This is a genomic window from Paucibacter sp. B2R-40, assembly GCF_025717555.1.
Lineage (GTDB): Bacteria > Pseudomonadota > Gammaproteobacteria > Burkholderiales > Burkholderiaceae_C > Paucibacter_A.
Window position 1 is genome coordinate 1 of the sequence record NZ_JAJIRP010000011.1, and the last position, 207,434, is coordinate 207,434.

Sequence of the window (207,434 nt, forward strand, 5' to 3'; positions counted from 1 at the left end):
CCACGCTTATCGGCTGTGAATTATTAAAGAGCTCAAGAGGCTTCAGCTTTCGCCGGTCATCTTGTTTTGCTGCTAGCGCTTCGTTACCGAAGTTCGCTAGCAGCGCAGAAGCGGGATTATGACTGATTTTCTTCAAACCCGTCAAGTGCATCGAAATTTTCTTTTGCACTTCCTTTTTGCTACCTCTGCCGCTGCTATGGCGTGAACCTCAGCAGCGAAGCCCACGACTGTAGCACAAGAAGTTCAAGCGCGATCTCCTTGCCGTTGAAAATGGGCAATTACTCGCCCCAACCCATGGCCTCGCGTGCAGTGGCGTCGACACCAACCTGCATTTACCCGGTCGACAAAGAGCTACTGCAAGGTTCGCGCAGGCTTGTTGCGCGCGAAGGCTTGCTCCGCCTCAAGTCGGGGGTCTTCACTGGCCATGATCTCTGGCATGAAAGTAGCCAAGCGCGCCGCATCGGCCCGCAGCACGCGCTGCTTGACCGAGGGGATTTGAGAGGGATGCATGGAAAAGCTACGCAAACCCATCGCCAGCAAGAGGTCGGTGAACGCGGAGTCGCCGGCCATTTCGCCGCAGACGCTCACTGACTTGCCGGCTGCTCGCGCCTGCCCAATCGAGCTTGCCAACAATTGCAATACCGCCGGATGCCACGGGTCATAGAGATGTGCCACTGCCTCATCTGCGCGATCAATCGCCAGCGTGTATTGAATCAGGTCGTTGGTACCGATAGAGACGAAATCCACATGGCGCAGCAAAAGGGGCAGCATCACCGCTGCTGCCGGGATTTCAATCATCACACCCAGATCGACCTGGCTGTAGGCATGCCCCGCGTCGTTAAGTTGCTGTTGAACTTTTTTAATAGCTTCCAAAATTTGCCGAACTTCATGCAGATGAGCCACCATCGGTATCAACAGCCGAACCTTGCCGAAGGCACTGGCACGGTAGATGGCCCGCAGTTGCTGGCGGAACATGCTTGGCTCGGCCAAGCTCCAACGAATGGCCCGCAAACCCATCGCAGGGTTGAGCACATGCTCGTGGCGCAATTCACTCGCGCTCATGCGGTCCAGAGGTTTGTCTGCACCCACATCAACGGTGCGAATCGTCACCGGCATGCCTTGCATCGCCTCTACCGCCGAGCGGTAAGCCGCGAACTGCTCCTCCTCGCCGGGCAACTCGCCGTCTCGGTTCATGAACAGGAATTCGCTGCGGAACAATCCGACCCCGGTGGCGCCCGCCTCGATGGCGCCCAGCGCATCCAAAGGTAACTCGATATTCGCGTGCAACTCGATACGCTCACCATCCAGCGTCACCGCCGGCGTATGCCTCAACCGCGCCAAGCGCGCCCGCTCAAGCTCGCTTTGGCGCTGCCGGAAGCGATATTCCTCCAGCATGATGGGAGACGGATTGACGATGACGGTGCCCGCATCACCATCGATGATGATCCAGTCATCTTGGCGAATCAGCCGAGAGGCCTCACGTGTGCCCACCACCGCTGGGATGTCCATGCTGCGGGCCACGATGGCCGTATGTGAGGTCTTTCCGCCAATATCGGTAATAAAGCCGTGGAAGACGCTGCGCTTGAATTGCATCATGTCGGCCGGCGCAATGTCGGCCGCCACCAGCAACAAAGGGTCTTCACCCGCAAAGTCACGCTGCACAACGCTGGCCGCGTCAGCCGGAATCAAGCCCTGCTCACGCGCCAAAGCACTCAAAATGCGCTCGACCACCTGCTCAAGATCGGCCTTGCGTTCGCGCAGATAGTCGTCCTCCATCTCGTCAAACTGGCGCGCCAGCACCTCAAGCTGAGCCGATAGCGCCCATTCCGCGTTGTAATGACGCTCGATGATCCATTGCGTGGCGGCGCCGATAAGCGCCTCATCGTGCAACAGCATCAAATGCACATCCAGCAAGGCGGCCAGTTCTTGCGGCGTATCCCCACGCAAGTCCTGCTTGAGCGTTTCAAATTCGCGGGCGACGACGTCACGGGCTCGATAGGCGCGTTGGATCTCCGCCTCAACTTGCGACGACGCAACGAAATAGTGCGCAACGTCTACGCGGCTCGACGCCACCAAGACAGCGCGACCAATGGCCACGCCGCGCGAGACCGGGATGCCAAACACCTGAAAGCTCATGCACCGACTTTAGCAGCCACTCAGCCCCGCCACATCGTCATCGAATCGTCATTCATGCGTCATGGCAGCGTCACCGCAACAACCGAGCATCCGCCTGCCGACCAACGACCTAGACGAGGCCGCTCATGAGGGATCTTCCGCTGTCCACCTTGCCCTATTCCGAACTCCGCCCCTCCAGGCTGGAACACCCTCCCATGCAGCAGGCCGCTCGCGGGGTGGCACCGAGTCGTTTGGAAGTCAGCTGGGCCAAAACAGAGCAAGAAGTACGCGACGCACAACAGCTCCGCTTTCGTGTCTTTGCGGAAGAAATGGGCGCTCGCCTGACTCCGCCCAAAGGGTCACCAGCCGGGCACGACATCGATAGCTTCGATGCCTTCTGTGAACACCTGCTGGTGCGCGAAACCGACGCAGGTGGTCAATCAGGCCAAGTCGTCGGCACATATCGCGTGCTGACACCTGCTGCCGCCAAGCAAGCCGGCGGGCTTTACAGCGAAACAGAATTCGATCTGACCCGTCTACGCAGCTTGCGCGGCAATATGGTGGAGTTGGGGCGCTCCTGCATTGACCCCGCACATCGCTCAGGCGGCGTCATCATGTTGCTGTGGGGCGCGCTGGCCGAGTTCATGATGAGAAACAAGCTCGACACCATGGTCGGCTGCGCCAGCATCAGCATGTGTGACGGCGGTCATTTTGCGGCCAGCCTCTGGAAACAGCTGGAGAAGACCCATCTGGCCGGCATTGAATGGCAGGTGCGGCCGCGTCTGCCGCTGCCCGTCGATGACTTGCGCCACGACCTCGCGGTCGAAGCGCCGCCGCTGATCAAGGGCTATTTGCGCTGCGGCGCCCGCATCCTCGGCGCGCCGGCCTGGGACCCGGACTTCAATATGGCCGATCTGCCGATGATGATGCGTTTGGCCGAACTGCCAGCCCGCTATCGGCGTCACTTCATCGAGTGAATCGCAGGCGACCGCTCACTGGCCCTCGCCGAACTTATCGTTCACCAAGGCGGTGATGGCGTCCTGCGCTGCCTGCTCGTCTATTCCCTCGGTCTCAAGCTCGACCTCCGAGCCCATACCTGCTGCCAGCATCATCACCCCCATGATGCTTTTGGCATTGACGCGCCGGCTTTTGCGACTCATGAACACCTCGCACTGAAAACTTCCGGCCAGCTTGGTCAGCTTGGCCGATGCTCGGGCATGCAGGCCCAATTTATTGCTGATGGTGAGCGTTGACTTGATCATTGAATCTCAGGTTTCCGAATGGGGGTTCACGGGAAGGTCATTCAACATGATGCCGGCCGCGCCGCCTTGAACAGCCCGCGTGATCAAGGACTCCAAGGGTTCGGCGATATAGCAAAGCGAACGCCAAAGCATAGGAACGTTGACACCGCTGACCACTCTTACCGTTGCGCTGTGCAAACGCTGGGCGCCATTGCAAGGCGTGGCGCCGAATACATCGGTCAGGATCAAGGCTTCGTTGTGGCCGGCCCGCTGTAGCAGCGCCCGCCCGGCCTGCTCGACATCTTCCGCCGACATATCCGGGGTCACGTCCAAGACGGTCAATTGGGCCGCGCAATGCGGGAAAGTGTGCTCCGCCACCGCCTTCAAGGCAGTGGCAAGCGGGGCATGGGCAATCAAAAGCAAACCGGGCATGGCTTGATTATCAACGCAGCTTTTACCGCACGTCGCTGAATCGTCCGTCCCCTGCGACCGGCGACGCCAAAATGCTCACGGACCGAGCGTCAAGCCGGTGATGAAATTTTCCCATGCGCTCGAATTGTCTTGCGCGCCCAACATCAACACTTGATAGACCCTTAAACCATGCGAGAACACCGCCAGTCGCGCGCGCTGCTGATCGCCCTTCAAGACCAGCAACTGAGCGGCGGGATTGGGCGTCATGCCCCGCACGGCGAGGGCTTCGGTCGCTAACACTTGCGCGTTCAATTTGAGTGTCAGCGAGCGCTGCATCTCCGCCAACGCCGGCGCCACCAGGGCTGGATCGCCAAGATCAGCCCAGGCCAATGAGAAGTTCAATTCATCGGCCTTGCATTCGGCCAGGCCCATGGCCGCCGGTTCGGCGGCAGTCGCAGGCCGACTATTGACCACGGGCTTGCAAGGGAACATCGCCGTGATGCCTGCACCGTCTGGGTGAGTCACGCGCCAATCCAATTTGGGCGAACAAGCCGCGAGGCTGAGAGCAAGGACAAAGGTAGGGAAGCGGACATTCATGGTCACATTATCCAAGCCCAGGCAAGCCAGACCCTGGCCGACAATCTCAGCCATGCAAAATCACGACATCCAAAAAGCATCCTCCGATCCTGCCGGCCCGGCCGCCCTGCCTGCCATGGCACTGAGTGGCTTGCGCATACTCGACCTGTCGCGCGTGCTGGCCGGGCCCTGGTGCACCCAAACCCTGGCCGACCTCGGCGCCGACGTGATCAAGGTTGAACGCCCAGGGAGCGGCGACGACACCCGCGCCTGGGGGCCGCCCTATTTGAAAGACGCGCAAGGCCTGGATACCAGCGAAGCCGCCTATTACCTCGGCGCCAACCGCAACAAGCGCTCGATCGCGATCGACATCGCCAACTCGGCCGGCCAGGCCTTGATTCGGGAGTTGGCGAGCGGCGTCGACGTGTTGGTCGAGAACTTCAAGGTCGGTGATCTGGCCCGCTACGGTCTGGACGCGCAAAGCCTGCGCGAAGCCAACCCGGGTCTGATCGTGTGTTCAATCACCGGCTTCGGCCAGACCGGCCCCTATAAAGACCGGGCCGGCTATGACTACGCAGTGCAGGGCATAGGCGGTTTGATGAGCGTGACCGGCGAGCGCGACGGGCTGCCCGGCGGCGGGCCGCAAAAGGTCGGCGTAGCCGTAGCCGACCTCTTTACCGGCATGTATGCCGCTGTCGCCATCTTGGCCGCCTTGCGTCACCGCGACGCCACCGGCCAGGGTCAGGTCATCGACATGGCCTTGCTGGACACCCAACTGGCCATGCTGGCCAATTTGGGCGCCAACTTCCTGTGCACCGGCCAAGCCCCGGCCCGCATGGGTAATGCGCACCAGAACATCGTGCCCTACCAAGTCTTCGAGGCCAGCGACGGACATTTGATCCTGGCGGTCGGCAATGACATCCAGTTCGCCAAGTTCTGTGCCATCGCGGGCTTCCCCGACTGGGCCCAAGACCCGCGCTTCAGCACCAACGCAGCGCGCGTCAGGCAGCGCGAGGTGCTGGTGCCGATGGTAGAAGCAATCATCAAAACCCGCCCCCGCAATGAATGGCTGGCCGCACTGGAAGCCGCCAAGGTCCCCTGCGGCGCCATCAACAATCTGGACCAAGCCTTTGCCGACCCGCAAGTCCAGGCCCGCGGCATGACAACAGCCATCAAGCACCCGCTCAGCCCGACATTGCGATTGGTGGCCAGCCCAATCAAACTGTCCGCAACGCCGGTGAGCTATCGCCATGCCCCACCTTTATTGGGCCAGCACACCCGGGAGCTCTTGCTGGAAGCGGGCCGTACCGAGGCCGAAATTGCGGCATTAATGCAGGCCGGCGTGATCGCATAAGCTCGAATCAGCATCGTAAAGCGTGTGAAAGTGCTCAAAATTCGAGCTAGTTGCCATTTCGAGGCCAACTCCCCCGGATCAGGGGATGGACGCTGAGGGGCATCGCGTTGACGATGGCGGCCGTTGCGGGATTTTTGCCCGGAAGCGAACCTAAAAGAACAACAGCCGCCCGATCCTTACGCTTGCCCATGTCAATCCCGCCGTCCACTACAACTGTCTCCGCCAACTCGGCCGCCAATGATGTGGCCGGCGAGCCAAGCCCCGTGCAGTGGACCGAAATCGTCCAACAACTGGGCGCTGAGATTGCCGGGCCGCTGAGTTCCGCCTTGGAGCGCATTCACGACTTGGTCAGCACCGGCCAAATCGACCGTCAGAATCTACGCGCGCTGCGCGAAAGCGTCAGCCAAGCCCGTGAAGCCGGCATGCTGGGCCAACAGCTCGCCCGCCTCGCCTCAGGGCGACTCAAGCTGAGCCGTGAACGCATGCATTTGACGCAGGTTTTGCGCGGCGTGCTGGCGCAACGCAGCCGCGAAACGCAGGCGCGTGGCATCCAGGTGCGTCAAATCCTCAAACCGGTTGAGATCATGGCCGACGGCTCGCTGCTGTTTGCGCTGCTGAACGCCTTGATGGACTGGGCGCTGGCCAGCACCCACAGCTCGATCGACTTGCGGCTGGACCTGACCCCCTGGCCTGCCAAAGCCAGGTTGGTGTGCCGCTTTGCCCACCGCTCGCTCGACCTGATCGATGACCCCCGCTTCAACGAGTTGCCCCTGGCCTTGAACTCCTTGGCATGGCGCTTGGTCGAGCAAACCGCTCTGACCATGAATGTCTTGCCCTTGCGCGAGGACGAAGCCGGCATCACGGTGCTGACACTCGAATTCCCGCAAACCATCGGGGATGAGCCTGGCGTAGCCACGGCGGACCAAGAACCCGGTCGGGAACAAAGTCAGAGCAGCGAGCGGGTGGCGGAATTTCAGCTCTCCAACAATTCCAAACCCTTGGCCGGCAGCCATGTGCTGATCATCTCCGAGCGACGCGAATTACGCGCTCAGATCCAGGCTGCCATGCAGCACATGGGCCTGATTATTGATTTGGCCGGCAGCATGGCCGAGGCGGCCCAGTTCTGCCTGGAGGGCTTGCCGCACGGTATCGTGTTCGAAAGCGCCTTGCGCGGCGATGACTTTGACCAACTGTTTGCCGACGTGATGCGCGAAGTGCCCGACTTCTGCTTCATTGAAGTGCTGGACGAGCAACACCTGACCCAGCTCTCCACCGCCACCGCCGACGGCTTGGCGCGCATCTCGCGCCTGCATCTGAACGATGCGCTGTCGTCAGTGCTGATGTTCGAACTCTCCAAAGGGCTTTGAACGCGACTTTGGCAGATTGACCTTGGCCCCGCCCTCCGCGCAGAGCCACGCTAAACTGCCGTCATGAAGCTGCAACGATTTCTTTTGCCTGTGCTGGTGGCGGCCCTGGCCGGTGGCGGATTCTTCGCCTATCAAAACCTTGGCACGCGCGAGGCTGCGCCGGCCGTCAGCTATGTCTTGTTGGACGGCGCCAAGGTCGACTCCAACCAATGGGCCGGCAAGGTCATGCTGGTCAACTTCTGGGCCACCAGCTGCACGACTTGCGTCAAAGAGATGCCGCAAATCATTGCCACCCATGAGAAATTCAAGGGTCGGGGTTTTGATACCCTGGCCGTTGCGATGAGCTACGACCCGCCCGCTTTTGTGTCGAATTTCGCCGAAAGCCGCAAGTTGCCGTTCGGCGTGGCGATCGACAACAACGGCAAGATCGCCCATCAGTTCGGCAAGATTCAGCTGACACCGACGACGTTTTTGATCAACAAGCGTGGCGAGATCGTCAAGCGTTATGTCGGCGAGCCGGACTTCCCCGCCCTGCATGCCTTGGTCGAAAAACTGCTGGCCGAGTCGGCTTGAATCAGCCCCTCAAACAACTCAAGCCCATGTACGCCAACTGCCTGCGCTTTGGGATGTCGATGGCGATTTGCATGGCTCTCAGTGCCGGCGTGCGCGCCGAGACTCCCGCCAATAGCATTGACAAGAACACGCTGGTTTTGGCCGGCGAAGATGACTGGCCGCCCTATAGTGCGGCCGAAAAGCCCGGTGCCGACGCCGACACCAGCCCGGTCGGCTTCAGCGTCGACCTGGTGCGCGCGGTGTTTGCCAGCCAAGGCATACAGGTCAAGATCATCAACGTGCCGTTTGCACGCTGCATGCTCTACGCCAAGAACGGCCAAGTGGCGGGTTGCTTCAACGCCACCATCACCGACGACAACCGCGCTGACTATGTCTGGCACCAGCCGGCCATGTTTGAAGAAGAGCTGTCCATCTTCGCCCGCGCCGATAGCAAGGAGCCGGAACTCAGGCTCGCCGACTTGCGCGGCAAACGCGTGGCCTACACCAATGGCTATACCTACCCGAGCGAATTCATGCACGACAGCCGGATCAAGAAATCCGTGGCCGTCTCTGATGCCGCCCTGATACGCATGCTCTTGGCCAAGCGAGTTGACTACATCTTGCTCAACCGCACCCCCGGCGGCATGCGCATCGACAACACGCCTGAATTCAAAGGCCAAGCCAAGCGCGTGGGCCTGCTCTCCATGGATGGTTTCTGGGTCGCTTTTTCCAAGCAACATCCGCAGGGCGAACGCTTGGCCCAAGCCTTCAGCGCCGGTCTGGCACAGATGCGCCGCGACGGCAGCTATCAGCGCCTGCAAGACGAATTCCGCCGGCGGGTAAATTACCGCTGATCGATCGGCATTCAAGCGTTCTGTTAAACCGTTATACAAAGGCCCAAGATGATTCTCGAGATCGCTGAAATTCAAATTCCACCGGGCCAGCAGGCCGCCTTTGAAGCCGCCATTGCGCAGGGCATCAAGACCGTGGTCTCGCAAGCTCAGGGCTTCATCAGCGCGCGTGTCCAGCATGGCATCGAATCTCCCGAACGCTATATCCTGCAAATCGAATGGGCCAGCCTGGAGGACCATACCGAAGGCTTTCGCGGCAGCCCGCTGTTTCCCGCTTGGCGCGCCATCGTCGGGCCTTTCTTTGCGCAGCCGCCCAGAGTCGAGCATTTCGAGTTCGTTATCTAGGCGCGTATTGCAGGGCTTGGGCCTTGCGCTTGTCTCAAGTCAAGCCGATTTCGCGGCAACTGGCTAGACTGCCGTTGAGGTAGCCCCATTGGGGGCAAATAAGCGACGCCATGGACAAGCATTACCTGACCCCGCTCTTCACCCCCGAGTCAATTGTTGTTTTTGCGGGATCGCCGGACAGCAGCGAGGGGCAAAGTGCCCACGCCCTGGCCTTGCATCAAGCGCTGCAGGCCCAGCGCTTCAGCGGCAGCTTGCGCTTTCTGGACATTCAAAGCACCGGCACCCTGGCCGATTTGGCGCAGGCGCGGGCCGATCTGGCCATCATCGCGCTGCCGCCGCAAGACATTGCCGCAGCGCTGGAGGTGGCCGGGCGCATCACCTGCCGTGCCGCGCTGGTGATCTCCAGCGGCGTCAGCACCGAGCAGGCCGCTGCACTGAAGAAAATTGCGCGCCGCGAAGGCATGCTGCTGCTGGGCCCCAACAGCCTGGGCTTTCAACGCCCTGGCCTGCAGCTCAACGCCAGCGCAACCGGGCCGCTGGCCCAGGCTGGCTCCTTGGCCTTGGTCTCGCAGTCGGGCGCCTTGACCGCATCGATGCTGGACTGGGCGCGCAGCAACGCGGTGGGTTTTTCCTCGGTGGTCTCCTTGGGGCCTAACACCGGCGTCGATATCGCACAGGTCCTGGACTTTCTGGCCAATGACGCGCAGACGCAAAGCATCATCGTCTACCTCGAAGGCATAGGCAACGCGCGGCGTTTCATGAGCGCGCTGCGCTCGGCCGCTAACGCCAAGCCTGTGGTGATCCTGAAGGCCGGCCGCAAGCCTGCTGGCAACGCCGCCGCGCAGACGCACAGCGGCGCCATCGTCGGCAGCGATGATGTCTTCGACTCTGCCTTGCGACGCGCCGGCGCGGTCCGGGTGCGCTCCTTTGTCGAGTTATTTTCGGCCGCGAAATGTCTGGCCTCGCGCTACCGCCCGGTGGGCCGGCGCTTGGCCATCGTCACCAACGGCGGTGGTCCCGGCGTGCTGGCGGCCGACTGGATCAACGAAATCGGCTTGGAGCTTGGGCGCCTCAGCGCCGACTCGGCCGCAGCGCTCAAGCCCTTGCTGCCCGAGCTGGCCAGCCTGTCGGACCTGATCGACCTGTCGGAGGACGCCGAAGGGCCGCACTACCAAGCCGCAATCGAAGCGGCCGGCCGCGACAAGCAGATTGACGGCGTGCTGGCGATCTACTCCCCCAAGCTCGGAGCCGACACCACCGCCGTTGCCCGCGCGCTGGCGCAGATGAAGCGAGGCTTGAGCAAACCGCTGCTGGCCTGCTGGATGGGCGACGCATCGGTGGGCGCAGCCCGCAGCACGCTGAACGAGGCTTCGATTCCAAGTTTTCGTACGCCCGAGGCGGCGGTGGGCGCCTTCGGCAATATCGCGTCCTTTTACCAAAACCAATTGCTCTTGCAGCAAACACCGGCGCCGTTGTCGACCTTGGCCAAGCCCGATATCGAGGCCGCCCGCCTGGTGATCGAAGGCGTTTTGTCCGAGCGGCGCAAGGTGCTGACCGAGATCGAGTCCAAGACCTTGCTGTCGGCCTTCCACATCCCCGTCACCCACACCATTCTGGCGCGCTCGGCCAACGAGGCGATGATGATCGCCACCCAGCTCGGCTATCCCGTCGCCCTGAAGATTGACTCGCCCGATATCACGCACAAGTCCGATGTGCAGGGCGTGATGCTGAATCTGCAGCACGGCGCTGCCGTCAAGGACGGGTATACCGACATGATGGAGCGCGTCGCCCGCTTGGCGCCGCAGGCCCGCATCAACGGCGTCACCGTACAGAAAATGGCGGCCGCCAAGCGGGGCCGTGAGATCTATATCGGTCTGGTCACCGATGACCCGTTTGGCCCGGTGATCGTGTTTGGCGCCGGCGGCACCATGATCGAGTTGCTCAACGACCGCGCCATGGAACTGCCGCCGCTGAACCGCTACCTGGCCCACCGGCTGATCGAACGTTCGCGTGTGGCGGAGACCCTGGGTGATTGGCGCGGCGCCAGCGCCGTCGACATGGATGCGCTGGAGCAAGTGCTGCTGCGTGTGTCGGAGATGGTGTGCGAGTTGCCGCAACTGCGCGAGATGGACATCAATCCCATCATCGTGGACGAGTTCGGCGCCGTCGCGGTGGACGCGCGCATCGTCATCGACGGCGCTTCGGTGGCCGTCGTTTCGAGCGCCGGGCCGGGCTCCCAGCAATACGCCCATTTGGCCATCCTGCCCTACCCGGCGCGGCATGCACAGGTCTGGCCGATGCGCGGCGGCGGCGAATACACGCTGCGTCCGATTCGCCCGGATGACGCACAGATGCTGCAGCAACTCGTCCACAGCCTGTCGGCCGAGAGTCGCTATTTCCGCTTTGTTTCCTCGATGACGGAGTTGCCGCCGGCCATGTTGGCGCGCTTCAGCTTGATCGACTATGACCGTGAGATGGCGCTCGTGGCAGTCTCCAAGCAACGCAGCCTGGACGCTAACGGTGAAGCCCAAGAGACCGAGCGCATCATCGGCGTGTCACGCTATATCACCAACCCGGACCAATCGAGTTGCGAGTTCTCTTTGGTGGTGGCCGATGACTTCAGCGGCAAGGGCCTGGGCTCGCGCCTGATGGAAAGCATCATGGACGTGGCGCGCGAAAAGGGCCTGAGCGAAATCGAGGGCCTGGTATTGGCCAAGAATCCCGGCATGCTCAAGCTGATGAAAAGTCTGGGCTTCAGCATCAAGCCCTTTGCCGAAGACCCCGACTTCAAATGGGTGACGCACGCTCTATAGTCTGCGCCATCAAAGCGCGTCGCTCATATCCGGCCCGGCCGGCGCCGCCATAGGCAGAAGAATCTCAAAGCGCGTGCCTTGGCCGAGGACGCTGCTCACCGTGATGCTGCCTCCGAGCAGATTGCGCACGATGTTGTAGCTGACGTGCAGGCCCAGGCCGCTGCCGCCCTGGCCCAGCCGGGTGGTGAAAAAGGGCTCGAAAATCTTGTCGAGATGCTCGGCCGCGATGCCCAGGCCATCGTCCTCGAAGCACAGCATGACCTGCTGAGCATTCCGCGCCTTGGCGCTCAGCCGCATGCGCCCGCCCTGCCTGCCGGCGAAGCCATGCAGGCCGGCATTGATGACCAGATTGCTGAGTACCTGAGCCAAAGGGCCGGGATAGCTGTCGAGCGCCAAATCCTCGGGCACATCAAGCGCCAAGCTATGCCCGGCCCGCACCAGCAAATGCGCCAGCGTCAGCGCCACTTCTTCGCAGGTCTGCCGAAGCAAGAAGGTGCGCCTGCGCTCGGAGGTCTGGTCAACCGCCAACTGCTTAAAGCCACTGACCAACTCGGCCGCCTTTTCAAGATTACGCATCAACAAACCACTGGCGTCCTGTGTGCTGCGGCAAAACTGTTCAAGCTGCGATTTACGCAGATGCCCTTGACTGACCAGCGCCAAAAATTCCTCGCTGCCGTCGCGCAAGGTACTGGCCACCATCAGGCTGTTGCCGATGGGCGTGTTGAGTTCATGCGCGACACCCGCAACCAAGGAGCCCAGCGCCGCCAGCTTCTCGCGCTCGATCAAATCCCGCTGCATCTGGCGCAACTCCGTCAGGGCCGCGTGGGTCTGCTGCTGGGCAGATTCGGTCTGGGCATAGGCGGCCGCGTTGTCCAAGGCGATCGCGGCATAGGCGCACAGAGCCTTGAAGATGAAGCGTTCGCGGTCTCCGTAGGCATGTTGACGGCTTGATTGAATCGAGATCACACCCAGCAGCCTGTCGCCGGCCAACAAAGGGCCGAACAAGAGGCTGAGCGTCTCGAGCGTGCCTTGAATCAAGCGTGTGCCATCGCTTTGCTCGGGCTCAAGATTGATCAGCAGCTCCTCGCGTTCACGCGCACAGCGCGCGAACACCGAATTGCCCTGCAAGGCGAGGGTCTCGCTGGGCAACTTGCGTCCGTCCTCTGCCCCATAGGCCAGGACCAGCTGTTGGGGCGTGGCCGCTGCCGCCTGCGCGGGCTCCACCATAAAAACCACAAAGCTCGCCGCATCCAGCAACTGCTCAACATGCCGGTGCAGCGTCTGAAACACGCTCTCGGCCTGCAAGCTGGCGGTAATTTCTCGCCCCATCACACCCAGCACTTCCAAGGTCGCCGTGGTTTCCCGCAAGGCCTCGGCCGCCTGCTGATGCAATGCCGCCTGAGCCTGCGCATGTTCCAGTTCATGCCTGACTTGCATCGCCACCGCGCGGTTTTGGACGGCGGTCGTCTGCACCCGACGGAAAGCATTGTTGGCCGCAAGCCCATGCTCGTAGGCGGCCTTGTAATTGCCCGCCAGAGCCTCGGCTTGCGCCAGTTCTTGCCACAGTTCCGGCGTTGGCTCATAGCCGGTGATGGTGGCCGCCAGCGCCAGCGCTTGGCGCAAATAGTGAAGCGCCTGCGAAGGCGCTTGCGTGGCGGGCGGCAGTGGTGTGCCCGCATCCGGCGGCATTTGCGCCAGCACCTGCAAGGCCTTCACCTGGCCCAAGACATCGCCCAAGCTGGTGGCCAAATTCAACGCAGTGGCGGCCACCTTGGCGGCCGCCTGATGTTGGCCGACCTTCAAGAGCGCTGAGGCCCAACCACAATGCAAGAGCAGCAACAAGTCGGGCGCCAGTTTCAGCTCGCGCTGGGCCGCCAAGTCGCTGAAGGCCTGAACCGCCTCGGCGTGGCGGCCATCGGCAAGCTCCAGTTCAGCCAGATCAATCGCCACTTGAGCCTGCGAACGCGAGCCCGGCAAGCGCGCCATTTGTTTGGCGCCTTCGACCAGGAAGCCGCGCGCTTCGCCGTAGCGCCCCAATTGCCGCATCGCACTGCCTATCTTGGCCAGGCATAGGCCAAGGCAGGCAGGCCAGCCAACTTGCCGCGCCAGCAACAAGTCGCGTTCATGCATGGCCAAAGCAGTGTCCAAGTCACCCAAGCGCAGAAACGACTCGGCTGCGTTGCTGCCGGCCACCAGGGCCCGCCTCAGTTGGCCAATGTCCAGGCCGATCTCGTAGGCCCGCAAAAAATGTTTGATCGAGGCAGCCGGGTCGCCGGCCAATGCGGCCGCCAGCCCGCGCGCATTGCTGATCCAAAACGCCACCGGCAATGGCCGGGGTTGATCGCTCGGAAAACTCTGCTGGATGGCCACCGACGCCGCCACCGGTTCGTCAAACAAGGCCATCATCAAACTGCGAGCATGCAGGGCGCTGTACCGATCCTTGTCGCCCGCAGCCTCATACGCCGCCAGGGCTGCCTCCAAAATGCCTTTGGTCTGGCCCTGCTTGCCGCTATCCTCCAAGACCTGCGCGTGCAACCAATAGGCATCCCCGAGACCCACCAAATCGTGGCAAGACTCAAACTGCGCAATCGCTGCGAGCACCATTTGCAGGGCCGTGCCGAGCTCGGCCGACAGCAAATTCAACTCGGCACGCACCAGCGTCAAGCGCGCTGCGAGGGGCGGAACTTCGCCCGCCTGGGTCTGAGCATCCAAGCCCTGCAAGCTGCGTTCGCCGGCTTCGACCCAGGCCAAAGCTTGCCGGCTATCGCTCTGGCGCCAATACCAAGCCAAAGCCACCAGGGTTTGCGCGCGCGCCAAGCCCGACTGCCCAAGCAAGCCTTGCTCCAGCGCGATCACTTCAACTTTGGGCAGGAATATTTCCATCGCAGGGTCTATCGAGTTCTGTGCACTCTACGCCTGCTTCAGCAAATTGCCCGTCACATCGGTTACCGGGCTGGCCCTCAAATCGGCAAGACTCGAGCCGGCCGTGACATCCGACACGGTCGCCGAATTTGCAGATGAGCGCCATCGATGAGCCGCTCGACTGGAGCTATCGCTTGTTTTCCCTCAGCATGACCGCGCGGAAATGCTTGCCCTGCAGGGTCGGCTCGTAGTGCCAATCCTGGATCAGCTGCGGCGCCCAATCCGGGTCAAACACCCAAGCTACCCAACTGACGCCTTTGCTGCTTAAGTAATTTGTTATGCGATTACCATAGCTGCCATCGTCGATAACAGGAATGTGGGCGCCTTTATCGGTCGCCAACTGGTAGCCGATTTCGGTGGCAATTACCGGGTACTTGTTGGCGACAAAACCCCAGTCACGCTCCCAGTTCTGCTCAAAAGGCGCAGCCACTTTCATCGGATAGGGGTGGCTGACATAGGCCACGTTGCTGCGCTCGATCGGCTCTGTGGCTATCGGCGTGAGGTCATAGGCCCAGTTGAATCCGGCCACCAAGGAGATCGCATTCGGGTTGTGCGCCTGAATGATGGTAATCGCCTCTTCGTTGATGGCCTTCCAGTCGGCCCAGCTCAAGACACCTAATTGCCCGCCAAAAACGGTCGGCTCATTGAAGATCTCGAACATGGCGACCGCGTTGACGCCCTTGTAACGCGCCGCCACGGTGCGGAAAAAGTCGAATGTCTCCGCCTTGGTGGTGGCGTAGCTGCTGTTTTGAAACAGCTCGGATTTGAGATTGCCGATGGAATGCCAATCGACAATCGCATACATGCCCAGTTCGTTGAGCCAGTGAACGGTCTGATCCAGAATTTCCAGATAGCCCTTCTTGCCGCGCCTCTGCCATGCCGAGGGGTGGACTGGAATGCGCACCACATTGGCGCCCCAGGCCTTGATGACCTCAAAGTGTTGGCGGCTGAAGTGGCCTTCTTTGACGAGCTTGTCCGGGTCGGAAATGTTCACGCCGCGAAACACAAGGGCGGCGCCCTGGTCATCCACGAACTGATTGCCCGCCACTTTCACCTGTGGCAATTGCTGGGCGATGGCCGCCAAGTCGAAGCGCGGAATATCCGCGTCGCTGCTCCACCAGCCTTGGCCGTTTTGCCACGCCTGACCCTGCGAGGCGAGCAGGTCCGCGGCCAGGGCCTGGCCGCTGAGGCAACTTAAAAGCAGCCAGGCCCAAGGCTGCAGGCGAGTCATGGGCTTCATGCAAAAGCGAGCCTATGGAGGCAAAAGATCAGCACGGCCAGCGAGACCGCCGCGCCGATCAGCGTCGCTATTTTTGCGCCCTGGGCATTGCCCAGATAGTGTTGTTCAGAGCTCGGGCTGGCCACCTGCGCGGCCTGGGCCGCAAGGCCAAAGGTCCGATGCGCGAAAAAGGCCTTGGGCAGCAGCAGCGCCAGCAGGAGCGAAAGCTGCGTCAGCCCACTGCCGGGCTCGGCGCCTTGCAGCGAGCCCAGCACCTTGGCGTCGCCGATCAAGACCAGCAAGATGCCCAGCATCGCAAACATCGACGCACGCCCGGCCAGGCCTTGCACGGCTTGTTCGACGACCGTCAAGCGCGCAGGGTCATCGACCGTCACTTGCACGCCGCCCGCACCGGCCGCAAAGATCGACGGGGCCTCGTCTTCCTGCTGCGGAAACGGCGCCCGCCAAGCCGCCAGCACCGAAGGCACCGAGGCGAACATCACGAGCAAGAAGAAGCTCGAAAAGCCCAACCATTCCGCCAGCGGCCCGGAGATCATTGCGGTCGGCACCAAGACCAGGTTCATCAAGGCGGTGGCAAAAGCGTAATGGGTCATGGTCGAGCGGCCGGGTGCCAACTGCTGCATCAGGTAGACCATATTGCCGACCATGCCGAAGCCATAGCCGAACTTTTCGATGCTGACCAAGCCCACCACGGCGCTGTAGTCCAGGCCATGGCCAGCGGCCGCGTAATGGCTCATCAGCACGAAGGTGAAATGCGGAATATTCAAGCTCAGGCCCAAGATCCAAAGCGAGCGCCGCAGGCCCAATTTGCCGGCGAAGGCGCCGCCCAGCAGGCCGCCCACGATGCTGGCGAGCGTGCCGTAGACCGCATCGATATCGCTGACTTGACCCGCACTCAGGCCCAAGCCGCCCTGCTCGGTGCTGCTCTGCAAGAACAGCTGGCCTTCCATCAGGATCAGCCCTTCGCCCAGGCGGTAGAGGAAGACAAAAGCAATCATGCCCCAGAAGGCCCGCTTATGAAAAAAGGTCGTTGCCGTGCCGCTGAAGTCACGCCAAACCTGAGCTGCGCCGCTCGGGCGCAGCGCCACGCTGCCGGTCGGCAAAACGAACAAGTGATACAGCGCCAGCAGACCCATCGCAGCGGCGCAGCTCAACATCACATGGCGCCACATCGCCTGATCGGACCAGCCTTGGCTGGCCTGCAGCTTGAACAACACCGAAATCAACAGTCCTGTGGCCAAGACCTTGCCGAGCACCCAAAACGCACCTTGCATGCCGGCCAAGCGCGACTGCGCGGGTTTGTCGAGTGCGGTCAGGTAGATGCCATCGGCGCAGATGTCCTGGGTCGATGAGGCGAAGGCCGCCACCCACAACAAGGCAATGCTGATCTGGAAGAAGCCCGGCTCGCCGACCGACATCGCAATCGCCGCAAACAAGAAACCGCACAACAGCTCCATCGTCAGCACAAAGAAGCGCTTGGTCCGGTACATGTCCAGAAAGGCTGCCCACAGCGGCTTCAAGGACCAGGCAATGCCGATGCTGCCGACCGCGACGGTAATTTGGCTGTCGGCAAAGCCGAGCGACTTGAACATGCGCACCGAGGTGCCGTTGATGACGTTGTAGGGAATGCCCATCGCCAAGTAGAGTGAGGCGACCCAAAAAACATTGCGCAGCGCCGAGAGTGGTGCTGCTTTGATCGGCGGTGTGGGCTTCATTGAGCTCGTGATGTCCATCATTCAATGCGCCATATCAAGGTCCAGGGCGCGGCAAGCACCTTGCAAGGCCGCTTGCTCGCTGCAGCGTACGACAAAGCTCGGGATGTCACTCAAATAGGCCCGGAACCGTCCCTTGGCCTCAAAGCTGACGCGGAATTTTGACTCTGAAAATCGAGCGCCGAGTCGCGGCACGATGCCCCCGCCGATATACACACCGCCTCTTGCGCCCAAGGTCAGCGCCAAATTGCCAGCCACGCCGCCAAGCAAGCTGCAGAACATCTCCAGCGCTGCGTCGGCGATCGCATCACTGCGTGCCAGCGCCGCCTGCGTCACCTGCTGTGCCGGCAAGGCCTCCACGCGCACACCACGCAGCTGCGCCAAGGCCATGTAGAGGTTTTCCAGCCCCGGCCCGGACAAGGCACGCTCGGCCGACGCATGGCCAAAGCGCTGCTGCAGGATGCCCAGCACCGCCTGCTCCTCGGGCTCGTAGGAGCTCAAGGTCACATGACCACCCTCGCCGCCCAGGGGCACCAAGCCCGCGCCGTAAGACGGCACCAGGCCCGACACACCCAGACCCGTGCCCGGCCCTATTAGCGCAATCGGCGCGCCGGCTACCGCTTGGCCCGCACCAAGCTGGCATAGCGCATCGGCATGCAGCGTCGGCAGCGCCAGCGCCAGCGCCGAGAAGTCATTCAACACCAGCAAGCGCTGCAGCCCCAAGGCCTCCTGCATGGCTTTGATCGAGAACGTCCACGCATGGTTGGTCATGCGGATATGGTCGCCGGTGACCGGCGTGGCGATGCCGATCGCGCTAGCGCGCGGCCGCTCCAGGCCCTCGCGCCAGAGGTGGTGGCAGATCGCGTCGCAAAGCGATTCAAAATCGGCGCAGGCATAGCTGCCGGTCTGCTGCAATGGGCCGTTGGCGCTGAACTGGCTGGCAAAGCGGACATTGGTGCCGCCGACATCGGCGAGCAAGCGCGGAAAGCCATGCGACTGAGCGGAGGGGTTCATGGGGCTCACTTTCGGGGCCGACTGGGCAGGCCGTGTCGGCGCGCTCGACTCAGGCGCCGCCACGACTTGCGCTCCCAAAGGCCTCAATCAGCGCCCGGTACCAATGTGCACTGGCCTTGGCCACGCGCTGCTGAGTGCTGTAGTCCACATGGAAGATGCCAAAGCGCTTCAGGTAGCCGGAATTCCACTCGAAGTTATCGAGCAGACTCCAGTAGAAATAACCCCGCACATCCACCCCCAGGTCCATCGCCTGCGCCAAGGCGCTCAAATGGGCTTTCAGATAGGCAATGCGTTCGACATCCATCACCTGCCCGTCCACCAGCTCATCGGCATTGGCCATGCCGTTTTCGGTGATGAAGATGGGCGGCGGCGAATACTCGCGGGTGATGCGCACCAGATGCTGGGTCAGCGCCTTGGGGTAGATCTCCCAGCCCATATCGGTGAAGCCCATCTTGCCCGGTGCCGGCACGGCCGGCGTTTGCGTGCTGATGAAGCTGCGGGTGTAGAAGTTCACCCCCAGAAAGTCCAGCGGCTGCTGAATCAGGGTCAGGTCTTGCGCCTCGATCTGCGGGGCGTCGGTGCCCAGATGTTCAATCACGTCGGCCGGATAGCTGCCCCTAAAAATGGGGTCCATATACCAGCGCACATTCAAGCCGTCATCGATACGGGCGGCTTGGCGATCGGCCTCGGTCGGCTCGGCCGCGAATGCCGGCGTGTGGTTCAAGACCACGCCGAGCTGAGTCTGCGTGAGCGGGCGCATCGCCAGAATTGCCGCGCCATGCGCCATCATCAGATGATGCGAAACCTGCGCTGCTGTCTTGCGGCTGCGCAGGCCGGGGGCAAACTGGCCCGTTTCATAACCCAAGGTCGCCACGCACCAGGGTTCGTTCAAGGTCGCGATGCTGGCGACCTTGGCGCCAAAGCGCCGGGCGACTTCCGCCGCATAGGCTGCAAAGTGGGGCACGATATCGCGCGACATCCAGCCGCCGATACTGTCGTGCAAGGCTTGCGGCAAATCCCAGTGATACAGCGTCACATGGGGTTTGATGCCGGCTTCGATCAAAGCGTCGATCAATTGATCGTAGAAAGCGAAGCCGGCTTCGTTCCAGGCGCCCTCGCCCGATGCCTGCACGCGCGGCCAAGAGATCGAGAAACGGTAGGCCTCCAAGCCCAACCACTTCATACGCGCAATGTCTTCACGGAACAAGTGGTAATGGTCGCAAGCCAGATCGATGTGGGAGCCATCATTGATACGCCCGGGCTCGGCGCAAAAAGTATCCCAGATCGATGCGCCCTTGCCGTCGAGCGCCGCTGCGCCTTCAATTTGGGCCGCGCTGGTGGCTGAGCCCCATTGAAAGCTGGCAGGAAATCGGCTCGCCAAAATGCTGTCTTCGGGCTTGAAAATATTGTTGGCAGTCATGGGTTCACAGGTTCAAGATAATTCGGCAGTGGCGGGCTATGCCGAGAAGCAGGCTCTTCGAATAAGGCAGCCAAAACGGCGCTGAAACTTGTTGTCGGGGCAAAACACAGGGGTCACCCTCGCTGCTGCAAGGCATCGAAGCAATGCAGCGCGGCCATGATAGAGAGCAAAAGACAACGTTGTCAACGAAAAATAGACAACGCTGTCGTTTACCCTGATGGGGTTACTTGGTGCGACCGGATCGAACGAAAGCCACCCGCTCAGAAGCTGTTGTTTTTTACGACTAGGGGAAAACGACAACGCTGTCATTGGCTCGTTGACAACGTTGTCTTTTGCTCTTTATCATCGCCAGACCTTGGCAAGGTGAGCACCGCACAGATGCCCGCCAGATCAAGGGACGAGGAACTCATAAAAGCGGCACGCATGGCATACGCCGTGCGCTAAACGAAACTGCATCCACCGTAGCAGATGGGTGCTTTGCTACCTCTCAATCAAGCCGGTGTGGATGCAAGTCCAACTCACGGTACCTAGCGCAGACATAGGAGACATATGAAAAGAGTTCAGATCCAACAACTTCAGAGTGACACCGCCCAGCGGCGAACCCTGAACATGAAGCCCGTTGCGAACGCCTGCGCGGCCTTGCTGACCTTGTTGGCCCCCGCCACGCAAGCCCAGCAGGCCGCCGGCACTGCGCCGGCGGCCTCATTGGGCGATACGCAGCGCCTTGATGCGGTGGTCGTCACCGGCATCCGCCGCTCGCTCGAATCCGCCGTTTCACTCAAGCGTGAAAACCACGGCGTGGTGGACGGCATCGTTGCGGAAGACATCGGCAAGTTCCCAGACACCAATCTGGCGGAATCGATGCAGCGCATCTCAGGCGTGTCCATCGAGCGCGGTCAAAGCGGCGAAGGTTCCCGCGTGACCGTGCGCGGCATCGGCGCCGACTTCAATATGGTGCTGTTGAACGGCCGCCAAATGCCCGGCGCCTTGCTCAACAGCGCGGAAGGCGGCAGCTCGGCCAACTCCTCGCGCGCTTTCGACTTCTCCAATCTCTCGTCCGACTCGGTGTCGGCGATCGAGGTGTTCAAAACCAGCCGCGCGGCCAAGCCGGCAGGCGGCATTGGCGCCACCATCAATATCAAGACCGCGCGCCCGCTCGACAGCAAGGAGCGCATCGCCAGCTTCTCCGTCAAGGCCAACCACGATGCGTCCAATGATCGCCTTCCGGAGATGTATCAAGGCAGCAGCATAACGCCTGATTTGTCCGGCATCTACAGCGACACCTTTGCCAATGGCACCATCGGCATCTCGATCAGCGGCAGCTTCTCGCGGCGCGATTCCGGCTCCAACAAGGCCTATACGCAAAACGGCTGGCATCCTTTCCTCGGCGACGAGAGCGGTTGGGGTGCGATTCCGAAAAAGGGCGAGCCCGGTTACGACCAGATCACCAATCGCCCAGGCCCCAACACCCTGTACTCGACACCGGTGGACCTGCGCTATGCATTGACCGCCCTGGAGCGCGAACGCACCAACGGCCAGTTGGTGCTGCAATACGCGCCCAGCAAAGACCTCAAGTTCACGCTCGACTACACGATCGCCGACAACACGGTCCACAAAAAGAATGTTCAAGTCGGCACCTGGTTCAACTTCCAGGGCGGCCCTTCGGCCTGGACCGACGGCCCCGTCGCCGGCCCAATTTCCTACTCGGCACTCTTCCCCGCCAACGACCATGACCTCGCCATCGACGGCGGCCAATATGGCGAGAAAGCCAAGAACCGCTCCACCGGCTTCAATGCGGAATGGAAGCTCAGCGAACAGCTCAGCGTGGAACTCGATGCGCATAGCTCCACTGCCAACACCTCACCAAACAGCCCCTACGGCACCTATTCGGTGATCGGCTCGGGCATGTTCAGCCAGGGCGATGCCTTCGGCTATTACAGCAAGGATCTGCCCATCCTGAGCCTGCCCAACACGGTGTTCGACACCAACAAGATCCAGGTCGCCGGCACCCGTTTCGACAATGCCATGAGCGATCAGAAGATAGACCAGGCCCAGTTCCGCGGCGCCTACAAGCTCAGCAGCGACGACAAGCTGAACTTCGGCTTGTCCAGCACCAAGGTGAACAACCGCTCGGCCTCGGTTAACCACCAAAACGGCGATTGGGGTGGCGTGGGCAAGCAAGGCGATTACGCCGCCAATTTGTTCAATACCGAAAACCTGCCCAGCTATTTCGGCCAGGTCAAGGGCAGTGACGATCCGCGCCTGATGCAGAAGTTCTACTCCTTTGACTTCAACACCATGCGCAACCGCGCGATTGAGATCGCGATGAAGTCGGGCACCTCCAGCCACCCGGCGCCATTGACGCGCGCAGAAGCGGAAGCCTACTTCTCGGCCTATACCGACTTCACCAAGGGCGTCGACCTGCGCACGACCGAAAAGTCGACCAGCGGCTTCTTGCAATACGACCACAGCTTCGACACCGCCATTCCGATGAGCGTGTCGGTCGGCGTGCGGCGCGAATCCACCAAGGTCGACTCGAGCTCGCAAGTGCTGTCGCTGACGGGTGCCAGCTGGGGTTCTTTGAACGAGATCTCGGTGCAGTCCGGCGGCACGGCCTTCGGCTCATCCAGCGGCAAGTACAGCTACTGGCTGCCCAGCATTGACTGGGATGCAGACCTGACGGCCAATATGAAATTGCGCGCCAGCTATGGCGAGACCATCGGCCGCCCCGGTTGGGCTGCGCTTGCAGGCGGCGTGACGGTGGGCGACACGGCCAACGCCGGCGGCGGCACCGGCTCCACCGGCAATGCCGCGCTGCTGCCGCTGCTGTCGAAGAACTGGGACACCTCGCTGGAGTACTACTACAGCAAGTCCAGCTATGTGGCGGCCGGTCTGTTCCGCAAGAACATCACCAACTTCATCTCTAGCACCACGGTCAGGCAACCGGTCGGTCAGGTGCACACGCCGATCGGGGGCAAATACTACCTTGCGGCAATAGCCAGCGGCTGCTCGGCCACCGATCCCAAATGCCAGCGCAACTACATCTTCAACAACTTCGACGGCCAGCCGGGCGTGACCAAGACCGGCGTCAATGCGGCCGGTGAGATCCAGGGCACCATCGTCGGCCAAGCGACCGACCCCTTGCTGCAGTTTGCGGTCACCACGCCGTCGAATGCCAAGGGCGACAACCTGAGCGGCATCGAGCTGAACGCGCAACATCTGTTCGGCAACTCCGGCTTCGGCGTCGCGGGCAATTACACCCGGGTGTCTTCCGGCTTGTCCTACGACAACCACAGCACGGCGGCGCAGTCGGCGCTGGTCGGCGTGAGCAACTCCTACAACCTGGTCGGTTTCTATGAGGGCAGCGGTTTTTCGATTCGCGGCGCGTACAACTGGCGCGGCGAGTTCTTGGCGGCGACGACCGATGGCGCAGGCAACAACCCCATCTACACCGAACCCTACGGTCAGCTGGACATGACGATTGCCTACAAGATGACGAAAAACCTCACCTTCCAGGCTGACTTCCTCAACCTGAACGATGGGGTAATTCGCCAGCATGGCCGTACCAAGGAGCAGTTAGTATCGGTGACTCAAACGGGCCGCCGCTATTTGGTGGGGGCACGCTACTCGTTCTAAACGACCAGCACACCGAACCGGCAAAACCCCAACCGGGGATCTGTCGGTTCGGTCAGTACTGAAGCAGAGTCCTACAGTTATCGCGAGACTTGATATGACGCAAGCGGTGCGGCGCATCGTGGTGTTGGGGGGCGGCTCGGCGGGTTGGCTGACCGCAGCCTTGTTGGCCGCAGAACATGGTGGTTTGGACGCCGGAAAATTGCAGATCAGCCTGATCGAATCGCCCGACGCACCCGCCATCGGCGTGGGCGAAGGCACCTGGCCCTCGATGCGCGAAACCCTGCAGCGCATCGGCCTGCGCGAGCTTGATCTGCTGCGTGACTGCGACGCAGCCTTCAAGCAGGGCTCACGTTTTGACGGCTGGGTGAATGGTCTCAAGACCGATCACTACTACCATCCCTTCTCGCTGCCGCAAGGTCATGGCGAGGCCGACGTGGTCGGCGCCTGGCTGCGCGCCGGCGCCGACCAAGGCTTTGCGGAATGCGTCAGCCCCCAGCCCCATGTTTGCAATGCGAGCCTGGCCCCCAAGCAAGTCACGACGCCGGAATTTGGCGGCGCAATCAATTACGGCTACCACTTTGATGCCGTCAAGATGGGCCTGTTGCTGCGCAAGCACGCGACCGAGAAGCTGGGCGTCAGACATGTGGCGGACGAAGTCACCCAGGTGCTCGCCCATGAAAATGGCGACATCGCAGCATTGCGGACCCGTAGCCACGGCGACATTGAGGGCGATCTCTTCATCGACTGCTCGGGCCTCAAGTCATTGCTCATTGGCCAACATTACGGCGTGCCGCTGCGGTCGCAGCAGCACGTGCTCTTCAACGACAGCGCCTTGGCCTTGCAAGTACCCTATACCGACCAATATGGCCCGCTGGCCTCCGTCACGATCGCGACGGCCCATTCACAGGGCTGGACTTGGGACATTGGGCTGCCCAGCCGGCGTGGCGTCGGCCTGGTCTATTCCAGCGCCCACACCAGCGTCGAGGCAGCCGAACAGGGGCTGCGTCAACATATCGAGCGCAGCGGCGGCCCGGCAGCGGCCGACCTTGCCACGCCGCGCCACATCCCTTTCACACCCGGCTACCGCGAGCGTTTCTGGCAACGCAACTGCGTCGCGGTAGGTCTGTCCTCGGGTTTCATAGAGCCGCTGGAAGCCTCAGCACTCGCGCTGGTCGAGTTGTCGGCCGCGATGATCCGCGACGAGTTGCCCGCCAATCGCGCCGACATGGACATCGTGGCCAAGCGTTTCAACGACGCCTTCAGCTACCGCTGGGCCCGCATCATCGATTTCCTCAAGCTGCATTACGCGCTCAACCAACGCGATGATTCCGACTATTGGCGTGAGCACCGCCAAGCCGATTCCATGCCCGAAGGCCTGGGCGAACTGCTGCAGCTCTGGCGTCACCGGGCGCCCTTGCGGAGCGATCTGTTCCGCGTCGACGAAGTGTTCCCCGCCGCGAGCTACCAATATGTGCTCTATGGCATGGGCTTCAAACCGAACTTGGCCGCACCCCAAGCCGCGCGACTCGCGCAAGCGCAGGCGTGCTTCCAGCAGGTCACGACGGCCACCAAGCGCTTGCTCGGCGGCTTGCCGCGCCACCGCGATTTGATCCGTCACATCCATGCGCATGGCATGGCTTAAATTCAATTGACTCGTCAACTTCAGACTGAACTCACACCTCATGCAAAACCCAGTCCTGCTCGACAACATCACGCACAAAGATCTGCGCATCATCACCCGGCGCGGCGCCGAATGGGGCGATGCGCGGATGTCCTGCCTGGCAACGCCGGACGAGTTCCGCCGTCTGCAAGTGCATTACCCGATCGTGTTCCAGAAGAACTCGGACGGACAGATGCAGCCGCTCGCCCTGCTCGGTCTGCAAGAAGGCCAGAACCTCTTCCTAGGACCCGACGGCTGGACCGTGCCTTACCTGCCCTTGGCCATGCAGCGCGAACCCTTCATGATTGGCGTCAACGAGGATGAGCTCAGGATGCTGGTGGACATGGCCAGCCCGCGCATCAGCCAAGGCGCCGAAGGTGAGGCCGTGTTCTTGCCTCAAGGCGGCACCAGCGAATTCCTGGAACATGCCAACTCGGTGTTGAAATCCCTGCACGAGGGCTTGCAAGCCACACCCGCCTTCGTCGAAGCCTTGCTCGCACATGACTTGCTGGAGCCCTTTGTCTTGGATGTCGAGCGCCCCGACGGCACCCATGCCCGCCTGGTCGGCCTGCACACCATCCACGAAGAACGCCTCGCGGCGCTGGACGAAAAGACGGTCGGCCTGCTGCACCAGGCCGACTATCTGCTGCCCATCTATATGGCCATTGCCTCGATGTCCAATCTGCACAACCTGATCCGCCTGCAGCTCGCGCGGGAGGCTTGAGGCCATGGGCAAGCCCATGCTGGAGCGCAGCGACGTCCATGCCGACGCCTTGCCCGCCGACTTGCTGCAAAGCACCGAGCCGGTGCTGCTGCGGGGCCTGGTGCGTCATTGGCCGCTGGTGCAGGCGGCGCGGCAATCCGATCAGCATTTTTGCGACTATCTGCGCGGCTTTGGCGCCGCTGGCGCCGCGACCAAAGTCGGCCTGTGGCGCGGTGCGCCCGAGATTGAAGGTCGTTTTTTCTACAACGCCGACTTCAGTGGCTTCAACTATCAGCGCGAGATTGCCGGCTTTGGCGCACTGCTGGATGAATTGCTGGCGCAGGCCGCAGCGCCCAAACCGCCTGCGCTTTATCTCGGCTCCACCGAACTCGACGGTTCCTTCCCCGGCCTGCGCCAAGCCAATGACTTGCCACTGAAGGTGGCGGACCCCTTGGTCAGCCTGTGGCTGGGCAACCTGGTGCGCGTGGCCGCGCACTTTGACCTGCCGGACAATATCGCCTGTGTCGTCGCGGGACGGCGCCGCTTCACGCTGTTCCCGCCCGAGCAGGTCAGCAATCTCTACATCGGCCCGCTGGATCTGACGCCGGCCGGGCAAGCCATCAGCTTGGTCGATATGGCCAAGCCAGATTTCGCGCGCTTCCCGCGCTATGCCCAGGCGCTAGCGCAAGCACAAACGGTGGAGTTGGCGCCAGGTGACGCGGTCTTCATCCCCAGCCTGTGGTGGCATGCGGTGGAGGCGCTGGAGCCGATCAGCGCGCTGGTAAATTTCTGGTGGCGGCAAAGCCCGGCCTTCATGGATTCACCGATGAACACCTTGATGCTGGCCTTGATGACACTGCGCGACCTGCCGCCGGCCCAGCGCCAAGCTTGGGGCGCCCTGTTCGACCACTATGTTTTCAATGCGGATGCGCAAACCGCCGCCCATATCCCGCCGAGCGCCCAAGGCGTGCTGGCTCCCATCACGTCGGACCGCGCCCGCCATCTGCGCTCGGTGCTGCTGAACCGTCTGAACCGTTAGTCAGGATTTGCCCATGAACACAATGGCATCAAGCCCATTCGAAAGCGCGGCCCCGTACGCATCCAAGCCGGTGCGCCGCATCGTCATCGCCGGCGGCGGCACCGCCGGCTGGATGGTGGCGGCCGGCCTGTCCAAGAGCTTAGGGAAGCTGTACGACATCCGCCTGATCGAGTCGGAAGAAATCGGCACCATAGGCGTCGGCGAAGCGACCATCCCGACCCTGCATTTCTTTCACGAAATTCTCGGTATCGATGAGCGCGAGTTCATGGCCGCCACGCAAGCGACCTTCAAGCTGGGCATCAGTTTCGAGAACTGGCGCAATGTCGGCGAGGACTATTTCCACTCCTTCGGCACCACCGGCAAACCGCATTGGACGGCCGGCTTCCAGCACTTCTGGCTGGAGGGCCGCAAGCGCGGCCTGGCCAGCGACTACGGCGACTATTGCCTGGAGTTGCGCGCGGCGATGGACAAGCGCTTTGCCCATCTGCCCAACACCGGCCTGAACTATGCCTACCACCTCGACGCCACGCTCTATGCCCAGTATTTGCGCCGTTTCTCCGAGGCCTTGGGCGTGCAGCGCATCGAGGGCAAGATCGTCAAGGTGCACAGCGACCTCAGCGGCGAGGCGAGCCATGGCGGCATCACCGGGCTGACTTTGGATGACGGCGCCTTGATCGAAGGCGATCTGTTCATCGACTGCACCGGCATGCGCTCGCTGCTGCTGGGTGAAACCTTGGGCGTGGCCTATCAGGACTGGTCGCAATGGTTGCACTGCGACAGCGCCGTGGCCGTGCAGACCGCGTCCGTGGGCGAGGCCGTACCCTATACCCGCTCGATCGCCCACCCCTGGGGCTGGCAATGGCAGATCCCCTTGCAGCACCGGGTCGGCAATGGCCTGGTGTTCAGCAGCAAGCACCTGGACGACGAGGCCGCCAAGGCCGCACTTTTAGCCAACGTCAAGGGCGAGGTGATGCGCCCACCGCGCGTCATCAAATTCACGCCGGGCCAGCGTGAGCTGGTGTGGCAGCGCAATTGTGTCGCCATCGGCCTGTCCAGCGGGTTTCTGGAACCGATTGAGTCCACCAGCATTCACCTGATTCAACGCGGCCTGACGCGCTTGATTCAGATGTTCCCGGCCGATGGCATTTGCCAGAGCGATATCGACGAGTACAACGATCAGTCGCGCCGCGCCATCGAGACCATTCGTGATTTCATCATCCTGCATTACCACGTCAACAATCGCAGCGACGCTCAGTTCTGGCGTGAGTGCCGTGAAATGGCGGTCCCGAAGTTGCTGGCGCACCGCATCCAGCTGTTCAAGGATTCGGCCCGCGTCTGCCTCGATTCCGACGAGCTGTTTCGCGATAACTCCTGGATTCAGGTGATGATGGGCCAGGGCATCAGCCCCACCGGCCACCACCCGGTGACACGCCGCATGAGCGACGCGGACCTGAGCGAGTTTCTCGGCGATATCCGCAAAGAAGCGGCGCGCAGCTTGATCAAACTGCCCAAGCACCAGGACTATGTCACCCGCCTGTTTGGCGCGCCCAAGGCCAGCGCCGTCGGCAGCGTCCCCGCCTCTGCGCCCGGTATGCCTGCCTTGCGCCTCAACCCGAACCCAAGCATTCAGACCATTGCGCTGAGCAACGGCCAAGAGGTCTTTGTGATTGATGAGTTCGTGCAAGACCCGGATGGCCTGGTGCGCTTGGCGCAGTCCGTCTCGAATCAATTCCATATTCCTGCCGGCCATCCCTATCCCGGCCCACAGCTGGATTTGCCCACCGAAATGGCTGTGCAACTGGATGATTACTTCCGCCACCATCTGCGCGCCCGGCTGCAAGCCGGCCCACCGCTGGGCATGTATGGACGCTTTTCGCGCGTCACCCAAGACAGCTCGACACTGGATGCCCGCCAACGCACCTGCCACCGTGACGACTCAGGGCTGGAGCCCGGGGAGATGATGTGCGCACTGGTTCACTATTTGTTCGGTGACGAACAGCTCGGCGGCACCGTGCTGTTCCGCTCGCTGATGTCAGAGCGGGACACGCAAAGCTTCTTGGCCGATGCCAGAACCATGAGCGGCAGCGCATTTGGCAGCAAGTACGGCATTCCGGCAGCCTATATGACCCAGAGCAACCGCTACTTCGAGGTGATAGGCCGCGTGCCCGCCAAATGGAACCGCGCGGTTTTTTACGACGGCAGCATCTTCCATTCCGGTGACATCCAAGCCGCGCCCGCGGCGTATCAGGCCGGCCTGGGGCGCTTGACCGTCAACGCGTTTTTCAAGAGCGCCAAGTTGGCGGCCTGAGGTCGAGTCCTGCCGGCTCAGGCCTTTTTCTTGGGCGCGGGGTTGGCGTGCAAGGCACGGCTTGAATCGCGAACCAGCAATTGGTGCGGCAGCACCCGGTGCGAACTCTGCGGCGTCGCCGCCTCGGCGTCATTGCCCTTGGCGGCGATCAGCATCTCCACCGCCACGCTGGCCATTTCATGGGTGGGCTGGCGCACGGTGGTCAACGGCGGCCACACCAGGCTGGCCGCGCTGGAATCATCGAAACCGGCGATCGACAAGTCACTCGGCACATTCAAGCCCAGCCTCTGCGCCGCCGCCAGCACGCCCAGAGCCATATCGTCATTGCTGGCGAACACCGCCGTTGGCCGCACGCCTCGGCTCAGCAGCTTGTGCGCGCCTTCCACGCCACTCGGGAAGGTGAAGTCGCCTTCCCAAACCAAGCTCTCTTCGACGGGCAGTTCATGCGCCTGCATGGCCCGCACAAAACCTCGGTAGCGCAACTCCGAGGCCGCTTGATCGGGTGCGCCCTTGATGAAGCCGATGTGCTCGTGGCCCAGGCTGATCAGCAGGTTCGTCACCTCTTCGGCGGCCAGTTCGTCGTCCATGCGAACGCTGAACTGATCATTCGGCTGCCGGCCCGGCGAGAGCAGCACAAACGGCGTTTCGTTGTCGCGCAGTGCCTGCAGAACCTTGGGGTTATCACATAGCGGCGGCGTCAGAATCATGCCGTCCGGGCGCAGCGCGGAGACCATCCTGTCGACTTGGTTGTAGATGTCAGGCGCATCATTGTGCAAGGACTCCACCACCAAGTGATAGCCCGACTCGCGGCAGCGCAGCGTCGCACCCTGCTGCACCCCGCCGACAAAGGCCGCGCTAGGGTCGTAATAAAGCAGGCCGATCAAAAAGGAACGCCCGCCGCCCATGCTGCGCGCGGCCAGCTTGGGCCGGTACTTCAGGGCCGCCACCACCTTGAGCACTTGCTCGCGGGTCTTCTCCTGCACCCCGGCTTCTTTATTGAGCACGCGGGAGACCGTCTTGATCGACACGCCGGCCTGTTCGGCCACATCCACAATCGTCGGGCTAGACCCTACTCTGCTTGCCACTGGTCCCGTCCTTGCTCAGCCTCGAAGCCCGCACTGTGCCACAGCGGCGCCATAAAAAACGGCCGGGCACCTACAAAGGTGCTCGGCCGCTATTTGACTGCTTTTGCCTGATGACATCAGCGAGCCGCTGCGCTAGCAGATTACTTCTTGGCCTTCTTCACGGCAGCCTTCACGGCTGGCTTGGCGGCTGCAGCCTTGGCTGGAGCGGCGGCGACCTTGGCGGCCTTGCGGGCAGCGGCCTTCGGGTCAACAGCGGCCTTGAAACCGGCGCCGGGCGTGAACTTGGGCAGCTTGGCGGCTGCAATCTTGATCTTGTCGCCGGTGCTGGGGTTCACGCCGGTGCGCGCTGCGCGGGCATGTTGCTTGAAGGAGCCAAAGCCGGGGATAGCCACGGCGCCGCCCTTTTTCACGGTGCTAACCACGGCTTCAAGCAGGGTCTCAAGGATGCGGCCGGCTTCGGCCTTGGTCAGCTCATGCTTGGCGGCCAGGTGTGCAATCAGTTCGGTTTTGTTCATTCCAGAATCTCATCTCAAGGTGGAGCCCGACGATCTCGGGCGACCATATTTTCACCCAAACAGCGCGATTGCCGATGGCAAGCCGCATGAAAGACGGTCGCAAGTTGGATTTTTTCATCCGGATACATCCGTTAAGCACTTTGGCAGACCCAGTTGACGGTAATCAAGTAAGCTGCAGCAGTGGACGGATTCACACAGCGGGACCGATGAAACTCGACGTCAAAGCAGATTTGCCGCAAGAGCAGGCCGCGATGCCATCGGTCGAAGCCGGCTTGGCGCAGCTCGGCTGGCCGGCAGACGAGTTGCTGGACGCCCTGCCAAGCTTGACCTGGGTGCTGGACGAGCAGCTCAATGCCCGCTTCGCCTCGACCGCTCTGCTGCGTTATGCGGGGCTGTCCTGGCCCGAGTTGCAAGGCCTGGGCTGGCAAGCCCTCGTTCACCCGCATGATTGGCCGGGCTTTGAGCAGGCCTGCCGCCAATACCTGAACAGCCAGCCGACCCAAGCGCAAGCACAGACGCCAACGCCGGCCCTGGCGCGCGACTACCGACTGCGCGCTGCGGATGGAAGCTATCGCTGGCAACTGCTGCAAGCCAGTGCGCTGCCGGCCAACTCCGCCCAAAGCGAAACCCTGCTGCTGGGCTTGCACAGCGATATCGACGAGCGCAAACGGGTCGAGTCGCAGCTTCAAGATGCCGATGATCTATGGAAACTGGCCTTGGAGAGCAATGGCGACGGTGTCTGGGATTGGTATGTGCAAAGTGGCGTCGAGCTGTACTCGTCTCGCTACCTGCAGATTTACGGTTATGCGGAGAGCGACGTCAGGCCCACCCCGGCCGAATTCGATGCTCGCACCCACCCCGACGACCTGGCGCAGATGCAGGCCGACCGCGACGCCCACTTTTGCGGCCACACCGGCAGTTACAGCAACGAGCACCGAGTACTCTGCAAAGACGGCAATTGGAAGTGGATACACAGCCGCGGCATGGTCATCAGCCGCGATGCGCAGGGCCGGCCGCTGCGCATGGTGGGTACGCACACCGACATCACGCAGCGCAAGGCCGCCGAAGCGCTGATCTGGCAACAAGCTCATTTCGACCCGCTGACGGGCCTGCCCAATCGGCGCAGCCTGCGCGAGCGCCTGGAGTTGGGCTTGAGCGAAGCTCGGCAGCAGGCGGGCGCGCTGGCTCTGCTTTTTATTGATCTTGACCACTTCAAAGAGGTCAACGACACGCTTGGCCACGATATGGGTGACCGCTTGCTGATCGAGGCCGGCGCACGCATTCAGGCTTGCCTGCGGCCCGGCGACACCGTTGCGCGCATGGGGGGAGATGAATTCACCGTGCTGCTGCGCGCCGATGCCGCCGCACCGCAGATCGAGACGACGGCGCGCGAAACGGCGCTGCAAATCATTGCCGCTCTGTCCACGGCCTTTCATCTGGCCACCGAGCGGGTGTTCGTATCGGCCAGCATTGGCATCAGCCACTTCCCGCAAGACGGTCAAGAGATCGAGAGCTTGTTCAAGCATGCCGACCAAGCGCTCTACGCGGCCAAGGCGGCCGGACGCAATCGCCTGGGCTACTTCACCCCTGAGCTACAGCAAGCCGCGTTGCTGCGCATGCGCTTGAGCAATGATCTGCGGGAGGCCTTGGCCCGGCAGCAACTGTTTGTCGAATACCAGGCCATCGTTGACCTGCGCAGTGGTGAGGTACACAAAGCCGAGGCCTTGCTGCGTTGGCAGCATCCCAGCCAAGGTGTGATCGGGCCGGCCGTCTTCATTCCTCTGGCCGAGGCCAGCGGATTGATACTCGAAATCGGCGCCTGGGTGTTTGGCCAAGCTGCTCAGCAGGTCAAACTTTGGCGCCAGCACTTTGACGCGACATTCCAGATCAGTGTCAACAAATCCCCGGTCCAGTTCCGCAGCGAAGCCGACACGGCGCCAGCCAGCGAGAGCTGGGCCGAGGTGCTGCGCATGCTCGAATTGGCGGGCGAAGCGCTGACGATAGAGATCACCGAGGGCTTGTTGCTGGAGGCGGATAGCGAAGTGGAATCCCACCTGGCGGCCTTGCATGCGGCCGGTTTTCAGGTCTCACTCGACGACTTCGGCACCGGCTTTTCTTCCCTCGCCTATTTGCAAAAGTACGCGATCGATCTGCTCAAGATAGATCAACGCTTTGTGCGCAACTTGCGCGCCGGAGCCAAAGACTTGGCGCTGTGTACGGCCATCATCACCATGGCTCACGCGCTCGGCATGAAGGTCGTGGCAGAGGGTGTTGAGACCGCCGAGCAAGCTGATTTGCTGCTGGCTGCTGGTTGCGACTACGCTCAAGGCTATCTGTTCGGCCGGCCCATGCCGGCCGAAGACTTCGAGCAACTATTCGGCAAGGATTGACCCAGGAAGTTCTAGACTAGAAACGCAAAAGGCCAGCATTTGCATGCTGGCCTTTCTTGTTTGGTGCCCAGGAGAGGCTCGGTCACGTCCCGCGACCCCGGCGCCGCAAGCATGCGGACGCCATTCTCGTCCCCACGCAAGGCCCGCAGGGGCCTTGCTTCCTGCGCCCCAAACGCAAAAGGCCAGCATTTGCATGCTGGCCTTTCTTGTTTGGTGCCCAGGAGAGGACTCGAACCTCCACGGAGTTACCCGCTAGTACCTGAAACTAGTGCGTCTACCAATTCCGCCACCTGGGCAAGGTGTCTTCCTAAGAAGAGGCCGGACTTTAGCATTGAATTTCAGGCATTTCGGCCGAGACTGAAAATACTTTGAAATTTCAGGCCTCAACAGCAGGCAAGACCTGACCCTATTTCAGCAAGGTTTGCTGCATGAACATGATGGTGGCGTAGAACAGATAGTCCTGGTTCTCCTTGCGGGCGAAACCATGGCCTTCGTTGTCGGCGCGCAAATACCAGACCGGCGTGCCCTGCTCGCGCACCTTGGCGACGATTTGCTCGGCCTCCGTATAGGGCACGCGCGGGTCGTTCTTGCCCTGCACGACGAACAATGGCGCCTTGATCTTGGCGCTATTGCTCAGCGGCGAGATCTTTTCCAGATGGGCCTTCATGGCCGGACCGCGCTCGTCACCATACTCAACCCGGCGCAGATCACGCCGATAGCTTTCGGTGTTATTCAAGAAGGTGACAAAGTGGGAAATGCCGACCACATCGAGCGCTCCGACGATGCGCTCGGGGTAGTTGGTGGCGACGGCCAAGGTCATGTAGCCGCCATAGCTGCCGCCGGTCACCAGCACGCGCGAGGCGTCCAGGTTCGGTTGCGTGGCGATCCAGTCCAATAAGGCGCCGATGTCCTTGACCGAGTCCTCGCGCTTGAAACCATTATCCAGATCCAGATAGGTCTTGCCAAAGCCGGAGGAGCCGCGCACATTGGGCTGAATGAAAGCAACGCCGAGTTCTTGCAGATAGTAGTTGTTGCGCCCCAGGAAGCCGACGGTCGCCTGCCCTTCCGGCCCGCCATGAATGCTGATGACGACCGGCCGCTTGCCGCTGAACTTGGCCGGCGGCAGGGTCAGCAGACCAGAAATCTCGCGCCCATCAAAGCTCTTCCAGCGCACCACCTGCTGATCGGTGAACTGGCGGTTGTCGATGCCGGGCGGCACATAGGCTTGGGTCCAAGGCTGCACCTCGCCTTTGCCATTCAAGCTGTAGAGCTGGCTCGGGCCCTGGGCACCGTTGATGCTGAACGCCAGCTCACCGCGCTGGCGATCGAAATGGGCACTGCCGATGCTGCCGGCGGGCAGCTTGGGCGCTGGCAGCGGCTTGAAGCTGTGCGCGTCATAGAAGCGCAATTCATCGCGTCCGTCGATATTGAACTGCAGCGCCAGGCGCTTGCCGTCCTCGGTCTGCGTGATGCCGCTGACGTCCCAGGGAATATCAGTGGCAATGCGCTCCAATTTGGCATCTGCCAGCTTGAATCGGGCCGGCTCGACGAATTCGCCGAAACGGTTGCTGAGCACCAGCAGGGACTTGTTGTCGCGCGTGAAGGCCGCCGGGAAATGCGTGGCGCGCAATTGCTCGCCAGGAGCGGGCAAGACCTGGCGCTTCGCGCCGCTGGCCAGATCCATCAGCCAGATGCGTGATTCGTTGGCCGAGATGTACTCGGTCAAAGCCACATGCTTGTCGTCCCAGGAGACCGAGCCGACGCCCCAACCGCCGCCCGGCAGCTCCGCAAGCTTGCGTTTGTCGGCGGGCTTTTCGGGGTCCATCAGCCACAGCTGCGTCATCACCTGGCCGCGGCTGCCGCCTTGGGCTGTGCGGTCCAGAGGCACCGAGGTGAACAGCAGCTGACTGCTCTTGTGCAGCCAGCCATTCATCGCATGGCGTTCATCCGGGCTGGTCAGCAGCACGGGCTCTTTGCCTTGGCCATCCAGGCGATAAAGCTGCGCTACTTCGTTGCCACCACTGGCGCGGGCAAACACAATGTAGCGGCCCTTGCGCGGCTCGTAACTTGCGCTATTGACTGGATCGGCCGCGTCGGTGAGTTGTTCCAGCTCGCCCATCGGCTTGCTCAGGCGGTACAGCTGGCTGGTGTTGGCGCCGGCCTTGCGGTGCGTGACCAGCATCTCGCGCTGAGTCGGATGCCAATCCACAAAGCCATGGCCGCGGAAGTCGTTGTAGCGGCCCACGGCGTCGGCCAGGCTCTGCGGCACGGCCGGTATGCCTTGCACCAGCAGATTAGAGTTAGGCGCCAGGACGGCTTGACCGGCCGGCGCGGAACCAGCGCCCGGTGGCGCCTGCAACTGCGCCAAGGCGGGGGCCGACAAGACCATCAAGATGCAAACCATGCGGGCGCACAAGGGCCGACGCAAATTAGACATATTCATGCGGAGGATGCTCCTGGAATTCGAGGCCTGCATTCTGACCCGAAACAGCAGCCGTCCTCGATCCGCTTGGCGCTCAGCGGCTAGACGTCGAACCTAACTCCTTGCGCCAAGGGCAAGTCGCGCGAGTAGTTGATGGTGTTGGTGCTGCGGCGCATATAGCCTTTCCAAGCATCGGAGCCGGACTCGCGGCCGCCGCCGGTTTCCTTTTCGCCACCAAAAGCGCCGCCGATCTCGGCACCCGAGGTGCCGATATTGACGTTGGCAATGCCGCAGTCAGAGCCGCCCGCCGCCATAAAGGTTTCGGCCTCGCGCAAGTCATTGGTGAAGATGGCCGAGGACAGGCCCTGCGGCACATCGTTTTGCAAGCCGATCGCCTCATCGAGGCTTTGGTACTTCAATACATACAGAATCGGCGCAAAGGTTTCTTGCTTGACCACCGCCGTTTGCGCGGGCATCGCCACCAGTGCCGGCTGGGCATACCAGGCGTTCGGATAGACCTGGGCCAGAGCGCGCCCACCCCCTTGCACCACGCCGCCCTGTTCTCGCGCAACGGCAAGGGCGGCCTCCATCGCGTCAAAGGCGGCGCGGTCGATCAAGGGACCGATCAAGGTGCCGGCCTCAAGCGGATTCCCGACACCCAATGAAGCCCGCGCCCGCTCCAGCCTTGCCAGCAGTTCGGCGTGGATGCTCTCGTGGATGATGACGCGCCGCGTCGTCGTACAGCGCTGGCCGGCCGTGCCATAGGCACCGAACAAAATGCCGCGCAGCGCCAGGTCCAGATCGGCCGAAGGGCTGACGATGATGGCGTTGTTGCCGCCCAACTCCAATAAACAACGGCCAAAACGTGCCGCCACGCGCGGGGCCACTGCGCGACCCATGCGGGTCGAGCCCGTGGCCGACACCAGCGCCACGCGAGCATCGTCGACCATCGCCTCGCCCAGCGCCGCGCCGCCGTTCAACACCTGCGATAGATGGGCCGGCGCATCACCGAACTGCAGCAAAGCGCGCTCGAATAGAGCCTGCGTCGCCAAGGCCGTCAATGGCGTCTTCTCGCTCGGCTTCCAGACGCAGCTATTGCCACACACCAGCGCCAGCGCGGCATTCCAGGCCCATACCGCGACGGGGAAGTTGAAGGCCGAGATGATGCCAACGACACCCAGCGGCAGCCACTGCTCCATCATGCGGTGGCCGGGCCGCTCGGAAGCGATGGTCAAGCCATGCAGCTGACGGCTCAAACCGACGGCAAAGTCGCAGATGTCAATCATCTCCTGCACCTCGCCTGCGCCCTCGCTGCTGACCTTGCCCGCCTCGATCGCCACCAAGGCGGCCAGTTCGGACTTATGACGGCGCAGTTCTGCACCGAATAGGCGCAGCAATTCACCACGGCGGGGCGCCGGCACGTGGCGCCACTCGGTATGGGCTTGCTGAGCGCGCCCGACTGCAGCGCGCATCTCGTCCGCGCTGGCTTGATGCACGGCGCCGATTTGGGCCCCGTCGATGGGCGAATGCACGAGCAAGCCGCCACCGGCATAAGCGGCGGGGTCAAGTCCAAGTGCGGGCAATAGGTGTTGAATTTCAATCATGGCGGCGATTCTCCCGCATCCTCATTGGCACGGCTCTTGCGTCGGATTCTGCGTTCCCCTCAACCTTTGCCAGGAGCAGCCATGAAACTGATCGCCCATCCAAAGCGCGCCAAGAATGCGACGCTGGCCCTCAAAGCATTGCTTTTGGTCGCCCTGGTTTGGGGCGTCATCTATCCCGGCCTGCTGTGGAGCTTGGGCAGCCTGGTACAGCTTTAAACAGGCTGAACAGTTGCAAAGCTGCCAAGCTGCCTGGGCAGCCTTGAGATAATTGGCTACTTCAACGGCATTTGGCGCCAGCCAAAGCCTGCAAACATCGGCCTTGCGCTCCCTTGCGGCGCAGGGCCTGCTCTTGTTGCGGCCGCAAAGATGCGGGTCTGCCGGGCTGCCAGCACAAGCTCGACTTACTTTTTCCGCTCAGGCCTACGCGTCGAATCCGGGCGCCGCTGCGCCTGTCGGTGCAGCATCCGCTCGCTCATGCACCACTTGCGAGCAGCTGACTCGGCCGACAGCAAAAAAAAGCCCCAGGCACAAGGCCTGAGGCTTAAATCCATCCAGGGGCGATGGAGGAGACAACTGAAGATATGTAGGTTTAGCAGTTTCCGTGCCAGGTTTGCATCAATCAGGCCTGCAAACCAAACGGGTCATCGACCGAATGCGCCGGCTGGCTGAACCAGCGGGGCCCGCTGGCAGTCATATAGACATGGTCCTCGTGCCGGATGCCAAATTCGCCCGGCACACAAATCATCGGCTCATTGCTGAAACACATGCCCACGGCCAGCGGCGTTTCGTCGTTGTCAACGAGATAGGGCCACTCGTGAATATCCAGGCCGCAGCCGTGACCGGTGCGGTGCGGCAGACCCGGCAATTGATAGCCCGGCCCCAAGCCTGCGGCCGCAATGACGGCGCGCGCGGCGCGGTCAACATCGCGGCAAGGCGTGCCCAGCTGGGCCGCAGCAAAGGCCGCCGCCTGCGCGGCCTTCTCCAGGTTCCAGATCTCGCGCTGGCGCGGGCTGGGCTCGCCGTACACATAGGTTCGCGTGATGTCGGACATATAGCCATGCACCAGGCAGCCGGTGTCGATCAAGACCACATCGCCCTCGCGCAGCAGCTGCGCCTCCTTGACCCCATGCGGGAAGGAGCTGGCCACGCCAAACAGCACGATGCAAAAGTAGGAGCCAGTGGCGCCGACCTTGCGATGCGCGGCCGCGATGAAGGCCTCGACCTCGGTGCTGCTGATGCCGGGCCGCAGCATGCTGGCGGCAGCCCGGTGCACGGCCATGGTCATGTCGTGGGCGCGCTGCATCAGCGCGATCTCGGCTGGGGACTTGTGCATGCGGCAGGCAGCGGTGACCGGCTTGGCGTTGACCCAGACAATCCCCTCGCGCTGCAGGCCGTCGATCACGAACAGCGGCGTGTCCTCGCTGACGGCCAGCCGCGCCGAGCTGCTCACGCCCGCCCGCGCCAGCACCTGCCGGCACAGCGCATAGGGGCTCTCATGTTCCTGCCAGACATGCAAGTCGCCGGGCAACTGCATGTACTCGCGCAGGGTGCCCTCCTCAAAGGCCGGCGCCACATATTGCGGCTCGCCCTCGGCCGGGATGATCAGGCCGACCAAGCGCTCGCTGGGGTGCCAGACCGTGCCGCTGAAGTAACGCATATTGGTGCCGGCATGGGCGTACAAGGCACCCAAACCCAGTTCACGCAACAGCGCCTGCGCCGCGCCGACGCGGGCGCGGTATTCGGCCAAGCCAATCGGCTCGGCGCCGGCCATCATCTGGCTCAAGCCCGCCAAGGCTTGCTCGGCGGTCTTGCCGCCCACACCTATCGTCATCGCGCGACTCCTTTAAATATATTTAAACAATATCTTAATCGATGAGCACTTCATCGCGTACAAAGCGAGCCTGCGGCAGCGTCGTCGCTTGGAGATACTTTGATGCTTGAATTGGTCTTGGGTTTGCTGATTTTTCTGGGCGTGCATTCGGTGCGCATAGTTGCCAATGACTGGCGCAGCGCGCAGATGCAGCAGCGCGGCGAAGCGGCCTGGAAGCTGGGCTACACGGCGCTGTCACTGCTGGGCTTTGGCTTGATTGTCTGGGGCTTCGGCCAAGCGCGCCAAAACCCGCAAATCCTGTGGACCACACCCAAGGGCATGAATCACCTGGCCGCGCTCTTGACCCTGGTCGCTTTCGTGCTGCTGGCCGCCGCCTATGTGCCGCGCAACGCGATCAAAGCCCGGCTGCGCCACCCGATGGTGCTTGGCGTCAAGGTCTGGGCCCTCGCGCATCTGCTGGCCAATAACAGTCTGGCCGACCTGCTGCTGTTCGGCAGCTTTTTGATCTGGGCCGTCTTGAGCTTTCGCGCCGCCCGCCAACGTGATCGCCTGAACCCACCGGCCGCGCTGACGGCCAGCGCCAGCGGCACCGCACTGACAGTCCTGATCGGCGCCGCTGCGTGGGCCGGCTTTGCCTTCTGGGGGCATGTGGCTTTGATTGGCGTGAGCCCGCTCTAGGGCGCGTGGGATGGCGTACGCTGGCGCACAGTCGGCGCGCGCCGCTTGCTCTAGGCTGCACAACACGGGCGCTCGCTCCGAGCCGCCACGAGGAGTTCCCTATGAGCAAGAAGCAACAATGCCTGAGCGGCCTGCTGGTGATGAGCCTGCTGCTGGGCGGCGGGGTGCAGGCACAACCGCGCGAGAAGAACGACAACAGCGAACGCGGCGCTCGCAATGAGCGTGAGCAGCAGCCACCACCGCAGCGCGATGACAGGCGCGGGGATCCGCATCAAGCACAGCATCAAGCACAGCGTCAGGACCAGCGTCAGGACCAGCGCCGAAACCCGCGCTATGAGCAGCGCAGCGACGGCCGCTACGACAGCCGCCAGGGCGGCCACTACGAGGGACGCGGCGCCGGGCCGGATTTCAACTACTACCGCGGTCAGCGCCTGCCGCCGCAATACCGGCACCACCAATATGTAGTGGATGACTGGCGCGCTCACCAGCTCTATGCGCCGCCGCGCGGCTACCACTGGGTGCAATCAGGGGGCGACTATTTGCTGGTGGCGATAGCGACCGGCGTGATCCTGCAGCTGATGCTGAGCCACTGAGCGGCGGGCCCGCCAGGATGGAGCCTTCGTCAAACCTCTGCCTGCCCCACGAGCAATCCCACGGTCTGCCCAAGGTTCGGTGGGCTGGGTCGCGGCGCAGGCGGCGCCTGGATCGGCATCAACAACAGCGACTGTTTAAAGTCCCTGCAGGCCTCGATCAAGACTTCGCAGCCAATGCCGCGGTAACCGACAAAACCGGACCGCTGGTCGAACATCGGTTCACCGCTGACCCGGTATTTGTGCTCGACACCATCGGCGCCAATGCGGCTGAAGCTGAAGTCCAGGAACGGCCGGCGCGCCGCGATAGCCGCTTGCACTTGGGCCCGCTCCACCTCGTTCCAGCCGCTGATGGCGCCCTTGTTTGCGTGGCCTAAAAAAGCCCCCAGGCCCAGGCCCAACAGCTCCTGCACCGGGCCGGACACGGTGGTGAAGTCGCCGCTCTCGTTTTGCTCCCAATACCAATCGGCGGCCAACTCGGTCAAGCGACGAAAGCGGTTTTCGCTCTCGCTCAGTTCGGCGGTTCGCTCGGCCACCGTGCGCTCCAAGAGCTGGTTGAAGTTAGCCAGCTTTTTGTACAAGAGCCGCACTTCCAGCATATTGTGGATCCGCGTTCTGACCTCCAGCAGATCAAACGGTTTGCTGATGAAGTCCTTGGCGCCCGCCTGCAGCGCGCGCAGCTTGTGAGCCGGCTGGGCGGTCAACACGATCACCGGCAAGTAGCCGTCGGCGTTCAGCGGCTGCAGCGCCGCCATCACCTCGAAGCCATCCATACCGGGCATCTGCAGGTCCAGCAAGATCAGATCAAAGTCATGCAGTTGGTGCAAGGCGCAAACCTCGGTCGGCCGCGTGGTCGACCAGACTTGCGTGTAGCCGGCGTCGTGCAGCAGTCGCTCGAACAACTGCAAATTGGCATCCAGATCGTCAACGACCAAGATGCGCGCTTGAAGAATTCTTGCCTCATCACTCATCACGAACTCTCCTTCTCAAGCGCTGGTCTTGTGGCGTCGCCCAGTTGGCGCTCCTGCAAGGCCAGCGCCAACGTAGCGAACAATTCATCGACCCGAATCGGTTTGGTCAGGTAGCGGAAGAAACCCGCCTCCAGGCCCTTGGCAATGTCGCGCGGCATCGCGTTGGCGCTCAACGCAATCACTGGAATAGCCGCGGTCAAGGCATTGGCGCGCAGCACTTGCAAGGCTTGAAAGCCATTGATGCCGGGCAGATTGATGTCCATCAGAATGACCTCGGGCAAGGCCGTCAATGCCAGCTCCAAGCCTTGACGCCCATCGCGCGCCTTCAGCAGGCGCAAGTCGGCACGCCTTGCCAAGAGCCTTTCAATCAAGAGCATATTGGCCGGGTTGTCCTCCACATACAGCAAGGTGGCCACACCCGCCGGCGCCTGCTCAGGCGCCCCGGGCGGACTTGCCAGGTGGTTGGTGACGGCGTCCAACTGCGGGGCATCGGCTTGCTGCAACTCGATCCAGAACACGCTGCCAACCCCCGGCTGGCTGCGCACGCCGATCTCGCCGCCCATCAGTTCCATCAGGCGCTTGCTGACGACCAGACCGATGCCGGTTCCTTCGGTCGCGCCGCCTTCTTGGCCGAGGCGGTTGAAGGGTTGAAACAATTGTTCGATCGCCGCCGCGCTCAGCCCTTCGCCATCGTCTTCGACGCTCAGGCGCAAACGCCCGCCCACTGCGCCAAGGGCCGGCATGCATTTCACCCGCACCTCACCGCCGCTGCGGTTGTACTTGATCGCGTTGGAGAGCAGATTGATCAGCACCTGCTTGACCCGGGTGCGGTCGGCGGTGATGAAGGCCGGGCCCTCGGGTGCGGTGAAGTTCATCCTGATGCCGGCGCGCTGCGCCTGCGCTTCCATCATCGCCTGGCAATCCAGCAAGACCTCGGCCAGCGACATCGGTTCGGGCGACAGCGACAGCTTGCCCGACTCGATCAAGGCCAGGTCAAGAATCTCGTTGATCAGCTCCAGCAAGTACCAGCCGGCCTGCAGAATCTGATCGATGCTGGCCTGCTGGCTGGGCGCGGGCAGCGGCTCGCCGGTCTCCATCAGCTGTGCAAAGCCCAGAATCGCATTCAGCGGCGAGCGCAGCTCGTGGCTCATGCTGGAGAGGAAATCTGATTTGGCCTGATTGGCCTTTTCCGCCACCACCTTGGCGCTGCCCAGCGCCACATTGACATCCTGCAACACCAGATCGAGCGCCTTGCGCTCGGTGATGTCGCGCGCGGCGGCAAACACGCCTTGCAGATTGCGGTCGCGGTCGTAGAAGGTCGTGGCGTTATAGGACACGACGGTTTGCTTGCCGTCGCGCGCCAGCGCGGTCAGCTCGTAATTGGTGACCTTGTTCTCGGCCAGCACCCGCTTGATGCCGGCCTCGGCGCGCAGCGGGTCAGTGAAATAGTTTTTGAACGGCGCGCCGATCAGCTCATCGCGGGTGCAGCCGGTCAGCGCCTCCATCTGCTTGTTGACGTCGGAGATGATGCCGGCCGGGTCGGTGGTCATGATCGCGTCGATGTTCGCTTCGATCAAAGAGCGGGTGTAGAACTGCTGGTCGCGCAGGCGTTGATCGAGCTTTTTGCGCTCTTCCTCGATCTGCTTGCGCGCGGTGTTGTCGGTGCCGATCAGCAGATAGCCAATGATGGCGCCGGCCGCGTCGCGCAGCGCCGTCACCGACACCACGGCCGGGAAGCGGCTGCCGTCCTTGCGGATGTAGGTCAGCTCATAGATATCTTCGATGCCGCGCGAGGCCTTGAACACCAGCGCCTCAAAGCCCGGCGTGATGGTGGTGCCCAGCTCCTGGCTGAGTGCTTCGGCACGCGCAATCACTTCGAGCGGATCGGAGATGTCGGCCGGGGTGATTTTGTTCATCACATCGGCGGCGGCAAAGCCCAGCATGCGTTCGGCGCCGACATTGAAGAGCTGGATCACGCCTTTCTCGTCGGTCGCGATGCTGGAGAAATTGGCGCTGTTGAGGATGGCGTTTTGCAGCGCGCCGGTCTTGAGCAGGGCGGCCTGGCGACGCTGCTCGGCGCTCAGGGCCGAGCCGATCCCGACACCGGCATCGCCGTCATCTTCGGCATCGGCAAAATCCTGCGCCGCTGGCGCAAGGGGTAAGACAGCGTCGAACATGGTGGCAATCCTCGAAAAGCGTACACAAAGCCCGGATCCGGGCTAACGCTCATCGGTCGACCCAGCCATCGGTCGAACGAACAAGGCGGCAAACGAAAACAAGCGCCCGACCCCTTTTGAAGTCGAGCGCCTGCATATTCGCCTGCGATGGTTCGGCCGTCTGTACGCTGACGCACATAGGCCGGCAATCGCCAAAATAACTGTCTACTTAGCCGGCGTGAACCAGTCTTCGGTGGCGGAACGCTCCCAAGCACCGATCTGGGCCTCGGCCTCATCCTTGGCCACGCCGTAACGCTCCTGGATCTTGCCGGCCAAGATTTCGCGCCGACCGGCGACGACATCAAAGTCATCCTTGCTCAGCTTGCCCCATTGCTCGGTGGCGCGGCCACTGAGCTGTTTCCAATTGCCTTCGATGCGATCCCAATTCATGGCTGACTCCCTAACAATTGTCGATTTGAAACTTCAAGGACGAACCGTGATTTCGTTCTTGACGGCCTTCACGCCATTGACCTTCCAGGTCAGGCTTTGGGCCGTGTCTTTTTCTTTCTGGTTCTTGGCGAAGCCGGACAGCATCACTGTGCCCTTCATCGTTTCAACGCTGATGGCGGCGGCGTCGACTTCGGTGTTTTCCACGAAGCGGGCCTTGACGGCGGTGGTGATCGCGCTGTCATCGATATAGGCGCCGACCGGCTCCTGGCCGCGCGTAACGGCGCAGCCGGTGGCCGACAACAGGGCGACGGCGGCAACGATGCTAGCCAGCGTGTTGCGAAGATTGAGTGTGTTCATGATGGTGAGTCTCCGGTACGGGTTGATAAATAGACAGACTGCGACTGGCCTTAAGCGGCCAACCAGTCCTTGAGTTCCTCGGCATGATCCTGCTCATCGCTGAGGATGCTTTCGAGCAGACGACGGGTGGTGCTGTCCTTGTCACCGATCAGCTGGATCAGCTGGCTGTAACACTCGATCGCAACCCGCTCGGCGATCAAGTTAGCGCGGATCATGTCCTTCAGATCGCTGGACTGGTCGTAGGCGGCGTGGCTGCGCTCGGTCAGCGTGGCGGGCGAGAAGTCGGGCGCACCGCCAAGCTGCACGATGCGCTGGGCCAGCCGGTCGGCGTGGCCTGACTCTGCATTCGCATGCACCAAAAACTCCTCGGCGATCTTCGGCGAAGCCAGGCCCTGCGCTGTGAAATGGTGGCGTTTGTAGCGCAGCACGCAGACCAACTCGGTGGCCAGCGAGTCGTTCAAGAGCTTGACGATCTCGCCCGCCCAAGGGCCGTAACTGGGCGTCACCGCGCCTTGATCGAGGCTGTGTTTGGCGGCCTCAACGGCCGCCATATCCAAGTGCATCGCAGGCTTCTGTTCTGCTCTATCGTGATCTTTGTGATGCGTCATGGCACTGTCCTGGTTGAACTTGGATTAACTTGGATTGACTTGGATTAGCCCCAAGCGATAAGGCCACTTTAAGAAAATGCGTGCCGCGGGGACATCAGCGCGCTTCGCCTGCCGCTGTAGGAAGAAGCCGCGCTGGGCTGTGGGCAGGCAGGCCGGCGGGTGCCGGCAAGAGCGGAATCACAAAGCTGCTGTAGGCGGGCAGCTCCGGCCAGACCAGGCTCTGGCCCGGCAGCAAGAGTTGGCCCGGCGTGGCCAGGGCCTCAGCTGGCGTCACGCGCAGCAAAACAAAATGCATCTCCCGGCCCTGGCGTTTGAGCGTCAGCTCGACGCGCGGCCAATGACTGGGCAAATAAGGCCTGAAGGACAGTTGTAGCGCTTCCAAGCGCAGCCCGCAGATGGACTCTAGCGCCGCGCGGTGCAACCAGGCCGCCGCTCCGGTGTACCAGCTCCAGCCACCCCGCCCGACATAGGGCGGCTGGCTGTAGACATCGCCGGCCAGCACATAGGGCTCGATCCTGTACACCGGGCCATGTACCGGATGGGCGGCCCGGTGCGCCGGGCTCAGATAGCTGAAGTAGCGGTACACCGCGTCACCGGCTGACTCGCCCGTGTCGGGCTCGGCGCTGACTTGCGCCAGCTGCGCTCTGGCCATCAAGGCCCAAACGCCGGCATGCGAATACTGGCCGCCGTTCTCACGCACGCCGGGCGGGTAGGCCTGGATATAGCCGGCACTCGGCAGCGCATTGACCAGCGGCGGGTCCAGCAAGCGCAAGAGGCCGGCATCGGCATCGATCAGATGGGTTTGAGCGGCCGTCATGGCCATGCGCTGCAGGGCCGTCGGCGCCGCGCCCGACAGCACGCTCCAGGCCTGCGCGATCAAATCGATGCGGGCTTCTGCATTCTGGCCGCTGCCCAGCGGCTCGCCGTCGTCAAAGAAGGCGCGCTTGAACCATTGACCGTCCCAGGCTGGCCCGATCAGTGCCGAGCGCCAGCCCGCAGCGGCCGACTCCCAAGTGGCAGCACGGAAAGTCTCGCCGCGCGCCCGCGCCAGCGGCGCAAAATCAGCCACCACCCGGCATAAAAACCAGCCCAGCCAAACCGATTCACCGCGCCCCTCGATGCCGACCCGGTTCATGCCGTCGTTCCAGTCGCCGCTGCCCATCAGCGGCAGGCCATGCACGCCGACGCGCAAGCTGCGGTCCAGCGTGCGCGCCGCATGCTCATAGACCGAGGCGGCCTCAAGGCTTTCGGTCGGCGTGTAGTAAGCATCCTCGGCGCCGAGCGAAATCGGCGCGCCATCCAGAAAAGGCACGCTTTGATCGAGCAGGCCGGCGTCGCCGCTGCTGCGCAGGTAATGCGCGCAGGCCAGTGGCAACCACAGCAGATCGTCCGAGAAATGCGTGCGCACGCCGGCGCCCATGGGGCTGTGCCACCAATGCTGGACATCCCCTTCAACGAATTGACGCGAGGCGCACAGCACGATTTGCTGGCGCAGCATGGCCGGTGCGGCCCAGGCCAGCGCCATCGCGTCTTGCAGTTGATCGCGAAAGCCGGTGGCGCCGCCGGCTTGGTAAAAGCCCGCCTTGGCCCAGAGCCGGCAGGCCAGGGTTTGATACAGCAACCAGCGGTTCACCATCGCATCAAACAGGGGGTCAGGTGTTGATAACTGGGTCGCGCCCAGCAAGTCATCCCAGCTGGCTTGCGTGGCGGCCAGGCGCTGCGCGGCAGACACGGCAGCGGCCTGTTCGGCCAGTTGCAGCGCGGCGGCCGGGCTGGCGCCATAGCCGAGCAAAAACACCCGGCGCGCACTGGCGCCCGGCGCCAGCTGCAACGCGGTCGACAGGGCCGCACAAGGGTCCAGGCCGGCGCCCTCGCGCTTGCCGAAAAAATCGGGCAAGACCAAACGGCCGCGCGCATCGAAGAACTCGCGCCGATCGCAGGTCCAGTCCACGCTTTCGGCGTTGTGGCCTGCTTTGGCATGCGACTCCGTCGGCGCGGCCAGGGCGAGGAAGGCGGTACCCGCGCCAAAGCCCTGCGCTTGCTCGGCTTGCGTCGCCAGCAAAGTGTTCAGGCGCCTATCGCCGGCCCGTGTCGGCTTGGCCGTCGTCAGCAAGCTGCTGCGGTCCGCGCGGTTGGCGCCGAGCAGCCATTCCGCCATGCCGACCACGCGCAGCGACAAGTTGCGGCTGCCATGGTTGACGAAGGCCAGTTCGATCTGCTTGACCGAAGTCAGCGCATCGGTGCACCAGGTCGCCGTCACTGCCAGATCGCCGTGCCTGTGCTTGATCACGCTGAAGCCCTGGCCATGCGTCACTTCGTAACTGACGTCGACCGCCCCCCAGGCGCCCGGCGCCACGCTCCAGGCCGCCTGCGTGCTCAAGTCCTGCAGCAAAAACCACTCGCCCGGCAGGTCAGCGACCGCATCATTCGACCAAGGCGTGAGCTGGTTCATGCGGCTGTTCAAGGCCCAGCTATAGCCGCCGCCGGCCTCGGAGATATGGGCCCCGAAGTCGCGGTTGGCCAGCACATTGATCCAGGGCCGCAGCGGCCTGCGAAGCGCGTCGATCTTGAACTTGAACTCACCTTGTTCAGGCGAGCCCTGCGCGCCAAATTGACCTTGGAACTGCGGCAAGTCCGGCGCCATATTGCTGCCATGCTCGGGGCCGACCGCCGTCATCGAGCCCTCAAGCCGCGCGTCCAGCGCTTGCTCATGCTGCTCCAGCCAGTCCGCAATATGGTGTGGCAGCGGTCGGCCGTCGGCGTGCAGCCGCAAGCAGGCCAGCGTACGCAAGCTGCTCAACTCGGCGTCCGTCAGTTCATCAGCGCGCAGCACATGCAAGCCGCACAAGCCCTGAGCGGCCGATTCGCCGGCCTGGTTCTCGGCCAAATGACGTTCACGCAACGCCATCAGCTCGCGCTGCAAGGCCATCAAGTAGGAGGCCGGCTCGGCATTGATGATCACCAGATCACAGGCAACGCCGCCCCAGGACCACAGCCGCAGCGCCTTGGCCAGCGTGCGCAGCAGGCCCAGGCCCTGCAGCACGCCGGCCGAGACCAGAATCAGCGGCTTGTCGCCCGAGATGCCGAAGCGCCACAGCTGGCGGCGGTCACAGCTCGGCGTGGCCGCCGGCAGCGCTGCGCCCGGGTCGAGAGGCAAGGCACTCTGCGGCCGCGTCAAGGTCAGCACCAGCGCGGTCGTCACCGACTGCAGCGCGGCCAAGTTCTCGGCGCTCAGGCCCAACGCGCGCAGCCGAATGCCGGTCAGCGTGGCCGACATCAGCGTGGCCCGCTGCACATGGCTGGGCTGGCGGTATTTGTCGATGATGGCGTCCAGCCTGGCGCGGCTGTCGCAAGCGGCAGTGGCGAAGGTCAGCACCACCTTGGCCTGCGGGCCGACGCGCACCCTTGCGGCCAGCGCGCAGACCGGATCCAGGCCGGTGTCCTGGTGCGCCCGCATACCCGGCTCGGCGGTGGCCGGCGTCTCGAAATCAGCCAGCGGCTGGCCGGCCTGGCGGTTGCGGCCCAGCCACTGCTGGCGGTCGGTCTGGCAGCGCAGGCCCAAGAGATGGGGCCCGCCATCGGCCAGAAAATGCGCCGCCAGCAGACCCTGCTCGCTGGCCAGGCGCGGCTTGCGCTCGAACAGCAGCGCTTGGTCCTCGGCCTGCCATTCGGCGCGCAGGAACAGGTTTGAGAAGGCGGGATGCGCTTCGTCGGCGCGTGGCTCGGCCAGCGTCACCTCAAAGGCCGAGATCAACTCGAACTCCAAGCTGCGCTCGCTCAAGTTTCGCAACTCGACCTGGCGAAACTCGATGTCGTCCTCGGGGCTGACCCAGACCGTGGTTTGGACCTGCAGTTGCGGCCAGACAGCCTCGAAGCACACGGTGTCAGCGTGAAAGGTGCTGCGGTACTGGGCGGCCGGATCGGGCGCCGGATGCTGGGTGATGGACACCAGCCCGGCACGGCCGCCCGTCGTCGCCAAGCCGCGCAGATAGAAAAAGCTGCCCAGCGTATCGCGCAAGGCGTCATCGCGCCAGCGGCTGATGCCGATCCGGCCCCAGCGGCTCCAACCCGCGCCATTGGCGCGCAGTGACACGCTGTAGCGCCCGTTGGACAACAGATGGGTGGGCGCCACGGCGGTCTCCCCCGGCAGCACCTCGCGCAAGAGGCTGGGCGCGCGCACCTCGCGGGGCTGCTGCACCCAGCCCTGCGGTGGTTCAAACAGCGCCGAGACCTCGCGTGGCGCGCGCTCATGCAGCAGCGAGGCCACCGCTTCGATAGGTGCCGGCGCCATGCCCCAGCGCTGCGCCACGCCGCCCAGCAAGACATTGGCCAGCGCCACGAGGCTCATGCCTTGGTGGTGGGCCATCAAGGTGCTGACTGCGGTAAAGCGGGCGCTGCCGCTCTGGCGCGCGGGTGTGTAGTCGAGTGCTTCGATGAAGCCGTAGCGACCACGCACGCGCCCCAAGGACTCCAGCATGGCGAAATTGCGGCAGGCGGCCTGCGGCGCTATCTGCGCGGCCAGCGCGGTCGCATAGGGCGCGATCACCAGCTCCTCGGCCGGCGTGCGGCGTAGCGCCAACCGGGGCACCCCTTGCGGCGCGTACTGGTAGGCCAGCGTGTAGTCGCGCCCGGCATAGGCCGACTCGGAAATCCCCCAGGGCGTTTGATTCAGCTCGGCGTAGCGGATCTGCTCCAGCAATGCCGCCAGACAGGCCTCGCGCAAGACGCTGCCATGCGGTTCGTCCAGCACCAGGCTGGGCATCAGATATTCGAACATCGAGCCCGACCACGAGCGCAGGCCGGCCGCCGTCGCCACGGCGAAAAACGGCCGCCCCAGCGCCCCCCAATGGCGCACCGGCACATCGCCCTTGGCGACCGCAAACAGGCTGGTCAGGCGCGATTCCGAGGCCAGCAAATCGTAAAAACCCGAGTCCAGCTGCTGCTCGGCGACGCGGTAACCAATATGGAACAGGTGGCGCTTGGGGTGGTAGAGAAATTTGAAATCGGCCTCGCCGGCCAGGCGCTCAAAGGCCTCGGCCAGCGCCAGCAAACGCTGTGCGGCAAGCGGCCGGTCGGTCGCGCGCAAGTCCAGGGTGGTCGAGTGACGCGTGGCCCGCAGATCGGCCAAGCACCAGCGCAGCTGCAGGCGCAGCGAGGCCGCGCCGCCGCAGCGCCCGGCCAGCAATGGCCTGAGCCGATTCTGCGCAGCCTGCAGCGCGCGCGCGCTCGCCTGGCCATCAAACGGGGCCTTCGCCAGCGCGCGGCAGGCTTGGGCCGCAGCAAATAAATGACCGCAGAGATTGCCGCTGTCCACGGTGGACACATATCTGGGCAGCAGCGCTGCGCCACGCTCGGTGTCATACCAATTCAAAAAATGACCGTGGTAGCGCTCCAACTCGCCCATGCTGGACAGCGTCGCCTCCAGCCGGCTCAGCAGGTCCTGCGTGCCAATCCAGCCGAACTCGCGTGCGCAGGCCGTCGCCAGCAGGTACAGGCCGATATTGGTCGGCGAGGTACGGTGCGCCAGCATGTCTTGCGGGTCCAGCTGCAGATTGTCGGGCGGCAGGTAGCGGTCGCCGGGACCTATGCAGCGCTCGAAAAACCGCCAGGTGTCGCGCGCAATGCCCTGCAGGTAAATTTGTTCGGCCAACAAGAGCTCAGGCTGCTCACATGCCAGATTAGGTCGACTGACCCACCAACTGACGAGCGGTGCGGCGAACCAGGCCAGGCAGAACAGTCCCGCCAGGTAGGGATGAATATTGCCGACCATCGCCAAGCCAGCCCACAAGCACAGCGCCAGCAAGGGGGCCCGCCAATGCTGGCGCAGCACCGCCGGCAGACTCGTTTTGGCGGCGGCCTGCGCGCTCGCGGCAGTGGTCCATTGCAGCAGCAGGCGGCGGCTGAAGAGCATGCGGTAAAGCGCCCTGATGACGGCGTCCAAGGCCATCAAGGCATGCTGCAGCAACTGGCCCAGCAACCACAGGCCGCTGAACAGCGCGCGCAGCAGGTCGGTCGCCGCACGGGCGTAGAAATGGCGCAGTGCGAGATCATCCCGACTCGGCGCAAAACCGGCCAGCGCGCCCAGCAGGGGCCCAGCCGCCAGCGCCGCCCAGACCAAGCCCAAGGCGACCCAAGGCGCTATGGCCATGCCGGCCAGCGACAAAACCAACAGCAGCAAGGATGCCGGCGCGACCAAAGAACGGCGCAGATTGTCAAACATCTTCCAGCGACTGACCGCGCGAAACGGGTAGCGCCAGGGATTCAACAGGATGGGCAATAACTGCCAGTCGCCGCGGGTCCAGCGGTGCACGCGCGAGGCCGCCACATCGGCATGGAATGGCGCGTCCTCGACCACCGTGATGTCGCTGACCGCTGCACAGCGCGCCAGCGCACCTTCCAGCAAGTCATGGCTCAAGACCTGACCCTCGGGCAAGCGCGCATGCAGCACCGCATGCAGGGCCTGCACATGCAGCAGACCCTTGCCGCTGAAGCTGCCCTCCTGGAACAGGTCCTGATAGACCTCGGAGCTGGCCGCGCTATAGGGGTCGATGCCGCATTGGCCGGCAAAAAACCAGTGGTAGAGGGTGAAATCCTTGGGCGCTGGCAGCGGCGTCACCACGCGTGGCTGCAAGATGCCATAGCCCTGGGCAATATAGCGTCCGCTAGGGTCCAGATGCGGCTGGTTATGCGGGTGGGCGGCAACGCCGACCAGCTCGCGCAGGCGCCCGGGCGGCAGCTGGGTGTCGCTGTCCAGCGTGACGATGTAGCGCGTGGCGCGCTGCGGCGTCGACAACTCGCCCAAGTCGATAAAGGCCGCTTCAGTGCGCTCCCAAGGCGGCGGCTTCTCAGCGGCCGGATCGACGTTTGCTTGGCGGGCCGGATCGACCAGGAGATTGACCAACTGCTCCAGCTTGCCGCGCTTGCGCTCCCAGCCTATCCAGGCCTGCTCGGTGCGGCTGAAGCTGCGCCGCCGGTGCAACAACAAAAAGCGCGCCACCGGCAACTCTCCCGGCAGCGCGGCGGCCGCTGGATGGCGCAAATTGAGTTCGCGCAGTTGCGCGCAGGCCAGTTCGAGCAGAGCCGCATCGGCGGCCAGCTCGGGCGTGGGCGCGTCCAGCCAGTCGCTCAGCAATGCGAACTGCGCCTGCGCCTCGGGGTTGGCCAGATAGTGCAGATGCAGGCGGTGCACCAGCTCGCCGACGGCAGCAGCGCTGCTCAACATCGCCGGTACCACCACCATCACCCGGTGCTCCGGCGGTATGCCTTGCGCCAGCGCCAAGCGCGGCAAATGGCTGGGCCGGGCCGACTCACTGACCAGGCGGTTGATCACCGCCACCACGGCCTCGGACGCGGGGAACAACATCAGCAGCGCTGCCAGCGTCCACACGCCCTGCGGCGGGAGCAGCCAAGCCACCAGGCCCAAGCTGAAACAGCCCAGGGCCGCAAGGTAAATCGGCAAGGCCAGCCGGCGGCCGGCGCGCCGCGCGAGCTCGCTCAGCCATTCCAGGCTGCGCTGATGCACATTGCCAGGCAGACCGAGTGCCGCCAACAAGGCTGGCCGGCCGGCGCCGGCCAGCCAATAGCAGGCGTCCGCTTCGTTTTGATCCAGCTGATCGCGCTTATCGCCCATCAGCGCCAGCAAGGCCTGCGCCACCGCCACCTCGCTGCGGCCGCTGCGTCGCGCCAGCCGCTCGATCGCATGCAGGCTTTGGTCGCGGGTGACCATATGCTCGGCCGCGAACACCGGCGCGCTCATCATCAAATGCATCAAGCTACTGCTGTGCGCGACGATGTCGGGCCAGTCGGCGTCCCCAATCGCGCGCAAGCTGGTCAGCGCATTGCTGACGCTGAGGTTGTCGGCGGTCTGATCGGCGGTCTGCTGCAGCTGCGCGGCGGCCAGATCGGGCAAGGCTTCGCTCAGCCAACGCGCCCGCCTTGAATCACTTTGGCGCTCGCCGGTCATGCGCTGATCCTGCAGGCGCTGCGCCATCTGGGCCAAAAAGACCCGGCCGACGCCGCGCTGATTCAGCAGCGCCAGCAAGTCGTCCAGCGCGGCGGTGGTGAAGCTGTCCAGGCGGTCAAAACAGAGATTGGCAACCTCGCGCGCTGCCTTGTTGGTCGCCACCCGCTCGGCCAAGCGGCGCAGGTTTTCCACCAGCACCACCCGCAGCGTGGTCGGCAAGGCCCAGATCTCGCGCAGGCTGAGCTCGCGCGTTTCCTGGTAGGCGGCCAGAAACTGCAACAGCAAGTCCTCATCGAAGGCGCCATCGGTATGCGCGACAAAGGCCCAGGCCACGCCGTAGATGCGCGGCAGACCGGCCAGCGGCTCGGCCAGCAAGACCGGCAAGGCGCGGAAATAGCCACGCGGCAAGCCCTCGTGAACCTCTTTGAGCTGGGCCTCGATCAGATGGAAGTTATCAAGCAGCCATTCGGCCGCCGGGCTGATGTCATAGCCACTTTTGGCGCGCTCGCCGATATAGCGGTGGGCTTGGCGCAGCGCCTCAATATTGCTGCGCAGGCGGGGGAAAAAGCTCGCCGCAAACGCGCTCGAGCGCTCGGCGCTGTGGGTGGCGCCGAGGCTGCGGCCATGTTGCGCAAAGCGCTGCGGGCCGAAAATTTCGGCCCGTATCGGCGCTTGTAAGGCGCCGCGCTCGCCGCCCAGGATCTCACACAACAGGGCCGAGGCCTCGGGCAGCAGGCGCTGCAATTCCCGCGTGGCCATCGCTCAGCCAAGCAAGGCGCTGCCAAGCACCAACAGCAGCAAGGCCAGCACCAGACTGGTGACGAAACGTGGTGCCACAAAGCCATGCAAGGTCTCGGCCGCACAGCGCAAGCGAAAGATGCCGCCGCTGTTGGCCCGGCACAAGCCCAGGTGCTCGCCCATGGCTTTGAGCTCACCGGGTGACGTGTCGGCGCTGTCGCCGAACGATGAGGTGCTCCAGGTGCTGCCGGAGCCTGCGTTGTTGTGCCTCATAGTCATCCCCCTCAACGCCGAGGACGCACGGGCTGCTCATTCTCCGAGACGTAGATCTCGACCCGGCGGTTCAGCGCCCGGTTGCTGGCACTTGCGTTGTCAACCACTGGAAAGCTCTCGCCATGGCCGACCGTCGCGATACGCGTCGCCGCCAAGCCATTGCCCGCAGCCAGCAGCGCCGCCTTGACCGCATCGGCGCGGCGCAGCGACAAGGCCTCATTCAGGGCCGTGCCGCCACTGCTGTCGGTATGGCCTTCGATCAACACTTGCCGATTCGGATACTGCTGCAAAAACTCGGCCAGCTTGCGCAGCGACTGCTGGGCAGCCGGCTTGACTTCGGCACGGTTCAACTCGAATAACACGTCACCCAAGGTCACCAGCATGCCGCGCTCGGTCTTTTGCGCCTGCAATGCGGCCAACTCAGCCTGCTGAGCCTGCAGCTGCGTCTGTGCTTGCGCCGTCTGGGCCTGTGCGCTGACCGCGGCGGCCACAGCCACCCCGCTCGCTTGCTCGGCGGCGGCGGCTTGACGCTGCGCAATGCCGGTCTGATTTCGCGAACGCTGTAGTTCAGCGGTGCGCTGATCAGCGCGCGCACGCTCGCGTTCGGCTTCGCTGCCGGTAAGGGCCGCGTCATTGCTCTTGGCCAGCGCCACCGCGACCGCTCGACGCGCTTGGCTGTTGGCCACATAGGCCGAACTGTCCAGCTCCGCACCGGCGTCGCCCTTGGCCAGCAGCGCGTTGGCGCGGCTGAGCGAGTCGGTGGCCGTCTTCAACTCCAATGGCGCATGTGTGCGCACCATGGGGTCTGCCTCGGCATTCAGCACGGCCTGGCGCGCTTCCACCAAGGCGGGCGGCGCTGCCGGTGGCGTGCTGGCGCAAGCGCCCAGCAGCAAGCTGCTGAGCAGCAAGGAGGATGTCTTGGGGGTAAAGGCAAATGATTTCATGGGGCGGTTTTCCTGGTGCTGACGGGGCTGAGTTGTGTTGGACATCACTTGCGCGACATCTCATCGCGCAGCTGGCGTATGCCCTCGCGCACCTCCGCCAGCGCACGGGCCGAGCGAACCGAACGGGCCTGACTCTCGGCCAGCGCGGCGTCGGCCTCGGCCTGCTCGGCCAAGCGCCGCGCCAGCTCAAAATCCTTGTTGGCAAAGGCCGCATTGGCCAGACTGAGTTTTTGGCGTGCGGCCGCCACTTCCACCGGCGCGTCCACTGCAGCCGAGGTGTCGGCTCGCTCGACCGCCGCTTTGCTGACCGCCATTTGCGCCGTTGGCGGCGTGCTGGAACACGCTGACAATGCTGCGATCAAAACCAGGCTGACAAAGGGCAGCGCAACTCGCGGATGTTGCTGTCGCTGTTGCTGTTGGGGTGTTAGGGCAAGGTATTTCATGGCTTCTCCAAAGGTCTGCATGTCTTGTTGCCATGATGCTGAGCCAGCCCCGCTATCGCCATCAGCCGAGCCCGCAAGCGGCTGTCAGACAGGGACTACAGCGCTGCGCCAAGGGCTCAGTCGGCGTGCTGTTTGAGCCAGGCCAGGTAATGCTCGACCCAGCTCTGCATCAAGCCCTTGACGCCAGCGCCGAAGCCGCCATCGGCATCAAAGAAGCCTTCCTTGGCCTGCAAAAAGGCCTCGGGCACACCCATCGCGGGCACATCCAGGCAGGCCAGCACATTGCGCAAATGTTGCTGCGCCAGCGCGGTGCCGATGACGCCCACCGATATGCCCAATAGGCCCGCTGGCTTGCCCGCCCAGACGCTTTGCCCATAGGGGCGCGAACCATGGTCGATGGCGTTCTTGAGCACGCCGGGGATGGAGCGGTTGTATTCGGGCGACACAAACAGCAAGCCCTGCGAGGCCAGCACATCGGCCCGCAGGCGCTGCACGGGCGCGCTGGGGGTGGCGTCGTCGTCTTGGTTGTAGAGCGGCAAGTCCCCGATCTCGATGGCTTTGAAGCTGATCCAATCGGGCGCCAAGCGCATCACGGCGCCGGCCAACTGCCGGTTGAAGGACTCGCGGCGTAGGCTGCCGACGATCACCGCCACTTGATAGTTCTGCATAAGAAGTCTCCGCAAAAAGGAGACTCGAACTTACGCAAGCTGATCTGACTGGTCTGTGCGTTAGGCCACGTTCGTTAGCAGCCGGCGCGACTCAGGCGGCGCTTGAGTTGATCGATTTCTTCCAGCAAGTCCAGCACCAGGGCGGTGCCATGTGGGGCCAGATCCAGCTCGCGCTGCAGGCGCAGCGCCAGGCGCGCGCGGCGCAGCGCAGCGCCCTCGAACAGCCATTGCCCCATGTCTTCGCCCATCACGCCGAACACCCCCTCGTGCACCAACTCGGCCACTTGCAAGGCATCCACCTGGCAGGCCTGGCTGAGCCCGCTCAGCGTGAATTGCCACTCGCGTTCGACCACGATCGCCGGCTCTGCCCCTTGCTGCTGCACCAAATTCATGGCCATCTTGAAACTCCTCAAGCTTGCACCGAAACGCGTGGGTTGAAACTGCTGAACTGCGCCGCCATGCTGCGGTAGGCGTCTTCGGCCGCCTGCGTGTCGGCCGGCGGCAGCTGCACTTGCAAAACCGCATAGAGATCGCCGGCGGCACCGGCATTGAAGGCCGGCAAGCCGCGCCCTTTGAGCCTGAGCTTGCGCCCGCTTTTGGACGCCGGCGGCACCGTCAGGGCCAGCTCGCCGTCGGGCGTTTGCAAGCTCACCGTCGCACCCAGGGCCGCCTCCCAAGGCGCTACAGGCAGGTCCATATAGACATCCCCGGCCTCGACACGAAAGCGCGCATTGGGCAAAAACGCAATCTCCAGATAGAGATCACCGGGGGGCGCACCGCCATGCCCCATTTGCCCCTGCCCCGCCAAGCGCAGATGCTGACCGGCCTGTATGCCTTTGGGAATGCTGACTTGGATGCGCTTGTTTTGCATCTGTGCAGCACCGGCCGCGTCACGCTGAGGCACATGCAAAGTGATCGTGCGCTGCGCCCCCCGGTAGGCGTCGAGTAAATCAATGCTGACCTTCGCATGCTGATCTGCGCCCGCGCGTTGCGAGAATTCATGCGCCGAGCCCCGGCCATTGCCGCGCCCTGCCTGGCGACCAAACAAGGCCTCAAAGAAGCTGCTGTGGGCGCCGCCCGCGCCGTCCGCGCCATTTGGCGCACCCGCAAACTCGCCGCCGTTGAAGGCAAAGCCATCGCTCCAACCGGGCGCCGGCTTGAACGCCGAGCCGCCCTGCGCCTCTTTGTCGATGGCGTCATAGGCGGCGCGCCGCTCCACATCACAAAGCGCTTCATGCGCCTCCGCGATGTCTTTGAAACGCGCCTCCGCGTCAGGCTCTTTGCTGACATCCGGGTGGTACTTGCGCGCCAGCTTGCGATAGGCGCGCTTGATTTGATCGGCGGTGGCGCTGCGCTCAAGCCCTAGCGTGCGGTAATAGTCCTTGAACTCCATGGCTTGAGGCTTCCCGCTGTGTGTGAATGCGCGGCGCTGGCCATCAGGGCCGCGCTCGCTGCCCCGCATTTGGCCGGGCGGCAACACAGCCTGTCTGTGCGCCAGCGCACACAAGCGGCGGCAATTCGAGCCTGCGTTGCGCCAACGCAAGTCGTTCGCCGGCAAGCCCCCCTAACTTCATCGCCGCGTCCGTTTCAAGCACCGTAGCGGTCTACACTGCCGGTTCAACCTGACCAGGCCCCTCCACCGCAAGCTTTTGCCGTTATTGGCGCTATTCGCCAATATTCGCCGCTTGGAGTTTTAAATGGCCGCCCCTTCCAGCCTTCGCAAGAATCACCTGCTCGACGCGCTGCCCGAGCCGGAATGGCAGCGCCTGCTGCCCCATCTTGAGAGCGTCGACATGCCGCTGGGCTTGGTGCTGTACGAGCCGGGCAGCACGCTCAGCCATGTCTATTTCCCCACCAGCGCGATCGTGTCTTTGCTCTACGTAATGCAAAACGGCGCTTCGGCCGAGATCGCCGTGGTGGGCTTTGAAGGCCTGCTGGGCATCTCCTTGTTCATGGGTGGTGACTCCACGCCCAGCCGCGCGGTAGTCCAGAGTGCGGGCCAGGGTCTGCGGATGACGGCGCAGGCCATCAAGGAGGAGTTCAAGCGCTCCGGCCCGGTGATGCATCTGCTGCTGCGCTACACGCAGGCGTTGATCACGCAGATGTCGCAGACTGCGGTCTGCAACCGCCACCACTCGCTCGACCAGCAGCTCTGCCGCTGGCTGCTGCTCAGCCTGGACCGGCTGCGCAGCCATGACTTGGTGATGACGCAGGAGCTGATCGCCAATATGCTGGGCGTGCGCCGCGAGGGCGTGACCGAGAGTGCGCTCAAGCTCAGCCAAGCGGGCCTGATCCGCTATGCGCGCGGTCACATCACCGTGCTGGACCGCCCCGGCCTGGAGCGGCGTAGCTGCGAATGCTATGCGGTGGTCAAGAAAGAATATGAGCGCTTGCTGCCCAAGGCCATGGCAGTTTGAGAGCGCCCCTGTAGGACAGAGTTGACAGCAGCATCAGCCCTCGGCTGATGGTCAGGCCAGGGACGCGAGGCAAAGATGGGCACTCCAAAACGCATCGGAGCCCGTCATGAAACCAAGCCCAAGCCTGAGCTGCGAGCCGCGCCAAAACCTGCTGCTGGCCGAGTTGCCCGACGAGGACCTGGCACTTTGGGCCGGCTCTCTGGAGCCGGTGGCGCTGAGCCTGGGCCAAGTGCTGTGCGAATCGGGCAGCACTGCCGCGTTTGTGTACTTCCCCACCACCGCCATCGTCTCCCTGCTCTATCTGACCCAGGACGGCGAATCGACCGAGATCGCGGTGGTTGGCCGCGACGGCGTGGTCGGCATTTCGCTCTTCATGGGTGGCAACGGCACACCCAGCCGCTCGGTGGTGCAAAGCGCCGGTCAGGGCCTGCGCCTGCCGGCCCACCTGGTCAAGCAAGAGATAGCCCGCGCTGGCACCATCCAGGCCATGCTCTTGCGCTATACCCAAAGCTTGATGGCGCAGGTAGCGCAAACCGCCGCCTGCAATCGCTACCACTCGATCGACCAGTTGCTGTGCCGCCGCCTGCTGATGGGCCTGGACCGGCTGCCTTCCGAGGCGCTGATGATGACGCAGGAGTTGCTGGCCAATTTGCTCGGCGTGCGCCGCGAAGGCGTCACCGCTGCCGCGCTCAAACTCAGCCAGGCCGGCTTGATCAGCTACAGCCGAGGCCGCATCGCGGTGCTGGACCGCGCCAGGCTGGAGCAGCGCATGGGCAGCCCGGCCTTGATCGTCAAACCGCGCCGGGCCACCCAAGTGCCAGTGGCGGCATGAACGCCGCCGCACCTCACCGGCACGGAACACCGACGCAAAAAAAACGGCGAACACGCGGCGGGAATGCAGTGGCAATGCTCCGGCAAAGCGGCTTGAAGAAGCGTGAACATCCCGCGCAATAGCCCCAAACTTCGGGAGCGTCATCTTGACCCAGGCCGACAACCACCTGATTGAGTTGCTGCCCAATGCCTCGAAAGAGCGCCTGCTGGCCTTGTGCGAGCCGGCGCATTTATGCCTGTCTGAACGGCTCAGCGAGCCCGCCCAGCGGACCCAGCATGTCTACTTCCCGGTCGACGCCTTTGTGTCCCGGGTCGCCTTGATTGATGGTCATCCCGGCTTGGAAGTGGGCATGGTCGGCCGCGAGGGTATGGTGGGCGCGCACTTGGTGCTGGGCGTGGACCACTCGCCGCTGCTGGCCCTGGTGCAAGGGCCCGGCCGCGCTTGGCGCATTGAGGCCGCAAGCTTTCGAGCCGAGTTGGCGCGCAGCCCAGAGTTGCGCAGCATGCTGAACCGCTACCTCTATGTTTTGATGGCGCAGATGGCGCGCTCCGCGACTTGCTTGCGCTTTCATTTGGTTTTGCCGCGGCTGGCCCGCTGGCTCTTGATGAGCCAAGACCGGGCGCATGCCGATGACTTTCAGGTCACCCATGAGTTTCTTGCTTATATGTTGGGCGTGCGCCGCGTTGGTGTCACCTTGGGGGCCGGCCACTTGCAGCGTCAGGGCTTGATTGCCTACCACCGCGGCCATGTCTCGGTGTTGAACCGAGCCGGACTGGAGGCCGTCGCTTGCGGCTGCTATGCCAAGGACAAGCTGATTTATGCCACCAACATGGTTTGAAGTCTGGCGCCCTGCAGGCTCGACCCCAGCATAAAGTCCGAACAACAAAGAGCGGCCGCACATTGCTGTGCGGCCGCTCTTTTCAGATCAAGGCAAAGCTCAAGGCTTGGTGCTGCGGCGGCGCGCCACAAAGGCCATTGCTGCCAAGCCCGCCAACATCAACATATAGCTCTCCGGCTCCGGTACGGCGGCCGCGAAGTTGATCGACCCGCCACCTTGGCTGATCAAAAACCCACCATTCACCGGCAGCACCTGCGAACTGGTGTTGGTGAAGGCCGTGATCGCCTGACCGTAGAACGGCGACGGCGACTGGAAGAACCCAGCTTGGCCGGCATCCACATTGAAGGTCAAATTGGCGGCGGCCGAAGGCGTGAAATGCACACCGTCACCACTCGGAATCGTCACCACGGCACCCGAAATCAAGCTGCCCGTTGCCAGCACCACTTCGCCGGTCGCGGTCTCGGTCGGGGTACTGCCACTGAAGCCGAAGCTGGCCGTGCCGTTGTAGCCGTACAGCGTGTAGTTGAGCGAGGTGAAGGTGCCGAAGGTGACGCCCGTGGCCGGATTGCCGGCAGAAGACATCCCCGTGCCCGTGAAGGCAACATACAGGCCGTAGGTCTCATTCAAGCCGGTCGGGCTGAAGGTGGATCCACCCAATTGCATGGCACCGAAAGACAGATAGCCACTTTCCGTGAAGCTGCCGCCAGGCCCCGACAACACAGATGAGTAGTTGGAGATCAGGATATTGTCCCCAGTGAATGAAGTACCTGCCAATCCAGCCGCGGCCGGGTCAAAGGTGAACTGCGGCAAAGGCGCGGCCATTGCGCTGGCGCAGACGGTCGTCAATGCCAAAGTCATGGCGCTACGCTGCAGCAGCGGCTTGCAGAAGGACGTGAAAGTCGTTTTCATTGTGGAACTCCAGGGTACTGGTGAACACCGAACAGGATGTTCGATGCCTTTCTAAGTTCATGGTGTGAGCGCCGGGCAATGAACGAGGCGCGCAAACCAAGAACGAAGACCTGAAGAATAGAAACCCCGCGGCCGCATCTCTGTGCGCTGGCCCACGCAGCGAGCAACAAAACTTCGGAAGCCCCTCAAAGCGGTGGCAAAGCAAGTTTGGACGCACCCTCTACCACTGAGGCATTGGCTTGAACCAGCGGTACATGTGCGAAGGCAGCATCGGGCTGCGTGCGTTTGAGACGTCCGACAATGCTGGCCTCCTCGGCCACTGAGAACATATAGGGATACAGCGACCTGGCCTGCAGGCTCAACTCGGGTCGCCCGCCATAGAGCCCAATTTGCCGCTGAATGTCGTCAAAGTCCACACTCATCAGCACTGCGGGCGCATTCACACGCGGATTCAAGCGCTCCAGGCCCAGCACCTTGAAGCCCAGCATGCCTTCGTAAAAGCGCACATGCCGGGGGTTAACCTCGATCAGCAGACTGTCAAAGCCCATCATCCGGTGGGCAAAGATATAGGCCACGTGAAACAGCGAAGCCAATACGCGCTTTGAGCGCACCACGCTGTCAACGGCGAGCTGGGTGAACTCGCACAGCTTGAGCCCGCGCGCACGCAACTCGGCGGTCTCAAGCGCAAAGGGGTCATCCGCACTCAGGCCAGCGGGCGAATCAAAACCTATGGTGATGGTGCCGATCGTGAGCTCCTCTTCGCTGGCCAACAAGGTGATGCGTAGCGGCAGCTCTTTGGCACTCACCGGCGCGGTGTTGTAGCCGCGCCAGGCATACATGCGGTTCACCAAAATGCTGGCCGAGCTGCGCTGCCCGTCCGAGTCGGCGCTGCGGATCTTGAACAGGCGCTGGTTCAAGTTTGATGGCAGCGGCACTGCAGGCTCGAACGCTTGCTGCAGCAGGGATCGCAAAGGCTTGGCAGCCTCGAAGGGCAGGCCAATGATGGTGTCAGCGTTCATGTCTCTCCTTGACTGCCGGCGCAAGCACGCCGCTGTGCGCATTGGGCCCGGGGCGGCCTCATCTGTCGGTGCGACGGCGCACGCTGATGCCCAGACATAGATGGCCATCTGTGCGGTATCCAACAGTCGAAGACCGCATGCCGCATGAAGATGGCGTTGCACTCAGCCGGACGCGCTGTGTCTGAACTGGAGCCTTCATGTCACCTCTTGATGCAAGACCCTCGGCCAAACTGGGGCTGCGCCTGCTGACCGCGCTGGTGATTGGCTCCATGCTGGGCAGTGGCATCTTCGGCCTGCCGCAAAACATGGCCGGCGGTGCCGGTGCGGGTGCCATCCTGATCGGCTGGACCATCAGCGGGCTGGGCATGCTGATGCTGGCCCTGTGCTACCAGATGCTGGCCATGCGCAAGCCCGAACTCGACAACGGCGTCTATGCCTATGCGCGCGAGCTGGGCGGCGACTATGTCGGCTTCAACGCCGCCTGGGGCTATTGGGTCAGCGCCTGGATTGGCAATGTCGGCTATCTGGTCGCTGCCTTCGGGGCGTTGAGCTACTTCTACCCCCTCTTCGGCGAAGGCAACACGCCGGCCGCCATCCTCGGCGCCTCCGGCCTGTTGTGGCTGGTGCACGCCATGGTGCTGCGCGGCATCAAGGGCGCCGCCATGCTCAATGGCGTCGTGACCCTGGCCAAGCTGCTGCCGCTGCTGCTCTTCATTGTGCTGGTGGCCCTGTCGTTTCAGCTCAAGGTCTTCGAGCTCGATTTCTGGGGTGGCCCCGAGCTGGGTTCGGTGCTTGCGCAAGTGAAGAGCACCATGCTGGTGACGGTCTGGGTCTTCATCGGCATCGAGGGTGCCAGCGTCTATTCGGCCCGCGCGGCGCGGCGCGTTGATGTCGGCCGCGCCACCGTGATCGGCTTTCTCGTCACGCTGGCGCTCTTGATGGCGGTGTCACTGCTGTCGCTGGGCCTGCTGACGCAGGCGGAGCTGGCGGGCCTGAAGAATCCGTCCATGGCCGGCGTGCTGGAGCGGGCGGTCGGCTCCTGGGGTGCGGTGCTGATCTATCTGGGGCTGATCGTGTCGGTGGGCGGCGGCTTCCTGGCCTGGACCTTGCTCGCTGCCGAGTCACTGTTCACGCCGGCCAATGCGGGTGTAATGCCCGCCTGGCTGGGGCGGCAAAACAGTGCCGGTGTGCCGGCCAATGCGCTCTGGCTCAGCAGCGCCATGGTGCAGGCCTTTTTGCTGCTGACGCTGTTCTCCAAAGCCTCTTACCTGGCCTTGATCTCGCTGTCGACGGCGATGATTTTGCTGCCCTATTTGTTCAGCGCTTTCTACGGCGCTCTGCTGGTGCGCCGCGATGCCAAGCCCGCCCTGCGCATCGTCACAGCGCTGGCCGTCGCCTACTGCTTGTGGCTGCTCTATGCCGCCGGGCTCAAGTACCTCTTGCTCAGTGCCCTGCTCTATGCGCCCGGTGCGGCGCTGTATTTCTGGGCCAAGCGCGAACGAGGTGAGCCGGCCTTCAAGCGCCATGAAGGGCTGCTGCTGGCTGGCTTGCTGGGCTTGGCGCTGCTTGCCGCATGGATGCTCAGCTCGGGTCGGCTGGGTCTGTAAGTCAATCGTTATTTGAAGGGGTATCTGATGACACCAGGACTGAATTCCGAAGTCGGTCGACTGCGCCAGGTGCTGGTCTGCCGGCCCGGTCTGGCGCAAAAACGCCTGACGCCGGCCAACTGCCACGAGCTGCTGTTCGATGACGTGCTGTGGGTGGCGCGCGCGCAGAGCGACCATGACGCCTTCACCTCGATGATGACCGAGCGCGGCGTCGAAGTGCTGGAGCTGCTTGACCTGCTGAGCGCGACGCTGGGCGACCCGCTCGCTCGCGCCTGGCTGCTGGATCGCAAGCTGGGGCCCAACTTCTACGACCCGGCCGGGGCCGAACAGCTGCGCCCCTGGCTCGAAGCCCTCCCCCCCCTACAGCTGGCCAATTATTTGATCGGCGGCCTGGCCCGCAGCGATCTGCCCTTCGAGCCGGTCGGCCTGCTCGGCGCTTGCAGCGGGCCGGCCGACTTGCTGCTGCCGCCCTTGCCCAATACCTTGTTCACCCGCGACAGCAGTTGCTGGGTCGGCAAGAGCCCCGTGCTGTGCCCGATGTACTGGCCGGCGCGCCGCCAGGAGATGCTGTTGACGGCGGCCGTTTACCGCTTTCACCCCTTGTTCGCGGCCCAGGCCGAGCCGCTCTGGGGCGACCCCGACAGCGATATGGGCTTGGCCACCCTGGAGGGCGGCGATGTGATGCCGCTGGGAAACGGCGTTGTGTTGATCGGCATGGGCGAGCGCACCGCGCCGCAAGCGGTCTGCCAATTGGCCGCACGCCTGTTCGCCAGCGGCGACGCCAGCCATGTGCTGGCCGCCCAGTTGCCCAAATCGCGCGGCGCCATGCATCTGGACACCGTCATCACCTTCTGCGATGTCGATCTGGTGACGGTATTCCCCGAGATGGTGGACGCGATTCGCCTGCACAGCCTGCGACCGGGCAACAAGCCCGGCAGCGTCGATGTGCGCAGCGAGCATGGCGAGAAAGGCCTGTTGGACAGCTTGGCCAAGGCCTTGGGTCTGCCCCGGCTGCGCACGGTCGCTACCGGCGGCGATGCCTATGAGGCCGAGCGCGAGCAATGGGATGACGGCAACAACTTGCTGGCCCTGGCTCCCGGCGTGGTGGTGGCCTATGACCGCAATGTCTTCACCAACACGCGGCTGCGCAAGGCCGGTGTCGAGGTCATCACCATCCCCGGCGGCGAACTTGGGCGCGGGCGCGGCGGCAGCCATTGCATGAGCTGCCCCATCACCCGAGATGAGATTTGAAACCCTAAGGACAGGAACCCCCATGAGCTTCAACCTCCGCAACCGCAGCCTGCTGGACTTGCGCGACTTCCCGCCGCGCGCGATCCGCTTCTTGCTCGACTTGGCCGCCGAGCTCAAACGCGCCAAATATGCCGGCACCGAGCATCCGCGCCTGCAGGGCAAGAATATCGCGCTGATCTTCGAGAAAGCCTCGACCCGCACCCGTTGCGCCTTCGAGGTGGCCGTGCATGACCAAGGCGGCCATGTCACCTATATCGACCCGGTCGGCTCGCAGCTCGGCCACAAAGAATCGCTGAAAGACACCGCCCGCGTGCTCGGCCGCATGTATGACGGCATCGAGTACCGCGGTTTTCACCAAAGCGTGGTCGAGGACATAGCCCGTTACTCGCGCGTGCCGGTCTGGAACGGCTTGACCGACGAGGCCCACCCGACCCAGGTGCTGGCCGACCTCTTGACGATGGAAGAGTTCGGCGAGAAGCCGCTGCATGAGCTGAGCTTTTGCTATCTTGGCGACGCACGCTTCAATATGGGCTGCTCGCTTCTGGTGGGCGGCACGCAAATGGGCATGGATGTGCGCATCGCTGCCCCCCTGGCGCTGCAGCCACCGGCCGAGCTGGTGGAGCAGATGCGTGCGCTGGCCAAGACGACCGGCGCCCGCATCTGCATCACCGAAGACCCGCTTGCCGCCGTGGCCGGCGCGGACTTCGTCTATACCGATGTCTGGGTGTCCATGGGCGAGCCGGCCGAGGTCTGGAAAGCGCGCATTGATCAACTATTGCCCTTCCAGGTCAACGCCGCCTTGATGCAGGCGACAGCCAAGCCGCGCAGTTGCTTTATGCATTGCCTGCCGGCCCTGCACAATCTCGACACCGAGCTGGGGCGCGAGATCCACAAGCTGCATGGTCTGAGCGAGCTGGAAGTAACGGACGAGGTGTTTGAGTCCGAAGCCTCGATCGTTTTCAGCCAGGCCGAAAATCGCCTTCACACCATCAAGGCGGTCCTGGTCGCCACCCTGGCATGAGAGTCCGAAAGCTTTCTACTGCGCAACCGCCATGCGTCGTTGGCCGAATGCTCGGAATCCTCACGTACAGAAAGTACGTTCCGGTTCCTGCGCTTCGTCCGCCTAGCCTGCCGGCCGCTCGCTACAAAAGCTCTCGTCCTCTGGGCCTAATATGAAGATCGTCATCGCCATCGGCGGCAACGCCTTGCTCAAACGCGGCGAAGCGCTGAGTGCCGCCAATCAGCTGGCCAATATCCGGCTCGCCGCGCTGCAACTGGCCCGCGTGGCGGCGCAACACGCCGAGTTGGTGCTGACGCATGGCAACGGCCCGCAGGTCGGCCTGCTGGCCCTGCAAGCCAGCGAATATGCAGCCAGTCATTGCGATCTGCCCGCCTACCCGCTGGATGTGCTGGGCGCGCAGACCGAGGGCATGATTGCTTATTTGCTGGAGCAAGAGTTGAGCAATTTGCTACCGGCCGGACGTCAGGTCAGCAGCCTCTTGAGCCGCGTTGAAGTGGCGGCCGATGACCCCGCGTTTGCACATCCCACCAAACCGATAGGGCCGGTCTACAGCCAGGATCAATTGCAAACCATCGCGGCGGCCAAGGATTGGAAGCTGGCCAAGGACGGTGGCGGCTGGCGCCGTGTGGTTGCTTCGCCCAAACCGCTGCGTGTCTTGGGCTTGCCCTCGATACGCTGCTTGCTCGAGGGCGGTGTGGTGGTGATTGCCTGCGGCGGCGGCGGCATCCCGGTGGCCAAGCAGGCGGGTCGCACGGGCCTGCACGGCATCGAGGCGGTGATAGACAAAGATCTGTGCAGTGCCATGCTGGCCACCGAGTTGGACGCCGACTGCCTGATCATTGCCACCGATGTGGAGAGTGTCTTTCTCGATTGGGGCCTGCCCAGCCAGCGCGCGCTTGGCGAAGTGACGCCGCAGCAACTGGCCCAGCACAACTTTGCCGATGGCAGCATGGGCCCCAAAGTGGCGGCCGCCTGCGCCTTCGTGAACGCGACCGGCCGACGTGCGGTGATAGGACCGCTGGCCAAGATTGAGGCCATGCTGGCCGGCCAGGCCGGCACTCAAATCAAAGTGGCCGCTCAGGCCGGCAGGCAGATCAAGGCAAGCTTGCCCTAAGCGGCGCAAACTCCGGCGCCTCGACCAAGTCTTTCAAGACCTGCTTCAGGGCAAGATTCACCGCCTTGACGCCTCCTGCTGCGTCCTCGCTGGGCGCCGCAACGCGTGCATCGAACTCGCGGCTGGCCAAGACACGGCGCGTCGCGTTGTCGAGCAGACTGGCGCGCAGCGTCAATTGAGCTTGGCTCGGTGACTGCGAAAAATCTTGCTGCAAGCGAATGATCTCGGTGTCGATGCTGAACTCGGCGCTGGCCGCGCTGTTGGCGCCAGTGACGACCCGAAAGCGCCCGCCCGCATCGAAGGCTGCCAGCAAGAGCGGCGCCAACATGCGCGCCGGCGTGTCCGCCCATTCGTGCTTGGCAAAATAGTCCAGGCGGTAAGGCTCACGCAGATAGATGAGGCGCCGGCTGTCGAAACCTGCGGCGGCCAGCGGCGCGTTGATGCGCAGGCTGGCTTGCCCAGGCACAGGCGACGTAGTCGGAACCGCCTGCGGCATCGGCGCCCAAGTCAACAGATGCATGGTCGGCGGTGGCGGCGGCGTGGGCAGCAAGCTGCCGCAGGCGCCCAAGCCCAGCATGACGGCCGTGCAGGTAAGGCGTAAAACTCCTGCAAGCAGATTTGGTTTCATGGTTTTTCGTCTCGCGGCTTGCGGGTGGGTTCAAGTGCTTCGCCGGGGCCGTCGGGCACCGCGCCCTGCCCCAGAATCAATGCGCCGGGGTTGCGCTCGGCCTGCTCGCTCAAGCGCCGCAGTGAGGCGGCCAGCACGGCCATCTCGCCCATCAGCTGCTGCAACTCGGGCAAGGCCACGGCGCTGAACCGCTTGAGATCGCCGCCCACATCGACCACGGTGCGGCCCGCGCTGCTGCTGGCCTGCGCGGTCTCAAGCCCCATGCGCTCAACAGCCAGCGCTGCGTTGTCGATGCGCGCCAGCAGGGGCCCGGCTTGACGCTGCAGTTGCGCCGTCAATGCGGCGCTGTGCTCAAAGGTTTTCGCCGCGCTGACCAGCCCTGCATCTATCGTGCTGCGGCGCTCGGCCAAGGTATGAGTCAGCAAAGCGATATCGGCCAGCGTGGCGCTGAAGGCTTTTTGATTTTGCGGGCTCAGCAGGGCGTTGAGGCTGGCCGAGGTGCTGTCCAGCTTGGCCAGCACCGAGCTCAGCACGTTCTCCAGGCGGGCACTCAGTGAGGGCTTGCTGGGAATCAAGGGGTAGCGCTCAGGCGCCACGGTCTGTAGCGGGGCGGAATTTGCGGCGCCGCCGTCCAGCTCCACATAGGCAATGCCGGTCAGGCCCTGGGTCTTGAGCACCGCCACGGTGTCAACGCGAATCGGCGTGCCCCGGTCGATTGCAAACAGCAGCCGCACCCGCTTGGGGTTCGCAGCGTCGATGCCGATCGCCTGCACCTTGCCGACATCCACGCCCATGTATTTGACCGGCGCGTTCAGGTTCAGGCCAGCCACCGACTCTTCCATCACCGAGAGATAGATGTCTTGCTTGGTTTGCCAAGCGCCGCCCGAGGCCAGCCACAGCACGCCCGCAATCAAGAGCGCGCCGAGCAACAGCACAAAACCGCCCACCAAGGCGTAGTTCACTTTAGTTTCGATGACGTGCTCCCGGTTTGCGCTGGCTGCTGTGCTTGTTGTTGTGCTTGCCTACCACGTGGCCCCTCAAAGAACTGGTGCACGGCCGGCACATCCATGGCCGCCAGCTCGCTCATTGAACCCATGCCCGCCACCTTGCCATCGGCCAGCACCGCGACCCGGTCGGCCACCTGCCAGAGCAGGTCCAGGTCGTGGGTGATCATCACGATCGTCAGGCCAAACAGATCGCGCAGCTTGAGCACCAACTCATCCACACCGGCGGCGCTGACCGGGTCGAGGCCAGCAGTCGGCTCATCCAGGAACAGCAGCTCCGGGTCCAAGGCCAGGGCCCGCGCCAAGGACGCACGCTTGAGCATGCCGCCGCTCAACTCGGTCGGATATTGCGCGCCGACTTCGGGTTTCAAACCCGCCAACTGCAGCTTCCAGGTGGCGATTTCGTCGATCAATGCGTCGTCCAGCTCGGTGTGCTCGCGCAAGGGCAGACCGATGTTTTCCAGCACCGTCAAGCTGCCAAACAGGCCGCCATGTTGGAACATCACGCCCCAGCGCAGGCGCAAGGCCAGGGCGTCCGCGTCGCTGATGCTCCGCAGCGCCACACCCAGCACGCTGACCTCACCGGCATTCGGCTGCTGCAGCAAAATCATCTCGCGCAACAAGGTCGATTTGCCCGAACCGCTGCCGCCGATCAAGGCGAAGATTTCGGCCCGCCGCACGTCCAGGCTGATATCGCTGTGCACGACATGGTCCCCAAAGCTGGTGCTGACGCCGGCCATTTGGACCACCGCATCGCTTGCTGATGCGGCCGCTGATGCCGCCGTCATGCTCATAGATCCAGCGCGCTGAAGGCGACCGAGAACAAGGCGTCGGCGCTGATCACCAAAAATATCGACTGCACGACGCTGCGGGTGGTTTGGCGGCCCACACTGTCGGCCCCTCCTTTGGCGCGAAACCCCTGGAAGCAGCCGACAAGCACAATGACGGCGGCAAACACCGGCGCCTTGCCGAGGCCAATCAGGTAGGACGTTACGCTGACGGCCTTGGAGAAACGCTCGATGAACTCGGTCGGCGTCACGTCCAGCTTGACGCTGGCCATCAGCATGCCGCCCAGCACACCCAGCACATCGGCAAACAAGGTCAACAGCGGCAAGGCAATCACAAGTGCCACCAGCTTGGGCAGCACCAGCAGCTCCAGTGGCAGCAGACCCAAGGTACGCATGGCGTCGATCTCCTCGCTGACCACCATGCTGCCGATCTGCGCCGCATAGGCGGAGCCCGAGCGGCCGGCAATGATGATGGCGGTGATCAGCGGCGCAAACTCACGCAACATCGACAGACCAATCAGATCGGCGACAAAGATATTGGCGCCGTATTGGCGCAATTGGTTGGCACCCTGATAGGCCACGACAACGCCGAGCAAGAAGGACATCAGCCCCACCAGGGCCAGGGCGTCCACCCCGGCCAAGCGCAAATTGAACAGCATCGGGCGCCAGCGAAAGCGCGTAGGTCTTAGCAAGCAGCGCCCCAAGGCCAAGGCGTTCTCGCCGACAAAGCTCAACAAAGCCAGCAACTCAAGCCATGCGGCCGAGCCGCGCTTGACCATTTCGCGGCCCAGCCGCTCCAGCACGCCGGGGCTAGGCTCAGCCGGCTTGGCCACGGACTCGGTCTGCGCGAGTTGTTCAGCCACCACGGTCATCAAAGCCTGCATGGGCTCAGGCAGGCCGAGCAGCCGCGCCGGTTGCCCGGCCGGGCCGAGCCGCAGCAAGAGCTTTTGCAACACATAGGCGCCCGCGCTGTCCAGCGCTTTGAGGCCGCTGACCTCAAGCTCGATTTCACCTTTTTCTTTGCCTTGCTCAGCCCGTGCCGGCTGGGCGTCGGCAAGCAGCTCGGCCACATTGCCCAAGCCGCGCGCAGTCCAACAGCCCGCCAGCGCGAGCCGCTGCGGCGTGACCTGACGCAAGCTCGCGGCGGCGGCGGCCATCTGATGCTTTGTTATTTCATCGGCTGCGCGGGGGGCGCGGGCGGCGCGGGCGGCGCTATCGCTTCGACCGTCACAGCCTCACGCAAGAGGCCACCGCCGGCCACGCTGCCGCTGGCCGGCGCGCGCATCCTGGCAATGCATTCATAGCGTTCCGGTGTCGGCAAGGCCATGCAGCGCTCACGCGCATTGCGCTCGTAGGCGGCCGGGCCATCGTCCAGATCCCCGCGCTTGGCAGCCGCCAAGGCGGCGCCGGCCTCGCGCTGGCAATTCGCCAGGCTTTGCGTGGCCGGCCCGCTCTTGCAATGCGCCAACTCTTGTTGATAGCGCAGCTGGGCGTCGGCCGTCTGCGCTGAAGCAGACAAACTCAAGAACACAGCAGACAAGAAGAGCGTAAAGCGCGGAAGTTGAAGAAACTTGTTCATGGGGAAGTCCTTGGCTTGCGGGTTGAAACTGGGGGCGCTGGCTCGGCATGTGCCTGGGTCTGGGTCTGGGTCTGGGACGCTTGTGCACTCAAACTCGCGGCTTCGTTCAAGGCCAGCAAACAGCTCTCCTGAACCCGTCCGCCGAGCAACGCCATGCATTGGCGCGCTTGGCCGGCCTGCGTGACCTTGATGGCGCGGCGCAGCTGCCCTTGATCGACCGAAGCTTGCAACACCGTCTGCAGCGCCACCAACAGGGCAATACACAGCAGCGCCGCCAAGCCTGACCACCAGACGGCCGCATGCGCCGCCAGACCAAAACCTGCCTCGCCATCGCGATACTCCGCCCAAGCGCCCAACGCTTGGGCACTCATGACAACTCCACCGACTCGCCGCCTTCCGGCAAGGCATCCGGCCAGAAACTTGCCAGCAAGGCGGGGCAGGCGGATTCGAAGCCGATCGCGCCGAGCCCATCGACATGAAACTCCGCCATGCCGCCAGCGCCCATTCCATTGCCTCGGCCACGCTGCGGGCGCTCGCCCGCAGGCCCTTGGCCCAATGCGTTCATTTCATGCGTCATGGCTGACCTCGGAGCTGGCCCGCTGGCAGCGGGCATTTGATGGCTCCATCTTCAGCGCGGCTCACCCCGGCTGCCATCGGCGAATGGCGGGCCTGCTTGTAGGACGAGCCCGACAGGCGCGCTCGTCCAGCGTCAGGACTTGGGTTTGACGGTCAGCTGGTTATCCACCGCTTGCACGCCTTTGACGCCCGACGCGATTTCGCGCGCCCGGCCCACCGCTACCGCGTCGGCCGCCGTGCCGCGCAAGACCACCCGCCCTTGGGTCGAGTCGACATTGATGCTGGAAGCCGTCAGCGCGGTGTCCCCCGCCAATCTGGCCTTGACCAAGGTGACGATGCCGGCGTCACTGAGATCGGCACCCATTTTTTCGCGCATTTCCAGGGAAGCTTGCTTGACGTCTTGCACGGCGGCGCTGGTGGCTGAGGCAGCTTCAGCGGAGCCGCGCTGTACATCGGCCTTCATGGCCTCGGACTGCTGCTCCACCCGGGCAATGCCGTCGTCGAGCTTCTTGCCGGGTGTGCGCGCGTCATCACCCTCTTTGCTGCAAGCGGCCAAGCTCAATGCGATGATGGCAGCGGCCAAGGCGCGCATGACCTGGGGGGAAGGGTTTTTAGCGATCTTCATGGATTTCCTCGTTTGAACGACACCCTGCCAGCCTAGCCGGCACGGTGGCCCGAAGATGTGAGCCGGGGCCGCAAGTTCTTGTCGGACAGCGCCGACAAAGTGCCGGCTATGTACGCTGGCGTACAGATGCCGCCACGAATGTGCGTTATGGTCAAGGTTCATTTCCAAACATCAGACCAGTTAGCTGGATGACAGACATAGCGTCAAGCTTGCATGACACCTTCAGTGACCCGACCAAACCATGACCAGCCCAGAGAGTGATCAAACCGTGGCTTTCCTGGCCCAGCACTTGGATGCCGGCGCCAGCTCGGCGCAAATTGCCAAGCTGGTCTGCCGGGTTTGCCGAGAGATTGAGTTCGCCTTGGTGCCCATCGTGGGCCAGCGCGGCGTAGCCGCCTTGTTCGCTCGCAGCCTGCAGCTCAGTGCCAAGAGCCATCACTGGCTGAAGGATGCCAAAGTAGGTGCAGACAGCGACAGCGGCATCTGTGGCGGAGAAAACCCTGCAACTTCATCTGTCACCCCGGCAGCCTTGTGCACCATGATAGAGCGCCAAACCCGGCCAGAGGCAGCGGCCGGTGCCTGCTTGTTTTTGCAAACTTTTTGTGAGTTGTTGGCCAAGTTGGTGGGGCGCGCGCTCACCGAACGCTTGCTTCGCACCCCTTGGATTACTTTTTTAAGCGGCGCAGCCGCGCAGGACAACACGCAATGAGCAGCAAAGTAGCCATCCAACGTTTGCCCACCGGGGTGCCGGGCTTGGACCAAGTGCTAGGCGGCGGCTTGCCTGAGTTCTCCTTCAATCTGATCGCCGGCCAGCCCGGTTGCGGCAAGACGACCTTGGCGCACCAGATCATGTTCTCGCTCGCCACGCCGCAGCGCCCGGCGATCTACTTCACCGTGCTGGGCGAGCCGCCGATGAAGATGCTGCGCTACCAGCAGCAATTCGAATTCTTTGACAGCGAGCAGATCAACGATGCGGTGCGCTTCATCAACCTGTCCGAAGACGCGGCCAACGGCGATCTCGACCGTGTGTTGGCGCGCATCGGCGAGGCGGTGACGACCTATGAGCCAAGCTTGGTGTTTGTGGACTCATTCCGCTCGGTAATGATCGCCAGCGAAACCAACGGCAACCCGCAAAGCCCGACCCACAGACTGCAGCAATTCGTGCAACAACTCGGCATGATGATGACGAGCTGGCAGGCCACCACCTTCTTGATCGGCGAGTACTTCATCGAGACCGATGCCAATCCGGTCTTTACCGTCGCTGACGGCCTGATCTGGATGCGCCAAAGCGTGCAGCGCAATTCCATGGTGCGCAAGATCGAGATCTTGAAGATGCGCGGCCAACCTACGCTGCCGGGCTTGCACACCTTCAGAATCAGCAGCGCCGGCATCAATATCTTCGCCCCGGTCGGCCAGCCGAGCATTGCCGCAGATGCGGTCAAAACTGCCCATGCGCCAGCCACCGACACCCGCCTGCTGCTGGGCGTGCCCAAGCTCGACGAGATGCTGGGCGGCGGCTTGCCGCGCGGCTACTCGCTGCTGGTGGCCGGGCCCTCGGGCTCGGGCAAGAGCATTCTGGCGGCGGCCTTCCTGGCCGAGGGCGCGCGCTGCGGCGAAACTGGCGTGCTGGCGGCCTTCGAGCAGCGCCCCAGCCAGGCGCAGAACCGCATCATTGCCGATCTGGTGGCCAGCGGCAAAGTCGGCCTGGTCGACAGCCGGGCGCCGGATCTCTCGATCGACGAGGTGATCGGCCTGCTGCTGAGTGAGGTGACCAGACTCGGCGCGACCCGGGTCGTGATCGATTCACTGTCCGGCTTCGAGCTGGCGATCGCGCCGACCTTCCGTGACGATTTCCGCGAGTCCTTGGCGCGCCTGGTGCGTGCAATGGCGAACGCGGGTGTGACGATTCTGATGACTTCCGAGCTGGAAGACCGCTACACCGATCTGCGCTTCAGCCCCTACGGCACGGCTTTCTTGACCGACGCCATCATCGTGCAGCGCTATATCGAAATCGACAGCCGCTTGCGCCGCATGATGGCGGTCGTGAAGCTACGGGCCAGCGCACATTCGGACGAGTTGCGCGAGTTTCACATCGACGACCACGGCCTGCAAATTGGCGCCACCTTGGCCGACCAGGAAGGTCTGCTGGGCGGCCGGCCCCGCCACAAAGCTGACTGAGCCACGGCGCCATGGACGAGCTGCCAACTCCCCTGACGCCCACTGTGGCCAGCGCCGAGCAGGAACTGGCCCAGATCACCCAGCGCGTCGAAGCGATGCGGGCCGTGTTGGTGCGGCTGCTGCAAGACGTGGTGCGGGCGGAGAGTTTTCTCGAACACAGCCAAAGCGTGCAACTGCTGGAGGCTAACGAACAATTGGTGCTGACCACGCTGGATGCGCAGATCGACAGCGAATCGGCGCTGCAAGCGCTTGACGCTGCCGCCCGCACCAGCGGCCTGGACCCCTTGACGCAATTGGCCAACCGGGCCTTGGCCTTCGACCGCCTGGAGCAGGCGATTGCGCACGCCAAAAGGCAGGGCACGCAACTGGCCCTGCTGTTCGTGGACCTCGATAAATTCAAGCAGATCAACGATTCGGCAGGCCATGCCATCGGCGATCAGGTCTTGCAGCAAGTAGCTTCTTGCCTGCTGTCGGCGGTGCGAGAGTCGGACACGGTCAGCCGGCATGGGGGCGATGAATTCCTGATCTTGCTGGATGATCTGGTGCAAATCGACGACGCCCTGGCCATCGCCGAGAAGCTCAAGGAAGCGCTGCGGGTGGCCCGCGCCAGCAATGTCGATTGGGCCGATTTGAGCGCCAGCATTGGCATCAGCGTCTACCCCCGCGACGCCGACTCAGCCGACGCCTTGATCGCTTGCGCCGACCAGGCCATGTATATGGCCAAGCGCCAAGGGCCGGGTGGGATCTCCTTTTTTGTCGAAGACGCCGACCCGCTTGAGCTCTCGCCTGCAACTGCATCGAGCAAGTCGGCGGCGCCGGCGCCCTCATTGCCGGCGCTGCAACGCCAGTCGGCCGAGTTGGCGCAACTGCTGGCCAAGCAAGAGCAAAAGCATCTGCTCTTGCAAGAAGCGAATGAACAGCTGGTACTCGCGACGCTCAGTGCGCTGGACTTGCAGACCGCAGCGGCCGCTGCACAACAACGCCAGCGTGAGTTCATGGCCGGCGTGGCGGCCGAGCTGAACAACCCGCTGTCACCGATCCGGATTGCCATGGCCGCGCTGGGCCGGCCGCCCGACGCGGCCCCGCTGCTGCCCCATGCGCAGGACATGATGGCGCAGCAGGCCGCGCAGATTCGCGGCTTTGTCAGCGACTTGCTCCATCCTGCGGATGCCGAAGAGCGAGGCAAGGCCAAACTGCTGCTGATGCTGCGGCCGCTGGATCTGTCGGCCCTGCTCGAACATTGCGCTCAGTTATGCCGACCGCTGCTGGATCAGCGCAGCCAACAATTGCTGCGCGAACAGCCGCCCGAGGCGTTGCGCGTACAAGGTGACGCGATGCGCCTGACCCAGGTCTTCAGCAATTTGCTCAGCAACGCCAGCCGCTACTCCCATGAGGGCAGCAGCATTCAAATGGACTTGCAGCGCTCGGACACGCATGCCCTCATCGGCATCAGCGACACCGGCATCGGTATCAGTGCACAGGCGCTGGAAACGATTTTCGAGCCCTTCGGACGCGAGTTCCACGCGGTGGGTGCGCATGGCAGCGGCCTGGGGCTGGGCCTGACGGTGGTGCGAGAGATCGTCGAAGCGCATGGCGGCACGGTGCGGGCCAGCAGCGCCGGCATTGGGCAAGGCAGCCAGTTCTGGGTCACCCTGCCGCTGACTGCTTGAACTGCAAGGCGCCGCCGGGCGCCTTGCCCTGGTTTCGCTGTCCTGCTACTTCTCCTTCTTCTTGTCCTTCTCGATCTCGTGGCCGATGACGCCGCCGACGACGGCGCCGCCGACCGTGGCCGCAGCGCTGCCGCCGGTCAGCACCGCGCCGCCTGCCGCGCCTATGCCGGCGCCGATCACCATGCTCTTGTCATGCTCGGACATGCCGGCGCAAGCGCTCAGAGTGAGCATCAGCGCAGCGCTGATGCAAAGACTTGAAAACCGCTGCATTGAAATCATGGGGAGACCTCTTGACGTGTTGGAAAAGCTCAGCGTATTGCGCCGGGCCGGCGCCGTCTGTATGCCAGCGCACGGACGCTTTCGCTTTCGCCATTTAGCCTGTCAAGCTTCGAGTCTGCGGACTGATCAATGAAGGAAAAATAGCCATGAATGCAATCAAACTCGGTGCCCTGGCGCTTATCTTGGGCGGCCTGCTGGGCCTGGGCTATGGCGGCTTCACCTACACCGAACGCAGCCAAGCGGTCAAACTTGGGCCGATCGCGCTGACGGTGGACGAAACCCATGCGGTCAATGTGCCGGTTTGGGCCGGGCTGGGCGCGGTCCTGCTGGGCGGCTTCTTGCTGGTGTTTGGCGGCAAACGCTGATACCTGCAACAGGGGTGGCCAAGATGAACCCATGCAGATCATCGACCCTCGCCTGCTGCTGATCCTGAGGCATCCGGCAGCCTTCAGCCTCAGAACGCTGCGCAGCTTCCAGCGCAACCAGGGCTTGCTGCTGGCCGGCGCGGTGGCCTATTACGCGCTGCTGTCCATCGTGCCCATGCTGATCCTGATCGTGATCGCGCTCTCGCATGTGATCAGCGAGGCCGACTTGCTGCTGACGCTGGGCCGCTACCTTGACTGGGTGGTGCCTGGCCAGGCGAGTGCCATCGTCCAGGAGTTGGCGCACTTTCTGGATCACCGCCAGGTCATTGGCTGGGTGCTGCTGCTGACCATGCTGTTCTCCAGTTCGCTCGCTTTTACGGTGTTGGAAAGTGCCATGTCCATCATCTTTTTGCACCGCGTGGTGCAGCGGCGACGACGCTGGCTGATCTCGGCGCTGATCCCCTATGCCTACATCCTGTGCTTGGGTCTGGGCCTGTTGTTGGTCACACTGATGACCGGCAGCTTGCAAGCATTGGGCGATGAACAGCTTGAGCTGCTCGGCCACGACTGGTCACTCGGCCGGCCCGCCAATGCCCTGCTCTACCTGCTCGGCTTCGTCGGCGAGGTGGCGGTGCTGACCTCCATCTATATGGTGATGCCGGTGGGCCGCCTGTCGCTCAAGCATGCCTTGTTCGGGGCCGTGGTCGCGGCCTGTTTGTGGGAAGGCTCGCGCCGCCTGCTGGTCTGGTACTTCACCACCCTGTCCCAGATCGGCCTGGTCTACGGCTCGCTGACGACCGCCATCGCCGTGCTGTTGAGCCTGGAGTTGGCCGCCACCTTGCTGCTTTTGGGCGGGCAGGTGATTGCCGAGTTCGAGCGCCTGCCCAACCAAGCCCAAAAGCTCCAGCACGTCTGAAGCAGCACGCTGTGTTCCGTAGCGCACATACAGCGCCAGCTTGGCGGCTTAGGCTGAGGCCTGCTTTCCATCCAGCTCAGGGAGTCGCCATGTACAAGACCCAGCAACACAGCATCGAGAACCGCCCGCCCATGCGCAAGACCGGGCCGGGGCTTCAGTGGATAACGGGCTCTTCAGCTGGCAATTCAGCCGATGCAGCGGCCCTTGTTCAGCGCAATGGGCGGGTCAATTGCGGCCATGCTGCTGGCGCCCGAGCGGGCCAGATCGCCCGCTCACTGGGCTTGCTGCTCGAGCAGCTGCCGGTGCGCCGCCGCCTCGTGCATGCCGGCGATCTGGTGTTTGAAGCCGGCATGCCTTTCAATCAGCTCTATGTGATCAATTCGGGCAGCGTCAAGGTCGTCAATACAGCGGCTGACGGGCGCAACCAGGTCGTCGGCCTGCTGCTGCGCGGCGACTGGCTGGGCTTTGACGGCATTGCCAAGGGCCAGTACGGCTGCACGGCACAGGCGCTGGAGGTTGGCGAAGTCTGGGCCCTGCGCTATGACGAGTTGCTGCGCGCGGCCAGCAGCCACCCGCAATTGCTGATCGAGCTGCACACCGAAATGAGTCGCGCCATCACGCGCGGGCGCGACGCCATGCTGTCGGTGTGCACGCTGCCGGTGGCGGCGCGCGTTGCGGAGTTTTTGCGTCAATGGGCCGAATCGCTGGCCGTGCGTGGTCTGCGCAATGACCAGATTATTTTGCGCATGTCGCGCGCCGAAATCGGCAACTATCTGGGCATGACCCTGGAGTCGGTCAGCCGCGCGCTCTCCAGCCTGGAGCGGGCCAAGGTGATCTGTTTCACCGAGCGGGGTCGGCGCCTGCTCCATATCCCTGACCCGCAGGCGCTGAGCGACTTCATCCAGGCCGAGGGCCAGGCAGCCGGCGCAACATTGCAGTGAAGGCAGGAGGCCACAGATGAAGGCAACACGCAGCGAGATCGACAGCTTCGGCTCGATTGAAGTTCCGGCCGATGCCCTGTGGGGCGCGCAGACCGCGCGCAGCCTGATGTTCTTCAAAATCGGTCAGGCGGGTGCTCAGCCATATGGCCAGCGCATGCCGCTGGCCGTGATCCATGCGCTGGCCTGGGTCAAATGGGCGGCCGCGCTGGTCAACCGGGATTTGGGCTTGCTGGACGCCACCGAGGCTTTGGCCATCGCGGCGGCAGCGCAGGAGGTGGCGAGCGGCGCGCATGACGCGCAGTTCCCGCTCTCCGTCTGGCAGACCGGCTCGGGCACGCAAAGCCATATGAATGTCAACGAGGTGATTGCCAATCTCGCCTCGCAAGCCTTGGGCGGCGGCTTGGGCGAGCAGCGCTCCATCCACCCGAACGACCATGTCAATCTCGGCCAGTCCTCCAATGACGTCTTCCCCAGCGCCATGCATGTGGCGGTGGCTCTGCAGGCCAAGCGGCAGCTGCTGCCGGCGCTGACCGAGCTGCAAGCGGCGCTGCTGGACAAGGCCGACGCATGGGCTACGCTGGTCAAGATTGGCCGCACCCATGGCCAGGACGCCACGCCGGTGACGCTGGGCCAGGAGTTTGCCGGCTATGCCACGCAGCTGCAGCTGTGCGAGGGCCATCTGCGTTATGCGCTGCAGGCGGTGCACCGCCTTGCGATTGGCGGCACGGCGGTCGGCACTGGGCTGAACACGCATGCCGAGTTCGGCGCTCGGGTCGCCGCCCGGCTGGCGCAGCAATTGGAGCTGCCACTCACGCAAGCCGACAACTTGTTCGCCGCCATGGCCGGTCATGAGGCCTTGGTCGGCCTGCACGCCGGGCTCAAGATGCTGGCCATCGCCTTGACCAAGATCGCCTGCGATATCCGCCTGATGGGCGGCGGCCCACGCGCCGGTCTGGGCGAGTTGATCTTGCCCGCCAATGAGCCGGGTAGCTCCATCATGCCGGGCAAGGTCAACCCCACGCAGATCGAAGCGCTGACCATGGTCTGCGCCCAGGTGATGGGCCATGACGCGGCGATCGGCTTTGCCGCCAGCCAAGGCCAGTTCGAGCTCAATGTCTACAAGCCGCTGATCATTCTGGACTGCCTGGACAGCCTGAGCCTGCTCAGCGAGGCGATGCAAAGTTTCAAGCAGCATTGCTTGCAGGGCTTGGCGGCGAATCCTGAGCGCATCGATGCATTGCTGCAATCCTCGCTGATGCTGGTGACCGCCTTGGTGCCGCATATCGGCTATGACCGCGCGGCGGCCATCGCCAAGCTGGCCCACCAAAACGGCCTGAGCCTGCGCAGCGCCGCCTTGGAACGGGGCGAAGTCAGCGCCGCCGACTTTGACAACTGGGTCGACCCGCAAGGCATGTTGGGCCCGGCAGTTTAGGTGTGCTAACGCACAGACCGGTGAGATTGACAGCGACAGGATGACCGGTGACGCAGCGCCATGAGTTGAGACATCAGACACTCAGGCCACTGCTTCATCCGTGCAAGTCCGAAAGCCTCACGCGACGACTGAGATGGCGTGCGACTCCTTGCTAAACCATGCCGGCCCTTGGACCGGTCAAACAGGATCTCTCGCCATGCAAACCCATACCAGCACGTACAAGATTCACTTCATCGCTGCCACTTGCATCGCGCTACTCGGGCCCATCCCGGCGGTGGCTGCGTCCCTGCTGGCAAGCGCGCAAAGTTTTGCCGTGCTGGGGCATGAGACCGTGACCAACGCACACAGCGCGCCCAACCCCAGCACGCGGGTCTATGGCGACCTGGGTGTCACGCCGGGTAGCTCGGTGACAGGCTTTTATCCGGACGGCGCGGTGTCCGGCGGCGCCATCCACATCAATGACGGCATTGCGCAATTGGCCTTGGCGGATACGCTGAGCGCCTATACAACGCTGGCGGGTCTACCCTCGGTGGCGAACCTGACTGGCCATGCGCTGGGCTCCTTGGGCTATCAAAGCTTGACGCCGGGCGTCTATCACTTCGACAGCTCGGCGCAGCTGACCGGCAACTTGGTGCTGGACTTCACCGGCAACCCGAATGGCACTTTTGTGTTCCAGATCGGCAGCAGCTTGACCGCGGCCAGCGACTCCTCGTTGCAAGTCCTCAATGGCAATTCGAACAGCGGCGTGTACTGGCAGGTCGGCAGCTCCGCCACGCTGGGCTTAGACAGCCAGTTTGCCGGCAACATCTTGGCCCTCGCCAGCGTCAGCCTGGATCCACGGGCGCAGATTCTGTGCGGGCGCGCTTTCGCCATCACCGGCGCGGTGACGCTGACCGACAACCTGATCTCCAGCAACTGCAGCGCTGAAGCTTTCGGCCATCAGCGCTTTGACTTCGGCAGCCAAGGCTTTAGCGGCGAACTGGCCACCGCAGTGCCGGAACCGAGCGCGCTCCTGCTCTTGACCTTGGGCGCAGCGGGGCTTGCAGCGTTCAGATTTAACAAGACCGGGCGCTGAAGCTTGAGCACCGCTGCGCTGCGCAATGATGCGTTCAGCGCGGCGGAATTTAGGGCCAGTTTGATGCAGGTACGAGATGAGCACCGCTGGCCTAAGGCTCTATTTGAGCGCCAGCAAGCCGCGACTATTGATAGCCTATCCCCATCACATAGTTGCGCAGCAGCTCCTCTTCCTGATTGCCCGCCAATAGCAGCGCACGCAGGCCGTCGCGCACATTGACAACCCCGAGCGGCTTGTTGTCGGCATCGACCAGCAAGATGTGGATCAGGCCCAGCTTGTGCATGATGGCCACCACATCGGACAACTGGTCCTGCAGTCCGCAGGATCTGATTTCCCTCGACATCACCGCATCAGCCCGCGTCGTGAAGAAGTCGGCCTGGCCCAAGCCGAGCTGCTTGACCAACATCGTTTCGGTAATGATGCCCAGCACGGCGCCGGCTTCGCTGCACACCACCACGACACTGATCTGCGCGCTGGACAAGAGTGCGGCCACATCTACCAGATGAGCGCCAGCGGGCACCGTCAGCAGGCGTGAGCGGGCAATCGTCTGGATGGTGCTGACCAGCGGTGCTGGCACGCTGCGAGGCGCTTCCTTGTGGGTATCGGTGTCAGTCATGACGAATCCTTTCAAACTGAATGCTGAGTGAATGCTGAGTGCGGGCTTAGGTCCGTGCGTTGTTTCACTTGCCTCATACGTTCCACCCCGCCCGGCGCTGTCTTTTTGTTCAGCGTACAGACCCTGTTTGGCTTGGCGCAGGCGTGAAACTTCCTTCGCTCCAGCGCCTTTTGAACTAGAGCAGCTCTTCAACCGTCAACCTGCGGTAATGCACCGCCAAGGTCGCATCACAGCTGCGTGCGATGGCGGCGGCGGCCGCCGCGCGCTCGACGCTGCTGACCTTGACCAAGAGCCATCGATAGCCCTCTTTGCTCAGCTTGATGTAGCGGCGCAGCAAGGTGATTTCATAGCCAAAGCCGGCCATGGCGCCGGCGTTCTCGGCCATGGCTTCAAGCTGCTCCAGCGTCTCGCTGGGCGCGAAATGCAGCACTTCCGAGCTGGGCCAGGCCTCACCATTCGGCGCGCCTTGCAGGGCCGCAACCAGCTGGTTGGCGAGCGCTTGCGCTGGCAGACCGACCATCAGCCAACCGACGGGTTTGAAGGCACCGAAACTGGTCGGCACTTGGGGGACGGCGGTGATATCACTCATGACGCAGACCCTCTGAGGCAGATGAAGCAGCGCAGGTCTGCGTCGGCAGCGGCAAGGCGCACTTGCAATCGGCATTGGTGATGAAGTGCATGGGGGGCTCCGATCAGGTGCTTGGGGATGGATTGCTTTTTTCCTCGGACCAGCCGGGGCTCGCAGTCACAGCTTGCGCGCCGAGGCAACTGCGGTCTGTTCGCTGCACCACAGACGCCGGCCGGCGGCGCCTCTATAAAGCATGAACAAAGGCAGCCAGCCCCCCCATCCACTACGCATTTGGCGCGAGGAATTCCATGCAGCATTCATTCCGATTGACTACCCTGTGTCTCGTCGCCTTGACGCTCAGCGCCTGCGACAAGGCACCTCCCAACCCCATTTGGCCGCCCGAGCCAAAGGTCAGGCCTGTGACTGGCGAATTGGCTGCGCAGGTGGCCAGCGCGCCGCAGACCTCGGTACCCTCGGTACCTTCGGCCGCAACCGTACTCGCCACGCCCGCCACCGCCACCAAAGTCGACCCGACTGCGGGCCGCTCCAACAGCGCGATGAGCCGGGCGCAAGAATCCTCGGCGATGCCCATGCCGGGCCAAAACAATGATCACTCGGCCCCGCTGACTCCGACCAAGCCTGCCAGCGGCCCTGGGCGCGGCTAAGTTCTGCTTTCACCTCAGACGGCACCGGCAAAGTCAGGAGATCCTCAATGGCTGCGACCCATAGACACCCTCACCCCAATACCGACGTCCCCGCCGAGTTCGAACCCGGCGCGCTGCCGGTGGAACCCGACGAAGGGCTGATACCCAGTCAAATCCCGCACGACCCCGAGCACGAGTGGGCGGTCGATCCCGAAGCATGAGGCGGGCCGCCTTGAAGTCACAAGGCGAGTCGGGCCGCGGCCTCAGAGCTCGTCACTTTGGGCGCGGCTGTGTGGTCCGCTGGTCCGGCTGGCTCAACTGACCCACGCGCAAGTCTTTGACGGCCTGCACCACGGCGCGGGCGACATTGCGGGCCTCCTCCTGCACCGCCTTGTCCAGGTCGAGCGCGTCATGGCTGTTGTAGTAAGGCTCGTAATAGCCGATATAGCGGTCGAGTTTGGACGCCGCGCCAGCGTCTATCAAGCCCATCCACTCCAGCCAGTCGCAAAGGTTGCGCCGGTGAACTTCCACGCCGGCCACATCGCCGTGCACGATCACGCCGTAGGCACGGCCGGCCAGATGCTTGGGATAGTCCCAGCCTTGCTGTTCAATCCGCTTGGCCTCGTCCACATGCTTGCCATGCGTGCTCGTTGGATCGGGGTTGCCGCCATCGGCCGAGACCATGCGGTCCATCATCAGCTTGAGCGGGCTCGGCGACTGGTACCAATAGGTCGGCGCCAGGATGATCACCGCATGGGCGGCCACCCAGCGCTCATAGATTTCGGCCATCCAATCATCGGTCTGGCCCAAGGCATGGTTGGGGTAGCAGCTGCAGGGCCAATGGCACAGCGGCATGGCGCTCGACACGCAGCCCTTGCAGGGGTGAATGGTGCGGCCGTATTCCGAGGTGACCAGACTCAGGTCGAGCACGTCGGCATGCAGGCCTGCCTGCTCGATCACTTCTTGCGCCATGCCGGTCAGCCGCCAGGTCTTGGAGATCTCGCCCGGACAAGTGCCGTCATTGCGCGCACTGCCGCAGACCAGCAGGACCCGCGAGGGATTTTTGCTGTCACTCCAACGCTTTTGCGCAGCCTTCAAGCGCTGCTGGGTGTTCAGCCACTGCACCGACACCTGGTAGCTGGGGTCGGCAAAACCGCGCCCGGCCGGCTGAGTGATGGGCGCTTTGCGACCTTCTTGCATGGCCACCCAGGCGATCGCTTCCAGCCTGTCGATGGCCGCGTATTCGCCGTCGAATGCGGGGTCGTAGAAGCGAGCCTTGAAACGCTCGCTGAACTGCGCACGCGTCAGCGGCAAGGGCGCTTGTCCGGTTCTGATCTTCGTCATAGGAGCTCCGGTGCTTTTGCTTCAACCCGCTCGTGGGGCGTCAATTTGAATGGCTTTGCTGGCCACATAGCGCTTGTAGTCACCCAGCGGTATGGCGGCCGAGCCGTGCGAATCAGCATCGGTCCAGCTGATGGTCACATCCAGCGCGGACTCTTCGACCTCGCAAGCGCCTTTGCGTATCGTGATATTGGCGCCGTCGCCTTCGCGGTATTCGACGGTTCCGGTGATGTGGGCTGGCTGGCTCATAGTGGCTCCAATGGCTGATGTTGACGCTGCACCTTGAGGTCCAGCTGCGGCCATCGTGCGAGCCCGCGAGCATGGCGTCCGTGCGCTGGCGCACATCTGCGGCGACTCGCCTAACTCTGTGCGCAAACGCACAGTGCCCACACAGCCCTTCATTTAACTTGCTGGCAGAGCGTCGCTTCTCTCATTGCGGCGCTCGTATCAATCCGCCAATGAGACACCGAACTGGAGCAGCACATGAACTACGAAGAACGCGACACCTACGGCATTTACCGCACAAATAATGGGTCAGGCACCGGCCTCGACGGCCAGTCCGTCGGCGGCTTCGACCCCGAAATTCATCAAGGCCCTGGCCCACGCCTGATGGGCGCAAACACCTTGATCGGCAATGACGTCTGCAACCAGGAGGGCGTGGATCTGGGCGACATCAAGGAAATCATGCTGGACGTCAGCAGCGGCCGCATCAGCTACGCGGTGCTGTCTTTCGGTGGCTTTCTGAGCCTGGGCGAGAAGCTGTTTGCCGTGCCTTGGAGCGCCCTCAAGCTCGACACCGTGAACAAGCGCTTCACGCTCAACATCGACAAGAACCGGCTGGAAGGCGCGCCTGGCTTTGACAAGGACAAGTGGCCGAATATGGCCGATTCCGAATGGGCGCTGGGCATCCATGCTTTCTATGGCACCCATCCCCACGGCGACACCTTGATGAACTGAAGCGGCGCCCAAGCGACCATGCCAAGCGAAGCCGCACCCGGATTCAACGCCCGCCTGTGGCATCGCTTTGTCGCCATCGCCCGGCCCTACTGGCGCAGCGAGCAGCGCTGGCGGGCCATCGGTCTGCTGGCGCTGCTGATTCTGCTGCTGCTCGGGCAAACCGCCTTCAATGTCTTGTTCAACCATGAGACGGGCGAATTCACCTCGGCACTGGCGGCGCGCGACGCCGAGCGCTTTTGGAGCGCGATCGGCCGCTATACCGCCATTCTGGTGGGTGCGGTGCCGATTTACGCGCTCTACTTTTATGTGCGTGACACCCTGGGCCTGCGCTGGCGGCGCTGGTTAACCGATCATTTTTTGGCCCGCTATTTCGAGCAGCGCGCCTATTACCGGCTGACCGCGGCTTCCGGCATCGACAACCCGGATCAGCGCATCGCCGAGGACATCAACGCCTTCACCCAGCAGTCGCTGTATTTCTCGATGATCATGATCGGCTCGCTGATGCAGCTGATCGCCTTCGCCGGCGTGCTGTGGTCGATCTCGCAGGGCTTGGTCTACTTCCTGATCGGCTACGCGCTGTTCAGCACCTTGTTCACCGGCTCGGTGTTCGGGCGCCGGCTGATCGCCCTGAACTTTCGCCAGCTGCAGCGCGAGGCTGACTTTCGCTACAACCTGGTGCGCGTGCGCGAGCATGCCGAGGCGATCGCCTTTCACGACGGCGAGGCGCGCGAAATGTCGGCGCTGCAACGCGTCTTCGAGGCGCTCTACGGCAACTACCTCAAGGTGCTGCGCTGGCAGTTCAAGCTCAATCTGTTTCAGTACGCGCACAGCTTCTTGATCGCCGTGCTGCCCATCGTGATCATCGCCGGCGAAGTCTTGGCAGGCGAGCTGGAGGTCGGGCGCGCGATCCAGGCGGCCGGCGCCTTTGTCGCGATCCTGAGCGCGCTGACCGTCATCGTTGACCATTTCGAAGGCCTGAGCCGCTTCTCCGCCGGGGTTGATCGCTTGCACGCTTTCGCGGCCGCGCTGGACAGCCAAGGCGAGCAATTGCAGCGCAGGCCTGACGACGGCGTGCTGCAAATCACCACCGAGGCGTCCATGAACTTGAGCGTGGCGCAGCTGACCGTGCTGACGCCGAATCGCGAACAGCTGCTGATTCAAGGCTTGAGTCTTTGCGTCAAACCGGGCGAGGGTTTGTTGATTGCTGGCGCCAGCGGTTCAGGCAAAAGCTCGCTCTTGCGCGTCATCGCCGGCCTGTGGACGACCGGCTCAGGGGTCGTGCAGCGCCCGGCCGGACCTGACATCTTGTTCCTGCCGCAGCAGCCCTATTTGCCGCTGGGCAATTTGCGCGATCAGCTGACCTACCCGCTGACCGAACGCATGATCTCCGACCAGGAATTGCTGCGCTGGCTGGAGCGCGTCAATCTGCCTTTGCTGGCCGATCGCTTTGGCGGCTTGGGCGCCGAAGCGGACTGGGCCCGCGTGCTCTCGGTCGGCGAGCAGCAGCGCCTGGCCTTTGCGCGCGCACTGTTGGCCAAGCCGCGCTACTTGCTGCTGGATGAATCCACCAGCGCGCTCGACGCCGCCAACGAGGCCAAGCTCTACGAGCAACTGGCCGGGCTGGCGATCACCCCGATCAGCGTCAGCCATCACGCCAGCCTGCTGCGCCACCACACACAGGTCCTGGCCTTGCCGGGCGACGGTACTTGGGTCTTGCATGCAACGCAAGGCTATGTCTGGCAATAGTTGCGAGGAAATTGAGCGCTGTGTTCGCTAACGCACTGAACCCTTCGCTGCCCCGCCCTAATCTCCACACCCATCCACTCGCAAACCCAAATTCCAAGGAACCCCCATGAAAAACACTGTGCTGATCGCCTCGCTGCTGCTGACCCTGGGCCTGACGGCCTGCGAAAAGCCGACGACCGTCGTCAATGTGCCGCCTCCAGCCGAGCCCGTTGCTGGCCCGGCCGGCCCAAGCGGAGCGACCGGCATGACAGGACCACAAGGCGCCAGCGGTGCCACTGGGACACAAGGCGGCACGGCCGTGATTGTGGTCACGCCTCCAGCCTCCGCGGTGCAGAACTGATCCCCTCCCTCAACATTCAAGGAGAACACCATGAGCTTAGGCACGATACTTTTGATCGTTTTGATTCTGATGCTGATTGGCGTCTTCCCAGCATGGCCACATAGCCGCGGCTGGGGTTATGGGCCAACCGGCGGCCTGGGTCTCGTGGTGGTGATCATCTTGGTCTTGCTGCTGCTGGGCCGCATCTAGGTCTTGCCATGCGCGCACAGGGCGAAGGCAGATGGCTTGGTTCGAGATGGCTTGTTAGCCCAGGCCTGAGTCTGAGCTTAATCCTTGCCCTGAGCGCCTGTGGTGACCTGGCCACGCAGCCTTTGGCGGCCGGCAGCGGCCCGCGGCCGAACTTGCCCCCGCCGGTGAGCAGCAACTTGCCCACCGTCCATATTGCACCCGCCATTGGGTGGCCCAAGGGGGTTGCGCCTGTCGCAGCCCTGGGCCTGCAAGTACAAGCCTTTGCCCGTGGGCTCGAGCACCCACGGACTTTGCTGGTACTGCCCAATGGCGATGTGCTGGTGGCCGAGAGCAATGCGCCGGCCAAGCCGGCACAGGACGCAGGTCTGGGCGCCTGGGTGAAAGGGCTGGTGATGGGCCTGATGATGCAACGCGCCGGCGCGGGCGTGCCCAGCGCCGACCGCATCACGCTGCTGCGCGATAGTGACGGTGACGGCGTCGCCGATGTGCAAGCGCCGCTGCTGGAGAACCTGCACTCTCCCTTCGGCATGGCCTTGATCGGCAGCGATTTGTATGTGGCCAACACGGACGCCCTGCTCCGCTTCGCCTACATACCCGGCAGCACCCGCATCAGCGGCGGCGCCGTCAAGGTGATGGACTTGCCTGGCGGCCCTATCAACCACCATTGGACCAAGAACATCATCGCCAGCCCCGATGGCCAGCATCTCTACATCACGGTGGGCTCCAACAGCAATGTCGGCGAGCGCGGGCTGGCCGCCGAGGCGGGCCGGGCCGCCATCTGGGAGTTGGACCTCAACACCGGCGCCAGCCGCATCTTCGCCAGCGGCTTGCGCAACCCCAACGGCATGGCCTGGGCCTTCGATGGCACGGGCGAAGCGCATCTGTGGACCGTGGTCAACGAGCGCGATGAGCTCGGCAGCGACTTGGTGCCCGACTACCTCACGTCGGTACAAGACGGTGCCTTCTATGGCTGGCCCTTCAGCTACTTTGGCCAGCATGTGGACGCTCGCGTGCAGCCGCCTGCGCCAGAGCAAGTGGCCCGCGCCGTGGTGCCCGACTTCGCGCTGGGCGCGCATACCGCATCGCTGGGCCTGGCCTCATCCAAGGGCAACAGCCTGTCGGCGCTCTATGCCGAGGGCATGTTCATCGGCCAGCATGGCTCCTGGAATCGGCGCCCGCACAGCGGCTACAAGGTGGTGTTCGTGCCCTTTGCCCAGGGTCAGGCAATTGATGGCCCGGTGCTGGATGTCTTGACCGGATTCCTCAACGCCGACGGTGAGGCTCTTGGCCGCCCGGTCGGCGTGGCGCTGGACCGCAGCGGCGCACTGCTGGTGGCCGATGACGTCGGCAATGTGATCTGGCGCGTCAGCGCACGCCCTTGAAGCCGGCAAGGTCTGCCATGCGGCGCGGGACATGTCTTTGCCTGATGCTGCTGAGTCTGCTCGGTGTGCTGGGACTGACTTGCTGCGCCGGGCTGCCTACGCTCACGCCCGAACTCTCGCGTCGCGCCCGGCCGCCCCCCGCTGTGGACGGACCCGGCGGGCCCTTGTCGGCGATCCAGGCCAAGGCGGTCTTGCAGCGTCTGAGCCAGCAAGGCGAACAGACACAAGAAACAGGTATTTTCGAGCGCCATCTGGCCTTGGAAGAAGCCATCAACGGCAGACCCTTGAGCGCCGGCAATGCGGTAGAGCTGCTGCAGGACGGGCCAGCTACTTACCGCGCGATGTATGCGGCCATCCTGGCGGCGCAGGATCACATCAATATGGAAACCTATATCCTCGACGACGATGAGGTCGGCCAGCGTTTCGCGCAGGCCTTGATCGCCAAGCAGGCCGAGGGCGTGCAGGTCAATTTGCTGCGCGACAGCGCCGGCACCATGGCCACGCCGAGCGCCTTTTTCGAGCGCCTGAGCGCGGCGGGCGTGCAAGTGCTCGAGTTCAACCCGCTCAACCCGGTCCAGGCCTTGAGCGGCAGCGGCGACTGGGAACTCAACCAGCGCGATCACCGCAAGCTGCTGGTGGTGGACGGGCGCATTGCCTTTCTGGGCGGCATCAATATCAGCAGCGTCTATTCGGGCGGCTCCTTCAAGTCGGGCTCGCGGGCGGCCAAAAAAGCTAACGCCAAAACCGGACTGGCCTGGCGCGACACCGATCTGCAATTGCAAGGTCCGGTGGTGGCCGATCTGCAGCGGCTCTTCATGGCCAGCTGGGGGGCGCAAAATGGTCCGGCGTTGGCTGACAGGAAATACTTCCCGCCGCTGCCGGCGATGGGCCGGGCAGTGGTTCGCGCGATCGGCAGCTCGCCGGATGAGCCCTTCAGCCTGATCTACGCCACGCTGCTGTCAGCGATTGCCAGCGCCGAAACCAGCGTGCACCTGAGCAATGCCTATTTCGTACCCGACCCGCAATTGCTGAAGGCGCTGGCCGATGCAGCGCAGCGCGGTGTTGACGTCAAACTCATCCTGCCCGGCCAAACCGATTCCTGGCTGGTGCTGCAGGCCGGCCACGCCAGCTACGCGCCGCTGCTGCGAGCGGGGGTCAAGATCTTCGAGCGCCAGGGTGCCATCATGCATGCCAAAACCGCGTCGATAGACGGCGTCTGGTCCACTGTTGGCTCCACCAATCTCGACTGGCGCAGCTTCTTGCACAACCAGGAGTTGAACGCAGTAGTGCTGGGAGCGGACTTTGGCGGGCAGATGCACCAGCAATTCGAGCGAGACTTGCAAGCCTCGACCCAGATCAGCTGGGCGACGTGGCGAGACCGGCCTTGGTCGGCCAGGCTGCAAGAGTGGTTTGCCAATGTTTGGGCTTATTGGTTGTGAGGCCCGCGCGCGGGAGCGTCAGCAGTGGCTGGACCGGCAGTGGCAGTCGCAGGCGAAGGCGGTGCTTGCGTCATGGCCCCAAAAGCGGCCAGGCAAGCCTCCAGCGTAGCGCCACCGAGCGCCTTGGACAAGAGCTGTTGCGCCAGACCCGCCAGCAAGGCTGGCTTGAGCAAGCGCCAAGGCCGCGCCCACACCAGCAGCCCGCCCAGCGCCGCTGCGCCACAAACAAGCGCGAACGGATGACGCCGAGCCAGGGGCGACAAGCTGGCCTTGACAGCCGCCCCTAGCGGCTGCTGTTGCCACCAAGTTTTGCTCAACTCAAAAAGCAAGGCGGCCCCAGGCAAGGACTTCAAGCCGGCAAGATAGCCCCCGATGGCACCGACCGCAGGCCGCTCGCGCAAACTATTGCGCAAACTCTCCCGCGACGAAGCCAAGCGCGCCAGTGCCGTCGAAGGCGGCTTCACAGGGCAGCGCCCGCAGCCGCTGTCGCGCCCACCAACATGGCTCGGTCGGTCGCCAACTGGTGGCGCAGATTCGCAAAAAAGACGCCATCGCTGCTGCGCGATGCCGCAGCGGCGCGCCAGCAGTACAACGCCAAGACCAGCGGCAGCAATGGCACGCACAAGAGCAGCCAAGCGCTGTGGATCTGCGCCGCTGGCGTGACCGCCCACAGCAGCAGCGCCACACCCGCCAAACCAACACCCAGGGCGACGCTACACATCACCACCGCATGCAGCACAAAACGCCGACGCAGCGCCTGCTTGGCCTGCCCGAATTCATCACCGAACAAGTCGGCATAGGCCTGCGCATGCTCGGCCAGCGCTTGCGGCTGCGTGGAAAACAAATGAAGCAGCGCGTGCAGCATGAGGGCGGGCCTTCAATCAGTGTCGACGCTACTCAGCCGCGCGAGCGGTTCAGCAGGCCGACCAAGGCCATCAGCGCGGCGCCGGTGGCCGCAGCCATCAACACCGACTTGACCGGCTCGGCGCGGATGTAGTGCGTGGTGTTGGTACCTGCGCGCATCGCTTGGTCGCGCAGCCGCATCGACTGGTCCCGCAAGGCATCGACCGTGTTGTGGGCGAAGTTGCTGGCCCGGTCGCTGGCCTGATGCAAGATTGGCGAAGCTTGATCGCGCAATTCCTGCACGCCGCCGGCCAAGCCGTCGAGCGCTTCTTGTGCCAACACCTGAGTCGCATGCAAGGCTTGCTCGGCCGCGCTGCCGGCGTGATCCAGGCTGTTATTGGAGAGGGGTGAAGTCTTGTTGCTTCCGAACATGATGATTCCTTTGTGTAATGAAATGGGTGATTTGAATAAGGCGTTAGTTCTTGGCAATCAAGCCGAACAAGAAGCTGGCAACCGCCAACACCGCAAACACCACAAACAAGATCTTGGCGATGCCCACGGCACTGGCCGCGATGCCGCCGAAACCAAACAAGGCGGCGATCAGAGCGATCACGAAAAAGACGACGGCGTAATGCAGCATGGTGAACTCCTGTCGAGCCGCTTGGTGGGCTGAGTGATTGAGGTATCGCAGCCTTTGGGCTGCGGCATGCCCCCAGTGTCTGCCCGGCTGCGCTCGCAGGCGATAGGCGAACTGGCTGAAGCGGGGTCGGACAATTCGGCGCCGGTTTGTAGGACGATCACCATCGCCGGCGAACAATGCCGGCGAGAGCGATCCTTATGCGACGCTGCCGTCGGCAGGCAGCAAGAGCTGGATCAAGGTGCCCTGCCCTTTTTCAGACACCACCGTCAAGCGCCCCCCCTCGGCCTCGACACGCACGCGCATGCCCAGCAGGCCATAGGTCGAGCGCGGTGTGTCCTCGGCATCAAAACCGACCCCGTCGTCCCGCACCGACACCGTCACCCAGCCAGCCTCCTGCTTCATGCCGACCCATATTTGGCTCGCCTGGGCATACTTTGAAACATTCGTGATGGCCTCTTGCATCACCCGGTAGACGACGATTTCGGTGCCGCTGGCGAGTGCAACCGGTTGCAAATCGCAATGCGCTTGCAGACCCTTGGCTTCGGCGAACTCGCGCACCAGGATCTCCACAGTGGGCAGCAGGCCCAGATTGCTCAGCGTCGACGGCCGCAGATCTTCGATGATGGTGCGCCCCAGCGCGATGCTGGCGTTGAGCGTGCCGACCAAATGCGCCAAGCGCTCCAAGGCCTCGGCAACGCCCGGCGCGGCGGGCGCGGCCGCCGCAGTTTGACTCAGGCGCGACTTGATGCGGGCCGCGTCGAGCTTGGCCGAGGTCAGCAAGGCGCCCAACTCATCATGCAGATTGCGCGCCAGCCGGCCACGCTCATCTTCGCGGGCGGTCAGCAAATGCTGCGTCAACTCGGTCAACATCAAAGTGCTGATGCCGGCCTCGTCTTGCAACTGATCTCTATCGTCTCGCAGCGTGCGACTGGAATCCTGCAGCTGTTGTTTCAGGATAAGGCTCTGGCGCACATACAAAAATAAGGCCAGCAAGCAGGCGGCGCAGAGCCCGGCCAGCCCGATCCGGTTGATCACCAGCGTTCTCGCCAGCGACGCTTGCTCCGCGGCCATGCGCTCGGTCTCAAGCCGCAGCAGTGCTGTGATATTGAGGCGGAACGCGTCCATATGGGACTTGCCGAAACCGCTCTTGACCAGTTGCCGAGCCTGCTCGCCTTGGCCCGCATCGGTCAACAGGAGGCCGCGCGCAAGCATGGCTTGCTTGGCATCCAAATGCAGCTGGGTGTCCGCCAGCAGCGCGGTGAAGGCGGGATCGCGGCCCAGTGCCAGTCCAAGTTCCTGCATGCCCTCCTTGCACACCGCCACACCATTCTCGTAGGGCTCTAGATAGACCTTGTCTGCGGTCAGCAAATAGTTACGCTGGCTCGTTTCAGCGTCCAGCAGTCCAACCAGCATCGTGCGGGTGATCAATTGGATCTTCCCCATCAGCGCCAATTCCTCCAAGCTGGATGTGGCCCGCAAAAAGGAGTTTTCGCTAAGAAAGATGACGGCCACCGTCGCTGCGCAGGCCAATGGGATGATGAACGGACTGCGCCGAGCAACGGTGAGTAGATTCATAAGCAGCCTTGGCCTGAATTCGTGGGATCATGGCCCACAGGAGCGCTAGCGCACACATGATTCGTATTGCCATTGTTGATGACCACGCCATCGTCCGAGCCGGCTTGCGCCAGTTTTTCGCCGATCAGATCGACTTCCAAGTGGTGGCCGAAGCCGCCACCGGCCGCGAGGCGATGGAGATCGTGCGCAAGGGCGAGATCGATGTGATCTTGCTGGATATTTCCATGCCCGACCAAAGCGGCATCGATGCGCTGGCCGCAATCAAGGCCCGCGCACCCGACTTGCCGGTGTTGATCCTGAGCGGCTTCCCCGAGGCGCATTACGCCACCACCTTGCTGCGCCAAGGCGCCAGCGCTTATCTGAACAAGGACTGCGACCCGGAAGAAATCAATCGCGCCATCCGCACCGTGGTGCGCGGGCGCAAATACATCAGCGCCGGCGTGGCCGAACAGTTGGCCAACGGGCTGAGCAACGGCGGCGACCGCCCCGCGCATGAAAGCCTGTCGGAGCGCGAACTGCAGGTCTTCTTGCGCCTGGCCAAGGGCGAGACGATTGGCCATATGGCCGACAGCATGTCGCTCAGCGTCAAGACAGTCAGCACCTATCGCACCCGGGTGATGGAAAAAATGAATCTGGCCTCCAACAGCGACCTGACCTATTACGCCTTGAAAAACGGCTTGATTCAATGATTTGACGGCGCCGCCGTCGGCGCATTGCAGGCCCATCAATGCGGGGCGGGCCATCTCAATCCAAGCCAGCGCAGCCGGTATCACCCGCCGCCAGGCGGCAGCAGTAGTCCAGCAAATCATCAATTTCGTTGGACTTGTCGAAGACCCGCGCCGCGCCCAGTTCCAAGCATTTGCGGCGCATCTCAAGGGTTGCATAGTTGCTTAAGACCACCAAGGTGTGGTGGCCGGGCATGGCTCCCGCCGCATTCAGCACGCCGATGCCAGAGCCCTGTTTCAAAAATATATCGACGATGGCCAAGTCAAAGCTATGCAGGTTTTGGTTCATCCACTGCAGCGCAGAGCTTTCATCTTCGGCCGTGCCGACGACTTCAATCGGGCCGAGTTCTTCCAGGGTTGCGATCAAATTTTCGCGGATGACTGGGCTGTCTTCGACGATATAGGTCTTGAGCTTAGACCTCAAGCGCGCGAGTTCAGGGGGGGCAGGAGCCGAGCATTCAGCATTCATTTGGAGTGACGACGGGTTCGGCAAGGCCCGAACATATCCCGCTGAGCTTGGGGTCATGTGTGGATGCTCCGAGTGTGACAGCAAATGCACCAATGCCCCAGGTTGGACTTGCCCGGCTGTGTGTAGGACGAGCCCTACAAGGCCGGCCCATAAGCCCGACGTAGGACAGCAACTACGTGCGCCCAAGCGCCTGTCCGCTTCAAGCGCGAGCGACGCACTTGCACACTCCTGTTGCCGTTCGAATTTCGCCTCAGACCGAAATTCAGCGCGGAGCAAAACTCACTTCAGGAGACATCGATGAGTCCAACACTGAAACTTCTGGCCGCTGCAGCAGGCCTGGCCTTGGCGGCCCAAGCCAGCGCCCAGATCACCTTTTACGAGCATGACAACTTCGGTGGCCGCTCCTTCAAGACGCAGAACAAGGTCAGCAATCTGCAGCGCTACGGTTTCAATGACCTGGCCTCCTCGGCCGTGGTCAGCAGCGATCGCTGGGAGATTTGCGATCAGCAAAACTTCGGCGGGCGCTGTGTCATCTTGCGGCGCGGCAACTACCTGTCCTTGTCCGCCATGGGCTTGAATGACCGCATCTCATCGGCGCGCGCTGTACCGGCCAATCAGCAGTACGAGGAGCAGCGCTATGCGCCAGCGCCGGTGTCGGTCTATGACTCACGGCGGCGCAATGACGAACGCCTGTACGAGGCCGAGGTCACCTCCGTGCGTGCGGTAATGGGGAAGCCCCAGCAGCGCTGCTGGGTCGAGCAGCAACAAGTGTCGCAGGCTAGCAATGCCAATGTGCCCGGCGCGTTGGTGGGCGGATTGCTCGGCGGCGTACTGGGCCACCAGGTCGGCGGTGGCCGCGGGCGTGACTTGGCCACCGTGGGCGGCGTCGTGGCCGGCGCGGCGATCGGCTCGCAAGTGAACGGCAATTCGCCCTCGACACGTGCGCAAGATGTGCAGCGCTGCAGCTCGGACGACGGCAATGGCCAGCCCGAGTATTGGGACGTGGGCTACCAATTCCGCGGCCAGGCCCACCATGTGCAGATGAACTCAGCGCCGGGCAGAACTGTCATCGTCAACCGGCAAGGTGAACCGCGTACTTGAGGCGCTTGCGGCCAGTTTGCTGCCGCTGAAGCTGCCGTCAATCGTAGGACATTGACTACCCCAACAAGCGATGTAGTCCGCTTGGCTCGCCGCCTCGGCAACTGGACACTGATTGCTCGCTAACCCCCTTCTCAAGAGGTTTCCAATGAGTTTCATTCTGTTCTCGCTGACCGCGCTGGCGTTTGTATCTTCATGCGGATTGGCCCTCTTGAGTTGGTTCGCTGCAGATCAAGTGCAGGCAGAGATGGGGCGTCAGGCGCTGCACGGCTTGCGGACTTTGGACGAATAAACGCCAAGGCCGATGGCACCCAAGTTCTTAGTTTTTTTCAACCACCAAGGAACATCATGAACAATCAATTCAAGCTCAAGGCCACACTCGTTTTAGCTGCCCTGTTTTGCTTGCCTGCCGCCCAGGCTGCCCTGACATCCAAAGATGACTTGAAGGCCAGCAAGACCCGCATCGCTGCGGACTACAAGACCGAGAAGGCAGCTTGCTCGGCCATGAGCGGCAACGCCAAAGATGTGTGCGTCGAAGAAGCCAAAGCACACGAAAAGGTTGCACTGGCTGAAGCCGAGTTGGCCCACACCGGCAGCACCAGCGACAGCAACAAGGTGATCGTTGCCAAGGCGGAATCGGCCTATGCCGTCGCCAAAGAGAAATGCGATGACAAGTCCGGCAATGACAAGGACGTCTGCGTCAAAGAAGCCAAGGCGATCGAAACCAAGGCCTTGGCCGACGTCAAGCTGAGCAAGAAGATCGATACCGCCGTCAAGGACGATGTGCAGAGCAAGCGCGACGCCGACTACAAGGTCAGCGTCGAGAAATGCGACGCGCTGTCCGGCGACGCCAAGACCAGCTGCGTCGCCAGCGCTAAAGCCACCTTCGGCAAGGGCTGATGACCTAGCCGGGGCAGCAACCAGCCGCCCTGGCCGAATTGATATCTTGACCCACGCCTGCATTCTTGCGGGCGTGCCTCTTTGCGCCCCCCCAAGCCGGGGTGCGGCTTGCGGCTTGCCTTCACGCCTCGAAAGGATGGACTCGACATGATTGCTTTTCAAGTCAGCGATATGAGTTGCGCGCGTTGCGCCGGTGCCGTCACCAAGGCACTCAAGGAGGCCGATCATGCCGCCTTGGTGCGGGTGGATATGGCCACCTTCACGGTCGAGATCGAGCCCAGCCACGCCACGGCGCGGCAACTGAGCGACGCGATCAAGCGGGCCGGCTATTCGCCGGTGGCCGCATGAAGACCTTTGCGGTGTCCAAGGTCAGGCTTGATGCCGGCGGGCGCATCACCGCCGTGCTCTGGGGGCCGGTGGATACGGCCAAGAACACCTGGGCAGCGCCCGAGGTCGAGGCACCGGTCAGCGCGGCCGTCAAGGCAATCCGTACCGGCGCGCCGGTGTTTGCGCTGTTTCCATCGACTCATGGACATGTGCCCGACCGGCAGTTCGTCGTGGCAGACTATGACGGCGGCCGCGCCACCATCGTGATGGACGGCCCGGCCACCCATGAACGCGAAGTCCACGATATGGACCGGCTCGCTTGAGGAGGGATTCCATGAACACCTTGACCAAGCTGGCACTCGGTTTGATGGGGCAGCTCAAACCCTTGCCGCCCATCGGAGATACCGCCGCTCTGCTGAACTTGCCGCCACCGACGCTCACCGGCGGCATGCCTTTGATTGCGGCCCTGTCGAGCCGGCAGTCGCGGCGCGAGTTTTCACCTAACGCCCTGCCCACGCAGCAGCTGTCCGATCTGCTGTGGGCGGCGGCCGGCATCAACCGGCACGAGCTCGGTGGGCGCACCGTGCCCAGTGCGATGAACTCGCAAGAGGTGTTGCTCTATGTGGCGATGCCTCAAGGTCTGTTCCTTTACGAGCCCTTGGGCCACCAATTGCGTTTGATGGTGGCCAGTGATGTGCGCCGCGTCACCGGTCAGCAGGACTTTGTCGACAGCGCGCCACTGGATCTGGTGTTCGTGGCCGATCACGCGCGCATGGGCCTGGTGCCGGCTGCCCAGCGGGAGGCCTATGCCTATGCCATGGCCGGTGCGATGGCACAAAACGTCTATCTTTTTTGCGCCTCGGAGGGCTTGGCGACGGTGATTCGCGCCTGGTTCGACCGCCCTGCGCTGTCCCAAGCCATGGGTCTGCAGGCCGACCATCAATTGCTGCTGTCGCAGACGGTGGGTGCGATGAAGGCCGAGCAAGCGGCCTGAACCCTGTTCGCGCATGCTCAGCCACCTCAGCCCACGAGCGGGACAAGCGTCATCCGCCGCAGATCTGATCAATGTAGATCAGCTCATTGCCACCTACTACGCCGAGCGACCTGATCCGACCATCGCCGCGCAGCGGGTGCAGTTCGGCACCTCGGGCCATCGCGGCTCGGCTTTCGATCTGGCCTTCAATGAATGGCATGTGCTGGCCATCACGCAGGCGATCTGCGATCGGCGCAGGCAGCTCGGCATCACCGGGCCGCTCTTCTTGGGGCTGGACACCCATGCGCTGTCGGCGCCGGCCTGCGCCACTGCGCTTGAAGTGCTGGCCGCCAATGGCGTCGATGTGATGCTGGCACCCGCCAATGAGCCCACCCCCACGCCGGCGGTCTCGCACGCCATCGTCACCTACAACTCGGGCCGGCAACTCAGCCGGGGCAAGGGATGCGCCGATGGCATCCTGCTCACGCCCTCGCACAACCCGCCGCGTGATGGCGGCTTCAAGTACAACCCACCCCATGGCGGCCCGGCCGGCGACGCCATCACCGCCCCCATCTCCGCACTCGCTAACGCCTATCTTGAACGCCACCTGGCGGGTGCGCGGCGCATGCCTCACGCCGCGGCACTGAGGGCGACAACGACCCATAGCCACAACTACAGCGCTCACTATGTCGCCGAGCTCGACCAGGTGATCGACATGGCGGCGATACGCGCGGCCAAGCTGCGCATCGCGGTCGACCCGATGGGCGGCGCCGGACTGCATTACTGGACCCGCATTGCGGAGCGCTGGCAGTTGGACCTGACGGTGACGAATCAGCAAGTTGACCCCAGGTTTGCCTTCATGCCGCTGGATTGGGACGGGCAGATCCGCATGGACCCGTCTTCGGCCTACGCGATGCAGAAGCTGATTGCTGTCAAAGACCAATTCGACATCGCCTTCGCCTGTGACACCGACCACGACCGCCACGGCATCGTCACCTCCGCACAGGGCTTGTTGGCGCCGAATCATTACCTTTGCGTGGCCATCGACTACTTGTTTCGCCACCGCCCCCTGTGGCCCGCAAAGGCCGGCATCGGCAAGACCGTGGTCAGCACGCAGCAGATTGAGCGCGTCGCCAAGCGTCTGGGGCGGCCCATTTTTGAAGTGCCGGTGGGCTTCAAATGGTTTGCCGCCGGCCTGCTGGACGGCAGCCTGGGCTTTGCCGGCGAAGAGAGCGCGGGCGCCAGCTTTGCCCGGCGCGATGGCACAGTCTGGACCACCGACAAGGACGGCATCACGGCCGCTTTGCTGGCGGCCGAGATCACGGCCGTGACCGGCCGCGACCCTGGTCTGCTCTACCAGGCACTGGCCGAGAAACTCGGCCGCCCCCTGGCCCAAATGCTTGCAGCTCCGGCCAACCCGGCGCAAAAGATCGGCTTGGCAGCGCTGTCTGAGCAGGCGCCACAAGCCTTGGCAGCGGCCGAGTTGGCTGGCGAAAAAATTGGCGCCATCCTCACCCGTGCGGCCTGCAACGGCGCCCCCATCGGTGGCATCAAGGTCAGCACGGCCAGCGGCTGGTTCGCCGCAAGACCGTCCGGCACCGAAGCCATCTACAAGATTTACGCCGAGAGCTTTCGCGATCAAGCGCATCTACAGGCGCTGTTGCGAGAAGCTCAAACCCTGGTCGACGCGGCGATCGCACAGCCCTAAAGCTGCGGGTTTTGCGCGCCGGCTTAGGCGGCGATCAAGCGCCTGCGACCACACCAAACATCACCCCGGCAGCTGCGGTGACCGCCATGGCGACAGCACCCCAGAACGCAACCCGCCAAGTGCCGCTCCAAATCGGCGCCCCGCCCGCCTGGGCCGAGACAGCACCCAAGCCCGCCAGAAAAACCAGCGAAGAGGCCGACACCCAGACAATCAACGACGCCGACGAGGCCGTGGCGACGACGGCGATCGGCAGAGCCGCACCGACCGCAAAGCTACCCGCCGAGGCCAGCGCGGCTTGGGTCGGACGCGCGGCAGTCGTCTCGGACAGCCCCAACTCGTCGCGAGCATGCGCGCCCAGCGCGTCTCGGGCCGTCAACTGCTTGGCAACCTGTTCGGCCAAGTCCTTGTCCAGACCACGGCCCACATAAATGCCCGTCAATTCGCGCAGCTCAGCGGCGGGGTCTTGCTGCAGCTCGGCGCGCTCGCGCGCCAGATCAGCATGCTCGGTGTCTTGCTGCGAATGAACGGAGACGAATTCGCCCGCCGCCATCGACATCGCGCCGGCGATCAGCCCCGACACACTGGTCAGCAAAATCAAGCGAGGCTCGGCGCCGGCTGCGGCCACGCCGAGCACCAGACTGGCGGTCGAGACGATGCCGTCATTGGCGCCAAGCACGGCGGCGCGCAGCCAGCCAATGCGCTCGCTGCGGTGATTTTCAGTATGACGGCGCATCGCTCGGTCTCCGTAAATATAAGTAGTTAGGACATTGCCGGGACTATTCGTGCCGCAACGCTTCGATAGGATCCATGCGCGCTGCACGGCGCGCCGGAAAGTAACCAAACACCACGCCGATGGCGGCCGAGAACAGCAGCGAGAGCAGATTGATGGCGGGATCAAAGGTATAGGGCACGCCCATCACGCCCGACAGCACATAGGACGCCGCCGTGGCAATGATGACGCCGATCAGCCCGCCCAGCGCCGACAGCACCACCGCCTCGATCAGGAACTGCAGCAGCACCTCGCTTTCCAGCGCGCCCACGGCCAGGCGCAGGCCAATCTCGCGCGTGCGTTCGGTGACGCTGACCAGCATGATGTTCATGATGCCAATGCCGCCCACCAGAAGGCTGACCGCTGCCACCGCGCCGAGCAAGCTGGTCAGCACGCCCATGGTGCTGGACAGGGTCTCGGCGAGTTGCTGGGTGTCGAAGATATTGAAGTTGTCGTCGTCGCTGTCGGCCAGGTGGCGCCGCTCGCGCAGCAACTGGCGCAAGCTGGCTTTGAGCGGCGCGCTGTCGCTGCCGTCTTGCATGGACACCAGCAAGACGCCAACCTTGCGGCTGCCGGTGACGCGGCGCTGCAGCGTGTGCAGCGGCAAGAGCACGGTGTCGTCCTGGTCACCCATGCCGCCTTGGCCCTTGGGGACCAGGATGCCGACGACCTCGCAGGAAAAATTCTTCACCCGCAGCTGCTGACCCAGCCCTGTTTGGCCGACCGTGGCGCCCCAGAGTTCGCGCCGCACCGTCTCGCCGATGATGCACACGGCCGCGCCCGACAACTGCTCATCGGCCGCAAACAGCCGCCCGCTGGCGAGCTCCCAATTGCCGGTCTCGAACCAGGCATTGCTGCTGCCGACCACCGTGGTGGCCCAGTTGCGCCCATTCGCCACCACGGTGGCGCTGGAGCGGCCTTGCGGCGCGACGGCCGCCACGCCGCCGATTTGTGCGGCGATCGCCTCGCCATCGGCTTCGACGAACTGCGGCACGCCACCGCCGCCGCCACCGCCGCCAATGCGCTGGCCCGGGCTGACCATCAGCAAATTGGTGCCCAGGCTGGTGATCTTCTGCTCGATCGCCTGGGTGGCGCCATTGCCCAGGGTCACCATGGTGATGACGGCGCTGACGCCGATGACGATGCCCAGCACGGTCAGAAACGAGCGCAGCACATTGCGCCGCACCGAGCGCAAAGCGAGCATGAAGACGCTGAAGAGCATCTCAGCCTCCGCCGGGCCGCCGCAGGGCGGCTGAGCGCCCGCTAGGCGGGCGATTGCGCAAAAATTTGAGGGCCAACATCAGGTGGTCTCCGCGGCGGTCATAGCGGGAGCGGCCGTGGTCGGATTCGGATTGAGCGCGTCCTTGGCGATGCGCCCGTCAATAAAGTGCACCATGCGCCGCGCGTAGGCGGCCATATCGGGCTCATGGGTCACCATCAACACGGTGATGCCGTGATCCCGGTTCAGCGCCATCAGCAGGCCCATGATTTCGTGGCTGCGCTGCGTGTCCAGATTGCCAGTGGGCTCGTCGGCCAGCACCACAGCGGGCTGGGTGACGATGGCACGCGCAATCGCCACGCGCTGCTGCTGGCCGCCCGACAGCTCGCCCGGCGTGTGCTGCTCCCAGCCCGCCAGCCCCACATCGGCCAAGGCCTTGGCGGCCGCGCTGCGGCGCGCGGCGGCGCTGTCACCTCGGTAGAGCAGCGGCAGCTCCACATTCTCTTGTGCCGAGGTGCGCGCCAGCAGATTGAAGCCCTGAAACACAAAGCCCAGATAGCGCCGGCGCAGCCGCGCGCGCTGGTCGCGCGAGAGCGCTTCGACATGCGCGCCCTTGAATAGATATTGGCCGCTGCTGGGCGTATCCAGGCAGCCCAGGATGTTCATGGCGGTGGACTTGCCCGAGCCACTCGGCCCCATGATGGCGACAAACTCGCCGGCCGCGATGTCCAGGTCAATGCCCTTCAGCGCCAACAGCTCTGCCGCCCCGCTGCCATAGCGTTTGCTGACGCCGCGCAATTGGATCAATTGCTCGCTCAGGTGCTCGTTCATTTGGCGCTCGCCGTCTGCTGCGCGGTGATGACCCGCATGCCGACCTTCAGCTCGCCGCCAACAATCTCGGTCATATGGCCGTCGCTGATGCCGGGCACCACGGCCACGGCCTTGGGCGCGCCGCCGCTGATGGCCACGCCTTCGGCATCAAGCGGCAAGACCCAGACCTGGCGCGCCGCTGCCGTGCTGGCGCCATCAGCCGCGCCCCGGCGCCGGCTCTCGGTCTTGGGCGGGCCGAAGGCAATGCCGGACGCAATGCCCTTCTTCGCGACGGCGGCCGCCGTGCTGGGCGCATAACGCAAAGCCGCATTGGGCACCAGCAGCACATCTTTGCGCTGGGTGGCGACGATGGTGGCCGTGGCCGTCATGCCCGGGCGCAGGCTCAGGTCGGCGTTGTCCACATCGAGGTAAGTCAGGTAAGTGACGACGTTGTCGGTGATGGTCGAGCCAAAACCGACCCGCGTGATGCGCGCCGGAAACGGCCGGCTCGGGTAGGCGCTGACCGTGAACACCGCTGTTTGGCCGACCTTGACCGCGCCGACATCGGCTTCGTCCACATAGACCCACAGGCGCAGCCGGGCCAGGTCTTCGGCCACGACGAACAGGGTCACGGCCTGCAACGAGGCCGCCACCGCATTGCCCGGCTCGACCGCGCGGGTCAGCACCACGCCGTCGGCCGGCGCGGCAATCGAGGCTTTGGAGAGATTGATCTGGTCGGTGGACAAGGCGGCCAAGGCATCGCTGATGCCGGCCTTTGCGCTGCCCTGGTCGGCGATGGCGCGGGCCAGCGTGGCGCTGCCGCTGTCGAGTTCGGCCTTGGACGGCACCTTGCCACCGGACAGCCGCGCCACTTCTTCCAGGCGTCCCAGCGCGGCGCGGGCTTCGGCGACGGTTGCTCCGGTCTGCTCGAGGCGGGAGTGCGCGGCAGCCAGCGTCGCCTGTGAGCGCTGGATCTGGCCGCGCAGCTTGGCGGTGTCCAGCACCACCAGCACCTGACCTTTTTTAATGCGGTCATTGACATCGACATTGACCTTCAACACCGTGCCGGACAGCTCGCTGCCGATATTGATGGAGCGCGTTGGTTGCACCGTGCCGTTGGCGGTGACGCTGAGCGTGAGGTCGCCGCGCGTGACCGGCGCGGTGGTGTAGCTGGGCGCGGCCTTGGCAGCGCGCCCCATCAGCCACCAGCCCAGGCCTGCCGCCGCCAGCAGCGCGGCCCCAACGGCGATCCACAGCCAGCGGCGGCGGTACCAGGGCAGCGCAGCGGGCTCACCCAACAGCGTGTTCATGTCGGCGCCGGGCGCGGCAGGCGCTGCAGTTGGGGATAGGGCAGCCGGGGATACGGCAGGCGGCGCGGCACTCGCTACGCTTGTGCTTGTCGCTGAGGTCGGCGGGTCCACCGCTGGGCTGGCTGCGTTCATCTGTTCTGGGTTCCCGCTGTGGGCGACCAACCGCCCCCTAAGGCCGTGAACAAGCGCACCTGATCACTGCCGACATCGGCGCTGGCACGAGCCACGCCGTCCTGAGTTGCAAATAGCGTGCGCTGGGTTTCCAGCACGGTTTGAAAATCGATCAGGCCGCTGCCGTAGCGCTGGCGGGCCAGCAGGGCGGCATTGCTGGCGGCGTCGGCGGCCAAGCGCAGGCTGTCCAGCCGCTGCCGGTCGCCACGCAAGGCCTCCAGGGCATCTTCCACTTGCTGCAACGCGCTGAGCACAGCGGCGCGATATTGATGTTGCGCCTGAGTCAGGGCCGCCTGCTGTACCCGCACCTGGGCATTCAAAGCGCCGCCGTCAAAGATCGGCAAGCTCACGCTGGCCAAGAGACTGCCGAGCACCGCGCTGCTGTTGCCGAGCGCGCCGACCGAGACCGCACTCAAGCCCAGCGAACCCCCGATGGCAAAGCTGGGCAAACGCAGCGCCTGCGCCTGGCCCTCGCGCGCCAGCGCGGCCGCCACCTGAAATTCGGCGGCACGCACATCGGCGCGTTGACGCAAGGTCTCGGCTGGGACGTTCAAGCTCAGACCCTCGCGCGCCTGCGGCACGGTGGGCGCCAGCCGGGCCTCCACGAGCGCTGGCAGCGCAGCAGGTGCTCGGCCCGTCAGGACCGCCAAAGCATGCTGGGTTTGCACAATACTTGTCTGGAGCAATGGCAGCAGCGCCCGGTTTTGCTCGACGGCGGCGCGCGCCTGCTCGGCCTCCAGCGCGGTGTCCAAGCCCGCTTGCTGGCGCCACAGCGTGATCTGCAGGGTCTCCTCCTGGCTGGCGAGATTCTCGCGAGCGATCACGCTGCGCACCTGGGTCGTGCGCAGCAAGATGTAGTTCAGCGCGACTTCCGCAGCGATCTGCACCTGCTCATCGCCCAAGCTGGCCTGACTCGCGCCGACGAGCGCTTCGCTTGTATCCACGCCGGCGCGGCGGGCGCCGAACAGATCGATCTGCCAGCTGGCATCGCCGCCGAGTTGAAACTTATTGCCGCTGCTGTGGCCACCCAGCGTGCCGCGCTGCGCCGAAGCGGAGCCGTCAAGTTGGGGCCACAGGGCTGCGGCGGCCACATCTCGCAAGGCCTGCGCCTGACGCAGCGAAGCACGGGCCACTTGCACGCTGGTATTGGCCAGCATCGCCTGGCCGACCAGCAGTTCCAGCTGCGCATCGTCAAAGCGCTGCCACCAAGCCACCAACGAAGCCGTGCTGGCCCGTGACTCGCCCGGGCCAGGCGCATAGGCCCCTGACCAGGCTAGCGGGGTCGCAAGCTTGGCCGCTGCGCTTTCATCAATGGGAGGCAAGGCCGCGCAAGCCACGAGTGCGCCCAGCAGGCCGACCGAGATAAGTCGCCTCGACATTGCTCAGGCAAGCGACGCGAAAGCGAGGCGAGCTGACTTGCTGTTGGTGCTTGGCATGATTCGAGACCTCTGCTGCTGCCACCACCGTTAACAGCCGGTGGCGGTTCGATGAGACGGTTTTAAGGGCTTGCGGCGGCGGCGTCTGTTCGACAGCGCACACGCGACAGCAGCGACAAGGCAGACCCTTGCGCGCATGAGCCGCAGATATCGCGGCGAAGCGGGCTGCACAGGCTTATGCTGAGCGATGAATGATCGAATCAAGCAAATCCTGGCCCAGATGGCCGAACTCGAAGCGGAGCTGCACAGCGCCGTCCATGATCAGGAGAGCCGCATGTTCTTCCAGATCAAAGGCAAGCGCGTCGAGTTTGAGCGTTCGGTCCGGCAAGCGCATCGCAAGCTCAAGACCAATTTCTTCCGCTGGCTGGTGACGAACCGGCCACAAAACCTGATCACTGGGCCGCTGATCTACGGCATGGTGATCCCGCTGCTGCTGCTCGATGCCTGCGTCAGCTTCTACCAATGGGCCTGCTTTCCCATCTACGGCATCAGCAAGGTGCGCCGCAGCGACTACCTGGTGTTTGACCGCCACCAGCTGGGCTACCTGAACTTCATCGAGAAGTTCCACTGCACCTATTGCGAATATGGCAATGGCTTGATGGGCTATATGGCCGAGATCCTGGCGCGCACGGAACAGTACTTCTGCCCGATCAAACACGCCCACAAGATCCTCGGCACGCACTCGCGCTACAACCGTTTCCTGGACTATGGCGAGGCGGACGCCTACGAGGCCAAGCTGGAGGAATACCGGGTGGCGCTGGGTAAACTCAAGTAAGTACTTGGCCGAATCCGTGACTTGCAATCACGCATGCTGACCAAGACCTACTGCACGGCGCGCGTGATAGGGCACAAATTCATCGGCAGTTTCCTGAGCCCGCGCCACCTGCAGCACAGCGTCCAGATCCGACCTCAGCATATCAACGGGGCTGTGTCCTTCAAGTTGCGCGTGAGCGGCCGCAAACCAAGCCGCCAAGGCCCAGCCCGACCAAACCGTCGGCAGCTCGGCGCGCACGGCTTGTGCCGCCGCATTCAAGGCCAGGTCATTCGCTTGGAACTGGAACATCGGGATCCACAGACTGGCGCGCCATTCAAAACCAAAGACCTGGCCGGTGTAGATCCGTTGGGCCAGGCTGGTGGCCGGGCCAGGCTGATGTTCCTCCAGCAAGCGCGCCACGATCTCAGCCGGCGCCGTGCCGCCGGTTGCGCGGAAAGCCTCGAGCAAGGCGATGAAACCGCGCCCACTGGGCACTTCGAGATCGGCGGCCTGCGGGCCCGCGTAGGCCGGCAAGAACGCGCTGACGCTGGCGCGGCTCATCGTGCGCCCTTGTGGTCTTTTTGACCGGTGTTCTTGTGCCGGCCCAAAACCTCGTTCGGTTCGCTCGGTTGGGTCAGGGCAGCTGGCCCGCTCTGCCCTGACTGCGGCTTACTCGAGACCTTTGATTGCAGCAGATTCGCAGGGCGCCCGGGCACAGGTGAGAGCCAGGGGCTTTGGTACTTTTTGTTCATCAAGAACTCCAATCAAAGGTTGAGGCGAACAGCTTTGGAAACTGCAGCGTAATCAGAGCCCGCTCCTTCGACTGTGCGACAGCGCACATGGTCCGAGCAAGCCTGCCATGCACCTCTAACTTCAAATTCGTTCAGCGTGCGCTGTCGCACAGAAAGGCCCTGTTGGCGCGCGCATGCTGAAGCTTCCTTAACGACCTGGATGAAGCAAGATGAAAACTGATTCACAGCTGCAGCAAGACGTGATGGCCGAACTGAAGTGGGAGCCTTCTGTGCATGCAGCGCAGATCGGCGTCGAAGTCAAAGACGGCGTGGTGACGCTGGCCGGTGAGGTCAGCAGCTACACCGAGAAGCTCAATGCCGAACGTGCCGCGCAACGCGTGCAAGGCGTCAAGGCGCTAGCGGTAGACATGACGATCAAACTGTCACAGCTCGGCAAGCGCACCGATGCCGACATCGCGGGCTCGGCCCGCAATATCTTGAGCTGGACGAGTTCGCTGCCGACCGACGCGGTCAAGGTGCTGGTCGAAGGTGGCTGGTTGACCTTGTCGGGCGATGTGGAGTGGCAATTCCAGCGTCAGGACGCTGCCGACAGCGTGCGCTACCTGCTGGGTGTGATTGGGGTCAGCAACCAGATCGCCATCAAGCCCTCGCTATCGGCCACAGTCGTAAAATCGGACATCGAGGCCGCGCTCAAGCGCCGCGCCATGGCGGATGCCAAGACCATTGCCGTCGAGGTCAAAGGCGCTGATGTGACCCTGACCGGCACCGTGCACAGCTGGGCCGAACGAGACCTCGCCACGCGCTCCGCCTGGAGCAGCGCCGGCGTGCGCAATGTCGTCGACAAAATGAACCTCGTCTAGGCGAGCAGACTACGGACGAGGTACTGGGCATGGACATCACGACACATCGCGCGCGCATCACCGGCCCCGTTTCTTATACGGCCGGCAGAGGTCGAAAGCAGAACATCCCCATCGGCCCCTGCTTGGTGGAAAGCCTGGGCGGGCGCTCCATCGACATCATCTGGGGCACGCGGGGACAGAGTTCCGTGGCCTTGCCGATCGAAGACATCGAAGCCGCCCAAGATCATGGCCATCTGGTGCTGCTGGACTGAGCCAGCAGCACTGCGACTTCAGGCCTGCCGCGCGAGCGGCTGCAGCAACTCGAAATGCGCCAGGCTCGCCACATAGACCGCCGTCACGGCTCGCTCCAGGCTTGCTGCACTGAGCGGCTCGGCGAGCGAAATCTCGTGCCAGGGAGGGCTCTGGCCACCCTGGCCCAGGCCTTGTGCCACCACATCTCCGCAGGCATCAAGCAGACGTATGTCCAAGGCGCCGCAGGGTCCATGGCCTACCGCCATGCCATCGATCAAGGTGATGTCAACAATGCAGATCAGGCCGCGCTGCCCCATCACCGCTAAAAAAGTCGAGAGCCCGCGCGGCGTCTGACTAACTTGTGTGTCACCGCGCAAGCCCAGGGCTTGAAAGCGCGCCAGAAGCCGCTGCGCACAGGCCTCGACCTGCGGCCGAAGGGCCTGGGTCAGCCGCGTGAAGGTGATATCCCAGGCTGGTTGGCTGGGCGCTGCGGGAACGGAGTGCGGGTAGACCATGAGTCCAATTGTCAGTCGCCCGCCCCAAAGCCATAGCCCGAACAAGTGGGTCATTGCAGACCACCGGTGCTGACCGGCAGCTTCGTCCTAGGAACCGGTCACACGACCGCGGCGGGTACAAGCTGGAAAGCGGCCCTCAGGCAATTGCGCAACTGTGGCGCGACCACCCGGTGCCGCTATCCAAGATGGCAGGTCACCAAATGCGCACCCGGTCGGCCGGCTTGCGCCACATGGCGTCGCCGGGTCGGGTGCCGAAGGCCTTGTGAAAGGCGTCCAGGTTCATCAGTGGCGCATAGCCGCGCACCACACTGTTGGCGTGGTAGTCGATGGCGGCCCGTGCGCGGATGAGCTCCTCGCGGGCCTTGTAGATCCACAGCTGCGACCAGGCGACGAAGCAGCGCTGGTCGGTGCTCAGGCCGTCGACCTTGGGCTGCGGCTTGCCCTTCAGCGCCCGGTGCAGCGCGGCATGCGCCATCGTGATGCCGCCCAAGTCGGCGGTGTTCTCGCCCAGCGTCAGCGCACCATCCACCTTCAGGCCCGGCAGCAGTTGGAACTGGCTGTACTGCGCCACGAGCAGGTCATTGCGCTTTTTGAACTCGGCCGTGGCCAGGGGCGTCCACCAGTCGCGCACATTGCCCTGGGCGTCGAACTTGCCCCCAAAGTTGTCGAAGCCATGCGTCAGCTCATGGCCAACCACCGCGCCCATGGTGCAGTAGTTCACCACCGGGTCAGCGCCTGGCGTGTAGAACGGTGCTTGCGAGATGGCGGCGGTGATGTCGATGCCGTTGAGCTGTGGGTCGTAAGCCGCGTTGACCGAGGTCGGCGTGGTGTGTCCCGCATCGGCGAAACGTTCGCGCACGGCCGGCTTGCCGACCTTGTCGAGGTCACGCTGCAGCCGGAACGCGGCCAGGCGCTGGTTATTGCCCAGGTGGTCGTCGGCGCGTATGTCCACGCTGCTGAAGTCGATCCAGCGCTGCGGGTAGCCGACCTGGATATCGACCTGGGCCAACTTGGCCAGCGCGGCGGCGCGGGTCGGCGCGTCCAGCCAGGGGTTGGTCTTCAGGCGACTGGCGAACTCGTCCTTGATGTGGCCCACCATCTGCGTGATCTCGCGCCGCATGGCTTCGGTGTAGTACTGCTGCACGTACAGCTGCGACATCGGGTGGTAGAGCTGCATCGTCAGCGCCTGCACCGCCTGGCGCTCCAGCGGCAGCGAGGTGGCCAGGCCGTCGCGCTGGCGTTGGTAGTCTTGGCTGAGCTGGAGCCAGGGCTGGCCGAGCAGGTCGGCGTTCAGCGCCAGCACCCACCAGCGAAGCAGCGTCTGCACGTCCTGGGCGGGCCGGCTGCTCAGCAGCTGCTGCGTCGCCTTGGCCGCGCCGATGTCGTAGACCTGCAAACGGGCAGGCAGCGTCAGCCCGGCTGCTGCGGCCATCGCGCGCAGGTCGAAGGCGGGGATCAGGGCTTGCGCCTCGTCCACCGACAGCAGGTTGTAGATCAAGGCCGGCTCGTACAACTGCAGGGGCGCCAACCGCTTCGCCGCCAGCTCCGCTTCCATCGCCAAGATGGCGCGCGCCTTGGCGGCCGCCACATCGGGCGCATCGCCCAGCTGCTGGTGCATGCGGGTGATGTAGTCGACGTACACGTCGCGGATTTTCTGACTGGCCGGATCGCGGTACTGGTCCTGCGGCAGCTGCAGGCCCCCAAACTGCAGCGACAGCTGCGTGCGGCTGCTGTCCTTGAGGTCGGGCACCGTCACCAAGTTGAACAGCGGTGAGTTGCCGGTGCTGACCTGCAGACGCACCGACAGCCGGGCCAAGTCGGCCTGGCCGCTGGCGCGCGCGGCGGAGTCCAGATCGGCCTGGATCGGCTGCAGGCCGACGGCATCACGCTGCCGCATGTCCAGCGCAGCGCGGTAGTAGTCGCCCACCTGCTGCGCCGGGCTGCCCTTGGGCGCTTGACCCTGGCTGGCCTGCACCGCCAGTTGCTGCAGTTGTCCATCCAGGTTGGCGCCCAGCATCGAGAAGCCGCCGATGTCGGACTCGGCATCGGGGATCTTCAGCCGCTTCAGCCAGTTGCCGTTGGCATAAGCATAGAAGTCCTGGCGCGGGTCGACGTTGCGGTCCATGTGGCTGACAGAAAAGCCTATCGTCTCGGTCGACGCCTGGGCGCTTGGCTTGACGGGCCGGTGGATGACGTCGGCCATGGGTGGGTCGGCGAGCACAAAGGCGCTCGACAGGCAGAAGAAGGTCGCGGTGGCAATCCGTTTCATGAGTTCTCCGTCGTTGTGATCAACTTGCTGACATGGCGCATCAGCCACAGGCCATAAAGCGCGTTCGGCAGCACCAACAGAATAGGCGCCAGGCTCATCGCGTCTGCGGGTGCTGCATTGGCGGCCAGATCCTTTGAGCTCGACATGACCACCAGGAAGGCGGCGCAGTCCCAGAGACCATGTATCACGATGCTCGGCCACAGCGAGCCTGTACGCAGGCGCAGGGCAATGAAAAACAGGCCGCTCAGGGCTGCGGCGGTCGACTGGATGAGCGCCCCCCGCAGGTCGCCGGTGATGAACACGTTCAGGCTGTGGACGGCACCGAAGGCCAGCGTCGTCAGCGCCACGGCGGGCCAGATTGAAACCGTGTGCCGCAGGGCCTGTAGCAACACACCCCTGAACATCAGCTCTTCAGACAGCCCCACGAGGAAGGTGTTGACCAGCACCCACAGCACGACTGTGGCCGGCGCAAGCCCCAGCGAGGCCGACAGGGCAAAGCCTCCCACGATGTAGACCATCGGCAACCAGGCCAACCGCAGGCTGCGGGCCGAGGGCAGGTCGCGCAGGCCGATGTCGCGCCATCGCTGCCAGGCCACCACGGCCAGCACGAACGCCGCGGCAGCGACGAAGGGCCAGCCCGGGCCATGCGAGACGGTTTCGGACAGCGCCTGGTGGGCGCCGGCGCCGAACTGCTCGCCGAGCAGCGTGATCAGCAGCCAGCCCAGCAAGGTGGCCAAAGAGACCGCAAGACGCTGGTTCATGGCAGTCGTGAGGGCAGCATCAGTCCCGCAGCGTCGCACAGCCCTTCTTGAAGGGGAGCAACAGGTCCTTGCGCAGCACCTGGACGCCGAAGAACAGGCCCACCGGCCATGACCCAAATCGATATGGCGACCAAAGCCTGGGTCAGAAATCGCAAAGGTCCAAGCACGAACATGACTCCGCAAGACTTGCCACAATTCATTGTGGCATGGCCGCTGGAGCATTTGAGACCTACGGTGGCATAGGCTGGGTTGGCTTGACTTTGCCGAGACCTGCTCCACTGACGCACTGTCTCAGGTGAGCGGCGGTTTGACCGCCGTCTCGGCAAACCCGCTGGCGACGAGCTTAGGCGCCGTGGCACAAGGCCCATCCGGCTCGGGGCCGAACTGCGCGGCCATCGACCTCGTGCCCTTGACTGCGGGTAGGGGGAGAATCACGGTCTGGACTGCCGCAGGTCGGCCAGACAGCCTGTCCCTCTCTACACCTGGTGCCATCAGACCGCTCATGACCGACGCTCAATACACGACCTTGCCGCAGTGGCCGAACGCTTATCCGGCCAGCGGCGCCAGCGCCACCCTGAAAAGCCTCAACGAGGATTTCATCGTGACCGAACTGCCGCTGCAGCTGCCCTCCGGTGCGGGCGAACACATCTGGCTGGACATCGAGAAGAACGGTGCCAACACCGCCTTCGTCGCCCAGCAACTGGCCGCGGCTGCCGGCGTGAAGGAATGGGACGTGGGCTATGCCGGCCTCAAGGACCGCTACGCCATCACCCGTCAGTGGTTCAGCATCTATCTGCCGAAGGGCGAAACGCCCGACCTGACCCAGCTTCAGCACCCGGAATTCAAGGTGCTGAGTCAGAGCCGCCACGTGAAAAAACTGCGCCCCGGTGATTTGCAAGGCAACCGATTCCGCATCGTCCTGCGTGATGTGATTGGTGATCGCGACGCCATTGAGACCAATCTTCAGGCCGTTGCGTCACATGGCGCGCCCAATTACTTCGGCGCTCAGCGTTTCGGCCATGACGGCGGCAACGTGACGCAGGGCCTGGCCATGCTGGCACGCGAAATCCGTGTGCGCAACCCGAAGAAGAAAGGCATCTACCTGTCTGCGGTGCGCTCCTTTGTCTTCAATGAAGTGCTGGCGCTGCGCATCCAGCAGGGACTCTGGGGCAAGACCCTGCCCGGTGACGTGATGGACGAGGCGGGCCAGCCCACCGGGCCGCTCTGGGGGCGAGGCCGCGTGATCACCACCGATCAAGCGCAGGCCCTGGAAAACGGCGTGGCTGAACGTCACGCCACCTTGTGCGATGGCATGGAACACGCCGGCCTCGATCAGGCGCGCCGCGCCCTGGTGGCCAGGCCGGTGGACATGTCATGGGAATGGCCGCAAGCCCATCAACTGGTGCTCAGCTTCTCTTTGCCCGCCGGGAATTACGCCACGTCCATTCTGAACGAAATCCTCCGCGCCACCGAGGCTGACCGGCACACGGAGAACGAGTCTGAGGCAGTCGAATGACGGTGAAAGCCCACATATGCAGGGCTAAGGGGTCGGTATTCTGACTCGAAAAGAAGCGGCCGCTGCCGTCCGGCGCTGCGAACAAGGCGGCGAGTACCGCGGGCCAGTACTTCGAAGGCTGCGCGGCATCGCGGACCGCCGGCAGCGTCTAGGTGCCCGCGCCGGCAAACGCCAGGTCCACCTGGGCCAATGAAACAAAAAAAGGGGCCGAAGCCCCTTTTTAGAGTCCACCCGGAACGCCCTTCTTAAAAATCGTAGGCGCCGGTCACGTAGACACGACGCATCAACGTGTCGCCATAACGCGGGTCATAACCGGTCTGCTGACCTGCTGCGTCGCGCAAGGAGAACTCGGGCGCCTTGTTGAAGAGGTTCTTCACGCCAACAGTCAGGGTTGCAACCTTGTTGTGGCGATAGAGACCTTGCCAGTCGAGCGTGGATGAGCGCGGTACGTCCACAGCGACGTTGACCAATTTATTCGTCGCCACATCACGCACGCTGACCGTCTTGTCCTTGTAGGCCGACTTCCAGTTCAGGATAAAGGAGTTCGTGAACGCACCGGTATCCAACACCGCGCTGGCGCTGACCTTGTTGCGGAAGGTGTTGGAACCGCTGACATCGTTGTACTGACTCAGGCTGGTCGTGAACTGATCGCTGGTGCCTGGCAAGGTGTACGAAGACTCGATCACATAGGTGCCCGACAAATTCAGCGTCAAGCGCCCAATGTTTTCCAGGTTGGCGCGGCCAACGATGTCCCAATCGACGCCGCTATTCTTAGCTTGGCCGATATTGGTCGACGTGCTCTTGAAGGCGTAGTAGGCCTGAGGCTCAGCCGGCTGCTGGAACGTGGTGAACAAACTGGCGAACTTGACCGGGTCGGCAAACGCCTGCGCGGGCGATACCGCGCTGATCGCGTCGGTGATATGAACGTTGTAATAGTCTGCGCCGATGCCAAAGGATGCGTTGGGTTCAAAGCGAATGCCGAAGGCCTTTTGTTCGGACTTCTCGGGCTTGATCAGCGGGTTGCCCCCGGCCAGCTGTGTGTACTGGTCAGGCGTCTTGGGCCGGCAGGCCGCTGTGCCTGGGTATGGGCAGGCAAAGCTGCTGCCGGTCACGCCGCTAGGCAGCAAAGGCGAAGCCAAGGACAACATATCCGGCGCCTTGAAGCCGGTGCCGTAGGAAGCACGCAGCAAAACCTGCGGCACCACCTGGTAGCGACCTGAAATTTTATAGGTCGTGGCACTCAGATCTTCGCCGACGCTTACGTTGGCCAAGCCATCTTTGGTCGGCTTGATCGAGTCATAACGCAGCGCAGCAGTCAGCTCAAGGTTCTTGATCACCGGAACCAAGAGTTCGCCAAACACGCCACCCGATTTGCGCTTCAGGTCGAAGGCATTGGGTGCAGAGAAGTTGTAGATCACGCCATTGACTGCGTCATCCGAGGGTGTGTTCTTGTACTGTTGCTCGCGAATATCGCCACCCAGACCCAGGCTTACATCACCGGCCGGCAGCTTGTAGATTTCACGCGAGGCGCGGAAATCCAAGCCGGTCAAATTCACCTCACCCTTGCGAACGGTGCCGTGGTAAATCGAGTCGGACATCAGTTGCAGCGTGGCAGGTGTCTGCTTGCCGGCTTCTGAGAAGGGGTCAAACTGGTTCTTTTGAACCATGCTGATGAACTCGTTCTTCTTGAAATAGCCACCAACGTATTTCTCGTCAATGGCATTACGCGACCAAGTGAAGCCGCTGTTCATGGCCCAACCCGCCAGCTCTGCATCTGCGCCGATGACGAAATGCGTTGCGTCGGTGATGGTCTGCGAGTCACGCGTTCCGAAGTCCAAGGCGCGGTAGTTGGCCTGGACCTTGGGCTTGCCAAAATTAGGGCTGGTCTTGTCTGTTTCCAAAGACAGGTTGGCGATCTGGAACGGCGTCAGGTAAGGCGCCACATACTTGGCAAACAAATCAGTTGAGGTCGGGATCGCCACCGGCACCGGATTGGCCGCGATACGCGCGGTCAAATCAAAGCGGGAGTACGCGAACTCGGTAAAGAAGGACAGCTTGTCAGTGGCTTTGAACTGACCCGTCAGGAACAGCGAGTCACGCTTGCTCTCAGGATAGATTTCAATGTCTTTGGCGAAGTCATAGCCGCAGATCTCTTGCACGCCGGGCACATTGGTCAAACTGGCAAAGTTGCCGGGAGCACATTTACCGCCATTGGCCTTGGCATAGGGGTTGAAAAGGTAGGCCGGAAATGCCGGGACCGTCTTGCCCTTAGCGTCAACGATGTTTCTGGCGGTGACCTGCGCATTGGCCGGAACGGCCGACCCGCTGGTTTTGTCATAGATATAGTCCCTGCCACCGAAAGAGTAAGGAATATATGCTGTGCTGCCGAACGAACGATCGGTTGCTTTCAATTGCTGCTGCACGTCATGACGGTAGTTCAGCAGCACATTGAAACGGTCTTTGTCGATATCACCGATGCCATAGGTGGCGCTCGCAAAGGCCGACTTGCCGCCACCCTCCAACGGCACCATGCCGCTGGCTGTGACGTTGCCACCCTGATGGTTCTTCTTCAGCACGAAGTTCACCACACCAGCAATTGCGTCCGAACCGTACAAAGCCGAAGCGCCGTCGGTCAGCACTTCGATGCGGTCGATGGCGCTCATCGGGATCGAATTCAGGTTGACCGTGCTGCCGGCGCCTGTTGGCGCAATGCGGCGGCCGTTCAGCAAGACCAGGGTGTATTGGGTGCCGATATCGTGGATGTTGGCAAAGCTGGTACCGCCGGAATTGGTGCCGACCGCGGTGTCAGCGATTTGAAAACCCTGCATGGCCGGAAGGTTTCGCAGCACATCAGAGACCGACGTAGCGCCAGTACGAGCGATTTCTTTGGCACTGATGATCTGCACCGGCAGCGCACCTTCGCTGGAAATGCGTTTGATACTGGAACCGGTTACTTCAATTCGTTCAAGTTTTTCTTGAGGGACTGAGGCTTGCTGCGCGAAGGTCGAGATGGGTGTCATGACGCCAACTGACACCAATGCGGCTGCGCTGATTCTATTGAGCTTGAGCATTTATGAGGTTCCTGAGAATTGCTTGGACCAAAGGGCGTGTCGCCGTGAGGACCCGCCATGTAACAAAACGGCTGCAGTTTTTCTTTGACCGCAGACCAGAATCCACAGTGTTTCTCAGGGTCGCCTGGGGCCGCACCGGGATTCCCCCTAGCATTTTTTGCTCATCCCTGGGTACAGGGGTTTCACCCCAAATCGAGGGAAAACACTGAGGCCTTAATCCCTTCCGCCGCGCCCATTGACGCAAGAGAACGACACCACATCGAAGTGGCTCCCGCTCGGCCCGGCCGCATCGACATTACGAGCGTCCACATCGATGGCCAGGATTCTGCGCGGCACAATCCAGAGTCGGTCATGGCTCTTGGTGCCGCCACTTATTCATCGGCCTGTACAGTGGGTCGATTGGGAGAACTGTGCGACCCAGGGTAGCCAATCAAGCACTACAAGAAGTAGCCCAATGGTCAAAAGACGCCTGTCCGAAAAGAGCGCGGGCACAAGATGGGCACAGGATGGGCACAAACGAAAAAAGCCGCTCAAACTGAGCGGCTTTTCAAGGACTTGGTTGCGGGGGCAGGATTTGAACCTACGACCTTCGGGTTATGAGCCCGACGAGCTACCAGACTGCTCCACCCCGCGCCAGATATGGTGTTCCGGGCGATCTCGTCACAGCGAGCCCGAAAGGAAAGTGGTCATTCAAGGTTATGAGCGCACTGATGGAACCATGTTGTTCTACGGCGTTCAGCGCGGAAAAGTGGTCTAAGTCGTTGTCACCAAAGTAAATTTCACCGCGCCATCTGTCGGCACCCCTTACCGCTTGAAACCGTGCAGGACCAGATGACCACGACCGGCACGTGTCCAGCAGATCGTCGAAAGCACGACCATTGGGCTTTATCCTAGCGTCAGCACTATCAGCTGAGGATCGTCGACAAGACTCAAGTGGTCGAACCTCCATAGCTTAGGCACTCTGCTTTGCGCCACGTTCACGGCGCGCTGTCCGAGGCAGGCTCGCACGACAACAGATGGGAATGTTGCGCCACATATCATTCTGCATCAGAGCAGACTCAACCAGCGCTTCTACGATTCAGCCGCTTTCTGTGTATCTTGGTAAGTGGCAGGCTAGTCCAGACTACTGTCATTGAGGACCGTAATACGAAGTTCGTGGACGCCTTCAAACCTTTGCGCTCAAGCTGCCCACCTCCTTCGATATCAAACAAGACAGCGAGGATACCCGGCCTTCCCCATGCGGTTTTGAATCGCGGGAACATAGGCTCCGAGTTTGAGGATCGGGTTGTGGCACACCTGAGCGATGACGAAGCAAACTGGCGCGTTCTTCATCTTTTTGTCCATACGCTTCTCCGATTGACAGTCGTCATTTTGAGTTCCCCCTGTTCATCTCGGGACGGGGCTAGCTGGTCTTTCCCCGCATAGTTCAGACAAACTGCCTGGACTCCGTCCGCGGTCGAAGCTTTCTAGGCGGCCTCACGACCATCGGCGTCTTCTGAAGGGTCATCACCCTCTAAGCCGGCGTCTTTTTCGTCGTGTTCTTCGCCTTCCGAGCAGCCTCCTGGCATGACCGAGAAGCGAAGTGCTTCGATCGCCAACTGCTTCAGCGCCAACCAGTCGCCGGGATCCACAACCAAAGCCGGGTTGTGCTGCAGTCGGGTCGTGCTAATCGCCTCTCTTACACCAAGGCCTACCTGCTGTCCGGCACCTCGCAAGATCAGCAAGATTCCGCGCCTGAAGTCATCCAGGCTCGTATACCGAACGTCGTGCACGCCCAGGGTGGTAACACCGCCAAGCACTCCAGCCCCTTTGGCTTCAAGCACGTCCACACGGAGCACATCGCTTTCAGCTCTTGTGGGCACCAAGCGAACTTGGATCTGCACGACGTCCCGACTTGCCACCTCATTGCGAACCGGAGGAACTACAAAAGGAACTTGATAGCCATCCACCTCCACGATAAGCTCCTGCTGCCGCGATGCGATGAAGTAGCGCGCCGGAGCGGACAACAAGCCCGTGCGCCGCTCCAGATCACGGATGTCCCCGGCTAGGTTAGAGGACGTGGCCAGGATTTCGGCGACTTGAGCCGACATGGAAGCACTTGCCTCAATGCAGTTCAGCGCCTGGTCAACCTTCAGGCGTTTGGCGTCCATCGGCGCAAGGGGCTCGACTTCACGCATTGTATTTACGCCGGCCGCCGGCAGTTGCATCTGCGACAGAGTTGTGCCCTCCGACTCGAAACCACAGGCGGCCGTTCCTCCCTGATCTCCAGAAGCTACATCAGGGGCAACAGTGCCGCCGGCCGCCTCACCCAGCAGATCGTCCAACGCGGCGTCCAGATCAATCATCTTCGGGCTCGCCTCCGGCACATCGGTCCTCGACACACAAGATGACTGCGAAATCCGCGCCGCACCCTCGCTTGGCGGCAGTACCGCTTTTGGATAGCCAAAAAGATCAGCCTGCGGCGCGCCCGGAATCGGAGCGACAAGCACATATTGATCCTCTACGACTATGAGCCGCGCTCCCCGCAGGTACTGGTCGTCGGTAAGGGTATCGAGCTTTTGCTGCCCGCTGTGGAGCAGGCGAAGTTGCCTGCGCGACCGGCGCAGTATTGCATCGAACGTCGGCTCCAGGCTCGGTTTCAGGCCCAGTGGCACCCTAAGCTTGGGTTCGTATGAGTCATCGGACACTTCACTTCTCCTTGGTGGAAATCGAAGATCCGGCAAGCAACATGAGCCAGTGCAGGCCCACGATGGAAACTTGCCTCGCCATGCCTCTGCTGGCTTTGAGGTGCGTCGCCACGAGAACCAGCCTGTATCTCGGCACGCCGGCGCGCGGTTGGCATCGTCGCCAAACGAGCTTAAGTTCCTCGAGGTGCTTGGGAAGCGGCAATGCGTTTTGCGGCGCAGTGACAGCCAGCGACGCACGAGGCACCCCGGTCTTGATCAGGAATCGGATTAGTTCAGAAGCCGGACGCGACCGATCCAGACGGAGATCGCGACAATGCAGACAACGGAGCCAAGCATTCCAGACCACAAGCGCTTCGTCTTTCCGTCCTCTATCGAGGAGTCCTTCAAGACCCTTTCGGACGAGCGCCAACTTCCCATGACCCGCCGCAGAAGCCCAAGTGTGCCGCTGCCGGATCGCGTCGATCTGCCGACTCGGTGTGCTGATGGCGTCATCTTCGACCAGCCCCGCGTCGACCATCGCCGACGCAAGGCTCCGAATGCAACTCAGAACATCGTCTGCAGAAGTTGAGCAGCGCCCTGCAATCTGATCAACGGTCTCGCCCGCCACAACACGGCGCGCAACCATGTAACGAAGGGAGAAAGACAGCTCGCCTGTTTTCCCTTCGTTCCCATCGACTTCGCCGTTGCTCCGCGGCGGCGGCGAAGTACGAGCGTCCACCAGGACGCCCTCTCCGATGTCGGGAAACAGGACAGTGTCGAGTTCATGCCAGCCGGGCGCGACCCAAGACTCCGGTCGGGCGTGCTTCAGCCAATGAGCCAGCGGCCTCTCGATTAGGTGGATGTAGTCACCACTCGAGCCCGGGCCAGCGTGCCCTCCTTCAGCTGACATCTGGAAAAGCCCGGCGACATCGGTTGAATTTTCCATCATGAGCTTCTCAGCCTTCCTGGAAAAAACAGCGTGCCGGAGGTCGTAGAAGGACGCCACGCGATCGCCCGTGGACCAAGCCAATGCTGCATTCACAAGGCGCATGGTCTTTTCCTGGGCGTGACGTTGATCCGGCGCGCCCGGCTCACCAAAGAAGAGATCCTCGTCATCCACAGCGTGGTGAATCGTCAGGCGCTTCTGCTTGAAGACCACCAGCAACTTGATCAGCAACGGATGCGCCAGGTCCACCTGTCGCCGCATTGAGGGCGTCTTGCCTGTTCCGTCCCGAAGGCGCGGGTAGACCACGAGGTAAGGCGGCCGGTCCAATTGAACATCGACCATGCGGATGCACCAAAGTTCGTAGGTGCGCAGTTCGATCTCGAAGCCCAGCAACAGCGCGATGGCGGCTTGTGCGGCCACATCTCTCGTCTCGCCATGTTCCCGAACGAAAGCAAGAGCCACCATCAACTCATGGTCAGTGACGGTCGCCGCAGCAGGCGGCGGAGAGAACCGCCGACCTTGAATGCTGGCCGGCAGGCGCTCCATTCCGACCAGGACAAGGAACTGATGAAAGGCCTCCAGAAAGGACGCCAGCTTGCCTTTTTGACTCGGCAGTACTTGGTTCAACATCCCACGGTAGGCTGAAAGCCAATCTTCTCCACTACGACTGTCAACGCCGGCTTTCGCTAGATCTGTGGCCAGACCCAGAATGTGTTGCCTGCTGTACTCATACACGGAGACAGGCGCGAGACCATTGCCTCGAACACCACCGTGAGTCAGCACCGACGCCAGACCGCCCACCACCAGCATTTGCGCGCGTCCCGCACGAAGAGCAACTGGACTGGCAGCCAAAACCAACTCCATCAAGCCCTCAACGCCAGCCGCCTTCGACCCTTTTGCACGGGCGATCCGCCCGAAGTCGCGAACCAGAGCATGCAGGACACTCAAATCTGCCGATTGTGTGAAGCAAGTTTCGTAAGCTCGGCGCACAGCCGCGACGCCCGCCTGTGCCTTAGCTTGCACGTTCGCCTGCGGCCGCTTGCTGACCGTCCGAGCCCGAGCCGCTCTGTCTAGAACCTGGAACGGCCGTAGTCGGGTGACATGAACGAACAGCGGGCCAGGAAGCCGGCGGTACCACGCGGCTTGTGCGTCCGCAATTGCGCTGTCGAGCGCGCCTGTCATCGCTGAGTAGCATGGCAGTTGCGCGATTGCCGCCTCCGCCTCCCTCCAGACGCTCGAGCTGACAACGCACCCTCGGTTGCGGCGAATCTCGTCGATTACAGGCCTGGGCAACTGCCGGCGGTCGCGCCACCCTCCGCCCATCGGCAACTCGACCTCCATCACCTTGCCGCACAAATAGGTTTTGGCGCTGCCAACTGCGGTCAGCGCCTCCAACGTCGAGCGGTGCAATGCAATTCCTTCAATGATGCTGGTCAGCAGAAGTCGAGCGCCGGGCGACAGGCTCGTCGCCCGTTCGACGAAGGCATGGAGCTCGCCGTGGCGAGCGAGAGCCTTCGAGTAAGCCGGCTCAACGGTTTCAATGATGAGGCCTCGCACTCCGAGGTCGCTGCAGACAAGTCCATTGGTCATGATGTCGGGGGCGGGTGCCTAAGCGCGCAGTGCTTGCGGTACGGGGATGTCCATCCGATCCACCACGACTGTCATGACCCGCATAAGGCGTTCATGTATCTCTCCTTCTGGTCGGCAGAGGTGTGAGGATCCCGGATGCAAAGCAGGCATTTGATGACGCAGGAGAACATCTGCGTCAAGCTGCGGGACGCCGAGTTGGGCGAGATAGTGCGGCCAGAACTGCCGGCCGAAATTTGCAACCAGGCGCAGTTTTCGGGGAAGGCGCTCGCGCCATGTGTGTGCGCCTATTGCCTCCAGCGTGCCGGCTGCAGTAACGGTAAACACCCAGCCAATACTCTCAAAATCAACCAGACGGCTGGTGAGCACATTGGCCAGAGCCAAGGCCTCATCCGTTTCGATGGCGCCAAGTGCCTTGATGGCTGCGCGCACCAAGGACTCCCACCGCTGCAATGTTTCATGCACCAACGGCAGGGTTGGGACTGAGGGCATGCTGAACTCATGAACGTCCTTGTCATTGAACTTCAGAGGCGTTCCTGTACGTAGCCCGAGAGTCGGAATCGTGTAGACCACACGATTTCGGAGCGCGTACATCAAAGCCAGCAACATAGACAGATACGTACCGTGCGAGTTGAGGCAGCCGACGACACCTTCGACCGTGTCCTCATCGATGGTCCACGAATCGGCCTCCAACGCGAGAGTGTCCAAGGCAAGACGAACTGCAAGTGACTTCGGCGTCGTGAAGCTACCGATCAGGATGGCTTCGTCTCCCGCATCTGCACATCGCGGCCAGCCGAGACAATCGTAGACTTGGCCGACCACCGCATTGATATCAGCCTGCCGTCCCACTCCGTAGGCCGGCCGACCGCGGCTTACTATGAAGGGGCTTGAGGTTGCGACGGCGACGCCCCAACGAAACTCACCTTGCTGCAGCAGCAAAGCAGGGATGCTTGCCTGCAGCTTGCTGGCCGTGACTCTATACGGGCCCTTTCCGGCGACTGCGTCGTGCGGACCATGGGCTACTTCTCCCAACAGTTCGCCTACTGTACTGAAGTCGGCATCAACATTTGCCGCAGCTTTCCGGATCGCCTCAGCAAGAAAGGGGCTAAGCTGAACCCGCACCACCTGGGAGGTGAACTCGTAGAGCTCCTCAGTACCAACGTCAGGGCGCGCTCCTTGTTCGACCACCTTGTAGAGAGTGTAAAAGTAGGCGCCTCCAGGAACGTCAAGCCAAGCCAAGGCTCCGGGCGGAGGCTCGATTTTCAACTGAACCGGCAAAAGTTGAACACAATCCGACGTAAGGTGACTCAGGATTTCGATTGCAACATGAATCTCTTGGTGACACCCAGCCCTGATCGCCGCAAGCAGCTCCCGCCCGGCCCGCTTCAGTCCCGCGCGTGAGAGAGTGCCGTTACCACCTGCGCCGGCTTGGCCGTCAGCTGACTTGTACTCCAGCAAATCCAACATCCTCCGGCGAAAGCGGCTGTTGAAGTGAGCAGTGGGATCGGCTTCCGGTTGGACAATCGGATCATCCACAGCCAGACACATAGCCGCAGCGGCAGCCGGATTCTTGGAAATTGCAAGACGCAGCTGGTAGATGGCCTCCCCGGCCGCGCGCTCACGCTGCTGTGGCGACCAACCACGGTTGTACCGAGAGGCCGGCCGTGCTAGCGCCGATTGGACGCGCGAGTGGGCATGCTTGCTTGGCCGCCAGCCGTCCAGCATTAAGCGAACAGCCCATGCGCCGAGCATTTTGCTCAGCGGGGACACAAGCCGTTGGCCCTGCAATGATGCTTGCTGCGCCAGCAGACCGACTTGCAGGCAGCACAGGTACTGGAAGTGGTACTTCTTTCTTCGAGTGAACGAGGCCACCGCTTCCGCACTGGCGGCAACAGGGTCCAGTGCCTCCAATCTCTGAACAACCGGCTGGATCAGGCGGCTCAGACCCGCGGCGCCGGGCAGCACACTGGCGAGTTCGGCAAGACAAGCAGCGAGTCCCATGGCTGCCGTTGCCTTGCACTCAAAGTCGATTGGCGGGTCGAGCATCTGCTGCAGATGGAACTCTGCGTCCTCGAGATTGTCCGGACGCGGGGCAATGTACAGATTGTCATTCGCGGATCTTCCGCCCAGCATATGTACCGGTGCTGGCCCACAATCTTGATGCCTGTTCATAGCGCGCTCCTGCCTGCGGCATCAGCCTTGCGCTGCGCGGGCAGCTCACCTGCTGAGGCCACAAGGGTGCCCGGACACAACCATGGCAGCAAATCTCCACAGCCCGCCGTCGAGGCGGTATCGTCAAGCTCGTTGGTGTTTGCAGCCCTCCGGCGGAGTCCCAGCCCGCCTACCCGGAGGTCGAGGATTAACTTGATGCGGTCGGTTGCTTGATGTTGGATGTGGCCCTGGCCCAAGTCAACATAACGGCATTTTTCTGCTGACGGCGGGCTGCCGCGGTTTGATTTCTCCTGATCACTTGGATTACTCCAAGCTGGTTCAGTTGAATATCTATTTGATTCGCGATCCCATGTAATTTCCATGTTGCAGAAAACGTCTGAATCGTTCCAGACTTCTTTGTCGTTCTTTTCATGCATTGAAAACTCCTTGCAGTATTGGATCTCCAGACATGGCACTTAGCCACAATGCCTTTCGTCTCATGCGACGGTGCAAGCACGAGCGATATGCAACTTTTTGAGTTGAAAGTCTGAATGATTTGAAACATCAGATGCAAGTGATTCACCCAAAATCACCCCATTCGCGGCTGACTTCTTGTCCTTGCCCTGCGCAAATTTTTCCTCGTAAATTGGGAGAAATTTCTTTGGTGTGGCGTCAGCATGGTCGGCGTTTGTCTTAGAAACTGTGTATTTCTATTAGCCATAAATGCTGCTCGTCAGTGACTTGAGGTTGGTGGGTGATGTACCCCGACCTCAGTTAGACAGTTGAAAATCTTAGGCCACGGTTTCTGTGATGAAGCAAGCCATGGCCACGCTGTATCTGCCGCATCGATATCTGAGTCAAGTGGCAGCCGAAGGCGTCGTTTTAATTTCATACATCGGTCCAAATTTGGTTAATTCTCTAGCGAGCACCTCAGAAATTGAAGGCTATTCAGAACAGGCTTCCATCTTAAATTTAAATATTTAGATAATTTTCACAACCGTACATCACCACAGTCAGTCAATGTTTAAAAAACCAACTTTTGCTGGGCCATTCAATTTTTTTACAATTTCTCATGGGCACTCAAAACACTCTTTCGTACTGGGACTAATTGCCAACATTTAAATCACATATTTCTTGGAACTGGACGGGAAATTGCCATTATTAGCGCATATTTTCTGGTCCCACGCACAGCCGCAATGCGTCACTTTTCTTCGCTTTGCCATTGGAATCCATCACAGAACAGACCATTCTCATCAATTTTTCTTTCCAGAGCCAACCAACGAATACTAAATTCAAATGAACAGATGATTTTTGTGACAATGGGCCACCACAGCCTGCCCATGTCCAAGAAACGGACAGCAGCACTGCACTCATCGATATGCGCATCAATACTTGAAGGTGGTGTCCTGCGAGGCACCAAAACTGAGCGAAGCAATAGCGGCTAGCAATTTGTCGACGGGGCAAATATTCATATTGGGCTTGGACATATTCCGTCTCGAATAGCAAAACGCAGTTCCGCTTGCATTTGCGAGCACTTCTGACATGGCTTACTCAAGTTTCCGCCCGGCAAATCCAGCCTAGATCGGCGCCAGCGCCAAGAATTGGAAACCAACCGAGGGTAAATCTTGATCGCGGCGCCTGCCCGAAACGCATGCACTGTCAAAAAGGTGTGAGAACATCCCCAACGGCATCACTTTCATACGGCCTCACCAGCAACTCGCGAGCGCCTGTGATTTGGACAAATCAAAATATTCAAAATCGGGGGGGGATTAATGATCGGACTTGCAGGTATTTCGGTTTCTCGGATAATTCCGGAGAACACCTTGCTCGGGCTTCTCAGTGGAGCCTACTCATTACATGGCGGGGTCGTTCGAGACATGGGCGGTCGAATCGTTGCGCACATGGCCGCACCATCCTCCGCCTTGAGTCTGCTGCCTGGACTGGGGTGGGTGGCCGATGCGTTCCAGACCTACCAATTGCACAAGATGGGCCTGGTCTTGGCTCGCGTCGAAACCCAACTGGGCACCCTAATGAAGGTTTCCGCAGCCACGGTGGCCCTTTCGGGCCTTGGGCTTGTAGTTTCCGTTGCAGGTTTTGCGTTGTTGTCTCGCAAGCTCAATGAACTCAATGTCACCCTCGGGCGAATTGAGCTCAACACTCGGAAGACAAATCAGTTTTTGCAGGCAGTCCAGTACAGTCAACTGAAGGCTGCGGTTGACAACCTACGGCATGCCCGTGAAACCACCGACCCGAATACTCGGCGTGACTGTCTGATGTCCAGCAAGAATGATTTCGGTCAACTGGTTCATCAGTACCCTCACCTTTGGTCTCAGTTTGAGGACCTGAACGAGTTGCAAGCTCTGGACGACGGCTATTCAATCGCCATGGTGGGCCTGGCCCAAGCCACCAGTGATTTGGGCATGGGCCAAGTCGCTTTGCATGACTTCGCCACCCATCGAATGGCGTGGCAACACGTTGCGCGGAATCACTGCACGTCCAAGGCGTTGAAGACAGATCCGCAACGCTTGATCCATCATCGGTATCTTTCTTCCATGCCGGCTGACTCGCTCTTGAAGCTACTCGACTTCGCTCATCAGACAAACAAGGGCGTGCAATGGTTGGATGAATTGAGGGCTATGGAGTCTGATGCGTCGTTCCTACGACTTCGCAAGTTCGGCAACGAAGATGCCGAGTTGGAGTTCGTGCGCAAGTTGGTTGCTAGAGATGACGTACTCGCTGGCTACGAGTCGCACCTGAACTTTTTGGTCGAGCAAGACATCCGCTCTTGTGATTTCCAAGCCAAAGTGCAAGAGTTGGCTGACAACAGTCTTGGAACCGACCCGGTCTGGGTTGTCCTTGCAGAACCTATTGCGAGCAATCTGCCTGCAACCTATGCCTCCCCGACAGCCGAAGCAGCGCCAGCAACCTGGATGAGTCGGGTCAAAAAGGCTTTGGGGTTTGAGGAGCAAGCCCGCTTAAATTGAAAGGCATGGCAGCTACCGCGCTGCTGTCTTGCTGATAGCCACCCATCGCGCCGAAAAAAGTTGACGCATTTTTTGCGGCACTTTGAAAACGACACAACCTGTCGTGCCCCCCTCGCACACTGCAAGAACTCACCAATTTCACAAAAAGGAGTTCATGCAATGTTCTGGATTTTCACCCTGTTGGTCGCCTTGGGATTTAGCTTCTTCAAGCTAGGCGTGATTTCAATATTGGTCAGACTCCTGGGGGCAGGACTGATCGTCGCTATGGCCGTGATCGCTGTACTCGTTGTCGCTTTGATTTGGAAAAGACACATGTCAAGCAACACTCGTTGAAAGCCATAAGCGCAGCCTTGAAATCGACAACCATCCCCCCTGTCTATACCAAGGCAGAGACATCCAATCTTGAGGTCCCATATGGCTATTCCTTTTACCCCGATCCAGGGTGCCGAAGCAGCGCTCTCTCTAGGTGGTTTTGCATTCAGCAGCGTAGCTAAAGCTGTCGCCGGCCTCTACGGCGTTGCTTCAGACATCAATGATTTCCTGGATAAGCACATCCAGGAAATGCAGACGTCAGCCAACTCCACGATTGCAACGACTGGTCGGATTCTGGAGATGGCCAAGTACGGTTTTGGCCTCGGGTACCTGAGCTCCGTCACCATCATCGCCGTCGGCCAATTTTTGCTGGGTAATACGCTTTCGGCCATGGCCACCGTGGCGACTGCCGCCACATTGAGCAACCCCATTGCGATGACCTGTGGCGCGGTGGGTGCAATTCTGTATGGCTGGGGCGCTCTTAGAGATGAAGAAAAAAACGCCATGCTGGACCAACTGGCACGAGGCTTGGACATCGGCGTAGAACTGATCAGGTCAATCATTTCTTTCGTGATCAATACTGCCAAGGACTTGCTGAGCTCTCAGGCACTTAAGGATTTCAAAGCCTTTATTTCAGACAAGGCCGCCGTGTTTGGACGCAGTTTGTCCGACGTCACGCACCAAACGGTAGATGTCATGAACGATGCTGCCGCCTCGGTCAAGAAGCGCGCAGAACTGGCCATTGCCGGCACCGTCAAGGTAACCAGCGACGCCTCCGCCAAGTTGGGCGACTCCTTGTCTGATTTCAGCAAAACAGCCGGGCACGCCATTGAACAAACAGGTGAGGCCGCCAAACAAGTAATGGAGAGCGGAAAGGCCGCTGTTCAACGTGTTCGCGGTCAGAACTCGGGGAATACAAAGCCATGACAGCGCCCAAACCCGCACCTAAACACGATACCTTGGTGCGCAGGTTAGTTCAAATTCTGATCAAACTGAATCATGGTGAAAAACTCAGCCCAATCGCGCTCTCAAGCGAGTTCAACGTCGACCTGCGGACCATTCAGCGCGATCTCAATGAGCGTTTTGCCTATTTGAACCTCGAGAAGGCAGGAGGTTACTACTCGCTAGACCCGGTTTTCCTCGGCAAACTCAGCACACGTGATATCGACAGATTTGCTGGCTTGGCCGGTATAAAAGGTCTATTTCCTTCGTTTTCTGACGATTTTTTGAGAGACATCTTTGACTCCCGAATCCAGTCCGCACTGCTGGTCAAAGGCCACAACTACGAAGAACTACACGACGACGAAAACCAGTACTTTCAACAATTGGAAGGTGCGATCGCTTCACGCCATCGAGTCAGCTTCAGTTTCAAGAAGGACGAAGGCGACAAACAGTATGCTGATTTAGATCCCTACAAGCTTGTAAACAATAAAGGCATCTGGTATCTGGCGGCAAAGGACAATGGAAAGCTGAAGACATTCTCCTTTACAAAGATTAGCCGACTGATGGTCTCAAAAACCGTCTTCGACCATGACGCATCCATCGAGAAGGCCCTGACTGAGAACGACGGAATTTGGATGAATGAAACACGCAGGGAAATTGTTCTAAAAGTGGCCAAAGAAGTAGCCGGCTATTTCAAACGACGCAAGCTTATTGCCAACCAAGTTATAGAGAAAGAGCTGGAAAATGGCGCATTGATTTTGTCAGCCAAAGTGGGTCACTTGAACCAAATTCTTCCGATCGTTCGCTACTGGATTCCTCATATTCAAATCATCAGCCCGGACCATTTACAGAACGAACTCAACCAAGAGCTTTCCGATTACTTGAAGAAAACACAATAAGCAAGCCCTCTATTACCCATATTTCACCAATTATCTTCGATGTAGTTCATAGATCAGATGAAGTCATTATCAGTCTTGATGCTATTCATGACCGTAGCGAGCGTCACCGTCTTCTTTTTGATATGCGCCATTAACGGGCGACTTAATATTTCATCCGCATTTCGGGCTAGAAAAGGCCCTCACTCTTTTGCTGTACTCGAAAGGGGACAGAAGACCATCGCACTCAGGTTGGATCGACCCTTCCGAACTTTGGCGGGGTTAATCTATACGGCAGGTTTTTTTCTTGCAATTCCCCTTCTTATTTGGCGATACGGCGCATGGAGGTCTGTGATTTTGATCGCATCGCCTTTTGCGGCAAGCTTTGCAATTGCCTTCGCCATGGCACCAATTTTGGGTTTGAATTCCGAAGACAGTACGGCAATGAAGTTCATGCTCACCCCTGCTTTTCGCGGAACCATCGGATACATGCTCGGCCGTCATGATTCAACCATCTTCCTGGCTCAAAAAATTAAGGCTGGATGGCGCCAAATCGACAATGTCGAAGCCCGAAACAAACGAGAAGCCATACTTGCCGTGCATTCACAAAGCCAGAGCAAAAATAGGTCCGGCAAGACTTGGCTCTCAACGCACATACTGTCACGAAAAATCATCTAGCCGCAGTGTCCCGTGTGATCAAGTCCCTCGCCTTGAAAAATGGCTAGGTCCGAGGGGGAGCATGATCACACAGGACTCCAAAAGTAAATTCCATGAACTGCAATGCAGTGCCCTACCCTAGTCAAACTTTGCTATCGCCGCAGTCACCTAAAGAAGAAACTGATGGATATCGAATTTTGCTTGCATACGCGCGACTGGGAATACTTACTAAAACGTTCGGGAGCGAACTGATTTTTCGATCGGCGTCAGAGCCAATGGTTCAAGAACCAAGGGTAAGCTTTGATCGCAGCGCCTGTCCTCCATGCCTTATTCTTCGAAAAGCTACGCGAACATCGATAAGGCAGTCTAAGTCATAGGACCTCGACCTCGACTCGCATTAGTTCGATATCTGATAATTCCCATACCAATTCACGGGGCGAACACCGCCACATATTAAAAAAAATAGCCTACCGGTTGAACTTCAATGCTTAGTCTTTTTTCTTAAAAATTATATTCACGCTTATTTTCTGCATTTGAGAAAAAGTGACCAATCCTTGCGCCGATAAAGTACGGCACCCTTCCTCAGAAGGGCTGAACGCTCATTTAAATCTGAACTCTTTTTGCCGATTAAAAACATATTGCTTGGACAGCAATAACAAAGGACCGCTGCCATAATTTATCTATTTACGTGACTGACTGAATTTTTAACATCACTCGTACTCAATGGCCCAATTAAATATATTCTCACCGCGACCTTAACCAATGATAAAAACATTCCTCGCCATCACGATGATCCTTCTTTCAGGCGTCATCGCATGGAAATTAAAACCAGAGAAAGAACATGTCCCGCCTCCACCCGCGCTAGTGACTGTTCAAGAAATGGGGGTACTGACATCACTTAAAGTCAATTACGCGAATATTATTGAATTCAACAAACGAGTTACCCAAGAAATACCCTGGACACAGTGGGAGCTTCGATTTGGAGGAACGCGCGTAATTTTGGTTGCACGAGGTGATTGTTTGATAGGAACAGATCTGAAGCTAGCAAGATATGAAAAAGTTTCATTCCAAGATAAAACAGCATCTCTGGTAGTCCCTCACCCAAAAATAATATCAGCGCGACTAAATCATGACCCGAAAAGTGGGGGCTCTTATTTTTACGAAATGACCAATAGTGGAGTAGTCGCACTAGTACCGGGAACCGAGGGGCAAACAAAGGCAATGAACCTCGCGCTCCAGAAGGGGCAAAGCGAAATTCAAACAAATTGCGGAAAGTCTGAACTGATCGAATCTGCTCGCAAGAGTGCTGAAGCTGTGCTTCTACCAACCGTTTCTGCTACTGGATGGAAGGTTGGTATTGTTTGGCAATAGCCATCAAAGTGACCTTTCATTCGGTCGAATTGGCTCGCGACTTTTGACGTTGGTCTGTGCATGAGCCTTCCCGACCCCTGTGATGCCAATGAGCTTCGGCACACTCGTTAATACAAGGCCGCAGCCTCTGCCAACTGCCTCGCCACAGCCGCAACAAGACTCGCCGGCGCCACCGCTTTGACCTGATTGCCATGCCGCAAGATGTCCATCACGATCTCGGTCTCGTGAACGAAGGGGATCTTGAGCTCATAGCTGCCGTCATCCAGCCAAACGCCCTGCTGCTCCGCATGCCATTCCTCGCGGCTGACCCATTGCGCAGCCTTCTCCTGGAACACCAGTGTTGCCCATTGCCGTTTCTCGCCGGCGAAGATGCCGAAGCCGCCGTCCATCTCGTTCTGAATCTGCTTGATCGAAATCTCCTTGGCCTTTTCGTCGAGCATCGTGGCCTGTTCAATCGCGTCCAGGGCGAACCGCAAGACCTGTTTGCGCGAGTGGCACCACGCATCCAGGTACCAAGTGTTTCGATAGTGCACCAATCGCTGAGGCGACACATCGCGCTCGCTGACGGCCGACCGACCGCGGGTGAGATAGCGCAGGTGCAGTCGCTGGCGTTTCAGCAATGCCTCCCCGACCATCTCGAAAAACTGCGTCGGCACTGGACGTTTGGCCGGGCTGATGATCTTGATGCGTTTGAGCAGCCCCTTGGCGTCGGCCTCGCCGGGCGCCAGCAGTACATGAATGCGCTCCAACAAGGGCGCCAAGTGGCGGCTGATGACACCGTCGGAACCCAGCTCGCTCAGCATTTGGTGCGCCATCAGCAGCGAATACAACTCGCGCTCGTTGAACCAAAGGCCGGGCAGCTCATGCTTTTCTTGCCCTCGGTAGCCGGCGCCAAAGCCGTAGCCGCCGTCAAGGCGGCTGTACTCAATCGGCGCGCCGAGCTGGTCTCGCAAATACTCCAAGTCGCGCTTGAGCGTGGCGTCCGACACCTCCAACTCGTCCTTCATCTCCTGAAAACTCACATGACCGCGATTGCGAATCAGCATTTCTATCTTGTAGACGCGAGCGGTTTTTGACATAGCAGGGCTGAATGAAGTTGATTGAAAGGCTCACAACTTGAGCCTCTGGGACTGTAGCCGGTCGACGTGACAAAGCGACGCTTTGCCTGGTGGTGTCTCGTGTTTGCAGGCCCGAGGTCGAGGTACATAAGAGCGCGTTCGCCCAACCTCCCCTCGACTTGGCTTACCCAGCTCCTGAAGCATGGGTTCAAGTTTTCAAGCCGGCGGACTAGCTCGGTATTTGAGCTTCTGGACATTCATCATTGCTGTCAAGAAGGTGGCGACGAGACCCGCACATGGATCTCCGAGCCCCTCTTTTCCAGCTTAGGCATGACCCAGACCCAGGGAGAGCAGAAGAATGATGACGGCGTCAAATCTCACATCAGCGTTGGTGCAAAGCCTCAAAGACAAGCACCCCGACGGCACCCGCCTGAACAGGGCTGGACCGTTCGACTTCAAGCCACCAGTCCGGCCGGCCAGTTTGCAGGACTTGTGCCTGGCCGTTGTCGAACACCTGGCCCACGGCGGCCAAGTCTACGGATTGGCATCTCACTGCCAAGCGCTTTGCGTGCACCCGGATGTCAGCCAAGCTTTTTGGCGCTTGAGCCAATTGATCAAGAGCCCCGGCGTGATGTGGCTGCTATTGGCCGACTGGATTGACCGACGCCGTCCAATGACTGAGAAGAAGAGCAGTGACCAAGATGTCTCGTCCGTCTTGCTGCCTCATCTTCAATGCCTGGATCCAGCGTTGATCGACGACGCCGGCAGGTTGTTCGATCGTTTGCTGGGCGCCTACGGCAATGAGGGCTGGACGCCTGCACGACTGCAGCGCCTGCTGCGCTCGATTCGGGCCAAGTGAAACAAGCGATTCAAGAAAACGAATCAAGCAATCGAGGCGCGAGGCCATGGCTTGGATGGGCCAAGTCGGGCTGAGGCGCACTCGTCAACAGGGAGTACAAATATGTACAAAAAGACGATTGGAAGTACGGCGGCCAAGTCGGCCAAAGCGGGCATGAGGACCGCTCGGAATGTGACGCTGGCTTCGACCTTGGTGTCAGCCATGACGGTCCTCTTGGTAGGCTGTGGTGGTGGCGGCTCGGATTCGCCTGCGCCCGCAACTGCCTCCGGCCCCAGCGCAGAGGGAGTCTATGGCGGCACTTTGACCGGCAGCACGTTAAACCGGGACTTCCAAATGTTGGTGCTGGAAACCGGCGAAGTCTGGGCACTCTATGGTGCTCAGGGCGGCGGCCAGTTCGGCGTGGCCGGTTTCATTCAAGGCTCGGGAAGTTCCTCGAACGGCAACTTCACTTCGCCCGACACCAGGGATTTTGGCTTCAGCCCGGCCATCTCTGGTAGCACCAAAGCCAGTTACGACGCCACAGCGAAGACCGTCGCCGGCACGGTCACCTGGCCTTCAGGCGCGGTGAGCTTCAACGGCGGCCCGGTCGCCGGATCGCTCTACGACTACAACAAGCCTGCCGCATTGAGCACGATCGCCGGCGTTTGGTCTGCCACCAGCGTAACGGGCGAGCGCATCTCGCTGAACCTCGCTGCTTCAGGGACCTTAACTGCCAACTCCAACCTTGGCTGCAACTTCAGCGGTACGGTCACACCAAGGCCATCCGGCAAGAACGTGTTCAACGTGGCTCTGACCTTCGGCACAGCACCTTGCGCATTGGCCGGTCAAGGCGCGAGCGGCATCGCATTGGCCTACCCCTTGGCCAATGGCAAGACACAACTGCTGATGGTGGCGGTGGACGGGACACGCCAATACGGCTCAGCAGCATTCGCAACTCGGTAAAGTAGCGCAGCCTGATCCATGACGAATCAGGATCGCCCTGCTCAAACAAGGGGCGCCTGGCCGGCGCTGGCACAACGCGGCGTTACGGCTGACAGCCGCGCGGACAATCGCTGCGGCTGAAGTTGATACCTCTTGGCCCGCAAACAGATCCGAGGTCCGGTGATCAGTCATGCGTGTTAGTTCGGCCGCTAGTTCACGGTCGTCCAGCAAGAACTGACCCCGCACCCCGGGCGTCAGCGGGTACTTTGGAGTTTGCGGGGGGCTGGCCAACAGCTCTACTCCTCAGGCTCCTGAACCGCCACCGTGTGCCCTTGTTCTCGCCCGATTTCAGCCAGCACATTAGACAAACAAACCAAGGTAAGAACCTCCATCAACCCCGCCAGCTTTGCCTGACGGGTGTCATACTGCGGCGATGCAGGAAACCCAGCACCAGGGGGCAGGATTGACTTTGATGCAGCCCGCAGATCCTCGCTGATCTCCTCCAGGCTGTAACCTTCATAGATCCGGGTGAAGTCCCGCTCCATGCCCCATGATGAGATGTAGGTCAGCACCGCTATCCATTTCTCATCAGCTTCACGGAAAAGACGCAGGGTTACGCCGCGCTTATCTTCAGGCAGCATCTGTGTGTCTGAGTACAGGGCTTCAGCCTCTACGGTAAAGGGAGAGTAACCTGTGGCTTGAACGGTAGTTTTCATGTGGTGAGTCCTTTGATGATTGCATCGAGAAGCTTGTATCCGCCGAGGATGATCGAGGCGCAGAATGCCAGCGCTTGCACCCCTTCAAAGAAGTTCTTCATTCGAACTCCAGGAGGCGGTCAACTTCAACTGGATCACACTTAGGAGCGGCGTATTTCAAGGGACCACCCAGGGCGGGCGAAGAGTGGCGCGAGAGTTCTTCAAGCGGAACCAAGACTTAGCGCAACAAGATCAACTGCGGCACCGCGTCAGCGCCGCTCCAAATGATGGCGTTCTGCGCCCACCTTGTTCCCAGCGTCTTGGCCGCCTCCAAGGTCAGGCCAAAGATCAGAAAGCTCGCCTCGCCAAACCACTCATTGGACGGAGGCTGGCCGACACCCTCAATGCTGACGAGGCTGCGCTTCCGAATCTCTGCGGATAACTCGGCATTGCGTTGAGTGTTGACACCAATCTTCTGGTCTACGCCGAGCGGATTCCATGCGGTGATGTAGGCGCTGCAATTCACGCCGTGACGCTTGTGTGCGGCGGCCAGAGCCGGACTGGCCTCCTCCACTTTCAGCGTGAAGGGTTCGTCGCCATGCACCGTGTATTCGGTTTCCCGGTAGGCCTGCGCGAGGCCGATGTCAATGACTGATTCGAGCAAAACAAAGCCCTCCGAAATAAAAAATGGGAGGGCCGACGCAGCTCCCGTATCTTTGCCCGCGATGAGGCCACATCCGCTTGCGCGATCCACCTTGCCCGGGATGGCAGGTTGGCGTGGGCGTCGGCCCATCTCCAGATGCGAGTTAGACTGTATCCGAGTTTGTGCAGTCTGGCCGTCGCTTTCAGTGCTTGTCAGAGCTGCAGGCCCAAGCCCTCTAGGATGTCCAATCCTTTGTCAGGGGTGACCCAACTCAACCGCCTGTAGCGCACTCAAAGTGTTTCGATGCAGTTTCAGTACCGGCTTGATTCCGCCTTCGGCATCGCGTTGATAGCCGCCTGCTAAGTTCCAAACCAGCGGCCTGTCGCGAAAGCCCGCAAACACTGCATGATCGCGCTGCACCATCTCAAGCTCGGTCAAGACACCGCCCAAGGGATCATTAATGTGCGGGTCGGCGCCCGCTTGATAAATCACAAGATCGGCATCCTGGCAATCAGCGATGGCCTTGTACAGCCAAGTCAGAAAGTGCTTGGCATCTTTACCGACCCCATCGCGATCATGGAAATGTCGGCCCAGGGTGTAATGTTGAATCCAATCAATCTTGTGATGGCAAATGAGGTCGTCGGTGCCGTCTCCGTAATGAACATCGCAGTCGATGATGGCCACGCGATTCACAAGTCCCTCTCGTTTCAATTTGAGAGCTACCACCATCAGCCCGTTGAACGTACAAAAGCCTTCGGGCTGATCGTAGTGGGCATGGTGAAAACCACTGGTGGGTGAACAGACAGAAGTTTTGTGTTTCAACGCATAGCGGGCCGCGGCAAGCAAAGAGCCGGTCGTGTAGGGCAAAGAAGCGGCGACTTCTGCATCCCGATTGCTGAAGCCGTTAGGCCGGATCAGGTCCAAAACGCCATCAACAAAGCTGGAGTCATGGGCGAGTTTGAAGTCTTCGCGTGACACCGGCTCGAAGCTGAGAATGTCGAGCCGGCTGATCAGGCCTTGCTTGAGCCAGTCCGCCATCACCAAACGAGGCTTGTCGGCCGAAGGCGCGAACGCTCCGGTATTGCGGGCGGCCTGTTCGGCTCTATAAAAGACTTTCATCGCTGATTCCTCCTGATTTTGACTCCGAGGCTTGCCGTTGCGACCAACATTCAGCCCACCGTGCGAGTTGCAATCAGCTTAAGTTCCCAGTAGCTCACCAGGTGCGCCACTCTCCTGCGGCGCCAGAAAACCCAAAAGGAATTGGCAGAAGGCCCAAAGCAAGCCGCAGTGCCTAGTTTGAATTTGCAGGCTTCTCCGACTAGCTCGGTATTTGAGCTTCTGAAGTTTCATCATTGCTGCCAGGACGGCTGCGAAGTGAAGCCAAATTTGATCTTCAACAACCACTGCCCAAGAAGTACAGAAGTATTGATAGCGACGAAAAATGTCGCTGTTGCGAATCGAGACGCCCCATTTCAAGTCGTCACAAAGTCGCCCCAAAAAAATGGCTGGCTATATTTTCGACGTCCAGCTTGTGAGTTATGGTCTACCGTTATTTCCTTATTCCAACTGGTGGCGGAGTTTGACATCAGCCATGTTCCTGGACATCAGCCAATATTGACACTCAAACTCAAGGAACAATCAATGAGCTCACTGGAACGCGCAATCGCAATCGCCGCAGAAGCCCACTCCGGCGCGACTGACAAAGCCGGGGCGCCTTACATCCTTCACCCATTGAGAGTCATGCTACGCATGAGCAGCGAGGCTGAACGTATCGTCGCTGTCCTACATGACTTGATCGAAGACTGCAGCCCGGACTGGAGCATCGAACGTTTGAAACGCGAAGGGTTTGAAGAGGTCATCCTTGATGCAATCAAGTCGGTAACCAAACTCCCGTACGAAGAAGACGTCAAGGGCGATGATCAAGAACAGAAGCTGGCGCGCTACATGGGCTTCATCGAACGCGCCGGAAAAAATGTAATTGGACGCGCTGTCAAGGTGGCCGATCTGCAGGACAACATGGACTTATCCAGGATCGCGGAGCCCTCCGACAAGGACTACCTTCGTCTTGACAAATACCGCGCCGCATTGGCCGCGCTCGGCGCTTCAGCCAAGTAGTCAGCCAACCTGCGCGGCAAGATCTGCGACCTAATTCCCAGAAATTGATCACAAGCAGGAAACGTCAGAAGAAGGCTCTCGACAGCAGGTGAGGATAAAAAAATGCAAAAAATTCGGTTGGGCATGGCACTTGATGGCGCTCGCGGCTGGCATCTCAAAACCCAGCTTGGGGAGCCGATTTATGGGCCGCTGGCCTTGCTGACCCAATTGGAACTCCAACTGGGTTTGGTCGCTGCAAACACTTCCTTTGCCGGCCGCGTGGTGCAAATGCGGGAGTGCTTGCAGGCGGCCAAGTCCGGCTCGAGATTCTATGAAGCCAGTTTCAATTTGGATGAACTGGGCACTGCCGCTACCTTGCTCGAGTGGCGCGATGCTTGGTATGAGCAAGGCTGGACAGGCAATTGCGCGGCGGACGCACCGCCACGGATCGCTGACCTGGGCTTTGTTGAAGGATCGGCGAAGCTCAAGGTTGCTCTGGGCATCGGCCAGCGGCTGACTGCGATCGAGACCCTTCTATCGCACCGGCGTCCACAAATAGCATCAATCAAGCTTGAGGAGCCCCTCGCAGCTTGGCCAAAGCGCTGGCAGGACGTCCTGAGCCGTTTGCCTATTGTTGAACCGCAAGCGCTGGTGCCCTGCGCCAAGAAAGGGTCGGGCCTGCACGGTCTGCAAGTTGCACTCCTGGCCGCTCAGAATGGACTGTCCATGCCTTTGGTCGACAACTGGGCCGACGGAAGCATCCTGGTGCTCCGTGCCGAATCGGCCTTGGCCTCCTCGCAATGGGTCGCCAACAAGCTTGTGAACGATCCCGCTGCAGCCGACCGAATTGCCATCGTGGCCGAGCAGCATGGCACTTTGCTTGACGCCGCATTGGAGGGCGCTGGCGGCGCGCGCCTTGGCTTGGGGCAAGCCAGCACGTTCAGACCCGCATTCCAACTCGTGCCTTTGGCACTTCGGGTTTTGACGGATCCTGTCGATTTTGGAATCTTGTTGCAGTTCCTAACCCACCCAATTTGCCCGATTCCGGGAAGTAGCCGCCGCCAACTCGCGCAACGACTCGCCGGTACACCGGGAATCGGTGGCGAGTCTTGGGAGCAACTGTTGCTGGAACTCGCCAACGCGGAGGAGCCAGGGTACGAGGCCCGATTGGCTGAGCTTCGCTATTGGTTGGAGCATCCACGCTACCCGCGCGAGGCGGGACTTCCGCTGTCTGTGCTTGTTGAGCGTACGAGCCGCATTGCCCAGTTTTTCGACTCAGGAGCGAGCAACCCAGACCTTTCTCGCCGGGCTGCAATGATGACCGGCCGCGAACTCGCCTTGAGTCTTGAGGTGACACTGCAAGCACTGCTGACCCAAGGCAGTGAAACTATCAGCGCGCCAGCGCTGGATAAACTCGTTGTCCAGTCAATGGGCTCCGGCTTATCGAATCCGCACCAATTTGCGCAAGCGGGCGCAGCGGCCACGGTCAGCACGCCTGCTGCGCTGATAGAGCCGTTCACCGAGGTGGTCTGGTGGCATCTGACGGTGCCGGGGGGAATACCGAAGCGGCCTTGGTCAAAAGGAGAGTTGCTCGCTCTGCGCAAAGCAGGCGCGCTGTTGCCGGACAACACCCTGCTGACCGAAAGCCAGGCGCTGGCTTGGCTGCGTCCGATCATGCTAGCTCAAGAGAAACTGACTTTGGTTTTGCCACCGGAGGGCGAAGAGCTCCACCCGGTTTGGTGGCTCGTCAAGAACGCCTTGCCGGGGCTGCCCGTCGAAACGGTAGAAAACGCGCTTTCCCAGGGGGTGAACGCAAAAGGGCTCACGCGTGTGGTCCACAAAGCATTGCCGGCCTTGCGTCGCTGGTGGTCAATGCCAGAAGATGTGAACATTGAATGGGACAAGGCCTATTCGTACAGCAGCCTTGAGCCCCTGGTGTTCAACCCCTACCAGTGGGTTCTCCAGTACCCTGCCCAATTGCGGGGATCTTCCTTGTTGAGTTTGCCCGACGAGTTCACCTTGATGGGCACTTTGGCGCATCGACTGGTTGAACTTCTATACAAAACAGACGGCTGCCTGGCTTGGACTCCGAGCCAACTCGAAACATGGATCGACAAGGCGTTTTCGCCCTTGATCTCGGAAGAAGGTGCGGTCTTGCTGATGCCGGGCAGGCAGGCCGAGTTGCTATCGTTTCAAACACGCTTGCGCGAATCGGTTTTGCGCCTGCATAGCCTAGTTCAAGAGGCCGGCGTCACTTCGGTAAAGCCGGAGGTTGCGCTGGAGGGTTCCGCACGCCACCGCGAGTTGAAAGGCAGCGCAGATCTCATTCTTGTGCTTGCGGACGGTAAGGATTTCGTACTGGACATGAAATGGGCCGGCAACAAAAAATATCGCAGCAAGCTTGAAGACCATAGTCATCTGCAGCTCGCGCTCTACGCCAAGTTGCAAATGAAAACTGGCGCCGCCTGGCCGCAGGTTGGCTACTACATCCTCAAAGACGCCGAACTTCTCACGCCTGCGCTGGATGTTTTCAAGGGGATAAAAGCGGTCGCCATGGAGCCCAATGCAAATGCGGCGCTATGGGCGCAATTGCTGCAAAGCTGGCATTGGCGCGCAGAGCAACTCGGCAAAGGACAAGTCGAAGTCATACTCGACGGGATCGAGCCCACCGATGAGTCTGCAACGCCGCCGAAGGGCCTAACGTCCCAAACGCTAGACAGCAGCTACAACCCGTTTGTGAATCTGGCCGGCTGGGATAGCTCAAAATGAAAAACAAGATACGGTTCATCAGCGCCGGCGCAGGCAGTGGTAAGACTTTTACCTTGGCGGATCTACTCCACAAAGAATTGACGGCAAAGCGGATTTCGCCGGCGGGTGTTTTGGCCACGACCTTTACCAACAAGGCCGCCGCCGAATTGCGGGAACGCGTGACATCGCACCTGGTCGAGAAGCGGGCCTTCGCGCTGGCCAACCAGATGGGTCAAGCGCGCATTGGCACCGTCAACAGCGTTTGTGGCGAGCTTTTGCAGCGCTTCGCCTTCGAGGCCGGCATGGCTACCGAACAGACTGTGCTGGACGAAGCTCGGGCGACTCAGCTGCTGCGTGAAGCGATAGACACCGTCATTGAGGCGGCCGACCTTCACAGCCTGCTTCATGTGGCCCAACGCCTGAGCTTGCGCGACGACCCGCAAGGTGGCGCCCCGCCTTGGCGCTCCGCATTACGAGCGTTGATTGATCAAGCTCGCTCCAACGCCATTGGTGCGTCCGAGTTATCGGCCCTCGGCCCATCCAACGCCGAACAGATGCTCGCGCACCTTCCGAAAGTGAGCTCGGCGGATCTCGATGCCAAACTGGCGCGCGAGATCAAACAAGTGTTGCCAGAACTTCGCAAAGCGTCAGAGGCGAGCGGCAAGAAGAATACGGCCACCTATCTAAAGCTTTTAGAAGACTTGACTCAAAGCTCAAGTGTCGTCGACATGAGCTGGGCCGACTGGGCCCGTTTGTCCAAAGCCGAGCCGGAAAAGTCACTGATCCCTCTTACACAAAGTGTGGCCGATTCTGCCGGCCAATACCTGAGTCACGAGCGACTGCGCTCGGATGTCCATGAATACCTGTCACGCATGTTCGACTTGGCGGCCAAGACTCTGGGGGTCTATGAACGTTACAAAGACGAACTGGGTGTCGTCGACTTCACAGATCAGGAGCGCCGACTACTGACCGTGTTAAACCACCCCGTCGTGGCAGAGACGTTGAGCGAAGAACTGGAGCTTTTGTTGGTGGATGAGTTCCAGGACACCAGCCCGATCCAATTGGCCCTTTTCTTGAAGCTTGCTCAGTACGCCAAGCAAGTCGTCTGGGTGGGCGACATCAAGCAGGCAATCTATGGTTTTCGGGGCAGCGATGCTGATTTGATGCGCGCGGTGATTGATGAACTGCCGGCACTGAATGGCAGCAAAGAGGTGCTGCCAAAATCATGGCGATCCAGGCCGCCCTTGGTCCACTTTGTCAACCACCTATTCGGAACTGCCTTCGCAGGCATCCCTAAGACCGAAGTCACTCTTCAACCCACGCGCGCAGACATTGACGGTACCGCCGTGGCCGACTGGATTCTTGAGGGTGGCAATCAGGAAGCACAATACTTGGCCTTGTGCGCCGGCATCGCAGAATTGGTCGCCGAAGGTCGTCAAATCCTTGATAGAGAGACGCTACAACTTCGCCCCATACGCTGGTCGGACATTGCTGTCCTATCCCGATCGAACGACAAAGTGCAGCGCATAGCCTCAACACTTCAGCAGCATGGTGTGCCCAGTGCCACCGAGCAGCCGGGCCTGCTGTCCACGCCCGAGTGCGTATTGTTCATGGCCTGCCTGCGGCGCTTCAATGACCGTGGTGACACCATCGCCACCGCCGAAATCTTGTCCCTCGCAGACTGCCTCGAGCCGGAAGAGTGGCTGGCAGATCGCCTGCGCTGGTTGGAGAATAGCGGCAAGCCCACACAATGGATTGAGGGGCAAGAAGGCGCTGGGCATGCGCATGAAATCCTCAAGGTCCTGGTGCAACTGCGCGAGCTGGCGTTGGTGCTGACTCCGCGCGAGGTTGTAGAACTCATCCTCCAGCGCTGCCAAATCGCCAGGCTTGTATTGCAGTGGCAACAGCAAAGCGATATTGCAAGGCAGCGGCTCGCCAACTTGGATCAACTTCTGGGGTTGACCTCGCAATACGAGGATGAGTGCCGATCGAGTCATGGTGTGGCCACGATATCTGGCTTGCTGCTTTGGTTACTGGACAAGCAATCTCAGCTACAAGACGCCTGTGCACAGCCTGGCGTTGACGCCGTGCACATACTCACTCATCACCGGGCCAAAGGACTGGAGTGGCCGGTCGTCATTCTTTGTGATTTGAATGCCGATGTACGCGATCGCCTGTGGAACAGCGTTCAGGCCTCGACGCTGGGAGATTTTGAAGTGCACGATCCACTTGGAAACCGCTACCTGCGCTACTGGCCTTGGCCTTTCGGCGCCCAGAAGAAGGTGGCTTTCGCTGATGACATGGCGCAGACAGAGATCGGAAAACGCTTGCGCGAAGCTGCAGTCAACGAGGAAAAGCGCTTGCTCTATGTCAGTATGACCCGGGCACGCGATCTATTGATACTGGCCCGGTCGGCTAAGAAATTAGACGGCGAATGGATGCAAGCCATCAATCTGAATGGCCTGCTACCTGAGGGTGATGCGACCTGCATTGCACTCGAGAAAAAGCTCTCCATTCCGTTCGAACGAAAGCAGCTTTCGGCAGCAAATTTGAAGAACCCGCCTAAGCCAAATGCTCAGGTTCTGCGTTGGTTCGCCATGGGCACAAGCGCCCTATCTCGTCCGGCCTTGTTTGAGTCCCCCTCGGGCGCCAAAGATGTCGCGGGCAAGGTTCTTGAAACGATCAAAGTAGGTCAACGGATTGCGACCAAGCAGGTCACCGACCGCGGCACCTTTGGCGATGCCGTCCACGCCTGTTTAGCAGCTCACATGGCAGACGCGAAGGCACCGTTAAACGGGCAAGAGGTCATCGCCATGTTGGCAAGAACTGGACAATCACACGTGGTCGACGGAGCCGAGCTCCATAGTCAAGCCGAAGCAATTCGGGAGTGGGTATTTTCGCGGTGGCCGGATGCCAAAGCCTGGGTGGAACTGCCGATGTCCCAAGCCCAGGCAAATGGGCAACTGCTTTCTGGTCGAGCCGACTTGGTGTTGGATACAGAAGCGGGCTTGATACTCATAGATCACAAATCCACACCGGCAGGGACAGCTCAGCATGCAAGCCTTGCTGAGGCGCACTGCGGACAGCTACGAGCCTATGCAGCAGTCCTGGAGTCGACCACAGGACGGAAAGTTAGCGAGTCGTGGCTGGTTCTTCCGGTTTCGGGCGCGGCTATCCGTCTAGCTTAAGTGAGGGGCGTAGAGATTGCGCGGATGGTAGCTTCAATTAAAACCGAGCCTGGTCAGCCCCTCATCCCCCTCAAATCGCAGGAACAGAAGCGATATCTCCCAAAATACACCACATTTCCTGTGCTCCGAGGTATTTCACCGGATGAATCATGCGAGCTTCAATTGATCCATTCTTCGAGAATATAAAATCAGGCCCGATATGAGACTGATTGCGCAGCAGCGTCCGATGCAGGACTTGCTTATTATCGTAGGCAGAACCGTCCTCAATGACTCGACTGATAACCATCCAGGCCTTCCAAATCTTCACCGATATTTTTAAACCTCTATATCTCAGGGTTTGATGAACTTGGTTTTTGCTTGGAGCCCAAATGAGCTCGCCAGAATTGCAATAATCAATGGTCTCCTGCAATATTCTAAATAGATCGGCCGAGGTTCCATTTGGTGGAGAAAAATCGACTGGAACGTCGACGCGTTTGATTAAATCCAGCACTTCCTCTCGATCAAGTTCGGCCTCGCTTTTTGCAAAGCATGCTGCATGAACATGCAACTGCCAACGGCCGTCATCATCTTTCATCAGTCCGTACTTGCGCAGCCGGTCGGCAGCGATTTCCATGATGTCATCCAAGTTCGGTCGCCCGTCCTCCAAACTCAAGCCTCGTAGCCACGCTGGAAGCTCAGCTTCCTGCAAGGGCCTAGACGCATGAATACTCAACTCTCCCGTTGTGTGGGCTGGGCGTAGAGAAAGTTTGACCTTCATTTCAGGATGAATGTGGCATTCGGGGTGCGCCGCGTCTTGCTTAAAACCGCATTTTGAGGCGACCTCCGCCAATATATTTGTTGCATGGGTGATGATACTTTTCGCCTCTGAAAAACACCTTGCAACTTCAATCCCTTCAACGCAGCCGTGACTGTCAAAAAGCTCGGGCTCGAACGGGGACTGCAAGCGATAGGACAAGAGAGGCGGTATGCGCCTTATATCACCCACCACTTTTGAGAGGCTCGCACTGTCTTGGGGATCTTTGGAACCCACATGATTCAAAGACCGAAGATAGTCATTGATGTTTTGCGAAAGATCTCGAATTTGGAACCATTCCAAACTCTCCCTTAAATGCGGGAAAGTTACTCGTATACCGGCCTCCTCTACACTTAAACCCGCTTGCAAATTTCGCTGAGCGCGTGACCCGATGCGATCCACGCGGCCATTCTTCTGCTCGATACCAATTGGGCTGCCGGAAATTCCAAAATGGGTAACTCGGTCGCAACAGACATGCAAGTCCTCGCCCTCCTGCAGAACGCTGGTGGTTATGAGGACCATCGGGTATCCCGGCATCCGAAATCGCCGAGCTATTGAAGTTCGAGAACTGGTGTTTTGGCCGCTTGCCCATTCCACTGGTGCAAACGGGCTCATTTGTTGCTGAAAAGTCAGCCTCCACTTATTCCGCTTGACGCGATCGGCCCCCTTAAGAAATTCCGCAAAATTTGTCTTGGCAATCTGAGGCCAAGCCTCGGCCAAACTCCGCAAAATGGATGCGGTTCCGAACACTCTCTCCGGACGAGCGCATATGGCCACGACTCTTGCAACTAGCGCTTTTGCAGCAGAGTTGCTGTCGTCGTTGGCCGTGCTCCACCAACCCAGATAAAGGTCTATGAAGGGATGATCAAGCCGGAGCAACGCGAAAAGGAGCTCGCGCTGCAAATCGAGCTCCCTCAGTTGTGAGTTGGCTTTGGCAAGTGCACTGCCATCCTCAGGCTCGGCTGCATTGTGCAGGCAGGACCACACGGTATCCCATGCCGGCAGTATTTCCTTACCCAACCCTGATTGATACAAGGCCAAGCCAATCGTTGGAGCAGATAGAAGAACCTCCGCTTGCTCCATGTCGATCAGATCCTCCTCTTGGCGATCAGATGAAATGAGCTCCAGTAAATATTCATGCAAATGCCGGAACGGCATACTTTCTAACTGCGGCAGCTTATCCGCCATCAATAATGCCCAGGCGCACTGTAGGCGGCGGTGTCGGCCAAGCTCATTTGCCGCTCCAGCCAGCTTTGAGGCTGTCTCGGCAAGTTCGAAGAATGGTATTTGCGGCAAATTTGAACAGCGCTCCATGATGAAGTGCCGCCAATCCAGCTCACCGATGATGGCTTCTAGGCGCCTTGGGTCGCGAAGACGATCACGCAGCAACTTGGGATGGGGCAGCCTATTGACGTCCGCGAACCTTGCGCCCATTGGATCCAATTTACCCCGAAAGAACCAACTGAAGAGCGTTTCTGATCCAGCAGGAATTTCGACTTCCTTGTCATCGATCATCACCTCAGGTTCGTCTTCCACCGACGTGGTCGCGCCCGTGGCCGCAGGTGAAGCAACGAGTGTTTTTCTGGATTGATCTCTTGCATTTGACAACTCAATTGCGGAGCCAGGCATACCCTCTTGGACCAAATACTGAACAAACCAGTCGTCGAATTCTTGGTTCAATCGCGAGTAGAGGTCATCAACGCTCTTCAATCGACGCACGAATACGAGTTGTTTATCCCCTTCAGAGAACGCCTCCCTGCCCAAGCGTTTGGCCTCTACTTCCAGTTTTGGATGAGGCGGCTCTTTTCCAAACACTTCCCTGTAGGAGCCGACTAAGCTTCCAATCAAAGTGCCATCAATAGCCTGGGCGTCGCTGGCCGGGCCGGAACCGAGCTCGACGTCCAGAGTCGCACCGCTTGGTAGCCCGCGCCCGTCTTCATCGGCAAGTTCTTCCTTCTCGACCTTAGCGGTCTGCGGCGGAGCGTACGCCTCCCACGACGAAAACATGGCCATCGGGAATTGACCACCATTCTCTCCCTGCAAATGTTCGACCAAGCGTTTTTGAACCACCGCAGTAAATAAGCGTTGTTGCAGAGTTTCTGGATCGCTTTTGCCTGCCAAACTGATTCCTGCCTCAGCGCGGCGCTCGATACGATATTGGTTTCGACTCAGTCTATTGAGACCGACCTTTAGCTCTTGAACCCGCCGGATCATGTATGGCTTTAGGCCTGCCTGGACTTCACTCCAGCCGCCGCCCGCTCGCCGTTGCTCAGCTACTTCGCGGATGCGCTCATGAGGTGCCGGACTTACATGGGGCGATGCAAAAAGTTCAAATTGCTTCACCAATTGCATCAAATCCCGGTCGAACGGCGTGCCAGAAAGCAATAGGGCGGCCCCAAATTTCCGCGTCCCGCCTTGCTCCCCTACACCCAATGCATTTGCAAGAAAATTCGCGCGATCAGAGGCACCCTTGCCAGCGCCGCTTTTGAGCAAGTGTGCTTCATCAACGACCAACAAGTCGTAGTACGGGATAGCAGCATTCACAAGACCGGCAGCGCGTTCCTTGAACTTCGCCTTTGTTTTTACTCCCCGAAAATCGACCGGCGCCCCAGCCAGCGCGGCCAGCGTTCTGACTCGATTGGCCCAGCCTTCAGTTGTATCGCCTGTAAGGTGAAAACTAAGCGCTGAAAGGGTAAGGAATACATCTGGGGTCGAAGGCGCGGTCACTGCGTTTGTTACCCAGTCATCAACTCGCACACATGCAAAACTCGCCGCAGGAGGCAATCCGGCTGGTCCCTGAACACGCATGTCTGGCTGTCGTACGTTGCTGCGAATAAATGCGGGTAGCTCCCTTGAATGCCATTTGCGCATCACGTTCTGGGACGGAGCCAAGTACAGCACCCGAAAGCCAGGCTGCAGATGGCGAAAAAGTGCAACAACGGCAAGTGCCACATAGGTCTTTCCCATGCCGACCTCATCTGCCAGATAAGCACAGCCCTGAGAAATTAGCATCCTATGCAAGGCCATGGCCGCCTTCAATTGTTGCTCTCCGATATCCTCAAAGCCCGGCAGTTTTCCGGACATATCAAGCAAGGCAGAGGCAGCCTCGAATGACCACGGGCGTTGCGATGGAAAGATTTCCGAAGTCAATTCGAATCCTTTGTATTGACGAAATGGCGAGCCACTCCACTCTCCTGCCCCGGCGCGCACAGAAACATGCGCTCGGCCCATTCCAACCAAACCGGCTCCAAAGTTGAGAGCGGCTTCTGCAAGAGCAGCCCATTCAAAAGGCACTTGGCCCGGAGGGACAATTTCTTGGCGGAGAGAATTTCGCGGTGATCAGAACAAATTTGAATCACCCACAGCAGCATTGCCCAAGCTGCGACCGGTTCCACAACATTTCCGTCCTCAGCTTGCTCAATACGGTCCACCAAACACCGCAAGGAATCAGGTCTGGGTGCTGAAAAATAGTATTCACAACGAACGGAATTGAGGCGAAGTTGCTCTTCCTTTAATCTCACTCGAAGCAGATAGAAGCTTCCATGGACCGCAGCCATTTCTTCAAAAATATCCAATTCCAATGAGCCTGCCGGAGGTGTTTCTCCTGAGGCTCCCCGCCGCAAGAGCAGAACTTCCAATTGCTCATAGTCTCCCGGACAGGAGCCCGTGCCACCAGCCGCAAGGCTTCGCCACATCTCAAGGATGCGCCAGACGTCCGGTCTCAAATCCTCAGGCGGAGGCCGGTGGTCAAGGGCGCACTGTTGAACCCACACGATCGAAAGACCAACACCGTCAACTTCGACCTTGATCCATGGATTGCTCTGTAGATCCCTGTATAGCGATTCACTGGTCTTCAACTTGAAACTGTGAGGCAGCATGGTCGCTCGCCCGAATTTCTTGCCCTGCGCATCAATCAGGCGAACTTCTGTCTCGGCATATCGCCGGCGGTCTTTGCTGGTGACGAAATCGATCCCAAGCTCCAAGGTGTGCCAATTGAATATGGCAAAAATATTGGGCCCTGTTTCCACCACATCGGCATGAGTGGCAGGCTCAAGTGGTTTAAGAAATCGTATGGGCTGGCGGCTCAGGTCGGTGAGCCATGCGTCCCCCTTATCGGGAAACAAGAAACCCGCCTCAAAATTGAGCTTGAAAGCCTTGTTGCTGAAATTCACCGAGCCCATAAAGCAGAATTGGCCCGGAATTCGAATCACTTTGGCGTGAAAGAACCGTGGCGTTTCCTCTTTTCTTCTACTTCCCGCGAGGTCTGCGTCGCCAAACTCACACCAGCGGAGGTTGGCAGCATCTCTGAGTGCGCAATAGGCGTCTTCTTCTATCTGTGCTGCTCCGCCCGCCGCCTGCCATGGATCCTCAGGCAGCCAAAGGTCAAGCGCCTTTGCACCCGTCGTATTCAGCAACAGTTGAACCAATTCAGCATGCCCAGCGTCAGCAAAGTAAGGTGAGAACACCTCCACTCGGACTCCATCACTTTGCTTAACCTTGTGCTTCATGATTTCGTCAAACCATTTGATGAAGCTAGGTTTTCCAGGGACAAATACCTGAAACAAGGGCTCATCAGAACGACGCCGCAGAGCAGAGCTATCACTCAGCTCCTTGCGGAACATGGCAGCCACACTGTTTCGAGCACCACTTCCGGTCAAAAATGAGAGCAAACCGACCAAGCCGGGAACGACGCCCGCAGGCGGTTTGGCTGGATCGAAAGCAGGCGCAAAATACCAGCACTCAATGTTCTCCCACCAGCCTGCTTTGGTCAGATTGGCTGAGCCAGCGCCTAACACCCAGCGCACCAATCCTTTGCCGTTCTCGAGGCGGAGCAACATGACCTTGCCATGAAATTCATGCTGCAAACGCATGGGCAACATTTCATAGGCCAGCATTGGGCAGCCTGCCACGACTACTCGGGCATCGAAGTACACCGCGACATTGATAGGGGAATCGCGCAACAGCGACTCCATTTGCAAATGGCGAACAGCAGAATGCAAGGACAGTCCATCGCCACCATCCGGCTGCAGCAATGGAAGGATTGCCGTCTCAAAAAACTCGGGCTCAAAGGCATATGTGGTGAAGAGAGCATCGGTTACTCGATACCCATCCAACTCTTCAATGGCACTGCGCAGGGCATCCTTCAGCATGCCCCATTGGCTGGTAGTCTCGCTCAAACGATGCCCTTCTTTTTGAAGTCGACTTGATTCAGGATTGCCAAAAATGAGCCGAGAAAAAAATCGTTACTGTGTGAATTCATCCAATTTTGAAAATTCAAACTCGATAACTCGCTGGCTGTTGGCAGCGTACCGGGGGTCATATTCAGCACCACTTTGATGAGCCCGCCCTCCCAATAGCACCACGGCACACCTCCACGCTGCTTGGAAACTTCGGCGTGATGATTGAGAAGGAGATCAATCGCTAGCCGCCAGTTCTTCGCCTTCATCGCGTCACAGAAGTCTCTCAACCCACCGGCTCTCTTTTGCCATTGGCCATCAAAACCGGCACCAGGGAAGTCCGGCAGGCTCGGATCCCTGAATGGCCATTCCGACAAGCCGGCCAGTTGAGAAGTAAGTTCTGTTGCATTGCGGCCATGTGAACCCAACAACCAGGCGAAGGTCAATGCCGCCAGAGACAGAGACTCATCAAAATCTCTCACGCAACCCGCAAATTCCTTCAATGGCACCGAGTGGGCCGTCAGCCATGCCAAGAACTCTCTTGGTGGCGGCACGGCAGTCCTGCCTTGCAAGAAGGACTTGGCCTGGGCGAACACCTCGCCTTGCCAAGCCACGGCAGTGACTCCGCCAGACAAAAGACAGTTGGCGAGTTTTTCGCGTCCACCCTCAACCTGCAAAATTCCGAGCACCCATTTACCAACCCCTTCCAATTGCGCTAAGTCGAGCTGCACGCACTTCTTGTCTAGCGCCAGTCGCCATTCGGAGCCAGAGGTCTTACTCAGAAATAGCTTGGTAATTTCCACTCCAACGGGCGTTAGTCGACGGCTCTCGTCTGTCAACCCTGATGACCTCAGCGCTGTGGAGTAGAGGCCCCAAAGTCCGGCCTGGCGTTGGTTGTCGAGGATGCGCGCTTCTTTGGCACCGCCAAGGAACACCGGGAATCCAGAGCTTCGCTTGATACGGCGAGAACCGATAACTTCCGGCAAATCTAGCCGCAATCGCGCTCGAGATGTCATCTGCTCAAAGCGCTCGAAGCACTCCCAATCGGGAGCCTCCTGAGCTTCATTGCCGCAAAGGTAAAAGCCAATCAACGTCAAGATGAAATTGTCCAAGTGACTGGTCACGGTAGTCAGATTGCCCACCATTTTTCGACCAACGCTTGACCACAATAGCTCTATGCCCAGGGGGTCACGACTACCACGTGGGCGCAAACTGTCGTCGAGAGAAGTGAAGAAAAAGCTCATCGGGAGGAATGTGAGGCAACTCACACGGTCTGAGGAAAATGACAATGACAACGGAAGGAATCTGTTCCGCAACAGGTACAAAATGAATCACACCCTCTAGGCAAGAGTTAGATTCAGAAAAGCGATCCAGTCGTGGATTCATACATGGCGAACCATAACTTCATATTCACGCGCCACCGCGACGCGCTCTCTTGCCGTTTTCAACTTTTGGCTCTGGCAAACGGCACCAACCTAATTCCGCCTCGATCTTGGCCCAGGCGGCGGTGATGACGCTGCGCTCAGCTCGCACGCGAACGCCTTCTCGCAAGTCAGACAACGGGTACAACTGGCCACTTTCTTCTTGGTAAAAAAACACGCTCGTAAACATTTCCGGTATTCGCGATGCGGTGCGTTTCGAATTTTTGGGACAACAAAGTGAATCCGTGATTGAGACTGATGGCCGTTGAATCCAGAGAGCCATCCGGCATGCATACCGTGCTGCAAATCAACTCGGACCTATTCATGCCCTTCACTCGCTACCAAAGCCCGCCTTCAATGTCAGGTGCGACCATGGACTGCTGCCTTTTGGCCAGGTGCTCCGTGCCCTTGCGAGCAATCAGCTCAGCGGACTCAACTTGCTTGACTTTGGTAGGGCGAAATTCGCCGTCGCTTAGGCCACACAAATCAAGTGCGGTGAGGTGCTCACAGTCGATGAAGTGGACCAGGTCGGTCGCCGAGAAACACAAGCTCGAATCGATTTTCTGCACTATGTTTGGCCTAGAGTTTCATCCAATTTATCAAGCGGCTAGCTCACTAAGAGATCTAGTCAAATATTCAGATCGGCAGGCAAATCCCAATCAGGGTCTCGCCTTTGCAAACAACACCAGTCAAAAAAGAATCAAACCTGCCTCCCGCTTTGCTCTGGTCAGAGCGACATAAAGCAGCCGTCGCTCTTGCGCTGTTTCCTCAAGGTCACCCAGCGCCGACCGTCGCCCCACAACGATTACACGGTCAAATTCCAGACCCTTGGCACGATGTAAGGTAGCAAACCGAACGGCCTCGGGCGCCGCCGTCATCATCTGATCTTTGTCGATCACAACAGTCGACATGCCTTCCGACTTACAGCGTTGTTCAATTGCCGATCTGACTGCCGTCGATCGAACGAGCACAGCAGCGGTTCGAGAGACCACGCAATCATTGGCGTTGAGCGAAGCGTCGGCCTCGCGCCAGTTTTTCAGGTAGCGCACTGTTTCATCAATAGCTGCAGCTAGATCATCAACTTGGATCATTGGATGACTTGGGCCATGTGAGAGGGACTTATAACGACGCAGTTCATCGTGGCCATCGTCCAGGTCGTCCACGTCCACCCCCTCAAGCAAAGCTACGGCCTGATTGCGAATCTCGGCTGTGGTGCGGTAGTTCAAATAGAGCTTTTTGCTGCGGCCACGAATATCAATTCCACACTTACTCATGGCGGCACGGTTGCGCGGGTAAATGCGCTGATGTCCGTCTCCGACAAAGAACAGATCATTGTTGACGCATGGCACCATTGCGCGCAGAAGGCGCAGAGACTGTGTACCGAAGTCCTGCGTTTCATCGACGATGACGCTTGAGTAGACTTGCGTACTCACTTTGCCGGAAGCCTTAGCCTCGGCTGCTTCGGTCTCCAGCAGCGCTGTCGCATCGCGATACGCATCATCAACTTCCTTCAATTGCCTTGTACTCAATTGCTGACGGTACTCATCAAACACTGGCCACACTGCATCTCGTTTGGACCGGGCCAAGGTCACGCCTCGTCCGATGCGCCTGGCTGCTCGGTACTCATCACGCGATGAAACACCCTGGGCCAAAACAACCTGATCGAACTCCTCGTCGTAGAACTCTTCTGTCAAGTCAAGTGAACTGTCTCGAGCTGCCATTGCCGTGCTCCATGCAGCTTTCGCTCCAGCATCTTCTTTGCGTCCGTAAACGATCCGATGAGGGTAGCGCCGAGCACGCAAAAAGGCATATACCCAAGCATCGAGATTCTTGACTTCGATCTTCTCCATCGTGCGAGGAGAGCACAGTGACTTTAGGTTGTCTTCAATGTCTCGGGCGAGGTTCTTGGTGAACGTCGTGAACAGCACCTTTTGACCATCGGCCGTGGCATTTTCAGCCAACCATTTGGCGCGGTGCATGGCCAGTACTGTCTTGCCTGTCCCAGCACCGCCAAGCACTCGGACGGGACCACTACGGCTACCACTGGCCAACTTGTGCTGTGTTGGATGCAAGAAGATGCGCCATTGCGCCAGTGGTGCATTGAGCATTGCGGCCATGGCAGCATCGTCGGTGACAACCACAAAGCGAGACTGGGATTCTGGCTTCAGCAACGCGGCTTCAAAGTCCTCCGTGTCAATCGCGCGGTCGACTCTCGTTTCTCGGGAACCAAGAACCTGGTCGACCGAATCTCCGGCACCAACAAGGAACAAGCCCTCATAGGCCTCCAGTGGCAGACTTTCTTGCATGCCGTCAAGCTCAGACTCAGTGGCAATGCGACGCACGCGCGCGAGCAGATCCTCGGGCACTCCGAGCGCCAGCAAATGTTGGTCCGACAGCCCTTCGAAGCTTGCCCATGGTGTGTTGGCGCCGCCTTGGCCGCCGGGGAAGACTTCTGGGACTTCCACCAGTGCGGCCACCGGAGGCGCCTCTTCAACGCTCGTCACTGTCTCTAGCACCACCACTTGCATCGCACCGGTGACACGATTGATTGCCAGCTTTCGGTTCTTTGCCCAGGCGTAGGCTGCGTCATGATGATCAACGTAAAGCAAGGTGTAGACATTGCCCCGTTCCGGCTTGTGCACGATGCCACGCCAGTCCAAATCTATGCGAACAGAACGAAGATTTGGGTCGCGGGACTGAATGTTCTCGTAGTTGATACCCGGCGCGGTAGGGTCAATTTGAAATGCCATCGCCCATTTCAAAACTTTGGCATGCACAGCCATTGGCAGCTTCGCCGTCTGGGCCAAAAAATCATGCGACATCGCCACCACAGGCTTGAAACCAGCGGCCCCCGTTCCCGCAATCCTGGCTCCGCTGTTCGTCGTTGCACTCATGTTTGAGGTGTTCATTGAATATCCCCTCCTTTCGAAATTTCGAGAATCGCCTCTGCCCAACTGCTTGCCGCCGCTCCAACTTCTTCTGTGACCAGAACGACCGTCCAACCCTGCGCCTGCCAAGTTGAAGCCAGATCCGCCTGCTCTGGAAGCAGCACTGCCACGCGATATTGCTGCCAAGCAATTTCAGCCTCAGCTTGAACGCGGCCACGGCCATCAACCAATTCAAGGCCTGCAACTGGCGGAGGCAAGCCTGCCGCCGCCAGCAATCGCAAACCCCCATGCACTGCAGGTAATGTGTCATTCAAAGTGGCAGTCCACTCAGCCGCCAATGCGGCGCCATCGCTTGGAACTGGCGGCGTTGCGCAAATCGTTGGCTTCAACAGTTCGCAATCGCCCGCCTGCAAGCCACTGGCACTCATCATCACAAAGCCTGGCAGGGTCTGCATGGTATTGAAGAGCGCGAGCCAATGTCGCCACTGCAAATGCAGTGTCTTTTCCGTATCTGCGAGCGCTTCGTCCAAAAGCAAAAGTCCGGGCGCCTCACCTTCAGTCAAGCCACCTTTCAAAAGGCTGGCTGGCCAGCGCCATGCCAGACGCGGCTGGACACCCTCGCGGCTCAACACGGGTAGGCTTTTGCTCGGCGGCGGGTGCATCCAATCCGGCAGGGCTTGCCAAAGGCTTGTCAATGTTGCCTCGATCGCCGCCGCTTCAGTCCCTCCTGGAGGGCAAGCCATCAAGAAGCTTGCCCAAATAGCATTGTGCTGCGCCCTTACCTCAGCGTCGTTTCCTGCTCGCTCAAGCCACCAAAGCAGTTGGGCCACGCCATTGCTCGCAAACGCGCCCTTCTCTGCACGTGCAAGCGTCGGACTTGCTTGTAGGCCGTCATGTCGATTCATACGCACAAGTGGTGATTCCAGGTCAGTCACTGTTTTGCCATCAAGCGCTGCCTTGACGTCGTCGTGTGTGATCGACCAGACCCAAAACCGGCCGCTCGCAACCAATGCGCTACGTTTAAGTGCATCGGCCCGAATGCTGTTCTTGTGAAAGGACCAGCCGTCACAGAACACGGCAATTGGTCGCTTCTTGTTTGCCCCGCTCACCGTGGCTGGCCAGGGCCAAAGCACGAAATCAGGCCGGCTGCTTACCGCAACGCCATCGCTCGGTCCAAGATCACATTGGGGCTGAACTTTGTACCGTTGATCCCCTACCTCCAACAACCAACCCGATTTCCCATTCACAATGTCCTGGACCAATTTAGTCTTAGGCAGCCCTGAGGCGGCTACCGCCTCAGGCAACCCGAGGCGGCGTAAGCTCTCGATGAACCTGGCCTCAAGCACTGAATCGAAATTGGGGTTGATAAAAATTTCAGAGATCGTCTTTACTCGCTCCATGTCTCCAAGCGCGCTCACCAGTTCCGACAACACTTCACGCGCCCTGTCCCGAGAAACCATATCCATCTTGCGACCAAGTCGATACTGATAGACGCAGCGGTAACAGCCATCCTTATCGGGGTCCGCATTGCAAGGGCAATCGGTAATAGCGGCTAGCGCCAATGTCAGTACATCGGCCAGAGTACCCGCCTTCCCGGCCAACAGTTGGTGCAAATATCCGGTGCCACCAGGCACCGAGTCATAGACCATTACGTAATGTCGGCGTGCGCCGCCATCCTTGCCGGGCTCGTCCTGAGTCACGACACGCAGGTGATCTACCTTTCCACCGAAACGCCGCTTTAGCCCCAACTGAAGCGCCGCCATGAAAGACTGCACCACTCCTTCGTCAACACCATGCCGTGTATACGGAACTAATATGCGCAGGGCTTCGGAGCTGAACTCGCGGTAAAGATACAGACAGTCAAAAATGTTGCCCGGCTGATTGCTATCGCGCACCTTGCAATCAAAGCTGTGCTGCTGTTCAGTGCCTGCACTGTCATCCCCGGCGTGCTTGCGCTTCTGCGGCGTCTGCACTTTTCCGCAATGCTTGCAGAGCTTGAAACCAGCTCGCACAGCTTCCACATCGGCAACCTTGAAAGTCTCACCAGGCTTGGCCAACTCACCGAAATTCATGTCCCGAAAACTCACCTTCGAGACAAACTCGAAGCCGAATGGCAATGTCCCTGTCTTAAGCTGCCAGGCTTCGCGCACGTCGGTTGCTTCGAAGTCCGCCAACAACTGCCGGACATAGAAGCGCGGTTCACGATCATCCGCGCTGTCATCGATACGTACCTTGGTGTCATCGCTGTTGGCAATTGCCTGCTTGAAGCGCAGCAACATACGCTTCTGTGCCTCGTCGCTCCACATGGCATCGGAACAGCGTGGGCATGTAGTGTGGACGTCAGCAGAGGTCTCCAAATTCTGCATATGGTGGCAAGAAGCGCACAAGCGCCAGCGCTCCGTTTTGGCCAGCGCCATATTGATTTGGTCCACCTCGACCCGGCGCTGATTGGCATAGAAACGATTCTCTGGCGCAAATTCAGACAACGCTGAATTTGCTGGGCGCTCGTATTTAAGTGCCGGCAGGGCGACGTACTTCCCCTCGCCCGGTTCACCTTCGGCGCGCGCTCGCCAGAGCACTGACTTCAACTCAATGCCAGCCTCTGGGAAGGCGTAGTTCGGGATCAAACCTGCATCGGTCAAGGTATTCAGAAGCTCCCGTCCATTGATCTCGGCAATCAATTCCAGCATCTTGTCGCGCTCTCGCAGCAGCGAGTCAATCTCGGCCAGAGTGGCTTCGTCCTTGGGCCGTTGGCGCGCGGTTTGTACCAAGACATCAAGCTGCAGTTTGCGTTTCTTGTGCTGTTTACGCTCTTCGGCAAGTTCCTCCAGCGCCTTGATCAGGCGGGTTCGCAGCCCGTCCGCATCGCCGTTACCCTGGACGAAGGCCGTCAATCGTCCTCGCACCTCGTCGTCCAGGTCATCGTCCAGTAGTTCCAGAAATCCCTGCAACAGACGCGGCTCATGTTTGAGCACATGGTCTGCAAAGGTATAGGGGAAACGGGACATATTGGCCTGTTCCACGGCATCGAGCGCAGTCGATGTCTTTACCGGCAAGGCTGTGGCAGAAGTCAGTCCTTCAACCCAATCGTCCATGCAATAGGCGAACAACTGCCTTCTAAGCACCTCAGCGGCGCGCATGAAAACGCCAGGCGGAGCGACTTCTCCCGCCAGCATTTCAGCCGTTGCGTCGAAGAAGTAGAGATCATGCGGGCTGCTTCCGTCTGCCAGCGTCGCGGCCATCGCGTTGCCGTCACGACGCCCGGCTCGGCCCACCCGTTGTAAAAAACTTGCCTGGTTCGGCGGCACTGAACACAGCAAAACTTGCGACAGATCGCCAATATCCACGCCCATCTCTAGTGTCGGTGTAGCCGACAGCAGGTTCTCAAACCAGGGTTTGGGATGCTTATCCTTGAAGCGGATTTCCAAGGCCTCGCGTTCCTTTCGCTCCAGCAAGCCTGTGTGCTCCGCCGCCATCACACGCCGCAAGTCGGCTCGTTCAAAACGATTTGCTAGCCAACCCCGTGCTGGAGCTTGCTCGGTGTAATGCTCATGTGTCGCATCGAGGCACGGCATGTCAAGCAAGGCTGCCGCAGCCTCCCTCGGCACCGCCAACCGCCGCGTGCCGGCCGATGTGGTCAGCAAAACCAAATCCGTCTCAAGTTGCAAGCTCTGCGGTGCCAGAGCAATAGATTCACCAAAATCGCCTGTTGTGCGGACCATGGCGCCGGCCACCTCAAGCGCCGAGATCGCAGTCAGATACAGCTCTTTTGCCAAGCCAGTAGCAAGCAGCATGTCTCGTCCCAACGTGGCTGCGGCCCAGCGCTCATACCAGTTGTTGCGCAGGCCACCGGTGGCTGCACCGGCCAGCGTCTCAAAATGCTTGTGTTGGCCGAGTGATAGAAAAATGGGCCTGGGCGTACGCTCCCCCATCGCAGGCATCCAGTCACTCCGAGCCTTTTGGCGCAACAGGCCAAATACATTGCCGTCCTGCGCATAGGTTTCCAGTTCGGGATGCATGACCGCGCCGCATTGCCGGAGGTGAGTAACAAAACCCCAGAGCCAATGCACAACCGAAGTCTCGCGCAAACCTTGAGCGCCGAATTGCTCACGCAAACGCGGTGCAAGGTCGGCTGCAACGTTTTGCAGCAGAGCCAGCGGCAGCCCGAGCGCAGCCACTCCTACGCGCTCTAACGTTCGCCCGCGATGCCCCAGATAAGTGAACTCGAGGTAGGCTTGCCAGAGCAATCGTTTGAGTACCTTGGCTGGTAAGCGGCTGCCCTCAGGCAAAGCCCCCATTTTCTGCAAACCATGTACCCAGTCACGCTGCCAGGTCATGTTTGGCCCAAGAAACTCCGAGACAAACTTGTCCGCTGGCATATGCAAGTCGCCGTCCGGCTGGATGCATTGGCGCTCTAAGTTCGCAAGAAAACCCGCCCAAGGCAGAGCAGTCGCCCCTGCCGCTTGCACCTGGCTGCGCAAGGCTTTTGCCAAGGCAGTGCGCACATTATTGAGGTAGGTTCTCGCACCAAAAAAACCGGCCCGATGTGCTGCGTCCTGTACCGAGTCAGAAAACGCGATCAGCTTCTTATCGTCATTGAAGGGGCTCGCCCAGCTGTGCTCCACCACTTGCGAACCCAGCGTTGCATTGCGTGCACCCAGAAGAATCAGGCGGTCCCGTGTACCGCACGCAGGACATGCCGTGTCATGGCGCGTGAATTGAGCGTTGCCCTGAGTGAACTTACGTAGACCTGTGGTTTGGAATACCCCAAGAAGTTCGTGGTGACCGCAAGCCTGGCAAGGCCCGTTTCCTTGTTGAAGCTGGCCGCAGGAGGTGCAAAGCGAACGAGGCACCCCATCAACTTGGTAATGGGGGCGGGACAATCCATCAAGTGCGTAAAGCCGTGTGCTGTCGGGCCTGCCAGCAAACCAAGTGTTGTAAATTTCTTCGAGCTTGGACGACAACTTGTTCGTCCCTTCCGGCAACCGAGACAACCACCCCGTCGTATGACATTCGCTGCATTGCACCAGAGGCAGGTGCAAGCCGCCAGGGTTGGCTCCGAGCTGCGAAGAATGTTGCAGCTTCACGTCGCCTGGGTTCAAGGCCACATTCGCCACCATTCGCCGCAGCTCCCGCAGCCAGAGCTGAACCCTCACCGTCACCAAAGGCAAGGTCTTGACGACGCCTTGGCCATTTGCAGTGACAGCGGCATCGACTACGGGGCTGCGTGCCCAAGAAACCAGCACCAACAGCGCATCAATTACTTCCCGCAAATGACCGTTGGCTGCTGCCGGCAAGGCCTTGCCTTGCATCTGTTCGGCCAGAACACCCATATCCAGCACATCGCCCTTGACCCGTTTGAGTAAGTTTGAGAACAGCAAATGGTGCTTGAGCATCTGCCCCAAACGAATACGCCAAGCGGGCGAGTTCACATCCTCAATGGAAGGCGTTGCTTCGTCAGCGAAGAAAACCGTGAACCAAGCCTGTACCGCCAACTGAGGGCTCGCATAGCGCGCGGGATCGAGCACCTCGGCAAAATCAGAACGGGCAGGTAGAAAATAGTCGGTCGTGGCATCGCCCAGAAACTCGCCGACCAACAAGCGGTTTTCGGTCACAACAGACTCAGGCGGAAACGGGCTGCCAAAGATCTGGCGAGCGTACTCGCGCAATGGCGCAGTGCCTTGCCCTCCGTGCCCACCGCCCAGTGTGGCCGAAGTTCCTACGCATAACCAATGATTGACTGGCACCTTTAAACGCGCGCGCAAGCGACGGAGCAGCAGCGCCAAGTCGGTACCCTGTGCGCCATCAAAGGTATGCAATTCATCCACCACCAGATGACGCAGGGTCGTAGGCGTATTGCTCTTCCACAACTGCCTATCTGTCGGCCGTAGCAGCAGGTAGTCAAGCATCTTGTAATTGGTCAGCAAGACGTCCGGTGGATGCTTGCGCATCGTTTCGCGATCGGTGATCACCCCTGTAGGAGTCATTGCTACACCGCTGCCCGGCTCGGTCACGCCACCTACAAACAACCCGATCCGCAGACCTTTGAAAGCCGGTGTGCTGGCCACCATCATGGCAAGACGCCTGGCTTGGTCTGTTGCCAAGGCGTTCATCGGGTAGATCACCAAGGCCTTGATGCCGCGCTCACCTGCAGCCAACGCGCGTGCGGCGTGGTCTAGCATCGGATAGACAAAACACTCAGTCTTGCCGCTACCAGTCCCGGTAGCCACCAGCGTATTGCCAGGAACATGGTCCGACCCGCTCTGCGTGTTCAGCCGTTGCCAGGCCAGCTCCTGATGCGTAAAACCAGGAAACTCTGTCTCGAAGTTGGAAAAAAAATTTCGCCCTTTTACCCCGGGCCGAAACGGAAGCCCCAGTTGCAGGTAAGGGCCCTTCAGCCACTCGGCTTGGTTTTCGGTCGACGTGAAGCGGGCCATCATGCCGTGCAAATGCGGGTCCGACGGCTCGAAGCCCGTGAGCAAAAACTGCTTAAGGCCGTCCTGAATATCACGGGTCAAAAGTGAAGGGAGCATGAATGAAGAGTCCTGAACTTCTAGATGGCCTAAGGGCTCAAGGGGTGTAACTGGTGAAATGGACCAAAACGGTGTCCTGTGCTGCTACCGCGCCGGGTGCGGCTACACCGCAGCCTGGACTACACCGCCGGGTCGGACGCCCGCCATACTGCCGTCGTCATGCCCGCAGCCTCTAGCCAAGGCACTGGGTTTTGCAAAGGTTCACCAACAACTTTGCCGCCCCCATCGGTCACTAACACCCGGTAAAGCCAGCCCTTGTCGCCCAAGGCCGCGAGCACCTTGCGCTCGTTTTCCGAGAGGTAGATATCGCTGCCCAGCCTGGTCGTACTCTTGACCTCTATGCAGCGCTCCTCGCCCGGCCATGAGGACTCAATGTCATAGCCACGACCGACATCGCTCAGCGCTACATGGTGAACAAAGGCTACAGGATTGACGCAACCGGCCTTACTCAACCGGGCCCGTTCAAATTCCAACGCTGCGAGTTCGCCCGCCTTACCGGTCTCGCCTTGCTGATTCAACTGCGCGAGCAAGTCTTCCATCGAAACCACCCTGCGACCCGAAGTGCTGCTTGGTGGTGGGGATGCGGCTGGGACAGAGTGGCCCGAAGCTTCGACTCCCGCAGGTTCAACTGCAGCCGGGGCTAGATAAAGATCCAGCAAGCGGCGTATCTCGGCCCGAGCCACCTTGACTCGTATAACGACGTTGTCTCTCGAGGGCGTCAGGTAAGGCACCTTGCCTTGCATCAGAGCCGAACCCGCATTGCCATCCTTGGGGTAGGTTTTCTTGATGCTGACAGAAGGCCAAATGGCGCTCAAAGATTGCCCATTGCGAGTGCGATCTCGCATCACGAATATGAGATCGCGCTTGTTGAAAGGCAGTTGCAAGGTCAGTCCACCATGCCGAGGAAAGGAATAGGCAACCCTTGGATCCTCATCGTGGTCCGACGCATAGCCAGGGATTGCGCCGTAGTCATTTGTCATTAGCTCGACCGCGTGGCGGACATCGTCTCCCACCGCATAGCTCTTCTCGCCCATGTGTATCGTGCTCAAGTCAGTCTCGATTCGAAGTTAACAACATTCACACAACTCCTGTTCGGCGTGCTTTACGACTGCCCGCTCAGTGCGCCGTACCTATCCATGTGCGAACTTGATGCAATCTCTGAGGGCGCCCCATAAAATGCTTTCTTGTGATGTCAGGTTCATCAGATCGCCACGCGCATGGCATCTCGCAAAGCCAATGCCAACCCTCTGACTGCCGCGTCGTCTAGCTTCACCTGGCTCATGCCTTTGTGCAGATAGGGCACGGGATTGGAGAGCTTTCGCACATTGGCCAAACGCCAGCCATACACCCACCCCTTGTCAAAGACCTCACGCAAACGAGTCGGCTCAACGGAATGTTCGGCAGAATGAAGGCTTAGCTCATGAAGACTCAAAGGGCCGATTGAATCGACAATGTCTGCCACTCCAACGATCTGACCCGAGCCCTTTCTGATCAAAGCCACCGGCCCCAACTGACGGTTATGCCGACCGCGCAATTCAAGTCTTTTGCGACCTTCCAAAATTCGCGCCAAGGCGTATTCATGAATCACTAGACCGCGCTGAGGCACTGCTGCGGACATGACTGTGGCTGGACAAGACTGCGTAAGCTGTCGATAGCTCGGCGGAGCAATCGTCGAAAGTGAAGCTGGCGGCCGCTTCGAAACCGCTCTTGCTGCCGGCAAAGAGTGTGAACGTGCGGGTGCCCGCCCTTCCTCGTACCGACCCTGGCGCTGGGGCTGCATATGGTGTGGTACCTGCGGCGCTCGCCCCTGCCCCTTGATATGGTGCCACTTCGACTCAAAAATTGGTAATGCGGCCAATCGCGCGAATAAGCCGCGCTTCTTTTTGACATAGCCAGCGTGCCACGGGGCCACAAAAGACTGACGATTCTTCCCTGCTCCTTGCGCCTGCGCGAGCTGGATTGCCTGCCACAGCGTCAGTTTTGACCTCGGGCCGAGGCTTTTGAATACCTCTCGCTCGTCCACCACCATGCGGTGAACCATCGTCCCGACTGGCAGGTCGTAGTGTTGATGAGCCTGCTCCTCGGTTCGCAAGCTGCCAACATCGAACCCATCCACCGAGGTGCAACTGCTGCATTTGAGTTCGATCGAATTCCCCTTTGACTTTGGCCAAGCAGCATGGATGAGCCAAACCAAGCTAAGCAGCGCAAGCCACCAAAGTGGCCAAGCCATGCTCATGCTTGCACCTCGGTTTGATTGAATACCTTGGCAGACTCAAAAAACGCCCAGGCCTGCCGGTAGTCGGACTCGCGGTTGGCGCGGGCGAAAGGGGCGGTGAAACTGCGCTCGACGGTGCGCGGGCCGCCGGGCCAGGTGTCGTCGATCAGCGTCATCGTGATGACGGTGCCGTCGGGGACTTTGGAGGTGCCGCAGCTCTCATTGGCAGAGGCGCCTGCAGCGGCCGGATAGGTCCAGAGATCGACCCAGCCGAAGCGGCCTTCGCGGCGGGTGCCGTCGGGCAAGGTTATGCGCACTGTTGGCGTCTTGGCGCCTCCCTTGCGCGGCAGGCCGACGCCCGAAATGCCAACATTCCGAGTGAAAATGATGCGTCCCTTGATGTCGTACCAAGTGTCCCGCTCGTTTTGCTGCATGACCGGAAACTGCACTCGGTAGATCAGCAGCAACTCTTCGAGCGTCAGGCCCAGCGCGTGGGCGACAAGTACGTCGATCTCGACCAGCGCCATTTGGCGCGCGTAGTCGCTGCGCAGAGCGCAATGTCGCGTCCAGTCGCTGGTGAGGTCTTGCCAGAAGTCTTGAGGCAGACGCGGGTTATCGGGCTGACTCCAACTTTGGTCACAGAAGGCGATCTCGTACAGCTGTTCCCACAGCGGGGCATAGTGGGAAGTGAGGCAGTTGAGCGCGATATAGCGGCTGCTTACAGAAGACACAGCAGGAAGCAAAGGCAACTTGTCCACCAAATCACCACGCAAATCACCTTTCCCCGTGCTCTTTATTAAAAAATCAAATGGGACTGACGCCAAGCTACTTGCGAAAGCAATCAACTGCTCCGGGCTCTCAAAAGTAATGGAAAAGCCACCATCAATGTGAGCAGCACCAGGAGGTATCAACGCTCCTGTGGCCGATCGCTCGTTATTGACGTTAACTCGTCGACGACTGATATATCTAAAATAATCTATTACCCGTCCTGCCTGAGTCTCTCCTCTTTCAACCCAGCTCACCCTTGGGGTTCGATTGCTGTATTCAGCACGGTCTTGCATGGGTCGAAAGTTGGTACGTGGTAGGTAATCGCTAGGGATAGTTTCAAGGTCGATTGAGTCGTATGCCAGTGGTGTATTGCAATTTTTTCGGGGCGTTTTGTAAAAGGGGTTGGCCACAAAGAAATGCGGGCCGGACAGCACCCAGTCGGTCGGCGTGGTGGGGAAGTCGGCGTCAGTGCTGGCGCGGCGGGTCAACGTGCCGTCTCGCTGCGAGTAGGTCTCGTCAAACATCACCGTCGAGCAGTAAGCATTGCCCAAATCCGCCAGCCGGGTCGGGTACGCCGCCAACTTGGCCAGCACATTTTTCATGGCCCCAGCGTGCAGGGCGGGCAGACGGGCACGGCGGGCTGGCGTGCCAGGCTCGTCGTAGAGCTGGGCAAAGGTCGCCAATGCGGCTTCGTCCAAGCGCACGATGCGGTCGCAGTGGCCAGCGGTGTTCCATTGCCCACTGTCATCTTTGATGCCATCAAGCAAATTTGAACCGTCATGTAAATAACAAGCATCCACCGTAGCAGGTACAAACAAATTCGAAATATTGTCAAAAGATGGATTGATCTCTTGCCCACCGTAGATGTTGATGGAGTACCGAATCCAAATCAGCACCTCTTGAAATAGCGACTTGACGTTCAGAAATTGAAAATGCCGCCGCAGTCGCGAATACATCGCCTCGCGCAAGTCCCCGCCCTTAGGGTCGTCATATGGTCCCTCCGGGTGCAGCAGCGCGGTCACGCCGCGCTCACTGGACATGCCCCAGGCCAGCGGCATGAAGCATTTGTACAGATTTGTTTGCGATCCTTTCAGCAGCGGGTAGTTCTGCACTGCATTCAAGAAATTCTGCGTGCCTTCGGCCTCCTGCAGCTCGGCCGTCCAGGCCTCTCGCAAACCAGGAAACTGAGCGAAGGCCTCGGCGCGCTTGCGCCCAAGCTCCGTTGCACTGAATTTGCGGATTGCAAACAGCGGGTTGAACTCACCGAGGATGCCGGACTCGTTCCACTCGACCTTCAACCAAGGCGGGTTGCCCAGCAGCAGATCGAAGCCGCCCTTGCTGGCAAAGACATCGGCAAACGCCAGCTCCCAATGCATGAAGCGGCGCTCGGCGGTCACCGCCTCGACCAGGCGCACGCGCGGGAAATGCTCGCGCAGGCGACTGATGCGCAATTGACCCAGGCGGTCATGCAAATTGGGCGGCTGGCCGGCGGCGGAGGTTAGGCCCGGTTGCACGGCGCCGAACATATCGCCCTGCGGCGCCGGCATGATCTCGACCGGCTCGGTCAGCCCATCCCAGTCCAGCTCGCCCTGCGGCTGCGGCTCCAGATCAACGACATTGCCTTCCAGAATGGCGCCCACTTCCATCCACCATTGCTCGCGGCTGGGTAAGTCGGCACTGCCGGTGATGGGCCAGAACCACAGCGCGCACCAATAGTCCATCACCAGTTTGAGGCGGCGGTAAGCGGTAGCGTGGTCGCCGTCGTCGTTCAGCAAGCCGCACTTGCGGGTGGCGTCTTTTTCGCTGCGGCTCAAGGCGCGGTGGGCTGCGGCGATGGTGGCGCTGCCCGCAGCGTCGGCATAGGGCCAGATGCTCAGGTCGTCTTCGGTGGCGGCACGGTCACGGGCCAGCGCCGCCGCATGCTCGGCCCAGAGCTTGTCGATGCAGGCGCTGAGCTGCTGCAGGCGGGCAATGTCGGTAGCGTCGAGCGGACGGATGAACTGCTTGCGCCAGGTTTTCAGGCGGGCAAAGTCCTCCGGGTACAGCTGCTTGGCGACCTTGTCGCTGTAGTCGGCCATGCCGGGGTCGGGCAGCAGGAAGTGATAAATACTGGCTTCGGGCCGGGCCTCGGCCTTGATATTGATCGCCCGCGGAGCCTGCTCATGCCAAAAGGGCTTGTTGCGGGTGGTGAGCAGATGCGGCGCATAGACCTGGCGACGCGCGCCGATCAGGCTGTTGCCATTGAACAGCTGATAGCCGAACCAGGGCACGCGGGCGGCTTTGGGCGGCAAGGGCTGGCCGTCTTTGTCGGTCGTTGGTTCACCGTAGATTGCGTTCAGCCACAGCGAGACCTCGGCCAACTCAACGGCGATGGGGTTCAAGTCAACGCCGTAGACATTGCGGTCGGCGATGTACATACGGACTTTTTGCAACTCCTGCGGATAGTCCTCATGCGGCACGCGCTGGCCGGTTTCGGCCTGCTTGCGCTCCAGGTAGGCTTCGGAGAGCTGGTTGACGGCCTCGTTGATAAAGGCCGCGCTGCCCATCGCAGGTTCGCAGACGGTCAGCGTCAGGATTTGGTCGGCCGTCTTGCCTTGCAGCAACTCTTTGAGCGCGTACTTGACCAGGCAACGGGTCAGCACCTGCGGGGTGTAATAGCTGGCGCTCTTTTGGCGGTCGCGGCCGGCGAGTCGGTAAATGAACTTGCCGCGCGGGTATTGGCGCAGGCGGCGGTGGCCGGCGTCATCGACCTCATGCACGCGCTCTTGCGGCAGGTAGTCGGCGAGGCGGCTGGCGGGCACGAACCAGGCGCTGTCGAGCATGTCGGTGCCAGCGCCGCCGGCCTTGCCGGCAGCGGCGTCGTCGCTGCCGACGTCGTCTGCGTCGCCGTCTTCATCATCTTCGTCACCGGCAGCTGCCTTGGCCTTGCCGGCGGCGGGCTGGACCTCGAACAGGTCTTCGGCGGCAAAGAAGCCACGGTAGCTGAGCAAGGCCTCATACACGGCGCCAAGCTGGTTGATCGACAGCAACTGGTAGCTGACCCGGCCCTTGCGACGGTTTTTGCCGGTGCCGCCGCGCGATTCGCTCATCAGGCGGATGACGCTTTGCCAGACATGGTTGGGGAAGCGCACCTTGGCCAATAGAGGCGTGGCGCTGTCGTCAAACAGGCGGCTGTCCAAGGGCGAGAGCACGAACACATCTTTGGAGCCTGTGACGGCGCTGAGTGCCTGCTGGCCATCTGCCGCACCGAGGCCACAGCCTTGCGCGACCAAACTGAACAAGCGCCGCAAGCTGGCGTCAAAGTAAAAGCCCTCGCGGGCATGCGGGGTGTTGAGCGGCTGGCGCTCGAGGTCGCGCAGCGCCTCCAGGCTGTAGCCCTTCAGATAGACCTCGCTCTTGGCGATGGGCACATAGCCCAGCTCGGGGCGTGCCTCGATGTAGAACATGAAGAGCAGGCGGTAGACTAGGCGCAGGCATTCGAGGCTGAGATCGCCGGCGTCGAGCTGGTCTTTGCCGGTGAAGAAGCCCTTCTTCGCCTCAATGGCCTGGGCGCGCAGTTGGCGGGCGGCCTCGTCGCCGAGCAGCTCGATCGCTCCGCGCAGGGCGTATTTGAGGTCTTCGCTGACGCCAAAGGCATGCTTGTGGGCGTTTTCGTCCAGCGCTTCGAGCAGGCTGGCGCCACTGCCCGGAGCCAGGCAGTCGCGGTGCAAGAGCGCTGCGGCGGCTTGCAGCGTGGCGCCATCCTTGCGGTCAAGAATTTCGGCCCAGTCGAAGCGCAGGGCGCGGTTATTGGGCCATTTGTAGCGATCCAGCAGCAACCATTCATTGCAGCCGGCCAGAATCACATAACGCGGTGGCGCATCGGCACCGAAGATGGCGTCGCCCACCAGGCCGGCCCAGGTCTCTTTGGCCAAGTCGGGCGGGACCGGCAGGCCGTTGTAATGCAGCGAGGTGAGGCCGTGGTCGAGTAGCTCTTCGTCCTCGGCAAAGGGCTGGTAGGCGGGCACGATGGCGAGCTGCAGCGGCAGGCCGGCCGAGGCGGCGAGGCTGGCCTGGGCGTTCACACCACCGGCGGCAATCAACTGCCAGACGGGAATGGGCGAGCCGGGCACCAGTTCGCACAAGGAGACCAGGCCGGTGCCCTGCGCGGATTGGGGCACTGCGTAACCCAAGGCTTGCAGCAAGCAGGACTGCGCCTCGCTGAAGAGCGCCCATTTTTCTTTAGCATCACGACTGCGACCAAGCTGGCCACGCAGGCCGAACCATCGCTGCGCGCAAGCCGCCAACGCCCGAGGTGGGGCGCGCCGGGAGGTGTCGGCCTGGGGCTCGATGCCATCGGCCGCCGGAGGGGCTTCGGCAGCGGCGGCATCCCAGGCCTCAAGGCGCGACTTGATGTCACCCTTGAATACCTCGGCCAAGTAATGGTGGCTGTAAAACTCGTTTTCGTTGGTGATGCCAACAAAGGTCTGGACGGCGTCAAGCACGGACATGGTGGGGCCTGCTTTGGGGTAACGAGGAAAACATGGGGAGCGAGTTCAACCCTTGACCGAGGCAAAGCCTTCGGTCGACGTTGACTCGGCAGTGGCGGCAGCCGGGTGGCACAGCGCCGCGACGACCTGAATCCAGGCCTGCGGCTCAGTGGTTAGGGTGTCTTGCACCCATTGGCGGTAGTCGTCGAAGACGCGGTGAATCTGCTGGGTACGCCGCTCGAAACGGCCGCGTTTGACCGTCTCCAACTGATTCTCGAGCTTCAGCTCCAGTTGATTGATCTGGCGGCCCTGCAAGCGTTCCAGGTCGGCCAAGGTCCCCTCCAAGCGCTGCGCCAAACCCGTGGCGAAGACAGCCTGCTTGGCCTGCATGAAGGCGGACATGGCCGCAACGGCCTGCGGCAAACCGGCTTGCAGCTCGGCCAAAGGCGGCGCTTGACTGCTGCTGCGGTTGGGCAGCGAGGCGGCGCGCAGACCGGTGCGCAGAGCGAAGCCATCGAAGGACTCCAGACTGAACGCAGCGCCGGCGTCCGGGCGGCAGGCCACTTGCCATTCGACCAACAGGGGCTGACCTTTGCGATTGGGCACCAAGCTCATCAGGACGAAGGCCTGAGTGCCGGGCGGCAACTGCGCCACTTGCAAAACCGGCGCGCGGTGCCGGCCAAAGGTGGTGAGCACACGGTCAGCGAGCCATTCCATGATGGGGTGCTGCGGCCAGAGATAGTGCAGCGTCGGCCAGGTGTCGTCTTCCGCGCGGGCTTGGCGCGCCGTTTCCATCGCCTCCATCATGCGCGCGGGGCTGGCGCAGAGGGTGTAGTGGTCGGCCTTGGCCTGCGCCTCGCTGGGCAGCTGGCGCAAGCGATCCTTCAGATCGAGCGGCGCGGTGATGGCGATGGTCGACTCGGCGTCATTGCCCTGCCAGCTGGCGAAGACGCCGTTGCCTTCAAGTTGCTGCTGCGCGGAGAGCAGGGTCAAGGCCGTCTTAGCCCATTGGTAGTCACTCGCGAACAACGAATGGCCGGGTGCAATGGCCTCCAAGCTGCTGGCCGGCTCCCGCAGGTATTTGGCGGACGGCTCGGCAATGTGGTCGGCAGAATCAGCTGCTGGCGCCGAGCCATCGATCACGTCAAGGCTCAGGTCGGCAGCGGCTCCATGATTGGCGCCAAACAGATCCATCAGCCAATCGCCCTCATTCTCATCGGCGGCGGCCAGGGTAGCGTCGAGTTTGGCCTCAACTTGCTCAGGCGCCATGCCATCGACCATGAAGCCGGCGACCTTGTCGGCCTCCTTGCCGGGGTCATAGACATTCAGGAAGGCTGACGGATCCCCCAGGTTTTTGTAGGCCTGGTCGTCTTTGTTCTGCAAGATTTCGAGAATGCGCAGGTCGCCGCGGATCCCCTCCACCGCTGACTCGGTAAACAGGTAGACGATCTGCGGTGGCTTCTTCTGACCATAGCGATCAACCCGGCCATTGCGCTGTTGGAAGACCATCAGGGACCAGGGCAGGTCGAAGTGGACCAGTCGATGGCAGAAGTAGTGCAGATTCAGGCCTTCGGATGCGACGTCCGAGCAAAGCAGGATGCGCAAGGGATTGTCCAAGCGACCGAAGGCCTCGACCAGGTCTTGCTGTTCCTTGTCGGTCATCTGGCCATGCAGCACCTCGATTTGCTTAGGCTTGAGCTTCAAATCGACGGTCAGCTGGGCATGCAACCAACGCAGCGTTTCGATGCGCTCAGAGAACACCACCAGCCGGTCGGCCGCGGCATCGGGCTGCCAGGCAAAGCCGGGCGAACGCAGTTCAGCCAGGAAGCGCTGGTATTTTGAAAAAGTGCCGGGCGTGATGGCGCGCAGCGCCAGGGCCAGTTCTGTCAGGCCCTCGATTTCAACCCGTTCATCGGGTGTGACATCGGGCTTGGCACGCAGCAAAGCGATGCGTTTGTCGGTCGACTCAGCAGCAGCGGCTGGGCTGGAGAACAGACCTTTTTGCATGCCCACGCGCTGCAATTGCTGGGCCTTGCCGGCATTGTGTTTGCCACTTTGCGTGAAACGAACATCCAGCAAGGCGCGGTAAGCGGCCTCCTCTGCGGGCGTGGCGGCTTGACGCAAGCAATGGGTGCTGCGCTCCTGAAACTCGGCGCTGACCTGGTCGCGAATGTCCTTCTTGAAGCGCCGCACGACCAGACCTTTGTGGCGAAAGTCTTCGGGCGTGTAGTCATCGGGATCGGAAATGGCTGTCGGATCGAGCAGGCTCATCAGGGAAGCAAAGCTGCGCGCCGAACCGTCGTGCGGCGTGGCCGAAAGCAAGATCATCGTGTCTGACCGGGTGGCCAGCAGCCGGGCCAAGCGAGCTCGCCGCGAGACCCCCTGCTCGCCGGCACGCGCGGCGACGTTATGGCATTCGTCGATGACGATGATGTCCCACCAGGCGTTCTCGAGGTAATTGCGGTACTCGAGATTGCTCTTGAGGGTGTCAATCGAAATGATGCTGCGGTCGAAATGGTTGAAGGGGTTGTGATTGGCCGGGATGCGATTACGCACCCGCGCCAGGCCAACGGAGTCAAGCCGCACCAGCGGAATCGAGAACCGGCACCACCACTCCTTCTGGAACTGGGTCAGCATGCTCTTTTGGGTGACCACCAGGATGCGCTTACCGCGACCACGCTGCATCAACTCGGTAGCAAGGATGCCGGCCTCAAGCGTTTTACCCAGGCCCACCGAATCCGCGATCAGGATGCGCGCACGCGGCTGCTTGAGCGCCTGCAAGGCAGGGTCGAGCTGGTAGGGCACCAAATTCATCGCCCCCCGGTGACCCAACTGGATACTGGCGTCGTTGGCCACGCTGCGCCGGCGCTGGCTTTCAATTGCAAGCAAGGCGGCCGAGTATTGCGGGCTGGTGTCAGCGACCAGCACGGTCGTGGCCGGGTCCAGCACCTCGATGGGCCCTTCCAGCTCGGTCAGGAACAGCGCGGACTGGTTGCGGACCAATTCGGAAATGCCGTCGCATGTCAGCAGATGGCCACCATCGGAAGAAGGGTCGACACGGCGAACAAGCCATTCTTCGTCGCGAATGACGACACGGGATCCAGGAGCGGGGGTTTGCATGGGGCTGTTCAACGGTGGATTTCAGGCGGGCAAAAAATAGGTTGTAGGCATCGGCTAAGACTTTGGGTTGATATCCCCAATCAAGCTTTAGACCCGATATGTCGCCTCAAGCCGGCGCCGAGCAGGCGCTGATTGATGCTGTCGAAGCGTGTCATTGCCCGGCCTATGCGAATGGCGCGCAGTATTCATGTTCAAGTAGGTTCTACGTCTTTGTCTGGGTTGGTAAAAGCCTTGCTTGCACCTTGCTATCGGCCACCATCTGAATGAAAAGTGATCTGCAGTGGCGCTGGGCGTAATTGGAGACGGGTCGTTTCATTTGGTGGTTGGAGTTTGGGTTCTTTGGCGACTGAATTTAAACGGCAACTAGCTCAAAGCGTGCGCTAGTCAAAGAAATTTCTCTGACTAGCGCCGCTTCCGCAAATTCGGACAGAACCAGCTCTAAATGCATAGAGGCGCGAGTCAAGCCGACAAACAACAGGTTTCGCTGAGCGGAGCCGAGTTCATCAAACTGAACCTCGGTGAGCACCACAGCTTGGGCCGACTGACCTTTGAAGCGGCGCAGCGTCTCGATTCGCAGCAGGCCCTCGGTCCAGTTCGGTCGGCCTTGTTCGTCGTAGCTACCGTCAAAGTGGCTCAAGGACCATGGACCCAACTTGGCTTCACCCATTAGTTGAGATTTCTCTCTGCCACGCCAGCACAGAACAGCGATGTCAGGCAAGGCAAAGCCTTTATCTATACAGCGTTGAATTGCAAAGATGGTGGCCCGCTCCAAGCCCTCTTCTTCGGGGCGGTAGCTATGCAGGCCAGGTTGTTCGCCCTCAAAGGGGCTGCAGGCCTGAATTAGCTCTGGCGTCAGCCGTAGCATATTGATCGTGCCAACCAGTCGGCGAGGACTGCGGTAATTCTCATTCGAACGAACCACCACTGCGTCAGGAAATTCAAGCTCCTCTCGATCTGGATAGAGGCTTTGCGAAGGATCGTCCAACAAGTAGACGCGCGCATCAACACGAAGCCGTGAAATCAGAGCCTGCACCCAATCGGCCTGCATATCCTGCAGTTCATCCAACACCAGTAGGTCGAGGTCCGGAGCAACTTTTTCGCTCATCTCCAAGTAGCGTTGCCCGAGCGCTTCGTAATCCTGTTTCGGCCCAACGGGCCGACCAGCGGCCTCCCAGCAAAGTTGATGAAATGTGTGCACCTTAGCGGCCTGGGGCGCTATGTCGCGAACATGGTCGGCCAAGGGCCGGTTGAAGCACACGTAGGCGGCCTGCTTGTCGGCCAAGCTCGCGTCGCGCAGCAAGCGCAGGGCAAGTTGCGTCTTGCCAGAGCCCGCGGTTGCACGAACGCGAATCACGCCCGATGGCGCTTCAATACGCGGCACCCAATCAGCAAGGCCGCCAGAAATTTTGGTGACCCGCGCTTGCAGGCTTCCGGCCAGGGCGGACACATCGGGCTCCAGCGCCAGCCTGTTTTCAAAGAAAGCGCATACGCGCTCCCTCAGCGGGTCGGCGAGGCCGGCGCCCAATGTGCGCTGAACATAGCCCGGCAGGTCCACACAGTCCGAGGCGTCGGCTATGCGCTCACGTGGAAAGGCAATGCTGCTGTGCTCCCCGGCCGTCATATCGGGCAGTACAAGGAAATGCATCAGCCTTGCGCCCAAACCGGCCGAACGCAATCGGTGCATCACGGCATCGAACTGCGTCGCGACTTGCCGCGCCACATCTTTGTTCTCCACCCCGTAGCGTTTAAAGACGCCCTGCTCGGTCAGACTGACGGCCCCGGCCTTGACTTCGAGTAGCGCGACATCGCCGGCGCTATTGACGACGACGATGTCGAGTTCGCCATGTTTGTCATGATTGGGGTGAACAGTGGCCCAGTCGACGCTGTGAAAGAGCTCATAGGCGGACGGAAGACCATCGGCAAGCGACTTCAAAATCGCAAGCTCGGCATAGTCTCCAGCCGTAATAGGCCGGATGGTCGACAGCGGGGGGTGAACTCTGGCCACGTTGTAGTTCTTCTAGTGAACCTCGCCAGGCCAGATCCGGGAACCCCTTTCCTCTAGGGGCACTCGCCAAACCGTGAATAAAGCTCATGCCCCTCGTTGGAGGCTACGTAACCATTCGCGTGATAGGGATTTTGCATCAGTTTTGTGACGCGAGCCCCCATGGAAGTACCAAGGGTTGGTGGGCCTGAAGGTCGATTCTGAATTGAATGACTATGGCGCGCGCTACGTTGCCTTATCCACAACCTATTGATGCCGAGCGAGTTGAACCCTGTTGCCGGCGATAGCCAGCAATGCTGCTGCGCCGGCAAGACGGCTGGGCGCCGGTCTACGAAGCACTCAACCTCGACTGGATTGATAGGGGTTGCGGTGCGGATACCGAATTTCGGTTGCCCCAAAAAGAGATCGTGCGCAGGCTCAAAGAGCGGGCAAGGGAAGATTTCTTCTGACAGCGCAAGAGATTTATGCTGCTGCCTTGTTCGCTAACTCTGAATCGCCCTGGCAGCCGGAAAGCAGCTGCCTGGGCCTCTTCATTACTCAGTTCACTCACCAGTCACGCTCAGGCAGCAACCAGTCCTTCAGCGAAACACCCTCCAAAACGAGAGTCCAGTAACCCAGCAAAAAGTGCTCCGCAAAGTGCCGCCGTGTGAAGCGCAGAAGGTGCCGGGTTTCTTGTCTGCCCAAGCCGCTGCGCATCAAGTCATCGAACAACTGCCGAGCGTCATCGATGGCCTGCGCCCAAACCAAGGGCATGGCCGGCGCGTCGGTGAGCACGATTTCGAGCAAGGGCAGAGGCTGTGGGTAGTTGATCTGGACTAGTGCCGCGCGTACCCGAAACAGTGTCGGCACCGAGTCATCTTGCTCAATCATGGGCAGCAGTTCTGCACCCCAGCGCAGGGCGCGCATGCGTTCATGTGGCACGGTCATTTTTGCGCCTCCTGGGAAGGCAAAAGAAGACAGCGTTTGGGAAAGACTTGGTTCATGTGGATTTCTCGTTAGGGATTGATTTTCTTGAAGCAGAGGCAAGTTCAGCGCCCCGTACTTGCAATTCGATCAAACAGGCCTTGATCAAAAAGCTCACTTCGGCGCCTTGCGGCATCCGCTCAATTAGCCGGTAAGGCGCCAGCGTCAACTTCAGACCGTCACCCTCGTAGTCCAGCAAACGAAGCAGCGAACCTCTGGTGCCCTGACCTGCCCGAAATCCCTCGCTGTCACCGACTTGCCAGCCATAGAGCTCGGTGTCGAAGAGCCGGTGGCGCAAGTCGTTTGCATCCGCACCGGACCAATGCCTGAAGGCATGGAAGATGAGCTGAGACTCGCGGTTATCGCCTGACCAGACTTCAACTGCAAGGTGGCGGGCGATCCGGCGCCAGAGGTCTTCGATCGCCCACCAGGCGTCCATCGGAGTGATGTCGATCTGCCGGAATTGCCCGGCGAAGACTGGCGCCTCGGGCCAAGCACGAGCCGCAAGAACCTGTCTCGACGGGCAACTGATGCGCCTGTGTCTGCGCTCGCCATTGAGGCGCCCGAGGGCGCGGCTTGAAGGTCGATGGAACGCCAGATTCGCTGGCGCGATTTGCGATGAAAGTGTTTGCATGCTGCCCCTCATTGGTGAACGTTGGTGAACGCGCCGCGCGCCAGAATCCGGAAGAACGTGCCGGCGTCGATGCGGTCCCAGCGGTAAAGCCAGTTGATCGCCGCCACCGCCAAGTCATGCCGGTTTGCCAGCAGCCAGGCACTGTCCTCATTCAGGTCGTCGGCCACGCAGCGGGTCAGCGGGCTGATGGCCACCGAGGCGCCGATTTCGTCTTCGAGAATCCAGTTCAGGATTTCGACCTGATCGGCCACGGTCAGGTCGCGACTGTCCGAGCGCACGACGAAGAGCCAAGGGCTGCCACCGAAGTACAGGTCGGCCTGCGCAAGGAAGTCATCGAAGCGGCCAACGAACTGGCGCACAGCTGCTGCGTCGGCTCCCCGGGTAGGTGTGATGCGGACCGCAAAGCGAAGCAGGGACTGAACGGCTTGCGTTTGCATTGGCAATGGCAACTTACTCATGAGCGTCCTCCTTGATGCGAGTCCGCAGGGTTTGCCAGCGAGACAGGGTCTGCAACAGGACGCCTTCAATCACCCGACGCAACAAGGCTTGGCCACTGCACTTGTGGCGGTGCTCTTCACTGCCCTTGTCCGCTTTGTCCGCCTCGCGCGCCTTTCCCGCCTTGTCATCCTCACCCTCGACCAGGTCGGTCATGGAAGACTCAAGCAGTTGCTCATGCAGGCCTGGGTTGAAGTCACCAAAAATTAGCACCCGAAGCTCCATGGGTGAGAAAACTCTGGCGCGAATGTCTGAGTCCTGATCCAACAGCCAATTGATCACTTCGTGTCGGGCCAGCCGAGAGCCCTGCCCTTCCAGCGGAATGACGGCACAGATGCCGCTGCTGTGGCCCATCAAGTAGCCTGCGCTCACCAAATGTCGCCGCATACGGCAGAAGAAGCGACGCCGTTCGCCGCGCGATGGGGCGCCGTTCAGACGGACAAGAAAAACCAAGGCGTTGCGCGCTTGGAGGTAATTCAGCACGATTTGCAGTGCGGGGATATCGGTCATGGGAATTCCTTTTGAATTGCTATCGCTGACCGTTAGCAAGAAACGCGGGGCGGAGTTCAGCCCTGCCCTGGCCAACGGGGCATTGACGGTCTTTGCTGGCGCTAAGGCTTCGATGCAGCCGGGCCAACAAACGGTGTAATGGGATCAATCAAATCAATGCGGCCCGGCACGCACCGGAGGGCGCAAGCGCAGTCGTGGGCGCAGGCTCGACGCTTTAGCGCTCATGGCGTGGCCCCCTCTCCCTCGCCACCCTTTAGCAACAAAGTACCCAAGGCATGGCGCCGCTGCAGCAGGGCGCCGATCAAGGCTTGGCGCACGGCATTGCGACAGGCCCCAGCGAGCTCCGGTTCAAGCGGTTTGTCGTCGGCCGCGTCATGGACGGGAAAATCGGTGAGGTAGTCGTGCAGTGGCCTGGGCACATGCACGTGAACTGTGCTGAGTTCTTGTTGGTCGATCAGCCAGTTCAGCGTCGCATGGCGGGCTGCCGCGCTTTGGGCTGGGGCACTCGCCACCAGACACAGGCCGCACCGGCTGCCGCTCCAGCAACCCTTGGCGCGCAAGGCTCGGCGCATCTGGCCGAAGAACCGGCGCCGCTGGGCTTTGCTCAGCTGCGGGCGCATCTCCACCGCGACCAAGAAGGCGTGGAGGTCCGTCGGAACAGTAATTGGGGTCCATGTCATGCCGCTGTCCTTTGTGTTTTTGGGCGTGGCTCCGCCCTGCCCTGCTTGCGGGCATTTCTCAGATTTATCGGGATTTACTGCGGGGCTTGCTCAGCGGTTGAGCTGCAAGCCCGGTGACTTGGTCGGCGGCACGGCGCTGGCTGAGCCTGGTGATGTCTTTGGCTGCGGAGGGCTGCTGGGTGCCGCCGGCTCACTTGCCACTGCCCCGGTCGCAAAGCGCGAAGCCAGCAAGCGCTCTATCGCCGAGCCGTCCTGCCGGGTCAGGTTGGGCACGTAACGGCTGTAGACCCGAAACAGCATCTCGGTGCTGCTATGGCCCAGCTGGCGCGCGATCCACTCAGGCGCTTCGCCGGAAGCCAGCCACAGGGTGGCGGCGGTATGGCGCATTTGGTACGGCCTTCGCAACTCAAGCCCCAGATTGCGCAGCAAGGGGTACCAAATCCGGTCCGTGAAGTTCTTGTTGTCCAGCGGCTTGCCTTCACGGTTGCAAAACACGTACTCGGACAATTTGAAGGTGGCCGCATGCATGCGCTGCAAGGCGTCGACCACGGGCTGGCTCATCTGGATCTCGCGCTGCGAGCCATCGGTCTTGGTGTATTCATCCTCACCGAGGACAAAGGTCTCGCGGATCAGAATCAAGCGATTGGCGAAGTCCACATACTTCCACTTGAGGCCATGGGCCTCACCGGTGCGCATGCCGGTGAAGAACCGGATCAAGAAGTAGTCATGGAAATCAGGCCGCGCCTTGCTCAAGATCGCCTGGACTTGATCGAGCGTGAACGGATTGACGTCTGTCTTGCGGATGCGCAGAGGCTTGTAGTTCTGCATCGGAGAGGGAAAGCCAAAACGATCCGCCGCCTCCTCCATGATCTGGCGCAGCGGCTGCAAAATGCCGTTGATACGCTTGTTGGACAAGACGGACTTGTCGCCCTTGCCAGGCATTGACGCCAGATGATTACGGAATGCCAGGATGTCAGCCTTGCTGATAGACCCCACCGGTTTAGCGGCGAAGTACTTGATGACGTGACCGTCCAGCGTCGACCTCAACACCGCAATGTGTGACCGACGCCATTCAACCTTGTGCTCGGTGAACCATTGATCGGCGAAGGTGCTGAAGGCGGGAGTGGTCGCAATCACAACCGGTACAGGCGATTGGTTGCCGTCTGTTGCGGATCCTGTCGCAACGTCTTGCGCTCCGCCCACGAATCGACAGACCATCGGACTTCCTGGGAAAAAATCTCCGTAGTTGAAGGTTCCCGCCCCCAGTGCTTCTTTTAGCTTCGCCAAAACCGGGTTAAGCCTGCGTCGGTTGGCGGGGGTGTCGTCTAAAAGGGATTGCTCCCTGCATCGCACCCCTTTATGCGTAAAGTCAAAAAGCAATTTCCCGGACTCTTTGCGAACAACAATCTTAGCCATGGAGATTGCTCCCATTGGCCATAGGAATGCCGAAGGTAGAAGCGGCGACGCCTTGTTTCATATCCCGTTCGATGGTTTCCCACAAGTACAGAATTTTTCGTCCGCCAAAGGGCCTGACATAGTGAACGCCCTCAAGCAGGACACTGTCCTTGAGCCGCTCACGAATCGTTCTCTGGTCGTACTTGATACGTGCCGACAGTTCGTCGGTTGTCAGGTACGTCGTCACTGCCGGGGATGTGCTAGTCTGCATCACTTGATTACTCCGCTAATCAAACGCTATCCACACGTAGCGTCTGATGCTCATAATAATCGCAATCTGATTATTGAAAAGAGCGTTTGATGCTTTTGTTTATCAAATGTTGTTTTTAGGTGTCACGTGATTCGCTTCAAGCTAGCTGAACAGATTGAGAAAAAGCAGTTTTCCGTGGGTCGTCGTGTGACGATTCAAGAGGTGGCTGCTGAAGCTCAGATCAACCGCATGACCCTTTCGAAGATCCTCAATCAGCGTGGATATGCAACAGGTACAGACACGATCGACAAGTTGTGTGCCTACTTTGGCTGCAAAGTCGAAGACTTGGTTGTATATGTCGAAGACAGCATCAGCTGAATCAACCAACGACGGACCGGGAAACGCCGGGGGTCGCCAACAGTTCTTTGGTTAGAACGGCTTAGGCTAATAGCAGTTGTTCTTCAGCTACTGCTTTGTGACTCCGAAGTTGGCGAACGCAGGCTGGAAGAGTGCGACGCCCCTACCGGCCTGGACGGAGCGGTCAGCGTCGGCGGCCGTAACCGCGAGCAACCGGTAGTCTGGCCGCCAACAAGTTCATCAGATGACCCATCGGGAAACTACCGATAACCGAACGACGGCGCGGCGCGTTCTCTGCTCACAGAAAAAACTCGACAAGGAGGGCTGCATGCAGCTGCAGCAGATCGACGTCACCGGCGCGCGTCTCGTGGGCGCCATCACCAAGGAGCTGGGCTTCGATGGCCCCAAGCACCATGCCGTAGTGCTCGGTCAAGGGATGTTCGACGGCGTGGTCTATCTGGCAGAGCTGATGAAGGGCGGTTACCAGGTCGCAACGTTTGAAGACTTCCAGCGACGCTACGCCTCGAACGGCGATATCCGGGTGGAACCCAACGCTGGGCCGCACAGCAACGTCGAGGTGGCTAAGAGGGCGCTGACGGAGCTCAAGCAAGGTCAGGCGAAGTACGACCTCGTTGCCAACAACTGCGAGTGCTTCATCAACCGTGCGATGCACGGGCAGTCCACCAGCACCCAGGTGATCAATACGGCGATTGGTGTGCTGTTGGTCGCTGGACTCGCCCACCTCATCCGCAGCTCTCGATAGGCACCTCAATGCATGCCGCGGCGCCGGAGCTCGCAGCCTGCATCTTCAGTCATCAGATATCTCTGAACACGGCGGGAGCGTTTTTCTCATCTCACCGGCCAGAGACAAAGCCACTTTGGCAAAGCTCTCCAATTTATCGATTCTGTCGAGCATGGCCTGCTGGTTGGCCGCCTCCTGGCGCTTCAATAGCCCGTCGACGGCGAACTTGGCGATCCGCAGCTCGACGGTGGCGTCAAGGTTGCCTTTGAGGGCCTCTTCCAGCCATGGGTTGACCAGCCCGACTGATCGTTCAGCGGCCGCACCGAGCGCGTGACGAATCAACTCTCTGGCTGCGTGATCGATGCCCAACGCGAACTGGAAGAGCTGCTTCTCCTCGTCCGTTGCACCTTCAAGCTCTTCGCTGTTCGGCAGACGGGTGAAGAACCTCAGCTTATCCGCCCCGTCCACGCCCAACGAATTGAGCGTGCGCAGCAGAGGGTCCAGTTCCCGCAGCGGTCGCATGTAAGGGGGCAACGTGTAGCGGTGCGCCCAAAGCTTCAGGATCACATCAACGCACTCTGCTGTGGCGGCATCCCTCGTCGTCTCAGGCGCTTGCTCGGCAGCCAAGATCTTCTCAGCGACCATGTGAGACATCCACTGCGCAGTGACATCGTTGCTCAGTTCCAGCCCGGCAACGATCCTCTTGCCAAGCTCGATGACTGACTTAGAGCGATCGAGTGATTCCATCATGTCCGATCAGGTAGTACCGGTTGTAAGGGTAGTTATAGAAGCCGTAGTCATCCTTGCCGGTCTCGTCCTTGGGCGGCTTGCGGCGGACGATGACGCGAACTATGAGGGAAGAATCCGGGCGCACTTGCAACAACGCGCTGATGAACTTGTTGTCAGCGCTGAGGCGCGTACCGGTCAGGACGCCTCGCTCTTCGCCATAGCCCGTGCTGCGCGACCAGGTCTCGCTTCTTAAGATGCCCCCGGCTGGCAACGTCCAAGATCTCCCATCTGGATCAGTCGTCGGAGTCAGGAGGTCAAGAACCTCCTGGCAAGGGCGGGGACCCGGGCTGCTGATCGTGCCCGCCCAAGGGTCAAATTCGTCGAGTCTCAAAGAATCACTGCCCGTCGCGACCCAACCAAACATCCTCAACTCAGGGTCATCGGCCTTCTCTCCGTAGTCGACGTGATCTGCATCAGGAAGGTAGATTTCTCCGGGGTCAGGGCTGGTCTGGAGGGCAGCCAAAAGCGTCGCCGCGTGCTGCGACGGAACCAGCACCGACCCCACCGACACCGTTTCGCCGTTGACTGACTCTGTGGTCGTCCAATTGCCCCACAGGGCAGTCATGCCGTCGTCCGTTGTCACTTGGTCATCCAGGTACTGTCTGCTGGCTCGCCAGCACCACGAGGCCTCAGATCGTTCGCTGCTCGTCGGGGCGTCCTTTAGGATTTCAGGATCACGCCGTTCCGCAAGCCAGCAGTTGTCTGTGCGAGTGAGCAACTTTCCGCTCAACCAGTCATCAAACGGATTCTCGTCCTCATCCACGCGCCGGCGTACAGGTCTGGTCTCCAAGAGGTTCCCAGCGACAAACATCATGGCGTGATAGGACTGATAGACCACGCTGTCCTCCACCTCCGGCATGCTGCTGTGCCTGTAGGTAGTGTCTTTCTCTCGAAAGAGGCCCCGCTTGTAGCGCTGATCATCTTGGCGGCGGTGGCCAAGTGACAGGCGCCCGCGCAAGACTGCCATCGCTCGCCGTTCAATGGAACGCTCGCTCAGCCCAAAGACGCTGCCCAATGGTGCGAACCAATACGGGCCGATATCGATGCCGAAGAAGTACTTGTCATCGTCGTCTACGGTCTCGCCGCCCGAGGGCTGGTCATCAATAACTTCGTACTCGCCTCGGTCGAAGATCTGCGTCGGCAATCCAGGCTGGTTGGAACTGTTCGCGACATCGAGCAAGTCTCTTGGTAATGCGTTGACTTCGTTCAGTTTCCTCAGTGTGCCTGCAGCGAAATGTCGAATGACAACATGCTGCTCCCGCGCGGCGGCGTCTAGAAAGGCAAGGAAGGGCGCGACGGCACGAGGTGCGTCCATGGCGCCTCGTGACAACGCAAGGCAGAGCCATTGGCAAGCATGCCACTCGTAGAACACCAGTCCGCGGTCGACGAATGGCTGAGGGTCAGCGTTGAGTGCGCGAGCAGCCAGCGCGGACAACAGCGGCTGCCAATCGAGTTCCAGGCAAATGCGGACGCAATGGGCATGCTCCCAGCGTTCGGTGGTGGATGGACGCGCTAGACCTGCCCACAGATAGCCAGCCAAGGCTTCCTCGCAAGACGACGGTGGCGCGAGCGAGTCGTTCCACGGGCCATCGCCATCCTCTCCCTCAAGAACTTCTTCAAGCAAATCGAAGCCGAAGTTCAGCACCTCATCGGCTTCGTCGCTGGTCAGGCGGCGCGCGAGTGGATCCACCAGGTGGAACAGATCTTCGGCATCAAGTGTGTCGAGTCGCGATAGATACCCTTTTATCCGGGCTGATGCGACGTCTTTTTCCAAGACGATGTCTTCTGCATAGAGCCCATCAAAAGGGCCCTTGTGCCCCCAGCCGCGGCGCCCGACGCGGTTGGGTTCTTCCGTGGCCACCGATAGGGCTGCCTTCCTGAGTTCGCCGCGAACGGATTGGAGTCGCTTACTCGGCTCGGGGAGGTGCCTGATGACGTCCATGAAGCTGAACACGCCGAACTCGTCATCCGACTGGATCGCACGGAGGTATCCATCGATCTCCGACAGTGCCGCGCGCCTACAGCCTTGCTCGTAGAACTCGCGGACGTACGAGAGATGGTCAACCTTCTTTAGCGATCGTCTTGCCGCGAGTACTGCGGCTGTGTCGCGGAGATCGACTCCGCTGAAGACAGCATCCCAGTCAGGCGCCTGGATCTCTCTATCCGGGGATGTCCACGGCGCAGGAGCCGTCGATGCAGGTGGGATGGCTGCCTTGGCTTCGGAGGCTCGAAGCAACCTGTCCAAATCTGGCAGTGCCATCGCCAGCGAGTCAGCCAGCGCCTTGAGTTCACGCCAGGTGGATGCTTCGCAGGTTTGGATGCGGAGGAATCGGTACGCGATCTTTAGGATCAATCGTTTTTGGTTGATGTCCGACTCTGCGTTGATGGCCGCTCTGGCGTCGCTGGTGCGTTTCCACCCCCTCACGGTGCCGCTCAAGGCAACTGCGGCCATTGATGGCAGCAGCTTGTGGTCGATCAGGCTGTAGACCGCGGTCGGAAACAGTTCACCAGCAAAGCCAAACTCTCGATCCCGCCAGCGGCTCAAGATTGCGAGACTGGACGAGGGGCAGAGGCCAACCAAGCCCTGGACCAATCGCTCCCAGTCCATGTACTTGTCCCGGGCCATGTGCTCGTAGCTGAGCTCCGCGATGCGCGCCAGCCGGTACGCGGTCCGGGGCTTTGGTTTTCCCTTCCGATGCGCCGCGTCCGTGAGATCGAGGAACGTTGTCCATCGAGAGAGATGCTCTTCTCCGATCTTGCTGGCGATGTCGATTGCCTTGTCGAAATATGCAGCCGCTTCCGACCTACTCACGCAGAAGATGGCGCGGGCCAACTCCTTGAGGCTCTCGACGCGCGTCTCCGCATCGTCGCGCGATGTAGCGAGCTGATCAAACGCTCTGGAGCTCAGTTGCAGTGAGAGGTCGCCCAGGCCTGCTGTTCGTGCGGTCACGCGGCACATCCTCGTGAGCGTGCTCGAGTAGATGCGGTCGTTCTTATCCACCCACTTCAGCAGGGCGGCGATCTGAGGCGGCTGAATGGTGCCCGCGTCGCGCTGGATCTGCACCCACTCGATAGCAGCCACCTTCTCTAGATTGAAGCTCCGCTGATAGTCTCGTGAGGATGCCGATTTCGTCTGCCCGAGCGCAAGCTCGATCTCGTGATCGAGATTCAGAGGCGTACGTCCGCAAACGATATCCGCGGCCAGGATGAACCAGGCGAGGACGCCCCCCGTGACATGCTCCAGCTGGGAGGCCTGCTGGCCCTTGACCGGAGAACTTTTCGATTCGAACTCAGATCGGACGTCCTTGGGCGCCAGATCAATCAGCTCAATCCGTCTGCCGCGAAGCGCAGCTTCCAACGCGTAGGCTCGGACGAATGCCGCACGTTCAGCGTCGAAATCATGGACCTGCCGGGGTGGATCCTCTGGCAAGTACCGGCGTAGCGTCACTGCCCAGGCCTCGTCATCGCGCGGAAGGCGCCGAAGCGCTTGGGTGATCGCAGACCGAACCCCGTCCAACACGCTGGTCCCAGACTTCCATGAGAGATCCTCTTCGGGCAACTTGACCTTGGGGTCGACCAAGATGCCCATCAGATGGCGCAGCGGCTCCGCCGGCAGCAGGTGTCCAACCTGGCATGCTTCCGTTGCCAAGCCCAGCAACATCCAGACATCCCCTTCGGCATGCTCGGCAAGCTCGTCAAGCTGCTTGACGCCACCAACGTCAGCCAGTCGCGCAGCCACCAGCTTCGTCGTTCTCAACACGACGAATTTAGGAGTCCATCCTTTCAGGAAGTGCGCGGCCTCAGCAGGCCCGCGCAATCTCAGCACACCGATGGCAAGCTCGGCGACGTCCGCGTCTTCGATCTTGTTTTCTTTGCGACGCTTGGGTGGCAGCCTGCTCCAGGCGTTCAACGATTCCCCGGCCATCCTCAACCTGCTCGCGGCCTCGGGAATAAGGTCTGCATTCCCGGCTAGCAGCACCGCCTCGTACGCATGGTGCGAGCCATGAAATCCGCCGCCGAACGTCCTCCTGGAGACCATTTCTTCGATGCGATCCGACGCAAGCAGAATGCCGGCGATGTCGGTGTTTTCCTGGATGAGTGTGTTCTGGCGCGTCTCCCCAGCCACTTCGCCGCCGACTCTCAGGGCGAGCTTGGCGGCAGCGACATCTCGCCCCTGTTGCAGGCACGCCCTGAGAGCGAACATCAGTCGCTGCAGCTCGACGTCGCGGCGCTCAAGGGGGTTGTCAGGCAGGCTCTCATTCGAGAGGGCCAGCGTGATCAACTCGTTCATCCGACCGGCTGACAGCAGCAATTGCGGCAGCGCCGCCGCGACGTAAGAGCTGGTCGTCGCGAGAGGCTTGAGCTTCGAAAGAAACGCATCAAGCGAGGCTGCGTCGGGCTTGAACGTCTCGTTGAACCACGTCTCCGCCGGTTCGTCCATGAAGTGCAGACCCGACTCCTTAACGAACAACGGCCGTCCGAACTCCGTAGCGAACGTACGGACTGCGCTCTCGGGAACTCCTGCGATCTGGGCCAAGATGGAAATCGGCACCAGGGGGCGGAGAACGGCGAGGCCCTTGCAGATCAGGTCGATCTGATTCGCCTCGGTCGGTCCCCATTCAGCTTTCAGCCGGTTGATGGCCTTAGTCAGCAGCCCTCCAATCGCGTGCTGAACCGTCGTGGGTGTTGGTCCCAAGGCCCTGAGCATTTCTCCTATGGGCGGGGCGCCCTCCATGGCCAGCGCTTGAACTCGAGGGTTATCGCTGCTGAGAAACGCAAACTCCGCAGCCTCAGCGTCCGTCGCATCCAGATAGCTCAGCCGAAGGTGCGCGGCAGACTCAGCCTTTGAAAACGACTCCAGCTTGATCGGGATGGCTTCGAGTGGCTCACCAAGGTAGTTCTGTCGGTGTGATCGGCATGTGAACGCGAATCGCACCCCATCAGGCATGTCCGTGTTGATAAGGTCATGGACAAAGGTGCGCTCCCCGATCTCTCGCGCGGCCATGTACGCGTTGTCTGCCGCGTCAATGATGATGCAAAGGCTCGCCTGGGGCGTGTGGGCTCGGAGAAGATCAATGGCCTGCTTGAGCCGGGACACGAAGGCCCGCATGAATTGCTTAGGGTCTGTGCCGTGAGACGGAATCAACGGCAGGCACAGCTGCTGTCCGGCAAGCTCGTTCGCGATCTGGACAAGCGCATCACGGTACCGGTGGCGGTAGTTCAGGGCCTGGCGGTAGGTGCCGTCACCGAAACAGTCGTACAGGATCGCTACCGACCCAGCAGGCATGGCACGAGCCAGGTGAGCTGAGAGTGTCGACTTTCCCACACCACCGTCTGCGTGGATGACGACGGGGCGCTGCGCGGAGAGGAGCGTGGCCAGGATGACTGGCTGCTGCGTTCGAGGAAGTACGTGCTTCGGTTCCGAGATCAGCGAGGGCGCAGGCAGCAGATCGTTCTCGCTCACCCGTAGAGCTTGAAGCACGTCGTAGAGCCGGATGGAACGGTCCTTTGCACCTTCGTCCGTCGCGCGGCGGGTGACCAGCTCCTTCAGTTGAAGCGCAGCCTCGGTATCGGACTCAGAAAGGTATGCGCCCAAGTCCTGGCTCAAGAGGTTGCGCTGCTCCCAAAGATCCGGCTCACCAGCTTCAACCGAGAAGGCTGCAAAGAAATTCTGCACGCTGCTACCAGCGGACGCGGCATACCGTTTCAGCAATTTGTCAATTGCACGGTGCCGCGGCTCTGTCGCCCCCGCAGCGAGATCGGCCAAAGCTTCCAGGACATCCGCAGCAAAGGGCCTGTTCGTCAGAAAGACGAACCTAACCTTCTTCTCCAGGACATCCAGTCCGAGCGACGCCTCCAGTTTGTTGAAGCGACCGGCGAAGCCTTCGATGGTTCCTTTAAGGCCGCTGGCCTTCCAGGGATCGTGAGAGTGCTTGGACGAATGCTTGAGCTGCATGTAGCGGATCGACGTTGCCGCTACGACGTCCTCACTCCCGAAATACAAGCCGACGTCGATGACCTCGTCGCCCACGCTCGTGGATGCGTCCCCCTCGTCCAGTGACGCTCCTTCGATCGTCACTGCCACTAGGCCGCCCGTGGCGGCAAGCAGCCCTAGGCATTGCCGGGCTGCCCATTGGTAGTGAAACTGGTCGCCGCTCCTGGAGGGACCAACAGAACCTTGCTTCGCCATATCTTTGGCGCTCCCTGTATCAGTCTATTCGCGGAGCTTACAAGCCCCGGCTGTCGTCAGCGGATCTTTTTGGGGCCAGATCCTTACATCGAACGTTGTGGGGCCGCTTTCGGGCGTCGAGTTTGGCAAAGTGAAGGGCGGCATCCGCTGCAGTGCCGCCCGCCCAAAAATGGTGTCGGTTCAAGGCTGGTTGCAGTCGTTAGTGCTCGCGCCATCAGGCGACCGTTCCTGACGGATGCGGACATTCAACCCTCTGCCTGGAGCTCTATGCCTCCGATGCAGAGGGCTGCAAACGCTCTGTCAACGCCATGAGGCTGATGCGGAGGCGATCAAATGCAGATAAGCTCAACGAATCAGAAAGCAACTCAGGTTCTGGGGCAGCCCTTGCACGCGATCGTGTGGTAGCGCTCGGATGCCAGCCCACCAGTAGGACCATCAAGGGGAAGGTATATGAGGAAATGGTGACGATTGGGATTCGCGCAAAGCCTACCGCGGTTACTTTTGTAGTGGTAGACGGCGATGAAATAAGAAACGTCGAGGACATAGAAATCCCGCGAGCTTTCGACACCCCGGACGCCCTCAAGTATGTTCGGAACAATCTTCTCGACATCCTTCGTGAGTATCGGGTAGAGGCTGCTGGCGTTCGAGTCACTGAACCCAGTGCGCGGTCGCTGAACATCGCACGTATCCAGTTGGAGGGGGTAATTCAAGAGGCCTTCGCCAGTAGCTCACTGCGGGGCTATTACGTGGGTCAGATCGCATCGATTTCGGCGCGCATCGGCATGGACCGCTCCGACTTCAAGAAGATGGTCGACGGAGAGAACAAACTAAAAATCGACTCATGGGAGGCTCTGAGCAAAGAAGCTCGGGAAGCACTCCTGTGTGCACTGGGAGCGAAGAATGTCTTTGCTTAACCCGTACACGACGGCACAGGTTGCCTTTGAGTTCAAGAGGGAAATCGGCCACGAGGGGAAAAACTCCACTGTATTCGTCGCCCATGACAAGCAGCTTGATGCGGAGATAGCGGTCAAGAAGGTGGCTAAGCCTTCGCTGGACGTGAATGTCTTTTTCAATGAGGCAAAGATCCTTTACATGAGCACTCACCCGAACGTGGTTCAGGTGCTCTACGCGTGCCAAGACAACGATTTCATTTACTTGGCGCTGCCGTTTTACGCGAACGGCTCGTTGAGGCAGCTGATGCAAACGCGATTCCTCACAGTACGAGAAATCATCAGCTTCGGGTGCAACATCGCCAGCGGCTTACACAACATCCACTCGAAGGGGCTCATTCACTTCGACATCAAGCCCGACAACGTTCTGCTGTCTGATCGGTGGGAAGGGCTACTCAGTGACTTCGGACTTAGCCGTCCGATGAACCGCGTCGGCGAAGCGGAGCAAGACCGTCTATATGCCAAGATGGTTCCGCCAGAAGCATTTACACAACCGGCGCACGGCGTAGCCTTCGACATGTACCAGTTTGGGATGACTCTCTACCGAATGTGCAATGGGGACGACGAGTTTTATCGTCAGCTGGACACCTTTGGAAAGGGCGCAAACTTTGACCGACATGCCTTCAGGCACGCACTCGTGAATGGCCAGTTCCCCGATCGATCAGTTTTTCCTGACCATATACCGGCGAGGCTTCGTCGTGTCATAAAAAACTGTATCGATCCAGAGATACCGAATCGGCCGAAGTCGGCAATCGAAGTTGCGAACGAACTAGCTCAGATCGACGAGCGGTTAGATTGGCAGTATAAGGTCGACTCAGATACCCGAGAGTGGGTGATGCGCAGGCCTGACGGAATGGAATACAGGCTCTCTGTCCTGCCGGACGGCTCGTCTGTCGCCACGCGCGGGCAAGCTGGAACGAAGCATGCCAAAATGATCGCTTACACGAAGACGGGGATCAAAACCTCGGAAATCCAGCAGTTTCTGAAGCGTCAATGAGCCGTCCCCCTTTCACCTTGAAGAACGATCCAAGAAAGTACCAGTCGCGCGGTGCCATCGGAGGCTCGCGCCACCCGGCCAATGCTGCCCCGTTCGACAGAGAGGAGCAGCGCGAGCGAGCAGAACGCGCTGTCATTGACGACCGCGGTTACATCCACTTCGCCCGGGCGGCCATACGGCGTCCCAAGGACTAGCTGCGACCGCGCACCACTCCGCCCCGCGCTGGCGCCAAAGTGCCGACTCACCATGTCCTCGGGCGCACTCTCGCTATGACCACTTCCGTCAGAGCGATCATCCGCGCGATCCGAGCGAACGGCAGCAACCGGCTCCTGTGACGGCATCAGGCGTGCTGAGTCTCTGGCGGTTTGCACCCGGAGCGGCGACTGTTTGGACACGGAGCTTTGAACGTGCTTGGGACTGAACAAATAGCCCAGTGGTGACTTTCGCCTTGTCAGTCAGGCAGCCCGAGCTCTACTGTAGAGATGGACTGCGAAACGCAAACTTCTGGGCGAGGTATTTGGCAGAGTTCTCGATGTAAGGGAACACCGTGCTCTCGTTGATATTCAGCTGGTCCAACTGCCTCAGCACAGTTTCCTTGTCTGTCACGGCGATGCGCTGGACTGATATCTCGGGGGTACCAGCCTCGTCCAGGGTGGCGTCATGCCCAAACAGCAGAAAGGCTCCGGACTGAAAAGCTATACGGCTGTTGGTGTGCTTGCCCTTTACGCAGACGATAGACCTGAGGTGCCTCGGCTCCAGCCTGGGCTCGAAGAACGGCTTTTCTTCCTTGATGAAATGCAGCAACTGCTTCACTGGCGCTAGCTTGTTGAACTTTCGGACATCCAGGCTACTGAAATCCAAGCCGTCCTTCGACACTTTCGGAAGCCTAGTCAGGTTAGCGATGCAACTAGCCGTGTCTGAATCGAAGTACTTGATTTGTTCTCTCACCATCGAAAACACGATGACTTCGCCGTCTTGCGTCGGGTTGCTCTTGCAGGCAAAGTACAAGGCGATCAACGGATTCGACGTGATGTCGAGAAGCCGCGTCGGCAGCGAGTAATGCTGCATTCGGACGAGCCGGTCGAGCGTGTAAATGTCACCTTGGAAGTCGATGGAATTCGACACCAAGAGCTCCCTGTAAAGCTGGTCTTCTGCATCGCGGTAGACATAGTTCCCCTTTTCATCTTTGCGCAAGATAGATGGCTCAAGGCGATACTTCGTACGGTTTGAATGGCCGCGATAGAACACCTCCCGCCCCCCATGGTTCAATGCCAGAACGTGCTCAATGAAGGCGCCGACTGAACCTGCCTGGAAGGGCGCATTTGCAGGCCGAGGTAAGTCGGCTTTGGAGACCTTCGAAGCAGGCACCTCATTCAGGTCGATGCCAGCGTCAGCCAGCACCTGAAGGAGGTCCTCATCCTTGATAGCCCAATGGGTTCGATTCAGCTCCCAGCTTCTTATGTCAAGCAGCGCCTGCAGCGGCTCGATAGCTTTGAAGGGGATAGGTGGAATCGCAGGATTGAGCTCCGGAACGACAAGTAATGAGCGACCGTTGTCCCGCATTTTGACGCTCTTAAGCCTGCCTACACGCATCGGTTTATCGGTTCCCTCGTATGCGAAGAGACAGGGCATCTCGGTCAATGCGGCAAGCTGCGCAGCCTTCAACTCACGGAAGCTTTCCGCAACTTCGTCGCTGGTGTACTCAAGAAACCGTACCCGCACGAACTCATACCCAGGCTGTTCCCAAGCGTCATCGGTGGCCGTCACTAGGAAGTTGAACATTTACTCGGTAGGAGTGGTGCACCCATTCACTGTAGCGTAGGAAGGAACCACAACCGAGGAAGCAAAGTCCGTTGAACTGCAGGTCTATGGAGGAAACTGGAAGTTGGGGTCGTCAGAGCGTACTCCCGGTCCCGCTGCATCGCAAACTGTCGCATACCAAGCGCCGTAATCAGTTTGGTAGGGCGACATGGCTACTACGGATGCCTAACGGGTTACACGTCTAGAGAATGACTAAGCACCTTTCGCGCTCGAGACGCCATTTGGGGCGGGAAGTAGCCCAATGGTCAAACCAAGGTATTTCTTGATCCAAAGAATTCCTGTGCCGTCACAAGACTCGTCACAAACCTCGTCACAGTGACGACATGGGCGCAAAAAAGCCCTCTCAAGGAGGGCTTTTCTCTTTATTGGTTGCGGGGGCAGGATTTGAACCTACGACCTTCGGGTTATGAGCCCGACGAGCTACCAGACTGCTCCACCCCGCGCCAGATATGGTGTTCCGGGCGATCTCGTCACAGCGAGCCCGAAAGGAAAGTGGTCATTCAGACCGGCGACAACTTCCCAAATTTTTGGTTGCGGGGGCAGGATTTGAACCTACGACCTTTGGGTTATGAGCCCAACGAGCTACCAGACTGCTCCACCCCGCGACTGAAGCTAGCAGTATAGCGCACTTTTCACTGAATCGTCAAAGTCCTGCCGCAGCCAGTGACGATTGGAAGCGCTCAGCATCCTGAAACCCAATCACCCGCGCGCCATTCAGCTCTTGACCAGAAGGATCAAAGAAGATCGTGCCAGGGGGGCCGAATAGTTTGAAACGCTTGAGTAATTCACGATCGGCCGGGCTGTTGGCCGTGACATCTGCCTTCAGCAACAAGGCGCCTGCCAGCCGCCGCCGAACCTGCGGATCGGTGAATGTGTACCGTTCCATTTCTTTGCAGGAAACACACCAGTCCGCGTAGAAGTCGAGCATTACCGGTCGCCCTGCTTGCGCCAGGGCGGCATCCAGTTCGGCGACGCTGGCAATACGCTGAAAAGACAGGCCCGCGGGGCTGCCTCCAGTGGCGGCTACTGTTCCGGCCTCCACTCTGAAAAGTCCTGCCAGGGGCTTGATTGTGTCGGTGCCGCCGCTGGCCGCCCCCACAACCTGCAAGAGGCCATAGCTGACCGCCAGCAAGGCTGCGGTCTTGCGCAGCCAAGTGCGCGGCCTGTGGGCGGCATGGGGTGCTTGGAACAGGCCCAGCATGGCTGCTGTCCCGATCAACAAAGCCCCCCATAGCAGTTGCGCCAAGGCTGGCGCCAAGACCGGTTGCACAGTCCACAGCGCGACGCCAAGCAAGAGCATGCCAAACAGGTGTTTGACGCCGTCCATCCAGGCACCCGCCCTGGGCAGCAAGCTACCGGCTGAAATTCCCAGCAACAACAAGGGAACACTCATGCCGCTGGCCAAGGCGAACAAGGCACTGCCTCCCAGTACCACGTCCCGGGTTTGGCTGAGGTAGACCAAAGCGCCTGCAAGCGGCGCTGCCACGCAAGGGCTGACGATCAGGGCGGACACCCCCCCCATGGCGAAGACGCCAAGCAAATGACCGCCAGGCAGCTTCTGGGATGCTTGCGAAAGCCCCCCGCTCATGCCCGATGGCAGGCTCAGTTCGTAGGCGCCAAACATGGACAAAGCGAACAGCACCAGGGCCAAGGCGAAACTTGCCAGTACCCAGGGCTTTTGCAGCACCGCCGCAAGTCCTTCGCCCGCCAGCCCTGCTGCCACACCCAAAGCGGTGTACACCAGTGCCATGCCCAGCGAATAGCTCAAAGCGAGCATGAAACCACGGCCACGCGTGGCCTTCTTGGATGCGTCACCCACAATGATGGACGACAGTATGGGCAACATGGGCAGCACGCAAGGCGTTAGCGAGAGCAAGAGACCGGCGACGAAAAACACGCCGACCACGGTCCAAAACCGCCCGGTTTGAAGCGCTGCATCCAAACGCCCCATTTCGCTCGCTGCTACATTTGTTTGCGAACCCGCAGATGCGACCGAGTTGCCAGGCTCTGGGCGAGGACTGCTGCTCAGTGACTGCGCCGCAGGATCGACCCCATCCACGCGCCTGACCGTGGCCGACGTGGCGCCAAGCCCTGGATTGACGTCGAAGGTCGCCGTCATGGGCGGATAGCACAAGCCTTTGTCCGCGCAACCCTGACCGGCCACAGTCAACTTGAAGGGGCCGTCGGCCGCCTTTATGGGCACCACGGCGCTGAGGACTTCGCGGTGGATCTCTACCTCCTTCTGAAAGGTCTCATCAAACTTGACTTTGCCCTTGGGCACCACGATGTCGCCAAAAGTAGCGCCTTCTGCCTCAATCTTGAACTGTTCCCGGTACATGTAGTAGCCGGGGGCAATCTCAAACTGAACTTGCAAAGTCTTGCCGTCCAGCGCACTGACCGCTAATTTGAAGGCCTGCTCGGGATCCAAAAAGTCATCCGCCCATGCCGTGGCCAATGGGTTCAGGAGGCAAACGAGAGATAGAAAAAAGAAGGTCGCTGACCGTAGAGCTCGTGACATAGGCTAGTAGCGTTAGGACTGATACCGCATTGCGGACAAAACATGAACAAGGCGGCGCGAAGCGTAATCGCAATCACGAACCGGCGCTCAAGCATGTGCAAATGACATAAAGCCAGGACTGTACAAACAAAAGTACAGGCGAAAAAAAGGCCAGCAAAAAAGCTGGCCATTCGAGAGCAATGTCTAAGCTGCGCGCAGCTTGGACAAGCGTGTCTCTTTACTCGACTGCTTCGCCAGCAGTCTCGCCTTCGGCGCGATCAACCAGTTCAACATAGGCCATAGGCGCATTGTCGCCAACACGGAAACCCATCTTCAGGATGCGTGTGTAGCCGCCTGGACGAGCCAGGAAACGTGGGCCCAACTCATTGAAGAGCTTGGTGACGATATCGCGATCGCGCAGGCGGTCGAATGCCAGGCGGCGGTTTGCCAATGTAGGCACCTTCGCCAAGGTGATCAAAGGCTCGACAACGCGGCGCAGCTCCTTGGCCTTAGGCACGGTGGTCTTGATCGCTTCGTGTTGCAGCAACGAAACGCACATATTGCGCAGCATTGCCTTACGGTGAGCGCTGGTACGGTTCAGCTTACGGAGGCCGTTACGGTGACGCATGGTGCTTATCCTTTCTTTGATTAATCGCCAGTGGCCGTATCAGGTACCACCGGGTGCACCGGACGGCGCAATGAAAAAGCGCCGTCCATTTCTTTCTAAACTAATTAACGCTTGTCCAGCCCTTGAGGGGGCCAGTTCTCAAGGCGAGCGCCGAGAGTCAAGCCACGCGAAGCCAACACTTCTTTGATCTCGTTGAGCGATTTACGGCCCAAGTTCGGAGTCTTCAGAAGTTCTGTTTCGGTGCGCTGGATCAGGTCGCCGATGTAATAGATGTTCTCTGCCTTCAAGCAGTTGGCCGAACGCACAGTCAATTCGAGCTCGTCAACCGGACGCAACAGGATCGGGTCGAAGGACGAGCTGCGTTGCTGCTGCTGCGGGTTGTCGAACATGTCGCCAACATCGGTGCCTTGCAACTGCGCGAACACCGCCAACTGTTCGACCAAGATTTTGGCCGAAGCACGGATCGCTTCCTCGGGCGAAATGGCGCCGTTGGTTTCGATTTCCATGACCAGCTTGTCCAGATCGGTACGCTGCTCAACGCGAGCGTTTTCAACGGCGTAGCTGACGCGACGGACTGGCGCGAACGAAGCGTCAAGCACGATACGACCGATCGACTTGGTTGGCTCATCGCCATAACGGCGCATGGAGCCGGGCACATAGCCGCGGCCCTTTTCGACCTTGATCTGCATATCCAGCTTGCCGCCTTGCGACAAATGCGCAATGACGTGATCTGGATTGATGATCTCAACATCGTGCGGGGTCTGGATATCGGCCGCAGTAACAGGGCCTTCGCCCTCTTTGCGCAACACCAGCGTCACTTCTTCGCGGTTATGCAGGCGGAAAACAACGCCCTTCAGGTTCAGCATGATGTGAACCACATCTTCCTGAACACCGTCGATGGCCGAGTACTCGTGCAGCACGCCGGCAATCGTTACTTCTGTCGGCGCATAACCCACCATCGACGACAACAGCACGCGACGCAGAGCGTTGCCCAGCGTATGGCCGTATCCACGCTCGAAGGGCTCCAAGGTCACCTTGGCACGGTGGCCGCCGAGCGGCTCCACATTGATCGATTTGGGTTTGAGCAGATTGGTTTGCATGAAGTCTTTCTTTCAATACCCTCGGTTCGTTACACCGATAAGGCTGAGGGACCAACCGGGCGTCGCCGCGATAGGGCCAACCCAGACGAGGGAAAGCCGACGGCACCCGCAAGGGGTGCAGCCGGCAACTGCAAAACGATTAACGCGAGTACAACTCAACGATCAGCGATTCGTTGATCTCAGCGCCGAACTCGTCACGATCAGGAGCCTTCTTGAAGACGCCTTCCAGCTTCGCTGTATCAACAGTCACCCAGGCCGGCAAGCCAATCGACTCAGCCAGCTTCATCGCGTCGATGATGCGCAACTGCTTCTTGGATTTCTCACGCACGGCGACGATGTCACCGGCCTTGACCAAGTAAGAAGCAATGTTGACGACTTCACCGTTCACCGTGATGCCCTTGTGCGAAACCAACTGGCGGCTTTCGGCACGCGTGGAGCCGAAGCCCATGCGGTAAACAACATTGTCCAGGCGTGATTCCAGCAGGGACAACAAATTGGTGCCGGTCGAGCCTTTACGACGCTCGGCTTCGGCGAAGTAGCGGCGGAACTGACGCTCCAAAATGCCGTACATGCGCTTGACCTTCTGCTTTTCACGCAGTTGCAGGCCGAAGTCGGATGTGCGCTGACCGGAGGTGCGGCCATGCTGACCTGGCTTGGAATCAAACTTCGCCTTGTCCCCGATGGCGCGACGTGCGCTCTTCAGGAACAGGTCCGTGCCTTCGCGACGGGAGAGTTTGCACTTGGGGCCTAGATAACGTGCCACTTTAGATGTCCTTTTTCATTCTGACGCACGGCCCGTCGGCGCATGCGCGAGTCTGGCCCAATTTTCTTGTCGGCTCAGACGGTGGTGTTGAAGATTTCCATTGCAAAAATGGAAATCAACGAAACGGCCGGCGCGGCACTTGCGTGCCCGCCGGCGCGGGGTAACTCGCGATTATCGCAGATTTCGCATCTTTGGCAAAAGCCTTAGATACGACGACGCTTTTGAGGACGGCAGCCGTTGTGCGGAACCGGAGTCACATCAGAGATCGAATTGATCCGGATGCCTAGAGCACCCAGTGCACGAACTGACGACTCACGGCCGGGACCTGGGCCCTTGATCTTGACATCAAGGTTCTTGATGCCTTGATCTTGAGCAGCACGGCCGGCGACTTCAGCCGCGACCTGGGCCGCGAAGGGAGTCGATTTACGCGAACCCTTGAAGCCTTGACCGCCGCTGGAAGCCCAGGACAGTGCTCCGCCTTGACGGTCAGTGATCGTAATGATCGTGTTGTTGAACGACGCGTGAACGTGAGCGATGCCATCGGCAACGTTCTTACGAACCTTCTTACGGACGCGTTGCGCAGCCGAATTATTGGGTGCTTTTGCCATCTTGATCTTCTTTCTGTGCTAGCCGCAGATCACTTCTTACCCGTAGCAGCCGACTTACGCGGGCCTTTACGAGTACGAGCATTCGTGCGAGTGCGCTGACCGCGCATTGGCAAACCACGACGATGACGGAAACCACGGTAGCAACCGAGATCCATCAAACGCTTGATGTTGATAGACATCTCGCGGCGCAGATCGCCTTCGATGGTCATCAAACCCACTGTTTCACGAATCTTCTCGAGATCGGAATCGGTGAGGTCTTTGACCTTCTTGTCGAATGGAATACCGCAAGAAGTACAGATCTTCTGTGCCGTCGTACGGCCAACGCCGTAGATGGAAGTCAGACCGATCTCTGTGTGCTTATGCGGCGGAATGTTAATACCAGCAATGCGTGCCATGTGGTTCCTCTAAATCGCTCGTGTCGTGCTGCAATCAGCCCTGGCGCTGTTTGTGGCGGGGATCTGTACAGATCACACGCACCACGCCCTTGCGGCGGATGATCTTGCAATTGCGGCACATCTGCTTGACGGATGCCGAAACTTTCATGGTCTACTCCTTGACCTACAAAAATGCGCTCAATGCGCGTAACCGGGGAATAGATATGCTCACTTCGCCCGGAACACGATGCGAGCACGACTCAAGTCGTACGGGGTTAATTCAACGGTGACTTTGTCGCCGGGCAAAATACGGATGTAGTGCATACGCATCTTGCCGGAGATGTGGCCGAGAACAACATGCCCGTTCTCCAGCTTCACACGAAACGTGGCATTGGGCAGATTCTCAAGAATCTCGCCTTGCATTTGAATGACGTCGTCTTTCGCCATGCCTTCGTTTCTGTTCTGATGGATCTTGGTTAAACAATGGTTCAGCTTTTCAGCTGGCCTTGAAATTTGCCTTCTTCAGCAGCGAATCGTACTGCTGGCTCATCACGTAAGACTGTACTTGCGCCCAAAAGTCCATGGTGACCACAACAATGATCAACAAAGATGTACCGCCAAAATAAAACGGCACGTTGTACTTCAAGGTCAAGAACTCTGGCAACAAACACACACCTGTGATGTAGATGGCGCCGGCCAAAGTCAAACGGGACAAGATCTTGTCAATATGCTTTGCAGTCTGCTCACCTGGCCGAATACCAGGAATGAACGCACCACTCTTCTTCAGGTTGTCTGCGGTTTCGCGGCTATTGAAAACAAGCGCCGTGTAGAAAAAGCAGAAGAAGACGATAGCACTGGCGTAGAGCAACACGTAAATCGGCTGCCCCGGACTCACCATGCCAGCGAGATCTTTCAACCAACGAAGGCTATCACCTGTCGCAAACCAACTCACTACCGTAGTAGGGAGCAGAATAATCGACGAAGCAAAGATCGGTGGAATAACTCCGGACATGTTCAACTTCAGCGGCAAGTGCGAGCTCTGCCCACCATAAACCTTATTTCCCACCTGACGCTTGGCGTAATTCACCAAGATCTTACGTTGACCGCGTTCGACAAACACCACCAAATAGGTGACTGCCACGACCACAGCAACGATAAACAGGGAAGAAACCGGACCCATGGCGCCAGTACGCACCAGTTCCAGCAAGCCACCAATAGCGCCCGGCAATCCGGAAGCAATGCCGCCGAAAATCAGAATCGAGATCCCGTTGCCCAGGCCACGCTCAGTAATTTGCTCACCCAGCCACATCAGGAACATCGTGCCGGCCACCAGACTTGACACCGCTGTGAGGCGGAAGCCAAAACCGGGGTTGATCACCAAGCCTGCCGAACTTTCCAGCGCCAAAGCAATGCTCAAAGACTGGAATAGCGCCAAACCCAAAGTACCGTAGCGCGTGTACTGTGTAATCTTGCGGCGTCCGGACTCACCTTCCTTCTTCAGCGACTCCAATGCCGGCACAACATACGTCATCAACTGAATAACGATGGAAGCCGAAATGTAGGGCGTAATACCCAGCGCGAAGACGGTAAAGCGCGACAGCGCACCACCAGAGAACATATTGAACAGACTCAGGATGCCACCCTCCTGACCCTTGAAGAACTGCCGCAACTGGGCTGGATCGATGCCAGGAACGGGGATATGCGCCCCAATCCGAAACACCACCAGCGCCAGCAACAGAAACACAAGCCGACGACGCAAGTCGCCGAACTTGCCGCTCTTGGCCAGTTGGTTTGCGTTGGTAGCCACTGTGCCTAGTTCCTGCTAGTTAGGCGACGGAGCCGCCGGCGGCTTCAATCGCTGCCTTTGCACCTGCAGTCGCTGCCACGCCCTTGAGCGTCACCTTGCGGCTGATGGAGCCAGACAGAATCACCTTGACGTTCTTGGCCAGCTCAGGCACTAGACCCACAGCTTTCAAAGTCAACACATCAACTTCATCAGCCACCAATGCCTGGAGGTCGTCGAGATTGATTTCAGCATTGAACTTCAAAGTCTGGGACTTGAAGCCACGTTTTGGCAAGCGGCGCTGCAAAGGCATTTGACCGCCTTCGAAACCTACCTTGTGGTAACCGCCAGCACGGGATTTTTGACCCTTGTGGCCGCGACCGGCAGTCTTACCAATGCCAGAACCGATGCCACGGCCCACGCGACGCTTGTAGTGCGTAGCGCCGGCTGCGGGCTTAATGGTATTTAGTTGCATCTTTTTGTCCTCGGTTCGTGAAAGCGCTTAGAGCACTTGCACGAGGTAGGCGATCTTATTGATCATGCCGCGAACCGCAGGCGTGTCTTCCAACACGCTGGTGCTGTTCATCCTGCGCAGGCCCAAGCCCACCACCGTAGCGCGATGCGAAGTCCGCGTACCGATGGGGCTGCGAACCAGCTTGACGGTCAGAGTTTTCTTTTCAGACATTTGTGTCTCCAGTGCAGCTTCAGTTGAAGATGTCTTCAACGTTCTTGCCGCGCTTGGCTGCAACTTGTGCGGCCGTCGTCGAACGCTTCAAAGCATCCAGCGTGGCGCGAACCAAGTTGTACGGATTGGTCGAACCGTGGCTCTTCGTCACGATGTCGGTCACGCCCATCACTTCAAAGACAGCGCGCATTGGTCCACCAGCAATCACGCCGGTACCAGGCTGAGCCGGCACCATCATGACTCGCGAAGCACCATGCTCACCCACCACATTGTGGTGAATGGAGCCATTGCGCAGATCGACCTTGACCATGTTGCGGCGAGCCGACTCCATAGCCTTCTGCACGGCGACAGGCACTTCCTTGGCCTTGCCTTTGCCCATGCCGATACGGCCTGCGCCATCACCGACCACCGTCAGCGCTGCGAAGCTAAGCGTGCGACCGCCCTTCACAACCTTGGTGACGCGGTTGATCGCGATCATCTTTTCTTTCAGGCCGTCGTCATTTGCTTCGGTCTGGACGCGGGGTTGAAACTTTGCCATTTCGAAATCCTTTTAGCGTCAGAACTGCAAACCAGCTTCACGAGCTGCTTCGGCGAGAGCCTTGACCCGACCGTGGTAGGCAAAGCCCGCACGATCAAAGGCAACTTTCTCAACACCAGCTGCTTTCGCCTTTTCGGCGATACGCTTGCCAATCAATGTAGCCGCAGCTACGTTGCCACCCTTGCCCGAGCCGCCGAGCTGCTCGCGGACAGCCTTTTCGGCTGTCGAGGCGCTGGCCAGGACACGAGTGCCGTCGTCTGAAATGACGCTGGCGTAGATGTGAAGATTGGATCGGAACACCGACAAGCGCACGACGCGCTGGACTGCAATCCGAGCACGGGTCTGACGCGAGCGACGGATGCGCTGTTCTTTTTTGGTCAACATTGCGCTGCTCCTTACTTCTTCTTGGTCTCTTTGATAGAGACCTTTTCGCCGGTATAGCGGATGCCCTTGCCCTTATAGGGCTCTGGCGGACGGAAGGCGCGCACTTCAGCGGCCAACTGACCCACCACCTGGCGGTCCACACCCTTGATCAGAATTTCCGTCTGGGTGGGGCACTCAACCTTGATGCCTTCGGGCATGTCTTTCACCACAGGGTGAGAGAAGCCGATTTGCAAGTTGAGCTTTTGACCCGTGGCTTGCGCCCGGAAACCCACGCCGACCAGACTCAGCTTGCGCTCGAAGCCCTTGCTCACGCCGTTGACCATATTGGCCACCAGTGCTCGCACGGTGCCGCTCATGGCGCCAGCTGCAGTCGAATCATCGGAGGGAGCGAAAGACAGCTTGCCGCCTTCGCTCGTGATTTTCACCAAGGCGTTCATTGGACGCACGAGTGTGCCCAAAGTGCCTTTGACGCTGATCTTGTCAGCTGTAACGGTAACGTCCACACCTTGCGGGATGGCGACCGGCATTTTTCCTACGCGGGACATTGTTTGTCTCTCCTTGCGCTTAGGCGACGTAGCAAAGCACTTCGCCGCCGATACCGGCTTGACGTGCTTTACGGTCGGTCATCACACCTTGCGGCGTAGTGACGATCGCCACACCCAGGCCATTCATGACCTGAGGGATATCGTGGCGGCCCTTGTAGATGCGCAGGCCGGGACGGCTCACGCGCTCGATGCGCTCAATCACCGGCTTACCGGCGTAGTACTTCAGCGCGATCTCCAACTCCGGGCGGGCGGCTTCGCCACGCACAGCGAAACTGTCGATATAACCTTCGTCCTTCAGGACTTTGGCAATCGCCACTTTCAATTTTGAGGAAGGCATCACGACGCTGACCTTCTCAACGCTCTGGGCGTTTCGAATGCGGGTCAACATGTCGGCGATAGGATCACTCATGCTCATTTGCGATTTCTCCTAATCGTGCCGATTACCAGCTAGCCTTGACGACACCAGGGATGTCGCCTTTGAAGGCCAGCTCACGAATTTTGTTACGGCCCAAGCCGAACTTGCGGAAAGTACCGCGGGGACGACCAGTCAACGCGCAGCGGTTACGCTGGCGAGTTGGATAGGCGTTACGTGGGAGTTTTTGCAACTCCAGGCGCGCAATGTAACGCTCTTCGTCGGACTTCTTAGCGTCGTTGATGATTGCCTTCAAGTCCGCATATTTCTTTGCGAATTTGGCAACCAGCGCATCGCGCTTCAGTTCACGTTGGATGAGAGAAGTTTTAGCCACAAATCACCTCAGTTCTTGAACGGAAACTTGAATGCTGCCAACAAGGCCTTGCACTCATCGTCCGTCTTGGCAGAGGTGGTGATGCTGATGTTCAGCCCACGCAGCGCATCCACCTTGTCGTAATCGATCTCGGGGAAGATGATTTGTTCTTTGACGCCGATGTTGTAGTTACCGCGGCCGTCGAACGAGCGACCGGAGATACCCCGGAAGTCACGTACACGCGGCAAGGCGATAGTTACAAAACGATCCAAGAACTCATACATCTGAACGCCACGCAGCGTCACCATGCAACCGATAGGCACAGAGTCACGGATTTTGAAACCCGCAATCGCCTTCTTCGACTTGGTGACAACTGGCTTTTGACCAGCAATCTTGGTCAGATCACTGACAGCGTGATCCATAACCTTCTTGTCGGCGACGGCCTCACTCACACCCATATTGAGTGTGATCTTGGTGATGCGAGGCACCTGCATGACCGACGTGTAGCCAAACTTCTCAGTCAGGCCAGGCACAACTTTCTCGCGATAAAACTCTTGCAAACGAGCCATGTTGAACCCCTTAGGCCTTGATCTCTTCGCCGGTCGACTTGTAGACGCGCACCTTCTTGCCATCGGCGAGCAACTTGATGCCCACGCGATCGGCTTTACCGGATGCAGCGTTAAAAATCGCCACGTTGGATTGATGGATAGGCATCGTCTTGTCGACCACGCCGCCAGTTGTACCCTTCATTGGGTTTGGCTTGACGTGCTTCTTGACCATATTCACACCGTCAACAACGATGTGATCTGCGTCAATACGCTGCGCAACTGCGCCGCGTTTGCCCTTGTCGCGACCGGTCAAAACAATGACCTCGTCGCCTTTGCGAATCTTGTTCATGGCAATACCTTTTACTGTGGCCGCGCTCAGAGCACTTCAGGCGCCAGCGACACGATCTTCATAAACCGCTCGGTACGCAATTCACGCGTCACGGGGCCAAAGATGCGAGTGCCGATTGGCTCCAGCTTGGCATTCAGCAGAACAGCGGCATTGCCGTCGAACTTGACCAAAGAGCCGTCCTGACGACGAACACCTTTAGCGGTACGAACGACCACGGCACTGTAAACCTCGCCCTTTTTCACTCGGGAACGAGGCGCAGCTTCCTTGATGCTGACCTTGATAATGTCACCAATCCCTGCATACCGGCGCCTGGATCCACCAAGCACCTTGATGCACATGACGGATTTAGCGCCAGTGTTGTCCGCGACGTCGAGTCGCGATTGCATTTGAATCATGTCTATCCCCAACTTATCCCAAATCACCGCCAGGCCAAGGCCCAGGAGTTCATCGGTCAGTCTTGGGCCCGTTGACCAAGTGAAAACCCATCACACCCGTGATGACCTTGCACCCAGCAGTAGAGGGCGGATCCGAGGCCTTAACGCATCATAAAATGCGCCTTGCGTTCGGCGAAGCTTTAGATTGTGCATCAAAAGCCAAGCGGACGTCAAGCCTCGGCGTGAAATAACTTTTAAACAGTGGCAGAAATACTTCCGCCACTCAATGCCACTCGGGACTTAGAGAGCAGCCGCTTGCGCCAACATCGTGTTCGCGTCGCTAACTTCAAACTTGCCGGCTGCCTCGACGTTGAGCGTTTTAACCTGACCGTTCACCAACAACATCGAGTAGCGCTGCGAGCGCAGACCCATGCCACGAGCCGTCAGATCAAGCGTCAAACCCGTTGCCTTGGTGAAGTCCGCGCTGCCGTCAGCCATCATGCGCACCTTGCCTGCGGCTGCAAGGTCACGGCTCCAAGCGCCCATCACGAATACATCATTGACCGACACGCACCAGATTTCGTCGACGCCGGTCGCCCTCAATGCGGAGGCTTGCGTGATATAGCCAGGCACATGCTGGGCAGAACAGGTCGGCGTAAAGGCACCAGGTAATGCAAACACAGCAATTGTTTTTCCAGCCGTTGCCGCAGCAACGTCCACTGCGTTTGGACCGATTGAACAAGCGCCGCCCTCGACGTCGACAAACTCTTGAAGAGTGCCAGCCGGGACTTGATCACCAATTTTCAGCATGAGAGTTCTCCAAAAAAACGAATTGCGCGTTCGCCGACTCAACGAAAAAACGGCCGGGCGCCAGTTCCCCAGCACTCCGACCGTTCTGCACAATCAGGCTTGAGGCCGTTTTGCGTCTACGCCGTCAGTCCAAATCAAACGATTTGAGCCTTCTCAACCAAGCGGGTAACAACCCAGCTCTTGGTCTTCGAAATTGGCCGGCCTTCAGCGATTTCAACGACATCGCCCATCTTGTACTCGCCATTTTCATCATGAGCGTGGTACTTGCGGGACAGCGCGACGATCTTGCCGTAGAGCTCGTGCTTGGCACGGCGCTCAACGAGCACGGTCACAGTCTTGGAACGCTTGTCGCTGACCACACGACCCACCAGGGTACGTGTGTTCTTCTCTTGAGCTTGCGTCATTTCGCGGCTCCCTTCTTCTTCTCGGCCAAAACAGTCTTGACGCGAGCAATGTCACGGCGCGTGTTGCCCAACACAGTGTGGTTGGTCAACTGTTGCGTCGCTTTTTGCATGCGCAGACCGAAATGGGCCTTCAGCAGATCGGTCACTTCCTTTTCCAAGGCCGCGACATCTTTGCTACGCAGTTCAGATGCATTCATGGTGTTCTCCGCTTCAGGTGCCGACCTGGCGAGTCACGAAGGTGCAACGCAATGGCAGCTTTGCAGCAGCCAACGTGAACGCTTCGCGAGCCAAGGCTTCTGGCACACCGTTGATCTCGTAGAGCACCTTGCCTGGCTGAATCTCAGCGACGTAGTACTCTGGATTGCCCTTGCCGTTACCCATCCGGACTTCAGCAGGCTTCTGGGAGATCGGCTTGTCAGGGAAGATGCGGATGAAGATGCGACCACCGCGCTTGATGTGGCGCGAGATTGCACGACGTGCAGCTTCAATTTGACGAGCCGTCAGACGGCCGCGTTCGGTAGCCTTCAGGCCGAAGTCACCGAAAGACACGGCGGCGCCGCGGGTTGCAACACCAGTGTTACGACCCTTTTGCTCCTTGCGGTATTTGCGACGAGCTGGTTGCAGCATTGTTATTCTCCTTTGGCCTCGCCACCAACGGGCGCGACCTTGCGGACCACGCGCTTGGCAGCGGGCTGGGCTGCGTCACCTGCTGCGGCCGGCTTGTCGCCGCCCTCACCAGGAGCGCCACTCGAACGCGGACCGCCACGGCTGTCACCAGGACGGCCACGGCCGGCAGGGGCGCCAGGGCGAGCATTGCGACGTGGGCGACGATCGTCGTCACCTGCATCGCTCTTGATCACCGGCGCATCGCCATTGGCCAAACGGTCACCGCGGTAAACCCAGACCTTCACGCCAATAATGCCGTAAGTGGTGCTGGCTTCCGAGAAGCCGTAGTCAATGTCAGCCTTCAGCGTATGAAGAGGCACGCGACCTTCGCGATACCACTCGCAACGAGCGATTTCGATACCGTTCAAACGGCCCGAAGACATGATCTTGATGCCCAGGGCGCCAAGACGCATCGCGTTCTGCATCGCACGCTTCATGGCGCGGCGGAACATGATGCGCTTTTCCAGCTGCTGAGTGATCGAGTCAGCGATCAGTTGAGCATCGATTTCAGGCTTGCGCACTTCTTCGATGTTCACTGCCACTGGCACGCCCAGACGCTTGGTCAGTTCGGCCTTCAGGTGTTCGATGTCCTCGCCCTTTTTGCCGATCACCACACCCGGACGAGCCGAGTAAATTGTGATGCGTGCATTCTTGGCTGGACGCTCAATCAGAATGCGCGAAACCGCAGCATTCTTCAGCTTCGCCTTCAGGTATTCGCGAACTTGCAGATCTTCAGCCAACATGGTGGCGAAGTTCTTGTTCGACGCATACCAGCGCGACGCCCAGTTACGAGTGACAGGCAGGCGAAAACCGGTCGGATGTATTTTCTGTCCCATAGTCTTCCTTCAGCCTTCAGTTGCCGACCGACACGAAGATGTGGCAAGTAGGCTTGCTGATGCGGTTGCCACGGCCTTTGGCCCGGGCAGAAAAACGCTTCAGCGTAGCACCTTGCTCCACATAGATCGTGGTGACTTTAAGCTCATCAATATCGGCGCCGTCGTTATGCTCGGCGTTGGCGATCGCAGATTCGAGCGCCTTCTTGATGATGCCAGCGGCCTTTTTCTGGGTGAATTCCAGGATGTTGAGAGCCTGGTCCACCTTCTTGCCGCGGATGAGGTCCGCCACGAGCCTGCCCTTATAGGCAGACAAGCGGACTCCGCGAACGATTGCACGGGTTTCCATCGTCTCAGTCCTTATTTCTTCCCGGCCTTCTTGTCGGCCGGATGGCCTTTGAAGGTGCGGGTCAGCGCGAATTCGCCCAGTTTGTGGCCGACCATTTGGTCAGAAACATAAACCGGCACGTGTTGCTTGCCGTTGTGCACAGCGATCGTCAACCCGATGAATTCGGGCAAGATCGTCGAGCGACGCGACCAAGTCTTGATAGGCTTCTTGTCCTTGATGGCAACCGCTTTCTCGACCTTAGCCAAGAGGTGGTGATCAATGAACGGGCCCTTCTTCAGTGAACGAGTCATGGCCTACCCTTTACTTCTTGCGACGCGAAACGATGAACGTCTGCGTGCGCTTGTTGCTACGAGTGCGGAAGCCCTTCGTGAGGGTATTCCACGGCGACACAGGCGCCTGGCCTTCACCGGTACGACCTTCACCACCACCGTGCGGGTGATCCACTGGGTTCATCGCTGTACCGCGAACGGTTGGGCGAATACCCTTCCAACGGATCGCACCGGCCTTGCCGTACTGGCGCAGTTGGTGTTCTTCGTTGCTGACTTCGCCAATGGTTGCGCGGCAGTCGATATGGATCTTGCGGACTTCACCGGAGCGCAAGCGCAGCTGGGCGTAAACGCCTTCGCGCGCCATCAGCACCACAGACACGCCAGCCGAACGCGCAATTTGCGCACCCTTGCCAGGCTGCATCTCGACGCAGTGAATAGTCGAACCCACCGGGATGTTGCGGATTGGCAATGTGTTACCGGCCTTGATGGGAGCCTCGGCTCCGCTCAAAACGGTTGAACCCACTTCCAAGCCACGCGGTGCAATGATGTAGCTGCGCAAGCCGTCGGCATAACACACCAAAGCGATGTGAGCCGTGCGGTTTGGATCGTACTCAATGCGCTCAACCTTGGCCGGAATACCGTCCTTGTTGCGCTTGAAGTCGACAAGCCGATAGTGCTGCTTGTGACCGCCGCCCCGATGGCGAACCGTGATGTGACCGTTGTTATTACGGCCGGAATTTTGCTTTTGTGGCTCAAGCAACGATGCTTCGGGCGCGCCCTTATGCAGATGCTTGTGCACCACCTTCACGACGGCACGGCGGCCAGGTGAAGTAGGTTTGACTTTAACGACAGCCATTACGCAGCCTCCCCGGTGAAGTTGAGCTCTTGGCCCGCCTTCAGCGAAACATAAGCCTTCTTGATGTGGTCACGGCGACCGATCGAGCGGCCAAATTTCTTGACCTTGCCCTTCACGTTCACCACGTTCACCGCCTCAACCTCGACCTTGAACATCAGTTCAACAGCGGCCTTGATTTCCGGCTTGGTGGCGTCGCGCATCACCTTGAACAAGACTTGATTGTGCTTTTCAGCAACCGCCGTGGCCTTTTCGGACACGATGGGAGCGAGCAACACCTGGGCCAAACGGCCTTCAGAATACTTTACGGCGCTCATGCCAGCATCTCCGTCAGTTGTTCCATTGCGGCCTTGGTCACCAGGATCTTCTTGTAGAAGACCAGCGACAGCGGATCGGCGTAGCGTGGCTCGCAAATCAGCACATTGGCCAAATTGCGCGATGCCAGCAGCAGGTTGTCGTCCACTTGGTCAGCAATGACCATCACCGATTCGAGGCCCATGGCCTTGAACTTGGCAGCCAAGAGCTTGGTCTTGGGGGCTTCGAGAGTGATCGAATCCACCACGGCCAGGCGACCTTCACGAGCCAACTGCGAGAGGATCGCAGCCATACCGGCGCGATACATCTTCTTGTTGAGCTTGTGTGTGAAGTTTTCGTCGGGCATGTTCGGGAAGATCCGACCGCCTCCGCGCCACAAAGGCGAGGAAGTCATACCAGCACGAGCACGGCCAGTTCCCTTTTGACGGAAAGGCTTCTTCGTCGAGTGCTTAACTTGTTCGCGATCCTTCTGGGCGCGGGTACCTTGGCGGGCATTGGCCTGGAAGGCCACGACCACCTGGTGAACCAGGGCTTCGTTGTAGTCGCGAGCAAACAGCGTGTCAGGAGCGTCCACCTTAGCGGTGGCCTGACCTTGTTCATTCAGGAGCTCGAGCTGCATCAGATGGCTCCCTTCTTGAGCTTGACCTTGACGGCAGGGCGAACGACAACGTGGCCGTTCTTGGAGCCCGGCACAGCACCACGGACCAGCAGCAGTTGACGAGCTTCGTCAATGCGCACGATGTCCAGGTTTTGTGTTGTCACGGACTCATCACCCATGTGACCGCACATCTTCTTGCCGGGGAACACCCGACCAGGATCCTGAGCCATCGAAATGGAGCCAGGAACATTGTGCGACCGACTGTTACCGTGCGACGCACGCTGCGAGTGGAAGTTGTGACGCTTGATGGTACCGGCGAAGCCTTTACCGATCGAAGTTCCTTGAACGTCAACCAACTGACCGATTGCAAACAAGGAGATTGGCACTTGCACGCCAGCCTTGTATTCAGCTGCAACATCAGCGGTAACGCGGAATTCGCTCATGACTTCACCAGCCTCAACACCCGCCTTGGCGAGGTGTCCGGCTTCCGGCTTGGTGACGCGCGATGCTTTGCGCGTACCGAACGCCACCTGAATGGCGGTGTAGCCGTCGGTCTCTACGGTCTTGATCTGGGTCACGCGGTTGTTGGACACATCCAGCACCGTCACAGGAACGGCGTCGCCGTCGTCCGTGAAGATGCGCATCATGCCCACCTTGCGGCCCAGCAATCCGAGACGATTGCTTAGACTCATGTTTTTCTCCAGCCCCTCAGGTTTACCCTGGAAGCCATTTACATACACCCGACATCGATTGGCCGGGCTGACCAGTGCAACACATGAGTGGTTTAACCCTTGCGGGCTGAACCTGTGCTGCGCCAAATTCCGCGCAGGAAATTCCTACGCGGAAAAGCTGGCGAGTATAGCGTGAAAGTTGCGACTAGCGCAAGTGCCACCTATCTCGCCAACAAAAAAGGGCCTCCTTAACGGCTGCCCTGGCCATCAATCCACCGAAGTGGACCGATGTTTTTACTGCAACTTGATCTCGACGTCGACGCCAGCAGGCAGGTCGAGCTTCATCAAAGCATCAACTGTCTTGTCGGTAGGGTCAACGATGTCCATCAAACGCTGGTGCGTACGGATTTCGAACTGGTCGCGCGATGTCTTGTTGACGTGCGGCGAACGCAGGATGTCGAAGCGCTGCATGCGAGTCGGCAAAGGCACTGGGCCCTTGACGATAGCGCCGGTGCGCTTGGCGGTTTCAACGATTTCAGCTGCCGATTGATCGATCAACTTGTAGTCAAACGCCTTCAGGCGAATGCGGATCTTTTGCTTTTGCATGACGATTCCTTCAAAGAGCGAGCGGCGTGCAGCCGCGAAGTGGGTGAAGCCCTGCTTGCTACCAGTGGCGGCAAGCAGGACCGGTCACGCAAAAGTCTTAGGCGATGATCGTAGCAACCACGCCCGAACCAACGGTACGGCCACCTTCGCGAATCGCGAAGCGCAGACCTGTTTCCATCGCGATCGGAGCGATCAGCTTGATCGTCATGCCGACGTTGTCGCCAGGCATAACCATTTCCTTGTCCGCTGGCAGCTCAACAGCACCGGTCACGTCAGTTGTACGGAAGTAGAACTGTGGACGGTAGTTGTTGAAGAACGGCGTGTGACGACCGCCCTCTTCCTTCGACAAG

General features: G+C 60.5%; 191 protein-coding genes, 4 tRNA genes and 1 riboswitch. Of the genes, 69 read left to right on the forward strand and 126 right to left on the reverse strand.

Annotated features, from left to right (window positions below; genetic code table 11):
* Positions 1-351: 351 nt before the first annotated feature.
* Positions 352-2,136, reverse strand: a complete 1,785-nt coding sequence (ptsP, locus tag LNV09_RS19955) for a phosphoenolpyruvate--protein phosphotransferase (protein ID WP_263558831.1) — start codon at positions 2,134-2,136, stop codon at positions 352-354.
* 125 nt (positions 2,137-2,261) lie between these two features.
* Here ptsP and LNV09_RS19960 point away from each other — a divergent pair, with 125 nt between their 5' ends.
* Positions 2,262-3,092: a GNAT family N-acetyltransferase gene (locus LNV09_RS19960; protein ID WP_263558832.1), complete on the forward strand. Its 831-nt coding sequence runs from the start codon at positions 2,262-2,264 to the stop codon at positions 3,090-3,092.
* A 15-nt stretch (positions 3,093-3,107) separates the two neighbouring features.
* On the opposite strand, the gene LNV09_RS19965 is transcribed toward LNV09_RS19960, so the two are convergent.
* The 3 genes from LNV09_RS19965 to LNV09_RS19975 all read right to left on the reverse strand — a co-directional run bounded on the left by LNV09_RS19965 (position 3,108) and on the right by LNV09_RS19975 (position 4,292).
* Complete coding sequence (locus LNV09_RS19965) at positions 3,108-3,377, reverse strand: HPr family phosphocarrier protein (RefSeq protein ID WP_263558833.1); 270 nt, start codon at positions 3,375-3,377, stop codon at positions 3,108-3,110.
* A 6-nt stretch (positions 3,378-3,383) separates the two neighbouring features.
* Positions 3,384-3,788 (reverse strand): PTS sugar transporter subunit IIA, encoded by a 405-nt coding sequence (locus tag LNV09_RS19970; RefSeq protein WP_263558834.1) that lies wholly within the window; start codon positions 3,786-3,788, stop codon positions 3,384-3,386.
* 75 nt (positions 3,789-3,863) lie between these two features.
* On the reverse strand, positions 3,864-4,292 hold the full coding sequence (locus LNV09_RS19975) for a hypothetical protein (RefSeq protein ID WP_263558835.1): 429 nt from the start codon (positions 4,290-4,292) through the stop codon (positions 3,864-3,866).
* Positions 4,293-4,479: 187 nt separating this feature from the next.
* Here LNV09_RS19975 and LNV09_RS19980 point away from each other — a divergent pair, with 187 nt between their 5' ends.
* From LNV09_RS19980 to LNV09_RS20005, 6 genes are all read left to right on the forward strand, one after another.
* The gene (locus LNV09_RS19980; protein WP_263558997.1) at positions 4,480-5,697 is read left to right on the forward strand and encodes a CaiB/BaiF CoA transferase family protein; all 1,218 of its coding nucleotides are present in this window, start codon (positions 4,480-4,482) and stop codon (positions 5,695-5,697) included.
* A 188-nt stretch (positions 5,698-5,885) separates the two neighbouring features.
* Complete coding sequence (locus LNV09_RS19985; protein WP_263558836.1) at positions 5,886-7,064, forward strand: sensor histidine kinase family protein; 1,179 nt, start codon at positions 5,886-5,888, stop codon at positions 7,062-7,064.
* A gap of 63 nt (positions 7,065-7,127) precedes the next feature.
* Positions 7,128-7,637 carry a TlpA family protein disulfide reductase gene (locus LNV09_RS19990; protein WP_263558837.1) on the forward strand — a complete coding sequence of 170 codons (510 nt, stop codon included), beginning with the start codon at positions 7,128-7,130 and terminating at the stop codon, positions 7,635-7,637.
* Positions 7,634-8,470, forward strand: a complete 837-nt coding sequence (locus LNV09_RS19995) for a substrate-binding periplasmic protein (protein ID WP_263558838.1) — start codon at positions 7,634-7,636, stop codon at positions 8,468-8,470. Before LNV09_RS19990 ends, LNV09_RS19995 begins: the two co-directional genes overlap by 4 nt.
* A gap of 48 nt (positions 8,471-8,518) precedes the next feature.
* Positions 8,519-8,812 carry an antibiotic biosynthesis monooxygenase family protein gene (locus LNV09_RS20000; protein WP_263558839.1) on the forward strand — a complete coding sequence of 98 codons (294 nt, stop codon included), beginning with the start codon at positions 8,519-8,521 and terminating at the stop codon, positions 8,810-8,812.
* A 110-nt stretch (positions 8,813-8,922) separates the two neighbouring features.
* Positions 8,923-11,625 (forward strand): bifunctional acetate--CoA ligase family protein/GNAT family N-acetyltransferase, encoded by a 2,703-nt coding sequence (locus LNV09_RS20005; RefSeq protein WP_263558840.1) that lies wholly within the window; start codon positions 8,923-8,925, stop codon positions 11,623-11,625.
* A gap of 9 nt (positions 11,626-11,634) precedes the next feature.
* Here LNV09_RS20005 and LNV09_RS20010 read toward each other — a convergent pair whose 3' ends face one another.
* The 5 genes from LNV09_RS20010 to LNV09_RS20030 form a co-directional block, all read right to left on the reverse strand.
* On the reverse strand, positions 11,635-14,508 hold the full coding sequence (locus tag LNV09_RS20010; protein ID WP_263558841.1) for a sensor histidine kinase: 2,874 nt from the start codon (positions 14,506-14,508) through the stop codon (positions 11,635-11,637).
* 166 nt (positions 14,509-14,674) lie between these two features.
* Entirely contained in the window at positions 14,675-15,631 is a 957-nt protein-coding gene (locus LNV09_RS20015; RefSeq protein WP_263558842.1) for a glycoside hydrolase family 5 protein, read from the reverse strand.
* 152 nt (positions 15,632-15,783) lie between these two features.
* Complete coding sequence (locus LNV09_RS20020; protein WP_263558843.1) at positions 15,784-17,523, reverse strand: MFS transporter; 1,740 nt, start codon at positions 17,521-17,523, stop codon at positions 15,784-15,786.
* On the reverse strand, positions 17,524-18,513 hold the full coding sequence (gene glk, locus LNV09_RS20025; RefSeq protein ID WP_263558844.1) for a glucokinase: 990 nt from the start codon (positions 18,511-18,513) through the stop codon (positions 17,524-17,526).
* Positions 18,514-18,562: 49 nt separating this feature from the next.
* The gene (locus LNV09_RS20030) at positions 18,563-19,933 is read right to left on the reverse strand and encodes a GH1 family beta-glucosidase (RefSeq protein ID WP_263558845.1); all 1,371 of its coding nucleotides are present in this window, start codon (positions 19,931-19,933) and stop codon (positions 18,563-18,565) included.
* A gap of 609 nt (positions 19,934-20,542) precedes the next feature.
* On the opposite strand from LNV09_RS20030, the gene LNV09_RS20035 reads away from it, so the two are divergent.
* The 5 genes from LNV09_RS20035 (at position 20,543) to LNV09_RS20055 (ending at position 29,279) form a co-directional block, all read left to right on the forward strand.
* Positions 20,543-23,569, forward strand: a complete 3,027-nt coding sequence (locus tag LNV09_RS20035; RefSeq protein WP_263558846.1) for a TonB-dependent receptor — start codon at positions 20,543-20,545, stop codon at positions 23,567-23,569.
* 94 nt (positions 23,570-23,663) lie between these two features.
* On the forward strand, positions 23,664-25,211 hold the full coding sequence (locus LNV09_RS20040) for a tryptophan halogenase family protein (protein ID WP_263558847.1): 1,548 nt from the start codon (positions 23,664-23,666) through the stop codon (positions 25,209-25,211).
* Between the two features lie 40 nt (positions 25,212-25,251).
* Positions 25,252-25,953 (forward strand): SapC family protein, encoded by a 702-nt coding sequence (locus LNV09_RS20045; protein ID WP_263558848.1) that lies wholly within the window; start codon positions 25,252-25,254, stop codon positions 25,951-25,953.
* 4 nt (positions 25,954-25,957) lie between these two features.
* Positions 25,958-26,971 carry a cupin-like domain-containing protein gene (locus LNV09_RS20050; protein ID WP_263558849.1) on the forward strand — a complete coding sequence of 338 codons (1,014 nt, stop codon included), beginning with the start codon at positions 25,958-25,960 and terminating at the stop codon, positions 26,969-26,971.
* Between the two features lie 13 nt (positions 26,972-26,984).
* A complete protein-coding gene (locus LNV09_RS20055; RefSeq protein ID WP_263558850.1) occupies positions 26,985-29,279 on the forward strand; it encodes a DUF6445 family protein in 2,295 nt (764 codons plus the stop codon).
* Positions 29,280-29,296: 17 nt separating this feature from the next.
* On the opposite strand, the gene LNV09_RS20060 is transcribed toward LNV09_RS20055, so the two are convergent.
* The gene (locus LNV09_RS20060; RefSeq protein WP_263558851.1) at positions 29,297-30,364 is read right to left on the reverse strand and encodes a LacI family DNA-binding transcriptional regulator; all 1,068 of its coding nucleotides are present in this window, start codon (positions 30,362-30,364) and stop codon (positions 29,297-29,299) included.
* A gap of 140 nt (positions 30,365-30,504) precedes the next feature.
* Entirely contained in the window at positions 30,505-30,879 is a 375-nt protein-coding gene (locus LNV09_RS20065; protein WP_263558852.1) for an HU family DNA-binding protein, read from the reverse strand.
* A gap of 206 nt (positions 30,880-31,085) precedes the next feature.
* Here LNV09_RS20065 and LNV09_RS20070 point away from each other — a divergent pair, with 206 nt between their 5' ends.
* Positions 31,086-33,269, forward strand: a complete 2,184-nt coding sequence (locus LNV09_RS20070) for a putative bifunctional diguanylate cyclase/phosphodiesterase (protein ID WP_263558853.1) — start codon at positions 31,086-31,088, stop codon at positions 33,267-33,269.
* A 211-nt stretch (positions 33,270-33,480) separates the two neighbouring features.
* Here LNV09_RS20070 and LNV09_RS20075 read toward each other — a convergent pair.
* The 3 genes from LNV09_RS20075 to amaB form a co-directional block, all read right to left on the reverse strand.
* Positions 33,481-33,565: transfer RNA gene (locus tag LNV09_RS20075), tRNA-Leu, on the reverse strand.
* A gap of 110 nt (positions 33,566-33,675) precedes the next feature.
* A complete protein-coding gene (locus LNV09_RS20080; protein WP_263558854.1) occupies positions 33,676-35,712 on the reverse strand; it encodes a S9 family peptidase in 2,037 nt (678 codons plus the stop codon).
* An 80-nt stretch (positions 35,713-35,792) separates the two neighbouring features.
* A complete protein-coding gene (gene amaB, locus LNV09_RS20085; RefSeq protein ID WP_263558855.1) occupies positions 35,793-37,295 on the reverse strand; it encodes an L-piperidine-6-carboxylate dehydrogenase in 1,503 nt (500 codons plus the stop codon).
* 81 nt (positions 37,296-37,376) lie between these two features.
* On the opposite strand from amaB, the gene LNV09_RS20090 reads away from it, so the two are divergent.
* Positions 37,377-37,511 carry a hypothetical protein gene (locus tag LNV09_RS20090; RefSeq protein ID WP_263558856.1) on the forward strand — a complete coding sequence of 45 codons (135 nt, stop codon included), beginning with the start codon at positions 37,377-37,379 and terminating at the stop codon, positions 37,509-37,511.
* 403 nt (positions 37,512-37,914) lie between these two features.
* On the opposite strand, the gene LNV09_RS20095 is transcribed toward LNV09_RS20090, so the two are convergent.
* Positions 37,915-39,126 carry a M24 family metallopeptidase gene (locus tag LNV09_RS20095; protein WP_263558857.1) on the reverse strand — a complete coding sequence of 404 codons (1,212 nt, stop codon included), beginning with the start codon at positions 39,124-39,126 and terminating at the stop codon, positions 37,915-37,917.
* A 102-nt stretch (positions 39,127-39,228) separates the two neighbouring features.
* On the opposite strand from LNV09_RS20095, the gene LNV09_RS20100 reads away from it, so the two are divergent.
* Together LNV09_RS20100 and LNV09_RS20105 are read left to right on the forward strand one after the other, a co-directional pair.
* The gene (locus LNV09_RS20100) at positions 39,229-39,804 is read left to right on the forward strand and encodes an NnrU family protein (RefSeq protein WP_263558858.1); all 576 of its coding nucleotides are present in this window, start codon (positions 39,229-39,231) and stop codon (positions 39,802-39,804) included.
* A gap of 101 nt (positions 39,805-39,905) precedes the next feature.
* A complete protein-coding gene (locus LNV09_RS20105) occupies positions 39,906-40,397 on the forward strand; it encodes an RcnB family protein (RefSeq protein ID WP_263558859.1) in 492 nt (163 codons plus the stop codon).
* 29 nt (positions 40,398-40,426) lie between these two features.
* Here the strand turns inward: LNV09_RS20105 and LNV09_RS20110 are convergent, their stop codons facing one another.
* The 12 genes from LNV09_RS20110 to LNV09_RS20165 form a co-directional block, all read right to left on the reverse strand.
* Positions 40,427-41,365, reverse strand: a complete 939-nt coding sequence (locus LNV09_RS20110; RefSeq protein WP_263558860.1) for a response regulator — start codon at positions 41,363-41,365, stop codon at positions 40,427-40,429.
* Positions 41,365-43,542: a hybrid sensor histidine kinase/response regulator gene (locus LNV09_RS20115; RefSeq protein ID WP_263558861.1), complete on the reverse strand. Its 2,178-nt coding sequence runs from the start codon at positions 43,540-43,542 to the stop codon at positions 41,365-41,367. Before LNV09_RS20115 ends, LNV09_RS20110 begins: the two co-directional genes overlap by 1 nt.
* 204 nt (positions 43,543-43,746) lie before the next feature.
* Entirely contained in the window at positions 43,747-43,971 is a 225-nt protein-coding gene (locus LNV09_RS20120; protein WP_263558862.1) for a CsbD family protein, read from the reverse strand.
* A 33-nt stretch (positions 43,972-44,004) separates the two neighbouring features.
* Complete coding sequence (locus tag LNV09_RS20125; RefSeq protein WP_263558863.1) at positions 44,005-44,328, reverse strand: BON domain-containing protein; 324 nt, start codon at positions 44,326-44,328, stop codon at positions 44,005-44,007.
* A gap of 50 nt (positions 44,329-44,378) precedes the next feature.
* Positions 44,379-44,891: a ferritin-like domain-containing protein gene (locus LNV09_RS20130; RefSeq protein ID WP_263558998.1), complete on the reverse strand. Its 513-nt coding sequence runs from the start codon at positions 44,889-44,891 to the stop codon at positions 44,379-44,381.
* Positions 44,892-45,030: 139 nt separating this feature from the next.
* Positions 45,031-53,658: a glycoside hydrolase family 94 protein gene (locus tag LNV09_RS20135; RefSeq protein ID WP_263558864.1), complete on the reverse strand. Its 8,628-nt coding sequence runs from the start codon at positions 53,656-53,658 to the stop codon at positions 45,031-45,033.
* Positions 53,659-53,661: 3 nt separating this feature from the next.
* Positions 53,662-53,910, reverse strand: a complete 249-nt coding sequence (locus tag LNV09_RS20140) for a hypothetical protein (RefSeq protein WP_263558865.1) — start codon at positions 53,908-53,910, stop codon at positions 53,662-53,664.
* An 11-nt stretch (positions 53,911-53,921) separates the two neighbouring features.
* Positions 53,922-54,854: an OmpA family protein gene (locus LNV09_RS20145; protein WP_263558866.1), complete on the reverse strand. Its 933-nt coding sequence runs from the start codon at positions 54,852-54,854 to the stop codon at positions 53,922-53,924.
* A gap of 44 nt (positions 54,855-54,898) precedes the next feature.
* The gene (locus tag LNV09_RS20150) at positions 54,899-55,297 is read right to left on the reverse strand and encodes a DUF4398 domain-containing protein (RefSeq protein WP_263558867.1); all 399 of its coding nucleotides are present in this window, start codon (positions 55,295-55,297) and stop codon (positions 54,899-54,901) included.
* Between the two features lie 116 nt (positions 55,298-55,413).
* A complete protein-coding gene (locus LNV09_RS20155; RefSeq protein ID WP_263558868.1) occupies positions 55,414-55,965 on the reverse strand; it encodes an NADPH-dependent FMN reductase in 552 nt (183 codons plus the stop codon).
* 74 nt (positions 55,966-56,039) lie between these two features.
* Complete coding sequence (locus LNV09_RS20160) at positions 56,040-56,363, reverse strand: chaperone modulator CbpM (RefSeq protein WP_263558869.1); 324 nt, start codon at positions 56,361-56,363, stop codon at positions 56,040-56,042.
* An 11-nt stretch (positions 56,364-56,374) separates the two neighbouring features.
* Positions 56,375-57,358 carry a DnaJ C-terminal domain-containing protein gene (locus tag LNV09_RS20165; RefSeq protein WP_263558870.1) on the reverse strand — a complete coding sequence of 328 codons (984 nt, stop codon included), beginning with the start codon at positions 57,356-57,358 and terminating at the stop codon, positions 56,375-56,377.
* Positions 57,359-57,662: 304 nt separating this feature from the next.
* Here LNV09_RS20165 and LNV09_RS20170 point away from each other — a divergent pair, with 304 nt between their 5' ends.
* The 3 genes from LNV09_RS20170 (at position 57,663) to LNV09_RS20180 (ending at position 60,052) form a co-directional block, all read left to right on the forward strand.
* Entirely contained in the window at positions 57,663-58,382 is a 720-nt protein-coding gene (locus LNV09_RS20170) for a Crp/Fnr family transcriptional regulator (RefSeq protein WP_263558871.1), read from the forward strand.
* A gap of 106 nt (positions 58,383-58,488) precedes the next feature.
* The gene (locus tag LNV09_RS20175) at positions 58,489-59,214 is read left to right on the forward strand and encodes a Crp/Fnr family transcriptional regulator (protein ID WP_263558872.1); all 726 of its coding nucleotides are present in this window, start codon (positions 58,489-58,491) and stop codon (positions 59,212-59,214) included.
* 145 nt (positions 59,215-59,359) lie between these two features.
* Complete coding sequence (locus tag LNV09_RS20180) at positions 59,360-60,052, forward strand: Crp/Fnr family transcriptional regulator (RefSeq protein WP_263558873.1); 693 nt, start codon at positions 59,360-59,362, stop codon at positions 60,050-60,052.
* A 99-nt stretch (positions 60,053-60,151) separates the two neighbouring features.
* Here the strand turns inward: LNV09_RS20180 and pepA are convergent, their stop codons facing one another.
* Positions 60,152-60,961, reverse strand: coding sequence for a flocculation-associated PEP-CTERM protein PepA (gene pepA, locus LNV09_RS20185; RefSeq protein WP_263558874.1), 810 nt, complete (start codon positions 60,959-60,961; stop codon positions 60,152-60,154).
* A 185-nt stretch (positions 60,962-61,146) separates the two neighbouring features.
* Entirely contained in the window at positions 61,147-61,980 is an 834-nt protein-coding gene (locus LNV09_RS20190; protein ID WP_263558875.1) for an N-acyl amino acid synthase FeeM domain-containing protein, read from the reverse strand.
* 197 nt (positions 61,981-62,177) lie between these two features.
* Here LNV09_RS20190 and LNV09_RS20195 point away from each other — a divergent pair, with 197 nt between their 5' ends.
* The 4 genes from LNV09_RS20195 to arcC all read left to right on the forward strand — a co-directional run bounded on the left by LNV09_RS20195 (position 62,178) and on the right by arcC (position 66,973).
* The gene (locus LNV09_RS20195) at positions 62,178-63,587 is read left to right on the forward strand and encodes a basic amino acid/polyamine antiporter (protein WP_263558876.1); all 1,410 of its coding nucleotides are present in this window, start codon (positions 62,178-62,180) and stop codon (positions 63,585-63,587) included.
* A gap of 27 nt (positions 63,588-63,614) precedes the next feature.
* Entirely contained in the window at positions 63,615-64,838 is a 1,224-nt protein-coding gene (locus LNV09_RS20200; protein ID WP_263558877.1) for an arginine deiminase, read from the forward strand.
* A 22-nt stretch (positions 64,839-64,860) separates the two neighbouring features.
* Positions 64,861-65,859 carry an ornithine carbamoyltransferase gene (gene argF / locus LNV09_RS20205; protein ID WP_263558878.1) on the forward strand — a complete coding sequence of 333 codons (999 nt, stop codon included), beginning with the start codon at positions 64,861-64,863 and terminating at the stop codon, positions 65,857-65,859.
* 151 nt (positions 65,860-66,010) lie between these two features.
* Positions 66,011-66,973 carry a carbamate kinase gene (gene arcC, locus LNV09_RS20210; RefSeq protein ID WP_263558879.1) on the forward strand — a complete coding sequence of 321 codons (963 nt, stop codon included), beginning with the start codon at positions 66,011-66,013 and terminating at the stop codon, positions 66,971-66,973.
* Here the strand turns inward: arcC and LNV09_RS20215 are convergent.
* From LNV09_RS20215 to LNV09_RS20250, 8 genes are all read right to left on the reverse strand, one after another.
* A complete protein-coding gene (locus LNV09_RS20215) occupies positions 66,954-67,601 on the reverse strand; it encodes an ABC-type transport auxiliary lipoprotein family protein (RefSeq protein WP_263558880.1) in 648 nt (215 codons plus the stop codon). The genes arcC and LNV09_RS20215 overlap by 20 nt on opposite strands.
* A complete protein-coding gene (locus LNV09_RS20220) occupies positions 67,598-68,563 on the reverse strand; it encodes an MlaD family protein (protein ID WP_263558881.1) in 966 nt (321 codons plus the stop codon). Before LNV09_RS20220 ends, LNV09_RS20215 begins: the two co-directional genes overlap by 4 nt.
* Positions 68,560-69,393 (reverse strand): ABC transporter ATP-binding protein, encoded by an 834-nt coding sequence (locus LNV09_RS20225; RefSeq protein ID WP_263558882.1) that lies wholly within the window; start codon positions 69,391-69,393, stop codon positions 68,560-68,562. The genes LNV09_RS20220 and LNV09_RS20225 overlap by 4 nt, the downstream gene beginning before the upstream one ends.
* A gap of 2 nt (positions 69,394-69,395) precedes the next feature.
* A complete protein-coding gene (locus LNV09_RS20230) occupies positions 69,396-70,550 on the reverse strand; it encodes an ABC transporter permease (protein WP_263558883.1) in 1,155 nt (384 codons plus the stop codon).
* A gap of 11 nt (positions 70,551-70,561) precedes the next feature.
* The gene (locus LNV09_RS20235) at positions 70,562-70,972 is read right to left on the reverse strand and encodes a hypothetical protein (RefSeq protein ID WP_263558884.1); all 411 of its coding nucleotides are present in this window, start codon (positions 70,970-70,972) and stop codon (positions 70,562-70,564) included.
* Positions 70,969-71,343 carry a hypothetical protein gene (locus LNV09_RS20240; protein WP_263558885.1) on the reverse strand — a complete coding sequence of 125 codons (375 nt, stop codon included), beginning with the start codon at positions 71,341-71,343 and terminating at the stop codon, positions 70,969-70,971. The genes LNV09_RS20235 and LNV09_RS20240 overlap by 4 nt, the downstream gene beginning before the upstream one ends.
* Entirely contained in the window at positions 71,340-71,549 is a 210-nt protein-coding gene (locus LNV09_RS20245; protein WP_263558886.1) for a hypothetical protein, read from the reverse strand. Before LNV09_RS20245 ends, LNV09_RS20240 begins: the two co-directional genes overlap by 4 nt.
* Positions 71,550-71,681: 132 nt before the next feature.
* On the reverse strand, positions 71,682-72,173 hold the full coding sequence (locus LNV09_RS20250; protein ID WP_263558887.1) for a BON domain-containing protein: 492 nt from the start codon (positions 72,171-72,173) through the stop codon (positions 71,682-71,684).
* Positions 72,174-72,414: 241 nt separating this feature from the next.
* Between LNV09_RS20250 and LNV09_RS20255 the strand changes: the two genes are divergently transcribed.
* The 3 genes from LNV09_RS20255 to LNV09_RS20265 are packed head-to-tail and all read left to right on the forward strand — an operon-like array spanning position 72,415 to position 76,021.
* On the forward strand, positions 72,415-72,882 hold the full coding sequence (locus tag LNV09_RS20255) for a hypothetical protein (RefSeq protein WP_263558888.1): 468 nt from the start codon (positions 72,415-72,417) through the stop codon (positions 72,880-72,882).
* Positions 72,879-74,351, forward strand: coding sequence for an ATPase domain-containing protein (locus LNV09_RS20260; RefSeq protein ID WP_263558889.1), 1,473 nt, complete (start codon positions 72,879-72,881; stop codon positions 74,349-74,351). The genes LNV09_RS20255 and LNV09_RS20260 overlap by 4 nt, the downstream gene beginning before the upstream one ends.
* 11 nt (positions 74,352-74,362) lie before the next feature.
* Positions 74,363-76,021, forward strand: coding sequence for a diguanylate cyclase domain-containing protein (locus LNV09_RS20265; protein ID WP_263558890.1), 1,659 nt, complete (start codon positions 74,363-74,365; stop codon positions 76,019-76,021).
* A gap of 45 nt (positions 76,022-76,066) precedes the next feature.
* Here LNV09_RS20265 and LNV09_RS20270 read toward each other — a convergent pair whose 3' ends face one another.
* A complete protein-coding gene (locus LNV09_RS20270; RefSeq protein ID WP_263558891.1) occupies positions 76,067-76,300 on the reverse strand; it encodes a YMGG-like glycine zipper-containing protein in 234 nt (77 codons plus the stop codon).
* A gap of 146 nt (positions 76,301-76,446) precedes the next feature.
* Here LNV09_RS20270 and LNV09_RS20275 point away from each other — a divergent pair, with 146 nt between their 5' ends.
* The 5 genes from LNV09_RS20275 (at position 76,447) to LNV09_RS20295 (ending at position 81,029) form a co-directional block, all read left to right on the forward strand.
* On the forward strand, positions 76,447-76,665 hold the full coding sequence (locus LNV09_RS20275) for a hypothetical protein (RefSeq protein ID WP_263558892.1): 219 nt from the start codon (positions 76,447-76,449) through the stop codon (positions 76,663-76,665).
* Between the two features lie 31 nt (positions 76,666-76,696).
* A complete protein-coding gene (locus LNV09_RS20280; protein ID WP_263558893.1) occupies positions 76,697-77,581 on the forward strand; it encodes a YihY/virulence factor BrkB family protein in 885 nt (294 codons plus the stop codon).
* An 89-nt stretch (positions 77,582-77,670) separates the two neighbouring features.
* Positions 77,671-78,522 carry a Crp/Fnr family transcriptional regulator gene (locus tag LNV09_RS20285; RefSeq protein ID WP_263558894.1) on the forward strand — a complete coding sequence of 284 codons (852 nt, stop codon included), beginning with the start codon at positions 77,671-77,673 and terminating at the stop codon, positions 78,520-78,522.
* Between the two features lie 16 nt (positions 78,523-78,538).
* A complete protein-coding gene (fumC, locus tag LNV09_RS20290; RefSeq protein ID WP_263558895.1) occupies positions 78,539-79,954 on the forward strand; it encodes a class II fumarate hydratase in 1,416 nt (471 codons plus the stop codon).
* Between the two features lie 196 nt (positions 79,955-80,150).
* Entirely contained in the window at positions 80,151-81,029 is an 879-nt protein-coding gene (locus LNV09_RS20295; RefSeq protein ID WP_263558896.1) for an ice-binding family protein, read from the forward strand.
* 124 nt (positions 81,030-81,153) lie between these two features.
* On the opposite strand, the gene LNV09_RS20300 is transcribed toward LNV09_RS20295, so the two are convergent.
* Positions 81,154-81,645 carry a CBS domain-containing protein gene (locus LNV09_RS20300; RefSeq protein ID WP_263558897.1) on the reverse strand — a complete coding sequence of 164 codons (492 nt, stop codon included), beginning with the start codon at positions 81,643-81,645 and terminating at the stop codon, positions 81,154-81,156.
* A gap of 175 nt (positions 81,646-81,820) precedes the next feature.
* On the reverse strand, positions 81,821-82,234 hold the full coding sequence (locus LNV09_RS20305) for a hypothetical protein (protein ID WP_263558898.1): 414 nt from the start codon (positions 82,232-82,234) through the stop codon (positions 81,821-81,823).
* A 287-nt stretch (positions 82,235-82,521) separates the two neighbouring features.
* On the opposite strand from LNV09_RS20305, the gene LNV09_RS20310 reads away from it, so the two are divergent.
* Positions 82,522-82,878: a hypothetical protein gene (locus tag LNV09_RS20310; protein ID WP_263558899.1), complete on the forward strand. Its 357-nt coding sequence runs from the start codon at positions 82,522-82,524 to the stop codon at positions 82,876-82,878.
* Positions 82,879-82,925: 47 nt separating this feature from the next.
* Positions 82,926-83,078 (forward strand): hypothetical protein, encoded by a 153-nt coding sequence (locus tag LNV09_RS20315; RefSeq protein WP_263558900.1) that lies wholly within the window; start codon positions 82,926-82,928, stop codon positions 83,076-83,078.
* A 52-nt stretch (positions 83,079-83,130) separates the two neighbouring features.
* On the opposite strand, the gene LNV09_RS20320 is transcribed toward LNV09_RS20315, so the two are convergent.
* Complete coding sequence (locus LNV09_RS20320) at positions 83,131-84,201, reverse strand: flavodoxin family protein (protein WP_263558901.1); 1,071 nt, start codon at positions 84,199-84,201, stop codon at positions 83,131-83,133.
* Between the two features lie 21 nt (positions 84,202-84,222).
* Complete coding sequence (locus LNV09_RS20325; RefSeq protein WP_263558902.1) at positions 84,223-84,447, reverse strand: hypothetical protein; 225 nt, start codon at positions 84,445-84,447, stop codon at positions 84,223-84,225.
* Between the two features lie 234 nt (positions 84,448-84,681).
* Here LNV09_RS20325 and LNV09_RS20330 point away from each other — a divergent pair, with 234 nt between their 5' ends.
* The 6 genes from LNV09_RS20330 to LNV09_RS20355 all read left to right on the forward strand — a co-directional run bounded on the left by LNV09_RS20330 (position 84,682) and on the right by LNV09_RS20355 (position 90,251).
* Positions 84,682-85,155: a PRC-barrel domain-containing protein gene (locus tag LNV09_RS20330; RefSeq protein ID WP_263558903.1), complete on the forward strand. Its 474-nt coding sequence runs from the start codon at positions 84,682-84,684 to the stop codon at positions 85,153-85,155.
* Between the two features lie 18 nt (positions 85,156-85,173).
* Complete coding sequence (locus LNV09_RS20335) at positions 85,174-86,901, forward strand: ABC transporter ATP-binding protein/permease (RefSeq protein WP_263558904.1); 1,728 nt, start codon at positions 85,174-85,176, stop codon at positions 86,899-86,901.
* 106 nt (positions 86,902-87,007) lie between these two features.
* A complete protein-coding gene (locus tag LNV09_RS20340; RefSeq protein WP_263558905.1) occupies positions 87,008-87,241 on the forward strand; it encodes a YajG family lipoprotein in 234 nt (77 codons plus the stop codon).
* 30 nt (positions 87,242-87,271) lie between these two features.
* Positions 87,272-87,430 (forward strand): DUF3309 family protein, encoded by a 159-nt coding sequence (locus LNV09_RS20345; RefSeq protein WP_263558906.1) that lies wholly within the window; start codon positions 87,272-87,274, stop codon positions 87,428-87,430.
* A 164-nt stretch (positions 87,431-87,594) separates the two neighbouring features.
* Positions 87,595-88,812, forward strand: a complete 1,218-nt coding sequence (locus tag LNV09_RS20350) for a PQQ-dependent sugar dehydrogenase (protein ID WP_411969328.1) — start codon at positions 87,595-87,597, stop codon at positions 88,810-88,812.
* 17 nt (positions 88,813-88,829) lie between these two features.
* Entirely contained in the window at positions 88,830-90,251 is a 1,422-nt protein-coding gene (locus LNV09_RS20355) for a phospholipase D-like domain-containing protein (RefSeq protein WP_263558908.1), read from the forward strand.
* On the opposite strand, the gene LNV09_RS20360 is transcribed toward LNV09_RS20355, so the two are convergent.
* The 5 genes from LNV09_RS20360 to LNV09_RS20380 all read right to left on the reverse strand — a co-directional run bounded on the left by LNV09_RS20360 (position 90,239) and on the right by LNV09_RS20380 (position 93,309).
* Positions 90,239-90,715 (reverse strand): hypothetical protein, encoded by a 477-nt coding sequence (locus LNV09_RS20360; protein WP_263558909.1) that lies wholly within the window; start codon positions 90,713-90,715, stop codon positions 90,239-90,241. The two genes, LNV09_RS20355 and LNV09_RS20360, sit on opposite strands and share 13 nt — an antisense overlap.
* Positions 90,712-91,116, reverse strand: a complete 405-nt coding sequence (locus LNV09_RS20365; protein WP_263558910.1) for a hypothetical protein — start codon at positions 91,114-91,116, stop codon at positions 90,712-90,714. Before LNV09_RS20365 ends, LNV09_RS20360 begins: the two co-directional genes overlap by 4 nt.
* Before the next feature lie 32 nt (positions 91,117-91,148).
* Positions 91,149-91,526 carry a hypothetical protein gene (locus LNV09_RS20370; protein ID WP_263558911.1) on the reverse strand — a complete coding sequence of 126 codons (378 nt, stop codon included), beginning with the start codon at positions 91,524-91,526 and terminating at the stop codon, positions 91,149-91,151.
* Positions 91,527-91,569: 43 nt separating this feature from the next.
* Positions 91,570-91,734 carry a DUF1328 domain-containing protein gene (locus LNV09_RS20375; protein WP_263558912.1) on the reverse strand — a complete coding sequence of 55 codons (165 nt, stop codon included), beginning with the start codon at positions 91,732-91,734 and terminating at the stop codon, positions 91,570-91,572.
* A 195-nt stretch (positions 91,735-91,929) separates the two neighbouring features.
* Positions 91,930-93,309, reverse strand: coding sequence for a CHASE3 domain-containing protein (locus LNV09_RS20380; RefSeq protein ID WP_263558913.1), 1,380 nt, complete (start codon positions 93,307-93,309; stop codon positions 91,930-91,932).
* Between the two features lie 56 nt (positions 93,310-93,365).
* Between LNV09_RS20380 and LNV09_RS20385 the strand changes: the two genes are divergently transcribed.
* Complete coding sequence (locus LNV09_RS20385) at positions 93,366-93,998, forward strand: response regulator (RefSeq protein ID WP_263558914.1); 633 nt, start codon at positions 93,366-93,368, stop codon at positions 93,996-93,998.
* Positions 93,999-94,053: 55 nt separating this feature from the next.
* Here LNV09_RS20385 and LNV09_RS20390 read toward each other — a convergent pair whose 3' ends face one another.
* Complete coding sequence (locus tag LNV09_RS20390; protein WP_263558915.1) at positions 94,054-94,458, reverse strand: response regulator transcription factor; 405 nt, start codon at positions 94,456-94,458, stop codon at positions 94,054-94,056.
* Between the two features lie 342 nt (positions 94,459-94,800).
* Between LNV09_RS20390 and LNV09_RS20395 the strand changes: the two genes are divergently transcribed.
* The 7 genes from LNV09_RS20395 to pgm all read left to right on the forward strand — a co-directional run bounded on the left by LNV09_RS20395 (position 94,801) and on the right by pgm (position 99,509).
* Positions 94,801-95,604, forward strand: coding sequence for a beta/gamma crystallin-related protein (locus LNV09_RS20395; protein WP_263558916.1), 804 nt, complete (start codon positions 94,801-94,803; stop codon positions 95,602-95,604).
* A 145-nt stretch (positions 95,605-95,749) separates the two neighbouring features.
* Positions 95,750-95,893, forward strand: a complete 144-nt coding sequence (locus tag LNV09_RS20400) for a hypothetical protein (protein ID WP_263558917.1) — start codon at positions 95,750-95,752, stop codon at positions 95,891-95,893.
* 56 nt (positions 95,894-95,949) lie between these two features.
* Positions 95,950-96,501, forward strand: a complete 552-nt coding sequence (locus LNV09_RS20405) for a hypothetical protein (protein ID WP_263558918.1) — start codon at positions 95,950-95,952, stop codon at positions 96,499-96,501.
* A 147-nt stretch (positions 96,502-96,648) separates the two neighbouring features.
* Positions 96,649-96,849 carry a heavy-metal-associated domain-containing protein gene (locus LNV09_RS20410; protein ID WP_263558919.1) on the forward strand — a complete coding sequence of 67 codons (201 nt, stop codon included), beginning with the start codon at positions 96,649-96,651 and terminating at the stop codon, positions 96,847-96,849.
* Positions 96,846-97,151, forward strand: coding sequence for a hypothetical protein (locus tag LNV09_RS20415; protein ID WP_263558920.1), 306 nt, complete (start codon positions 96,846-96,848; stop codon positions 97,149-97,151). The genes LNV09_RS20410 and LNV09_RS20415 overlap by 4 nt, the downstream gene beginning before the upstream one ends.
* 11 nt (positions 97,152-97,162) lie before the next feature.
* Entirely contained in the window at positions 97,163-97,822 is a 660-nt protein-coding gene (locus LNV09_RS20420) for a SagB/ThcOx family dehydrogenase (RefSeq protein WP_263558921.1), read from the forward strand.
* A gap of 13 nt (positions 97,823-97,835) precedes the next feature.
* Positions 97,836-99,509 (forward strand): phosphoglucomutase (alpha-D-glucose-1,6-bisphosphate-dependent), encoded by a 1,674-nt coding sequence (pgm, locus tag LNV09_RS20425; RefSeq protein ID WP_263558922.1) that lies wholly within the window; start codon positions 97,836-97,838, stop codon positions 99,507-99,509.
* Between the two features lie 34 nt (positions 99,510-99,543).
* Here the strand turns inward: pgm and LNV09_RS20430 are convergent, their stop codons facing one another.
* From LNV09_RS20430 to LNV09_RS20450, 5 genes are all read right to left on the reverse strand, one after another.
* Positions 99,544-100,242 (reverse strand): VIT1/CCC1 transporter family protein, encoded by a 699-nt coding sequence (locus tag LNV09_RS20430; RefSeq protein ID WP_263558923.1) that lies wholly within the window; start codon positions 100,240-100,242, stop codon positions 99,544-99,546.
* Positions 100,243-100,285: 43 nt separating this feature from the next.
* Positions 100,286-101,500 (reverse strand): ABC transporter permease, encoded by a 1,215-nt coding sequence (locus tag LNV09_RS20435; protein ID WP_263558924.1) that lies wholly within the window; start codon positions 101,498-101,500, stop codon positions 100,286-100,288.
* A 78-nt stretch (positions 101,501-101,578) separates the two neighbouring features.
* Positions 101,579-102,328 carry an ABC transporter ATP-binding protein gene (locus LNV09_RS20440; RefSeq protein WP_263558925.1) on the reverse strand — a complete coding sequence of 250 codons (750 nt, stop codon included), beginning with the start codon at positions 102,326-102,328 and terminating at the stop codon, positions 101,579-101,581.
* Positions 102,325-103,617 carry an efflux RND transporter periplasmic adaptor subunit gene (locus LNV09_RS20445; protein ID WP_263558926.1) on the reverse strand — a complete coding sequence of 431 codons (1,293 nt, stop codon included), beginning with the start codon at positions 103,615-103,617 and terminating at the stop codon, positions 102,325-102,327. Before LNV09_RS20445 ends, LNV09_RS20440 begins: the two co-directional genes overlap by 4 nt.
* 128 nt (positions 103,618-103,745) lie before the next feature.
* Positions 103,746-105,167 (reverse strand): efflux transporter outer membrane subunit, encoded by a 1,422-nt coding sequence (locus tag LNV09_RS20450; protein ID WP_263558927.1) that lies wholly within the window; start codon positions 105,165-105,167, stop codon positions 103,746-103,748.
* Between the two features lie 244 nt (positions 105,168-105,411).
* On the opposite strand from LNV09_RS20450, the gene LNV09_RS20455 reads away from it, so the two are divergent.
* Complete coding sequence (locus LNV09_RS20455; RefSeq protein WP_263533356.1) at positions 105,412-105,999, forward strand: hypothetical protein; 588 nt, start codon at positions 105,412-105,414, stop codon at positions 105,997-105,999.
* Between the two features lie 27 nt (positions 106,000-106,026).
* On the opposite strand, the gene LNV09_RS20460 is transcribed toward LNV09_RS20455, so the two are convergent.
* Positions 106,027-106,539 (reverse strand): hypothetical protein, encoded by a 513-nt coding sequence (locus tag LNV09_RS20460; RefSeq protein ID WP_263558928.1) that lies wholly within the window; start codon positions 106,537-106,539, stop codon positions 106,027-106,029.
* Between the two features lie 400 nt (positions 106,540-106,939).
* On the opposite strand from LNV09_RS20460, the gene LNV09_RS20465 reads away from it, so the two are divergent.
* Together LNV09_RS20465 and LNV09_RS20470 are read left to right on the forward strand one after the other, a co-directional pair.
* On the forward strand, positions 106,940-107,590 hold the full coding sequence (locus LNV09_RS20465; protein ID WP_263533358.1) for a BON domain-containing protein: 651 nt from the start codon (positions 106,940-106,942) through the stop codon (positions 107,588-107,590).
* A 29-nt stretch (positions 107,591-107,619) separates the two neighbouring features.
* Positions 107,620-107,841, forward strand: a complete 222-nt coding sequence (locus LNV09_RS20470) for a hypothetical protein (RefSeq protein ID WP_263558929.1) — start codon at positions 107,620-107,622, stop codon at positions 107,839-107,841.
* 18 nt (positions 107,842-107,859) lie between these two features.
* On the opposite strand, the gene LNV09_RS20475 is transcribed toward LNV09_RS20470, so the two are convergent.
* The 4 genes from LNV09_RS20475 to LNV09_RS20490 form a co-directional block, all read right to left on the reverse strand.
* Positions 107,860-108,336, reverse strand: a complete 477-nt coding sequence (locus LNV09_RS20475; protein ID WP_263558930.1) for a hypothetical protein — start codon at positions 108,334-108,336, stop codon at positions 107,860-107,862.
* 193 nt (positions 108,337-108,529) lie between these two features.
* Positions 108,530-110,605: a M13 family metallopeptidase gene (locus tag LNV09_RS20480; RefSeq protein ID WP_263558931.1), complete on the reverse strand. Its 2,076-nt coding sequence runs from the start codon at positions 110,603-110,605 to the stop codon at positions 108,530-108,532.
* Positions 110,602-111,366 (reverse strand): CPBP family intramembrane glutamic endopeptidase, encoded by a 765-nt coding sequence (locus LNV09_RS20485; RefSeq protein ID WP_263558932.1) that lies wholly within the window; start codon positions 111,364-111,366, stop codon positions 110,602-110,604. Before LNV09_RS20485 ends, LNV09_RS20480 begins: the two co-directional genes overlap by 4 nt.
* Positions 111,367-111,657: 291 nt before the next feature.
* Positions 111,658-111,801 carry a hypothetical protein gene (locus LNV09_RS20490; RefSeq protein ID WP_263558933.1) on the reverse strand — a complete coding sequence of 48 codons (144 nt, stop codon included), beginning with the start codon at positions 111,799-111,801 and terminating at the stop codon, positions 111,658-111,660.
* A 67-nt stretch (positions 111,802-111,868) separates the two neighbouring features.
* Between LNV09_RS20490 and truD the strand changes: the two genes are divergently transcribed.
* Positions 111,869-112,882, forward strand: a complete 1,014-nt coding sequence (truD, locus tag LNV09_RS20495; protein WP_263558934.1) for a tRNA pseudouridine(13) synthase TruD — start codon at positions 111,869-111,871, stop codon at positions 112,880-112,882.
* A 245-nt stretch (positions 112,883-113,127) separates the two neighbouring features.
* Here truD and LNV09_RS20500 read toward each other — a convergent pair whose 3' ends face one another.
* The 7 genes from LNV09_RS20500 to LNV09_RS20530 all read right to left on the reverse strand — a co-directional run bounded on the left by LNV09_RS20500 (position 113,128) and on the right by LNV09_RS20530 (position 123,740).
* On the reverse strand, positions 113,128-115,953 hold the full coding sequence (locus tag LNV09_RS20500; RefSeq protein ID WP_263558935.1) for a TonB-dependent receptor plug domain-containing protein: 2,826 nt from the start codon (positions 115,951-115,953) through the stop codon (positions 113,128-113,130).
* 556 nt (positions 115,954-116,509) lie between these two features.
* Positions 116,510-116,586 (reverse strand) — tRNA-Met (locus LNV09_RS20505).
* 570 nt (positions 116,587-117,156) lie between these two features.
* Positions 117,157-117,297, reverse strand: coding sequence for a hypothetical protein (locus tag LNV09_RS20510; RefSeq protein WP_263558936.1), 141 nt, complete (start codon positions 117,295-117,297; stop codon positions 117,157-117,159).
* Positions 117,298-117,419: 122 nt separating this feature from the next.
* Positions 117,420-118,640 (reverse strand): hypothetical protein, encoded by a 1,221-nt coding sequence (locus LNV09_RS20515; protein WP_263558937.1) that lies wholly within the window; start codon positions 118,638-118,640, stop codon positions 117,420-117,422.
* A gap of 1 nt (position 118,641) precedes the next feature.
* Positions 118,642-121,155, reverse strand: coding sequence for a hypothetical protein (locus tag LNV09_RS20520; RefSeq protein ID WP_263558938.1), 2,514 nt, complete (start codon positions 121,153-121,155; stop codon positions 118,642-118,644).
* Between the two features lie 18 nt (positions 121,156-121,173).
* Positions 121,174-123,324 (reverse strand): hypothetical protein, encoded by a 2,151-nt coding sequence (locus tag LNV09_RS20525; protein WP_263558939.1) that lies wholly within the window; start codon positions 123,322-123,324, stop codon positions 121,174-121,176.
* Positions 123,321-123,740: a hypothetical protein gene (locus LNV09_RS20530; RefSeq protein ID WP_263558940.1), complete on the reverse strand. Its 420-nt coding sequence runs from the start codon at positions 123,738-123,740 to the stop codon at positions 123,321-123,323. The genes LNV09_RS20525 and LNV09_RS20530 overlap by 4 nt, the downstream gene beginning before the upstream one ends.
* Before the next feature lie 385 nt (positions 123,741-124,125).
* Between LNV09_RS20530 and LNV09_RS20535 the strand changes: the two genes are divergently transcribed.
* Positions 124,126-124,287, forward strand: a complete 162-nt coding sequence (locus LNV09_RS20535) for a hypothetical protein (RefSeq protein WP_263558941.1) — start codon at positions 124,126-124,128, stop codon at positions 124,285-124,287.
* A gap of 177 nt (positions 124,288-124,464) precedes the next feature.
* On the opposite strand, the gene LNV09_RS20540 is transcribed toward LNV09_RS20535, so the two are convergent.
* Positions 124,465-124,677, reverse strand: a complete 213-nt coding sequence (locus tag LNV09_RS20540) for a hypothetical protein (protein WP_263558942.1) — start codon at positions 124,675-124,677, stop codon at positions 124,465-124,467.
* 548 nt (positions 124,678-125,225) lie between these two features.
* On the opposite strand from LNV09_RS20540, the gene LNV09_RS20545 reads away from it, so the two are divergent.
* From LNV09_RS20545 to LNV09_RS20570, 6 genes are all read left to right on the forward strand, one after another.
* Positions 125,226-126,287 carry a hypothetical protein gene (locus LNV09_RS20545; RefSeq protein ID WP_263558943.1) on the forward strand — a complete coding sequence of 354 codons (1,062 nt, stop codon included), beginning with the start codon at positions 125,226-125,228 and terminating at the stop codon, positions 126,285-126,287.
* Positions 126,288-126,446: 159 nt separating this feature from the next.
* Entirely contained in the window at positions 126,447-126,620 is a 174-nt protein-coding gene (locus tag LNV09_RS20550) for a hypothetical protein (protein WP_263558944.1), read from the forward strand.
* Between the two features lie 81 nt (positions 126,621-126,701).
* Entirely contained in the window at positions 126,702-127,526 is an 825-nt protein-coding gene (locus tag LNV09_RS20555; RefSeq protein ID WP_263558945.1) for a hypothetical protein, read from the forward strand.
* Positions 127,523-128,440, forward strand: a complete 918-nt coding sequence (locus tag LNV09_RS20560) for a helix-turn-helix transcriptional regulator (RefSeq protein ID WP_263558946.1) — start codon at positions 127,523-127,525, stop codon at positions 128,438-128,440. The genes LNV09_RS20555 and LNV09_RS20560 overlap by 4 nt, the downstream gene beginning before the upstream one ends.
* Positions 128,441-128,527: 87 nt before the next feature.
* Complete coding sequence (locus LNV09_RS20565) at positions 128,528-129,094, forward strand: hypothetical protein (RefSeq protein ID WP_263558947.1); 567 nt, start codon at positions 128,528-128,530, stop codon at positions 129,092-129,094.
* 768 nt (positions 129,095-129,862) lie between these two features.
* Positions 129,863-130,444 carry a DUF4230 domain-containing protein gene (locus LNV09_RS20570; RefSeq protein WP_263558948.1) on the forward strand — a complete coding sequence of 194 codons (582 nt, stop codon included), beginning with the start codon at positions 129,863-129,865 and terminating at the stop codon, positions 130,442-130,444.
* A 107-nt stretch (positions 130,445-130,551) separates the two neighbouring features.
* Here LNV09_RS20570 and LNV09_RS20575 read toward each other — a convergent pair whose 3' ends face one another.
* Positions 130,552-131,523 (reverse strand): helix-turn-helix transcriptional regulator, encoded by a 972-nt coding sequence (locus tag LNV09_RS20575; protein WP_263558949.1) that lies wholly within the window; start codon positions 131,521-131,523, stop codon positions 130,552-130,554.
* A gap of 337 nt (positions 131,524-131,860) precedes the next feature.
* Here LNV09_RS20575 and LNV09_RS20580 point away from each other — a divergent pair, with 337 nt between their 5' ends.
* Together LNV09_RS20580 and LNV09_RS20585 are read left to right on the forward strand one after the other, a co-directional pair.
* Positions 131,861-132,361 (forward strand): hypothetical protein, encoded by a 501-nt coding sequence (locus tag LNV09_RS20580; protein ID WP_263558950.1) that lies wholly within the window; start codon positions 131,861-131,863, stop codon positions 132,359-132,361.
* Positions 132,362-132,463: 102 nt separating this feature from the next.
* A complete protein-coding gene (locus tag LNV09_RS20585) occupies positions 132,464-133,303 on the forward strand; it encodes a hypothetical protein (protein WP_263558951.1) in 840 nt (279 codons plus the stop codon).
* Between the two features lie 275 nt (positions 133,304-133,578).
* Here the strand turns inward: LNV09_RS20585 and LNV09_RS20590 are convergent, their stop codons facing one another.
* From LNV09_RS20590 to LNV09_RS20600, 3 genes are all read right to left on the reverse strand, one after another.
* Positions 133,579-133,998: a hypothetical protein gene (locus LNV09_RS20590; protein WP_263558952.1), complete on the reverse strand. Its 420-nt coding sequence runs from the start codon at positions 133,996-133,998 to the stop codon at positions 133,579-133,581.
* Between the two features lie 217 nt (positions 133,999-134,215).
* Positions 134,216-134,641 carry a DUF3293 domain-containing protein gene (locus LNV09_RS20595; protein WP_263558953.1) on the reverse strand — a complete coding sequence of 142 codons (426 nt, stop codon included), beginning with the start codon at positions 134,639-134,641 and terminating at the stop codon, positions 134,216-134,218.
* Between the two features lie 38 nt (positions 134,642-134,679).
* Positions 134,680-134,785: riboswitch (SAM-I-IV-variant riboswitch) on the reverse strand.
* Between the two features lie 90 nt (positions 134,786-134,875).
* Entirely contained in the window at positions 134,876-135,739 is an 864-nt protein-coding gene (locus LNV09_RS20600) for an arginase family protein (protein WP_263558954.1), read from the reverse strand.
* 522 nt (positions 135,740-136,261) lie between these two features.
* Between LNV09_RS20600 and LNV09_RS20605 the strand changes: the two genes are divergently transcribed.
* The 3 genes from LNV09_RS20605 to LNV09_RS20615 all read left to right on the forward strand — a co-directional run bounded on the left by LNV09_RS20605 (position 136,262) and on the right by LNV09_RS20615 (position 142,650).
* Positions 136,262-136,735, forward strand: coding sequence for a GTP pyrophosphokinase (locus LNV09_RS20605; RefSeq protein WP_263558955.1), 474 nt, complete (start codon positions 136,262-136,264; stop codon positions 136,733-136,735).
* A 123-nt stretch (positions 136,736-136,858) separates the two neighbouring features.
* Positions 136,859-139,483, forward strand: a complete 2,625-nt coding sequence (locus LNV09_RS20610; RefSeq protein WP_263558956.1) for a PD-(D/E)XK nuclease family protein — start codon at positions 136,859-136,861, stop codon at positions 139,481-139,483.
* Positions 139,480-142,650: a UvrD-helicase domain-containing protein gene (locus tag LNV09_RS20615; RefSeq protein WP_263558957.1), complete on the forward strand. Its 3,171-nt coding sequence runs from the start codon at positions 139,480-139,482 to the stop codon at positions 142,648-142,650. The genes LNV09_RS20610 and LNV09_RS20615 overlap by 4 nt, the downstream gene beginning before the upstream one ends.
* Positions 142,651-142,720: 70 nt before the next feature.
* On the opposite strand, the gene LNV09_RS20620 is transcribed toward LNV09_RS20615, so the two are convergent.
* From LNV09_RS20620 to LNV09_RS20675, 12 genes are all read right to left on the reverse strand, one after another.
* Complete coding sequence (locus LNV09_RS20620) at positions 142,721-146,593, reverse strand: helicase-related protein (RefSeq protein ID WP_263558958.1); 3,873 nt, start codon at positions 146,591-146,593, stop codon at positions 142,721-142,723.
* The gene (locus LNV09_RS20625; protein WP_263558959.1) at positions 146,590-148,620 is read right to left on the reverse strand and encodes a phospholipase D-like domain-containing protein; all 2,031 of its coding nucleotides are present in this window, start codon (positions 148,618-148,620) and stop codon (positions 146,590-146,592) included. The genes LNV09_RS20620 and LNV09_RS20625 overlap by 4 nt, the downstream gene beginning before the upstream one ends.
* Positions 148,617-149,864, reverse strand: coding sequence for a hypothetical protein (locus tag LNV09_RS20630; RefSeq protein WP_263558960.1), 1,248 nt, complete (start codon positions 149,862-149,864; stop codon positions 148,617-148,619). The genes LNV09_RS20625 and LNV09_RS20630 overlap by 4 nt, the downstream gene beginning before the upstream one ends.
* Before the next feature lie 166 nt (positions 149,865-150,030).
* Positions 150,031-150,231, reverse strand: coding sequence for a hypothetical protein (locus LNV09_RS20635; RefSeq protein WP_263558961.1), 201 nt, complete (start codon positions 150,229-150,231; stop codon positions 150,031-150,033).
* Positions 150,232-150,379: 148 nt separating this feature from the next.
* Complete coding sequence (locus LNV09_RS20640) at positions 150,380-150,610, reverse strand: hypothetical protein (protein WP_263558962.1); 231 nt, start codon at positions 150,608-150,610, stop codon at positions 150,380-150,382.
* 120 nt (positions 150,611-150,730) lie between these two features.
* Entirely contained in the window at positions 150,731-152,935 is a 2,205-nt protein-coding gene (locus LNV09_RS20645; protein WP_411969330.1) for a UvrD-helicase domain-containing protein, read from the reverse strand.
* A gap of 11 nt (positions 152,936-152,946) precedes the next feature.
* Positions 152,947-159,462, reverse strand: a complete 6,516-nt coding sequence (locus tag LNV09_RS20650; RefSeq protein WP_263558964.1) for a DEAD/DEAH box helicase — start codon at positions 159,460-159,462, stop codon at positions 152,947-152,949.
* Positions 159,463-159,581: 119 nt separating this feature from the next.
* Entirely contained in the window at positions 159,582-160,496 is a 915-nt protein-coding gene (locus tag LNV09_RS20655; protein ID WP_263558965.1) for a protein NO VEIN domain-containing protein, read from the reverse strand.
* 167 nt (positions 160,497-160,663) lie between these two features.
* The gene (locus LNV09_RS20660) at positions 160,664-161,698 is read right to left on the reverse strand and encodes an ASCH domain-containing protein (RefSeq protein ID WP_263558966.1); all 1,035 of its coding nucleotides are present in this window, start codon (positions 161,696-161,698) and stop codon (positions 160,664-160,666) included.
* A complete protein-coding gene (locus LNV09_RS20665; protein WP_263558967.1) occupies positions 161,695-166,935 on the reverse strand; it encodes a DNA methyltransferase family protein in 5,241 nt (1,746 codons plus the stop codon). The genes LNV09_RS20660 and LNV09_RS20665 overlap by 4 nt, the downstream gene beginning before the upstream one ends.
* Before the next feature lie 45 nt (positions 166,936-166,980).
* Positions 166,981-170,034 carry a DEAD/DEAH box helicase gene (locus LNV09_RS20670; protein WP_263558968.1) on the reverse strand — a complete coding sequence of 1,018 codons (3,054 nt, stop codon included), beginning with the start codon at positions 170,032-170,034 and terminating at the stop codon, positions 166,981-166,983.
* A gap of 352 nt (positions 170,035-170,386) precedes the next feature.
* Complete coding sequence (locus tag LNV09_RS20675; protein ID WP_263558969.1) at positions 170,387-172,039, reverse strand: ATP-binding domain-containing protein; 1,653 nt, start codon at positions 172,037-172,039, stop codon at positions 170,387-170,389.
* 290 nt (positions 172,040-172,329) lie between these two features.
* Here LNV09_RS20675 and LNV09_RS20680 point away from each other — a divergent pair, with 290 nt between their 5' ends.
* Positions 172,330-172,485, forward strand: coding sequence for a hypothetical protein (locus tag LNV09_RS20680; protein ID WP_263558970.1), 156 nt, complete (start codon positions 172,330-172,332; stop codon positions 172,483-172,485).
* A gap of 97 nt (positions 172,486-172,582) precedes the next feature.
* Here the strand turns inward: LNV09_RS20680 and LNV09_RS20685 are convergent, their stop codons facing one another.
* The 7 genes from LNV09_RS20685 to LNV09_RS20715 all read right to left on the reverse strand — a co-directional run bounded on the left by LNV09_RS20685 (position 172,583) and on the right by LNV09_RS20715 (position 176,984).
* Complete coding sequence (locus LNV09_RS20685) at positions 172,583-172,963, reverse strand: BPSL0761 family protein (RefSeq protein WP_263558971.1); 381 nt, start codon at positions 172,961-172,963, stop codon at positions 172,583-172,585.
* 52 nt (positions 172,964-173,015) lie between these two features.
* Complete coding sequence (locus LNV09_RS20690) at positions 173,016-173,633, reverse strand: hypothetical protein (protein WP_263558972.1); 618 nt, start codon at positions 173,631-173,633, stop codon at positions 173,016-173,018.
* An 8-nt stretch (positions 173,634-173,641) separates the two neighbouring features.
* Entirely contained in the window at positions 173,642-174,091 is a 450-nt protein-coding gene (locus tag LNV09_RS20695) for a hypothetical protein (protein ID WP_263558973.1), read from the reverse strand.
* Positions 174,084-174,638, reverse strand: coding sequence for a hypothetical protein (locus LNV09_RS20700; protein ID WP_263558974.1), 555 nt, complete (start codon positions 174,636-174,638; stop codon positions 174,084-174,086). The genes LNV09_RS20695 and LNV09_RS20700 overlap by 8 nt, the downstream gene beginning before the upstream one ends.
* 221 nt (positions 174,639-174,859) lie before the next feature.
* Positions 174,860-175,318 (reverse strand): hypothetical protein, encoded by a 459-nt coding sequence (locus LNV09_RS20705; RefSeq protein WP_263558975.1) that lies wholly within the window; start codon positions 175,316-175,318, stop codon positions 174,860-174,862.
* Between the two features lie 90 nt (positions 175,319-175,408).
* Positions 175,409-176,734, reverse strand: a complete 1,326-nt coding sequence (locus LNV09_RS20710; protein WP_263558976.1) for a tyrosine-type recombinase/integrase — start codon at positions 176,732-176,734, stop codon at positions 175,409-175,411.
* Entirely contained in the window at positions 176,727-176,984 is a 258-nt protein-coding gene (locus LNV09_RS20715; protein WP_263558977.1) for a hypothetical protein, read from the reverse strand. The genes LNV09_RS20710 and LNV09_RS20715 overlap by 8 nt, the downstream gene beginning before the upstream one ends.
* 126 nt (positions 176,985-177,110) lie before the next feature.
* Between LNV09_RS20715 and LNV09_RS20720 the strand changes: the two genes are divergently transcribed.
* Both LNV09_RS20720 and LNV09_RS20725 read left to right on the forward strand, forming a co-directional pair.
* Positions 177,111-177,341, forward strand: a complete 231-nt coding sequence (locus LNV09_RS20720) for a helix-turn-helix domain-containing protein (RefSeq protein WP_263558978.1) — start codon at positions 177,111-177,113, stop codon at positions 177,339-177,341.
* A 223-nt stretch (positions 177,342-177,564) separates the two neighbouring features.
* Positions 177,565-178,083, forward strand: coding sequence for a lecithin retinol acyltransferase family protein (locus LNV09_RS20725; RefSeq protein WP_263558979.1), 519 nt, complete (start codon positions 177,565-177,567; stop codon positions 178,081-178,083).
* Between the two features lie 45 nt (positions 178,084-178,128).
* Here LNV09_RS20725 and avs3b read toward each other — a convergent pair whose 3' ends face one another.
* Positions 178,129-178,809 (reverse strand): AVAST type 3 anti-phage protein Avs3b, encoded by a 681-nt coding sequence (gene avs3b / locus LNV09_RS20730; RefSeq protein WP_263558980.1) that lies wholly within the window; start codon positions 178,807-178,809, stop codon positions 178,129-178,131.
* A complete protein-coding gene (avs3a, locus tag LNV09_RS20735) occupies positions 178,787-185,041 on the reverse strand; it encodes an AVAST type 3 anti-phage nuclease/ATPase Avs3a (protein WP_263558981.1) in 6,255 nt (2,084 codons plus the stop codon). The genes avs3b and avs3a overlap by 23 nt, the downstream gene beginning before the upstream one ends.
* 458 nt (positions 185,042-185,499) lie before the next feature.
* Here avs3a and LNV09_RS20740 point away from each other — a divergent pair, with 458 nt between their 5' ends.
* From LNV09_RS20740 to LNV09_RS20750, 3 genes are read left to right on the forward strand one after another with little or no spacing between them, the layout of a single operon-like run.
* Positions 185,500-185,955: a hypothetical protein gene (locus LNV09_RS20740; RefSeq protein ID WP_263558982.1), complete on the forward strand. Its 456-nt coding sequence runs from the start codon at positions 185,500-185,502 to the stop codon at positions 185,953-185,955.
* A complete protein-coding gene (locus LNV09_RS20745) occupies positions 185,942-186,988 on the forward strand; it encodes a serine/threonine-protein kinase (protein ID WP_263558983.1) in 1,047 nt (348 codons plus the stop codon). The genes LNV09_RS20740 and LNV09_RS20745 overlap by 14 nt, the downstream gene beginning before the upstream one ends.
* A complete protein-coding gene (locus tag LNV09_RS20750; RefSeq protein WP_263558984.1) occupies positions 186,985-187,182 on the forward strand; it encodes a hypothetical protein in 198 nt (65 codons plus the stop codon). Before LNV09_RS20745 ends, LNV09_RS20750 begins: the two co-directional genes overlap by 4 nt.
* Positions 187,183-187,459: 277 nt before the next feature.
* On the opposite strand, the gene LNV09_RS20755 is transcribed toward LNV09_RS20750, so the two are convergent.
* The 35 genes from LNV09_RS20755 to LNV09_RS20925 all read right to left on the reverse strand — a co-directional run.
* Entirely contained in the window at positions 187,460-188,770 is a 1,311-nt protein-coding gene (locus tag LNV09_RS20755; protein WP_263558985.1) for an FRG domain-containing protein, read from the reverse strand.
* A 405-nt stretch (positions 188,771-189,175) separates the two neighbouring features.
* Positions 189,176-189,252 (reverse strand) — tRNA-Met (locus tag LNV09_RS20760).
* Positions 189,253-189,337: 85 nt separating this feature from the next.
* A tRNA-Met gene (locus tag LNV09_RS20765) sits at positions 189,338-189,414 on the reverse strand.
* Between the two features lie 38 nt (positions 189,415-189,452).
* Positions 189,453-191,327, reverse strand: a complete 1,875-nt coding sequence (gene dsbD / locus LNV09_RS20770; RefSeq protein ID WP_263558986.1) for a protein-disulfide reductase DsbD — start codon at positions 191,325-191,327, stop codon at positions 189,453-189,455.
* Between the two features lie 217 nt (positions 191,328-191,544).
* Entirely contained in the window at positions 191,545-191,934 is a 390-nt protein-coding gene (gene rplQ, locus LNV09_RS20775) for a 50S ribosomal protein L17 (RefSeq protein ID WP_263558987.1), read from the reverse strand.
* Between the two features lie 104 nt (positions 191,935-192,038).
* Complete coding sequence (locus LNV09_RS20780) at positions 192,039-193,034, reverse strand: DNA-directed RNA polymerase subunit alpha (protein ID WP_263535969.1); 996 nt, start codon at positions 193,032-193,034, stop codon at positions 192,039-192,041.
* Between the two features lie 139 nt (positions 193,035-193,173).
* The gene (gene rpsD / locus LNV09_RS20785; protein ID WP_263535970.1) at positions 193,174-193,797 is read right to left on the reverse strand and encodes a 30S ribosomal protein S4; all 624 of its coding nucleotides are present in this window, start codon (positions 193,795-193,797) and stop codon (positions 193,174-193,176) included.
* 203 nt (positions 193,798-194,000) lie between these two features.
* A complete protein-coding gene (gene rpsK, locus LNV09_RS20790; RefSeq protein WP_058721926.1) occupies positions 194,001-194,405 on the reverse strand; it encodes a 30S ribosomal protein S11 in 405 nt (134 codons plus the stop codon).
* Positions 194,406-194,434: 29 nt separating this feature from the next.
* Positions 194,435-194,800 carry a 30S ribosomal protein S13 gene (gene rpsM / locus LNV09_RS20795; protein ID WP_263535971.1) on the reverse strand — a complete coding sequence of 122 codons (366 nt, stop codon included), beginning with the start codon at positions 194,798-194,800 and terminating at the stop codon, positions 194,435-194,437.
* A gap of 34 nt (positions 194,801-194,834) precedes the next feature.
* A complete protein-coding gene (gene rpmJ / locus LNV09_RS20800) occupies positions 194,835-194,948 on the reverse strand; it encodes a 50S ribosomal protein L36 (protein WP_056194202.1) in 114 nt (37 codons plus the stop codon).
* Positions 194,949-195,007: 59 nt separating this feature from the next.
* Positions 195,008-195,226: a translation initiation factor IF-1 gene (gene infA / locus LNV09_RS20805; RefSeq protein ID WP_009855680.1), complete on the reverse strand. Its 219-nt coding sequence runs from the start codon at positions 195,224-195,226 to the stop codon at positions 195,008-195,010.
* Positions 195,227-195,275: 49 nt separating this feature from the next.
* On the reverse strand, positions 195,276-196,586 hold the full coding sequence (secY, locus tag LNV09_RS20810; protein ID WP_263558988.1) for a preprotein translocase subunit SecY: 1,311 nt from the start codon (positions 196,584-196,586) through the stop codon (positions 195,276-195,278).
* Between the two features lie 19 nt (positions 196,587-196,605).
* Positions 196,606-197,037, reverse strand: a complete 432-nt coding sequence (rplO, locus tag LNV09_RS20815) for a 50S ribosomal protein L15 (RefSeq protein ID WP_263558989.1) — start codon at positions 197,035-197,037, stop codon at positions 196,606-196,608.
* 27 nt (positions 197,038-197,064) lie between these two features.
* Positions 197,065-197,247: a 50S ribosomal protein L30 gene (rpmD, locus tag LNV09_RS20820; protein ID WP_263535974.1), complete on the reverse strand. Its 183-nt coding sequence runs from the start codon at positions 197,245-197,247 to the stop codon at positions 197,065-197,067.
* Between the two features lie 19 nt (positions 197,248-197,266).
* Positions 197,267-197,785: a 30S ribosomal protein S5 gene (rpsE, locus tag LNV09_RS20825; protein WP_263535975.1), complete on the reverse strand. Its 519-nt coding sequence runs from the start codon at positions 197,783-197,785 to the stop codon at positions 197,267-197,269.
* A gap of 18 nt (positions 197,786-197,803) precedes the next feature.
* Positions 197,804-198,169 carry a 50S ribosomal protein L18 gene (gene rplR / locus LNV09_RS20830; protein ID WP_263535976.1) on the reverse strand — a complete coding sequence of 122 codons (366 nt, stop codon included), beginning with the start codon at positions 198,167-198,169 and terminating at the stop codon, positions 197,804-197,806.
* Between the two features lie 11 nt (positions 198,170-198,180).
* Positions 198,181-198,714 carry a 50S ribosomal protein L6 gene (gene rplF / locus LNV09_RS20835; protein ID WP_263535977.1) on the reverse strand — a complete coding sequence of 178 codons (534 nt, stop codon included), beginning with the start codon at positions 198,712-198,714 and terminating at the stop codon, positions 198,181-198,183.
* Positions 198,715-198,733: 19 nt separating this feature from the next.
* The gene (rpsH, locus tag LNV09_RS20840) at positions 198,734-199,129 is read right to left on the reverse strand and encodes a 30S ribosomal protein S8 (protein WP_263535978.1); all 396 of its coding nucleotides are present in this window, start codon (positions 199,127-199,129) and stop codon (positions 198,734-198,736) included.
* Between the two features lie 25 nt (positions 199,130-199,154).
* Positions 199,155-199,460 carry a 30S ribosomal protein S14 gene (rpsN, locus tag LNV09_RS20845; protein WP_263539079.1) on the reverse strand — a complete coding sequence of 102 codons (306 nt, stop codon included), beginning with the start codon at positions 199,458-199,460 and terminating at the stop codon, positions 199,155-199,157.
* 8 nt (positions 199,461-199,468) lie between these two features.
* Entirely contained in the window at positions 199,469-200,008 is a 540-nt protein-coding gene (rplE, locus tag LNV09_RS20850) for a 50S ribosomal protein L5 (RefSeq protein ID WP_263558990.1), read from the reverse strand.
* A 10-nt stretch (positions 200,009-200,018) separates the two neighbouring features.
* The gene (gene rplX / locus LNV09_RS20855) at positions 200,019-200,336 is read right to left on the reverse strand and encodes a 50S ribosomal protein L24 (RefSeq protein WP_263558991.1); all 318 of its coding nucleotides are present in this window, start codon (positions 200,334-200,336) and stop codon (positions 200,019-200,021) included.
* 26 nt (positions 200,337-200,362) lie between these two features.
* Positions 200,363-200,731 carry a 50S ribosomal protein L14 gene (gene rplN / locus LNV09_RS20860; RefSeq protein ID WP_263535982.1) on the reverse strand — a complete coding sequence of 123 codons (369 nt, stop codon included), beginning with the start codon at positions 200,729-200,731 and terminating at the stop codon, positions 200,363-200,365.
* Positions 200,732-201,010: 279 nt separating this feature from the next.
* Positions 201,011-201,520: a peroxiredoxin gene (locus LNV09_RS20865; RefSeq protein WP_263558992.1), complete on the reverse strand. Its 510-nt coding sequence runs from the start codon at positions 201,518-201,520 to the stop codon at positions 201,011-201,013.
* 134 nt (positions 201,521-201,654) lie between these two features.
* Positions 201,655-201,924: a 30S ribosomal protein S17 gene (rpsQ, locus tag LNV09_RS20870; RefSeq protein WP_263535984.1), complete on the reverse strand. Its 270-nt coding sequence runs from the start codon at positions 201,922-201,924 to the stop codon at positions 201,655-201,657.
* Positions 201,921-202,121, reverse strand: a complete 201-nt coding sequence (rpmC, locus tag LNV09_RS20875; protein WP_263535985.1) for a 50S ribosomal protein L29 — start codon at positions 202,119-202,121, stop codon at positions 201,921-201,923. Before rpmC ends, rpsQ begins: the two co-directional genes overlap by 4 nt.
* 13 nt (positions 202,122-202,134) lie before the next feature.
* A complete protein-coding gene (gene rplP / locus LNV09_RS20880) occupies positions 202,135-202,551 on the reverse strand; it encodes a 50S ribosomal protein L16 (RefSeq protein ID WP_263535986.1) in 417 nt (138 codons plus the stop codon).
* 2 nt (positions 202,552-202,553) lie between these two features.
* Positions 202,554-203,426, reverse strand: a complete 873-nt coding sequence (rpsC, locus tag LNV09_RS20885; protein WP_263558993.1) for a 30S ribosomal protein S3 — start codon at positions 203,424-203,426, stop codon at positions 202,554-202,556.
* 16 nt (positions 203,427-203,442) lie between these two features.
* Positions 203,443-203,772 carry a 50S ribosomal protein L22 gene (gene rplV, locus LNV09_RS20890; RefSeq protein ID WP_263535988.1) on the reverse strand — a complete coding sequence of 110 codons (330 nt, stop codon included), beginning with the start codon at positions 203,770-203,772 and terminating at the stop codon, positions 203,443-203,445.
* Between the two features lie 11 nt (positions 203,773-203,783).
* Positions 203,784-204,062 (reverse strand): 30S ribosomal protein S19, encoded by a 279-nt coding sequence (rpsS, locus tag LNV09_RS20895; RefSeq protein ID WP_263535989.1) that lies wholly within the window; start codon positions 204,060-204,062, stop codon positions 203,784-203,786.
* A gap of 10 nt (positions 204,063-204,072) precedes the next feature.
* Positions 204,073-204,897 (reverse strand): 50S ribosomal protein L2, encoded by an 825-nt coding sequence (rplB, locus tag LNV09_RS20900; protein ID WP_263535990.1) that lies wholly within the window; start codon positions 204,895-204,897, stop codon positions 204,073-204,075.
* Positions 204,897-205,211: a 50S ribosomal protein L23 gene (rplW, locus tag LNV09_RS20905; RefSeq protein WP_263558994.1), complete on the reverse strand. Its 315-nt coding sequence runs from the start codon at positions 205,209-205,211 to the stop codon at positions 204,897-204,899. The genes rplB and rplW overlap by 1 nt, the downstream gene beginning before the upstream one ends.
* Positions 205,208-205,828, reverse strand: a complete 621-nt coding sequence (gene rplD, locus LNV09_RS20910) for a 50S ribosomal protein L4 (RefSeq protein ID WP_263558995.1) — start codon at positions 205,826-205,828, stop codon at positions 205,208-205,210. Before rplD ends, rplW begins: the two co-directional genes overlap by 4 nt.
* Positions 205,828-206,499: a 50S ribosomal protein L3 gene (rplC, locus tag LNV09_RS20915; protein WP_263558996.1), complete on the reverse strand. Its 672-nt coding sequence runs from the start codon at positions 206,497-206,499 to the stop codon at positions 205,828-205,830. The genes rplD and rplC overlap by 1 nt, the downstream gene beginning before the upstream one ends.
* A gap of 273 nt (positions 206,500-206,772) precedes the next feature.
* The gene (gene rpsJ, locus LNV09_RS20920; protein WP_058721902.1) at positions 206,773-207,084 is read right to left on the reverse strand and encodes a 30S ribosomal protein S10; all 312 of its coding nucleotides are present in this window, start codon (positions 207,082-207,084) and stop codon (positions 206,773-206,775) included.
* Between the two features lie 97 nt (positions 207,085-207,181).
* Positions 207,182-207,434, reverse strand: a 253-nt coding sequence (locus LNV09_RS20925; protein ID WP_505190998.1) for an EF-Tu C-terminal domain-related protein, incomplete at its 5' end; no start/stop codon positions are given.

What these genes read in the sequence shown, in the direction of transcription:
- LNV09_RS20585 (WP_263558951.1), top strand. Translation starts at nt 132,464, where the DNA reads ATGTACAAAAAGACGATTGGAAGTACGGCGGCCAAGTCGGCCAAAGCG.
- LNV09_RS20150 (WP_263558867.1), bottom strand. Translation starts at nt 55,297, where the DNA reads ATGAAATACCTTGCCCTAACACCCCAACAGCAACAGCGACAGCAACAT.
- LNV09_RS20535 (WP_263558941.1), top strand. Translation starts at nt 124,126, where the DNA reads ATGGCCACGCTGTATCTGCCGCATCGATATCTGAGTCAAGTGGCAGCC.
- LNV09_RS20565 (WP_263558947.1), top strand. Translation starts at nt 128,528, where the DNA reads ATGACCGTAGCGAGCGTCACCGTCTTCTTTTTGATATGCGCCATTAAC.
- LNV09_RS20055 (WP_263558850.1), top strand. Translation starts at nt 26,985, where the DNA reads ATGAACACAATGGCATCAAGCCCATTCGAAAGCGCGGCCCCGTACGCA.
- LNV09_RS20030 (WP_263558845.1), bottom strand. Translation starts at nt 19,933, where the DNA reads ATGACTGCCAACAATATTTTCAAGCCCGAAGACAGCATTTTGGCGAGC.
- LNV09_RS20170 (WP_263558871.1), top strand. Translation starts at nt 57,663, where the DNA reads ATGGCCGCCCCTTCCAGCCTTCGCAAGAATCACCTGCTCGACGCGCTG.
- LNV09_RS20285 (WP_263558894.1), top strand. Translation starts at nt 77,671, where the DNA reads ATGTACAAGACCCAGCAACACAGCATCGAGAACCGCCCGCCCATGCGC.
- LNV09_RS20445 (WP_263558926.1), bottom strand. Translation starts at nt 103,617, where the DNA reads ATGAACACGCTGTTGGGTGAGCCCGCTGCGCTGCCCTGGTACCGCCGC.
- LNV09_RS20005 (WP_263558840.1), top strand. Translation starts at nt 8,923, where the DNA reads ATGGACAAGCATTACCTGACCCCGCTCTTCACCCCCGAGTCAATTGTT.
- LNV09_RS20500 (WP_263558935.1), bottom strand. Translation starts at nt 115,953, where the DNA reads ATGCTCAAGCTCAATAGAATCAGCGCAGCCGCATTGGTGTCAGTTGGC.
- LNV09_RS20685 (WP_263558971.1), bottom strand. Translation starts at nt 172,963, where the DNA reads ATGACCGTGCCACATGAACGCATGCGCGCCCTGCGCTGGGGTGCAGAA.
- rplC (WP_263558996.1), bottom strand. Translation starts at nt 206,499, where the DNA reads ATGAGTCTAAGCAATCGTCTCGGATTGCTGGGCCGCAAGGTGGGCATG.
- LNV09_RS20280 (WP_263558893.1), top strand. Translation starts at nt 76,697, where the DNA reads ATGCAGATCATCGACCCTCGCCTGCTGCTGATCCTGAGGCATCCGGCA.
- LNV09_RS20190 (WP_263558875.1), bottom strand. Translation starts at nt 61,980, where the DNA reads ATGAACGCTGACACCATCATTGGCCTGCCCTTCGAGGCTGCCAAGCCT.
- LNV09_RS20580 (WP_263558950.1), top strand. Translation starts at nt 131,861, where the DNA reads ATGATGACGGCGTCAAATCTCACATCAGCGTTGGTGCAAAGCCTCAAA.
- LNV09_RS20715 (WP_263558977.1), bottom strand. Translation starts at nt 176,984, where the DNA reads ATGCAGACTAGCACATCCCCGGCAGTGACGACGTACCTGACAACCGAC.
- LNV09_RS20365 (WP_263558910.1), bottom strand. Translation starts at nt 91,116, where the DNA reads ATGCTGCACGCGCTGCTTCATTTGTTTTCCACGCAGCCGCAAGCGCTG.
- LNV09_RS20520 (WP_263558938.1), bottom strand. Translation starts at nt 121,155, where the DNA reads ATGACCAATGGACTTGTCTGCAGCGACCTCGGAGTGCGAGGCCTCATC.
- LNV09_RS20550 (WP_263558944.1), top strand. Translation starts at nt 126,447, where the DNA reads ATGTTCTGGATTTTCACCCTGTTGGTCGCCTTGGGATTTAGCTTCTTC.
- rpsJ (WP_058721902.1), bottom strand. Translation starts at nt 207,084, where the DNA reads ATGCAAAAGCAAAAGATCCGCATTCGCCTGAAGGCGTTTGACTACAAG.
- rpmD (WP_263535974.1), bottom strand. Translation starts at nt 197,247, where the DNA reads ATGTCTGAAAAGAAAACTCTGACCGTCAAGCTGGTTCGCAGCCCCATC.
- LNV09_RS19990 (WP_263558837.1), top strand. Translation starts at nt 7,128, where the DNA reads ATGAAGCTGCAACGATTTCTTTTGCCTGTGCTGGTGGCGGCCCTGGCC.
- LNV09_RS20100 (WP_263558858.1), top strand. Translation starts at nt 39,229, where the DNA reads ATGCTTGAATTGGTCTTGGGTTTGCTGATTTTTCTGGGCGTGCATTCG.
- rplV (WP_263535988.1), bottom strand. Translation starts at nt 203,772, where the DNA reads ATGGAAACCCGTGCAATCGTTCGCGGAGTCCGCTTGTCTGCCTATAAG.
- LNV09_RS20460 (WP_263558928.1), bottom strand. Translation starts at nt 106,539, where the DNA reads ATGAGCCGCGCCAGCGTCAGCGCGTTCTTGCCGGCCTACGCGGGCCCG.
- LNV09_RS20225 (WP_263558882.1), bottom strand. Translation starts at nt 69,393, where the DNA reads ATGACGGCGGCATCAGCGGCCGCATCAGCAAGCGATGCGGTGGTCCAA.
- LNV09_RS20310 (WP_263558899.1), top strand. Translation starts at nt 82,522, where the DNA reads ATGCAGCATTCATTCCGATTGACTACCCTGTGTCTCGTCGCCTTGACG.
- LNV09_RS20660 (WP_263558966.1), bottom strand. Translation starts at nt 161,698, where the DNA reads ATGAGCATGGCTTGGCCACTTTGGTGGCTTGCGCTGCTTAGCTTGGTT.
- LNV09_RS20400 (WP_263558917.1), top strand. Translation starts at nt 95,750, where the DNA reads ATGAGTTTCATTCTGTTCTCGCTGACCGCGCTGGCGTTTGTATCTTCA.
- LNV09_RS20070 (WP_263558853.1), top strand. Translation starts at nt 31,086, where the DNA reads ATGAAACTCGACGTCAAAGCAGATTTGCCGCAAGAGCAGGCCGCGATG.
- LNV09_RS20145 (WP_263558866.1), bottom strand. Translation starts at nt 54,854, where the DNA reads ATGAAATCATTTGCCTTTACCCCCAAGACATCCTCCTTGCTGCTCAGC.
- LNV09_RS20560 (WP_263558946.1), top strand. Translation starts at nt 127,523, where the DNA reads ATGACAGCGCCCAAACCCGCACCTAAACACGATACCTTGGTGCGCAGG.
- pgm (WP_263558922.1), top strand. Translation starts at nt 97,836, where the DNA reads ATGCTCAGCCACCTCAGCCCACGAGCGGGACAAGCGTCATCCGCCGCA.
- LNV09_RS20410 (WP_263558919.1), top strand. Translation starts at nt 96,649, where the DNA reads ATGATTGCTTTTCAAGTCAGCGATATGAGTTGCGCGCGTTGCGCCGGT.
- LNV09_RS20270 (WP_263558891.1), bottom strand. Translation starts at nt 76,300, where the DNA reads ATGATTTCAATGCAGCGGTTTTCAAGTCTTTGCATCAGCGCTGCGCTG.
- LNV09_RS20235 (WP_263558884.1), bottom strand. Translation starts at nt 70,972, where the DNA reads ATGAACAAGTTTCTTCAACTTCCGCGCTTTACGCTCTTCTTGTCTGCT.
- LNV09_RS20610 (WP_263558956.1), top strand. Translation starts at nt 136,859, where the DNA reads ATGGCACTTGATGGCGCTCGCGGCTGGCATCTCAAAACCCAGCTTGGG.
- LNV09_RS20375 (WP_263558912.1), bottom strand. Translation starts at nt 91,734, where the DNA reads ATGCTGCATTACGCCGTCGTCTTTTTCGTGATCGCTCTGATCGCCGCC.
- LNV09_RS20680 (WP_263558970.1), top strand. Translation starts at nt 172,330, where the DNA reads ATGCTGCTGCGCCGGCAAGACGGCTGGGCGCCGGTCTACGAAGCACTC.
- rpsH (WP_263535978.1), bottom strand. Translation starts at nt 199,129, where the DNA reads ATGAGCATGAGTGATCCTATCGCCGACATGTTGACCCGCATTCGAAAC.
- LNV09_RS20405 (WP_263558918.1), top strand. Translation starts at nt 95,950, where the DNA reads ATGAACAATCAATTCAAGCTCAAGGCCACACTCGTTTTAGCTGCCCTG.
- LNV09_RS20485 (WP_263558932.1), bottom strand. Translation starts at nt 111,366, where the DNA reads ATGAACCAGCGTCTTGCGGTCTCTTTGGCCACCTTGCTGGGCTGGCTG.
- LNV09_RS19965 (WP_263558833.1), bottom strand. Translation starts at nt 3,377, where the DNA reads ATGATCAAGTCAACGCTCACCATCAGCAATAAATTGGGCCTGCATGCC.
- ptsP (WP_263558831.1), bottom strand. Translation starts at nt 2,136, where the DNA reads ATGAGCTTTCAGGTGTTTGGCATCCCGGTCTCGCGCGGCGTGGCCATT.
- LNV09_RS20125 (WP_263558863.1), bottom strand. Translation starts at nt 44,328, where the DNA reads ATGAACACACTCAATCTTCGCAACACGCTGGCTAGCATCGTTGCCGCC.
- amaB (WP_263558855.1), bottom strand. Translation starts at nt 37,295, where the DNA reads ATGATTGAAATTCAACACCTATTGCCCGCACTTGGACTTGACCCCGCC.
- LNV09_RS20525 (WP_263558939.1), bottom strand. Translation starts at nt 123,324, where the DNA reads ATGAACAGGCATCAAGATTGTGGGCCAGCACCGGTACATATGCTGGGC.
- LNV09_RS20450 (WP_263558927.1), bottom strand. Translation starts at nt 105,167, where the DNA reads ATGTCGAGGCGACTTATCTCGGTCGGCCTGCTGGGCGCACTCGTGGCT.
- LNV09_RS20135 (WP_263558864.1), bottom strand. Translation starts at nt 53,658, where the DNA reads ATGGCCACGCGGGAATTGCAGCGCCTGCTGCCCGAGGCCTCGGCCCTG.
- rplW (WP_263558994.1), bottom strand. Translation starts at nt 205,211, where the DNA reads ATGAGCGCCGTAAAGTATTCTGAAGGCCGTTTGGCCCAGGTGTTGCTC.
- LNV09_RS20265 (WP_263558890.1), top strand. Translation starts at nt 74,363, where the DNA reads ATGGACGAGCTGCCAACTCCCCTGACGCCCACTGTGGCCAGCGCCGAG.
- LNV09_RS20725 (WP_263558979.1), top strand. Translation starts at nt 177,565, where the DNA reads ATGACCCATCGGGAAACTACCGATAACCGAACGACGGCGCGGCGCGTT.
- LNV09_RS20230 (WP_263558883.1), bottom strand. Translation starts at nt 70,550, where the DNA reads ATGGCCGCCGCCGCCGCGAGCTTGCGTCAGGTCACGCCGCAGCGGCTC.
- LNV09_RS20440 (WP_263558925.1), bottom strand. Translation starts at nt 102,328, where the DNA reads ATGAACGAGCACCTGAGCGAGCAATTGATCCAATTGCGCGGCGTCAGC.
- rplR (WP_263535976.1), bottom strand. Translation starts at nt 198,169, where the DNA reads ATGTTGACCAAAAAAGAACAGCGCATCCGTCGCTCGCGTCAGACCCGT.
- LNV09_RS20575 (WP_263558949.1), bottom strand. Translation starts at nt 131,523, where the DNA reads ATGTCAAAAACCGCTCGCGTCTACAAGATAGAAATGCTGATTCGCAAT.
- pepA (WP_263558874.1), bottom strand. Translation starts at nt 60,961, where the DNA reads ATGAAAACGACTTTCACGTCCTTCTGCAAGCCGCTGCTGCAGCGTAGC.
- rplP (WP_263535986.1), bottom strand. Translation starts at nt 202,551, where the DNA reads ATGCTGCAACCAGCTCGTCGCAAATACCGCAAGGAGCAAAAGGGTCGT.
- LNV09_RS20780 (WP_263535969.1), bottom strand. Translation starts at nt 193,034, where the DNA reads ATGCAAACCAATCTGCTCAAACCCAAATCGATCAATGTGGAGCCGCTC.
- LNV09_RS20320 (WP_263558901.1), bottom strand. Translation starts at nt 84,201, where the DNA reads ATGACGAAGATCAGAACCGGACAAGCGCCCTTGCCGCTGACGCGTGCG.
- LNV09_RS20355 (WP_263558908.1), top strand. Translation starts at nt 88,830, where the DNA reads ATGCGGCGCGGGACATGTCTTTGCCTGATGCTGCTGAGTCTGCTCGGT.
- avs3b (WP_263558980.1), bottom strand. Translation starts at nt 178,809, where the DNA reads ATGGAATCACTCGATCGCTCTAAGTCAGTCATCGAGCTTGGCAAGAGG.
- LNV09_RS20745 (WP_263558983.1), top strand. Translation starts at nt 185,942, where the DNA reads ATGTCTTTGCTTAACCCGTACACGACGGCACAGGTTGCCTTTGAGTTC.
- LNV09_RS20130 (WP_263558998.1), bottom strand. Translation starts at nt 44,891, where the DNA reads ATGCACTTGGATATGGCGGCCGTTGAGGCCGCCAAACACAGCCTCGAT.
- LNV09_RS20305 (WP_263558898.1), bottom strand. Translation starts at nt 82,234, where the DNA reads ATGAGTGATATCACCGCCGTCCCCCAAGTGCCGACCAGTTTCGGTGCC.
- LNV09_RS20470 (WP_263558929.1), top strand. Translation starts at nt 107,620, where the DNA reads ATGGACATCACGACACATCGCGCGCGCATCACCGGCCCCGTTTCTTAT.
- rpsQ (WP_263535984.1), bottom strand. Translation starts at nt 201,924, where the DNA reads ATGACGCAAGCTCAAGAGAAGAACACACGTACCCTGGTGGGTCGTGTG.
- LNV09_RS20395 (WP_263558916.1), top strand. Translation starts at nt 94,801, where the DNA reads ATGAGTCCAACACTGAAACTTCTGGCCGCTGCAGCAGGCCTGGCCTTG.
- LNV09_RS20275 (WP_263558892.1), top strand. Translation starts at nt 76,447, where the DNA reads ATGAATGCAATCAAACTCGGTGCCCTGGCGCTTATCTTGGGCGGCCTG.
- LNV09_RS20690 (WP_263558972.1), bottom strand. Translation starts at nt 173,633, where the DNA reads ATGCAAACACTTTCATCGCAAATCGCGCCAGCGAATCTGGCGTTCCAT.
- LNV09_RS20695 (WP_263558973.1), bottom strand. Translation starts at nt 174,091, where the DNA reads ATGAGTAAGTTGCCATTGCCAATGCAAACGCAAGCCGTTCAGTCCCTG.
- LNV09_RS20590 (WP_263558952.1), bottom strand. Translation starts at nt 133,998, where the DNA reads ATGAAAACTACCGTTCAAGCCACAGGTTACTCTCCCTTTACCGTAGAG.
- LNV09_RS20040 (WP_263558847.1), top strand. Translation starts at nt 23,664, where the DNA reads ATGACGCAAGCGGTGCGGCGCATCGTGGTGTTGGGGGGCGGCTCGGCG.
- LNV09_RS20195 (WP_263558876.1), top strand. Translation starts at nt 62,178, where the DNA reads ATGTCACCTCTTGATGCAAGACCCTCGGCCAAACTGGGGCTGCGCCTG.
- LNV09_RS20700 (WP_263558974.1), bottom strand. Translation starts at nt 174,638, where the DNA reads ATGACCGATATCCCCGCACTGCAAATCGTGCTGAATTACCTCCAAGCG.
- LNV09_RS20080 (WP_263558854.1), bottom strand. Translation starts at nt 35,712, where the DNA reads ATGAATATGTCTAATTTGCGTCGGCCCTTGTGCGCCCGCATGGTTTGC.
- rpsC (WP_263558993.1), bottom strand. Translation starts at nt 203,426, where the DNA reads ATGGGACAGAAAATACATCCGACCGGTTTTCGCCTGCCTGTCACTCGT.
- LNV09_RS20740 (WP_263558982.1), top strand. Translation starts at nt 185,500, where the DNA reads ATGGTGACGATTGGGATTCGCGCAAAGCCTACCGCGGTTACTTTTGTA.
- LNV09_RS20435 (WP_263558924.1), bottom strand. Translation starts at nt 101,500, where the DNA reads ATGCTCTTCAGCGTCTTCATGCTCGCTTTGCGCTCGGTGCGGCGCAAT.
- rpmJ (WP_056194202.1), bottom strand. Translation starts at nt 194,948, where the DNA reads ATGAAAGTTTCGGCATCCGTCAAGCAGATGTGCCGCAATTGCAAGATC.
- LNV09_RS20555 (WP_263558945.1), top strand. Translation starts at nt 126,702, where the DNA reads ATGGCTATTCCTTTTACCCCGATCCAGGGTGCCGAAGCAGCGCTCTCT.
- LNV09_RS20260 (WP_263558889.1), top strand. Translation starts at nt 72,879, where the DNA reads ATGAGCAGCAAAGTAGCCATCCAACGTTTGCCCACCGGGGTGCCGGGC.
- LNV09_RS20650 (WP_263558964.1), bottom strand. Translation starts at nt 159,462, where the DNA reads ATGCTCCCTTCACTTTTGACCCGTGATATTCAGGACGGCCTTAAGCAG.
- LNV09_RS20045 (WP_263558848.1), top strand. Translation starts at nt 25,252, where the DNA reads ATGCAAAACCCAGTCCTGCTCGACAACATCACGCACAAAGATCTGCGC.
- LNV09_RS20295 (WP_263558896.1), top strand. Translation starts at nt 80,151, where the DNA reads ATGCAAACCCATACCAGCACGTACAAGATTCACTTCATCGCTGCCACT.
- rplF (WP_263535977.1), bottom strand. Translation starts at nt 198,714, where the DNA reads ATGTCCCGCGTAGGAAAAATGCCGGTCGCCATCCCGCAAGGTGTGGAC.
- LNV09_RS20035 (WP_263558846.1), top strand. Translation starts at nt 20,543, where the DNA reads ATGAAGCCCGTTGCGAACGCCTGCGCGGCCTTGCTGACCTTGTTGGCC.
- rplE (WP_263558990.1), bottom strand. Translation starts at nt 200,008, where the DNA reads ATGGCTCGTTTGCAAGAGTTTTATCGCGAGAAAGTTGTGCCTGGCCTG.
- avs3a (WP_263558981.1), bottom strand. Translation starts at nt 185,041, where the DNA reads ATGGCGAAGCAAGGTTCTGTTGGTCCCTCCAGGAGCGGCGACCAGTTT.
- LNV09_RS20570 (WP_263558948.1), top strand. Translation starts at nt 129,863, where the DNA reads ATGATCCTTCTTTCAGGCGTCATCGCATGGAAATTAAAACCAGAGAAA.
- LNV09_RS20635 (WP_263558961.1), bottom strand. Translation starts at nt 150,231, where the DNA reads ATGTTTACGAGCGTGTTTTTTTACCAAGAAGAAAGTGGCCAGTTGTAC.
- rplB (WP_263535990.1), bottom strand. Translation starts at nt 204,897, where the DNA reads ATGGCTGTCGTTAAAGTCAAACCTACTTCACCTGGCCGCCGTGCCGTC.
- LNV09_RS20090 (WP_263558856.1), top strand. Translation starts at nt 37,377, where the DNA reads ATGAAACTGATCGCCCATCCAAAGCGCGCCAAGAATGCGACGCTGGCC.
- rpmC (WP_263535985.1), bottom strand. Translation starts at nt 202,121, where the DNA reads ATGAATGCATCTGAACTGCGTAGCAAAGATGTCGCGGCCTTGGAAAAG.
- rpsE (WP_263535975.1), bottom strand. Translation starts at nt 197,785, where the DNA reads ATGGCAAAGTTTCAACCCCGCGTCCAGACCGAAGCAAATGACGACGGC.
- LNV09_RS20430 (WP_263558923.1), bottom strand. Translation starts at nt 100,242, where the DNA reads ATGCGCCGTCATACTGAAAATCACCGCAGCGAGCGCATTGGCTGGCTG.
- rplN (WP_263535982.1), bottom strand. Translation starts at nt 200,731, where the DNA reads ATGATTCAAATGCAATCGCGACTCGACGTCGCGGACAACACTGGCGCT.
- dsbD (WP_263558986.1), bottom strand. Translation starts at nt 191,327, where the DNA reads ATGTCACGAGCTCTACGGTCAGCGACCTTCTTTTTTCTATCTCTCGTT.
- LNV09_RS20010 (WP_263558841.1), bottom strand. Translation starts at nt 14,508, where the DNA reads ATGGAAATATTCCTGCCCAAAGTTGAAGTGATCGCGCTGGAGCAAGGC.
- LNV09_RS20750 (WP_263558984.1), top strand. Translation starts at nt 186,985, where the DNA reads ATGAGCCGTCCCCCTTTCACCTTGAAGAACGATCCAAGAAAGTACCAG.
- LNV09_RS20710 (WP_263558976.1), bottom strand. Translation starts at nt 176,734, where the DNA reads ATGGCTAAGATTGTTGTTCGCAAAGAGTCCGGGAAATTGCTTTTTGAC.
- infA (WP_009855680.1), bottom strand. Translation starts at nt 195,226, where the DNA reads ATGGCGAAAGACGACGTCATTCAAATGCAAGGCGAGATTCTTGAGAAT.
- LNV09_RS19970 (WP_263558834.1), bottom strand. Translation starts at nt 3,788, where the DNA reads ATGCCCGGTTTGCTTTTGATTGCCCATGCCCCGCTTGCCACTGCCTTG.
- LNV09_RS20530 (WP_263558940.1), bottom strand. Translation starts at nt 123,740, where the DNA reads ATGCATGAAAAGAACGACAAAGAAGTCTGGAACGATTCAGACGTTTTC.
- LNV09_RS20655 (WP_263558965.1), bottom strand. Translation starts at nt 160,496, where the DNA reads ATGGGCGAGAAGAGCTATGCGGTGGGAGACGATGTCCGCCACGCGGTC.
- LNV09_RS20480 (WP_263558931.1), bottom strand. Translation starts at nt 110,605, where the DNA reads ATGAAACGGATTGCCACCGCGACCTTCTTCTGCCTGTCGAGCGCCTTT.
- LNV09_RS19985 (WP_263558836.1), top strand. Translation starts at nt 5,886, where the DNA reads ATGTCAATCCCGCCGTCCACTACAACTGTCTCCGCCAACTCGGCCGCC.
- LNV09_RS20380 (WP_263558913.1), bottom strand. Translation starts at nt 93,309, where the DNA reads ATGAATCTACTCACCGTTGCTCGGCGCAGTCCGTTCATCATCCCATTG.
- LNV09_RS20245 (WP_263558886.1), bottom strand. Translation starts at nt 71,549, where the DNA reads ATGACGCATGAAATGAACGCATTGGGCCAAGGGCCTGCGGGCGAGCGC.
- rpsK (WP_058721926.1), bottom strand. Translation starts at nt 194,405, where the DNA reads ATGGCAAAAGCACCCAATAATTCGGCTGCGCAACGCGTCCGTAAGAAG.
- glk (WP_263558844.1), bottom strand. Translation starts at nt 18,513, where the DNA reads ATGAACCCCTCCGCTCAGTCGCATGGCTTTCCGCGCTTGCTCGCCGAT.
- arcC (WP_263558879.1), top strand. Translation starts at nt 66,011, where the DNA reads ATGAAGATCGTCATCGCCATCGGCGGCAACGCCTTGCTCAAACGCGGC.
- LNV09_RS20345 (WP_263558906.1), top strand. Translation starts at nt 87,272, where the DNA reads ATGAGCTTAGGCACGATACTTTTGATCGTTTTGATTCTGATGCTGATT.
- LNV09_RS20105 (WP_263558859.1), top strand. Translation starts at nt 39,906, where the DNA reads ATGAGCAAGAAGCAACAATGCCTGAGCGGCCTGCTGGTGATGAGCCTG.
- LNV09_RS20670 (WP_263558968.1), bottom strand. Translation starts at nt 170,034, where the DNA reads ATGCAAACCCCCGCTCCTGGATCCCGTGTCGTCATTCGCGACGAAGAA.
- rplX (WP_263558991.1), bottom strand. Translation starts at nt 200,336, where the DNA reads ATGAACAAGATTCGCAAAGGCGACGAGGTCATTGTTTTGACCGGTCGC.
- LNV09_RS20340 (WP_263558905.1), top strand. Translation starts at nt 87,008, where the DNA reads ATGAAAAACACTGTGCTGATCGCCTCGCTGCTGCTGACCCTGGGCCTG.
- LNV09_RS20865 (WP_263558992.1), bottom strand. Translation starts at nt 201,520, where the DNA reads ATGCTGAAAATTGGTGATCAAGTCCCGGCTGGCACTCTTCAAGAGTTT.
- LNV09_RS20415 (WP_263558920.1), top strand. Translation starts at nt 96,846, where the DNA reads ATGAAGACCTTTGCGGTGTCCAAGGTCAGGCTTGATGCCGGCGGGCGC.
- LNV09_RS20095 (WP_263558857.1), bottom strand. Translation starts at nt 39,126, where the DNA reads ATGACGATAGGTGTGGGCGGCAAGACCGCCGAGCAAGCCTTGGCGGGC.
- LNV09_RS20050 (WP_263558849.1), top strand. Translation starts at nt 25,958, where the DNA reads ATGGGCAAGCCCATGCTGGAGCGCAGCGACGTCCATGCCGACGCCTTG.
- LNV09_RS20630 (WP_263558960.1), bottom strand. Translation starts at nt 149,864, where the DNA reads ATGAGCTTTTTCTTCACTTCTCTCGACGACAGTTTGCGCCCACGTGGT.
- LNV09_RS20455 (WP_263533356.1), top strand. Translation starts at nt 105,412, where the DNA reads ATGAATGATCGAATCAAGCAAATCCTGGCCCAGATGGCCGAACTCGAA.
- LNV09_RS20255 (WP_263558888.1), top strand. Translation starts at nt 72,415, where the DNA reads ATGACCAGCCCAGAGAGTGATCAAACCGTGGCTTTCCTGGCCCAGCAC.
- LNV09_RS20325 (WP_263558902.1), bottom strand. Translation starts at nt 84,447, where the DNA reads ATGAGCCAGCCAGCCCACATCACCGGAACCGTCGAATACCGCGAAGGC.
- LNV09_RS20385 (WP_263558914.1), top strand. Translation starts at nt 93,366, where the DNA reads ATGATTCGTATTGCCATTGTTGATGACCACGCCATCGTCCGAGCCGGC.
- LNV09_RS20475 (WP_263558930.1), bottom strand. Translation starts at nt 108,336, where the DNA reads ATGGTCTACCCGCACTCCGTTCCCGCAGCGCCCAGCCAACCAGCCTGG.
- rplO (WP_263558989.1), bottom strand. Translation starts at nt 197,037, where the DNA reads ATGCAACTAAATACCATTAAGCCCGCAGCCGGCGCTACGCACTACAAG.
- LNV09_RS20540 (WP_263558942.1), bottom strand. Translation starts at nt 124,677, where the DNA reads ATGAGTGCAGTGCTGCTGTCCGTTTCTTGGACATGGGCAGGCTGTGGT.
- LNV09_RS20465 (WP_263533358.1), top strand. Translation starts at nt 106,940, where the DNA reads ATGAAAACTGATTCACAGCTGCAGCAAGACGTGATGGCCGAACTGAAG.
- LNV09_RS20120 (WP_263558862.1), bottom strand. Translation starts at nt 43,971, where the DNA reads ATGAATTGGGATCGCATCGAAGGCAATTGGAAACAGCTCAGTGGCCGC.
- LNV09_RS20755 (WP_263558985.1), bottom strand. Translation starts at nt 188,770, where the DNA reads ATGTTCAACTTCCTAGTGACGGCCACCGATGACGCTTGGGAACAGCCT.
- LNV09_RS20420 (WP_263558921.1), top strand. Translation starts at nt 97,163, where the DNA reads ATGAACACCTTGACCAAGCTGGCACTCGGTTTGATGGGGCAGCTCAAA.
- LNV09_RS20140 (WP_263558865.1), bottom strand. Translation starts at nt 53,910, where the DNA reads ATGAGGCACAACAACGCAGGCTCCGGCAGCACCTGGAGCACCTCATCG.
- LNV09_RS20645 (WP_411969330.1), bottom strand. Translation starts at nt 152,935, where the DNA reads ATGAGTGCAACGACGAACAGCGGAGCCAGGATTGCGGGAACGGGGGCC.
- LNV09_RS20510 (WP_263558936.1), bottom strand. Translation starts at nt 117,297, where the DNA reads ATGGACAAAAAGATGAAGAACGCGCCAGTTTGCTTCGTCATCGCTCAG.
- rpsS (WP_263535989.1), bottom strand. Translation starts at nt 204,062, where the DNA reads ATGACTCGTTCACTGAAGAAGGGCCCGTTCATTGATCACCACCTCTTG.
- LNV09_RS20315 (WP_263558900.1), top strand. Translation starts at nt 82,926, where the DNA reads ATGGCTGCGACCCATAGACACCCTCACCCCAATACCGACGTCCCCGCC.
- LNV09_RS20215 (WP_263558880.1), bottom strand. Translation starts at nt 67,601, where the DNA reads ATGAAACCAAATCTGCTTGCAGGAGTTTTACGCCTTACCTGCACGGCC.
- LNV09_RS20370 (WP_263558911.1), bottom strand. Translation starts at nt 91,526, where the DNA reads ATGTTCGGAAGCAACAAGACTTCACCCCTCTCCAATAACAGCCTGGAT.
- LNV09_RS20300 (WP_263558897.1), bottom strand. Translation starts at nt 81,645, where the DNA reads ATGACTGACACCGATACCCACAAGGAAGCGCCTCGCAGCGTGCCAGCA.
- LNV09_RS20110 (WP_263558860.1), bottom strand. Translation starts at nt 41,365, where the DNA reads ATGAGTGATGAGGCAAGAATTCTTCAAGCGCGCATCTTGGTCGTTGAC.
- LNV09_RS20000 (WP_263558839.1), top strand. Translation starts at nt 8,519, where the DNA reads ATGATTCTCGAGATCGCTGAAATTCAAATTCCACCGGGCCAGCAGGCC.
- LNV09_RS20240 (WP_263558885.1), bottom strand. Translation starts at nt 71,343, where the DNA reads ATGAGTGCCCAAGCGTTGGGCGCTTGGGCGGAGTATCGCGATGGCGAG.
- LNV09_RS20065 (WP_263558852.1), bottom strand. Translation starts at nt 30,879, where the DNA reads ATGAACAAAACCGAACTGATTGCACACCTGGCCGCCAAGCATGAGCTG.
- LNV09_RS20600 (WP_263558954.1), bottom strand. Translation starts at nt 135,739, where the DNA reads ATGAAAGTCTTTTATAGAGCCGAACAGGCCGCCCGCAATACCGGAGCG.
- LNV09_RS20200 (WP_263558877.1), top strand. Translation starts at nt 63,615, where the DNA reads ATGACACCAGGACTGAATTCCGAAGTCGGTCGACTGCGCCAGGTGCTG.
- LNV09_RS20335 (WP_263558904.1), top strand. Translation starts at nt 85,174, where the DNA reads ATGCCAAGCGAAGCCGCACCCGGATTCAACGCCCGCCTGTGGCATCGC.
- fumC (WP_263558895.1), top strand. Translation starts at nt 78,539, where the DNA reads ATGAAGGCAACACGCAGCGAGATCGACAGCTTCGGCTCGATTGAAGTT.
- LNV09_RS20250 (WP_263558887.1), bottom strand. Translation starts at nt 72,173, where the DNA reads ATGAAGATCGCTAAAAACCCTTCCCCCCAGGTCATGCGCGCCTTGGCC.
- LNV09_RS20665 (WP_263558967.1), bottom strand. Translation starts at nt 166,935, where the DNA reads ATGTCCGTGCTTGACGCCGTCCAGACCTTTGTTGGCATCACCAACGAA.
- LNV09_RS20115 (WP_263558861.1), bottom strand. Translation starts at nt 43,542, where the DNA reads ATGTTCGACGCTGTCTTACCCCTTGCGCCAGCGGCGCAGGATTTTGCC.
- rplQ (WP_263558987.1), bottom strand. Translation starts at nt 191,934, where the DNA reads ATGCGTCACCGTAACGGCCTCCGTAAGCTGAACCGTACCAGCGCTCAC.
- LNV09_RS20705 (WP_263558975.1), bottom strand. Translation starts at nt 175,318, where the DNA reads ATGACATGGACCCCAATTACTGTTCCGACGGACCTCCACGCCTTCTTG.
- LNV09_RS20165 (WP_263558870.1), bottom strand. Translation starts at nt 57,358, where the DNA reads ATGGAGTTCAAGGACTATTACCGCACGCTAGGGCTTGAGCGCAGCGCC.
- rplD (WP_263558995.1), bottom strand. Translation starts at nt 205,828, where the DNA reads ATGCAGCTCGAGCTCCTGAATGAACAAGGTCAGGCCACCGCTAAGGTG.
- rpsM (WP_263535971.1), bottom strand. Translation starts at nt 194,800, where the DNA reads ATGGCACGCATTGCTGGTATTAACATTCCGCCGCATAAGCACACAGAG.
- LNV09_RS19960 (WP_263558832.1), top strand. Translation starts at nt 2,262, where the DNA reads ATGAGGGATCTTCCGCTGTCCACCTTGCCCTATTCCGAACTCCGCCCC.
- argF (WP_263558878.1), top strand. Translation starts at nt 64,861, where the DNA reads ATGAGCTTCAACCTCCGCAACCGCAGCCTGCTGGACTTGCGCGACTTC.
- LNV09_RS20155 (WP_263558868.1), bottom strand. Translation starts at nt 55,965, where the DNA reads ATGCAGAACTATCAAGTGGCGGTGATCGTCGGCAGCCTACGCCGCGAG.
- truD (WP_263558934.1), top strand. Translation starts at nt 111,869, where the DNA reads ATGACCGACGCTCAATACACGACCTTGCCGCAGTGGCCGAACGCTTAT.
- LNV09_RS20615 (WP_263558957.1), top strand. Translation starts at nt 139,480, where the DNA reads ATGAAAAACAAGATACGGTTCATCAGCGCCGGCGCAGGCAGTGGTAAG.
- LNV09_RS20020 (WP_263558843.1), bottom strand. Translation starts at nt 17,523, where the DNA reads ATGATGGACATCACGAGCTCAATGAAGCCCACACCGCCGATCAAAGCA.
- LNV09_RS20605 (WP_263558955.1), top strand. Translation starts at nt 136,262, where the DNA reads ATGAGCTCACTGGAACGCGCAATCGCAATCGCCGCAGAAGCCCACTCC.
- LNV09_RS20175 (WP_263558872.1), top strand. Translation starts at nt 58,489, where the DNA reads ATGAAACCAAGCCCAAGCCTGAGCTGCGAGCCGCGCCAAAACCTGCTG.
- LNV09_RS19980 (WP_263558997.1), top strand. Translation starts at nt 4,480, where the DNA reads ATGGCACTGAGTGGCTTGCGCATACTCGACCTGTCGCGCGTGCTGGCC.
- LNV09_RS20330 (WP_263558903.1), top strand. Translation starts at nt 84,682, where the DNA reads ATGAACTACGAAGAACGCGACACCTACGGCATTTACCGCACAAATAAT.
- LNV09_RS20160 (WP_263558869.1), bottom strand. Translation starts at nt 56,363, where the DNA reads ATGGCCATGAATTTGGTGCAGCAGCAAGGGGCAGAGCCGGCGATCGTG.